Annotated in this window: 169 protein-coding genes, 2 tRNA genes and 2 pseudogenes (2 of these 173 cut by a window edge); 71 read left to right on the top strand and 102 right to left on the bottom strand. The window is 63.3% G+C overall.

The annotated features are described in order from the left end of the window. Both ACOYYX_RS16565 and ACOYYX_RS16570 read left to right on the top strand, forming a co-directional pair. Positions 1–1,472, top strand: the 3' portion of a protein-coding gene (locus ACOYYX_RS16565) for a c-type cytochrome domain-containing protein (protein ID WP_422931019.1). The gene continues 880 nt to the left of window position 1, outside the view; only the last 1,472 of its 2,352 coding nucleotides appear in the window; the start codon falls outside the window, past its left edge; its stop codon occupies positions 1,470–1,472. Between the two features lie 244 nt (positions 1,473–1,716). Continuing rightward, the gene (locus ACOYYX_RS16570) at positions 1,717–2,211 is read left to right on the top strand and encodes an acetolactate synthase (protein WP_422931020.1); all 495 of its coding nucleotides are present in this window, start codon (positions 1,717–1,719) and stop codon (positions 2,209–2,211) included. 68 nt (positions 2,212–2,279) lie between these two features. Here ACOYYX_RS16570 and ACOYYX_RS16575 read toward each other — a convergent pair whose 3' ends face one another. Together ACOYYX_RS16575 and ACOYYX_RS16580 are read right to left on the bottom strand one after the other, a co-directional pair. Next, the gene (locus ACOYYX_RS16575) at positions 2,280–3,512 is read right to left on the bottom strand and encodes a serine hydrolase domain-containing protein (RefSeq protein ID WP_422931021.1); all 1,233 of its coding nucleotides are present in this window, start codon (positions 3,510–3,512) and stop codon (positions 2,280–2,282) included. A gap of 112 nt (positions 3,513–3,624) precedes the next feature. Further along, positions 3,625–4,257: an NUDIX domain-containing protein gene (locus ACOYYX_RS16580; protein WP_422931022.1), complete on the bottom strand. Its 633-nt coding sequence runs from the start codon at positions 4,255–4,257 to the stop codon at positions 3,625–3,627. Between the two features lie 68 nt (positions 4,258–4,325). On the opposite strand from ACOYYX_RS16580, the gene ACOYYX_RS16585 reads away from it, so the two are divergent. Beyond that, the gene (locus ACOYYX_RS16585; protein ID WP_422931023.1) at positions 4,326–5,429 is read left to right on the top strand and encodes an acyl-CoA dehydrogenase; all 1,104 of its coding nucleotides are present in this window, start codon (positions 4,326–4,328) and stop codon (positions 5,427–5,429) included. Positions 5,430–5,538: 109 nt separating this feature from the next. Here ACOYYX_RS16585 and aspS read toward each other — a convergent pair whose 3' ends face one another. The 4 genes from aspS to ACOYYX_RS16605 all read right to left on the bottom strand — a co-directional run bounded on the left by aspS (position 5,539) and on the right by ACOYYX_RS16605 (position 10,608). Continuing rightward, the gene (gene aspS, locus ACOYYX_RS16590; protein ID WP_422931024.1) at positions 5,539–7,299 is read right to left on the bottom strand and encodes an aspartate--tRNA ligase; all 1,761 of its coding nucleotides are present in this window, start codon (positions 7,297–7,299) and stop codon (positions 5,539–5,541) included. Between the two features lie 908 nt (positions 7,300–8,207). Further along, positions 8,208–9,503, bottom strand: a complete 1,296-nt coding sequence (aroA, locus tag ACOYYX_RS16595; protein ID WP_422931025.1) for a 3-phosphoshikimate 1-carboxyvinyltransferase — start codon at positions 9,501–9,503, stop codon at positions 8,208–8,210. Between the two features lie 77 nt (positions 9,504–9,580). Then, on the bottom strand, positions 9,581–9,910 hold the full coding sequence (locus ACOYYX_RS16600) for a DUF167 domain-containing protein (RefSeq protein ID WP_422931026.1): 330 nt from the start codon (positions 9,908–9,910) through the stop codon (positions 9,581–9,583). Further along, the gene (locus ACOYYX_RS16605) at positions 9,907–10,608 is read right to left on the bottom strand and encodes a YggS family pyridoxal phosphate-dependent enzyme (protein ID WP_422931027.1); all 702 of its coding nucleotides are present in this window, start codon (positions 10,606–10,608) and stop codon (positions 9,907–9,909) included. The genes ACOYYX_RS16600 and ACOYYX_RS16605 overlap by 4 nt, the downstream gene beginning before the upstream one ends. A gap of 156 nt (positions 10,609–10,764) precedes the next feature. On the opposite strand from ACOYYX_RS16605, the gene ACOYYX_RS16610 reads away from it, so the two are divergent. Continuing rightward, entirely contained in the window at positions 10,765–10,974 is a 210-nt protein-coding gene (locus ACOYYX_RS16610) for a hypothetical protein (protein ID WP_422931028.1), read from the top strand. Positions 10,975–10,993: 19 nt separating this feature from the next. Here the strand turns inward: ACOYYX_RS16610 and ACOYYX_RS16615 are convergent, their stop codons facing one another. Further along, positions 10,994–12,250, bottom strand: a complete 1,257-nt coding sequence (locus tag ACOYYX_RS16615; RefSeq protein ID WP_422931029.1) for a hypothetical protein — start codon at positions 12,248–12,250, stop codon at positions 10,994–10,996. 1,329 nt (positions 12,251–13,579) lie between these two features. Here ACOYYX_RS16615 and ACOYYX_RS16620 point away from each other — a divergent pair. Further along, positions 13,580–15,214, top strand: a complete 1,635-nt coding sequence (locus ACOYYX_RS16620; RefSeq protein WP_422931030.1) for an outer membrane beta-barrel protein — start codon at positions 13,580–13,582, stop codon at positions 15,212–15,214. A 238-nt stretch (positions 15,215–15,452) separates the two neighbouring features. Here the strand turns inward: ACOYYX_RS16620 and xylA are convergent, their stop codons facing one another. Beyond that, complete coding sequence (gene xylA, locus ACOYYX_RS16625; protein ID WP_422931031.1) at positions 15,453–16,766, bottom strand: xylose isomerase; 1,314 nt, start codon at positions 16,764–16,766, stop codon at positions 15,453–15,455. A 293-nt stretch (positions 16,767–17,059) separates the two neighbouring features. On the opposite strand from xylA, the gene ACOYYX_RS16630 reads away from it, so the two are divergent. Continuing rightward, positions 17,060–20,389, top strand: a complete 3,330-nt coding sequence (locus ACOYYX_RS16630; protein WP_422931032.1) for a PVC-type heme-binding CxxCH protein — start codon at positions 17,060–17,062, stop codon at positions 20,387–20,389. Positions 20,390–20,474: 85 nt separating this feature from the next. On the opposite strand, the gene ACOYYX_RS16635 is transcribed toward ACOYYX_RS16630, so the two are convergent. From ACOYYX_RS16635 to ACOYYX_RS16655, 5 genes are all read right to left on the bottom strand, one after another. Continuing rightward, entirely contained in the window at positions 20,475–21,692 is a 1,218-nt protein-coding gene (locus ACOYYX_RS16635) for an FG-GAP repeat domain-containing protein (RefSeq protein WP_422931033.1), read from the bottom strand. A 51-nt stretch (positions 21,693–21,743) separates the two neighbouring features. After that, the gene (locus tag ACOYYX_RS16640; RefSeq protein ID WP_422931034.1) at positions 21,744–22,061 is read right to left on the bottom strand and encodes a hypothetical protein; all 318 of its coding nucleotides are present in this window, start codon (positions 22,059–22,061) and stop codon (positions 21,744–21,746) included. Between the two features lie 32 nt (positions 22,062–22,093). Further along, complete coding sequence (locus tag ACOYYX_RS16645) at positions 22,094–23,404, bottom strand: Gfo/Idh/MocA family protein (RefSeq protein WP_422931035.1); 1,311 nt, start codon at positions 23,402–23,404, stop codon at positions 22,094–22,096. A gap of 289 nt (positions 23,405–23,693) precedes the next feature. Continuing rightward, on the bottom strand, positions 23,694–24,056 hold the full coding sequence (locus tag ACOYYX_RS16650; RefSeq protein WP_422931036.1) for a rhodanese-like domain-containing protein: 363 nt from the start codon (positions 24,054–24,056) through the stop codon (positions 23,694–23,696). Between the two features lie 17 nt (positions 24,057–24,073). Continuing rightward, positions 24,074–25,084, bottom strand: coding sequence for a DUF3500 domain-containing protein (locus tag ACOYYX_RS16655; RefSeq protein WP_422931037.1), 1,011 nt, complete (start codon positions 25,082–25,084; stop codon positions 24,074–24,076). 460 nt (positions 25,085–25,544) lie between these two features. Between ACOYYX_RS16655 and ACOYYX_RS16660 the strand changes: the two genes are divergently transcribed. From ACOYYX_RS16660 to ACOYYX_RS16675, 4 genes are all read left to right on the top strand, one after another. Next, positions 25,545–26,465, top strand: a complete 921-nt coding sequence (locus ACOYYX_RS16660; protein ID WP_422931038.1) for an NAD(P)-dependent oxidoreductase — start codon at positions 25,545–25,547, stop codon at positions 26,463–26,465. Further along, complete coding sequence (locus ACOYYX_RS16665) at positions 26,462–26,968, top strand: response regulator (protein ID WP_422931039.1); 507 nt, start codon at positions 26,462–26,464, stop codon at positions 26,966–26,968. Before ACOYYX_RS16660 ends, ACOYYX_RS16665 begins: the two co-directional genes overlap by 4 nt. A gap of 515 nt (positions 26,969–27,483) precedes the next feature. Beyond that, positions 27,484–27,822: a YbeD family protein gene (locus ACOYYX_RS16670; protein ID WP_422931040.1), complete on the top strand. Its 339-nt coding sequence runs from the start codon at positions 27,484–27,486 to the stop codon at positions 27,820–27,822. A gap of 277 nt (positions 27,823–28,099) precedes the next feature. Continuing rightward, a complete protein-coding gene (locus ACOYYX_RS16675; RefSeq protein WP_422931041.1) occupies positions 28,100–29,236 on the top strand; it encodes a Sua5/YciO/YrdC/YwlC family protein in 1,137 nt (378 codons plus the stop codon). 55 nt (positions 29,237–29,291) lie between these two features. On the opposite strand, the gene ACOYYX_RS16680 is transcribed toward ACOYYX_RS16675, so the two are convergent. Then, positions 29,292–30,647 carry a hemolysin family protein gene (locus ACOYYX_RS16680; RefSeq protein WP_422931042.1) on the bottom strand — a complete coding sequence of 452 codons (1,356 nt, stop codon included), beginning with the start codon at positions 30,645–30,647 and terminating at the stop codon, positions 29,292–29,294. Between the two features lie 500 nt (positions 30,648–31,147). On the opposite strand from ACOYYX_RS16680, the gene ACOYYX_RS16685 reads away from it, so the two are divergent. From ACOYYX_RS16685 to ispH, 3 genes are all read left to right on the top strand, one after another. Then, positions 31,148–31,756, top strand: a complete 609-nt coding sequence (locus ACOYYX_RS16685; protein ID WP_422931043.1) for a hypothetical protein — start codon at positions 31,148–31,150, stop codon at positions 31,754–31,756. Further along, entirely contained in the window at positions 31,749–32,138 is a 390-nt protein-coding gene (locus ACOYYX_RS16690; RefSeq protein WP_422931044.1) for a transcriptional regulator, read from the top strand. The genes ACOYYX_RS16685 and ACOYYX_RS16690 overlap by 8 nt, the downstream gene beginning before the upstream one ends. 91 nt (positions 32,139–32,229) lie before the next feature. Then, positions 32,230–33,093, top strand: a complete 864-nt coding sequence (gene ispH / locus ACOYYX_RS16695) for a 4-hydroxy-3-methylbut-2-enyl diphosphate reductase (RefSeq protein WP_422931045.1) — start codon at positions 32,230–32,232, stop codon at positions 33,091–33,093. Positions 33,094–33,132: 39 nt separating this feature from the next. Here ispH and ACOYYX_RS16700 read toward each other — a convergent pair whose 3' ends face one another. The 12 genes from ACOYYX_RS16700 to ACOYYX_RS16755 form a co-directional block, all read right to left on the bottom strand. Then, entirely contained in the window at positions 33,133–36,597 is a 3,465-nt protein-coding gene (locus ACOYYX_RS16700; RefSeq protein ID WP_422931630.1) for a PVC-type heme-binding CxxCH protein, read from the bottom strand. Between the two features lie 54 nt (positions 36,598–36,651). Next, positions 36,652–37,725 carry a heme-binding protein gene (locus ACOYYX_RS16705; protein ID WP_422931046.1) on the bottom strand — a complete coding sequence of 358 codons (1,074 nt, stop codon included), beginning with the start codon at positions 37,723–37,725 and terminating at the stop codon, positions 36,652–36,654. A gap of 69 nt (positions 37,726–37,794) precedes the next feature. Beyond that, entirely contained in the window at positions 37,795–39,909 is a 2,115-nt protein-coding gene (locus tag ACOYYX_RS16710; RefSeq protein WP_422931047.1) for a family 16 glycoside hydrolase, read from the bottom strand. Between the two features lie 185 nt (positions 39,910–40,094). Continuing rightward, complete coding sequence (locus ACOYYX_RS16715) at positions 40,095–40,775, bottom strand: ABC transporter ATP-binding protein (RefSeq protein WP_422931048.1); 681 nt, start codon at positions 40,773–40,775, stop codon at positions 40,095–40,097. Further along, on the bottom strand, positions 40,768–41,892 hold the full coding sequence (locus tag ACOYYX_RS16720) for an ABC transporter permease (RefSeq protein ID WP_422931049.1): 1,125 nt from the start codon (positions 41,890–41,892) through the stop codon (positions 40,768–40,770). Before ACOYYX_RS16720 ends, ACOYYX_RS16715 begins: the two co-directional genes overlap by 8 nt. Positions 41,893–41,971: 79 nt before the next feature. Then, positions 41,972–42,805: a methyltransferase domain-containing protein gene (locus ACOYYX_RS16725; protein WP_422931050.1), complete on the bottom strand. Its 834-nt coding sequence runs from the start codon at positions 42,803–42,805 to the stop codon at positions 41,972–41,974. Between the two features lie 12 nt (positions 42,806–42,817). Then, on the bottom strand, positions 42,818–43,648 hold the full coding sequence (locus ACOYYX_RS16730; RefSeq protein WP_422931051.1) for a methyltransferase domain-containing protein: 831 nt from the start codon (positions 43,646–43,648) through the stop codon (positions 42,818–42,820). Between the two features lie 48 nt (positions 43,649–43,696). Beyond that, positions 43,697–44,491 carry an SDR family NAD(P)-dependent oxidoreductase gene (locus tag ACOYYX_RS16735; protein WP_422931052.1) on the bottom strand — a complete coding sequence of 265 codons (795 nt, stop codon included), beginning with the start codon at positions 44,489–44,491 and terminating at the stop codon, positions 43,697–43,699. Positions 44,492–44,561: 70 nt separating this feature from the next. Next, positions 44,562–45,401, bottom strand: coding sequence for an alpha/beta fold hydrolase (locus tag ACOYYX_RS16740; protein ID WP_422931053.1), 840 nt, complete (start codon positions 45,399–45,401; stop codon positions 44,562–44,564). 88 nt (positions 45,402–45,489) lie between these two features. Next, positions 45,490–45,777, bottom strand: a complete 288-nt coding sequence (locus ACOYYX_RS16745) for an acyl carrier protein (RefSeq protein ID WP_422931054.1) — start codon at positions 45,775–45,777, stop codon at positions 45,490–45,492. Between the two features lie 60 nt (positions 45,778–45,837). Continuing rightward, the gene (locus ACOYYX_RS16750; protein ID WP_422931055.1) at positions 45,838–50,826 is read right to left on the bottom strand and encodes a beta-ketoacyl synthase N-terminal-like domain-containing protein; all 4,989 of its coding nucleotides are present in this window, start codon (positions 50,824–50,826) and stop codon (positions 45,838–45,840) included. Between the two features lie 130 nt (positions 50,827–50,956). Next, positions 50,957–58,474 carry an SDR family NAD(P)-dependent oxidoreductase gene (locus ACOYYX_RS16755; protein WP_422931056.1) on the bottom strand — a complete coding sequence of 2,506 codons (7,518 nt, stop codon included), beginning with the start codon at positions 58,472–58,474 and terminating at the stop codon, positions 50,957–50,959. Between the two features lie 611 nt (positions 58,475–59,085). On the opposite strand from ACOYYX_RS16755, the gene ACOYYX_RS16760 reads away from it, so the two are divergent. Then, a complete protein-coding gene (locus ACOYYX_RS16760) occupies positions 59,086–63,579 on the top strand; it encodes an amidohydrolase family protein (RefSeq protein ID WP_422931057.1) in 4,494 nt (1,497 codons plus the stop codon). A gap of 298 nt (positions 63,580–63,877) precedes the next feature. Here the strand turns inward: ACOYYX_RS16760 and ACOYYX_RS16765 are convergent, their stop codons facing one another. From ACOYYX_RS16765 to ACOYYX_RS16780, 4 genes are all read right to left on the bottom strand, one after another. Next, the gene (locus tag ACOYYX_RS16765) at positions 63,878–64,348 is read right to left on the bottom strand and encodes a hypothetical protein (protein WP_422931058.1); all 471 of its coding nucleotides are present in this window, start codon (positions 64,346–64,348) and stop codon (positions 63,878–63,880) included. Positions 64,349–64,954: 606 nt separating this feature from the next. Then, on the bottom strand, positions 64,955–66,637 hold the full coding sequence (locus ACOYYX_RS16770) for an ABC transporter permease (protein WP_422931059.1): 1,683 nt from the start codon (positions 66,635–66,637) through the stop codon (positions 64,955–64,957). A gap of 66 nt (positions 66,638–66,703) precedes the next feature. Then, a complete protein-coding gene (locus ACOYYX_RS16775) occupies positions 66,704–67,633 on the bottom strand; it encodes an ATP-binding cassette domain-containing protein (RefSeq protein ID WP_422931060.1) in 930 nt (309 codons plus the stop codon). Positions 67,634–67,923: 290 nt separating this feature from the next. Then, positions 67,924–70,626 (bottom strand): hypothetical protein, encoded by a 2,703-nt coding sequence (locus ACOYYX_RS16780; RefSeq protein WP_422931061.1) that lies wholly within the window; start codon positions 70,624–70,626, stop codon positions 67,924–67,926. A gap of 212 nt (positions 70,627–70,838) precedes the next feature. On the opposite strand from ACOYYX_RS16780, the gene uvrA reads away from it, so the two are divergent. Next, positions 70,839–73,676 (top strand): excinuclease ABC subunit UvrA, encoded by a 2,838-nt coding sequence (uvrA, locus tag ACOYYX_RS16785; RefSeq protein WP_422931062.1) that lies wholly within the window; start codon positions 70,839–70,841, stop codon positions 73,674–73,676. A gap of 25 nt (positions 73,677–73,701) precedes the next feature. Here uvrA and ACOYYX_RS16790 read toward each other — a convergent pair whose 3' ends face one another. From ACOYYX_RS16790 to ACOYYX_RS16800, 3 genes are read right to left on the bottom strand one after another with little or no spacing between them, the layout of a single operon-like run. Further along, positions 73,702–74,766: a protein arginine kinase gene (locus tag ACOYYX_RS16790; protein WP_422931063.1), complete on the bottom strand. Its 1,065-nt coding sequence runs from the start codon at positions 74,764–74,766 to the stop codon at positions 73,702–73,704. Then, positions 74,763–75,248, bottom strand: coding sequence for a UvrB/UvrC motif-containing protein (locus ACOYYX_RS16795; RefSeq protein WP_422931064.1), 486 nt, complete (start codon positions 75,246–75,248; stop codon positions 74,763–74,765). Before ACOYYX_RS16795 ends, ACOYYX_RS16790 begins: the two co-directional genes overlap by 4 nt. Before the next feature lie 29 nt (positions 75,249–75,277). Next, positions 75,278–75,784, bottom strand: a complete 507-nt coding sequence (locus tag ACOYYX_RS16800; RefSeq protein WP_422931065.1) for a UvrB/UvrC motif-containing protein — start codon at positions 75,782–75,784, stop codon at positions 75,278–75,280. Positions 75,785–76,208: 424 nt separating this feature from the next. Between ACOYYX_RS16800 and trpE the strand changes: the two genes are divergently transcribed. Then, entirely contained in the window at positions 76,209–77,708 is a 1,500-nt protein-coding gene (gene trpE, locus ACOYYX_RS16805) for an anthranilate synthase component I (protein ID WP_422931066.1), read from the top strand. 112 nt (positions 77,709–77,820) lie between these two features. After that, complete coding sequence (locus ACOYYX_RS16810) at positions 77,821–79,698, top strand: RNA polymerase sigma factor (RefSeq protein WP_422931067.1); 1,878 nt, start codon at positions 77,821–77,823, stop codon at positions 79,696–79,698. 69 nt (positions 79,699–79,767) lie between these two features. Here the strand turns inward: ACOYYX_RS16810 and ACOYYX_RS16815 are convergent, their stop codons facing one another. The 6 genes from ACOYYX_RS16815 to ACOYYX_RS16840 form a co-directional block, all read right to left on the bottom strand. Beyond that, positions 79,768–80,565, bottom strand: a complete 798-nt coding sequence (locus ACOYYX_RS16815) for a DUF1295 domain-containing protein (protein WP_422931068.1) — start codon at positions 80,563–80,565, stop codon at positions 79,768–79,770. A 42-nt stretch (positions 80,566–80,607) separates the two neighbouring features. Further along, positions 80,608–81,594 carry an SAM-dependent methyltransferase gene (locus ACOYYX_RS16820; protein WP_422931069.1) on the bottom strand — a complete coding sequence of 329 codons (987 nt, stop codon included), beginning with the start codon at positions 81,592–81,594 and terminating at the stop codon, positions 80,608–80,610. Between the two features lie 137 nt (positions 81,595–81,731). Next, complete coding sequence (locus ACOYYX_RS16825; RefSeq protein WP_422931070.1) at positions 81,732–83,009, bottom strand: class I SAM-dependent methyltransferase; 1,278 nt, start codon at positions 83,007–83,009, stop codon at positions 81,732–81,734. Continuing rightward, on the bottom strand, positions 83,006–83,845 hold the full coding sequence (locus tag ACOYYX_RS16830) for a DUF1365 domain-containing protein (protein ID WP_422931071.1): 840 nt from the start codon (positions 83,843–83,845) through the stop codon (positions 83,006–83,008). Before ACOYYX_RS16830 ends, ACOYYX_RS16825 begins: the two co-directional genes overlap by 4 nt. A 29-nt stretch (positions 83,846–83,874) precedes the next feature. Then, positions 83,875–85,203: an NAD(P)/FAD-dependent oxidoreductase gene (locus ACOYYX_RS16835; RefSeq protein ID WP_422931072.1), complete on the bottom strand. Its 1,329-nt coding sequence runs from the start codon at positions 85,201–85,203 to the stop codon at positions 83,875–83,877. A 122-nt stretch (positions 85,204–85,325) separates the two neighbouring features. Then, complete coding sequence (locus tag ACOYYX_RS16840; protein WP_422931073.1) at positions 85,326–85,790, bottom strand: thiol-disulfide oxidoreductase DCC family protein; 465 nt, start codon at positions 85,788–85,790, stop codon at positions 85,326–85,328. 304 nt (positions 85,791–86,094) lie between these two features. Between ACOYYX_RS16840 and ACOYYX_RS16845 the strand changes: the two genes are divergently transcribed. The 5 genes from ACOYYX_RS16845 (at position 86,095) to ACOYYX_RS16865 (ending at position 89,628) form a co-directional block, all read left to right on the top strand. After that, complete coding sequence (locus ACOYYX_RS16845) at positions 86,095–86,985, top strand: B12-binding domain-containing protein (protein WP_422931074.1); 891 nt, start codon at positions 86,095–86,097, stop codon at positions 86,983–86,985. A 102-nt stretch (positions 86,986–87,087) separates the two neighbouring features. After that, on the top strand, positions 87,088–87,618 hold the full coding sequence (locus ACOYYX_RS16850) for an SRPBCC family protein (RefSeq protein WP_422931075.1): 531 nt from the start codon (positions 87,088–87,090) through the stop codon (positions 87,616–87,618). A 169-nt stretch (positions 87,619–87,787) separates the two neighbouring features. Then, on the top strand, positions 87,788–88,228 hold the full coding sequence (locus tag ACOYYX_RS16855; protein WP_422931076.1) for a TspO/MBR family protein: 441 nt from the start codon (positions 87,788–87,790) through the stop codon (positions 88,226–88,228). Between the two features lie 8 nt (positions 88,229–88,236). Next, positions 88,237–89,157, top strand: coding sequence for an acyl-CoA desaturase (locus ACOYYX_RS16860; protein WP_422931077.1), 921 nt, complete (start codon positions 88,237–88,239; stop codon positions 89,155–89,157). A 57-nt stretch (positions 89,158–89,214) separates the two neighbouring features. Further along, entirely contained in the window at positions 89,215–89,628 is a 414-nt protein-coding gene (locus ACOYYX_RS16865; protein ID WP_422931078.1) for a DUF2177 family protein, read from the top strand. Between the two features lie 45 nt (positions 89,629–89,673). Here the strand turns inward: ACOYYX_RS16865 and ACOYYX_RS16870 are convergent, their stop codons facing one another. Continuing rightward, positions 89,674–90,534, bottom strand: a complete 861-nt coding sequence (locus ACOYYX_RS16870; RefSeq protein ID WP_422931079.1) for a 1-phosphofructokinase family hexose kinase — start codon at positions 90,532–90,534, stop codon at positions 89,674–89,676. 155 nt (positions 90,535–90,689) lie between these two features. Continuing rightward, positions 90,690–91,484, bottom strand: coding sequence for a class I SAM-dependent methyltransferase (locus ACOYYX_RS16875; RefSeq protein ID WP_422931080.1), 795 nt, complete (start codon positions 91,482–91,484; stop codon positions 90,690–90,692). A 259-nt stretch (positions 91,485–91,743) separates the two neighbouring features. Between ACOYYX_RS16875 and ACOYYX_RS16880 the strand changes: the two genes are divergently transcribed. Both ACOYYX_RS16880 and ACOYYX_RS16885 read left to right on the top strand, forming a co-directional pair. Beyond that, complete coding sequence (locus ACOYYX_RS16880; protein WP_422931081.1) at positions 91,744–94,419, top strand: fused MFS/spermidine synthase; 2,676 nt, start codon at positions 91,744–91,746, stop codon at positions 94,417–94,419. Positions 94,420–94,614: 195 nt separating this feature from the next. Next, on the top strand, positions 94,615–95,211 hold the full coding sequence (locus ACOYYX_RS16885) for a TlpA family protein disulfide reductase (protein ID WP_422931082.1): 597 nt from the start codon (positions 94,615–94,617) through the stop codon (positions 95,209–95,211). A 9-nt stretch (positions 95,212–95,220) separates the two neighbouring features. Here ACOYYX_RS16885 and ACOYYX_RS16890 read toward each other — a convergent pair whose 3' ends face one another. The 19 genes from ACOYYX_RS16890 to ACOYYX_RS16980 form a co-directional block, all read right to left on the bottom strand. Then, entirely contained in the window at positions 95,221–96,117 is an 897-nt protein-coding gene (locus ACOYYX_RS16890; protein ID WP_422931083.1) for a Gfo/Idh/MocA family protein, read from the bottom strand. Between the two features lie 156 nt (positions 96,118–96,273). Beyond that, complete coding sequence (locus tag ACOYYX_RS16895; protein WP_422931084.1) at positions 96,274–96,501, bottom strand: hypothetical protein; 228 nt, start codon at positions 96,499–96,501, stop codon at positions 96,274–96,276. Positions 96,502–97,063: 562 nt separating this feature from the next. Then, positions 97,064–98,380, bottom strand: a complete 1,317-nt coding sequence (locus ACOYYX_RS16900) for a DUF58 domain-containing protein (protein WP_422931085.1) — start codon at positions 98,378–98,380, stop codon at positions 97,064–97,066. Further along, positions 98,377–99,468, bottom strand: coding sequence for an AAA family ATPase (locus tag ACOYYX_RS16905; RefSeq protein ID WP_422931086.1), 1,092 nt, complete (start codon positions 99,466–99,468; stop codon positions 98,377–98,379). The genes ACOYYX_RS16900 and ACOYYX_RS16905 overlap by 4 nt, the downstream gene beginning before the upstream one ends. Then, positions 99,461–100,621 carry a hypothetical protein gene (locus ACOYYX_RS16910; protein WP_422931087.1) on the bottom strand — a complete coding sequence of 387 codons (1,161 nt, stop codon included), beginning with the start codon at positions 100,619–100,621 and terminating at the stop codon, positions 99,461–99,463. The genes ACOYYX_RS16905 and ACOYYX_RS16910 overlap by 8 nt, the downstream gene beginning before the upstream one ends. After that, positions 100,621–101,376, bottom strand: coding sequence for a DUF4129 domain-containing protein (locus tag ACOYYX_RS16915; RefSeq protein ID WP_422931088.1), 756 nt, complete (start codon positions 101,374–101,376; stop codon positions 100,621–100,623). The genes ACOYYX_RS16910 and ACOYYX_RS16915 overlap by 1 nt, the downstream gene beginning before the upstream one ends. Beyond that, positions 101,370–102,149: a hypothetical protein gene (locus ACOYYX_RS16920; protein ID WP_422931089.1), complete on the bottom strand. Its 780-nt coding sequence runs from the start codon at positions 102,147–102,149 to the stop codon at positions 101,370–101,372. The genes ACOYYX_RS16915 and ACOYYX_RS16920 overlap by 7 nt, the downstream gene beginning before the upstream one ends. Before the next feature lie 16 nt (positions 102,150–102,165). Continuing rightward, on the bottom strand, positions 102,166–103,194 hold the full coding sequence (locus tag ACOYYX_RS16925) for a stage II sporulation protein M (RefSeq protein ID WP_422931090.1): 1,029 nt from the start codon (positions 103,192–103,194) through the stop codon (positions 102,166–102,168). 2 nt (positions 103,195–103,196) lie between these two features. Then, positions 103,197–103,994 carry an RDD family protein gene (locus ACOYYX_RS16930; RefSeq protein ID WP_422931091.1) on the bottom strand — a complete coding sequence of 266 codons (798 nt, stop codon included), beginning with the start codon at positions 103,992–103,994 and terminating at the stop codon, positions 103,197–103,199. Between the two features lie 267 nt (positions 103,995–104,261). Further along, positions 104,262–106,724 carry a peptidyl-prolyl cis-trans isomerase gene (locus ACOYYX_RS16935; RefSeq protein WP_422931092.1) on the bottom strand — a complete coding sequence of 821 codons (2,463 nt, stop codon included), beginning with the start codon at positions 106,722–106,724 and terminating at the stop codon, positions 104,262–104,264. Positions 106,725–107,040: 316 nt separating this feature from the next. Further along, a complete protein-coding gene (gene mfd, locus ACOYYX_RS16940; protein WP_422931093.1) occupies positions 107,041–110,304 on the bottom strand; it encodes a transcription-repair coupling factor in 3,264 nt (1,087 codons plus the stop codon). 111 nt (positions 110,305–110,415) lie between these two features. Further along, complete coding sequence (locus ACOYYX_RS16945; RefSeq protein ID WP_422931094.1) at positions 110,416–111,243, bottom strand: hypothetical protein; 828 nt, start codon at positions 111,241–111,243, stop codon at positions 110,416–110,418. 290 nt (positions 111,244–111,533) lie between these two features. Then, entirely contained in the window at positions 111,534–112,649 is a 1,116-nt protein-coding gene (locus ACOYYX_RS16950; RefSeq protein WP_422931095.1) for a PDZ domain-containing protein, read from the bottom strand. Between the two features lie 364 nt (positions 112,650–113,013). After that, entirely contained in the window at positions 113,014–113,706 is a 693-nt protein-coding gene (locus ACOYYX_RS16955) for a hypothetical protein (RefSeq protein WP_422931096.1), read from the bottom strand. Then, positions 113,703–114,239 (bottom strand): RNA polymerase sigma factor, encoded by a 537-nt coding sequence (locus tag ACOYYX_RS16960; protein ID WP_422931097.1) that lies wholly within the window; start codon positions 114,237–114,239, stop codon positions 113,703–113,705. Before ACOYYX_RS16960 ends, ACOYYX_RS16955 begins: the two co-directional genes overlap by 4 nt. Positions 114,240–114,573: 334 nt before the next feature. Then, positions 114,574–114,903 (bottom strand): hypothetical protein, encoded by a 330-nt coding sequence (locus tag ACOYYX_RS16965; protein WP_422931098.1) that lies wholly within the window; start codon positions 114,901–114,903, stop codon positions 114,574–114,576. A gap of 161 nt (positions 114,904–115,064) precedes the next feature. Further along, complete coding sequence (locus ACOYYX_RS16970) at positions 115,065–116,099, bottom strand: hypothetical protein (RefSeq protein ID WP_422931099.1); 1,035 nt, start codon at positions 116,097–116,099, stop codon at positions 115,065–115,067. A gap of 327 nt (positions 116,100–116,426) precedes the next feature. Continuing rightward, entirely contained in the window at positions 116,427–117,941 is a 1,515-nt protein-coding gene (locus ACOYYX_RS16975; RefSeq protein ID WP_422931100.1) for an ATP-binding protein, read from the bottom strand. After that, positions 117,938–118,639: a response regulator transcription factor gene (locus tag ACOYYX_RS16980; protein WP_422931101.1), complete on the bottom strand. Its 702-nt coding sequence runs from the start codon at positions 118,637–118,639 to the stop codon at positions 117,938–117,940. Before ACOYYX_RS16980 ends, ACOYYX_RS16975 begins: the two co-directional genes overlap by 4 nt. Before the next feature lie 288 nt (positions 118,640–118,927). Here ACOYYX_RS16980 and ACOYYX_RS16985 point away from each other — a divergent pair, with 288 nt between their 5' ends. Both ACOYYX_RS16985 and ACOYYX_RS16990 read left to right on the top strand, forming a co-directional pair. After that, a complete protein-coding gene (locus ACOYYX_RS16985) occupies positions 118,928–120,337 on the top strand; it encodes an efflux RND transporter periplasmic adaptor subunit (protein WP_422931102.1) in 1,410 nt (469 codons plus the stop codon). Positions 120,338–120,441: 104 nt separating this feature from the next. Further along, positions 120,442–123,750 carry an efflux RND transporter permease subunit gene (locus tag ACOYYX_RS16990; RefSeq protein ID WP_422931103.1) on the top strand — a complete coding sequence of 1,103 codons (3,309 nt, stop codon included), beginning with the start codon at positions 120,442–120,444 and terminating at the stop codon, positions 123,748–123,750. A gap of 99 nt (positions 123,751–123,849) precedes the next feature. Here the strand turns inward: ACOYYX_RS16990 and ACOYYX_RS16995 are convergent, their stop codons facing one another. Both ACOYYX_RS16995 and ACOYYX_RS17000 read right to left on the bottom strand, forming a co-directional pair. Continuing rightward, on the bottom strand, positions 123,850–124,377 hold the full coding sequence (locus ACOYYX_RS16995; RefSeq protein WP_422931104.1) for a type 1 glutamine amidotransferase domain-containing protein: 528 nt from the start codon (positions 124,375–124,377) through the stop codon (positions 123,850–123,852). A 78-nt stretch (positions 124,378–124,455) separates the two neighbouring features. Continuing rightward, positions 124,456–125,487: an NAD-dependent epimerase/dehydratase family protein gene (locus tag ACOYYX_RS17000; RefSeq protein ID WP_422931105.1), complete on the bottom strand. Its 1,032-nt coding sequence runs from the start codon at positions 125,485–125,487 to the stop codon at positions 124,456–124,458. A gap of 317 nt (positions 125,488–125,804) precedes the next feature. Here ACOYYX_RS17000 and ACOYYX_RS17005 point away from each other — a divergent pair, with 317 nt between their 5' ends. From ACOYYX_RS17005 to ACOYYX_RS17020, 4 genes are all read left to right on the top strand, one after another. Beyond that, positions 125,805–126,191: a TraR/DksA family transcriptional regulator gene (locus ACOYYX_RS17005; protein WP_422931106.1), complete on the top strand. Its 387-nt coding sequence runs from the start codon at positions 125,805–125,807 to the stop codon at positions 126,189–126,191. Then, entirely contained in the window at positions 126,188–126,760 is a 573-nt protein-coding gene (gene lspA, locus ACOYYX_RS17010; RefSeq protein ID WP_422931107.1) for a signal peptidase II, read from the top strand. Before ACOYYX_RS17005 ends, lspA begins: the two co-directional genes overlap by 4 nt. A 145-nt stretch (positions 126,761–126,905) precedes the next feature. Further along, positions 126,906–127,373 (top strand): AAA family ATPase, encoded by a 468-nt coding sequence (locus tag ACOYYX_RS17015; RefSeq protein ID WP_422931108.1) that lies wholly within the window; start codon positions 126,906–126,908, stop codon positions 127,371–127,373. Then, a complete protein-coding gene (locus ACOYYX_RS17020) occupies positions 127,370–128,125 on the top strand; it encodes a tRNA(His) guanylyltransferase Thg1 family protein (protein WP_422931109.1) in 756 nt (251 codons plus the stop codon). The genes ACOYYX_RS17015 and ACOYYX_RS17020 overlap by 4 nt, the downstream gene beginning before the upstream one ends. 87 nt (positions 128,126–128,212) lie before the next feature. Here ACOYYX_RS17020 and ACOYYX_RS17025 read toward each other — a convergent pair whose 3' ends face one another. From ACOYYX_RS17025 to glnA, 3 genes are all read right to left on the bottom strand, one after another. Then, entirely contained in the window at positions 128,213–129,277 is a 1,065-nt protein-coding gene (locus ACOYYX_RS17025; protein WP_422931110.1) for an NAD(P)-dependent alcohol dehydrogenase, read from the bottom strand. Between the two features lie 217 nt (positions 129,278–129,494). Next, the gene (locus tag ACOYYX_RS17030; protein ID WP_422931111.1) at positions 129,495–130,352 is read right to left on the bottom strand and encodes an oxidoreductase; all 858 of its coding nucleotides are present in this window, start codon (positions 130,350–130,352) and stop codon (positions 129,495–129,497) included. 440 nt (positions 130,353–130,792) lie between these two features. Beyond that, positions 130,793–132,205: a type I glutamate--ammonia ligase gene (gene glnA, locus ACOYYX_RS17035; protein ID WP_422931112.1), complete on the bottom strand. Its 1,413-nt coding sequence runs from the start codon at positions 132,203–132,205 to the stop codon at positions 130,793–130,795. 315 nt (positions 132,206–132,520) lie between these two features. On the opposite strand from glnA, the gene ACOYYX_RS17040 reads away from it, so the two are divergent. Continuing rightward, entirely contained in the window at positions 132,521–132,892 is a 372-nt protein-coding gene (locus ACOYYX_RS17040; protein ID WP_422931113.1) for a DNA polymerase ligase N-terminal domain-containing protein, read from the top strand. Here ACOYYX_RS17040 and ACOYYX_RS17045 read toward each other — a convergent pair. Beyond that, on the bottom strand, positions 132,796–133,596 hold the full coding sequence (locus ACOYYX_RS17045) for a hypothetical protein (protein ID WP_422931114.1): 801 nt from the start codon (positions 133,594–133,596) through the stop codon (positions 132,796–132,798). The genes ACOYYX_RS17040 and ACOYYX_RS17045 overlap by 97 nt on opposite strands. 337 nt (positions 133,597–133,933) lie before the next feature. Between ACOYYX_RS17045 and ACOYYX_RS17050 the strand changes: the two genes are divergently transcribed. The 4 genes from ACOYYX_RS17050 to ACOYYX_RS17065 all read left to right on the top strand — a co-directional run bounded on the left by ACOYYX_RS17050 (position 133,934) and on the right by ACOYYX_RS17065 (position 142,528). Next, entirely contained in the window at positions 133,934–134,782 is an 849-nt protein-coding gene (locus ACOYYX_RS17050; protein WP_422931115.1) for a hypothetical protein, read from the top strand. Beyond that, positions 134,782–135,549, top strand: a complete 768-nt coding sequence (locus ACOYYX_RS17055) for an ABC transporter ATP-binding protein (protein ID WP_422931116.1) — start codon at positions 134,782–134,784, stop codon at positions 135,547–135,549. The genes ACOYYX_RS17050 and ACOYYX_RS17055 overlap by 1 nt, the downstream gene beginning before the upstream one ends. Next, the gene (locus ACOYYX_RS17060; protein WP_422931117.1) at positions 135,546–137,288 is read left to right on the top strand and encodes a putative ABC transporter permease subunit; all 1,743 of its coding nucleotides are present in this window, start codon (positions 135,546–135,548) and stop codon (positions 137,286–137,288) included. Before ACOYYX_RS17055 ends, ACOYYX_RS17060 begins: the two co-directional genes overlap by 4 nt. A gap of 218 nt (positions 137,289–137,506) precedes the next feature. Further along, positions 137,507–142,528, top strand: a complete 5,022-nt coding sequence (locus tag ACOYYX_RS17065; protein ID WP_422931118.1) for a C39 family peptidase — start codon at positions 137,507–137,509, stop codon at positions 142,526–142,528. 63 nt (positions 142,529–142,591) lie between these two features. Here the strand turns inward: ACOYYX_RS17065 and ACOYYX_RS17070 are convergent, their stop codons facing one another. The 3 genes from ACOYYX_RS17070 to rsfS all read right to left on the bottom strand — a co-directional run bounded on the left by ACOYYX_RS17070 (position 142,592) and on the right by rsfS (position 146,905). Further along, positions 142,592–144,430 (bottom strand): cytochrome c peroxidase, encoded by a 1,839-nt coding sequence (locus tag ACOYYX_RS17070; protein WP_422931119.1) that lies wholly within the window; start codon positions 144,428–144,430, stop codon positions 142,592–142,594. A 135-nt stretch (positions 144,431–144,565) separates the two neighbouring features. After that, positions 144,566–146,284, bottom strand: coding sequence for an arginine--tRNA ligase (argS, locus tag ACOYYX_RS17075; RefSeq protein ID WP_422931120.1), 1,719 nt, complete (start codon positions 146,282–146,284; stop codon positions 144,566–144,568). 12 nt (positions 146,285–146,296) lie between these two features. Continuing rightward, positions 146,297–146,905 carry a ribosome silencing factor gene (gene rsfS / locus ACOYYX_RS17080; protein ID WP_422931121.1) on the bottom strand — a complete coding sequence of 203 codons (609 nt, stop codon included), beginning with the start codon at positions 146,903–146,905 and terminating at the stop codon, positions 146,297–146,299. Between the two features lie 338 nt (positions 146,906–147,243). Between rsfS and ACOYYX_RS17085 the strand changes: the two genes are divergently transcribed. After that, a complete protein-coding gene (locus ACOYYX_RS17085; RefSeq protein WP_422931122.1) occupies positions 147,244–147,891 on the top strand; it encodes a hypothetical protein in 648 nt (215 codons plus the stop codon). A gap of 155 nt (positions 147,892–148,046) precedes the next feature. Here ACOYYX_RS17085 and ACOYYX_RS17090 read toward each other — a convergent pair whose 3' ends face one another. The 6 genes from ACOYYX_RS17090 to ACOYYX_RS17115 form a co-directional block, all read right to left on the bottom strand. Further along, complete coding sequence (locus ACOYYX_RS17090; protein ID WP_422931123.1) at positions 148,047–148,958, bottom strand: CAP domain-containing protein; 912 nt, start codon at positions 148,956–148,958, stop codon at positions 148,047–148,049. Between the two features lie 161 nt (positions 148,959–149,119). Further along, positions 149,120–149,857, bottom strand: coding sequence for a hypothetical protein (locus ACOYYX_RS17095; protein WP_422931124.1), 738 nt, complete (start codon positions 149,855–149,857; stop codon positions 149,120–149,122). 256 nt (positions 149,858–150,113) lie between these two features. Beyond that, positions 150,114–151,364, bottom strand: coding sequence for a tetratricopeptide repeat protein (locus tag ACOYYX_RS17100; protein ID WP_422931125.1), 1,251 nt, complete (start codon positions 151,362–151,364; stop codon positions 150,114–150,116). A gap of 278 nt (positions 151,365–151,642) precedes the next feature. Further along, complete coding sequence (locus ACOYYX_RS17105) at positions 151,643–153,442, bottom strand: aspartate kinase (RefSeq protein WP_422931126.1); 1,800 nt, start codon at positions 153,440–153,442, stop codon at positions 151,643–151,645. 101 nt (positions 153,443–153,543) lie between these two features. Beyond that, entirely contained in the window at positions 153,544–154,752 is a 1,209-nt protein-coding gene (locus ACOYYX_RS17110) for a cofactor-independent phosphoglycerate mutase (protein WP_422931127.1), read from the bottom strand. Positions 154,753–154,909: 157 nt separating this feature from the next. Next, positions 154,910–156,220, bottom strand: coding sequence for a homoserine dehydrogenase (locus ACOYYX_RS17115; RefSeq protein WP_422931128.1), 1,311 nt, complete (start codon positions 156,218–156,220; stop codon positions 154,910–154,912). A gap of 530 nt (positions 156,221–156,750) precedes the next feature. On the opposite strand from ACOYYX_RS17115, the gene ACOYYX_RS17120 reads away from it, so the two are divergent. The 12 genes and pseudogenes from ACOYYX_RS17120 to ACOYYX_RS17175 all read left to right on the top strand — a co-directional run bounded on the left by ACOYYX_RS17120 (position 156,751) and on the right by ACOYYX_RS17175 (position 170,385). Then, complete coding sequence (locus tag ACOYYX_RS17120) at positions 156,751–158,058, top strand: hypothetical protein (RefSeq protein WP_422931129.1); 1,308 nt, start codon at positions 156,751–156,753, stop codon at positions 158,056–158,058. 514 nt (positions 158,059–158,572) lie between these two features. Continuing rightward, positions 158,573–159,148, top strand: a complete 576-nt coding sequence (locus tag ACOYYX_RS17125; protein ID WP_422931130.1) for a hypothetical protein — start codon at positions 158,573–158,575, stop codon at positions 159,146–159,148. A 297-nt stretch (positions 159,149–159,445) separates the two neighbouring features. After that, a complete protein-coding gene (locus ACOYYX_RS17130; RefSeq protein ID WP_422931131.1) occupies positions 159,446–160,111 on the top strand; it encodes an HAD family hydrolase in 666 nt (221 codons plus the stop codon). A 380-nt stretch (positions 160,112–160,491) separates the two neighbouring features. Beyond that, the gene (locus ACOYYX_RS17135) at positions 160,492–160,764 is read left to right on the top strand and encodes an H-X9-DG-CTERM domain-containing protein (RefSeq protein WP_422931631.1); all 273 of its coding nucleotides are present in this window, start codon (positions 160,492–160,494) and stop codon (positions 160,762–160,764) included. A gap of 176 nt (positions 160,765–160,940) precedes the next feature. Beyond that, the gene (locus ACOYYX_RS17140; protein ID WP_422931132.1) at positions 160,941–161,840 is read left to right on the top strand and encodes a DUF1289 domain-containing protein; all 900 of its coding nucleotides are present in this window, start codon (positions 160,941–160,943) and stop codon (positions 161,838–161,840) included. 1,306 nt (positions 161,841–163,146) lie between these two features. Then, complete coding sequence (locus ACOYYX_RS17145; RefSeq protein ID WP_422931133.1) at positions 163,147–164,139, top strand: DUF1559 domain-containing protein; 993 nt, start codon at positions 163,147–163,149, stop codon at positions 164,137–164,139. 748 nt (positions 164,140–164,887) lie between these two features. Beyond that, positions 164,888–165,346 carry a hypothetical protein gene (locus ACOYYX_RS17150; protein ID WP_422931134.1) on the top strand — a complete coding sequence of 153 codons (459 nt, stop codon included), beginning with the start codon at positions 164,888–164,890 and terminating at the stop codon, positions 165,344–165,346. 569 nt (positions 165,347–165,915) lie between these two features. Then, the gene (locus tag ACOYYX_RS17155; protein ID WP_422931135.1) at positions 165,916–166,590 is read left to right on the top strand and encodes a TetR/AcrR family transcriptional regulator; all 675 of its coding nucleotides are present in this window, start codon (positions 165,916–165,918) and stop codon (positions 166,588–166,590) included. Between the two features lie 88 nt (positions 166,591–166,678). Continuing rightward, positions 166,679–167,887 carry an ABC transporter permease gene (locus ACOYYX_RS17160; protein ID WP_422931136.1) on the top strand — a complete coding sequence of 403 codons (1,209 nt, stop codon included), beginning with the start codon at positions 166,679–166,681 and terminating at the stop codon, positions 167,885–167,887. A 37-nt stretch (positions 167,888–167,924) separates the two neighbouring features. After that, a pseudogene (locus tag ACOYYX_RS17165) lies at positions 167,925–168,681 on the top strand (ABC transporter ATP-binding protein). A gap of 49 nt (positions 168,682–168,730) precedes the next feature. After that, positions 168,731–169,885 carry an HlyD family secretion protein gene (locus ACOYYX_RS17170; RefSeq protein WP_422931137.1) on the top strand — a complete coding sequence of 385 codons (1,155 nt, stop codon included), beginning with the start codon at positions 168,731–168,733 and terminating at the stop codon, positions 169,883–169,885. A gap of 53 nt (positions 169,886–169,938) precedes the next feature. Continuing rightward, positions 169,939–170,385 carry a hypothetical protein gene (locus ACOYYX_RS17175; protein WP_422931138.1) on the top strand — a complete coding sequence of 149 codons (447 nt, stop codon included), beginning with the start codon at positions 169,939–169,941 and terminating at the stop codon, positions 170,383–170,385. A gap of 65 nt (positions 170,386–170,450) precedes the next feature. Here ACOYYX_RS17175 and ACOYYX_RS17180 read toward each other — a convergent pair whose 3' ends face one another. From ACOYYX_RS17180 to ACOYYX_RS17195, 4 genes are all read right to left on the bottom strand, one after another. Then, positions 170,451–170,795, bottom strand: a complete 345-nt coding sequence (locus ACOYYX_RS17180; protein ID WP_422931139.1) for a hypothetical protein — start codon at positions 170,793–170,795, stop codon at positions 170,451–170,453. 26 nt (positions 170,796–170,821) lie between these two features. Further along, complete coding sequence (locus ACOYYX_RS17185; RefSeq protein WP_422931140.1) at positions 170,822–171,907, bottom strand: DUF1559 domain-containing protein; 1,086 nt, start codon at positions 171,905–171,907, stop codon at positions 170,822–170,824. Positions 171,908–171,984: 77 nt separating this feature from the next. Next, entirely contained in the window at positions 171,985–173,322 is a 1,338-nt protein-coding gene (locus ACOYYX_RS17190) for a heavy metal sensor histidine kinase (protein WP_422931141.1), read from the bottom strand. A 10-nt stretch (positions 173,323–173,332) separates the two neighbouring features. Then, positions 173,333–174,007 carry a heavy metal response regulator transcription factor gene (locus ACOYYX_RS17195; RefSeq protein WP_422931142.1) on the bottom strand — a complete coding sequence of 225 codons (675 nt, stop codon included), beginning with the start codon at positions 174,005–174,007 and terminating at the stop codon, positions 173,333–173,335. A 383-nt stretch (positions 174,008–174,390) separates the two neighbouring features. Between ACOYYX_RS17195 and ACOYYX_RS17200 the strand changes: the two genes are divergently transcribed. Together ACOYYX_RS17200 and ACOYYX_RS17205 are read left to right on the top strand one after the other, a co-directional pair. Next, a complete protein-coding gene (locus tag ACOYYX_RS17200; RefSeq protein ID WP_422931143.1) occupies positions 174,391–174,693 on the top strand; it encodes a hypothetical protein in 303 nt (100 codons plus the stop codon). A 247-nt stretch (positions 174,694–174,940) separates the two neighbouring features. Continuing rightward, positions 174,941–175,255, top strand: coding sequence for a hypothetical protein (locus tag ACOYYX_RS17205; RefSeq protein WP_422931144.1), 315 nt, complete (start codon positions 174,941–174,943; stop codon positions 175,253–175,255). On the opposite strand, the gene ACOYYX_RS17210 is transcribed toward ACOYYX_RS17205, so the two are convergent. From ACOYYX_RS17210 to ACOYYX_RS17220, 3 genes are all read right to left on the bottom strand, one after another. Next, positions 175,242–175,499, bottom strand: a complete 258-nt coding sequence (locus ACOYYX_RS17210) for a hypothetical protein (protein ID WP_422931145.1) — start codon at positions 175,497–175,499, stop codon at positions 175,242–175,244. The genes ACOYYX_RS17205 and ACOYYX_RS17210 overlap by 14 nt on opposite strands. A gap of 312 nt (positions 175,500–175,811) precedes the next feature. After that, positions 175,812–176,312 (bottom strand): hypothetical protein, encoded by a 501-nt coding sequence (locus tag ACOYYX_RS17215; protein ID WP_422931146.1) that lies wholly within the window; start codon positions 176,310–176,312, stop codon positions 175,812–175,814. A 180-nt stretch (positions 176,313–176,492) separates the two neighbouring features. Next, positions 176,493–176,566, bottom strand: a tRNA-Arg gene (locus tag ACOYYX_RS17220). A 307-nt stretch (positions 176,567–176,873) separates the two neighbouring features. Between ACOYYX_RS17220 and ACOYYX_RS17225 the strand changes: the two genes are divergently transcribed. The 3 genes from ACOYYX_RS17225 (at position 176,874) to ACOYYX_RS17235 (ending at position 180,605) form a co-directional block, all read left to right on the top strand. Further along, positions 176,874–178,751: a type II and III secretion system protein family protein gene (locus ACOYYX_RS17225; protein ID WP_422931147.1), complete on the top strand. Its 1,878-nt coding sequence runs from the start codon at positions 176,874–176,876 to the stop codon at positions 178,749–178,751. Between the two features lie 121 nt (positions 178,752–178,872). Continuing rightward, complete coding sequence (locus ACOYYX_RS17230) at positions 178,873–179,712, top strand: hypothetical protein (protein WP_422931148.1); 840 nt, start codon at positions 178,873–178,875, stop codon at positions 179,710–179,712. 65 nt (positions 179,713–179,777) lie between these two features. Continuing rightward, positions 179,778–180,605 carry a tetratricopeptide repeat protein gene (locus tag ACOYYX_RS17235; protein ID WP_422931149.1) on the top strand — a complete coding sequence of 276 codons (828 nt, stop codon included), beginning with the start codon at positions 179,778–179,780 and terminating at the stop codon, positions 180,603–180,605. Positions 180,606–180,634: 29 nt separating this feature from the next. Here ACOYYX_RS17235 and ACOYYX_RS17240 read toward each other — a convergent pair whose 3' ends face one another. The 10 genes from ACOYYX_RS17240 to ACOYYX_RS17285 form a co-directional block, all read right to left on the bottom strand. Continuing rightward, positions 180,635–181,651, bottom strand: coding sequence for a type II secretion system F family protein (locus ACOYYX_RS17240; protein WP_422931150.1), 1,017 nt, complete (start codon positions 181,649–181,651; stop codon positions 180,635–180,637). 98 nt (positions 181,652–181,749) lie between these two features. Further along, positions 181,750–182,712 carry a type II secretion system F family protein gene (locus ACOYYX_RS17245; protein WP_422931151.1) on the bottom strand — a complete coding sequence of 321 codons (963 nt, stop codon included), beginning with the start codon at positions 182,710–182,712 and terminating at the stop codon, positions 181,750–181,752. Further along, on the bottom strand, positions 182,709–184,136 hold the full coding sequence (locus ACOYYX_RS17250; RefSeq protein WP_422931152.1) for a CpaF family protein: 1,428 nt from the start codon (positions 184,134–184,136) through the stop codon (positions 182,709–182,711). The genes ACOYYX_RS17245 and ACOYYX_RS17250 overlap by 4 nt, the downstream gene beginning before the upstream one ends. A 52-nt stretch (positions 184,137–184,188) precedes the next feature. Next, positions 184,189–185,253 carry a DUF362 domain-containing protein gene (locus ACOYYX_RS17255; protein ID WP_422931153.1) on the bottom strand — a complete coding sequence of 355 codons (1,065 nt, stop codon included), beginning with the start codon at positions 185,251–185,253 and terminating at the stop codon, positions 184,189–184,191. Continuing rightward, positions 185,246–186,214 (bottom strand): hypothetical protein, encoded by a 969-nt coding sequence (locus tag ACOYYX_RS17260; RefSeq protein WP_422931154.1) that lies wholly within the window; start codon positions 186,212–186,214, stop codon positions 185,246–185,248. The genes ACOYYX_RS17255 and ACOYYX_RS17260 overlap by 8 nt, the downstream gene beginning before the upstream one ends. After that, positions 186,211–187,323 carry an AAA family ATPase gene (locus ACOYYX_RS17265; protein WP_422931155.1) on the bottom strand — a complete coding sequence of 371 codons (1,113 nt, stop codon included), beginning with the start codon at positions 187,321–187,323 and terminating at the stop codon, positions 186,211–186,213. Before ACOYYX_RS17265 ends, ACOYYX_RS17260 begins: the two co-directional genes overlap by 4 nt. A 51-nt stretch (positions 187,324–187,374) precedes the next feature. Next, the gene (cpaB, locus tag ACOYYX_RS17270; RefSeq protein WP_422931156.1) at positions 187,375–188,367 is read right to left on the bottom strand and encodes a Flp pilus assembly protein CpaB; all 993 of its coding nucleotides are present in this window, start codon (positions 188,365–188,367) and stop codon (positions 187,375–187,377) included. Next, positions 188,364–188,996, bottom strand: a complete 633-nt coding sequence (locus ACOYYX_RS17275; protein WP_422931157.1) for an A24 family peptidase — start codon at positions 188,994–188,996, stop codon at positions 188,364–188,366. The genes cpaB and ACOYYX_RS17275 overlap by 4 nt, the downstream gene beginning before the upstream one ends. Beyond that, entirely contained in the window at positions 188,993–189,205 is a 213-nt protein-coding gene (locus ACOYYX_RS17280) for a hypothetical protein (RefSeq protein WP_422931158.1), read from the bottom strand. The genes ACOYYX_RS17275 and ACOYYX_RS17280 overlap by 4 nt, the downstream gene beginning before the upstream one ends. A gap of 300 nt (positions 189,206–189,505) precedes the next feature. Further along, a complete protein-coding gene (locus tag ACOYYX_RS17285; RefSeq protein WP_422931159.1) occupies positions 189,506–189,694 on the bottom strand; it encodes a Flp family type IVb pilin in 189 nt (62 codons plus the stop codon). Positions 189,695–190,837: 1,143 nt separating this feature from the next. Between ACOYYX_RS17285 and ACOYYX_RS17290 the strand changes: the two genes are divergently transcribed. The 3 genes from ACOYYX_RS17290 to ACOYYX_RS17300 all read left to right on the top strand — a co-directional run bounded on the left by ACOYYX_RS17290 (position 190,838) and on the right by ACOYYX_RS17300 (position 193,041). Continuing rightward, on the top strand, positions 190,838–191,209 hold the full coding sequence (locus ACOYYX_RS17290) for a TadE/TadG family type IV pilus assembly protein (protein ID WP_422931160.1): 372 nt from the start codon (positions 190,838–190,840) through the stop codon (positions 191,207–191,209). Positions 191,210–191,279: 70 nt separating this feature from the next. Then, positions 191,280–191,687 carry a TadE/TadG family type IV pilus assembly protein gene (locus ACOYYX_RS17295; protein ID WP_422931161.1) on the top strand — a complete coding sequence of 136 codons (408 nt, stop codon included), beginning with the start codon at positions 191,280–191,282 and terminating at the stop codon, positions 191,685–191,687. Positions 191,688–191,778: 91 nt separating this feature from the next. Then, on the top strand, positions 191,779–193,041 hold the full coding sequence (locus ACOYYX_RS17300; RefSeq protein WP_422931162.1) for a DUF7305 domain-containing protein: 1,263 nt from the start codon (positions 191,779–191,781) through the stop codon (positions 193,039–193,041). 67 nt (positions 193,042–193,108) lie between these two features. Here ACOYYX_RS17300 and ACOYYX_RS17305 read toward each other — a convergent pair whose 3' ends face one another. Further along, a complete protein-coding gene (locus ACOYYX_RS17305; RefSeq protein ID WP_422931163.1) occupies positions 193,109–194,362 on the bottom strand; it encodes an STAS domain-containing protein in 1,254 nt (417 codons plus the stop codon). Between the two features lie 285 nt (positions 194,363–194,647). Beyond that, on the bottom strand, positions 194,648–195,679 hold the full coding sequence (locus ACOYYX_RS17310; RefSeq protein ID WP_422931632.1) for a DNA topoisomerase IB: 1,032 nt from the start codon (positions 195,677–195,679) through the stop codon (positions 194,648–194,650). Positions 195,680–196,330: 651 nt separating this feature from the next. Here ACOYYX_RS17310 and ACOYYX_RS17315 point away from each other — a divergent pair. After that, positions 196,331–198,064 (top strand): ArnT family glycosyltransferase, encoded by a 1,734-nt coding sequence (locus ACOYYX_RS17315; protein WP_422931164.1) that lies wholly within the window; start codon positions 196,331–196,333, stop codon positions 198,062–198,064. Between the two features lie 2,047 nt (positions 198,065–200,111). On the opposite strand, the gene ACOYYX_RS17320 is transcribed toward ACOYYX_RS17315, so the two are convergent. After that, on the bottom strand, positions 200,112–200,444 hold the full coding sequence (locus ACOYYX_RS17320; protein WP_422931165.1) for a response regulator: 333 nt from the start codon (positions 200,442–200,444) through the stop codon (positions 200,112–200,114). Positions 200,445–201,612: 1,168 nt separating this feature from the next. On the opposite strand from ACOYYX_RS17320, the gene ACOYYX_RS17325 reads away from it, so the two are divergent. Together ACOYYX_RS17325 and ACOYYX_RS17330 are read left to right on the top strand one after the other, a co-directional pair. Beyond that, positions 201,613–202,788, top strand: a complete 1,176-nt coding sequence (locus ACOYYX_RS17325) for a PDZ domain-containing protein (RefSeq protein WP_422931166.1) — start codon at positions 201,613–201,615, stop codon at positions 202,786–202,788. A gap of 717 nt (positions 202,789–203,505) precedes the next feature. Next, complete coding sequence (locus ACOYYX_RS17330; protein ID WP_422931167.1) at positions 203,506–203,871, top strand: hypothetical protein; 366 nt, start codon at positions 203,506–203,508, stop codon at positions 203,869–203,871. A 67-nt stretch (positions 203,872–203,938) separates the two neighbouring features. Here ACOYYX_RS17330 and ACOYYX_RS17335 read toward each other — a convergent pair whose 3' ends face one another. Next, positions 203,939–204,364, bottom strand: coding sequence for a hypothetical protein (locus ACOYYX_RS17335; RefSeq protein ID WP_422931168.1), 426 nt, complete (start codon positions 204,362–204,364; stop codon positions 203,939–203,941). Between the two features lie 465 nt (positions 204,365–204,829). Between ACOYYX_RS17335 and ACOYYX_RS17340 the strand changes: the two genes are divergently transcribed. Beyond that, positions 204,830–207,562: a BamA/OMP85 family outer membrane protein gene (locus tag ACOYYX_RS17340; RefSeq protein ID WP_422931169.1), complete on the top strand. Its 2,733-nt coding sequence runs from the start codon at positions 204,830–204,832 to the stop codon at positions 207,560–207,562. Between the two features lie 193 nt (positions 207,563–207,755). Here ACOYYX_RS17340 and ACOYYX_RS17345 read toward each other — a convergent pair whose 3' ends face one another. The 3 genes from ACOYYX_RS17345 to ACOYYX_RS17355 form a co-directional block, all read right to left on the bottom strand. Continuing rightward, entirely contained in the window at positions 207,756–208,286 is a 531-nt protein-coding gene (locus tag ACOYYX_RS17345; protein ID WP_422931170.1) for an adenine phosphoribosyltransferase, read from the bottom strand. Positions 208,287–208,454: 168 nt separating this feature from the next. Continuing rightward, positions 208,455–209,207 (bottom strand): DUF6655 family protein, encoded by a 753-nt coding sequence (locus tag ACOYYX_RS17350; RefSeq protein WP_422931171.1) that lies wholly within the window; start codon positions 209,205–209,207, stop codon positions 208,455–208,457. Positions 209,208–209,453: 246 nt separating this feature from the next. Continuing rightward, positions 209,454–210,734, bottom strand: a complete 1,281-nt coding sequence (locus tag ACOYYX_RS17355) for a peptidylprolyl isomerase (protein WP_422931172.1) — start codon at positions 210,732–210,734, stop codon at positions 209,454–209,456. Positions 210,735–211,202: 468 nt separating this feature from the next. Between ACOYYX_RS17355 and ggt the strand changes: the two genes are divergently transcribed. From ggt to ACOYYX_RS17400, 9 genes and pseudogenes are all read left to right on the top strand, one after another. Further along, positions 211,203–212,948 (top strand): gamma-glutamyltransferase, encoded by a 1,746-nt coding sequence (gene ggt, locus ACOYYX_RS17360; RefSeq protein WP_422931173.1) that lies wholly within the window; start codon positions 211,203–211,205, stop codon positions 212,946–212,948. Positions 212,949–213,379: 431 nt separating this feature from the next. After that, the gene (locus tag ACOYYX_RS17365; protein WP_422931174.1) at positions 213,380–213,523 is read left to right on the top strand and encodes a hypothetical protein; all 144 of its coding nucleotides are present in this window, start codon (positions 213,380–213,382) and stop codon (positions 213,521–213,523) included. 233 nt (positions 213,524–213,756) lie between these two features. Beyond that, entirely contained in the window at positions 213,757–214,140 is a 384-nt protein-coding gene (locus ACOYYX_RS17370; protein ID WP_422931175.1) for an HU family DNA-binding protein, read from the top strand. A gap of 514 nt (positions 214,141–214,654) precedes the next feature. Then, positions 214,655–214,739 (top strand) — tRNA-Leu (locus ACOYYX_RS17375). Positions 214,740–215,130: 391 nt separating this feature from the next. Continuing rightward, the gene (locus ACOYYX_RS17380; protein WP_422931176.1) at positions 215,131–216,096 is read left to right on the top strand and encodes a DUF1559 domain-containing protein; all 966 of its coding nucleotides are present in this window, start codon (positions 215,131–215,133) and stop codon (positions 216,094–216,096) included. A gap of 20 nt (positions 216,097–216,116) precedes the next feature. Continuing rightward, entirely contained in the window at positions 216,117–216,620 is a 504-nt protein-coding gene (locus tag ACOYYX_RS17385) for a hypothetical protein (RefSeq protein WP_422931177.1), read from the top strand. A gap of 71 nt (positions 216,621–216,691) precedes the next feature. Further along, a complete protein-coding gene (locus tag ACOYYX_RS17390) occupies positions 216,692–218,794 on the top strand; it encodes a G8 domain-containing protein (RefSeq protein WP_422931178.1) in 2,103 nt (700 codons plus the stop codon). Between the two features lie 2,859 nt (positions 218,795–221,653). Next, a pseudogene (locus tag ACOYYX_RS17395) lies at positions 221,654–222,718 on the top strand (RNA polymerase sigma factor); the annotation flags it as partial. A 255-nt stretch (positions 222,719–222,973) separates the two neighbouring features. After that, on the top strand, positions 222,974–223,867 hold the full coding sequence (locus ACOYYX_RS17400; protein WP_422931633.1) for a di-heme oxidoredictase family protein: 894 nt from the start codon (positions 222,974–222,976) through the stop codon (positions 223,865–223,867). 18 nt (positions 223,868–223,885) lie between these two features. Here the strand turns inward: ACOYYX_RS17400 and ACOYYX_RS17405 are convergent, their stop codons facing one another. After that, on the bottom strand, positions 223,886–225,382 hold the full coding sequence (locus tag ACOYYX_RS17405) for an FAD-dependent oxidoreductase (protein WP_422931179.1): 1,497 nt from the start codon (positions 225,380–225,382) through the stop codon (positions 223,886–223,888). Between the two features lie 218 nt (positions 225,383–225,600). After that, entirely contained in the window at positions 225,601–227,016 is a 1,416-nt protein-coding gene (locus ACOYYX_RS17410; RefSeq protein WP_422931180.1) for a pyridoxal phosphate-dependent decarboxylase family protein, read from the bottom strand. A gap of 302 nt (positions 227,017–227,318) precedes the next feature. On the opposite strand from ACOYYX_RS17410, the gene ACOYYX_RS17415 reads away from it, so the two are divergent. Beyond that, positions 227,319–227,822 (top strand): cyclase family protein, encoded by a 504-nt coding sequence (locus ACOYYX_RS17415; RefSeq protein ID WP_422931181.1) that lies wholly within the window; start codon positions 227,319–227,321, stop codon positions 227,820–227,822. Positions 227,823–227,888: 66 nt separating this feature from the next. Here ACOYYX_RS17415 and ACOYYX_RS17420 read toward each other — a convergent pair whose 3' ends face one another. Then, the gene (locus tag ACOYYX_RS17420) at positions 227,889–228,755 is read right to left on the bottom strand and encodes a hypothetical protein (RefSeq protein WP_422931182.1); all 867 of its coding nucleotides are present in this window, start codon (positions 228,753–228,755) and stop codon (positions 227,889–227,891) included. Positions 228,756–229,337: 582 nt separating this feature from the next. Here ACOYYX_RS17420 and ACOYYX_RS17425 point away from each other — a divergent pair. Beyond that, on the top strand, positions 229,338–230,686 hold the 5' portion of the coding sequence (locus ACOYYX_RS17425; protein WP_422931183.1) for an HD domain-containing phosphohydrolase. It continues 1,114 nt past the right edge of the window; only the first 1,349 of its 2,463 coding nucleotides appear in the window; its start codon is at positions 229,338–229,340; its stop codon lies off the right edge, out of view.

The following is a 230,686-nucleotide window of genomic DNA, read 5'->3' on the forward strand; positions in this document are numbered from 1 at the left end:
ACGAGTCGAAGAAGCACACGGAATGGATCACGGCCATCGAGTTCAGCCCAGACGGCGTCCTGCTCGCCTCGGGCGACCGTAACAACGGGCTCGTCGTGTGGGAGGCCGGGACCGGACGCGAATATTTCGACCTTCGCGGTCATACCTTGGCCATCACCGACGTGAGCTGGCGGCTCGACTCCAATGTCCTGGCCTCGGCCAGCGAAGACGGCACGGTCAAGCTTTGGGAGATGGAAAACGGCACGGCGATCAAGAACATCGGGGCTCATGGCGGCGGCGTGGCCTCCGTCCGGATGGCCCAGGACGGTCGGCTCGTCACCACCGGCCGCGACCACGTTGCCCGGCTCTGGGATCCGAACGGGAATAAGCTTCGCGACTTCGAAGCCTTCGGCGACCTCGCCCTTGAGGCCGTCTTCTCCCACGACTCGAACGCGATCATCGCCAGCGACTGGTCGGGCGAGGTCCGCGTCTTCGAGTTGAAGGAAGGCAAGCGGCTCGCCAACCTCGCTTCGAACCCCGCCACGATTGCAACCCGGCTCGAGCAGGCCTCGCAGGCCCTCGTCGCCGCCGAGGCGGCGACCAAGCCTTTCCAGCCCATGATCAAGGCCACGGCCGACGCCGCGGCAGCCCTGACCGCGAGCCAGAACGTCCTCGCCGCGGCCCAGCAGGTCGTCGCCCAGAAGACGGCCGAAGTGACCCAGGCCGATCAGGTCGTGAAGCAGAAGATGGCCGCCGAGAAGGCCGCGAATGACGGTGTCGTCGCCGCCCAGGCTGCGGTCACCCAGGCCCAGGCCGCCAAGGCCGCCGCCGAGAAGCTTGTGGCCGACAAGGCTGCGGCCGAGAAGTCGGCGACCGAAGCCCTCGCCGCCATCAAGGCGGTGATTGCCAAGGCCCAGGCCGATCGGGTGGCTCAGATCCAGGGGGTCGAGACTGCACTCGGAGCCATCAAATCCGCCGCCGACGAGGCTGCGGTTGCGAAAGCTCTGGCCGAGTTCGACGCCCAGACGAAGCGATACCTCGACCTCAAGGGGGCCGTCGACGCCGTGGCGGCTCGCTTCTCCGCCACGGAGGCCCAGATCAATGTCCTGGTCGGGGAGAAGAACGCGGCGGGCAAATTGGTCGAACAGGCCGTGGCGCAGATCAACACGACCACCGAGGGGGTCAAGGCGGCCCAGGTTGTCGCCCAGAAAGCCGTGGCCGAGCGTGAGGCGTCGGCAAAGGTTCACGCCGACCTTAACGCGGCCCTGCAGACGGTGAACGCCGACGCGGCGGCCAAGAAGGTTGTCGTCGACCAGGCGACCGCAGCCAAGGTGGCCGCGGACCAGGCACTCGCGGCGAACAAGCCGGCGATGGACGCCGCCGTGTCCAAGGTCGCCGCGCTCAAGGCCGAAGTCGACGCGCTGGCGCTCGAGAAGAAGGCCAACGACGCCGCCAAGACCGCAATGGCGACTTCGCCGGCCAAGGGCTCTTGATTGTATCTTGGAGCGAAGCCGCCTGGCCGAATTGCCGATGAGTTGAGAGTCCAACCAACGCCGGGCATGGGGCCAGTCCCCTGCCCGGCGTTTTCGTCGGCAGGCGGCATTGGTTTCGCTAACTCAGGCACGGCGGTCGCGTCGACGCGGCACCTTGACCGGCCTGGTTCGGAGTATTAAACTTCGGTGTGCCAAAAGGAACCGTATTTCCCCGGCCCGCACCGAGGAACGAGCGAGGGTCCCTATGAGCTTTGGCGAGGGTGGTGGCAGCGAGGTTGATTACGAAACCCTGCACGGTCGCAGTTGGCCCTCGATCACCCAATTCTCGGTTTTCCTTGAGAATCGGGTTGGCCAGCTAGCCGAAGTGGTCCGGGCCTATTCCGGCTCGAAAATCCGGATCGTCGGCCTGACGATCTCGGACTCGGCCGACTGCTCGATCCTTCGCCTGGTGCTCAGCCATCCGGAGCAAGGCCGCGAGATCCTGAGCCTGAACAAGCTGGCCTTCGCGGAAAACGAGCTCCTCGTGGCCGAACTGCCGGGGGGGCCGCAGTCACTCACCGACCTCTGCACGGCCTTGCTCCGCGCCGAGATCAATATCCACTACGCCTATCCACTCATCGTCCACCCGCATGGCCGGGCCGCCGTGGCCATGCACGTCGACAACATCGAGCAGGCCGGGACCGCCCTGCGCGCGATGGGCTTCGAGATCCTCAGCGAAGCCGACCTCTCCGCCCAGTAAGCTTTCGACTTCGAGGTACGAAGAGCGGGCTGGCTCCTTGCCTATAGAGCCAGCCCGTCGTTTCCTGGTCAGGAAACGTAACGGTTGGCTTCCTGGAATAGCCGATCGTTGATCTTGCCGAGATCCGCGTCGGTCCGGTTGGCGAAGACGATGACGCCGGCGCCATCCGAAACTCGGAAGGACAGATTCGTCCGCACTCCCGGGTCGCTGCCATTGTGGCCCCAGTGTCGCTGGCCATTGCGCGTCTCTGTCGCCCAGCAGATTCCCTGCTCGGGCGACGTCGCAGACTGCGGAGTGAGCATGAGCCGGACGGTGTCGGGCTTGAGGATCGAGACATCTCCGAGCTTTCCCTGGTTCATGTAGGCGAGCGTGAAGCGTGCGAGCTGATTCACGCTTGTACGCAGTCCGCCGTCGGGGTAGTTGGGGAAGCTGTAGAGGCAGATCGGGTGATAATCGCCGCTCTTCGGCTCGTTCACCACCTCTCCGGCGAGGAGCTTGAACTTTCGGTAGACCTCCAACTCCTCCTTGTCGGCCTTGCTCTTCCCCGCCGCGACATAGGGCACGACATGATTCGGGAGATCCGTCTCGGAGAGGAGCCAGCCCGTCCGCTTCATTTCCAGACGCGTGAAGATGTTTTTTCTGGTATATGCCGGGAATGATTCTTTCGAGAGCCGCTCGACCAGGAAGCCCAGGAGTCCGAAGCCGAGGTTTGAGTATTGACGCTTCTGGCCCGGCTTCCAAGTGTGGAAGTTGTCCTTCTGCGAATAGTAACGACCACCGGGTGTCAGATATGCCTGGAGCCACTCCTCCAGCGAGAGGGTGGGATCGCCGCAGGCGTAGCTGGAACCATAAGCGAGGCTATCGGCGATGCCGGCCCGGTGCGTCAGAAGGAGCCGGTAGGTGATCGGCGTCTCGGGATGGTTGGGATTCCTCACGGCGAAAGGGAGCCGCTCGTTGACGTCGTCGTCGAGTTGGAACTCGCCCTTCTCCCAGAGTTGCATGATCGCCGTGGCGACGATCGTCTTGGAGATGGAGCCGATATTCTGCACGGTGGCATCCGGGTCCATCGGCCGGCGCTTCTCGATATCCGCCCAGCCATAGCCCTTCGACCAGACGACTTTTCGCCCCTTCACGATGCAGGCCGTCAGGCCGGGAATTTGCGCGGCCCGACGCCTCTGTTCGATGAAATCATCGAGCTCTGACGTCTCCTCGGCGGCCCCGAGTGCCGTCCTTCCGATGAGGCCCGGCAAGACACCGGTGGCCGAAGCCCGCAGGAAGTCGCGGCGCAGAATTCGGGTCATAGGTCCCGTCCTTAAGTTCCACTCGACGACATCCATCCGTTGGAGCGCGGGTTCTCTGCCGCGCAGCCCGCGTCTCGGGCCGACATCATATCATCATCCCGGTCCGATCCAACTATTCCTGGACCTGACGGAAGAACCCTTCTTGATTCGCCACCGGCGAAATCGTCCCACCCTTGTCGAGCCGCTTGATCCAGGCCGATGCCCGCGACGGCGATTGCCCTAGTGTCTTGAAGAGTCGTCGAACGTCGCTCGCCTCGAAAGGTTGAGGCAGCATGGGGACAACCATCGGCCCTACTTCCAGAGCCTGCTGGAGCCATTCCAGGCCGCGACTCAGAATCTCATCGTGATCGAAGGCGAGATCCCTCGCTTCCTTGGGATCGATCCATCGGGCCTCGGAGGCATCGTCGCCACCTCGCACCTTGGCGATTGGAGCGGGAACCGTGACGGCGTAGACCATGCTGATCGTTCGACCCCTGGGATCGCGACCGGGAGCCCCGAAGACACCGAGGAAGGAGATCGGGGCGGAGAGGTCGAAGCCGGTCTCCTCGCGGAGTTCCCGGCGAGCCGCGTCCTCGATCGGCTCCTCGATCTCCATGAAGCCGCCCGGGAAGGCCCACCGGCCAGCAAAAGGAGGGCGATCGCGGCGGATCAGGAGGACGCGCAGGCTTCCCTCGATGAGCGTGAACGCGACGAGGTCGACGGTGACGGCGGGTCGCGGGTAGTCGTAGCAATAGGGTGGTGGCATCGCGGGCGTCCCGGCTGGTGTCGCGATTTTCGGTTGGCGAACGGACGGAATTGCGGCAGACTACCATGATGAGCCATCAATCATCGACGTCTTTCGCCTGGCCGATCACCCAACACGACAACGAGCTTGAGACCCTGGTTGCGCGGCTCGCCGAGGCCGACGGCGCCGCCGATGTCTCGGGGGCCTGGTCGCCGGAACTCTGGTCGATCCTTGTCAACGCCGGCGCGGCCGGCTGGGGCCTGCCGAAGGAGTGGGGTGGGCCGGGCTATGACCGTTCAACCCTACTGGAACGCTATGCCCGGGTCGCCGTGGGGAGCATGACCGCTGCCTTTGTGCTCTCTCAGCACGACGCCGGCGTGCGTCGGCTTCTGGCCGCTTCCGAACGACCCGCCGCGGCCCACTGGCTGGATGAGATCAGCCAGGGACGAGCCTTCACCACCGTCGGTATCTCGCAACTCACCACGTCCCGGAGGCTCGGCCCCCGGGCGATGACGGCGACCGAGGTTGGCCCCGGCCAATACCGGCTCAACGGCTCGATGCCCTGGGTCACGGGGGCCGAGCACGCGAACATGATCGTCACGGGAGCCGTGCTCGAAGACGACCGGCAACTCCTCCTGGCGATCCCCACCGATCGCGCCGGGTTCTCGGTCCGACCTCCCTTCGCCCTCGCGGCGTTGCAGGCTTCGAGTACGTCGGAGGTGGTCTGCGAGGATGTCCCGGCGGGCGAAGAGGATGTCCTGGTCGGCCCCATGGAAGATGTCATGAAGACGGCAAGCGCGGCCGGCACGGGGGGCCTGGAGACCTCGGCCCTGGCGCTTGGGCAGGCTCGCGCGGCGCTGGACGCCCTCCATGCCGAGGCCCCTCGCCGCGAAGATCTCGTCGAGCCGTTCGAGGCACTCGCCGAGTCATGGGCGAAGCTTTGGCACTCGCTCTGTGAGACCGCCGAAGGGGTTCCGGAGGCCTTGACCTCGGGCCAGGTCCGGGGCCAGGCCAACGACTTCGTGCTCCGCGCGACGCAGGCTTACCTCACAGCACGCAAAGGCTCCGGGTTCCTTCGCGATGACCCGGCCCAGCGCTGGGCGCGACAGGCCCTTTTCTTCCTCGTCTGGTCCTGCCCAAGCCCTGTCGCCCAGGCCGCCATCCGCGATCTGGCCGGGATCTGCTCGACCTGAGGAAGATGCGATACCAGGCCAAATGAGCGAGGGTCGTCCCATCCAGTTCGGATGGGACGACCCTCGTTATTTAACGCAAAGCTCATGGCTGACAACCAGCCACACTCTCTCACTCGACCGTGCGGATCCGGAGGTCGCGGAGCTGCCGCGAGTCGACTTCGCCGGGGGCGCCCGTCATGAGGTCGGCGCCTCGGGCGGTCTTGGGGAAGGCGATGCAGTCGCGGATGTTCGTCAGGCCGGCGTAGAGCATGACGAGCCGGTCGACGCCCAGCGCGATACCGCCGTGGGGCGGTGCACCGTTCTTGAGGGCTCCGAGCAAAAAGCCGAACTTCTCCTCGGCCTGTTCCGGCGAGAGGCCGAGCAGGCCGAAGATCTTGGACTGGATCTGGGGGACGTGGCAGCGGATCGTGCCGCCGCCGCACTCCTCGCCGTTGACCACGAGGTCGTAGGCCTGGGCCCGGACCTTGGCCGGCTCGGTGTCAAGGAGCGGCAGGTCCTCTTCCAACGGCATCGTGAACGGGTGGTGCTCGGCGACGAATCGCTGCTCCTCAGCATCCCAGGCGAAGAGCGGGAAGCGGATGACCCAGGAGTAGTGGAAGCTCTTGGGGTCATACAGCTTCAGCTCGGTCGCGAGCCTTGACCGCAGGTTGGTCAGGGCCTGGCTGGTCACCGCCTGGGTGTCGGCGACGATGAGGATGAGATCGCCCGCCTTGGCGTCGAAGAGGGTGCGGACGTGTTCCTGGGCCGCGGGGGGGAAGAACTTGGCCGTCGGCCCGGTGAATCCTTCGGCCTCGACCTTGAGCCAGACGAGGCCCTTGGCCCCGAACGTCCCGGCAAACTCCGTCAGGCCGTCGAGATCCTTGCGGCTGTACTTCTGGCCGCCGCCCGGTGCGCAGATGCCCCGGATCCGGTTCCCGAATTCCTTGGCCTGCTGGAAGACCTTGAACTCGGTCAAGGTCGCGAGGTCGGCGAGGTCTTTCAGCTCCAGGTCGTATCGGAGGTCGGGGCGGTCGTTGCCGTAACGCTCCATCACGTCGTGGTAGTCGAGCCGGGGGAATGGCAGGGTCAGGGTCTCGCCGGTGAATTCCTTCGCCAGGGAGGCGACGACCGGCTCCATGGTCGTCATCACGTCCTGATCTTCGACGAACGACATCTCGACGTCGAGCTGGGTGAACTCGGGCTGACGGTTGGCGCGAAGGTCTTCGTCGCGGAAGCAGCGGGCGATCTGGAAGTAGCGGTCGAAGCCCGCGACCATCAAGACTTGCTTGTACAACTGCGGCGACTGCGGCAGGGCGTAGAAGTGCCCGGCGTGGACACGGCTGGGGACTAGGAAGTCGCGGGCACCTTCGGGGGTGCTGCGGCCGAGGATCGGGGTCTCGACCTCGAGGAAGTCCTGATCCGAGAGCGTCTGGCGCATGAGCTGAGACATTCGATGGCGCAGGACGAAGATCGACTGCATCGCCGGGCGACGCAGGTCGAGGTAGCGATACTTGAGCCGCAACTCTTCGTTCGCCTCGGCTCCCTGGATCTCGAACGGGGGGGTGGGCGTGGCGTTGAGGACCTCGAGCTTCTTGGCCCGGACCTCGATCTCGCCGGTCTTGAGCTTGGGGTTTTCCTTGCCTGGGAGGCGACGGGCCACTTCTCCCTGGATGGCGACGACGTATTCGCTGCGGAGCTCGCGCGCGGCGGCCTGGAGCGCCTCGCCGACCTCGGGCTCGAACACGCACTGAGTCAGGCCGTAGCGATCCCGAACATCGATGAAGACGAGGCCGCCGAAGTCGCGCCAGGCGTCGACCCAACCGTTCAGCGTGACGACCTGCCCTACGTGCTCGCCCGTCAATTCACCGCAAGTCTTTGTCCGTTTCAGCATGATCGTCGCGTCTTCAAGCCGGGATGGAAGGTGGGAGAAGGGTTACATTTCCGTCTTTCGCGGGTTCAAATTACCCCGTCTGGTCTCGCATCGTCAAGGATTCCCGGGACGATACCCAGGCAGGTGCCTGGGCCACTCCAGAGTTAACGCTAAACTCGACCTGGATTTCCTCGACATCAAAATTTATGACTCTCTTAAAACGATGAGCGTTCAGCCTTGGTACTGGTTCGCATGAAATTTCCTTCCTTCTCTCAATGGCGAGCCAATGACCCCGGTCGTGTGAACGAGTCGGGCGGCTCGTCGAATCTGATAGAGTTGGCTCAGTCCTGGGAGCAATCGGGGTGGCAGGTCGATCGCCAACCCTCCGAGTCCGGCAGGCTGCAGTTCACTGCGATCTTCGCGACACGGAATCAGGCGGGATGCAAGCAAGTCAGTGTCGATTTCCTCATTGAGCTCACGGACTCGAATCTGGTCCAGATCATCGGTCTGGGTCAGGTGATCCCGCGAACGTTGATGGAGCGTGCCAAGGTCCGACTCGTTGCTATGGAGTCAGGATTGTCGAGGAGGGGATACCAACGTTTCCTCTCCGACTTGGGCCACGGCCATTTCAGGAAGGATGGTACGCTCATCCTTGGACTCGCGTCCGCAGGTTTTGGGCCGCTCATCCTCGACTGTTGTCATGAAAGGCTCGCCGATCTGGCGAGGCAGGCGGCGGATGACCTCTGGATCCCACACCAGTTCCGCCAGCGACGGCCCTGCCGAGACTTGATCTTCGGCAAGATCAGAGATCGAGACGCCCGGCGTATCACCCTGTCGGGCACACCGGGCGTCGCGAATTACGACCCCGCGATCGCCGGCGCCGGGGTCCAACTGGCGATGGAGATCGCACTGCGGTGGAGCCGCCCGGCTCAGGGCGACGGGGTCAGCTTGGCCAGGTCGTCCCAGAAGCCGGGGTAGGTCTTGCCGACGCAGCCGGGGTCGAGGATCGTTACGTCGGGCGATTTCACCCCGGCGAGGGCGAACGACATGGCCATCCGGTGATCATCGTACGTGGCGATCCTTGCCGGGGAGAGCGTGGCTGGCGGGAAGATCACGAGTCCGTCCGGATGCTCATCGACGGTCGCGCCGAGCTTGCGCAACTCGTTGGCGACGGCCGCGATCCGATCGGTCTCCTTATGGCGGATGTGGCCGACGTTGCGGATCCGGGTCATCCCGTCGGCGAAGAGGGCCACGACGGCCAGGGTCATGACGGTGTCGCTGATCGCGTTCATGTCGACGTCGACGCCCCTGAGCCTGCCGCCGGTCACGGTCGTCCTGTTTGCCTCGCGCTGGACGGTGCAGCCCATGTGCTCGAGGATGTCGACGAAGCCTACGTCCCCCTGGATGCTCTTCGTCCCGAGGCCATCGACGGTGATGCTGCCGCCTGTGATCGCCGCCAGTGCAAAGAAGTAGCTCGCGGCCGAGGCATCGGGCTCCACGGCATATTCCCGGCCGCTGTAGCGGGCCGGCTGGATATCGAAGCGTCGGTTCTTGCGGTTGCTGATCCGGACTCCGAAGGCCTCCATGACCTCGAGGGTCATCGTGACGTAAGGGAGCGAGACGAGCGTCCCCTGGACCTCGATCGTCGTCGTGTCCCTTGAGTAAGGGACGGCCATCAAGAGGCCGCTGAGGAACTGGCTCGAGACGTCCCCCCTGACGAAGGCGTTGCCGCCGTCGAGGCAGGATGCCGTGATGGTCACGGGGGGACATCCGGTGCCGAGGTCGCTCTTCGCTTCGGCCCCGAGGCCGTTGAGGGCGGCGAGCAGGTCGGAGACGGGGCGTTGCCGCATCCTCGGCGTGCCGTCGAGCTTGTACGTCCCCTGCCCCGTGGCGACCATCGCGGTGAGGAACCGCAGGCTCGTCCCGGAGTTCGCGACGAAGAGCTCGGCTTCCTTCTTCGGGATCTTGCCGCCGCATCCCTTGACCTTGATCGTCGCCGCGGCCGTGTCGTGGACGACGTCCATGCCGAGGCGCTGCAGCGAGTCGACCATGACCCGCGTATCCTCGCTATCGAGGGCCCCCGTCAGCAGGGTGTCCCCCTGTGCGAGTGCGGCGATGATCAGAGCCCGGTTCGTGATGCTCTTGGAGCCGGGGACGCGGACGCTCGTGGGAGCGGCGGGGCCATTCCAGGGAGTGAGCGTGAACTCTTCGAGTTTCGAGGACATTCGACACGTTTCCAAACTTGAGGATTCGGATTTTCGCTTGATCTTATCTGATGGCCTTGGCGACGAGGAGTATGGGGTTAGGAGCGGGCCTTCGGGTCGGCGGACGTTGATCCTGCCAGCAGCGCCGAGAGACGGTTCGCCAGGTCCTCGACCTTCATGCCTGAGATCAGGAACCGCTTCTCTCGCGACGCCTCGCCCGAGAGGATTGCCACCTGGGAAGCCTTGCAACCCAGCGAATCGCAGAGGACGTCGCGGATCGCCTCGTTCGCCTTGCCTCGCTCGGGAGCGGCCGTGACCGCCACTCTCAGGGCTCCGGCATGCTCGCCGAGGATCGCATTCTTCTTCGCACCGGGCTGGGCCCTGATGGGGAGGACACAGCCCTGGGAATGCTCGGAGACCGCGATCATCCCTCCGCCCCTTCGAAGAGGGCCGAACCGACGCGAACCAGGGTCGCCCCTTCCTCGATGGCCGTCTCGAAGTCGTTGGACATCCCCATCGAGAGGTGCTCGAGAGCCAGGCCGGTCCTGGTCCGGAGCTCATCCCGAACGCGGCGAAGCTCGACGAATGAAGGACGGGCCGACTCCGCGTCGGTGCCATAGGCCGCCATCGTCATGAGGCCGACCACCGGGATCTCCCGGCAAGCCGCAACCGCCTCGGCGTCGAGGAGCAAGGACTCGGCCGACCAGCCGTGCTTGGCCTCCTCGTCGGAGGTGTTGACCTGGAGGCAGACCTCTGGGCGTTCCCCTCGGGGCAAGCCGCTCGCGACCCGGTCGAGCTCACGCAGGAGCTTGAGCGAGTCGACGGCGTGGATCATCCGCACGAGGGGAAAGGTCCGCTTCACTTTATTGCCCTGGAGATGCCCGATCAAATGCCAGGTCGGCGAGAATTCCCGGAGGGCCTCGGCTTTCTTCCAGAGCTCCTGGGGGTAATTCTCGGCCAGTTCCTTGACCCCCAGGTCGATCAGGTGGCGGATTCGCTCGGGCGGATTCCGCTTGGTCACGGCGATCAGCCTGGCCGAACCCTGGGGCCGGCCCGAGCGGGCCTCGGCACGGGCGATGCGCCCGGTGACGGATTGCAGATTCTCTCGAATTCTATCGGCGTCCATGGAACGAGTGTCGTGTCTTCCGTTCATCTCGGCAAGGGAATCGGGGAACGTATCGGTGACGCTCGACTGGGAATCGTCTATGCTCTCTCGGTCAAGCGGACTTCGGAGGCCCAGGCGCCGTCGAGTCTCTCCAACCCACAGGGGCAGTCTTTCGCGATGAAACCGTTCTTGATCATCCTAGGATTTCTAGCAGCCGGCCTGATCATCGCCCAACTCACGATCGGGCTCTTGCTCTCGGCCCACCATAACGCGAACCTGATCAAACCCCATCAACATACGGGTTACCTGACGGTCGCCGTCAACCTCCTCTACATCCTCCTCTCGCAGCTCGCGATTGCCACCTCGCCGAGGCGCGAGAAGCCATGATCGGCGGGCAGACCTCGTGTTAATCCTCGAGTGACAGGATCGACTTCGTGTTCCCGTTCTGGTCGAACAGTCCGACGAAGAACCGGGACCGGGACTGATGGCCGAGGAAGGCCCGGAGCGTGGGACGGGCGAGGCTGCGATAGATGACCAGCGTCTCGTCCCTCCCCCAGGAGATCCGATACGCAATGGCCGTCGAGGGGGGACAGATCTCCCCGCGCTCGGTCACCGTGAGCCGTCGCCAGCGGACCGTCTTGCGATTGCGCTGAGGTTCCCAGGACGCCAGCAGCGGGAGCCATGACCGCTTCAGTTGAGAGCTCTGCTGGAGTCGCAGGGCTCCGTCCACCGCTTCGAAGACCCCGTCTTCACTTTTCGACACGGTGTCTGGGAGCGCGAAGGGGTAGAGCCTGACCGATGATCGGCTCCGTTTGCCTTCGAGGGCCAGGGCTCGGCTCCCCTCGATCGGCCTGGCCTCGACCCCCTGGCAGAGCCCGATGCACATGGCGGGGTCGGAGCGTCCCCCCTCCACCTCATCGCCGAGGATCGCCACCTTGCGATGACGGAGGACAAGCGCCGACCTCCTCACCCGCAGGTTGCCGGCCTTGAAGGACCATTCGGCGAGGTCGAGCGAAGAATTCGAGAGCCAGGCCGTCATGGCAGGCGCCGAGGATCCCGCCGGGCTCCCTTCCAATCCCCATTTCGATCCCAGCCACGGACGTCCCAGCGCGAACATTTCGAGCCCCGTCGTCGCCCCGGACTGCCTGTGGTCGATCGCCACGAAGTCGCCGGCCGATTGCCAGTGGGCTCGGAGCACGGCCAGGGGGAGGTCGAGTCTGGCCGCAGCGGGTAGCGGTGGGGGCGAGTGAGGCCGCTCGTGGGTCGGGAACCACCAGCGGAGGACGGTCTCGAGCGATGGGTCGGGGAGATTCTCGGCCCAGTATCGTAGGAGCTCCTTCGTCCCCGGGCCCCCCTCGCCGCCACACATGACGGGATCGCCATCGGGACGGGAGAACCTCAGGACCTGTCGGAACCACCCCTCGATCCGAGCGTCGAATAGGTCCGGCCAGTCCACATTCCTGCCGCGACGAGCCTCGGCCAGTCGAGAGAGGTGCTGACGCCAGTCGGGGATCGAGAGCTGATTCGGGAATCCGTCCGCGTCGAGTTCGCGGTCGAGCCAACGGCCAAGCGGTGTGGAGTCCCCCGCGTCCTCCCAGGCTGTCACCGCGGCCTCGAAATCCAACGTGGGCCGCAATACCAGTCGCTTGGCTTCTACCATCATTTCCCTTCGCTCTCGATTAATCCGCAACGGCCGGGGATTTGAAGTTTACCTTCCGAATCCCGTCACGACTCTCCCGAGTCTTGCGGATCGTCAGCTTTTCTTCGAAGAAGTTCGTCGGTTGCGCATGTCGTAGGCATCAACGCCCAGAGATCGCACACACTCGGATCGAGATGAAATTGCACCGACGAACCAGGCCTTAAAGGATCGCAACGTCGCGATCGACTAAATCCCAAATCTTGACAGGAGTTAGGATGGAGTTATTGAATCAGTGAAGCCTTATTCCAACAACTTCGAAGGGCAAACTTCGTTCTGGCATTCTCTTTGCAATTTCACTATGGCGTCGAACGATGATGAGAACAAGAGCAACGAAGTGTTCTTGCGAAAACGAAACACAAGGGACTCACGCCGATGCGTGAGTGATGAAACACCCCTCTGGCGACGGTAGAAGCGGACCCCCCGCCATCTCACCAACCGCCAACAGGGCGAGCGGGTAGCCTCGCACGACCCCCCGCTCGCCCTCTCCTCACACTCGACGGCCCTCGATACAGGGCCTCGATTCCGTCCAGCCGGCCAGGCAGTATCATCCGGATCGCCATGGGAGAGGTGGTGGATCAGGTCCGATCCTTTCTGGCCGGCTTTTAGACAGCAGCAGTGCCTCGATACACCCGTCGGCCCCCGGATCGGGCCGACGGGTACGACTAAGCCGGTCAGACGGCATCATCCAGGTCGCCATGGGAGAGGTGGTGGACCTGATTTGATGCTATCTGGCCGGCTTTCTCATTTCCAGGGCGGCCCGATCCAATCGCGTTTCACATGCCAGTGTGTCAAATCGCAACATCTCCACCTGCCACTAGAATCGTTAATTTCTGACCCGCCTTTGTCCGATCTTAATCGCGAGTCGGAGTGAGTTTGCAGGAAACCGCGGTACTGCCGGTGGCCACCTTCCCTCCCCAGGGACGGACCAATGTCACCGGAAAGCGGCCCGCGCGTGTCTCGCTCGCCAAGGTCTGGTCCGCTCCTGTCCCTCAATGATCGATAGCCAGTTTGAGGACGCGAGAGTCGCTGGACGTGGCGAACCCTCCGAGGTTCGCGTCGAACGTATCTCCTGATGAGGCGATCGGCTCTCCCGGGGTCCCCGAGGATTGGGGACTTCGCCCGATTTGGCTTGGTTTGGAGTCGAGACTCGCGGGTCCACTCATCGCGAGCGTCTCGAGACTGAGTTGGTACAGATGAAGGGTTAGGCTCGTTCGGGCATTCCTCGGGGATGCTTGATCTAGAAAACAGACCGCGAAGGACTCGCGGGTCAGGACGTCATTCAGGAGGATGACCATGAGAAGACCGATCGTCCAAGGGGTCGGTGTCTTGGGTCTGCTGTGGGGCATAGGAGGCGGAGAGAGCGTCGCCCAGGTGAGCGCCGCTGGCTCGTATCCGCTACCGGCCCCTACGCAGGCCGCCCAGGCGCCACGTTCCTCATACGCATATCCACCGGCCGCGGACAATCTGCCGGTAAGAACGTCGTACTTCCAGGACGGGGGCGCGGTACCTCCGACGCCATCCCCCAGTATCCCGTCTCCCACGGGCACGTTCTCGGGGACCGAGCCGCCGTCGCCCAGCGGGTCGTCCGGCCCCGCCAATGAGACGGACGTCGCCCTGCCCCGCGCCGAGCGGGCCGGCGGCGGTGGCGAGCCCACCGAGGCCGAGGCGGGCCAGCTCGCCGCCGAGGAGGCCAAGGAAGAGGAGAAGGAAGGGGAACCGGAGAAGGATGAATCCAAGCTCCTCATGAACTTCTTCAACCGGGCCGACAAGCCGGTGAAGGTTTATGGCTGGATTCAGAATAGCTACACGGGCAATACGGGCGGCGTGCCCCCGAGCGGCTACAACTTCGGCGTGAACCCGAACTTCCTAGCCAATCGATGGATGGGGAACCAATACTACCTCATCATCGAGAATCCGCTCGAGCAGAACGACCGGATCAACTTCGGCTTCCGCGTCGACAACCTCTTCGGCAACGACTGGCAGTTCAACCACATGCGTGGTTTGAATGAGCACTCGTTCCGGCTCAATCACTTCCTGGGCTATGACCCCGCCCAGATGTATGCCGAAGTCCACCTGCCGTTCCTGACCAAGGGCGGTATCGACATCAAGGGCGGTCGTTTCTACACGATCCTCGGCTACGAAGTGGTGCCGGCGACGGGCCGTCCGTTGCTCTCCGTCCCCTACATGTTCAACTACGGCCAACCGTTCACCCACCTGGGCATGATGTCCACGTTGCACCTCACGGATCGGGTGAACGTGTACAACGGCGTGGTCAACGGTTACGACCGCTGGTTCGACGCCAACTACAAGTGGAACTACATCGGCGGCGTCACCTGGACCTCGGAGAGCGGTAAGTCGAACTTCGCCATCTCCTATATCTTCGGGCCGAATCAGTACCCCTACTTCCTCAACGGCTCGTCGCAGAATATCTATCTGCTGGGTAATACGATTCCGCCGCACCTCGACGGACGGCGGAATACGAGCTACGGTTCCAACAACCGTGCCTCGGTCACGATGGTCTATTCTTATAAGTGGAATGATAAGCTGACGCAGGTCATGGAAGTCGACCTGTCGTATGAAAATAACATCCCCGGCAGCGGCGGCATCCCGCAGTCGAATGGAACTTTCGTCGGCGGTCTCGACCGCAACGATAGCTGGCAAGGGTTCGGCAACTGGTTCCTCTACGCCTTCGGCGATAAGTTGACGGGCGTCTGGCGTTCGGAAGTCTTCCGTGACGACGGCGGACAGCGAACGGGTTTCCGGGACAACTTCTACGAAATGACCGTCGGCTTGATCTACAAGCCCAAGCCCTGGTTGTGGATTCGTCCCGAGGCTCGCTACGACTGGACCCAGTTCACCCATCCGTTCTACGACGGCACCAAGAAGAGCCAGTTGACCCTCGCCGTGGACGCGATCCTGCTCTATTGATCCAGGGGGCTCCGTGGACGGGTCGATCACTCGGCCCGTTCGCTCCGCCCGGGGCCTTCCAGGATCGTGGCGATCGCGTCTCCCCCCCAAAGGCAGTCGGCCGACATTTCGGCTGGCACATGCCGAAACACGATCGAGGCGGCCTCGACACGATTGTCGAGGCCGCCTCGATCTCTTTGATGATCCACCCGTCAGGCGACGCGGGCAGGTGGGCCCGCGAACCATCCTAGTCCCATCCTCAGATGAAGTCGTTGAACAGGTTTTCGAGCATTTCCTGCCGGCCGCTCGCGTTCTTGGCGGCCTCGCCCTTGGGCATGATGTAGGCCTCGAGGTCGGCGAAGCTCGCGCTGCCCGACTCGATCCGGCGGCCGAGTTCGCTGTCCCAGCTCTTGTACCGCTCCTTGATGAAGGAGGCGAACCGGCCGTCGCTGATGATCGCGTGCGCGGTTTTCAGGCCGCGGGCGAACGCGTCCATCCCGCCGATGTGGGCGTAGAAGAGGTCGAGCGGCTCGAAGCTCTCGCGCCGGACCTTCGCGTCGAAGTTGACGCCGCCGGTCGTGAAGCCCCCCATGCCGAGGATCCCGAGCATGCACTGCGTCGTCAGGTAGATGCTCGTCGGGAACTGGTCGGTATCCCAGCCGAGGAGCGGGTCGCCGGTGTTGGCGTCGATCGAGCCGAGGGCCCCTGCTCCGATGGCCGCATCGATCTCGTGCATCATCTCGTGGCCGGCGAGCGTCGCGTGGTTCGTCTCGAGGTTCAGCTTGAAGTGCGGCAACAGGTCGTAGGTCCGCAGGAAGTTGAGGCAGGCGGCCGCGTCGGAGTCATACTGGTGCTTGGTCGGCTCCTTGGGCTTCGGCTCGATGTAGAACGTGCCGTTGAAGCCGATCTGCTTCTTGTAGTCGACCGCCATGTGGAGGAACCGGCCCAGGTGGTCGAGTTCCCGCTTCATGTCCGTGTTCAGGAGGGTCGAGTAGCCTTCGCGACCTCCCCAGAAGGTGTACCCGGCGCCATCGAGTTCGAGCGTGACCTCCATCGCCTTCTTCACCTGGGCGGCGGCGTAGGCGTAGACGTCGAGGTTAGGGCTCGTCGCGGCCCCGTGCATGTAGCGGGGGTTCGAGAAGAGGTTCGCGGTGCCCCAGAGCAGCTTGATCCCGGTGCGGGCCTGCTCATCCTTGAAGACCTTCACCACCTCGTCGAGGTTGGCGTGGCTCTCCTTGAGAGTCTTACCCTCGGGGGCAACGTCCCGGTCGTGGAAGGCGTAGAAAGGGGCGCCGAGCTTCTCGATGAACTCGAAGGCGACCTTCGCTTTGCGCTGGGCGTTTTCGACCGAGTTGGTCCCGTCGTCCCAGGGGCGGACTGCCGTGCCGACGCCGAACGGATCGGAGAGGGCGCTGCTGAAGGTGTGCCAGTAGACGACCGAGAACCGCAGGTGTTCCTTGAGGGTCTTGCCTCCAACCACCTCATCCGCATTGTAGTGCTTGAATTCCAGGGGATTTCGAGACTGAGGTCCCCCATAGACGATCTTGGAAACTTCGGGAAAGAACTCGGACATCGAATGGTTCCCGCGAAATGGTTGGAGGTAATTCGCCGACGCCTCATCCTTCGGCCCTCGATACTCTAAAGGAGCCCGAGAGTCGGAGACAACCCCCCGCCCGCTACTCAAGTCTCCTAAATTTCGCGAGAGGCCGCTTATCCCGATCCCGGGATCGGGACGTCGAAGTCAAAGTCCATCGAATCGTCAATGTTGTTCGCCCGATTGTGGTTGCGTTACGATGTGGGCAACCTCTCCCTCGGGATTGTTCACCGACCCGATCTCGGAACCCCACCATCAGGCAAACTTAAACGATGCGTCGATCCCTCACTCTCTCGATCCTCACGATTGGTTGTTGCCTGGCGTTGGCCGTGCTCGGCCACGCGGTGCCCCCCGGCGCGGGCGAGAACTCGGGCGAGTCGTCTTACAGGCCGACCATCGCCAAGGCCTCCGGCGAGGGGGAACGGGCCGCGGGCTCGATCCGAGTGCCGAAGGATGTGGCCGTGAAGCTCTTCGCCGCCGAGCCGATGGTGGCAAATCCGGTCTCTTTCTGCCTCGACGAGAAGGGTCGGCTTTACGTGGTGGAGACCTTCCGCCTCCATCACGGGGTCACCGATAATCGCTCGCACATGAACTGGATCGACGACGACGTCGCCAGCAAAATGGTCGAGGACCGCATCGCGATGTACCGCAAATATCTCGGTGCCGATTTCGCCACTTTCGCCCAGGAACACGACCGGATCCGCCTGATCGTGGACAAGGATGGCGACGGCAAGGCCGATCACGACACGATCTTCGTCGACGGCTTCAACAACGCCGAGGACGGCCTTGCCTCGGGCGTCCTCGCCCGCAAAGGCGACGTCTGGTTCACCTGCATCCCCGACCTCTGGAAGCTCCGCGATGAGAATGGCGACGGCACGGCAGACGTTAAAACGTCTCTACAGAAGGGCTACGGTATCCACGTTGCCTTCCTCGGCCACGACCTTCATGGCCTGCGTTTCGGGCCCGATGGCAAGCTCTACTTCAGCATTGGGGACCGTGGCCTGCACGTTCAGACCGAGGGCCGACTCGTCTCGAACCCCGACTCGGGCGCCGTCCTTCGCTGCAATCCCGATGGTTCCGAGTTGGAAATCTTCGCGAACGGCCTGCGGAACCCGCAGGAGCTCGCCTTCGACATCCACGGCAACCTCTTCACCTGCGACAACAACTCAGACAGCGGCGACAAGGCCCGCGCGGTCTACCTCGTCGAAGGGGGCGACAGCGGCTGGCGGATCGGCTACCAGTACCTCGAGTTCCCGGAGAGCCGAGGGCCATGGAATGCCGAGAAGCTCTGGTATCCCCAATGGGACGGCCAGGCCGCGTACCTCCTTCCTCCGCTGATCAACATCGCGGACGGCCCGTCCGGGTTCACGTATGAGCCCGGCGTGAGTCGACTCCCCGAGCGTTACCGCCATCACTTCTTCCTTTGCGACTTCCGCGGCGCCGCGGGTCAGAGCGGCATCCGCTCGTTCGCCACGAAGCCGAAAGGGGCGTCGTTCGAGGTCGTCGACGCCGAGCAATTCCTCTGGGGTGCCGAGGCCACCGACGCCGACTTCGGGCCCGATGGCTCCTTATACGTCTCCGACTGGGTCACGGGCTGGAACCTCACCGGCAAGGGCCGCATCTACCGCGTTGCAGAGAAGGGCGAACCTGGCCCGAAGGTCCAGGAGGTCAAGGCTCTTCTCGCGGACGACTTGTCGCGGAAGCCGGCCGGGGCCCTCGTCGCCCTGCTCGATCACGACGACATGCGCGTGCGGCAGGAGGCTCAATTCGCCCTGGCCGAACGGAAGGAAGATTCGCTGACCTCCTTGAGCCAGGCTGCGAAGTCGGCCAGCAAGCTCACCGCCCGCCTTCATGCCATCTGGGGCCTGGGGCAGCTTGGAAGGGCGCGAGTCGACGTCGCCGGCCCGCTCCTACCCTTGCTCAAGGATTCTGAGGCCGAGGTCCGAGCCCAGGCGGCGAAGGTCCTCGGTGAGCTCAAAGTTCCGTCGGCCCTCGAACCCTTGATCGGGGCGGCTGCCGACTCACAGCCTCGCGTCCGATTCTTCGCGGCGATGGCCCTGGGCAAGCTCGGTCGTCCGGAAGCCTTACCCGCCCTGCTGAACGTCTTGCGAGACGCCAACGACCGCGAGCCCTATCTCCGCCACGCGGCCGTCATGGGGCTGACCGGGATCAACTCAAATGACCTGCTCGCCAAATCCATGAGTGATAGCTCGTCCTCCGTGCGGATGGGGGTCCTGCTCGCGATGCGGCGGCTCAACGACTCGAAGATCAGCGGATTCCTCAACGACTCCTCAGCTGCGATCGTCCTGGAGGCCGCCCGGGCGATTTACGACGCCCCGATCCCCGCGGGCTTCGAGGCTCTCGCCGCCCTCGCCGATCGGCCTGGGATCAACGACGAGCCGCTCCTGCGCAGGGTCATCAACGCCAATGCCCGGCTGGGTGATGACGCCAGCATGGCCAGGCTGGCGAACCTCGCCTCCCGATCCGACCTACCCGAATCGATCCGGATCGAAGCGATCGAAGTCCTCGGCGAAACGGGCAAGGCGATGGGCCGAGACCGCATCACGGGCCTCTGGCGTCCCCAGCCCCCTAGGTCGGTGGAGCTTGCCGCCGAGGCCTTCCGCAAGCCCCTTCCCGAACTCCTGCGCCAGCCCATCAACGCCATCCGACTTGCTGCGATCGAGGCCCTCGGGCCCCTACCGATCAACGATGCGGGGAAAGCCCTGCTGGAGATCGTGTCGGATACCAAGCTCAAGAACGAGCTCCGGGTCGGTGCGGTCCAGGCGCTCGACCGGCTTCATGACTCGCATCTCGCCGAGGCGGTCAAGCTGGCCGTGCATGACAAGTCGGCCGAGGTCCGAGTCGCGGGTCAGCGACTGCTCGCCACGCTGGAGCCGGCCCAGGCCCTGACGGCGCTCGAAGAGGTGCTCGAGCACGGGAGCCTCGAAGAACGCCAAGGAGCCTTCACCACGCTCGGCAAGATGCCCGGCACCGGGGCTGACGGCCTGCTCGCAAAGTGGCTCGACAAGCTCAAGGGCCGGCAAGTCGCCCCCGAGGTCAGGCTCGACCTCCTCGAGGCCTCCAAGCTGCGTCCTGCCGCTGAGATCAAGGATCGGCTCAAGCAGATCGAGGAATCGCAGGCGCCGAACGACCCCCTCGCCACGTATCGCGCGGCCCTCGCCGGCGGGAATGCGAAACGAGGCTCGCAGATCCTCCGCGAGAAGGCCGAGGTCTCCTGCCTCCGCTGCCACAAGGTCAACGGTCGAGGCGGCGAGGTCGGGCCGGAGCTCACGGGGATCGGCAGTCGCCACGATCGCGAATACCTGCTCGCCGCGATCGTCACGCCCAACGCGGCCATCGCCAAGGGGTTCGAGACGGTGGTCATCGCCCGCAACGATGGCCAGGTCGTCTCGGGCGTCCTCAAGGAGGACGACGGGCAACAGATCCGTCTCCTCGACGTGAACGGCAAGGCCATCACCGTGCCCAAGTCCGAGATCGAGGAGCAGACACGGGGCGCCTCGGCCATGCCCGACGACGTCGTGAAGCAACTGAGCAAGTCCGAGATCCGGGACCTGGTCGAGTACCTCGCCGGGCTCAAATGACGAGCTGTTGAAACGGGACGACCCTCGCGAGGCGAACTCGCGAGGGCCGTTTCAAGTCACTTCTAAAAACAAGGTCGGCGGCAGATCAATGCCCCGAGCCGCGATTCTCGAGCAGGTAGAGCCCGGTCTTACCCGGGCAGACGAGGTCGATGTCGCCATCCTTGTCGATGTCGATCGCCGTGATCTGCAGGCCAGTGCCCACGGTGCCTTCGGGGAAGTCCTTCTGGGCGCTCCGCTTGGCACCTTCGGCGGGGGCGTTCTTGGCAGGCTCGCCCTGGAAGATGACGTGGCGGGCCCATTCCCCCTTCACCTTGTCGAAGTCATACCAGGCAACCACCGAGCCGTCGGTCGCTCCCGGCTCGATCTCGTGGGCGTAGACGCGCTTGCCGGTCACGAGCTCGTTGGCCTTGCCGTCGCCGTCGATGTCGGCCCAGAGGAGCGTGTGGACGGAGGCGATCGACTTGTCGATCAGGTTCTTGGTCCAGGTCCGCTCGCCGTTGGCCCCTTTGCCCTGCTTTTCCCAGTAAAGTCCATAGTCGTGGCCCATGCCGTAGACGAGGTCTGAGAGGCCATCGCCGTCGACGTCCTTGGCCAGGATCTGGATCCCGGTCGCGCCGAGGTTCCAGTCACCGTGCCAGGTCCACGTCTCCGACTCGGAGTTGGCGGGGGCCTCGAACCAACCCTTGGGAGTCAGCAGGTCGACGCGACCATCGCTGTTAAGGTCGCCCGAGCCGACGCCATGGCCGGCGGCCGCGGTGCCGAAGTCATGCTTCTTGAAGACGTGCGACTTCTTGCCGCCGACCTCGGAGATCGCGCTCAGGTCATACCAGACCACGACGTTGGTGGAGTTGGGCAAGACTTCGGGCGTGCCGTCGCCGGTCAGGTCGACGAACGCCGCGGCCTCGCTGGTGCCTGGTTGGTCGACCTCATGGTAGGTCCACTCCTTGCCCTTCTCGCCCGGGTTCTCGACCCAGCCGACGTTCTTGCCGAAGTAGGCGGCCGTGATGAAGTCGGTCTTGCCGTCGAGGTTCACGTCGAACGGTAAGGTTGCGAACTCATTGTAATAGGTACCGATCTTGTCGAGCTTGCGGACCTTCGTGGGGGCCCACGAGGGGGCCTGATACCAGGTGTCGCCCGAGAGGATGTCGAGCTTGCCGTCGCCGTCCACGTCGAAGACGCCCGCCGCCTCGAACTCGCTCTTGGCGTTGATCGCGTGCTGCTTCCAGCGCGGCTCCCCGGCCGTGGCCGAACCCACGATGCAGGCCAGCAACGACAGGGCCGTGAATGGTCGCCAGTACTTCATTGCGCTCTCCCTTGGAAATGCCTTCGAAATCGGGCCGCTCGAGCCCGATGCTTATTCGTCGTCCTCGTCACCGTCGTCTTCCCCATCATCCTCGTGCACTTCCCAGCCGAGGGCCTGGGCCGCGGCCTCGATCACTTGCCTGGCCGACTCGGGGTCGATGGGGGATAGCTCGAAGTTGATCGCCTCGATGTGCTCCCCGGCCATCACCACGTAGCCCCGGAATCGATGCCGGCTGCACTCGATCCAGGAGACGTTCGTCGACTCGCGCTTGACGTCGACGACGCTCCCGCTTTCCTCCAACCGCTTCGCCCATTCCTGGAGCGTCGTCGGGGGCGTCTGCCACCCAGGCAACGCGAGCAGCTCATTCATTGTCGTATCCGTATCTTCTCAACGAACCGAGGTTAGACCTTGGGGAGCGCCCAGGGGGCGCGATAGACTTCGCGCTCGAGGTAGCGGTTGGCCTCGGGGTGATTCGTGACCTTCTCGGCCTCGGCGTCCCACTTCAGCTTCTCGCCGGTCCAGAGCGAGATGTTGCCGAGCTGGCCCACCGAGCTCAGGCGATGGCCGTAATCGAAGTGGCAGGAGCACTGCTCGCGGGTCTTGATGGCGTCGACCCACTCGCGATGATGCCCCTTCGACCTCGGCAGAGAGATCGGCGTCTCGGCGATGGTCTTGCCCTTCTCCGTGATGATCTTGTAGCTGCTGTAGGTGGCGACGAGGCTTGCGTTCGTCCCCTGGAACATGATGCCCTGGGGCATGTCCTCGAGGCCGTGGGCGTTGGCGTCGGTCTGGCTCCAGATCATGTCGAAGCCATGCTCACCCTTCGCGTAGTGGTAGGCCACTTCGAGGGTGTCGGGGACCTCGGCATTGTCTTTGAGCGCGTAACGCCCGCCGGTCGCGGAGATCGTCGATGGGGCGTCGACTTCCATCGCCCAGTGGACGAGGTCGACGATATGGCAGCAGAAGTCGGTCAGGATGCCCCCGCCGTAGTCCCAGAAATAACGCCAGTTGAACGTGAAGCGGTTCGGGTTGAACGGACGCAGCGGCGCCGGCCCGAGCCAGAAGTCGTAGTCGAGGCCCGGCGGGGGGGATGTGTCGGCGGGACTTCCCAGGCCGGAGCGGTCGGCGGCCATCCAGACACGGGTCTTGGTGATCGTCCCCAGCACGCCCGAGCGGACGATCTCGACGACCCGGTGGTAGTTCTCGCCCGCGTGGATGAGGTTCCCCATCTGGGTGACACGCTTGTACTTGTTGGCCGCGTTGACCATCGCCCGGCCTTCAGCGATCCGGAACGAGAGGGGCTTCTCGCAATAGACGTCCTTCTCTGCCTGGCAGGCGAGGATCGACGGGATCGCATGCCAGTGGTCGGGCGTCGCCACGACCACGGCATCGATGTCCTTGCGGTCGAGGATCTTACGGAAGTCGCCATAGGTCGCGGGGTCGCCGCCCGACTCCGACTTCGCCTTGAGCAGGTGCGGCTCGTAGACGTCGCAGAGCGCAGCCACCTGGACGTCGGGCAACTTCTTGAAGATGTTCAACAGCCCCGTGCCCATGCCGCCGACGCCGATGAAGCCGAGGACGACCTTGTCATTGGCGGAGACCCGCTTCGTCCCCTGCGTCTCGGGCTCGGCCGCACGCGCGGAGGATCGTCCCAGGGCCGTCGCGGCCATGGCGGAAGCCGCGAGGAAATCGCGTCGGTTCACGATGCTCATGAAGTTGTCTCCAGGGCGTGTTGCCCGTTCGATCGAGGAAGGCGGGATGGCGTGGGGAGGACGCTGACCAGATTCGCCCCGCCACTCCTGCGTTCGTAACAGACCCGGGGGGGAATCTCAAGGACGGACCGACCTGGTCACCAGGCTTGAGGTCGCGGTACTGAAGGAGGCGCGACCCATCATCCAGCGGCTCAATAACGATCGGTCTTATGGATTTGCATAAATTTCCGCGTTGCGTTCTTAAGCCGGGTTGAGCATGTCAAGATTGCTGCCGTCGGCGTCCGTTTGCCTAGTACCTGGCGACGGCCCGATCGACCTGCGTGGACCAGGCGTCGATGCCGCCTTCCAGGTTTGAGATGCCGCTCAAGCCTTGCTGACATAGGAAGTTGGCGACGGCCCAGGAGCGGACGCCATGGTGGCAATAGACCACGATCGGCATGTCCGCCGCAGCCTGCTTCACGGTTTCGATCTGCTCGGCTATCGAGCCGATGGGCAGATGCAGATCCTTGACCGTCGCGGGGACAGCGATCTTGCAGTAGGCGCGTTCGGAGGGTTCGCGGACGTCGAGGAGGAGAAGCGACTCGCCGTCTTCGATGCGGCGAGCCAGCTTCGGGGCGGACAGTTCCTCGACCGGGGATGCGGCGGGATTCATATTTCTGGACGGCTCGATTACTTGGCGGCGACGGGGATACCGAAATCGCCGAGCGTGTTGCGCCAGAGCGAATGGATGTGGTTCGCGTTGTTCTGCGTGTTGTTGAACTCGATCAGGAAGGTCGGCCCTTGGATCTTGTAGGCATGGGGCTGGGTGCGGTCGGCAGGCCCGGTCCAGGAGAACCGGACGAGGTCGGGGCCGGCCTGGCGGATCTCGTCAAACCAGGCGGTCGAGACCTCGAGAGGCATGTCCCCCGCGTAGGATTCGACCAGGGACTTGAGCATCGCTTTCTGATCATCATTCAATTGACCGTAGCTGATACCCTCGGCGGCTTCGGTCGGCGGCTGCGGCGTGTTCGCCCCTCGGATGTCGTTCGGCGCCTTCTCGGCCGTGATGGCGACCTTCTTCTGCTCGTCGGTGAGGGCCTGGACGAGGCGAAGGGCCCGATCTTCGACGTCGGCCAGCGTGCGGAGGCCCTTGCGCGAGCCGTCGCGGACCTCGGCGGGATTGGCGCCGAAGAAGACGGGGGTCGCCGCGACGATCTTGCCGCCGTCGAGCGTGAAGTTCAGCGAGAGGTGGTGTCCCTCGAACCGCCAGCCCCAGCGCCCGGTCTCGGCAGGCGTGCCGAAGATCGACACATAATAGAGTTCCGGGTCGCGGACCGGGCCCTTGCCTTGTTCGACGTCTCGGAGGATCTGCTCGAGGCTCATGATCGTCGTCGCCTTGAGGTAGCCCGAGGCCCCGAGGCCCGTCTGCAGGACCCCGAAGAGGAGCGACTGCTGCGCGGGGGTCATCTCCTTGATGGGAAGCCCCTTACGCGCCCGAGGGATGAAGTGCCAGTTGAGCCGCTCGGCGGAGTCGAAGGCGAAGACGGCCTCCCCCTTCTGCTTCTCGTCGAGCGCCGCGAGGAATCGGTTCGCGGCGGTCGCCATCTGGCTCCCCGACTGGTCGACGAAGGCACTCGCCCAGACGGCCAGCCCGACCACAACGATGGCTGACAGCATGAGGGTCGGCTTCATTCCTCGCATCGTCACATCCCTCTCGTTTCGTGCTTGCGGGCGTGCGCGACCTCGGAAAACTCGCTTCAGGACCGAGATCTGCGGACCGGGACGGTTGCCTCGCGTTGTTCAACATCCTAGACTTCCCGATATCAGGCCGCCAGCGAAAAAAGACACGGCTCGTCGGTATTAGCGTGTCACGGATCGGGCTTAGGGTCGTAAGCCACTTTGGATTTTGTTGGCGATGTTGCCAAAGATCTGACACGACCATGAAAGGCCCAGGCCATTCATGCAACCATGGCCTCACAAGGCGATCCGCTCTCGATCGCGCCCATGTTTGCGAATTCCCTTTGCGATTTGGTGATTACAGGCATCAGACTTGCTCTCGGCGTAATCCTCGCTTTTGTAGACTGTATTAATCTGCTAGGGTCGCGAGTGTTTGAAAATAGACGTAGGTCTCTTATGACGCTTCTTTGAGGTAAGGTTGACGATGTCCCAGTCGTTCTCTCCCGGCAAGACGCGAATTGGTTGGATTGGGACGGGCGTGATGGGCGTCTCGATGTGCGGTCATCTGATCGCCTCCGGGTACCAAGCGACCGTCTACAATCGGACGCGTGCTCGACTTCAACCGCTCCTGGATCGTGGCGCGGTGGAAGCGGGCTCTCCGCGCGAGGTTGCCGAGGCGAGCGATGTCACCTTCACCATCGTCGGTTTCCCTCGTGACGTCCGCGAGGTGACCCTCGGTGCGGACGGGACCCTCGCCGGGGCCAAGAAGGGGGCGGTGCTCGTCGACATGACGACGAGCGAGCCCGCGTTGGCCCGGGAGATCGACGAGGCGGCGAAGGCCAAAGGGGTCAAGTCGGTCGACGCCCCCGTCTCTGGCGGGGACATCGGCGCCAAGGAAGCCCGGCTCTCGATCATGGTCGGGGGCGAGGCCGAGACCGTGAACGCCCTGCTCCCGCTGTTTCAGGCGATGGGCAAGACCATCGTCCATCAGGGGCCCGCGGGGGCAGGCCAGCACACGAAGATGGTGAATCAGATCCTGATCGCCACCAACATGATCGGGGTCTGCGAGGCCTTGCTCTACGGGGCGAAGGCGGGCCTGGATCTCGAGCAAGTTCTGCAGAGCGTCGGCAGCGGGGCGGCGGGCTCATGGAGCCTGAACAACCTGGGCCCTCGGATGATCGCCGGGAATTTCGAGCCCGGCTTCTTCGTCGAGCACTTCCTGAAGGATATGGGCATCGCGCTGGCGGAATCGCGCCGGATGAACCTCGCACTGCCGGGCCTCGCGCTCGCGGAGCAGTTGTACCGGGCCGTCGAGGCGCAGGGATTGGGACGGAAAGGGACCCATGCCTTGATGGTCGCCCTCGCTCGACTCTCGAACGTGGATTGGAAGGCGAAATCCCTATGACGCCAATGAGCCTGGTGAATAATGCCGTTCAGGAGTGGCACTCTCACGGCTTCTCCGATCACGGCCGTTCCCGAGCGATGAACCCATCCAAGATCCTACTCGTCGAGGACAACGACGCCGCGAGCAAGGGGCTGGCCAAGATCCTCCGGGTCCTCGGCTATGACGTGACCACCGTCCTCGACGGGGCCTCGGCCCTGAAGGTCCTGCGGTCCACGCCGCCCCCCGACTTCCTCCTCACCGACCTGCGCCTGCCCGACTTCGACGGGCGCGAGATCGCCCGTTTCGCCTCACAACTCCAGAACCCGCCGAAGGTCGCGCTGATCACCGGCTGGGACATCGCCGACGAGCCTGGTGACATCGGCGACTGGGGGATCGACTGGCTCTTCCCCAAACCCTTGAACATCCATGAACTCGTTGCCACGCTGCGAGAGGCCGGCGCGACCGGTAACGGCGGGCTCGAGAATCGGCCGGAAAACAACGGCCCGGACAAGGGAAGGTCTTGAGCCGGCCGCGGGACCTCGATAAACTGTGAGACTTTCGTGACTCACCCGGGTCGAGGTCCGATTCCGCCTTCCGGCGAAGTTCGTTGAGGAGATCGCATGGCCAGTCGTCGTCGTGGTAAGGGCCGCCGCAAGGTCGGCCGGAAGAAGCGTCGGATGCGTAGCCGGATCCGTCACCGCAAGAAATGAGCGGGGGAGGATTCGCGACCTTGCGGATCCTCTCGATCCCGCTCGATTCGGAATCTCCGATTCCGCAACGAAATTCCCAGCCTCGACGGGCATCTTGCCTTTCGAGGCTTTTTCGTTTCTCTCGAGTTCGACCCAGGACGTTCGCCTCCCGAAGGATTCGTACGACTTAACTCTTCAAGCGATCGAGGCCGACGCCTGCAAAGCGTGCGGCAAACGGATTGTGGTCTCGCCGCATGTGAGCTTCGCTTGATTGGCCTTGTTGCCCGATCGGGCGTATGATTGAAGGATCAATCCTCTTTCTGCCCCGATCCGGGGCGCAGGAGTCGGTCATGGATCATCGCCCCGACGAGGAATCGGTCGAGTCGACGCCTAATACGCCCGAAGGTGATCATCGCCCATCCGAAGAATTGCTCGAGTCCACCCATCCATTTCCGGGGACTTATCAGATCAAGGCCATTGGCAACGCCGAGGATGACTTCGAACAACGAGTCGTCGAGGTGGTCATCTCGGAACTCGTCAGCGAGTCCGAGTTCGACTACACCGTGCGAAGGACTCCCGGCGGTAGACACGTCGCCTTGACGCTCGACATTACCGTTCAATCGGCGGAGCATGTCCGCGGCATTTATGCCCGGATCCGGGAAATCCCCGGCCTGACCTTGCTCTTATGAAGCCGTAGGGTGTTCTCTCCCGGGGACGACTCGAGTCTATTCGGGTCCCGAAGGGGACGAGCCCCCGGCCCGTCGATTCGAGTCAAGTGGTCGGGGTGCGAGGATCGACATCTGGTTTACGGAATAGCCCGCGACGTCGCGAGACCGGGTTGACCCCGCGCGACGAAAGCCCGTAGAGTGACTCCCCAAGTGGTTGGCAAATCGGCCAGCGGCGGCCGCAATCCTTGATCGTTTGGCCCGTCACTCCTCCCCACGCAAACCGATGAACGATCCTTCATTGCAGCCGGAATTTATCGACCTGGCACGGGCCGATGACCGCCGGGACGTGGTCCATCGGGCCGTGGCTTGCCTGGCACAGGGGGGGATCGTCGGCCTGGCGACCGAGACGTCGTATGGACTGGTGGCGAGCGCCCTTCATCCGGAGTCGGTCCAACGGCTCCGTCACCTCGGCGGCGCGGGCGAACCCTTCGACCTCGCATTGCTCGTGAAAGGGGTTGGAGAGGTCGCCGACTGGGTTCCCGAATTGTCGGAAGTCGGCTGGCGACTCGCACGGCGAGCATGGCCGGGGCCGGTGGTGCTACTCTTCCCTGTTTCAGAATCGTCGGGCTTAACGTTGCGCCTCCCTGCCGGCGTGCGTTCGTCGATCATCCCCGACGGCTCCGTGGCCCTGAGATCACCCGCCTACCCTTTCCTGCGCGAGATCTTGCGGCTCTTGCCCGGCCCCCTCGTCATGAGCCACGGGAAACCGGGCAGGCTCTGCGAGACCTCCTCCGCCGCCGAATTCGAAGGCGTCGAGGGGATCGACATGGTCCTCGACGATGGCCCCCCCCCATACGAGGGAGCTACGACCTGCGTCCGTGTCGACGAAGGCTCCTGGAGCATCGTGAGGCAGGGCGTGATCGGCGAGAATGCCGTGAAGCGGATGGCGGGGACGATCTTCCTCTTCATCTGCACCGGCAACACGTGCCGGAGCCCCATGGCAGAAGCCATCTGCAAGGTGCTGCTGGCCCAGCGACTCGGCTGCACCCTCGCGGAGATCGAGGATCGCGGGTATGTGGTGGCCTCGGCGGGGATCGCCACTTCGAATGGGATGCCGGCAGCGGCCCACGCCATGGACGTCGTCGAGACTCTTGGCGGATCACTCCGACAGCACTCGAGCCGGCAACTCACGGCCGACATGATCCGGCACGCGGATCAGATCCTCGCGATGACCAACGACCACCTCGAGGCGTTGATCGATATCGTGCCCGAATGCACCTCCCGGGCTCGCCTGCTCCACCCCCTGGGTGACGACGTCGCGGACCCGGTCGGCTCGGATCGGGACACGTACAACCGGACCGCTCGCGCGATCGAGTCGTACATCAACGAGTTCCTCGACCAGATCGGGGTCGGCAAGCCGACTGAATCGGCATAGCATCAAGATTACATATCTTGATGCTATGCCGACAATCCTTTCGACGGGGCCTCGATCAGATCGAGGCCCCGTCGATGATGCCGCTGTTCTCGGAGGCGTCGGGCTTGAGCGACTCGACCTTGATCCGGCGGATCCGGGTGGGGTCGGCGAGGATCACCGTCAGGCGGTGGTTGCCGACGACGATGCTATCCCCCTTCTTCGCCAGCCGGCCGAGTTGGTCGAGGATCAGGCCCCCCGCGGTCTCGGCGTCGGTCTCGGGCACCTCGACGCCGCAGGCTTCGGCCAGGATGTCGACGGGGCACGTCGCGTCGACCTCGAAGCCGCCGCCGGCCAGGGGAAGCACCTGGGGCGTCTCGCGGTCGAACTCGTCCTGGATCGGGCCGACGAGCTCTTCCAGGACGTTCTCCAGGCTCACCATGCCGACCATGCTGCCGTATTCGTCGAGCAGCATCGCGAGGTGGATGCGATTGCGCTGGAACTCGACGAGGAGTAGGTCGAGCCTCATCGTCTCGGGCAGGTACGGGATCTTCCGCACCCACTTCCGCAGGTCGGGTCGGCCGTTGCTGGCGGTCCCCGCGCGGAACAGATCCTTCACGTGGATCATGCCGATGACCGTCGTGAGGTCGTCCTCGCAGAGCGGATAACGCGTGTGCCCCGCCTGGCGGGCGATCCGCAGGTTGTCCTCGATCGGGCGGGAGAGGCTGAGATAGACGATATCTGGGCGAGGCACCATGATCCGCCGCGCCGTCTTCTCCTCGAGATTGAGCACGTTCTCGATCAGGATGCGCTCATTTCTCGACAGATGCCCCCCCGCCACACTCTCGGCGACGATGTGTCGCAGTTCTTCTTCCGTGTGGGCGACCTCGTCGTGGTCGGTCTTGCCCAGGCCGAGCATCCAGAGGGTGAGATTGCTCGCCCCGTTGAGCAGCCAGATGAAGGGGAAGAAGAGGTAGTAGAAGGCCATCAGCACCGGCGCCGTGATCAGGGCGACGGGCTTGGCCGAGCGGATCGCCAGGCTCTTGGGGGCCTGTTCCCCGAGCGCCATGTGCAGGAAGGTCACGAACGAGAGGGCGATGAGCGTCGCCACGATCGAGATCGGCCCCGACTTCCCGGCATGCTCGGCCTGCATGATCCCGACCCTAGTGAGCCCCGACAAGACCGCGGGCTCGACCCAGGTGGTGATGGCCTGTCCCAGTGCGAGGCTCGCCACCGTGATCCCGAGTTGCGAGGCGGAGAGATAGGCGTCGAGCCGGTCGAGGGCCCGGCTCGTCAACTTCGCCGCCCAGTGCCCTTCCTCGGCCATTTGTTCGATCTGGCTGCTCCGCACCTTCACCAGGGCGAACTCGGCGGCGACGAAGAAGCCGTTCACAAAGACCAGGCTCGATAAGATCAGGAACTCGATGAGACCCATCGAGGCATGTGTCCAGAAGGGAGGAGAGGGAGCTTCACGTTCGGCTCTCGGCCAAGGCGCATGGCGACACTCGGAGCCGACGACTTCGACGATTCTAACCGAAGACAGGCCAACATCGTACCTCGGTTTCCGGCACGAGAATTCGGGGCGATTGCAAAGCCTTCAGGCCGTGGCGGCGACGCACGAGCCGCGAAGGTCCCCGACCGGATAATGCCTCTCCGCGTACGATGCCTCGACAAACCGGTTCCGTGCAGAACCTTGACTGATCCTGCTTTGGAAATCCGAAGTTAAAGAGGAGGACGCTCACCCGGATTTCGATCCATTGTGAAAGATCGTCGAAAATCGGCGACAGACCTCCTTCTCGCTTGAAAATTGAGTGGGCCTGGTAAAATATTCCGCTGACACTTGACGCAAGAGCTAAGACACTTTACCATGTAAAGTGGTCGCGTACCGGTGCGTCACGCGACAATGTCTCGACCCTGCCGGAGACGTCGCGAGGCATGGAACTTCGGGATGCGTTGACACAGATTTCCGAGATCCGCCTTCAGCTCGCCCGGACCGAGGTGTTCCGGGGGTACCGGGCGATGCCCGTGGCCTTCTCCGGGCTGCTCGCCTTCGCGGCCGCCGGCTTTCAGGCCGTCTGGCTGCCCGACCCACTCCAGGAAGTCTCGGCCTACCTGACCCTCTGGATCGGTGCGGCGGTGCTGGGCGCGTTGGCTGCAGGCGTCGAGATGGCGGTTCGGGCGAGGAATTCGTCCTCGCCCTGGACTCGTGAGATTACATGGCTAGCCGTCGAACAGTTCGTGCCTTGCCTGATCGCGGGGGGCCTCCTGACGGTGGTCCTGGTCCGCTCGGCCCCGGAGGAGATCTGGATGCTCCCCGGCCTCTGGCAGGTCCTGTTCAGCCTGGGAGTGTTCGCGTCGTGTCGACTCCTGCCCCGGGCCACCTTCCTGGTGGCCGTCTTCTACCTGGCGACGGGGCTCGGGACCCTGGCGGTGTACCGAGGAGAATGGGCCCTCTCCCCCTGGGCGATGGGGATCCCCTTCGGGCTCGGCCAGCTCCTGTCGGCGGCCGTGCTGTATCGCACCTTGGAGTGCAGCGATGAGTAATGCCAAGGTCGACGAGTCGTCCGGACGTTTCGCCTACGACGGGCTCGAGCGCGTCTTCCACGAGAAGGCCCGCCTCGGGATCATGACCTCCCTCGTCACCCACCCCAAGGGCCTGGTGTTCGCCGACCTCAAGGAACTCTGCGCCCTCACCGACGGCAACCTGAGTCGGCACCTTCAGGTCCTCCACGACGCCGGATTCGTCGAAGTCTGGAAGGGATTCCAGCGCAAACGCCCCCAGACCCTCTGCCGGCTTACCGAGCAGGGGCGCTGTCGTTTCCTGGAATACATCAACGTTCTCGAGAACGTCGTCGCCGACGCCATGACGGCCGCCAAGACGGCCCCAACGGCCGCGACGCTCTCCGAAGGATGGTCCCCGGCCTGACTCCGCTTCCAACCGACGCCGATCCATCGACCCGATCGGCTGCCGCACTATTACTTTGCAATACAAAGCTCACGACTTAAGAGGGTTTCTCATGAGAGTCGTCCGCGCCGATGTGATGGGGATGTGTTTCGGGGTCCGCGATGCGTTGAAGATCATCAACCGCGTCGAGGAGCCTCAGACCGTCACGATCCACGGACAGCTCGTGCACAACGAGGTCGTCCTGGACCGGCTCGAGTCGAAGGGGTTCGCCATGGCGGACGAGTCGGCTCGAGCCGACCTGCCCGAGACCCCGGTCGTGCTCATCACCGCGCACGGGATCAGCGACAAGGAACGGGCCAGGCTCACATCGGCCGGCAAGCAGCTCATCGACACGACCTGCCCGCTGGTGACAAGGGTTCATCAAGCCGCGCTCAAGCTCCGGGACGAGGGCTATCACGTCCTCGTGATCGGTCGCAGGGGACACGTCGAGGTCCAGGGGATCATCGAGGACCTCGACTCATTCTACGTGGTTCAGAATGAGGATGAGGTCATCACCTTCCCGTCGAAGCGGCTCGGGATCGTTTGCCAGACGACCGCCGCCTCGCGGAATGTGGCGCGGCTCCGCGACGTTATCGCCGAGCGCAACCCCGACGCCGAGATCAAATTCGTCGATACGGTCTGTCTGCCGACCAAGGACCATCAGCGCTCTGTCGAGCGCCTGCTCGGCGAGGTCGATGCCGTGGTCGTCGTGGGAGGCCATAACTCGAACAACACGCGAGAGCTGGTGACGCTCTGCCTCGAGCGTGGTATTCCTGCGGTCCACGTCCAGTCGGCCGATAGTCTCGATCCCGACTGGTTCGCCGGTTACGAGACGGTGGGCCTCACGGCGGGGACGTCGACGCTCGACTCCACCATCGACGAGGTCCACCAGGCACTCCTGCGCCTCTCCGTCGGCGTCGAGAGCCGGGCCCACTGAGCGGAGCCCGGCTCGTTTCGAGGTGACAACTCGGCCGGATCACTCGGACCGCAGCGAGATCCGGCCCCAGTAGGCGAACTCCCAACTCCAGCCGCTCGCCCGGTTCTCCAACTCGAGGTTGATCGTCTTGCCGGCGAAGGGGGTGAGGTCAATCGCGACCTGCTTCCATCCACCCTTGGCGGAGTCGGGCCCCACGCTCGACTCGTGGAGGACCTTGCCGTCGGCCTTCACCACTAGCGTCCAGTCCCCGCGCGGATGATGTGAGAGGTCGAGGATAAGCTTCGTCGTCTTGCCCGCGGGAACGTCGACCTTCGCCTCGAGGACGCAAGGGGTCTTCTCATCCACGGGATGGGTCCGGAGTACCGAGCCCCTGCCGTGATGCTCCTTGAGGATCGCCAGGCCCCCTTCCCCGACCTTCGAGGTTGAATAGCCTGGGGCGAACAGATCGAGGATGTCGGCATAGTCGCGGGGGTGGGTCGCCGCTCGAGGCGGCAACTCGCCCGTCCCCGGGATCGGCCTGGTGTTCGGATCTTTGGGGCTCTTATCGAGCGCCAGGAACGCGAAGAGGTCCACGATCTCGTCGGGCTTGAGCTGCTCCTCGAGGTTCTCGGGCATCAGCGAGAGGGCGCTGACCTGCATCTCGTCGACCTGGTCGCGGGGGATGGTCTCGACCTTCCCCCCTTGCGTCTTGAGGACGACCCGCGTCGGGCTATCCTCGGCCAGGAGGCCGGTGAGGACGCGGCCATCGGTCGTCGCCACGGTCGTCGCCTGATACGCGGCGCCGATGACCAGGCTGGGATCGAAGACGTTGGAGAGGAGTTGCTCGAACGAGTTCCGCCCGTTGAGCGTGATCTCGGGGCCGACGTCCTGCCCCTCGCCGTGGATCTTGTGGCACTGGGCGCAGAGCTTCTTGAAGACCTCGACCCCCTTGTGCGGATCCCCTTCCTTCGCGCGGAGGAGTCGGCGAATCCGGGCGATCACCTGCTCCCGTCCCGGATCTCTCGACTCGCGCACCGTGCCGAACTGCGTCTTCACCAGCGCGACGAGTTCGGGATCCTTGCTCCCCATGAGCCGGCGGACCTGATTCACGTTCAGCGAGTCCTTGGAGACACCCCCCTTCCCGATCGCCGCGAGGAGCAATTTGCTCCACGATGCACGTTGCGTCAGGAGTTCGATGACCCTCGGCTGGAGGTCGGGCTCGAGTTTGGCGTAATCGGCGAGCACGGCGTCCGCGACGCGAGGGTCGTCGAGCTTCCCGAGGGCGCTGAGGACCTGGCCTCGGAACCCGGGAGTCCCCCCTTGGCGATCGGCCAGGACGCGCACGGCCGACGCGATGACTTCCGGGTCGTTCGCCGCGATCAGGGCGGTCAGGCCGCGTAGCCGCAACTCGGCACCCGTCTGGCTCGCGTTGAACATTTCCCGCGTTGCGGCCAGGCCCGCCGGGTCTCTCCAGGATGTTGCGACGATCGCCGCGTCGCGGAAGAGGGGCGAATCCTTGGAGCCTGCAAGGACCTTGCTCATGAGTGGTGCCAGGCCGTCGCGTACCGCATCGAGATTCTTACCGATGATCTCGCCGGTTTGAACGCGGGACGCAAGGCCTTCGAGAGCCCGCTTCGCCAACGCGACGCGCGAGCCATCGCCCGAGGCGAGGAATTCGACCAGGCTCACGATCGGGGTTGGATCCGGATTACGCTTGCCTAGCAACCGCTCGATCGCCAGGGGCAGGATGAGCGAAAAACCCTTCATCGCCCCTGGATCGGCGCTGGAGACTCGTCTGGTGAATTCGACGCCTCGGTCCTCGAGCATTGGCTCGAGGTTCCTCCAGACGATCCGAGGGATGAGCGGGTCGTCCGCGCTCGCCGAGAGGACGTCCATCAGCACGGGGAGGGCGTCGATCCCGCCAACCTTCCGCGAGGCGATCGCGACCTGGAGCCGCACATCGGGCGACGGGTCGAGGGCCAGGGCTTTAATCTTATCCTGGACCGCATCACCGACCTTGCCCGCGTTGCCGGCCGCGCGGGCCCCCCAGGCGCGAAAGGTCGCATCCTGCTGTCCCAGCAATGCCAGCAAGGTGGCGTCTTCGAGACTGCCGCAGCCGAGCCGGGCCCAGAGCGTGTGGAGCCTCGCCTTTCGACCGATGGTCGGGACGATCATCAGGTTGTCGAGGGCCCGACGGATCTCAGGGGTGTTGCGCTCGGCCAGCAAGCGCTGGGCGATGTCGCGTTCGTAGACGTTTTCGCTCGAGAGGAGGAGGATCAGTTGAGTGTCATCGGCCTCGGCCATGTTGAGAGTGACGTGGCGAGGCGTCGCCTCATGGCGAATCCGATAGAGCCGCCCCTTGAGGCGGTCGATACCGGCGGGGTCGCGGTTGGCGTCCTGATAGCAGTGGTAGCGGTCGTACCAGTCGAGGACGTAGAGGCAGCCGTCGGGCCCCGTCTTCTGGGAAACAGGCATGAACCAGGCATCATTCGCGGAGAGAAAGTCTTCCTGCGAGTCGCCCCGATACGTCGAGCCCCGGCGCGAGATCGTGTCGACGTTGATCCCGTTGCCGTGGATGTTCCCCATGTAGAGCCGGTCGCGGTAGGCAGGGGGATAGGCGGGGCTATCGAAGTAGTGGATGCCGCAATAGGCCGCCTTCTGATGCTCGTGGTCGACGATCGACTCGATCTTCCAGGTGTAGGGCGGATACGGCCCCCCCTGGCGATGGTAATAGCCGGTCTCGACCAGGTGCCAGAGGTGGTCGATCACGCAGGCACTCGAGAAGGCACTCCCCTCCGGATCCCAGGCGATGCCCCAGGGATTGCTCGTCCCCTCGCAGAAGATTTCGAAGTCGCGCGTCTTTGGGTGGACGCGGAAGATCGCGCAGGTGAATTCATAGACTTTGTTGCGATGGGCGATCCTGCTCGCGTTGAAGACGCCATTCCAGCCGTAGAGCCAACCGTCGGGGCCCCACGTCAGAGAGTTCGGCAGCTCGTGGGTGTCGAACCGGCCGAACCCCGTGACGACGACCTCGCGTTTATCCGCCTTGCCGTCGCCGTCGGTGTCCTGGAGGAAGAGGAGGTCGGGGGCGTTGGCCACCCAGACGCCTCCATGACCCACCGCGATGCCCGAGGGGATATTCAGGCCCTCGGCGAAGACGGTGAACTTGTCGGCCTTGCCGTCGTCATCGGTGTCTTCGAGGATCTTGATGCGATCGCGTCCGACCCCCGCGCTGTGCCTGGGGTATTCGAGGCTCTCCGTCACCCAGATCCGCCCGCGCTCATCGAACGTCATGGCGACCGGGTTGACGAGGTCGGGCTCGCTGGCGACGAGCTCGACCTTGAACCCGTCGGGGACTTTCATCTTCTTGAGGGCTTCGGCCGGCGAGAGCGGGTCGCCGGGGGGCTCGGTCTGCCCGTGCGGGATCTTGGCCGGTTGGTCCGCCCCGCAGATCAGAGGGACGAGTCCCAACAGGGTCGAGATCAACCAGGCCGGAGCCATCCGACGACACGCCTCACCTCGCATCACGCTCACCTCGCGATATCCTTGCATCGTTGCCGGTCGTCACCGAATCGTCGCTTACTTGGAGGTCGCAGGCGCCTCGGCCTTGGCCTCGCCCTCGGCCGATTTCAGGTCCGCGAGGAAGGCTTCCACGCCGGCCTTCGCCACCTGGGCGTCCTGCTCGCCCGTCCCACCGCCGACACCGACGCCGCCGATGACCTGGCCTTCGACCACGACGGGGATCCCGCCGAAGAGGGTCGTCAGCTTGCCGCCGCTGGCGAGCGCGGCGTTCTGGAGGCTCAGATTGAGGTGAACATCGACCTCGTTCGAGGGCTTGCGTAGCGGTCCCGTCTCCTGGCGGTACGTCGCGGCCGCCACGGCCTTGGTCGTCGCCGTGTAGACGCTGGCCGGCCGGGCCCCGTCCATGCGGTCGAAGCTCAGCATGTGACCGCCGTCGTCGACGACGGCGATGTTGACCTTCAAGCCCATCTCGGCGGCCTTCTTCTCGGCCCCCGCCAGGATCCGATGCGCACCCGCCAGCGAGAGGCGGACCTGGTTGCGGACGATCAGCGAGGAGTTTTCGGTCTTGCGCACTTCGAAGTTGTAGGCCGCCGGCAGCCCGTGCTCTTTCTCGGACTCGGGGATCGGCGGCTTCACGGCAACCGGCAGCACCTTGGCGATGGCCTCGACACCGTCGTGCAGCGCGGCGTCGGGGCTTCCCTGCTTCATGCCCTGGATGAACGCGTCGCGGATTTCCTTCTGGGCCTGGAGGGCGACCGTCTCCTTGAACTTGCGCGAGACGCGGACCTCGAGCTTCTTCTCCTGCTTCACCAGGAGGATGTAGACTCCGTCACGCCCCGAGTGCGACGCACGGTCGAGCGAGACCTCTTCCACGGTCTTGCCGCCGAGCGACTCCATCGTCTCGATCATCACGGGTATCGACGACGACTGCGTGGCCTTCTCCAGAATGGGCAGGGCCTCATCGATGGCCTTCCTCGAGAAGAACTTGGCAGGGTCTTCGACTTCGGCGAGCTTCTTGCCCTCCGCCGGGACGCGTTCGTCCCCCACCGCGCGAGCGGCGGGAGGCGAGGCGACCAGGCCGATCGCGAGGGCGACTGCCGCGATCCGGCAGATCTCAAGATATCGGCTCATGGAAAACATGCTCCTGTTTTCAAGCAATCTTCATTGCGGGAGAGGAGATCCGACGCCCAGGGGATGGGCTCAGCGATGCGACTGCGCCAGGAGCCAGTCGATGAGGGTCGGGTCGTTGTAGGCCCGGTCCCAGCTATTGTGCTCGACCCCCCGAAACTCTGTGTGGCGAGGGAAGGAGCCCACCGTCTTGAGGGTATCCGCCATGGCGCGGGCGTTCTGCACGGTCTCGAGCTTGTCCTCATCTCCGACGACGATCCAGATCGGCATCGAGCGGAACGAGGCGGCCGTCTCGGGCTTGCCCTTGCCGCAGACCGGGACCACCGCGCGGAAGCGTTCGGGCCTCGAGGCCACGAGCCCCCATGATCCGCTGCCCCCCATCGAATACCCCGTCAGCACCACGCGTTCGCCGTCTCCCTTGTAGTTCGCGAGGACATCGTCGAGGATCGCCAGCGCGGCCTTCGTATCATCCGACTCGGAGTTCCAGGTCTCGCGAGCCTGGGGGAAGACCACGATCGCCGGGAAAGCCTCGGGCCTGGCCAGGATCGCCGGCCCCAACCCTACCTGAGCGGCAAGGGCGCCGTCTGTGCCACACTCGCCCTTGCCATGAAGGTAGAGGATCACGGGGAAGGTCTTCTTGCCGTCGTACTTGGTCGGCAGGAACACGGAGTACTTCCGATCCACGCCCAGGGTGTTGAGGCTCCGGAGGTGGAAGCCGGGCGTCTCCAGTTGTTCCGGCGTCGGACGAGGCAGCGGCTGAATCAAGACGTCCTTGAATTCAATCTTCAAGGGTCCGCCGGCGTGGATCTGGACGGCGATCTTCCCTTCCCTGGCAATCGTCGGATCCTCCTCGGTGTACTTGACCGAGGTCACGCCGTTGAGCGTGAGGGTGATCTTGTTCCCGATGGCCTTGACCACGTACTCATTCCAGCCGCCCATGTTCAGGCCCTTGACGGCCTTCTCATCCCCCTGGACGAGCACCTTGTTGCGGCGGGATTCGTCGTAGAGACTGCCCCAGTAGCCCTTACCGATATCCGCCTGATACCCGCGCATCTCGTGGCCCGGGATCCTCTCGCTGCGGAACTGGACGCCGCTGTTGCTGTCTTCCTGGCCGGTCAGGCGGAAGGTCAGCTTGAGGACGAAGTCTCCGTAGCTCTGCTCGGTGGCGAGGAAGTCGTTGTGATCGAGGCCGGGGGAGGTCCCGGTGAGGATCCCGTCCTTCGCCGACCAGAGCTTCTTGTCTCCTTCCCAGCCGGTCAGGTCCTTGCCGTTGAAGAGGGGGACGAACCCGGCCGTCTCCACATAGGCGGGCTCGCCGGAGAGGAGCCGGATCCAGCGGATGATCGTCGTGGCGAAGTAGGTCCCGCCCAGGTCTCCCTCGCCGCCGGGTCGCGACGAGTACGAGCCGTCGGAGTGCCGGCACTTGGCGATGAAGCCCTTGAGCTTCTCGAGGTCCGGGGTCTCCTTGAGCATGTAGAAGGTCCGCATGATCCGGTAGGAGGTCTCTAGCTCCGAGACGCCGTCGGCCTTGGACCACGCACCATCGGCATTCTGTCTGGCGCGGAGGGCCTGGAGGATCGCGTCCTTCTTGTCAACCTTCACCCCCATCCGCAGCAGGAGGGCCGTGGCGCCGCCGGTGTCGCGGGCCTGAGCGCCCCCCTTACCAAAGGTACCGTCAGAGTTGCGCATGGCCTCGACCTTCTTGGTCCAGGCCTCGAAGTCGGGCGAGGTCTTGCCGACGGCCTCGAGTCCCGCGGCAGCGATGCGGATCTCTTCAAACTCTTTTGCGTGCTTGGAGAAGTATTCGATGGCCCCCTTGGCATAGTCGTCGGCCGGGATCTTGAGCTCGGCGATCGCCATCAGGCCACTTGCCGTGATGCCGACGCTCGGCTCCCCGCCGGGCGTCGGGGCGAACCCTCCGGTCGACGGATCGTAGCAGGACTTGACAAACTTGATGCAGGCCAGGACATCGGGGATGGCGCCCTTGGTGTTCTTGAGGATCCGGATGGCCGTCGAGGTCGTCGAGAGCGTGGAAGGGGCTGACGGTTTGGGGCCGAACCCGCCGTCGGAGTTCTGGTAGCTCGCCACGAGCGCCGCGGTCCGCACCAGATCTTCGGTCGATTGGGCATAAACCGATGGGACGAGCAAGAGGGCCCATGCAGTCATGCCCAAGCCAATGCGCTTCATCGAAGGCTCCTCACTACGGGCGGGAGGGAGATTGGGTCCGTGATGGACATCAGTCTGCCAAGGGAGGTTGGCCTCGGCAACCACCTTGTCGCCGCCCGGGCCTCTTCGCGCGCGGACTCGCCTCCCGTCGCTTGGATCGAAGCGGGAGGCGGTTGTCTCTGCGATCGAGGCGAGTGAGGGTGGGGTCAGTTCCCCGCCACGATCTTGCCGTCGCGGAGCCTGATGACGCGATCAGCCCAGCTCGCCACGTCGGGGCTGTGCGTCACGACGACGAGGGTCAGGTGGCGTTCGCTCCGCAGCCTGGCGAGGAGTTCCAGTACCTCCGCCTGCGAGACACTGTCGAGGTTCCCGGTCGGCTCGTCGGCCAGGAGGAGGGACGGCTCGTTGGCCAGGGCCCTCGCGATGGCGACCCTCTGCCGCTCCCCGACCGACAGGCGATTCGGGTAATGCTTGAGCCGATGGGAAAGGCCCACATCGCGGAGCAACCCCTCGGCGCGACTGACTCGCTCTTCCCGGGGCCACTTCGCCTCGAACATGGGGATTTGCACGTTCTCGATCGCCGATAGCGTCGGCAACAGGTAGAACGACTGGAAGACGAAGCCAATCCGCAAGGCCCGATAGGAGTCGAGGTCCATCTCCTTGAGCGGCTTGCCTTCGAACATCACCTCGCCGGAGGTCGGCAGGTCGAGCCCGCCGAGCAGGCTCAATAGCGTGCTCTTGCCGCAACCGCTCGGCCCGGTGATGGCGACCGACTCGCCGGACGTGACCGCCAGCGAGACGCCCCGGAGGGCCTGGACCTCGCCGTCGGTGTAGATGCGGGTGAGCCCTTTGCCCTCGAGCAACGGGACCTGCTGGGCGTTACTCATGGCGGAGGGCCTCGGTCGGTTGCAGGGACGCGCCCCGGATCGCCGGATAGAGCCCGCCGAGCAGGCTCAAGCCCATCCCGAGGACGAGCCCCACGGCGATCACGGTCGGCGGCAGGTGGGAGGAGACGAATCCGCTCGAGGCGGGCAGGCGCGAGAGGACGTTGACGCCGGCGTAGCCGAGAATCACCCCCACAACCGCCCCCGCCCCTCCGAGGGCGAAGGCCTCGCCGAGGATCAGGGCCAGCACCCGTTTCCGCTTCCAGCCGAGCGCCCGCAGGAGCCCGATCTCGGTGGTCCGTTCGAAGACGGTCATCATCATCGTATTGAGCACGCCGACGGATCCGAGGATCAGGGCGATCGCCGAGGTAGCCCAGGCCATCGACTTGACCAGCCGGATGCGGATATCCCCCTGGACGTAGTCGCGGGCCGGCACGGCGGCGATGCCGGGCACGGCCTTCTCGATTCTCGCCCTCACCTCTTCGATGAAGGGTCGATCGGGCCTGTCCGCCTTAACGACGAACCCGGTGACGTCCCCCTCGCGCCCCATCATCTTCTGGAGTGTGGCCCGAGGGATGATCAGGCCGCCGGTCTCGAAGAGGCTCTCGCTCTCGAAGATGCCGATGACCTTGAAGTGCTCTCCGGCAACCTTGAGGTCGTCGCCGATCTTCTTGCTCAGGTTCATCGCGAGGACGCTGCCGAGCATCGCGACGTTCGTGTCGGACTTCGTCAAGGTGCGCCCTTCGGTGACGTGGATCCCCGTAAAAAGGAGACTGTCGGGCTCCCAGCCGTTGATGAGGACGCTGACGAGGTTCGCCTCCTCGAACGAGACCGTGTCCATCAAAGATCCCGCGGCATTCTTCACGCCGGGGACCTTGAGGAGGTCGTTGACGAGGCCCTCCTCGAGGTTGCTCGTCAACTTGTCGCTGACCCCCGCGCGTACGACCATGAGATCGATGCCCTTCGACTCGTTGATCGCGAGGAAGGAGCGTTCGAACCCCCAGGCGATCCCGAGCAGGGTCACGACGGCGGAGATCCCGATCGAAAGCCCGACGACCGTCAGGACGGTCCGAACTCCGCGACGGAGGAGGTTTCTGACGATCAGCGTTGTGAATCGCATGCCGGGCAATTCTGCTGGAGCCGGTCGGGCGCAAGTCCGTCGATGGTGGTCATTAAAATAGTGCCTGGTCCGGGCGGCCTCAAGGGGCCTTCCCGACCATCACGTATCCGCCGCCGTGCCAGATCGACTCGTACTGAGAATCCTTGAGCACGCGACGGCCGATCTCGGCGATGTCCATGCGGTGGTGCCGCTCGACGAGGTCCGCGAAGTCGTTGCCGATCGAGCGGGCCACGAGCCAGCGGTCGAGCGACTTGAGCCCGATCTTGTGGAACATGAGACGATCCGTGAAGTTCGGGATCTCGTCGGATATCACGATCGTCGAGCCCGGCTTGACCACGCGGACCATCTCCCGGAGCGCCCCCTCGGGGTCGTGGAAGTGGTTGAACCCGCCGATGCTCAGCACCAAGTCGAACGACTCGTCGCGGAAGGGGAGCTGCTCGGCCTCGCCCAGGATCAGGCGGAGGTCGCGCCCTTCGTTACGCTTCAGGTTGTTCGAGAGTTGGAAGGTCGAGACGTCGATCCCGACGATGCTCCAATCTTCCGGCAGCCACTTCACGTAGACGCCGTCGCCGATCGCCACGTCGAGCAGCTTCAGGCCGGGTTCCTTGGGAAGGTGCTTCAGGATGACGTTTCGGCTCTTCCTTTCGCCCCCGTTGCAAAGGAAGAAGAACCATTCCCAGAACCGGAATTTCGGCCAGAGCGGGCTGTTGTAGAAGTCGCGGGCGATGGCGTTGTCGGCCGCGTGCTGGTCCTTGACCACGAGGACGCCGTCGCGGATCGGATAGACCTGGGCGCAACGATCGCAGACGAGCGTCTCGCCCGACGGGGTCAGATCCCCGGAGCAGGCGACGCAGTGGACGGGATCTGTATTCGTAATCCAGGTGGTTCCGGTGTTTTGCATGGTCATCGACATGGTTAGGCGTCCTCAACTGACGACAACGTCCACGAGACAGTATCCCAGACGATTCCAGATCGGGTAACGTCGGTGCCCGGGCCACTCGGCCCGCACCAGGGCTTCGACCTCGACGCGGTGGTCCAGCACCATCGAGACGAAATCCGGCTCGAGCCCCATGATTTGCAGGCCCAGACGATCGAGTCCCTCGAGCCCGAGGACGTGTCCCGGGGCGAGCCGATAGAGGTCGGGCAACTCGTCGGCGACGATCAGGGGCGCACCTGGCCTCGCGACTCGTCGCATCTCGGCGAGGGCCGCGGCGTGGTCGCGGAAGTAGTTGAACCCGCCGACGGTGAAGACGGCGTCGAACTCGCCATCGGCAAAAGGTAAGGCCTCGGCCTCGGCCCAGGCGAGCCGGCCGCTCATTTCGGGGAACCGGTCGCGACAGCTTTCCAGCCGCGTCCTGGCGATGTCGACCCCGTAGAGGCTCCACGAAAGCGGTAGCAGCCGCACGTTCTCGCCGTCGCCGATACCGACCTCGAGCACCTTGGCATTGTGCGTCTGCGGCAGATGCCTGAGTACCTGCCGCCGAGCCCTGTCGATCCCCGGCCCCTGGAACCAGAGGAAGAGTTGCTCCCAGGGTTTGAACCCGGCCCAGTTCGGCCCGTCGTAAAACGAGGCGGCGACCCGGTTCGTCCCCCGGAGCGTCCCCAGGGCATGGAGGATCCCGTCGACCTCGGGGTATTCGATCCCGCAAGCCCGGCAATGCGTCCGACCCTCGAGCGCGAGCCCGCAAGGCGGACAGATCGCGATCTCGGAGAGTCCGGGGATGGCTCGGGGATCGATCTCAGGCAGGGCCAGCACGTGGAATGGCTCCCAACGTCGTTGCGAATCTCGGTTATGCCTCTGCGTTCAGAACTCGGTCGTCAGGGCCTGCGGCCCGGCGCGGTCCATCATCCAGTCGAACATGCGATTCGGGACCTTCTTCAAGAAGCCCATGCCCACCGCCGCGCTGAAGGGGAAGACGAAATCGCGTGGCTTTCGCACGATGGCTCGCACCAGCGACTTGGCGGCCTGGTCGGGCTCGAGCATCTTGACGGGCTTGCGGAAGGGCGTGTCCTGGGTGATCGCCGTCCGGACGAAGCCGGGATAGACCGTGGTGATCGAAACCCCTCGACGCTTGAGCGACGGGCGGAGCCCTTCGAGATACGTCGTCAGCGCGGCCTTCGACGCCGAGTATCCCGGCATCCAGGGCAAGCCTCGGTACCCGGCGACGCTGGAGATCCCCACGATGTGGCCCGACCCTCGCGCGAACATCCCCGGCAAGACCGCCTCAATCGAGCGGGCGACGCCCAGGACGTTGATCTCGAGCATGTCGCGGAAGGCGGGGATGTCGAGGTTCGTGGCGCTCGACAGGCCCCCGACCCCGGCGCAGGCCACCAGCGTCTCGACGGGACCGAGGCCGGATTCGATCGCGGCGACCGCCCGATGCAACGACTCGGAGTCCTTGACATCCGCCACGGCGGAGACGACCGAGCACCCCTTGGCGCGGAGTTGCTCGGCCACTTGCTCCAGCGGCTCACGGGCTCGATCGACGAGCCCGAGGCGGAATCCGTGGTCGGCCAGGGCGTGCGTCGTCGCGCGGCCGATGCCGTGGGCGGCGCCCGTCAGCATCAATACCGGAGCATTTTTCGACTGGAATGTCATCGTCATACGCTCGTCCCGGAATAGGCTGTTCTGGCCACGCCCCTTGAAACGCCCGAACTTCGAGCTTTGGTCAACGCAAGGCCACGAGGCGAGCCTCGAGGAACTCGCGGAGCAGTTGCAGGAACGCCTCGGGGTTCTCTTCCGGGGCCCGGTGCTTCGCGTCCGGCACGATGGCCGTCCGGCAATCCGGCAGGTGCTCGACCAGGTAGTTGGCCGTGCTGAGGAATGGCGAGTGCTCGCCGTAGAGCGCGAGCGTGGGGATGTTCACCCCGTGGATCAAGTCGACCGTCAGGCCGGCCGCGACCTTGGAGTCGGCGCCGCAGGTCGTGCCGCCGAGCCTCATGAGTCGGTTCAGGGCGGGGAGGCCTACCTCGCGTCGGAACTTGAGCAGGCGCTCGCCGTCGAGATGGACGACCTGGTCGAAGAAGCGGCCGAGGTCATACCAGTGCTCGTCCGAAAGCTCGACTCCCGCTCGGTCGGCCTCTTCGCGGAAGTTCTGCCAGTGTCCCCAGCGGCTCACGTCTTCGAGGTGACGCAAGGCCGGGAAGTAGGGATCAGACAGAACTAGCGTCTCGACCTTCTCGGGCTGCAGGGCGGCCGCGTGGAGCGCGATCACCCCGCCGAAGCTGTGCCCGACGATCCCCGCCTTCTCGATCTCGAGCTTGTCCATCAGGGCGAACAGGTCCGCCGCGTGGTCGGCCGACGTGTAATTCGTCGGCGGGGCGTCGCTGTAGCCATGGCCCCGGATGTCGAACGCCGTGACCCTGTGCGTCTCGCTCAGGGTCTGCATCGCCCGGCAGAGGAACCAGATCGACAGGTCGCCCGTGACGCCGTGGATCAGGATCAGGTCGGGCCCGGAGCCGGCCTGCTGGTAGTGGAAGGTCAGGCCGTTGGCGGAGGTCATCGGCATGGGGAAGGCCCCGGAAAAAGGAGTTGGGCGAGTCTCGTGTTGTTCGTCAGCGTCCGCAGGGCTCAAGGTGGACTCAAGCGATTGGCACTCATGCCTGCGCCGTCAGATGTCGTTCCAGGAAGGCGACGAGGTCGCCGACCCTGATGTCGCGATCGGTCTTCCGCCCGAGGTCGGCCATCATCTCGCCGAACGGTATACGGCGGCCGTAGTGCTGTTCCAGCGTCTCGCCCAGGACCACGGCGTCGATCGACGCGAGCCCGAGGTCCGCGAAGAACATCGTGTCCGGCCCGATCTCGTCCGCGTACTCGCGCCCGTGGAAGTTGCCCAGGATCTGACGCAGGTCGTCGAGGATCGAGTCTTGAGTGTAGGTCGACATATTCAGGCTTCCCGTGCTTTACGAGTCATTCATCAATATGAGGCTGTTTCGACCTTCGCGTTATTTCGCGATCGCCCAGGCCCAGACATAATCCCCGCGTCGCGCGGTGCCGATCTCGATGGCTGAGTCCAGGGCAATGATCCCCGACGACGGTTCGACTCTCAGAAGTCGCAATCTCTTCCGCCCACGCACCGAGTCGAGGCGAGCGGCCCGAGCCAGAGCGTCCTTCGCCGCCCTGAGTCGATAGGACCATTCGTCGATGTCGACGCCGGCCGCTTTCAAGGTCGCCAACTCGTTCGCATCCAGTTCCAACGGCAGGAGTTCTTCGCTCACTGGTGCGAGTGCCTCGATGGCCAAGCCCAGATGAACGGCCGGATCGAGGCTCGCCAGGGCGATCGCCACACCCTCGGCATGTGCCACGGCGATCGACGGAGCCGCAGCCGCATTCGGGTCGAGGAGCGAACGGAAGCGAGGTTGTTCATCCTCGCTTCGATCGATGCGAAGGTCGCCGGGATAAACGGGGGCCTTCCCCTCCACCAGCCAGAGTCGTCTCACGGCCTCCTTGGCCGCGACGTTCTCCCAGAGGCGATGCGTGAAGGCTTCCTCTCCCCGAGACTGCTCACGGAGGGAGAGCCTCTCGTCGGGCCCGAGCTGGACCCACTCGAACACGTCTCGCCAGACGGGCTTGGCCATGTCGCCCGGCGGCTGGAGCCAGACTGCCTGGACTGTCGAGGGAATCTGCGGTGGACCCTGGGGCAAGCTGAGGGCCTCGCCGACGAAGACGCGGTTCGGCTGACGGAACTGGTCGCGGAATCGGCTCGGCCAGTAGAAACGCCAGTCCTCCCACCCCTTGATCTCGACCCAGACGCGTCCGTCGGGGGCGACGAGTTGGGCGTCGACCATGACCTTGTGTCGCGAAGCCTCGCGGATCCAGATCCGGCAGGCGACCTCGGCCCCCTCGCCCGGATCAAACCCAGGAATCGCGAGTTCGGCCACGCGGAGCGGGAAGATCACGTCCCCTTCGCCCCAGGGGACCTGATCGAGCCCCCAGCAACCGAGGAGATGCGTGAAGGCATCGAGAACGATCGGATCCGTGTGGAACGAGACCGACTCATTTGGCCGCAGCAGGCCCCGCCTCGGCAGGATCCGTAAGGTGCCCTCGATCCCATGTGGCGAGGCCTCACCGATCTGCGTCACGGCCTGGAGCGCCGGCCCGTGGAAAAGCCACTGCTCCTCGTAAATGTCGGGACCGCCGAATCGGCAATGTCGTGCATCCGTGAGATGGAACGGTGAGGCCATTGGGCCGCCAGGTCGAGAGGCGGAGAAGATCACTCGCCCCTCGACAACGGGGATATCACCTCCGACCCGACTCGTCGCGCCGGACGCCCGATTGAAAAGCTGAACCTTGACCTCATCGGGCTTGGCCTCGTCGCGACGGGCGCGGACCTCGAGCTTGACCGGTTCATGCTCGTAGCGGATCCAGCGATTGGCCTGCACGTCCCGCAAGGCGGTCACGACCATCCCCGGCAGGAGCGGTGCCGCCGCCTGTGCCAGGATCTCGGCCATCACGGTGAAGGGCACGACCGGCAGGCCCTTCCGGGTCGGGTCGAGTGCGGAGACCCGCCGACCTCCGAGCGTGTGATTCTCGGCGACCGGATCCCCCTGGGCCTCGAGCCAGCGTTCGGCGACCAGCGAATGTCCCGGGACGAACGAGACCAGCGTCCCGACCCAGGGGCTCACGACCGCCTTGATTGCCTCGGCGGGCCGAGGGCTCGGTTCGCGAGCGATCTCGGGGGCTTTTTCCTGTTGAACATGGTTCCGAGTCTGAGTCTGAGGGATCACACTCTGCGGTCTTTGAGTCGGAACTCGCTGACGCCGAGCCTGGAAAGCGCCCATCACCTGACGCTGGGTTTCCAGGAAGTCGTCCATCGTCTTCAAATGCGTCATCATCATGCCCGCGCGAGGTGTACTCGGTCGGCTCGCGGCGGGCACAGTTAATGGCGATTTGGCGTGGCCATTGAGTGCGGAGCCATTGCCATTCGTGTAGGCGACGGACACCGGCACCGGCGTTTCGTGATGTTTTCCGTTCGTGCCGTTGAGATGGGCGGGCTCGGGTTTGGCAACTCCAACGACGGGCCCATTTATGACCACGGGCTTCGCGGGTTTGTTTCGCTGGCGGAGCGACGCGGCCAACTCGGGCGAGAACCGCATCTCGGGGAAACCGACCGCCAGTGCCGGTGCTGGCCTGACGGCGGGCAAATCCGGGCCGAGGTCGACGCGCTTCGGCTGACGACGCTTATAGAGATGTTCGGGCGTGAGCGGAACGCCCTGCGCGAATAGCGAGGCCACCAGATGATTCAACTGGGTCAGCCCCGAGCGCCTTGGCAATTGGCTGGCGATCGCGAAGTGGGGACGGCCCCGCAACGTGTCCTCGACGAAACCCGACAGGTTCCCGCGAGGTCCCACATCGACGAAAAGCCGGACGCCATCCTCGTACATCGCCTCGATCGTCGGGCGGAAGGCGACCGGGGTCGCCCACTGCTGGACAGCCAGGCGGCGGATCTCCTCGACGTCACCTGTCACGCGTCGCCCCGAGGCGCACGAATAGAAACGGCTCGTCGGGGCCTTGAGCGTCAGTTCCCGGAAGAAGGCTTCGATCGGCGGCAGGGCCTGGGTGAACGCCTCGGTGTGATAGGCCCGGGCGAACGGGAGTTTCTCGCAGACGATCCCCTGTTCTTTGAGAGCCACAAGGACACTCTCGACCTGATCGTGGGTCCCCGCCAGCACCACCTGATGCGGGCAGTTATCCATCGCCACCGTGACCGTCGCGCCGACCTGATTGCAAATGTCCTGGACCTTCTCGCGGCTCGAAGCGACCGCCGCGAGCGTCGCGGCTGGCACCTGCCCCGAGCTGTCCAACTGCTCGAAAATCTTGCCGAGCGACCCCAGGCGATTTTCTAGATCGGTGTCGACATCCACGACGCCAGCCGACGCCAGCGCGAGGAATTCCCCGCTGCTGTGACCGACCACGGCGTCGGGCTTGAGCCCAAGGCCTCGCAGGAGATGATGAATGCCCCACTGGGCCGATAGGACGACGTTCACCGCCGCCCCGACCTCCCAGAGTCCTTCATCATCCTGGGCATTGGGACCGAACAGGATGTCGCTGGGGAGTCGCTCCCTCCCCTGCTCCATCGCGATTCGATCGGAGGTGTCGAAGAGCTTGCGGACCTCGGGGAAATGCGGGCAAAGGTCGGCCAGCATCCCAGGGTATTGCGACCCTTCTCCCGGGAACAGGAACGCGAGCCTCCCCGGCCCGCCAAGGGGCTCTTCCCAGAAGTAGACGCCGCGAGCATCGCGGATCGAACGGCATTTCGGGTCGACCAGACGTTTCACCACACCTTGGAGTCGATCCTTGAGCATCTCGGTCGAGGCCACGATGAGACCGACTCGGAACGACCCCGCATTGATGTCGGTGTTCAGCGTGTAGGCGAGATCCTTGAGCGGCACCGCGCGATTTTCGGCCCGCTCGAGCCAGGCGAGGAGCCGACCGGCCCTCTCAAGCCAGTCCCCACGGTCAAGTCCGGCGAGCAGGATCGCCTCGCTGTCCCACTTCGGCTGGGACCCAGGCTCGGGTCCATCGGCCGAGGCCGCATGCTCTTCGAGGGCGGCGTGCCCGCTGATCCCGGCGAAGCCGAAGGCATTCACCCCCGCACGTCTCGGGTTCGCGCGATCCCCCTGGATCCAGGGACGAGCCGATCGGTTGATCGCGAAGGCGCTCGACTCGTCGGCCAGCAGTTTGTGCAGATCATCGGCCGGAGGACCGGGCGGAATGACGCGATGATGGAGCGCCAGCGCGGCCTTGATCAGACCCGCCATGCCGGCTGCGGGCATGGCGTGGCCGATCTGTGCAGAGATTGCCCCGAGAGACCGTCTTCCCCAGCGCGTCGGCGGGAAGGTGGCATTGAGGGCCAGCAATTCGGCTCGATCCGACGCCGGCACACCCAGCCCATGCCCTTCGACGAAGCCGACGGAAGCCGGATCGACGCCGCCGCGACGATAGGCCCTGCGAATCGCCCGCGCATGCCCAAGGGCACTCGGAGCTGCCAGCGATCGCCCCTTGCCGTCGCTCGCCAGGCCAACTCCCTTGATGACGGCGTAGACCCGATTTCCTTCGCGTTCGGCGTCTGCGAGCCGCTTGAGCACGACGACGCCAACTCCTTCGCCGGGCACGGTCCCGTCGGCACCCTTGGCGAAAGGTCGGGCTTTGCCGGTCTTCGACAGCGCCCCAAGTTGGGAGAAGACCATCGGGAAATCGACGTCGCAACCGATGTAAACGCCGCCGACCAGCGCGACGTCGGCCCGACGCTCGACGAGCGCCCGACTCCCTAGATCCAGGGCCACGAGCGATGAAGCGCTCGCCGCGTCAACGACGAAGCTCGCCCCCGAGAGGTCGAACCGATTTGCGAGCCGACCGGCGGTGGCGTTCGTGACCTGGCCCGGGATCGTGGCCGGCTCGAAGCGTGGAAGGCTCGACCTGAGATCCTGGCGGATCGCCTCGAAATCCTCGTCGGTCCACTCGGGATGAAGCTCGCGGAGCAGGCTCAGCGTTTGAGCCAGGACGCGGCCATGCTGGAGCCTCGTGAGGTTGCCGCGGTTGAAGTAGTTGCCGCGGCCGATCACCACCTCGACGCGACGGCCATCGTCGATACCCTCGGTCAAGCCGGCATCATCGAGCGCGGCGGAGGCGGCGTCGAGCACGAGGAACTGCTCGGGCTCGCCCCCCTCGACGGTCAGGGGCATGATCCCATGACGCGACGGGTCGAACTCGATAGGAGCGTCGAGATAGCCGGCTCGTGAAGAGGCGACCCGGTCGCTGGCCCTGGAGTTCGGATCGACGAAGATCGCCGAATCCCAGCGATCGTTCGGGACCTCGCTCGTGCAGTCGCGACCGGAAAGGATGTTCTCCCAGAAGGCGGCGAGGTTCTTCGCCCCTGGGAATCGGCATCCCATCCCAACGATCGCGATATCCAGCGGCCGAGCGGTGCTCATCGAAGGTGAATCTTCCCCATCTTTGGACGAAAGTCTCGTTGCGAAGGCGGCGGTCCACATCCCTCTAGAAAGATCGTGATTCGACGACTCTTTCTTCGGGGTTCTCCCTCATCAACGCACGAATTGATCTTCAACGGTGGCCGGCCAGGGCCATCTTGCGGCCGTTGTCGTTTGCAAGGGCCGGTTCGTCATCCATCAAGGAGCCGAGATCGCCGGCGACGATCACCTCCACGTCCCCCTTCTTGCCGAATTGGAGGTCGTCGCCGACCTTCGTCGCCCCTACCTCGGGCGGGATCATGCCGAACCCCTGACGGCCCAGGTGGGCCTCGAGGTCGGAGACCATGCCGACTCCCGACCAGGGGCCCCAGATCACTGACAAGACCCGTGCCGCCCAGCGCCTGTCGAGCCAGAGGGCGAGCTTGTTCAGGATCTCATTCGCCGCCGCGTAATCGGCCTGACCGCGATTGCCGAATCGACCGGCCACGGACGAGAAGAAGACGGCGAACTTGAGCGGGTCGGTTTCGAGCAAGCCGGCGAGGTTCAGAGCCCCCTCGAGCTTCGTCCCGAGCACGCGATCGAACGAGGCCGTCGTCTTATCGCGGAGCAGCTTGTCCTCGATCACCCCCGCTCCATGGATGAGCCCGGCGATCGGGCCGAACTTCTCGCGCCAGGCGGATAGTGTCCGGCCCAGTGCCTCACGGTCGCGGACGTTGACCTGGGCATAGGCGACCTTCGCCCCCGAGGCCTGGAAGCCCTCCAGGTTGGCGCGGATTTCCCGCTCACGTCGGAGTTCCTGATAGGCGCGTTCGAGTTCGGCCGGGCCGATTGTCTTCCCTTGGCTGGAAGCACGGCGATGGAGCGCCGCTTTAAGCTCCGCACCTCCCTCAAACCTGGAGGTGGCCCGATCCTCGACCTCCGACGGCGGCGGGCTCGAGCCGACGATCAGGAGCGTCGGCTTCCAGCGTTTGGCCAGGTCGCCCACCACGGCGGCGGTGATCCCCCGGGCGCCTCCCGTCACGAGGATCGGGGCCCCTTCCGGGAGGATCAAATTCGAGCTTCGGCCTTTCGGCAGTTCAGTTGGGATCGCCTTGAGGACGACCCTCTCCTCATCGCGGTAGCCGACTTCGGAGTGGTGATCGTCCGCGCCGATTTCCTGGTAGAGTCGGGTCGCGAGCGTGGCCTCGTCCTTCTTGGGATCGAGGTCGACCACGCGCACCCGCACATCCTTCGGCCACTCGCGGGCCAGGGTCTTGATCATCCCGGCGATGGCGCCCTGCCCCGGGAAGAAATCGCGATGGTCGTCGACGCTCGCGAAGTCGCCTCCCATGCAGGTCGCGGCGATCAGGCAGGCCCCGCCATTCTCGGCCGAGTGGGCGAGGTCATCGGCGGCCGTCCTCGCCAGGAGGAAGAGGCCCTTGACCTCCGCCTCGATCCGGGCGTTCCATCCCTGGGCGTCGAGGCCGACATCGTTCGCTCGCCGAAGCGGCAAGGCGTGGATGATGCCGGCCAAGGTTCCGCGAGTTCGGATCCGTCCGATTAAGGCCTCGATCGAATCCTCCGAACTGAAGTCGACCATTACCACGCGCCGACCTTGCCGGGAGCCGTTCGAAGACTTCTCACCCAGGATCACGACCGGGTGCCCCTGGGCCTCGAGCTTCTCGGCCAGGCTTAGGGCGATCCCGCGGCCGTCGTCCGTCACGAGGACCAGGCCCGACGGTGCGAGGTTGAGGTCGGAGACCAGGAGATCGAGCGGCGCGGGGGCCGACTCAAGGACGAGTCGGCGAACGTCTTCACGCGACTCGGCCTGGTCGTTTTCTGAGGCTGAATGCGAGCCGTTCCGTTCCGCTCGGGGCGGGGTCAAAACGGCTCGATCAGATTTTGGGGAGGCTTTGCCCCCCATCGCCTTGTTCACGCGCTCGACGATGGCTCCCAGGGTCTTCGCCCTGGAAAGCTGATCCATCAGGTCGACGCCGGATTCGCGAGGGAAGTTCGGCAGGGCGTCTCGCAGCGTCCCGAGGATTTCGACGCGCTTGATCGAATCGATGCCCAGGTCCGCCTCGAGGTCGAGGTTGAGTTGCAACATCTCGGCTGGATAGCCGGTGCGATCCTTCACGATGGCCAGCAGCCTCTCGGCCACGTCGACGGTGGCGGCGGTAGCGGGAGCCGGCGAGGGTGCGGGGGCGGGAGCCGTGGCGGTGGTCGTCCCGTTCCGATAGGTGACCGGCTCAGATGCGGGTGCCTCGATCTTCGGCGACGGGATTGGCGCGACGATCAAGGGCTCCGGGGCGACGACTCGCGGCGGGGCCACGGGTGCCGGTGCGTAGGCTTCGGTCGAGATCGGCGAGGGTTTCGAGACTCGTGGGCGGGGCTCGAAATCCTGGGGCGAAAATCGACCGTTGCCCGGCGCGGGCTCGACGCTGGGCGTCTCCAGCCTCGAGGCTCCGAGGAATCCGAGCATCGTCTCTCGTTGCACTTCCAGGAATGTCTGCATGGTCTTCTGGAAGGCTTCGAACACGCGTGTTACGTCTGATCCAGGTTCGGCCATCTCTTGGTCCATCGGCGCGACGTACAGGTCCGTCGCTGGGGACGAGGCACCGTTCCGCGACGGTGTATCGCATCGACCGTTTGCATATCCATTTTCATGAGACACGCCGTTGGTGTACGGTTCCGTGTCTCTGGGCAAGGCCGCCACGGGCTCGGGGCCGGCGGCGAGAGTTTCGGGCCGGACCTCCGGCTCCGCGTTCGCGACGGGCAACGCCGGCCCGGGGCCGAGCCGGAGCGGCTCGGCCGCGGAAGCGGGCCTCGATCGCGAGCCATTGACGAGCCAGGTCGCCGGCCCGATGACGTCGACCTCGGATTCGCGAACGAATCGGGTCGAGTGGAGCCGCTGGACGTCTCTCCCTTCGGTCAGACGCTCCCAGCGCGGACTGAGCCCCGCCACGAAGAGTCGACCAAGCGTCTGCAAGAGCCCCGCAATACCCGAGCGGCCCGGAGGATCGACGGCGACGGCCAGGTGGGGACGCGTGCCGAGGATCGAGCCGACGAGCGAAGTGAGCGTGCCGCCGGGCCCGACCTCGATGAAAGTCCTCGCCCCATCGGTGTACATCGCCTCGATCATCGCGGCGAATTGCACGGGTTTGACCACATGCGAGCCGAGTTGCGTGGCGATTTCGGACGTGATCTCGCCGTGCGGCCGAGCGTCGACGTTCGAGTAGACCGGGAGCCCCGGAGCACTCTGGATCAGCTTGCCGGCCAGGCTCGTGAGTGGGCTTTGCGCCTCGGCCACCGCGGGCGAATGGAAAGCACAGGCGACGGGGAGCCACTGGGCTCGCATCGCCAAAGCCTTGGCCCGATCGATGGCCATGGCGACCCCCTCGTGAGGCCCGGAGATCACCGTCTGCTTCGGCCCGTTCCAGTTGACGGCGACGACGCCGTCGATACCGTCGAGGATCTCGGCCACCTTCTCGGGGCCGGCCGCCAGGGCTGCCATCGAGCCGGGGTGATTGGCGGCAGCGTCTCTCAGGAAACGGCCGCGTCCTTCCGAAAGCTCGGCGAGCCCCTCGAGCGAGAACGAGCCGGCGGCGTAGAGGGCGACGAGCTCGCCGTAGCTGTGGCCGGCGGTCATGTCGGGAGCCAGGGAGAAGGACTCGAGCAACCGCAGCATGCCGACGCTCGCGGCGGCCAGGGACGGCTGAGCAACCTCGGTCGCGGTCAGAGCCTTCTTCTGCCGATCCCGCTCCTCCTGCGACAACACGGGCGGCGGGAAGACGAGCTCGCCGATCGTCGGCCGATCCAGGCCCTTGAGGGTGGCGTCGACATCCTCGAAGGCCGAGCGGACCTCGGGGAACGCGATCGCCAGGTCATTGAGCATCTCGACCTGCTGTGCACCCTGCCCGGGGAAGAGGAACGCCACTTTCCCAAGCTTGGCGTGGTCCGCAGGTCCGGCGAACTCGACCCCTCGGGGGTCGCGGAACTCCGATTTGCCGGCGGCGATTCCATCGCGAGCGATCGTCAGCTTGGAGCGCAGGTCTTCGAGCGAGTTGGCCACGATCGCGAGCGATGAGCCGGCCTGGCGGACCGACTGGATCAGTGTATAAGCAAGGTCCCGCAGCGCCGGCTGCGCTCCCTGGTCGAGGGCCGATGTCAGGCGGTCGATTGAGGCCGCGATCATCGAAAGCTCGTCACGCCAGACGAATAACTCCGCCGGCCAATCCTGAATTGCCGATTGCGGAGGCAAGGTCGACCGGTCGTAAGCCTCCAGGACCGCGTGGAAGTTCGTGCCGCCGAAGCCGAAGGCGCTCACACCGGCTCTGCGCGGACGATCCTTCTCCGCGTGCAGCCAGGGGCGAGTCTTCGTGCTGATGTAGAGCGGACCATCCGCGAGGTCGGCCTTCGGGTTGAGCCTCTCGACGCCGATGGTGGGTGGCAAGACATTGTGATAAAGGGCGAGCGATGCGTTGATGAGACCTGCCAGGCCCGCAGCGCACTTGGTATGGCCGATCTGAGACTTGACCGACCCCACCGCACAACTCGAGGTCTCGCACCCGGCCTCGCGGAAGACCGTGCTCAGGGAGTTGACCTCCGACAGATCCCCCGCCGCCGTACCCGTGCCGTGGGCCTCGACGTATCCGACCGTGGTCGGCTCGACGCCGGCCTTGGCGTAAGCCCGACGCAAGGCCCGGACCTGCCCCTCGGGTCGAGGAGCCGTCAGGCCCTTCGCCCGGCCGTCGCTCGAGGCTCCCAGCCCCTTGATGACCGCATAGATCTTGTCGCCATCGCGTTCGGCATCGGCCAGTCGCTTGAGGACGACGACAGCGACTCCTTCACTGATGACGATGCCGTCGGCCGAGGCGTCGAAGGGACGGCAACGGCCTCGGGGCGAGAACGCCTGGGTCTTGCTGAACGCCATGTATGTGAACGGATTCTGGACAGTGTCCGCCCCGCCCAGCAGCACCATGTCGGCCGCGCCCGACTCGAGCTCGCGGACCGCCAATGCGGCCGCGGCGAGCGAGGATCCGCAGGCGGCATCGACCGTGTAATTGGCCCCGCCCAGGTCGAAACGGTTCGCCACGCGACCCGCCGCCACGTTCAGGAGGATCCCCGGGAACGAGTCCTCGGTCCACTCGGGGAGCCGACTCCCGCACTGCTCCATCGCCTTCTGGCCGCCGCCAGGGATCACCGTGTCGAGCAGCGGGAGATAGGAGCGGAAGGCATAGCCCATCGAGAGCTGCGCGGCGCCGCCGCCGGCCCCGAGCACGACGGAGGTACGCTCCTTGGGATAGGGGCGATCGCGATAGCCGGCGTCCTCGATGGCCTTGCGGGCCGCCTCGAGCATGAGGAGTTGCATCGGCTCGATCGAGGGGAGGCTCGTCGGCGGCATGCCGTAATAGAGCGGGTCGAAGGGGATCTCGGGGAGGAAACCGCCCCACTTCGAGGTGATCTTGTCCGGCGCCTTGGGATCGACGTCGTAGTAGAGCCGCCAATCCCAGCGATCCTCGGGGACCTCGGTGATGCAATCAACGCCTCGGAGCGTGTTGCCCCAGAAGGTGCGGACGTCGGAGGCCCCCGGCACGATCGCGGACATCCCCACGATCGCGATGTCGGAGGGGGTCTGTAATTCCTCAGCCTCGGGTCTGAGCCGGGCCACGGCGGAATCGAGGCGGCCGATGCTGCCGTCGCAGATCTCTGCGTGGAGCTCGGCGATGGTGGTCACGCGATCCCGCAGGGTCGCCGCCTGCCCGAGCATGTACAGGCCACGCTCGAACTGGTCGGGGCCGGCGACCGGCGCCAGCGGGCTGCCACTCCCCTGGCTCCGATCCATGCCCTTCGCGGCCACGCGGAGCCGGCCGGCGTTGAGGGCCTCGAGGGCCTCGCGGACCTCCTCGGCGGAGGCTCCCGACGCGGTCAACTGCCGGCGTTCCTGCTCGAATCTGTGTGCGAATGGTGTCGGACTCACGCGAACTTCATGTCCGGGGCCGGTCTCGAGCAGGACGGTCCGCTCGCACTGCACGGCTTCGTCCTGGAACTGGCGGACGATCGCGCCGGTGTCGACGGCTTCCTGCGTGAACAGATAGGCCGTGCCGACGAGCACGCCGACGCGAGCCCCTCGAGCCGCGAGCGGCCCGGCGATGGCGGACACCATCGCGGCCGATCGGGAGTCGTGGATCCCGCCAGCGAATAGCACATGGACCTCTTCAGCCTCGCCGCTCCGGTCGAGGAGTTCGAGAACGGAATCGACGACCTGCTCCCAGAGCACAAAGCTCGAGCGCGGACCGACGTGGCCGCCGCATTCGCGGCCTTCGAGGACGAAGCGCCGTGCCCCATCGGCCCAGAATTGTCGCAGCAGCCCGGGGGACGGGATATGGAGGTACGTCTCGATCCCGGCGGCCTCGAGCTCGCGGGCCTGGTCGGGACGCCCGCCGGCGATCAGTGCGAACGGCGGAGGAACCCTGAGGATCTCGGCCATCTGCTCGGATCGGAGTGCCGGGTCAACGAATCCGAGCAGCCCCACACCCCACGCACGCCCTGTAAGACGCTGATTCGCCTCGTCCAGCAGCTTGCGCACCTCGGGGCCACGCATCAGGGCGAGGGCGAGGAAGGGCAAACCGCCGCCAACGGCCACGGCTTCCGCGAAAGGGACCGTATCGCTCACGCGGGTCATCGGCCCCTGCACGATCGGATACTGCGTCCCGTGCGAGGCCGCCAGCGCCGATCCCGAGGCCAGGGGCGCCGTCTCCCAGGCCGATTTCAAGCCTTCCTCGATCGAGCGTTCGACGTGCTGGATGATACCGCCGACAGTCACGTGACGACCCGCGAGCCTGCCGGCGAGTGCCGCATCCTGCCCTACCGGCCACAATTGTCGCGTCCCCCAACCGACCTCAGCCTGGAGGGCAGATCGCCAGGACTCACCACCGGCCTCCGCTGCGGCCTTGAGTCTCGCTAGAGCGGGCAAGCCGGGCGAGGCGTAAACACGGAGCGATTCGCCCTCGCTCGGACGAATGACGACCGTCTCGCCGCCATCCCAGCGAGCCAGACGCTCTCTTACGTCAGCCCTGAGGGGGGACTCGCGAGCCAGCAGCACCGCGCCATCCAGGACGACCCCCGCGGCTCCCCCCGCGACGCAGGCCGCCGCGGAACGCGCGCCGATCCCGCCTCGGACCCAGACCGGCACCGTCGTCTTCTCGAGGACCGCCTGAAGCAGGATCAAGGACGAGTCGTCGCCGACGAACCCGCCTGCCTCATGCCCCGCGACGATCAGAGCCGACACGCCCTCCTCGACCGCTTCGACGGCCAACTGACGGGAGCCAACTTCCGCGACGACCAGGCGGTCCGATTCGGCGGCGACGCTGAGCACAACTCTCCAGTCGACACGTTCCAGATGCCCTCGCGTGACGACCAGCACTTTCGCCGACTCCGGTAAGGACCGGATCCATTCCTTATCGATGTGCTCGGCACCGAGCTTCACGCCGAAAGGTAGGTCGCCGATCAGCCGGCCAACCCTCCGCGCGGCGTCTGCGATACCAATCCGGTTGATTGCGGACCCGCAATCGAGCACGCCGATCGCCCCCGCACGAGAGGCTCCCACGACGATGCCGGGTTCCGGCTGTGCACTCGGGGAGTAAACCAGGATTTGGGGGATCCGTGTCATGAGGTCGCACCAAAGTGGGTAACTTGCGTACGTGCTGTCAAGTTTAGCCACCGAAAGTTGCCAGTCAAAATAGAGCGACTAGATAAGATGGAAAACTTTCGCCCTTGTATGACATGCGTTTGCTCTTGGCAACCAAATCCATCGCACAACACCTTATCGGACAAGAAATTACGGATTTTTATCGGCGTCTCCTCAAGATGATCCCGGTGTTGATAAAAAGCCATTGTGAAAAGCTTTCTCAGATCAACTAGAAATTGATTTTCGATTTCAGATCGTACGACGAGAGTAGTTACGCGGACGGTGTGACCGAGGGGATAATCAACGAGGTGTGAGTCACGGGGAGGGGAGCGGGAGCGAGTCCGTTCGATTTCGGACTCCATTCCTGCAAAGTATGAGCCCAAACCATCTTTGAGCGGACAAGTTTGGGTGGGGTCGTGCCTTGCCGGTATGGGGATGCAGATGATATGAAATCTAGGGACGGAAAGGGATCAGGAGGGCTGCTCGGGTTTCCCACCCGGCCTCGACTCCGAGGACGGCGGCTCGCTGCCTGAAATCGCGAAACCTAAGGCAAATGAACCCAAGGCCTTCCGTGCCTGGGGGAGCCCCAAGTCATGTCGAGTGGCGCCTCACTCCGTCTCAGATCCGTCTGTATTGCCGTGTCGGTGGCCTTGCTGGTCGTCGGCACACCGTGGCTCTCCGCAGACACCCGCACGGGCTATCAGCCGACGGCGTACGCCATCCAGAATGCGAAGATCGTCGCCTCTGTCAAGGAAACGATCGACTCAGGAACGGTCGTCGTCCGCGACGGTAAGGTTGAGGCGGTTGGTCCTGCCGATAAGGTGGCCATTCCCTTCGATGCCGAGGTCATCGATGGTCAAGGATTGACCATCTATCCCGGATTTATCGATCTCTATACCACGGTCGGCCAGACGCCCGGCTCGGTACGATCCAGGACCGGCTCCGGCCGCCCGGTCGATTACAATGATAGTGCGTTGGCTCGAACCCCCTCCGATGACCGCTACGGCCTGACGCCCGAGTTCGAAGTTGCGTCTGCCCTGGAGTTGGGAGACACGCAGGCGGAAGAGCGTCGCAAGCTCGGATTCACCGACCTGGTTTCGGCCCCCGCCGGTGCCATCGTAACCGGCCAGAGCGCCCTCGTAAGCCTGAGTGGATTGCCGCGTCGCGAGGTTATTGTGAGGTCCCCCGTCGGGCTCCACATCAATCTCAAGCCCCCGTTCGAGCCAACCCCGCCCAAAGGTGACGATGACCACGCGGCAGCCAGGGTGCGAAACAGGAATGTCGCACGATATCCGGTGGTCCTGCTCGGTGTGATCGCCCACCTTCGCCAGGCCATGCTCGACGCCGAATATGCGGCCTCGCTGGCCCAGGCTGACGCGCCAGGGGACGAAACCGGGCGCCGCCCCTTCGATCCTTCCTTGAAGGTGCTCCATGCTGCCCGCACCAAGGCGATCTCCACCTGGTGGGAAGCAAACACACGGGATGAGATCCATCGGGCCCTCGATCTGTCCGAAGAGTTCGGGACGACGCCCGTCATCGTCGGCGGTCGCGAGGCCGGCAAAGTGGCGGATCGGCTCAAGGCGCTCGACGTCCCGGTCGTACTGCGGATTGACTTCCCCGACGAGCCCAAAGTCTCTACCGAGGCGGAGTACCGCAAGCGAGAGCCCGCCGAGCGGATCGAACCGTACCAGGTTCTCGTGGACCGCGGCGCCAGGTGGAAGGAGCGAGTCGGCACGGCACAGGTGTTGGCCCAGGCCGGAGTCCGCTTCGCCCTGTCGAGCGACGGGATCACCAAGACGGATCACTTACCGTCGATGCTGCGGAAGCTGATCGCGGCGGGCCTGCCTCGCGAGGCTGCCCTTGCGGCCCTCACGCAGCGAGCCGCGGAGATTGCCGGGGCCTCCAAGTCACTCGGCACCATCGAGGTGGGCAAACTCGGCCATCTCGTCGCCTTCTCCGCACCGCTCGGCGACGAGAATGCCAAGGTGCGGTTCGTCCTCGTCGATGGGTTGAAGTTCGAATTCAACAAGCCCGACGCCTCCAAGAAGTCCGAGAAGTCCGAGACGCCCGCGAAGCCCAAGGAACCCGAGGCCGCCACCAAGGCCGAGACGCCCAAGACGGCCCCCGAGGAGATGAAAGTTAAGGAAAGCAAGGCCGAGGCCAACCCTGCAACGACGACTCCCAAGGCCGCCACGGAGGACGCCAAGCCCAAGGAATCGCCGAAGGGGGACGCCCCTGCCGCTCCCAAAGAAAAGGCCGATGAGCCCAAGGCGAAGGAGGTTCCCAAGGAACCGGCTGCCCCTCCCCCTGCCCGCCCGAAGGCCTCGGAGTCCAAGCCGGACGCGACTCCCAAGCCAGAGGCCGCGAAGTCCAAGGCCGCGACGGCCCCAAATGCCCCCGAGCCCGAAACCACTTCCGCATCGCACGCACCCGACATCGCGACCGAGTTCGACGAGGCGAGAAAGCCGAAGCTCAGGACGCGGGGCAACGTGCTGATCAAGGACGCGACGATCCTGACGGTGACCGAGGAAGGGACGATCTCCAAGGGCTCGATCCTGGTCAAGGACGGCAAGATCGCGAAGATCGGGTCCAACGTCGACGCCCCCAAGGACGTGACGGTGATCAACGCCGCGGGCATGGTCGCCATGCCGGGGATCATCGACTCGCACTCGCACATCGCCGTCCAGGGGAGCGTCAACGAGTGGAGCCTCTCGATCGTCCCCGAGGTCCGCATCAAGGACGTGATCACGGGTGATGACGTCTCGATCTATCGGGCGCTAGCCGGCGGGACGACGACCGCCAGAATCCTCCATGGCTCGGCCGACGCCATCGGCGGGCAGGACGCCGTCATCAAGCTCAAGTACGGGCTCCCGGGTCGAGACCTGATCATCAAGGATGCGCCCCAGGGGGTGAAGTTTGCGCTTGGCGAGAACGTGACGCGCAACCCCGGCCGGTTCCCCAATAGCCGCATGGGAGTCGAGTCGACGCTCGAGCGGGCCTTCCAGGAGGCGCGTGCCTATCAGGTACTGGCCAGGAACCACGCCGCGGCCCAGGCGAAGGGACTCAACCCCGCCCCCTTCCGACGCGACCTGCGACTCGAGGCCATCGCCAGGATCCTCGAGGGCTCCATCAAGATCCATTCCCACTGCTACCGGAGCGACGAGATCCTGATGCTGCTCCGGGTGGCCTCGCGGCATGGCGTCCGGGTCCAGTCGCTCCAGCATGCCCTGGAAGGGTACAAGGTCGCCGCCGAGATCGCTGCGCACGGGGCGAGCGCCTCCACCTTCTCCGACTGGTGGGCGTACAAAATCGAGGCCTTCGATGCGATCCCCTACAATGCAGCGCTGCTCACCGAGGCCGGCGCCTCGGTCTGCATCAAGAGTGACAGCGACGAGCTCATCCGCCACCTGAATCTCGAAGCGGCCAAGATGGTCAAGTACGGCGGCGTGACCGAGGCCCAGGCCCTCGCAATGATCACGCTCAACCCGGCCAAAGAGCTCGGGCTCCAGGACCGGATCGGCTCGCTCGCCGTCGGGAAAGACGCCGATATCTCGCTCTTCAATCGCCACCCCTTCGACGCCTTCGCCCGCTGCGAGATGGCGATCATCGACGGCGAGGTCGCCTTCCAGCGCAAGCAGGCGAACGGCTCGAACCCGGCGAACTCGGGCGAGCATTCCGAGATGCCCGGCCCGAGCCACGCGCTCAAGGGTCGGAGCGTCGAGATCCTGCCGAATGCGAAAGGCGTCTACGCGCTCACCGGCGCGAGGCTCCACCCCGTCAGCTCGCCCGACATTAATGAGGGGACACTCGTCATCATCGACGGGAAAATCACGGCCATCGGCGGCCCGCAGACGCCGGTCCCCGCCGGGGCCCAGACGATCGACATGCAAGGGTTCGACGTCTGGCCGGGGCTCATCGACTCAGGGACGAGGCTCGCCCTCTTCGAGGTCGGGAGCCTGCCGGAAACGCAGGACGACTCCGACTCCGCCCAGTTCGAGCCCGAGTTGAGGACGAGCTCGGCACTTCACCCCGATAGCGAGTTGATCCCGGTGACGCGGGCCAACGGCGTCCTCACCGCTTACGTCCAGCCGGCCGGAGGCCTGATCTCGGGCCAGGGATGTGCCATCAACCTCGATGGGTGGGTCCCGCGCGAGATGACCATCTCCGACCCGCTCGCCCTGCATGTGTCCATCCCCGCATATATCCCGCCGCCGGCGGAAGGCTCCAATCCGCGGGGCGACGGGCCCGATCCTCGCCAGAAGCGCAAGGAACAGCTCGAGTCGATCCGCGAGGAGTTTCGACGTGCCCTGCGATACGACAAGGTCGTCACCGAGGCGACCGCCAGAGGGGTCGAGCCGCCGATCCCAGATGCCCGACTCGCGGCCCTGGTCCCTTACGCGAAGGGGCTGAAGCCGGTCATTTTCCGCGCCGAGCACCGTGCCGAGATCCTGGATGCGCTCAAGATCGCGTCGGACCTGAAGCTGAAGGCAGTCATCTCGGGGGCTGCCGAGGCCTGGAAGGTTGTCGATGCCCTCAAGACGGCCAAGGTGCCGGTCCTGGTGGGGGGGACGCTTCAGCTTCCGTCGGAGTCGACCGACCCGTATGATTCCCCCTACGCGAACCCGGCCCGACTCCACGAGGCTGGCATCCCGTTCGCGATCCGATCCAATCCGAGGGGCCCCGAGCAGGCGACGGCGTCGAGGAACCTACCCTACGAGGCGGCGACCGCCGTGGCGTTCGGCCTGCCCGAATCCGAGGCGCTCAAGGCGATCACCCTGAACGCCGCCCAGATTCTCGGCATCGCAGATCAGGTCGGCTCACTCGAGGTCGGCAAGCGAGCAAATCTGGTCATCTCGGCCGGGAATATCCTCCAACCGACGACCGAGGTGAAGGCCGTCTTCATCAATGGCAGGCCAGTCGATACGAAGAGTCGACATACTCGGCTTTACGAGAAGTATCGCAAGCGGCTCGAAGAGATCCGCTCGGGCCAGGCCCCTCTCGGCATCGACCTGGGCCCGGCCACGCCTCTGCCTCCTGCGGCCTCGCCGAGCAAGCCCGAAGCGGCCGAAGGCAACAACCAGCGGTAATGCTGGGTCGACAAGACCAAGAGTCGCTATTTGCGGACGCAGCTCGGCTCGCGGATGGATCGAAGTCTACCGATTGATCGGTGCTCTTTCGCCCGGGTTCACATCGCTACGTTGGAGAGGCCAACGGCGACTCGAAGGCAACTCGGCTTTTGAACGTAGTGTCGTCGGCAATTGCCTTGCGACGGGTTCGGACGGACTTCAAAACGTGTCCGGATGCTGCGAGAGAATGAGTCGAGATATGATACGCTGAGTCGCGTGCGATCCAGAGCGTGTCGACGACCGTCGCGGGTGGCGGGACTCACGAGGCCATGGTCGAGACGCGCGGACGACGAATGTTCCCGCGATGGGCCGACTCCTGCTCTACTTCGCTCTTCTCGGGCTGGCGGGGTGCCGCACAGTTGGCCGAGATGCTCTTGATCACCGGGGCGATCTGTTCGCGATGATCCGAGACGCTGAGGTAGTCGGCAACCCCGAGGCGGAAGAGATCGATGGCTTCTTCGGACTTGTATGAGTCGCTGACGGCGATGAACACGAGATTCATCTGCTGGGAGGTGACTTCGCGGATCATTCGGCCGAGCTGGGACTTCTCGATCCCCGAGTTGAGGTGGGCGACCACGACCTGATGGTTCCCTTGGCTGACCGCCATGAACGCACGTTCGAGGCCCTCGGCGACCTGCAGTTCCACGCCGCCAAGCATATTCAACTCGTCGCGAATCCGACCGGTAAGAGAGCTATCCCGGCTGATTACGAGGACATGGGTCGCGTTCATACTTCCTGCTCCCCCGAGTCCTTGGCTGATGGATCGAGGATCGCTCTTTGGCACGATCCACCTTCTCTCTTGAAACGCCGCTTACTAATACTTAACACGTCGCCATGATTCTTCCATGGCAAAGGACCAATAAATCGGAAAATTCCTGACCCACGTCGATTTGGGTGAACGAATCGAAAAAGCCTGAAATTCTGTTCTTGAATGACCAGTAAACGGCCTACGGAAGGGTTTGCCGTTCCTACGTAAACCTTTTTTCGTTGTGACGCGGAATTTCGGGATCTTTCGGTCGAAATTCCGTCAGCGATTCATTTACGCTTTTATTCAAAGATGTTGGCGAAGCTGAAGACCGAGCCCGCTCTTGGTTCGACAAATCGGGATTAAAGACTCCTGCTGGCAAGCACTTTAGCTTGCACTCACTCATCAAATCTCGCCAGATAATCCTGGGCAGGCGTGAGAATATGCGAGGTAGCAGCCAACATAGGCAAACGAACCAGGGGATGCGTGTAGAGGAGCCAGCGTCGTCGCTGACCGACTACGATAAGAATTTCGAGGTCCGGAATTGGTCGGTGTCAAAGATCATCAGGCATCGTTCGCCATCCTGATGCTTTAGCCGAGGCCGCCAGCCCTCCACCAGCGCCAACGGAAGACGAGGTACGTCACCCCGTACAGCACGAGGCAAAGGGGCGGGTACATCATCAGGAAGATCGCCCAGACCGGCAGGTCAACATTGGGAGCGATGTGCACGAGAACCTGCTCGGGGACGACCACATGGTCAGTCGCGAACGTGTTGTTCTGCGTCGGCGCCATTGGGATGCTGAAGGCCGCCGAGAACGGGCTCGTGACCGTGAACGCCGCAAGACGTTCTTCGGAGATCGAGACGAATCCCTGCAAGTAATATCGGATTCCCACCGGGAAAACGAAGAGGATGAGCAGTGTCATGTAAGTGAGGACGATGGCGACGGTCGTCCGACGCGACAATGCCGAGCACAAGAGGCCGATCGTCGAGGTCGCCAGGCAGGTCGTCGCGATGATGAGCAGGAAGACGATGAGGGTCCAGTAGCGCCCGCGCAGTTCCTCGATGAGGACGTACGCCAGGAGCAACTGCTCGACGAGCAAGAAGGTCAGAACCGTCGAGACCCGGAGCGCCGCCAGGAGCTTGGCGAACAGGATCTGCCCGGGGCGTAGGAGTGTCGTGAGCAGGAGGGCCAGGGTCTGACGTTCGCGTTCCTGGGTGATGCTACCGGCCGAGAAGACCGGGCCGACCAGCAGGTTGAACGTGACCACGTAGCCGACGTAATACCCCGCGCGGTCGGATCGGAGGAAGAGGAGCGCCGCCATCAGGGGGATGGAGAGGAGCATGCTGACCTGGATCACGACCCGCAGCATCAGGGTCCCCTGGCTGAAGATCTCGCTCCTCAACTCCTTGTCGAGGACGGGGTTGGTGCCGTCGGGCATCAGGTCGGTGCGTTTGGCCGGGGCGAAGAGCTTGTCGGGGTAGAGGTCGCGATCGATGACGACGCCAATGGCGTACTTCATCTCCTCTTCCTCGTCGACCACGTCCTTGCCCTCGCTGCCGACGTCGGGCGGCTTGAGCAGGCGCCTGATGATCACGAGGGCGACGACCGACCAGATTGCCAGGCACCACGGCGGCAGGATCGAGATCGTCATGAACGTGACGAACTCGCGTGCGCGGGCCTCCGACGTATCCGTCCAGGTCAGGACGATGCAGAGCACGGCGAGGGGCAGGATGACGAGGTAGCTCACCATCAAGGCCGAGCTCGTCCTCCGAAAGAAGCTCGAGCAGGCCACGCTCAAGAGGCCGAATGTCCCCGCCGCCAGGATGAGGACGAGGTACGCCCGCGCGATCTCGGACAGCAAGATCCCGCCCAGCAGGAAGCAGAGGATCATCAGCGGGAGGCTGGAAAGGATCAACACCACGAGATAGCTTAGCGAGCTGAGTAGTTTGCCGATCAGGATCGTCGCAGGTCGCAAGGGGCTCGCGAGCAGCATCTCATACGTCTTGCGTTCCTTCTCGCCGGTGATGCTGCCGGCCGCGAAGGTGGGGGCGACCAGCGCGACGAGGAAGAACTGGCCCAGGAAGAAGAGCTTGAAGAGTCGACGCGCCACGCCCGAGCCGACCTGCCGGACCCCCTCCACCTCGGGAGGCCAGTAGAAGTAGACCACCGCGCTCAGGAGCGAGACGTAGGCGAGCTGGAGCAGGAACGCCCGGGATGAGCGGAGGTTGACCAGCAGCTCTCGAGTCAGGACCGGATTGTCGCGCAGGAGCATCGGCGTTGGGTTCCCCGGGGATTCGAGCTGCGTTCGAAGCAACCTGGTTGGCGATCCCGACCGGACTTAGTTGACGATCCCCTTCGTGATCATCATGAACACTTCTTCAAGGCTCAGCGGTTCCTCGGAGAACGACTGCACGCCGATCCCCTCGCCGATCAGGCGGCCCAGGAGCCGGGCCATGTCCTCGTCCTGGCCTTCGAACTCGGCGGTCAGGGTGTGGTCGAACGACTCGATCGTGCGGACGCTCGAATCGTCGCGCAGGATCGCCTCGGCCCGCTTGATCGTGTCGTCCATCACGTTCACGCGGAGGACGCGATGGGACCGGAGCTGCCTCGTGATCTGCTGGATGCTCCCCGCCGCCAGTAGCTTCCCGCGCTCGATGATGCCGATCGAGGTGCAGAAGTCGGCGAGCTCCGAGAGGATGTGGCTCGAGACAAGGATCGTCTTCCCCATGCCCCGGAGCTCGTTGAGGAGCGCCTTCATTTCCAGGCGGGCGCGGGGGTCGAGGCCCGAAGCCGGCTCGTCCAGGATCAGGACGGGCGGGTCGTGCACGAGGGTCTTGGCCAGGCAAAGGCGCTGCTTCATGCCCTTGGAGAGGCCGTTGACGTAGTCGTCGCGTTTGTGCGTCAGGTCGAGGAGCTCGAGTACCTCGCCGATGATCTTCTTCCGGTAGGTGTACGGGATCTCGTATGCCACGGCGAAGAAGTCGAGGAACTCCCAGACTTTCATGCCGTCGTAAACGCCGAAGTCGTCGGGCATGAAACCGATGACGCGGCGGACGGCCATCGGGTCGTCGACCACCGAATGCCCCGCCACGCGGCCTTCGCCCGAGGTCGGACGCAGGAGGGTCGCCAGGAACCGGATCGTCGTGCTCTTGCCCGCGCCGTTAGGCCCGATGAAGCCGAAGACCTCCCCCTTCCCGATCGTGAAGCTCAGGTCGTCGACGGCGACGAAGTCGCCATAGCGTTTGGTGAAGTTGATGACTTCGATCATATCCGAACCGTCTCCTCGAGCGGTTTTCGATCGGGTGGCGCAATCCAGGGCACGGGCTCGACCGCGACGTCAACTCGACACGACGAAATCCATCGCTCCGAGGCAGACTCGAGGCTTTCCCCGGCCGACCAAGACGCGGCTCCGAGCCTGGGCGTCGGGGGCGGGCGATCGGCCCGAGGCCGTGATATCGTCAGTCATTCATGAATCATCTTCAACAAACATCTGGCGAAAATTCGTTTGATGAAACCTCTCGACCCGAAAGAATCGATACCGTGGCGCGATCGTCGCCCCTATCGGGCCACGCGTCGAGGCGACGGGGGGATCACCCCCGCCCTGTCCGGCAGGCCCGGCGTGACGGGCTTGGCCCCAGGGGTGTTCGTCGTGCTCGCGGGACCGCCCATCGACGCTCCCGGCATGACCCCCATCACGCCAGCCGCCCCGTTCGCATTCGAGGGCTCGACCACCGGCGGGACGGTCTTCATCGCGTGTGCCATGTCCCGCACCATGAAATTGAAGCGAGGGCCATCGGGCGCGGGGGGCGGGCCATTCTTGAGGTGGACCAGGACCACGGAGACCCCTCGCTGGCGATCGACCGCGGGCTCGATCTTCTGCCCGCCCCAGGTCGTCGTGCACCAGGCGACGAGGCGGAGTTCGCCCGTATTCTCGGGCCGGTCCTCGTAATATTCGCGTAGGGCCTCGATCACGGATTTGGGGTTAGGCTGGAGTTTCTCGAACGGATCTTTCTCGGGCCCAGGGACGGCCTTCGCCTCGACCTGAGCCCCGGGGCCGATCGTGCCGAGGTACGTCTCCTTCCGCTTGTCGGGATGCCCCACGTCGATCAGGACGGCGTCGCGCAACTCGAGGTCGGTCCCGTTGACGATCTTCGGCGGGCTCTGGCTCGTGTCGAGCGTGATCGACCCCGGGAGGTTCACCATCTGCTCGGCCCGGAAGAGGGACAAGCTTCGGGGCTGGACCTGGAGCCCTTCCAGCGTCGGCACGGGCTGAGAGTGCCAGCGCGAGGTGGCGACGTCCTCGCCGCGGAGCGACCGACCGTTGTCCTGCGGCAAGGCCAGTGCGGACGGATCGTTCGGATAAGAGATGTCGAACTGAACTCGGCCCGTGGTGTAGAGCGAGGCGAAGCGGCTCAGGTGGGCCCGAGGGTATCCCCCTTGCATTTCGAGGACGTTGATCTCGTCGCAGGCCGCGTCGTAGCCGACGTCATACGCCGCCGCCCGCTCGACCCCGATCGCGAACCCGAGGGCCAGCGTCGGCACGACCACCCATGCCCATTCGCGTCGCCTGAGCAAGTATCGACAAACAAGGTAATTCAATGGGACGAGCGCGAGCACGTAGGCCAGGATCACCTTGAGGACGAACTTCGAGCTCGGCACCGTGATGCCCGAGGCCTCCTCGAGGATGTCCCGGCTCAGCCGGGGCAAGGCCGAAGAATCGACCCATTCGCTCACCGCCGAGTTCTGCGTGATGATGGGGTTGCTCGAAGGTTCGCCCGGCGAAGGCGGCAGCGTGGCCGTCGGGCCCGAGTTCGGCGAAAGGGGCTGATACTCCGCATTGAGCCGAGGGAGCGAGGCGCCGAGGTCTCGGCTGGCGTAGCGGAACCACGAGAGGTCGGGCCCCGCCAGGGGCAAGAAACCCGGCGGCCTATACTCCCCGCCGCTCCAGCCTCCCATCCCGCCCGGATTATCCTCGGGACGTCGGAGCACCACCCGACGCACCAGGGTGTCGAGCCCCGTCCAGGCGCTGAGCGCGGGATCGGTGAGGTTGACGCTGAGCATGAGGATCCGCCCGCGGCCGACTCGCTGCTCGACCCCCAGCAGATGCGGGCTCCCCTCGCCGAGGGGGATGACCGACGCCCCGGCACGGGGTTTGAGCCCGGCGCAGAAGAGGGGCCGATTGCTCCCCGGTCGGATCGGCTCGGGGGCCTTGTAGACGAACCCCAGGAAGGTCTTGGTGCGATCCTCGGGGTTGGGTATCGGGTTCACATCCTCACGCTCGGCCGAGGTGACGACCGGAGGATATGTGTTCGAGAGCGGGACGAGATCCTTCTCCGCCAGCGTGGCGTTTTCCCCCGAGAGATCGGCCGGCAGGTAGGGCCCGAGGAAGCTGTCCTTGAGCGCGGCGAAGGAGGGCTGGGCGCCTCCGACCAGGGTCAGTTGCCCGCCCCACTGGAGCCAGTCGAGCAGGGCCTGCTGCTGCTGTGGCTGGAGCTTCTCGGGGGCCATCCCGTCCCAGATCACGTGGCTCATGGTCGACCACGTCAGCGGGTGGGATGAGACAGGGAGGTGCTCCAGGTCGAGGGGCAGGACGAGTCGATAGTAGCGAAGCCGCTCGAGCGACTGGGTGTCCGTGCGATCGGTCGCCATGGGCATCAGCGCATGCAGTTGGTTCCAGCGGGCGTAGGGATCGTTCGGATCCCTGGTCAGCACGAGGACGAGCATCTGGTGCGGCTCAAGAGTCCTCAGGCTCGCCTGCCAGATCTCGTCGGGGCGGACGGCCTCCCCCTTGAGGAGCTCGACGTTCATCTCCTTGGGAATCCTCGGGAGCATGAACTGCATACTCAGCCGGGCTCGCTGCTCCTTGATGAGGCGGGCGTCGCGGGTATAGACCACCTCCTGAGGGGCGTCGAGCGCGGTGCCCCCTTCTCGAGGCATGCCGAGGAGTCGAACCGGAGACGTCCTGAGGAAGCCTTCATAGTCGTCGTAGTTGGCCCGCATCTCGAGGGAGAGGGTGCTCCAGTGGTTCGCCTTCATGTATGGCAAGATGTCGAACGGAGCCACCTGAGAGCGGAAGAACTCGATCGGTGGTTTCGACTTATCTTTGTCGATCTTTTGTTTCACGCTCTCGGGATCGGTCAAGATCTTGAGACGATCCTCGGTGACCGGATCCTGGCCGCGGACCGCGGGCCCCAGCACGACGAGGGCGGCGACCAGGAGGGCCGGGACGCGAGATCGGAACTGCGCAGCTATCTGTTTCACGAGGGGGTGCCCCGACACTCGAGAGACCCTTCGAAGGAGGGTCCCGAACGCATTCGGTGAGCCGGACGGCCGAGACGGGATTGAGTGTAACCCGAACGATCTAGGTTCGGAAGTGGCCGTCGCCTGGCTTGCGAGCGTTTCCGGCGAGACAGTAGGCTGTCCTTTTTGCAAGGGGAGGTTAGCAACCTCCTTCGATTGTCGGAGGATCGTGGATGACGGCTGGGTCACCAGGGAATTTTCGGCTCCCTCCGGATTTTCCCGCGATTCGCGTTCGAGGCGCTCGGGTCCATAACCTCCGCGACGTCGATGTTGATATTCCGCACAATCAGCTCGTGGTCCTGACCGGGGTCAGCGGCTCGGGCAAGAGTTCTCTGGCGTTCGACACCCTCTACGCCGAGGGCCGACGGCGATACATCGAGAGCCTCTCCAGCTACGCGAGGCAGTTCCTCGATCAACTCGAGCGACCCGACCTCGACCTGATCGAGGGCCTGCCCCCGACGGTGGCGATCGACCAGCGTGCGGGGATGGCGAACCCGAGGAGCACGGTCGCAACGATCACCGAGATCCACGACTATCTCCGCGTCCTCTACGCCAGGGTCGGCGACGCCCATTGCCCCAAATGCGGGCATCCCTTCCGCCGCCAGACCCCCGAACAGATCGTGACCGGGGTCCTGTCGCTCGCCGAAGGCCGCAAGGTCTTGATCCTGTCCCCCCTGGTCAGAGGTAGGAAGGGGACGCATCTCGACGTCTTCGACACGATCAGGCGGGCGGGCCTGATCCGCGTCCGCGTCGACGGCCAAGTGACCGAGCTCACGGATCCGCCGCCGAAATTGGCGAAGACCAAGGCGCACGACATCGAGGCCGTGGTCGATCGCCTGGTCGTGCGCGAGGGGATCCGGCCTCGGCTCGCGGAAAGCATTGATCTGGCCCTGAAGCTCTCAGGGGGGACGGTCATCATCTCGGCCCAGTCGGGGGAGGTTTGGGAAGACCAGACGTTGAGCATCCACTTCGCATGCCCGTCCTGCGGCTCCAGCTTCCAGGAACTCGAACCGAGGACTTTCAGCTTCAACAGCCCGCAAGGGGCCTGCCCGACCTGCGACGGCCTGGGCACCGTTTCGGCCTTCGACCCCGACCTCGTCATCCCCGACCGCTCGAAGTCATTGTCCGAAGGGGCCATCGCCCCCTGGAATCTCGGAAAGCCGGCGGCAAAGGCGCTGACCGGGCGAGTCGATCGACTCGGCCCCTTACTGAAACGCCATAAGCTTTCGCCGACCTCCGCCCTGAAGTCGTGGAGCGCCAAGGCGATTCGCCTGTTGCTCGAAGGGGAACCCGAGCATGAGTTCACCGGGCTCCTCGCCGAACTCGAGGCGGAGTGGAAAGACCTGAAGTCCGAGGCGCAGCGAACGGCCTGGGAAGCCTTCCGGGACGAAACCCCCTGCTCCGACTGCGGCGGCGCTCGGCTGAACGCCCAGGCCCGCTTCGTGACCGTGGCCGGGCTTGGGATTCATGAGGTCTCGAGCCTGCCTGTCTCAGACTCGCTCGGTTTCTTCCAGTCGCTCCAGTTCGCACCGCCACGCGACCAGATCGGCGGGCCGCTCGTGCTCGAGATCAGGAGGCGGCTCGAATTCCTCGAGAAGGTCGGGCTGGGCTACCTCACCCTGGCGAGGCCCTCCGATACCCTCTCCGGCGGCGAGTTGCAGCGTGTGCGGCTGGCCTCGCAAATCGGCTCGGGGCTAGTCGGCGTCTGCTACATCCTGGATGAGCCAACCGCGGGCCTGCACCCTCGAGACACCGAGCGCTTGCTCGACAGCCTCCGCACGCTCCGGGATCAGGGGAACAGCGTCGTCGTGGTCGAGCACGACGAGGCCACGATCCGCGCCGCGGACTGGCTCATTGATATCGGTCCAGGCGCCGGACCCGACGGCGGTAGGATCACGGCGGTCGGTCGTCCCGATGGTCTCCACGACTCGGGGGAATCGGCGACGGCTCGCTACCTCACGCACCCGGAAGATACCCTACCCGCCGATTCGGGGCGACTCGCTCGCTCGCCGGGCTGGCTCAAGATCGTTGGAGCGTCGGAGCGGAACCTCAAAACGGTGAACGCTCAGTTCCCGGTCGGATGCCTCACTAGCGTCTCGGGCGTCAGCGGATCTGGTAAGAGCACACTGATCCTCGAGATCCTCGCTCGATCGGCCCGGCGAGCCCTCCGCGACGCGGGGCCTCGCCCCGGCGCCTGCGCGAGAATCGAAGGGCTGGACTCCTTCGATCAGTTGGTCGAGATCGACCAGGCACCCATCGGCCGGGGACCGCGATCCACTCCGGCGACGTATACGGGGGTCTTCGACGAGATTCGCAAGGTCTTCGCTCGTACTCGTGAAGCGAAGCTGCGGGGGTACTCGGCCCGGCGGTTCAGCTTCAACGCCAAGGAGGGACGCTGCGAGAAGTGTGAAGGCCAGGGGATGCTCAAGGTCGCGATGAACTTCCTGCCCGACCTTTACGTCGTCTGTGAAGCCTGCCGTGGCCTACGTTACAACCGGCCGACCCTGGACGTAAGATTCAAAGGGAAGTCGATCGGCGACGTCCTGATGATGCGTGTTGACGAGGCCCGCGAGTTCTTCGACTCCCAGCCCAGGGTCTATCGAACGCTCGAGGCTCTCCACGAAGCGGGATTGGGCTATCTGACCCTCGGCCAGTCGAGCACGACGCTCTCCGGCGGCGAGGCCCAGCGCGTGAAGCTGGCCACCGAGCTGGCAAAGATGGCCACTGGCCGGACACTCTATATTCTGGACGAGCCGACGACGGGGCTCCACTTCGCCGACGTTGATCGCCTGCTGGCGGTCCTTCAACGGCTGGCCGACCTCGGGAACACACTCGTCGTGATCGAGCACAACCTCGAAGTCATCCGATCGGCCGACTGGGTCGTCGACCTCGGGCCCGATGGCGGAGATGCTGGCGGCCAGGTCCTCGCTCAGGGGCCGCCGAGCGCCATCGTGAAGGTCGAGGCCAGCGCCACCGGCGCTTACCTTCGACCTGCATCAGACGCTCGTTGAGCACGACAATCAACGAGGCCGAGGCTCACTCCGCCTCGAAGTGGCGGCCATTACCCAACCGGCTCCGGAGGTAAGACGCTCGGGCGACGTTCCGCTCCTCAACCCCGAGCTCGTTGCCCTGGATCTTCTGGAGGTACGCCGGCTGGGTCTGGATGAAGAGCTCGTTGACCGTGGCGATCTCGAGGTCGTCGATCAGGCCGAGGTTGATCCCCATCCTGACGCTCGAAAGGAGGAGCATCGTCTCCTCGCTCGAGATCGTGTGGGCCGTCTTGAGAACGCCGTAGGCCCGGCTTACCTGGTCGTGCAGGTGCTGGCGACGCTCGTTCATGAGGACCTGGCGTGCGGTCCGCTCGTACTGGATCACCTGGGGGACGACGTCGGTGAGGATCCGGATCAGCTCCAGTTCGCTCTTGCCGAGGGTCTGCTGGTTCGAGATCTGGTAAAAGTCGCCGAACGCCTGCGTCCCCTCGCCGTAGAGGCCCCGGACGGCCAGGTTGATCTTCTGGAGGGCCCGGAAGACCTTGTCGATCTGCTTCGTCTGCACGAGCGCCGGGAGGTGGAGCATCACGCCGACGCGGATGCCGGTGCCGACGTTCGTCGGGCAGGCGGTCAGGTAGCCGAGCTGAGGGCTGAAGGCGTAGGACAGATATTCCTCGAGCTGGTCGTCGAGCCGGTTGATCCGGTCCCAGACCTCGTGCAGGGAGAGGCCCGAGAGCATGACCTGGATCCGAAGATGGTCTTCCTCGTTGACCATCACCGAGATGTTCTCCTGCGGCCCGATGGCCACGCCCCTCGGCCCCTCGGCAGCGGCGAGCTCGCGGGAGATCAGCTGGCGCTCGACGAGGAACTGGCGGTCGAGCGTCGTCATGTTGTTGACGTCGAAATACGCCAGATCGAGGCCGGCCGAGCCGAGACACGACTTGAAATTCGTCTCGATCTCGAGCTTCTCGCCGCGGCTCGCGCGATTCGTGAACGGGAAGTCGGCCAAGTTGCGAGCCAGCCGGATCCGCGAACACATCACGATATCGCTTTCCGGTCCGGTACCGCGAAGCCACTCGCCGGAAGTTCTCGTCAAGTCATCCAAATTCATGCGTCGGCGTCCTTGTGGCGGAGTTGGTCGCGGAGCTGAACGGCCAACTCGTAATCTTCGCGTGCGATCGCTTCGCGTAGTTGTGTCCGGAGTCGGAGCCGACGACTGGCGGCCGGCCGGTTTCGGCCGACCTTGCCTACGTGTCGAGTGGCACCATGCGTTCGCAGGAGTAAGGGAGAAAGCCCTTCGGAGAAAACGGCGTAGTCATGCGGGCATCCTAATCGGCCTCGGGCCCGGAATTCCATGAATTTGATGCCGCAATCCGGGCAGGTCAGGCCTGCAAGCTCGCCCACCAGCTCACCTACATTCGAAACGATGAAGCTCTGAATGACCGAATCCAGCGAGAGGCTCGGGGGCGCCTCGGGCAGGACCACGCCCGCTTCCCGGGCACAGGCCTCGCAGAGATGCAGGTCGCGGCGATGCCCGTCCACGGTCTCGGTCAAATGGACCGTCGCCTCTTCATCACAATGCTGACATATCATGAGCCGACCATCCATCCGACGGGGCGAGATTAGCGCCCCTGTTCGTGTTCGATCGACTTGATCTTGTCCCTCACGCGAGCGGCCGTCTCGTAATCTTCCGCCGCGACCGCCCGCTTCAGGTCATTCCGGAGCTGGATCAACGTCGTCTGCTGCTGGCTGTTCCTCGGGGCACGCTTGGGCACCTTGCCGGCATGCCGCGTCTCTTCGTGGATGTTCTCGAGCAGGGGCATCAGCTCGTCGCGGAACACTTCATAGTCGTACGGGCAGCCGAGTCGACCCGAGTTCCGGAACTCGAGGAAGGTGATCTGGCAGTTCGGGCAGGACTGGCGATCGGACGGCGACGGCTCCCGGGCCGGGCCCGAGTTGACCGTCAGCTTCTTGGCGAGCTCGCTCATCGTGGACGACTCTTGCGTCTCGGCGGCCGGCGTGAGGTGCTGCCTTGCGTGCTCGTCGCAGAAGTGATATTCGCGGGGCTTGCCGCGCTCGATATCCGTGATATGAAACGTGGCCGGCTTGGCGCAATTTTGACACTTCATAGAACGTCTCCGCCGACCCGCACGGTCAAGGTTGAACCTCAAGCCGAGAGGCAATCATCCTGGTCGAACCCAAGGAACTCATGCTCAAGAATATCCGATCATCGGTTCAGTTCCATTGTAATTCGGCGAGGCGGACTGTCAAGCAACGTGGATGGCCGAAACCCTCCCGGGCGCGGGCACGCGGGGGCGAACTAAATCCAGTCATCGAAAGGCTTTTCGAACGCCACGGTTGTTTGCCACCTGGAACGCGCACGTCGATCGCGGCGGGTTGCCGAAGGTCGGACAGGCTGCTACGATGAATCGCTCGACGCCGTGACGACGGGAGGCGATCTTGCGCGATCGCCGGCCGTTCGGCTTGCGTGGCCGATTCCGCCTTGCACGAACTGGAATAGAGCCCTTCTCCGCAGGTGAGACCTGAGGTCCCATGCCCCTCTATCGCCCCGCTCTCGAGGATTTTACCCGGTGGGCCGCTCAGGCGCCCTGTGTCCCCGTCTATCGACAGCTCACGGGCGATAGCCTGACGCCGGTCTCGGCGTTCAAGCGGATCGAGCAGTCGGCGCCATCCTTCCTCTTCGAAAGCGTCATCGGCGGGGAGAAGGTCGGGCGATTCAGCTTCCTCGGGACCGAGCCCTTCCTGCGCTTCGAGGCCCGGGGGTCGAAGGTCACCCTGTTCGAGCCTGGAGCCGGGACCGAGCCCCGCGAATTTGAATCCAAGGATCCGTTCCGGGACCTCCAGGAATTGGTCGAACGTTACCGGGCCGTCCCGATCCCGGGCCTCCCCCGGTTCGCGGGCGGGGCCGTCGGTTATGCCGCGTACGACGCCGTGCGATACACCGAGCGGCTCCCGAATATGCCCCCGGACGACCGCGACCTGCCCGACCTCTCGTTCGCCTTCTACGACCGCATGATCATCTTCGACCATATCCGCAAAACGGTGATGGTCGTCGCGCACGCCCACATCGGAGACGCGGGCGGGGTGCAGGAGGCCTACGACAAGGCCTGCGCCCGGGTCGATGAGCTCGTCGCGAGGCTCTCGCAACCGGGAGTCGAACTGGGGCTGGGCGACATCGACACCGACGGCCCCCTCAAGATCGTGCCGAAGTCCAACTTCACGCGGGAACAGTATGAGGGCGTCGTCCGCCACTGCCAGGAATACATCAAGGCGGGCGACATCTTCCAGGTCGTGCCGAGCCAGCGGTTCCAGTTCGAGACGACGGCCAACCCGTTCAACGTCTACCGCGTCCTCCGAGTCGTGAACCCGAGCCCCTTCCTCTTTTACCTCACCTTCGGCAACTTCAACCTGATCGGAAGCTCGCCCGAGATCCTCGTTCGGGTCGAGGACGGCACGGTCACGATCCGGCCGCTCGCCGGCACGCGTCGACGCGGCAAGGACGAGGCCGAGGATCGTGCCCTGGCGGAAGAACTGCTCGCCGACCCGAAGGAGCGGGCCGAGCACATCATGCTCGTCGACCTCGGGCGGAACGACGTCGGCCGCGTGGCCGATTTCTCCACCGTCCAGATTAATGAGGTGATGAAGGTCGAGCGTTACTCGCACGTCATGCACATCACTTCGAACGTGACGGGCCGGATGAGCGAGGGGAAGACGGCGTTCGACGCCCTCCGCGCGGGCCTGCCGGCCGGGACCGTCTCGGGGGCTCCCAAGGTCCGGGCGATGGAGATCATCGACGAGGTCGAGCCGCAGAAGCGTGGGCCTTATGCCGGGGCCGTCGGATATATCGACTTCACCGGCAACATGGACACCTGCATCGCGCTCCGGACCCTCGTGCTCCAGGGGAACATGGCCTACGTCCAGGCCGGCGGCGGCGTCGTCTACGACAGCGTCCCCTCCGACGAATACGACGAGACCGTCAACAAGGCCCGCGGGCTCTTGAAGGCCATCGAGATCGCCGAGACCCAGCTCTGAGCCGAACTTCGACCGCTCGCGATTCCTGCGGAAAAATCCGTATCCCTACGCCTTCGTCGCTGCATTTAATACGACGGTGGTCTCGTGTGGATTGGGCCGGAGGGATCGTCCGATGGCGAGCAGTCGAGATGGAGCCGTGCTCCAAGGGTTGAGTCGTCTCTTCGGGAATGGCTCGGTCGTTGGGCTGACCGAGTGGCAGTTGCTCGAACGCTACCGCAGTCAGCGAGACGAAGTCGCGTTCGAAGCTCTCGTTGCACGTCATGGTCCCATGGTCCTTGGGGTCTGCCGACGCATCCTCGGCAACAGCAGCGACGTCGATGACGCCTTTCAGGCGACCTTCCTCATCCTCGTCAAGAAAGCCGCCTCGTTCAGGGAGCGCGACGCAATCGCCCACTGGCTTTACGGCGTCGCGCACCGGGTCGCACTCCGTGCCCGGACCGTTGCCGCCAAGCGCCGGATGGGACAGCCGATTACGGGTCTTGAACCGCACGCTATCGATGACGCGACGGCATCGCGGGAGCTTGCCTGGGCGCTCGAGGACGAGCTCAGTCGTCTGCCCTCCACCTATCGAGCCCCGATCGTCCTCTGCTACCTGCAAGGTATGACGCACGAGGAGGCCGCCCTCCGCCTGCACTGGCCGTTGGGGACGGTGAAAGGGCGACTTGCGCGGGCACGGGCCCTCCTGAAGGCTCGTCTCGTCCGACGCGGCATCGCACCGTCGGCCGGGGCGGCCCTCGGCCTGCTCTCCCGCGATGCCTCGGCCCAGGTTTCGGAAGGACTCTTACGTGAGACGGTGACCATCGCCATGCGTTTCGGCGGGGGAAGGCTGGCCTATCGTGCCCTGCCTTCCGCCGTCGCCACTTTGATCCCGGGAGCCACAATGTCTACGGCGCTCGCAAGCCTCAAGTCAGCCTCGGCCTTCGCATCCATCCTTCTCGTCGCCTTCGTCGGTGCGGCCACCGCCCAGTTCATCAGCGGGGCGGGTTCGCAGTCCAAGGAGTTCCACCAGCGTGAGGGTTTGATTGCCTCGGCTGCTCAAACGAACGCCAAGGGCACCATCGACAACAAGACATCCGAGGAACCTAAGCCCGCTCTGGCGGTCGAAGGCCCGCCGAACCGCAAGTCGGCGGCCGAGCAATATGCAGAACTCAGGGCTCAGCAACAGTCGTTGGCAATCCGGATCTTCGAAGACGAGGTCAACAAAGCCATGTCTGCCGCAAGCGTAGACCTTGCGGCGATCGTCCAGTGGTCGAAGAAGGCCCTGGAGATCGAAAACGATTCGACGACGGACAGGAAAGGACCCGCGACCAAGCATCGAATCCGAGTTAACAGACTCGTTGACGCCATTTTTTCGCGTGCCGACAAATCCCAATATGAGAACCAAAGCAACTACTATCGTCTCGAGGCCAACAACCTGGAATGGGAGGCCGGGATGATGTCCGACGCGGCATCGAAAAACTTCTCGAACTACATCCCTCCCAGTCAACGCGATCCGCTCTCGCAGGCCATTTTGAAGGCTTTGGAAAAGCCCATCGATGTCAAGTTCGTCAATGAAACGCCGTTCGAAGAGGTGCTCAAATACATCAAGGCCCAAACGATTTCAGACGAGTTCCGCCAAGGCATTCCGATCTATCTCGACCCGATCGGTTTGCAGGAAGCAGAGAAGACGACAAGTTCTCCCATCATTATTGAATTGCACGGTGTTCCATTAAGAACAACTCTCAATCTCATCTTGTCGCAACTAGGATTAATCTATGATGTCCAGGGTGGCGTATTGAAGATCTCCAATATGAACGGTGAATACGCGCCCTTAACCCCGATCCTTCACCAAGCCGAGCTGGCCTCGCGTGGCGAGCTTTCAATCCAAGAAATGAAGGATCTCATTGCTCGATATGAGCTGATTTTCAAGATTCGTGAGTATTCCGAAGGAAAGGCTCAAGCACCCCAAGGCCCTGCGACAAGGGATGCCGCTAGCCAATCGCACCAATAAGCCATCTGACAATCCGCATTGGATTACTGCAAGGCCTTGGGCCAATACCCTCGTGACGTGCGAACCTACTCAGGATGTGGACGAAGCAGATTCGGGCATCGGAAACCAGGGGAAGAAGGAGCTTGTCCGTGCCTTGTAGCGAGCATAATCGGGTCGGCGGTCTGAGATGGAACCCTCGAGGAGCGTCACGCCGGAGACCTTCATCAAGAGGACCGACATGAGGAGCGGGCTGAGGAAGGTCCAGTACGCTCCTCCCGCCGACGCGATCAGATACAGGCCCCACCAGACGCAGAAGTCCCCGAAGTAGTTGGGGTGGCGGGTGAAGTGCCAGAGGCCCCGATCCATGACCTTGCCCGAGTTCTCGGGCTTGGCCTTAAAGCTCGAGAGTTGCCAGTCGCCAACAGCCTCGAAGAAGACTCCGAGAGTCCACACAATGATCCCGGCCACATCGAGCCATCCCAGCGGCTTCGAGTCGTCATAGGTTGCGGCTAACTGGATCGGGAGGGAGACGAACCAGAGGATCACCCCCTGGAGCAGGAAGACCGTGAAGAGGCTCAGCCACCAGAAGCGAGACCCCTGGCGTTTTCGCATCTCCGCATAGCGTCGATCTTCCTCCTGGCCCCAGTTACGCCAGAGCAAGTATGCCCCCAGACGCAGGCCCCAGAGCGTGGTCAGTATCGCGAGGAGGAGGATTCGAGGCTCCGTCGCCCCGCTAACTGCCAACGAAACCCAGGCGACCCCGACGAAACCCGCTCCCCAGAAAGGATCCGCCAGGCTCACGTCCTTCCTCAATGTACCGACGAGCCAGAGCAAACACACGGCGACGAGAAGCCAGGTCGCGTTGATGAGGAGGGTGTGCAGGAGCATAGGTTTTCGCTTTCAGCACATCAATAGAATTATGTACAGGCGTTAATGGGCGTGTTGCAAGACATAGTGCGAGACGAACCATTCCTCGCCGTGGTTGAAGCCGAAGAGTTCGGAGACCGCGAGGAAGAAGACACGCCATCGATAGAGCCAGCGTCGGGCGTCGGACTCGCCGTAGACGCGTGAGAGGATGTCGATCACCTCGTCGCGGCGGGCGTCCAGGTTGGCGAGCCAGTCGTCGGCCGTGCGTCGGTAGTGCGTGCCGTTCCATGAATGCTGCTCGGCGACGGCCAGGTCTCGCGGGAATTGGTGCAGAAGGTTGGCACTAGGCATGACGCCGCCGGTGAAGAAATGCCGGCCCATCCAGTTGGTTGCTCCTTCCGTCTCGAAGGGATAGGCCATGTTGCGGTGACAGAAGATGTGGACGAAGAGCTTCCCCCCCGGCCTCAGCCACCCGGCGATGTTGTGGAGGAGCCGCTCATAGTTACGCATGTGCTCGAACATCTCGACCGAGACGATGCGGTCGAAGTTCAGCGTCCCGGGCGAGAAGTCGTTCATATCTGCCGAGATCACCCGCAGATTGTCGAGACCTCTCTTGGTTGCCCTGGCGTCGATGTATCGGCGCTGGGGGACCGAGTTGGAGACCGCCGTGATCCGGCTCCCTGGGTATCGTTCGGCCATCCAGAGGGAGAGTGAGCCCCAGCCGCAGCCAAGTTCCAGGATCTCCTGGCCGTCGGCGAGGTCGGCCCGTTCGCAGGTAATGGCCAAGGCGGCCGTCTCGGCCTCGGCCAGCGTGGCGTCCTCACGGGGATAGAAGCAACAACTGTATTTTTGCCGAGGCCCGAGGACCGCTTCGAAGAATTCGGGGGGCAGTTCATAGTGCTGGCGATTTGCGGCCTCGGGAACGGGGGCGATGGGGCCGTCGTGCAACGAGTCAAGAAATTCCCGATACGTGGGGTCCTCCGAATGCTCCTCCCCCGTGATCGGAGCCTCCTGCTTCAGCCGAATTTGGCAGAGCCGGCGAATCGCCATGCGAGTCAACGAATCCGGAAAGAGTCCGCGTTCGACGGCCTCGATGCCCAATCCCAGCATCCCCATTCCATACCTCGATTTCAGGACCGACCGCGAACGCCTGAACGCGAGATCGCGACGTCGGCACGCCTAATAGTTCAGCACACCTTCGATGCCAGCTTGCCGAGCTCGAGGGGATCTCTACGGCATCCCGGCTTGTCGAACTGGAGTTGCATCACGCCGATCAGGCGCTCTTCGAAGGCCGCCTCGCAGTAACTCAGGTAATAATTCCAGAGGCGGAGGAATCGCTCGGAAAACCCGAGGCGCCGAACGTCATCGAGGTGGGCCCAGAAGTTCTGCCGCCAGCGCCGGAGTGTCTCGGCGTAATGCGGGGCGAAGTCTTCGGCATGCACAAATCTGAGGTCCGACGTGCGACCGACCGATTCGAGGATCGCCCCGACCGACGGCAAGCAACCTCCCGGGAAGATATAGCGCTGGATGAAGTCCACAGATTTGCGATAAGTCTCGTAACGGCTCTCCGGCATGACGATGGCTTGCAGGACGAGCGTGCCGTTTGGACGCAGCAGTCGCCCGCACTGCCGGAAATAAGAGTCGAGATATTTGTGCCCCACCGCCTCGATCATCTCGATGGAGACGAGCTTGTCATACTGACCGCGGAGGTCTCGGTAATCTTCGAGCAGGACCTCGACCCGATCTTTCAGCCCGGCGTCCTGGATGCGACCGCTCGCCAGGTCGAACTGAGCCTGGGAGATCGTCGTCGAGGTGACGCGGCTGCCATATTCGCGGGCCGCATGAAGCGCGAATCCGCCCCATCCCGTCCCGATCTCCAGGACCTCATCCGGTGGCTGGAGGTTGAGCTTCCGACAGACCCGGTCGAACTTCTCGAGCGACGCCTCCTTGAGCGTGGAATCCGGCATCTCGAAGATGCCGCTCGAGTAGGCCATCGTCTCGTCGAGCCAGAGCCGATAGAAGTCGTTCCCGAGGTCGTAGTGGGCCTCGATATTGCGTCGGCTCCCGGCTCGCGTGTTCGCGTGGAACCGGTGAAAGAGGCGATGCCCCAGGCTGGTGAGTCTCGCAAGCCCTCGCTCAAGCCGGTTTGTCGAATCGCGGCTCCTGGCGAAGATCCGGAATAAACTCGTCAGGTCGTCGGCTTCCCAGTCCCCTCGCAGATACGACTCGGCCACGGAGAGTGTCCCGCCCGTGACGGCCGATCGGAATAGCCGCGCATCATGAACCGTCAGAGTCGCCGAGAGATCCGTCGAGGTGCCGTAAGACGTCATGCCGGTCGCATCGTGCATAAGGATCCGGCCGCCTTGGAGGCTCGCGAACTGATTCGTCACGATCCTCCGCGCAAGCCTGTCGACACCACTAAGCGGGGAGTCGGAGGCCGATTTCATCAACGTCTTGCCTGTCATGAAGAGATCCTCCGACGCTCGGTTTCCGTGCCTTCCGCCCTGCCTGCCTGTCGTGGCGGCTCATGCTGGTGGTCTTCCGCCGCAGACTGACAGGCGCAGGGCCCATTGGACGGAGTGTGCGGCACGTACGGGACTCGTTTCCGCCAGAGTCGGAAGGCCTGCCAGTAAATCGCCGCATACACCTGGAGCGTCATGAACGGATAACGCAGGAGAACCCGCGCGAGCTCGGCCCCGTCCAGCGACCGCCGCTGGAGCCGGAGAGTCGCGTCGAAGGTCAGCGGACGTCCCCCGATGCGTCGATTGCGATTCTTGATCTGGACGAACAACCTGGAGCCGGGCCGAAGGAGCCGAAACTCGTAGTCGTACTCCATCTCCATGAAAGGCGAGACGTGGAACACCTTGGCGATCGTCACATCCAGGATGGCATCGTCATCATCGCTCGACCGGACGTCGAGCACGTAACAATGACGCTCGCCCCAAGGGGTGTTGTTGACCTCGGCCACGACGAACGCGAGGCTCTCATCCGGCTCGAAGCAGTAATAGAGGCTGATCGGATTCATCACAAATCCGAAGTACCTGAAATGCGTCAGCAGCCGGATCGGGCCCGAGGGCCGATGGCCTGAACGTTGCTCCACGAGGTCGCGGACCGACTCGTCGAGCGGTTGATCAACCGGCCCAAGGTGATCTCCCCTCCGAAACCAGGCCAGGTTGGGCCGAGAGGCCGACCAGAACCAACGACCTCGGAACGGATCGGGAAGTTCCTCCAGGTCGACGTAGAGCAGGAACAGGCGATAGCGGAACGTGTGCAAGAGAGGGATGAACCGACGATGTCGCACCTCTCCCTCATAAATGCAACTCTGGATCGTCAACTTACCACCCCCGATCGCCGTGGGGCGTAAGTGGGCTCATCCAGGCAAAGGTTCGCCATCGCTCCCGAGTTCGAGTGGGAGAACTCGGGAGCGATGGCCTCAACAACCGCCAGGGCGCTCACGACGCCGTCCTCGTGGAAGCCGTTGCGCCAGTACGCGCCGCAGAATGACGTCCGGTTGCTCGACAGCAACTCTCGGTGGCGAGCCTGCGCCGCGGCCCGCCCAGTCGTGTAGATCGGATGCTCGTAATGGAACCGGGCGAGGACGGACTCTGGCGCGATGCGAGCCTCGTCGTTGAGCGTCACGCAGAAGGTTCGCTTCGACGAAAGGCCCTGGAGGATGTTCATGTTGTACGTCACGCTCGCGGGCGCGGCGGGATTGCCGGTCAGTCGGTAGTTCCAGCTCGCCCAGGCCAGTCGGGAATTGGGGAGGGCCGAGGTATCCGTGTGGAGGACGGCGATGTTTTGGCTATACGGGAATGCCGCGAGGATCTCGCGTTCCGGTTGCGTCGCCCCATTGCCAAGGATGCGAAGCGCCTGGTCGGCATGGCAGGCGAAGATGACGTGGTCGTATCGCTCGCCGGACTTCGGGGCCGCGTCGACCTCCACACAATCTTCGAAACGCCGAATTGCTCGCACCGGGGTTTGGAGGCGGACCTGTCCTCGAAACCCTGCCATCATCGCGCGAACGTAGGTATGCGACCCACCCTCGATGACGCGCCAGGTCGGCCTACGGACGACGTTGAGCAGGCCGTGATTCCGATAGAACTCGGCGATGAAACGGATCGGGAAGTCGGCAAATGTTCCCGTCGGGCACGACCAGATCGCGGCCCCCATCGGCAGCAGGTAGTGGTCGACGAACCCCTTGGAGTAGCCTCGCTCCGCCACGAACTCGCCGACGGTTTTCGCCTCGTTGTCACCTTCGAGGACGCTCAAAACCTCGCGATTGAAGCGAAGGATGTCCGCGACCATCCGCAAGAAACTCGGACGGATCAGGTTGCGACGCTGGGCAAACAGGGTGTTGAGCGTGTGGCCATTGTATTCGAGCCCCGTGCGTTCGTCGCTGACGCTGAAGCTCATGATCGTGGGCTTCGAGGCGACGTCGAATTCTTCGAGCAACCGGATGAAGTTCGGATACGTCCAATCGTTGAAGACGATGAATCCCGTGTCAACCTGTTGCCGCTCGCCGTCGAGCTCCACATCGACCGTATTCGTGTGGCCGCCGAGGTAGGCGTTCGCTTCGTACAAGGTCACGTCGTGTCGCGACTGCAAGCGGTTGGCTGCGACCAGGCCAGAGATGCCGGAACCGATGACGGCAATCTTCATCGTCCAAGTCTTCTTGATGGCTTGCAGGTATCCCGATAGATCGGGCTACGTGCAATGGCTGTAATCCGGATGGATAGGTTCTTCGTGGATGGATTCGAGGAGGCTCGGCCGCCCGCTAACCGTCACGCGGCGTCTCCCGCCTCGGCCTTCGGCGGGATCTCGCACGCCTTCGTACAGCGGCCGGTCCAGCGAAGACGATTCCGGGCAAAGACCTGGTAAGCCCGATCGAGCAACCAACTGATCCCCGGCCATCGGGTGGGGGCGACGATGAACCCGAAGCCGAGCGCCGAATAGATCCGGCGGAAAACCTCCACGCCCTGGACCCACCGCCCGTCCGGGAGTCGGGCGTGGATCTGGTCCATGAGGCGGTCGTAGGAAATGCCCAGGCTCTTCGGGTCGAACTGCGGGTCCGCAATGTTCGTGAAACGCACCCTGGCTCGCCGATCCAATTTGCGAAGCCAGGCGATCTCGCGTCGGCAGAGGGGACAGTCTGCGTCGAAGAAAACTTCGACATCCCAATCGGGACTGGTCTCAACCTGACTCTGATCCGAGATTCGCATCATGTTCGGCATGAGACATAATTCCATCAAAACGCTCAAAACGTCCACCTCATCGTAACGACACTTGCCAGCTTGGACAAGGGCGGCACACGATTTCGGGCGGTTAACACAATCAATCTGCTGAATTTTTTCATAGAAACTCGGCCGTAATCCGTAATAATTCGTTCGTAATCGTATCCTGGCTGTTGGGATCTTGATCGTGATTGGATCTGGACTTTCACAGGCATCTGGACGATAATTCGTTCAACTCGTTCAAAATGGCAAGCGTGATATGCGTATGAAAAAGAGCACAGACCTGGTCTCGCCAAAACAGGTGGCGCGTGCGATTGGCGTGAGTGAGTCATCACTCAAACGTTGGTGCGATCAGGGCCTGATCAAGGTGGTGAGGACGGGGGGGGGACACCGCAAGATCGCCGTGCCCGAAGTCCTTCGGTTCGCCCTCGAGCACGGCCACGTGCTGAAGTCGCCCGAGGTGCTCGGCTTGCCGCCGTCGAGCGAGCAGTCGGGGATCGGCCTGGCGCAAGCCCGCCCGAGGCTGGTCGAATCCCTGCTCGGGGGTGACGAGTTGGTGGTCCGCCAGATCGTGTTCGACCTCTATCTGGCCAAGCACGCGTTGAGCGTGATCTTCGACCAGGTCATCGCATCCGCCTTTCGGATAATCGGCGAGCGATGGGAGTGCAATGAGGTGGACGTTTATCAGGAGCGCCGGGCCTGCGAGATCACTCTGCGGACGCTCTTCGAGCTTCGGAGGAACCTGCCCGATTTCGACGCCAGGTGGACGGCGGTGGGCGGGACCCTCGAGGGGGATCATTACGCCCTGCCCTCGGCGATGGCCGAATTGGTCCTGCTTGAGTCGGGCTACCATGCCACTTCGATGGGGACCTCGATCCCGATCGAGTCGCTGGTGAACTCGGTGCACCAGGAAAAACCCAGGCTTTTCTGGCTCAGCGTCTCCCACATCCGAGATGATTACGACCTCGTGGGCAAGTTCTCCGCGCTCTCCGAGGCGTGCATGGCCTCAGGGACGGCCCTGGTCGTCGGCGGTCGGGCGTTGACCGATGACTTAAGGCATCGCATGAACTATTCGGCATACGGCGACACGATGCAACATCTCGAAGGCTTCGCGCGGGCCCTCTTGCGCTCCTCGAAGGGGGGCGAGCCCAGTTATGAGCCGGGGCCTCGGACGCTGGGATTCCTGAGCGATGGCGATCCTCAGACATGACTTCAACGATCGCCACGCAACACGTGGAGGAGGCCCGGCAGGGTCCCGCGCAGGGGATCGAGAACACATCCTTGACAGACCATACGACACACGAGAACGGTCATGGATTTGCACACCCGAGACTTCATCCGTATCGGCCCGTCACCGACGTATCCTGGCTCGCGGCTGGAGGCAAGCCAATGGCTGCCGGAGAACCTGGAACGCGTCTTCGCCTTCTTCGCCGACGCATTCCAACTCGAGACGATCACGCCCCCCTGGCTCGCCTTCAACGTGGTCACGCCCAGACCAATCGACATCCAGACGGGGACGCAGATCGACTACCGCTTACGCCTGCATGGGCTCCCTATGCGATGGAGGAGCCGCATCAGCGTGTGGGATCCCCCATATCGCTTCGTGGACGAGCAGATGCACGGACCTTACCGACGCTGGTATCACGACCACACCTTTGAAAGCGTCGATGGGGGCACGCTCTGCCACGACGTCGTCAGCTACATCGTTCCCGGCGGGAAACTCGTCGATCGGCTCTTCGTACGCCCCGACCTGAAGAAGATCTTCGCTTACCGCCAGCAGACCCTCCGCGGAATCTTCCCGGACTCACGTGCGTACATGGACGGTCAGCCCAGGGCAATGTAAAGGGACACGCGATATGGCAACAAATCAAGGCCTTTCGTTGACGATGCCAGGCGTCAGAGCAACTCTCTCATGGCTCAAGTCCGGTAAGACGAACTCGACTAGTCACGATGTACTGGCAACGGAATTCCATCCGAGTCCCTGGCATCAAGCGATCGGGTTGGTTGGATTCGTGGCAGTTTGCTTCGGAGCCGCCGGGGTCGGTGGTGCCATCACGTCAACCTCCGTCACGAGTTGGTACCAGACTCTGGCGAAGCCGAGCTGGACGCCTCCCGATTGGCTCTTCGGCCCGGTATGGACATTGCTTTACTTCATGATGGCAGCTGCGGCCTGGCTGGTCTGGCGTCGCTCGGGCTGGTCGTCCGGCAAGATGCCCCTGGCATTGTTCGGGCTCCAACTGGCGCTCAACGTGCTGTGGTCGGGCGTCTTCTTCGGATTGCGGTCGCCCGGCTGGGCGTTCGTCGAGATTCTCGGGCTCTGGTTGACGATCTCGAGCACCGCGTTGGCATTCCGGCCTTTCAGTCTCGCGGCGGCGTGGATGATGGTCCCCTACCTCGCCTGGACGACTTTTGCCGCGTGCTCGAACTTTCAAATCTGGAGACTCAACGGATGACGTGTGACGTGCATTCGGACATCGAGCCGTTTGCCGACCAGGAGACCGATGCGCGAGTCGCCTCGCTCGACCGTCGAGATCGGCCGGACTGGCGGCGACTCGTGGCCATTGTCGCGATGCACGCGGGTTGTCTCGGGGTAATCTGGGTGGGATGGAGTCCCACGGCGGTTGTGCTCGCCCTCGTCTTCTACGTCGCGAGGGCGTTCGGCCTCACGGCCTTCTACCACCGCTATTATTCCCATCGAGCCTTCAAAACATCCCGCTGGTTTCAATTCCTCGGCGCCGCATTGGGTTGCCTGGCGATGCAGAAGGGACCGCTCTGGTGGGCGGCCCATCATCGGGAACACCATCGTCGATCGGATCACGAGGGGGACGTCCATTCGCCCCACGTCCATGGAGTCCTCTGGGCCCACATGGGTTGGTTCCTGACCCCGGCGAATAATGAGCTCCGATCCGGGCTGATCCGCGACTGGCTGCGGTTCCCGGAATTGCGATGGCTCGACCGCCGCGCACTCTGGGCGGCGCCTATTTTCGCAATATCGCTCTACGCCTTCGGTGAGTTGCTGAAACAGCACTGGCCGGGGCTGAAGACAGATGGGCCGATGCTCGTGGTCTGGGTCTTCTTCATTTCGACGGTGGCGCTCTACCACGCCACATACTGCGTCAACTCGCTCGCCCACCTCTTCGGCAGCCGGCGATACGCGACCAGGGATGATAGCCGCAACAATGCGCTCGTCGCCTTCCTGACGCTGGGCGAAGGCTGGCACAACAACCATCACCATTACCCGACCGCCGCACGCCAGGGCTTTTTCTGGTGGGAGGTCGACGTGACGTACTACGTGCTCTGGGGATTGGAGCGGTTGGGACTCGTCTGGAGTCTGAAGCCCGTCCCGAGGAAGGTACTGATGCGTCAACGCGAGGCGACTTGAGCGGGCCGGCGAGTCCGATAGCACCGCGCACCCATGAGCCATCAACGAGGAGCTGTGATGAATCACCTGAAAATATTCGCGATCGTCCTGCCGGTGTTCCTGCTGCTCGACTTCTTCTGGCTGGGAGTCCTCATGAAGGGCTTCTATAACACGGAGATTGGCGAGCTTGCGCGACGGCATTCGGGGGCGCTCGCCCCACGATGGCCGGCGGCGATCCTGATCTACGTGCTGATCCCGGGAGGCCTCGTCCTCTTCGTCAATCCGCTGATCGGCAGCAATGCGACGATCGCCGAAGCCTTCGGTTGGGGGGCAGCCTTCGGGCTCGTGCTCTACGGCGTCTTCGAGTTAACCAACTATGCCTTGCTCGACAAATGGACCTTGCGCATGACGCTGGTGGACATCGCCTGGGGGACTGTCCTCTGCGGCATCTCGGGGATCGTCATGCGCACGGCTCGCAGCATGTTCACGTGATGAATTCGGAGGGATCGCGGCCGACGCCTGCCGGCCGCCGACCCATCAGCGCGTGAGGCTCTCGACGACGACGGCCTCTTCCTGGCGCCGGACCTCTTCGGGGTCGATCGCCCCCGCGTCCCAAACGAGGGCGTTGGCGACGGCACAGCCGAGGGCATGACGCAACATGGCCACCGGATCGCGACCCGAGACCCAGGCGTCGACCTGCCCCGCCAGGAGGCAGTCTCCACAGCCGATCGGGTTGACCGCGTCGATCTTAGGCGGCGTGACCTTGAAACGCTTGCCGCGGAACTGGGCCAGGACCGGCCCGGCTCCATCGGTCACGATCCCGCAGACCACTCCATGCCTGGCCCAGTCTTCGAGCAACGCCGAGACGTCGGAATCAGAGGCCGAAGAGACGCGTAGGTGCGTGGCGGCCTCGCGTCGATTGAGCTGGATCGCGTCCGGCCAGAAGCCCCAGATCGCGTCGAGTGCGGGGCCGTAGGTGTCGAGGAAGACGGGGACCCGCCGCGACCGTCCCAGGGCGATCAGGTCGCTGTAAAGCCCGTGGGTGGAGACGGAAGGGCTCGATCCCGAGAGGGTGAGCGCCTGGACGCCCCCTTCGGACAGGGCCCCTTCGACGCGATGGAAGAGGGCCTCGGCCTCCGAGGGCGTGATGGCCGGGTCGGGGTCGAAGAAGGCCGTCTGCTCCGGGCTGTCCTGGGTCCGGGCCGTGAGGATGACGCGGGTCGACGACGCGGTGCAGGTGACCAGCGGGTCGAGGCCGTCATCGTTCTTGAGCAGTTCTTGGCAATGATCCCCGACCCCTCCGCCGAGGAACGTGACGGGGCGGGCCTTGCGGCCTAGCCGGGTGAGGGCTCGCGCGACGTTATTCCCCTTGCCCCCCACGACCTCGCGGAGGGCCATCCCTCGGATCGATTCGCCGGGTTTCCAGGGAGGAACCGTGAGGGTCTTATCGAGACAAGGATTCAGAGTCACACAAAGGATCATGGAGAGACCGATGGATAGGGGGCGAACATGAGTTCAGGATCAGCTTCCGCGCCGAGCCGGCTTGATCCATATTATTGTGCGGCGAATGCGTCGGAGAGCAACCGTTCATCGCTCGAAATTCGGACAGCCCGGCGTTTCGACCCGACAGGCCGCCTCGCAATCGCCAGTAAGGAACTCCCGACCGGCCAGCGCATGACCCGCCCGAGGGCGTGATCGACGAGGCTGAGGCGGGTCAAGGCGCGGTTCACAAGCCGCCCGGGGATCGGGACCTCGTATTCCGAGTGCCCTTGCTGCGCCGGACTTAGGAATCTCCTCGCAAGCAAAGGCAGGACCGTCCAGAAGAAGAAATAGTGAAGCTGCTCGACTTCGAACCCCGCGGACGCCAATCGTTCACGCAAGCTGGCCGAGTGATAGCGACGGAAGTGGGAGTTGGCCTCGTCGTGCTGGCTCCAGAGCCAGGAGAGGGCCGGGACCGTCAGGACGAGGAAACCGCCCGGTTGCAGCGCCTTGAAGGCGGACTCCAGCGCCTCGCCATCGTCGTCGATGTGCTCCAGGACGTCGAGCATCAATAGCAGATCGTAGGTTTCCTCGCGGGCGAAGGAGGAGTCGAGCGGCTCGACGGAGATCCGATCTCGCCACTTCGGATTGCTGAGGAGCGAGGCGTCTGGTTCGAGGCCCTCAACGTGGCCGAAGCGCCGGAGGGCGTCGAAGAGAAGGCCGTCGCCGCAGCCGACGTCGAGGATCCGTCCCAGGTCGGACCGACGATGGAGTCGCTCGAGCCAGCCGAGGACGTACTTCTCGCGTGAGCGCCACCACCAGTGGCCTTCCCAGAGTTCACGGTACTGGCGAGCGTAGTCCGGGCGCACGGGCAATGCCTCGGGTCGAGGTGGATCGGGAACGTGGACCTGGCCTAGAGGGACCGGGATGCTAGCCGAGCACGGCAAAAGGGTCAAACCCGACTCGAGACCTGGGGTGGGTTTCGGCTGCGCCCACGCGCCGCTCACCGAAGAAATCCGGAAAAATGATGGGTGGGGAAACCGTTGTGGATGCTCGTAACGTCGGCTAAGGTAACGGGATCTAAACATTCGTCGTGGTCTCGACCGCGCCTCCTGGAGTCGCCGCCGCATGAAGGGCTTCGCCGTCCGCCTCCTGCCTTATCTCCTCGCCTTCTTCAGCAGCCTCTGCATCATGATCCTCGAGTTGGTGGCCAGCCGCCTCGTCGCGAATCATGTGGGGGCCTCTCTGACCGTCTGGACCAGCGTGATCGGCATCATGCTCGGTGGAATCTGTCTCGGAAACGTGCTGGGCGGGCGCCTGGCCGACCGGATCGACCCGGGCAAGGCGATCGGCCCCCTCTACGCGATCGGGGCCTTCCTGAGCCTGAGCTGCCTCTGGATGAACGCCATCGTCGGGCTGACCCCGGGCCTGGATTCGATACCCTGGAACCTCCGGACGATGCTCGTCGTCACGCTCGACTTCCTGATCCCGACCACCGTACTCGGCATGATCGGACCGGTCGTGGCGAAGATCGCCGTGGAGCAGGCCAAGCGGGCGGGGAGCGCAATCGGCGACATCTACTTCTTCGGCGCGATCGGCTCGATCGTCGGGACGTTCATCGCCGGCTTCATCCTGATGTACGTCGCCCCGATCTCCACGATCGTCACCCTCGTCGGCGCGGCCCTCGCGCTCCTGTCGGCGGCGATGCTGCGACACAAACTGGGCTCGCTGGTCGGACTACTGGCGGCGGTCTTCCTGGGCCTCAGCTCTGTCCCCTCGGTCGTGCGTTCGGTCCCGGTCCCCGGCCTCACGCTGGCCTCGATCACGGTGAACCCGGTGGCCCTTGTCGGTCACTTCCTCACGCTGGCCCTGGCAATCGTCGGGATCACCCGGCTCCTCGCCGCCAAGCGCGAGGCCGACGCCCTCACCGAAGAAATCGCGGTCGTCGACGACTCGACCGAGATGTCTCGCACGAGCCTGACCGACCTCGCCGTACTCTCGTTCATCGCCAGCCTGACATTCATGGCCCTCGAGATGGTCGCCGGGCGACTGGTACAGCGACACCTCGGGTCGAGCATCTACGGCTGGACGAGCGTGATCGGCGTCCTCCTCGGCGGCTTGAGCTTGGGAAACCTCGTCGGTGGCAAGGTCGCCGACTTCGTAAGGAATGAGAAGCACGCGAGCTGGCTTTTCCTCGCCGCGTCGATCCTGACCCTCTCGGTGCTCCTCCTGGAAACGCCGCCCCACTTGACCGACGAGGGGCTCTTCGACGGCAGCAAGAAATCCATGCTGAGCCGGGCGATCACGCTGAACGAGTTGCAATTGCCTGGGCTGCCCGCCATCCACATGGCGTGGCCTTCCCGCGTGCTGCTTGTCACGATGGTCGTCTTCTTCCTGCCGGCCCTCTCGATGGGGACCGTGAGCCCGGTCGTGGCGAAACTCGCCGTCGAACGCCTGCGTCGGAGCAAGCGGACCGGCACCGCCATCGGCCAGGTCTATGCGTGGGGGATGGTGGGGAGCATCCTGGGGACGTTCCTCTCCGGCTTCGTGCTCATCGACTTCTTCGGGACCAAGGGGCTTCTCCTCGTCCTGGGGACCATCCTCGCCTTCGCTGCCACTGCACTCGGATCGGTGGTCCATGCGGCCTGGGCGGGCATCCCGCTGGGACTCTGCCTGCTCGCTTTCATCCCCTATCCCTGGTTTGAAAAACAGGGGGAAAAGTGGGGCATCCGCGAGAAGATAGGCAACCCTGCTATCACCGAAGATGGATTGGCCTACCTCGACGAGAGCGACTACTACTATATCAAGGTCGAGAATGAACCCGATGCCGAAGGGCAGAAGCGGACCCTGGTCCTCGACAACCTGATCCACGGCTATTTCATCCTCGGCCACCCCGAGCGGCTCGACTACGACTACGAGCATATCTATGCCCTGGTCGCGCACCGAATCGCTCAGGCGAAACAGAAGAAGGCCGCGGGTGAGAAGGCGAACACCAAGGACGCCGACCCCATGAAGACCCTCTTCCTCGGCGGCGGTGCCTACACCTTCCAGCGCTACATGCAGCACACCTTCCCCGGCACGGCTGTCGACGTCGCGGAGATCGACCCGGCGGTCACGAAGGCCAACGAGATCGCTACCGGTCTGCCCAAAGACACGACCATCCAGACTTACTGGGGCGACGCCCGCCAGTTCGTCGAGAAGAACCAGAACAACAAGCAGTACGACCTCATCTTCGGCGATGCGTTCAACGACTTCTCCGTCCCCTGGCACCTCACGACCCAGCAGTTCAACGACAAGCTCGGCAAGATGCTGTCGCCGGACGGCGTCTACATGATCAACATCATCGACGTCTACGAGTCCGACAAGACCGCCAAGCGGAACGCCGAGCGCAGGATCGAGAAGGAGTCGATCAGCTCCGATGAGGCCAAGGCCCGCGTCGAGAAGGAGGCCCTCGCAAAGGCGAGGAATTACGGCGGGTTCCTCGGAGCCTGGGTCAAGACGGCCGAGAAGACCTTCCCCCATGTCTACATCTTCGGCACCGACGAGGTGCCGGGGGCGGGCCTGCGTGAGACGTTCGTGGTGGTCGCCTCGAAGCAACCGCTCGACGACATCCTCAAGGACCTCGGCAGCCGCGACGACGATCCCAAGTTCTTCGAGCGTGACCGACTCTTCGAGCCCAGGCCGTATGGTCCCGAGGACCAGAAGGCCGTCGACCTGCGTTCGCGAGGAATCGTCCTGACCGACGACTACGCCCCGGTCGAGAACCTCCTGGCGCCCGTCGCCGCTACCCGCGGCGACGACTGAGGCCAACTCGACGTGTCATTCCACGCGTCGATGCCCTGACTCCCCTATAATTCGGCCTCGAGACTCGGCGAATGACATTTGCCTTGATCTCGGGGCCGTCTTTATTGAAGGTGGAGTTTTGGAAGCCAGGGCCGGGAATCTAACGCCGGCCGGCTCGCCAGCCCGATCCGCATTCTCTTCGACGAGGACCAGGACATGACCACGCCTCCCCCCGCACGCCCCTGGAAGTTAATCATCCTGGGCTCCGTCCTGGCCTGGGTTCTCTACCTCGCGTTCTTCGGCCCGAAAATTCCAACGGGCGGCGACCTCTCGGCGCCTCGGCTCGACTCGCCAAACGCCATCCGCGAGGCGAACTTCGCCTGGAAGTTGCAAGACCTCGGCGGCGAGACGGTGGAACTGAGCAAATTCCGCGGCAAGACGATCTTCCTGAATATCTGGGCGACCTGGTGCCCGCCTTGCGTGGCGGAGATGCCCTCAATCGCGAACCTGGCCGGAAATTCCAGGCTCAAGGATGTCGCCTTCGTCTGCGTCTCGACCGACGATTCCGCCGAGCCCGTCCGCACCTTCCTGCGCGACAAGCACTGGCCGATGACGATCCTCAGGGCGACGGACATGCCCGACGTGTTCGCGACGGAGGGGATCCCCGCGACGTTCATCATCGCCCCGGATGGCCGGGTCGTCTCGAGCGACGTCGGGTCGGCGGAGTGGGACAACCCGTCCGTGGTCGACTTCCTGGAGAAGCTCACCAAGCTTCAAACCAAGGCCGAGCCGTCCCCGAAAACCGCCGGCTGAGTCTTGCCCTCAGAGTTTGATCTCGACGGCAGCCCCGCCGGCCTCGCTGCTCTTCCTGGCCGCCTCGATGAAGGCCACGATTTCGAGCGTCTCGCGAGGGTCGATGGGCTGCTGTCGAGTCGTGAAAAGCGACACGATCTGCTTGAGCAACTCCCGGTAGATGTACGTCGTCCCCACCCCCTGGGTAGCCACACCCTTGCTGCCGAAGACGGTGAACCCGTAGTCGGCCACGCCGGTGCGGATGCCTCGGACCGAGGCCAACCGCCCATCCGACCAGACGCCGGTCACGACCTCGGCGCCGGGCTCGCTGAGGCAGGTCAGCTTGCGGCAGCCCCCGCCCATCAGGGTGTAGAGCATCTCCACGGGATGAATTCCGTAGTGGAAGAGGCCGGGGTTCCTGGGATGGGTCGGCGCGGGGCCATACGTCGAGACACCGATGATATCTCCCAGGGGCCCCTTCCCTCCCCTGGCCGCCACAACCTCGGGGGCGTAGCGTAGGCTCGAGCTCGACATGATCGGGATATGCTTGCGCTCGGCGATCTCGATCAGGGCCTTGGCGTCGGCGAGGCTGCATGCGAAGGGCTTATCGATGTACGTCGGCATCCCCTTCTCCAGGAACGGCATCGCGCGTTCGAGGTGGACGCTCCCGTCGACCGATTCGATCAGCACCGCATCGATCTTGCCGAAGAGGGCCGCGGGGTCGTCGAGGATCTCGACCCCATACGACTTGAGCTTCTCCGTATTCGGCCCGATCACCGCGGGCGAGATCTCCGAACGCCCCGGCACACCGGCGACGACCTTGGCCCCCTCAACCCACTGGTCTTCGCCGATGTCGACGTGGTTGAACCTCTTGGTGAACTCGACGGCATGGCTGGTGTCGAAGTCGACGATCCCGAGTCGAATCATGGAGTTGCCCTTTTCTTGTCCGATGAGGGTCACGTAACCTGGAAAGGTTGAGGCCGTTGATCCGAATCAAGGCGATCTTAGAAGATCATCCGACTCACGCCAACCCGCAGGCCTCGCCTGAAATCGATGCCGGAACTTCGCGAATTCAAGGCATCCTCAAGTCTTCATGATAGTGAAGATGCCCCCGATGATCATCAACACGAGGACGACCGCGAGCAAGGTGACGAGGATCTTGACCAGGAGGCTGGTCCGATAGAAGACATGGGGGGTCAGCTTGATGACTTCTCGATATTCGGGGGAGAAGACGACCTTCCCCTTGGACGAGAGCAGCAAATAGAGCGTGTAGATCGACAGGCCCATCGAGATCGGATGGATTGAAATCACGCCGAATGAGCACGCGATGATCTCCAGCCGACGTGCCCAGGGTTCGAACCGGCGAATCCCTCTCCCGACGATAAAAAAGAAGATTCCGAACGAAAGCAAGACTATTCCAACAGGTAAGAGGAGGGCATCATTCCGGCCCTCGGTATTAACCTGATTCCGAGAGAAAAGGGCCACCGAGCCGATAACGCTGGTCAAGCTCCCGAAAAGGATCCAAAGAATCGCCCCGAACAACATCAAATTCCCGATGCTCTTGATCGACGATTCATGCCTGAGATGGATGCGACGAATGGCCTCTGCCGAAGTGGGGTCGAGGTCCATGACTTCGGGCAAGGCGATGCCTTCGACCTTGGGAGCTTCGTAGGGGTTGATCGGCACTTCATCCGGAGCGGGAGGGAACATCGAGCTCATATCGTCGCTTCTTACCTTCAGGTTATTGATAGGCAATTATGCCCGAATTTCTTCGATTGAGATGTTAGTCCGACTAATATCATCGTTCGAAGGATTATTTGCGCGATTGGAGCCAGCCAGACTCGAACACGAACGCATCGGATCACGGCAGGGATCAAAGCAGGTGCCGGGCCTTGATCTGCAGGTAGCGGTTGATCAGGGGTGCCGTGAGGTCGTCGGGGAACGTGTCCAGGGTCAACGCCCCTCGATGTCGGAGGCCCACGAGGACGCGTTCACGCCAGTTGAGCATGGCGGCGGCCGCCGCGCCGGTGTAGAGCCCAGGGCCCTGGTCGGGTGCCTGATCGGCCATGTTGAAGATATCCTGATCCCTCAAAAAGACGCCTAGCGGTAAATGCCGGCCCACCATGTTCACGAGGTGGTCGGAGACGATGTCGGCGTTCACATCGTCGAAGATGTTGGTCATCAGGATGATCAACGAACGCTTGCGACAGCGTTTCTCGAGCTCGACGAAAGCCCGGTCATAACGAGGCTCGACGATCTCGGGGAAGATGTTATGGACGCTATGGACCAGGCGACGGACCTTCTTGGCCCCGCCCGAGGGAGGGACGTAGGTCAAAAGCCGATCGGAGAACGCGAGCAGGCCGACCTGATCTCCTCGGATCAGGGCGACGTGGGCGAGCATGAGCATCGCATTGAAGGCGTGATCGAGCGGGGAGAAGCCTCCGCCGGTGTCCCCAGCCATCATGCGGCCGCAGTCGATCAGGAAGATCAGACGCTGGCTCTGGTTGGTCTGGTGGGCGCGGACGGTCAGCTTGCGCCGGCGTGCCGTGGCCCTCCAGTCCATGTGGCGAGGCTCGTCGCCGTCGGTGTAGTCGCGGAGCCGCTCGAACTCGTTGTCCGTCCCGAGCCGCCGCGACCGCCTCATCCCCAGCGTGCTCAGCTTATCGCGCTGTGCCAGCAAGGTGTACTGGGCGATCTGCCGGATATCGGGATAGACGCGGATCACGGTTTCGGCTTCGAACGCCGCGGAACGCTGCCAGAATCCGAGGCGGCTGTCGATCAGGGCGAAGACCGACTTCATGGTGTACGTGCCACGACGCTTCGGCGTTGCGGTGTAGGTGACGGCGGCGTGCCCTCCCCTCGGGATGCGCAGGAGGAACTCGCTCGGTTCGGCGTCGAAGGTCTCGGGGAAGTCGTCCTTCACCCGCATCAAACGCCCGCGTGTCCCCAGGGATTCGATCTTGAGCTCGATCTTCTGGGGTTCGCCGATCGAGCCGACGCTGGAGCAATGTCGCTCGGCACGAAACCTGGTCGCACCCATGAGGGTCGTGAGGTCGAGCAAGACGGCGAATCCGATCAGGACATCGACCGTGATGACGACGATGCTCAGGACGTCGGAGATGAACAGGAACAACGACAGGAGCGCCGGGAGGAGCAGCACCCTGGCCATCGTTCGGCCCGGCCAGATCATCGGAGGGGGACCTCCACCGATCGGACCAGTTCCAGCAGCAATTCATCGGCACCCTGGCCTTCTACCTCGGCCTCGGGGGTCAGCATCACGCGGTGTCGCAAGGCGGGGAGGATCACGGCCTGTACGTCGTCGGGGAGGACGAAGTCACGACCTTCGAGCGCGGCGACCGCCCTGGCCCCTCGCAGTACGGCGACCCCGGCGCGAGGCGAGGCGCCGAGTGTGAATGTGGGCCACTGGCGGGTCTTGCGGACGAGCGTGGCGATGTATCCGAGGATATGTTCATCTACCAGGACGCTACTGCAGAGTTGCTGCATCGCCAGCACCTCATCGGGGCTGGTGACGGTCTGGAGGTCGGTCGCGAACTTGACCTCGAGCCCCTGGGCTTGCGTGTGCAGGCGCAGGATGTTCGTCTCTTCTTCGAGGCTCGGATAGGCGGCGATGAGCTTGAAGAGGAAGCGGTCGAGCTGGGCCTCGGGGAGGTTGTAAGTCCCTTCCGACTCGATCGGGTTTTGCGTGGCCATCACGAGGAACGGCGGCTCGATCGCGTGATTCACGCCGTCTACCGTGACGTGTCGCTCCTGCATGATCTCCAGGAGCGCCGAGTGCGTCTTGGCCGGGGCGCGGTTGATCTCGTCGGCGAGGAGCAACTGGGTGAAGACCGGGCCGGGCCGGAATCGGAAGTCATGGATCTTCTCGTCGTAGATGGGGGAGCCGGTGACGTCCGAGGGCATGAGGTCAGGTGTGAACTGGATCCGGCTGAACTCGCAGCCCAGGATCCGGCCGAAGGCGCGGACGAGGAGCGTCTTGCCCAGGCCGGGGACGCTCTCGATCAGGACGTGCCCCTCGGCGAGGAGCGCGGCGAGGACGCCCTGGACCAGGTCTCGCTGGCCGACGAACACCTTGTTGAGTTCGGCGGACACGCGCAGGGACCATTCCCGGACGGGGCTCGCATTCGACCCGGACGGCTCGGCCTCGATGTTGGGTTCAGTCGCCTCGGCCGGCTCGGACGCATCGATCGCCTCGGGGATCGACGTCAATTCCCTGGGGAGGAGCGACTCGGGTTCGGGGGGTGGATCGAAGTCATTCATACGAGGGCGACTCGGGTTTGGGGAGCGGCTCTGGAGGAGCCTGATTCTTACGCGGGGAGTTCGACGCGAGCCGCCAACGCCGATAGGCATCGAGGACCACCAGGGCCTCGCTCGGCCTCCGGACGCGGGCCAACAGCGCCCCCAAGGCCTCGGGATGTGCCGAGGGCCGGTCTTCTCCGGAGGTTGGGGCCGAGCGGGCGCGGCCCAATCTGGGCGCCCTCGCCAGGCAAGCGATCAAACCCATGAGCATCAATTGGGCGACGACCCAGCCGAAGGGATAGATCCAGAGCAATGCGAAGACGGACGGGCTCGAGGCCCCCGCGCCCGCCACGGACCTACCCTCCACGAACGCCACGTTCGAGGCGTCGGTGCCCAACCAGTAGACGACATCCATGGCGAGCGGAATCCTCGCCTCGTTCAGCAGCGTGGCGTTCAGGAGGAACGAACCATTGGCCACGACGAGAACCTGGCTATCACTGGTGGTCATCCATTCGATGGCCAGGGGGAAGTCGTCCCCAGAGAGGAGGATGCTCTCGCTGTCGACCTTCAAGGTCTGGTGACGCGTGATGGCGAGGGCCTTGGCGTCGAGAACTTCACCCCAGGGCCCTCCGAGCGTCTTGCAAACCTCAGGCGCTCCGTTCGTCGCGGCGACGGCGAACCACTCCTCGGGCGTGGCCACGTCCTTCCGGATAGGCGGCAGGGACTTGTACCAGTCGCGAGCCTCGTCGCGGTTCTTCGTCGCGGTTTCCTTGCGCTTTTCGCTCGTGCCCGCGGGCAGGTGCTTGAGGACTTCATCCCAGTATTCGGCCGTCGCGACGAAGTCCGAGGGCACGTAGATCAGGCGCCGGCCCGCTCCCCCATTCAGCCACCGGTGATACCAGTCGGCCTCCTCCTTGAGGGGAGGACCCGGGAAGGGCGCGAAGCGCACGATGACATCGGACCAATCACTCAGTTCGTCAGAGAGTCGAAAGGCCGTCCGGACCTCATGACCTTCTTCGCGGAGTAATTCGGCGAAGGTCCCGGTCCCATTCACGCTCTGGCCCCGGACGCGACCATAGTTCGTATCGAGCATACCCCCGCCGCAACCGACCAGGGCCAGGAGGCCGAGGATCGGGAGGCCGCGACAGAGCAAGATCCCGAGGCGGCCTTGCATCAGGAGACGCCCCTTTCGCTGGCGCTTCGTTGCAGCGAGTCAGCCGAGGTCCAGGCCTCCTCGAAGGCTTCGCGAGACGGGGGGCGATGCCCGTAGTAAGCGGCTTCGAACAGTCGAAGGCTCGGCTCGATCCAAACCTGATATCGGCTGTCGGTGATCGAGCGGACGATCTGACGGGCCGTCTTTCCCGGGGTGAGGTTCACCATCCGGAGCCGATCCAGGATCAGGAGTTGGTGAGCGAAGAGGTAGACCACCGCGCCCGAGTAATCGCCCAGGGATCGCCTGCGGTTGGCTTCGGTCCAGTAGTCGATGACCTCGTGCGGGATCCCGGAGGGCAACCCCTCGATCATCGCGAGGCTGACGCCGGGTTTCGGCCTCGGCTCCTGACTCCAGTCCACGTCGCGCGAGTAATACCAGGCCAGCCAGAGGATCACGAGGAATACGATCCCGATGAACAGGATGAGGACGAGGTTGAAATCCAGGTTGAATCGCATCGACCTCGGGATATTCGACAGGAGCCTGCCGAACCATCCAAAGATCCTGCCTACCCAGCCGAAATTCCTCTTCCACCAGTCGAACGACCATTCCTCGGCGGGCCAGATGGGCTTCGCCGTGTGGGACTTGGAGTCATACCAGGGATATTCGTTCTTGCTGAGCGCCGAGCGGATCCCATCGACCTGGGAGTCGGGAGCGTCCGCGTCCTGGCACGTCGCAGCAAATGCCAGCGTCAGTATTATCGTCGCGAGGCTCACCATCGCCGATCGGCCTCCAACGCGCGTCCCGCCGAGCGGAGCCGCAACTCGAGTTCCCAGCCCTCGAGGCGGATCCGACGGTCGAGGTAGGTCAAGAATCGCACCACGGCGAAGAAGGAGATTGCCAGCCAGACCGCGAAGTGCATGCGGATGTCGAGCATGTCTTTCGTTTGGGGATCCCAGGTCGTTTCGTTGCTGAAGAGGACCTGGAGGATAGCCCCTGTCCCCGCCCAGAAACCCAGCACGAACAGGCCCCCGAAGAAGAATTGGCCCAACCATTGACCGAAGAGGTCGCCGCCGCAATCCTCGGAGAGATTCGCCGACCGTCGATAGACCGCCCGCCAGCGCCCTCGCTCGAGCAAGGCCACTTCATTCACGAATCCAAACCTGATCGGCACGATGATGTAGAACAGGAAGAAACTCATCAGGAGGATTCGCGCCATGAACTGCAGGAAGAACATCGGGACGAAGGCGCGCGAGAGGGCTTTCGACACCTGGGGGACGCCCGGCCTTTCTCCGAACATCATGCCTCCGAGGACCACGGTGAGCGGGGCCGTCGCCCAGGGGGCCTCGACCGCGAACATGAAAGGCAGCAGGAACGCGGGGAATTCCGGGAGGGACGCGAGCCAGGTGTTGAGCGCCGCGAAGGGGGCCACACCAAGCAAGGCCGTCAGGCCTAACGTCAGCGGGCGCTCGCGGACCACCATCAAGGCGAGGTCGAGGAGGTCGAGAAACGAGCGTTCCTTGATTTGGACCCAGGTCTGGTGAACGGCCAAGTACACGACTCCAGGATCAGGACATCGAGAGCGCGGTCCGGGACGAGATCGCGGGGGCGTTGCCCTCGGTCGGATTTTCGACGGTCCGGCCGCCCAGGGCAAGATAGGCGACCAGGACTACGGCACTGCCGATCGCCACGAGGGCCTTGTAGATGTATTCGAGCGAGGACGCGGAGACGTAGCCCTCGATGAACGCGGCGAACACGAACAGGACGACCGACGTCGACACGACCGGGAGCGCGTTCTTCGCCTCGCGATGCAAGGAGGCGACCCGGGTCTCCCCCTTCGTCTCGATCAGGCCGTAGCCGAGACGCATTCCCGCCGCCCCTGCCAGGACGATCGCCGTGAGTTCGAATGGGGCGTGCGCCGTCACGAAGGTGTAGAAATTCGAGGCGGCCGAGGTCGTCGCCATGTACCCGAAGACCGTGCCCAGGAGGAGGGCGTTCGATGCGAGTTCGTAGATGCTCCCGAGCCCGAAGAGAAGCCCCCCGGCGAAGCACCTCAACCCGATCGACGTATTGTGCTGGATGTAGAACCCGGCCATCATCGAATCGTCGCGTGTCATCCCATCCTTCCGCTCGCCCTTGAGCGGTTGCTCATACATGTTCTCCATCTCTTCGATGGACGACTCGGGGAGCACTCGCCTGGCGAAATCCGGCTGACCGGCCGCGAGCAAAGCGCAAAGAATGAATCCGCCGTAGAAGATCATCGCCGAGATCTTGACCGCCGGGTCACTTCTGAGGATGCGCGGCGCCCGGTTGAAGAGGACGAATCCCCAGTCCTTGAACCGGAAACCCTTGGCCCGATAGACGGCGTTGTGGGCCCGACCCACCAAGGCATGAAGATAGGTAATCGTGTCCCGGGGCAGGTCGTGGGCCTCGGCCAGCATGAGGTCGGTGCATGCGGAGCGATAGAGTTCGCCGAGGCGAAGGATGAGCGCCGACCGTTGCGACCTGGGGACTTTCCGACTGGAGAGATTCTCCAGGATCTCGTCCAACTCTCGCCAGGAGCCCTCGCGTTGCGCCAGCCGATCGGCAACCCGCATCGTCACTCTCCGAGGAAGACCCGATGGTAGACCGCGCAGACGACCTCATCGGCCGAGGTCGCGGGCGGGAGGTTGTATCGGCGGCGGAGGGGTCGAGCCAGGTGCTCGGCCATCTCGTCGCGCCTGGCCTTGCCGAAGCGGGCGCGACGCCGGACATAGTCCGAGAGGGCCTTGGCGACTTCCGATCCCGCCTCGATTCGGAGCGGGAGCAATGGCAGGACGTTCGCCACGCTCTTGTCCTCGATCCGGATCACGCCCGTGCGACGTTGGCTGCGCTCGACCACCACCATCGTCCCGGCGGCGAGATCTCCCAGGCGCTGAAACTTGCGGGTCAGCATCATGCTCGTCAGGCCGAACATGAGGGCCATCGCCGAGAGGTCGGGCCGGACGAAGTAGGGGACCGTCCCGTCGAGCGAGCCGACGAGGTTGCGGAGGATCGCCTGGGCCGGCGTGATCGGGACGCCGTTATCCGAGACGACGCGGATCCCCAGGGCCTTCTTCCCCAGGGTCTGCCCATTCATGAAGAGTTCGCAGGCGCCCCGATAGCCCCACATGATCACGAAGTAGGCGATGAAGATCGGCCCCAGGCCCGACCCGGCGCTGAGGGCTGACGAGAGTAGCAGTAAGACCACAGAGACGATGGCGATCAGGAGGAAGACGACTGCGACGTCGATCAGGTAGGCGAAATAGCGTCGGAAAGGACCGGCCAGCGGGTACTCGAACATGATCCGCTCGGGCGTCACGAGCCGGACGTGAGTGTCGAGGGGTATCTCGAAACGCGGCTTGGCTGCCGTGGCCATCGACGGTGAACGCCCTCAGCAGATGATGGATGAGCTTCCACGCCGCCTCGGCCATGCGGAGCCAGCGTCATGCAATGCATGCTACCCGAGCGTCGCCGGCAAAGCAATCGACCTCAAGACTCGCTCGAGGAGGCCAACCGGCCTCGGCCATCGAGGCGATCGGTTCCATACGTGTCATGCAACAAGACGAGGAGAGGACGGAGCGTCTAGAGATCGGCGGAGAGGGAGATCGACCATCGTGACGATGGAAGGTGCGTGATCTTGCAATCAACGCTTTTGCATACGCTGGATCACGATGCGAGGGTCGCTGGCGGTATTGTCGAACATGGTGACGACCGGGGTCTGTTCGCGGATCTTGTCGATGAAGCCCGTGGTCGCTTTCTGCAGCTTGTTGGAATGGATCGAGTTCCGGATCTTGCGCTGGATCTCGGCATCCGCGAAGGAGGCGGGGCCGGCCGCTCGCCGGGATTCGACCACAACGATGTGCAGGCTCTCGGGCGTCTCGATGATCTGGCTGATCTGGCCTGGCCTCAACTTCTCCAGGGCCTCGTTGACCGGGGCAATGGCGTAACTCCCCGGCGAGGTCTCCCAGAGTCCCCCCTCCTTGCTATTCGGCCCCTGGCTCTCGGCCTGGGCGACCTTGGCGAAGGGCTCCCCCTTGCTCAGCCGGGCCATCAGGGACAGGGCCTTCTTCCTGGACTCGACCGGGCCCCCCGACTTCCTGAAATCGACGACGATCTCACGCCAGGACACCATGGCCGGCTGGTCGAAATCCTTGAGATGCTCGTTATAGTATTCGCGCATTTCGGGAAGGGACACGGATAACTTATTCGAGAGCTTATTCTGAATGAACGATTTCGCTACGAAACCACGGAGGTAATTGTCATGCATGCGATCGAGGGACTCACCCTTTTCTTCGAGCTTCTTCTTGAGCTCATAGACATTGGCCGAGGCCGTCTTCTTGATCATGGGTTCCACTTCTTCTTCATTCCAGTATTTTTCGGCAAATCCCATTAACATTTGCATTTGCTTAGGATTTTTTAATTCACGCTTGGCTTCCTGAAACAGCATGCTTTCTTCGATCATCTCCGCCATGACGGCCGCGGCCACCATGTTGAGCTGCTCGCGACTGGGCTGCTGACCCGGGTAGCGGCGGAGCTTCTGCTTGACGCCGAGCGTGAGTTCGTGGAGCGTGATGACCTCGTCACCGACCCTCGCGGCGACCTTGCCCGCCTCGAGCAGGTCTGACGCGCCGAGCCTCGACTGGAGCATCGTGGCGCTGTTGGACGTCGTCTGGACGTTCGTATCGATGGGCGCGGCCGAAGAATTCGGAGCCCCGATGGGGGCTCCGACATTCACTGCGGCCGACTTGGTCCCCACCGAGGTCTTCGGCAGGGTGACGGGCCTGGTCGTGGGCTTTGGCGTCGATGGCCGGATCGAGGCCGGCACGATCGGCGGGCGAACGCTCGACTTGGGAGCACTGGCGGAAGGGTTGACCACCGGGGGCGGCACCATTTCCTTCGAGTCCGAGCCGGGTGCGGAGAGGGGCGGCAGGTCGGGCAAGGTTGGCTCGTCCGACGCGGCGGGAGCGGGGGCCGCGACTGCCGGCGCCGGGATCGGCGACGCAGGGGCCTCGGTCGGCATCGGCTGCGGGTTCGAAGCCGGGATGGCGAGCGGATCGGAAGCGCCGGGAATCGTGGCATCCGGCCCCGCCGTCTCGGGCCCGGTCGGGGGCAGTTCGATCGGACCAGGCTCGCCCGGGACCAAGGCGGAAGACTCGGCACCCGAAGGAGCGAGCGGCTTATCCACCTGGGCGGGGACCACATCCGGGGACGTGGGCGGAAGCTCGATCGCCGAAGAGTCCCCCGAAGCAGGCGCCGCGGCGGAAGCGGGCGGAGCCTCGATGGCCGGTGGAGTCGTCTCGGCCGGGGCCGGAGCGGGGGAAGCCGCCGGGACTTCGGCGGGAGCCGGGGCCGGAGAGGGCGAGGCAGCCGGAGCTTCGGTGGCGGTGGGCGTTTCCTGGGGCAAGGCCGGGGCGGTAGATTCGGAGGACGGGGTGGCCTCCATCACGTCCTTCGGCACGGCCAGGTCGGCGCCAGGCGCATTGAGATCGGGCGTCGGGGCGATGGGAGTGGCCTCGGCGGCCGGGGCTTCAGCGGGAGCCGTCGCGGCCGGTTCGGCGGGCATCGCCGGGGCGACTTCCTCGGCCGCGGGGGCCGCCGGAGTCGGCGATTCCGTCGCAGGAAGGACAGCCTCGGGGGTCGCACCCGCTTCCGCCGAATTCGCCTCGGAGGCAGCGGCGGGAGCCGCAGGCTCCTCGGTGGCGGCAGGGACGCTCGGGATCGGCTCATCCTTGACGGACGAGGCGATCTCGGCTTCGGGCTGCGCCGTCGGGGCCGGCTGCGGCTCGGCGGTGGCGGCCGCTTCTGCCGGCATCGGAGACGCCGGCGCGGGCTGCGTCGGCTGAGCCTCGGCAGTCTGGGTCGGCACGGGGATGGCAGGGACGCCAGGATAGGGCTGGTTCGCCCTCCCGACGACGTTAGACGGCAGGGTGGCCGGATCGACGTTGGCGTTGTCCTTGACAATCGCCTCGTGGATCGACGGGATCGGGCTCAGGCCGACCGGCCCGACTCCCTGACCCGGTCCGGCAGGTGGATTGGTCGCCGAACGATCCTGTGCGCAGCCCACCAGGGCTAGGCCGATCAGTCCGGCGACGACATGACGGTTCATGGATATTCTCCGTCCTTGGAGATCGAGATCTGTCGTGACGCAGAGCGCTTAGCCTTCCTAGCTTACCGCCTGGGTCCGTTCGTTTGTTCGAAGCGAACCACGCCATTCTGGAGTTATCGGTCGGCGCGGATTCTTATGTCCAGCCAAGGTGAGATGAGGTCGGACAAATTACCCACGACACAGGGTCGTCGCAAGTCCGAAACTTGCAATCGTACGGGTCGACCCAGAAATCGGGTCCACATGCGCATGACGTGTCCAACCCTCGACGCGTGGCCTTTCGAACCGGCAGCACCTCGGCTCTGTGCCTCCGGAGACTTTACAAACGAGTCTCCAGCAAAGGTTTAATCGTCGCGGCGACGACCGTGCCGTGAGGCCGTTTTTCATCGAGTGGGACATAGGCCGTCTTCTCGTCGACGATCCGGACGCGTTTCGGGTTCCGGTCGGAGAGGAGCTTGATCCGCTTCGAGTTCCGATAGGTGAGGACGGCGTATTCGTCTTCGACGTGGATCCGCTCGAGCTGCCAGCGCTCGGCCAGGATCCGCAGTTCCGCCTCGGTTAGCATGTTGATTGCCGGATTCGGGAGGGCCCCGAAGCGATCGATCAATTCCTGTCGAAAGTCGGCCAGCCGGTCCATCCTCCTGAGCCGGCCCAGTCGGCGATACAGCTCGACCTTGACGCGAGGCCCAGGCACATAATCCTTCGGCAGATACGCACGCCAGGAGAGCTCGATCGAGCAGTCGAACATCGGCCGGGTCGGCTTTTTGGTCAGGGCCCGGACGGCCGTCTCGAGGAGCGAGCAATAAAGCTCGTACCCGACGCTCTCGATGTGCCCCGACTGCTCGGCCCCCAGGATATTGCCCGCACCTCGGATTTCGAGGTCACGCAAGGCGATTTTGAAGCCGGCTCCGAGCTCGGTGAATTCCTCGATGGCCTTGAGACGCTTGACGGCGTTCGGGGTCACCGGCCTGTCCGACTCGAGGAGCAGATAAGCGTATGCTCGATGCTTGTAACGCCCGACGCGACCTCGAAGCTGGTGCAGGTCGGACAGGCCATACTTGTCGGCCTCGTTGATGAAGATCGTGTTGACGTTGGGGATGTCCAGGCCCGACTCGATAATCGTCGTGGCAACGAGGATGTCGTAGTCGCGCCTGATGAACGAGAGCATCGTCTTCTCGAGGGCCTCGCCCCCCATCTGCCCGTGGGCAAACGTGATGCGTGCTTCTGGGACGATCGCCTGGATCTTGTCCACGATGTTCTGGATGTCATGCACGCGGTTATGCACGAAGTAGACCTGGCCGTCGCGGTTCAGTTCGCGATGGATGGCGCGCTTGACGGTCTCTGCGTCGAAGCGGAGGATCCGGGTCTCGATGGCCTTGCGGTCTGGGGGCGGCGTCTCGAGGTTCGAGATGTCGCGGATGCCGAGGAGGCTCATGTGGAGCGTCCTCGGAATCGGGGTCGCCGAAAGCGTGAGGACATCGACGGTCGAGCGGAGCGACTTGAGCCATTCCTTATCCTCGACGCCGAACCGCTGTTCCTCGTCGATGACGACTAGGCCGAGGTCCTTGAAGCTGACGTCCTTCTGCACGATCCGATGCGTGCCAATCAGGACGTCAACCGTCCCGGCTGCCGTCCGCTTCAAAACTTCGCGGACCTCCGACTTGGGCCGGAACCGATTCACGACCTCGACGGCGAAGGGGAACTCGGCCATCCGCCCTGTGAAGCTGCGATGGTGCTGCTCGGCCAGGATCGTCGTCGGCACGAGCACGGCGACCTGCTTGCCCGCGTCGATCGCCTTGAATGTCGCGCGGATAGCCACTTCGGTTTTGCCGTAGCCGACGTCGCCGCAGATCAGGCGGTCCATCGGCTTGGACTTCGCCATGTCTTCCTTGATGGCGTCGATGGCCGAGAGCTGGTCGGGCGTCTCCTGGTAAGGAAATGCGGCCTCGAACTCGGCCATCCAGTGGCTATCCTCGGCCGGATACGAGATCCCTTCGCGGCTCTCGCGGGCGGCCTGGATGTCGATGAGTTCGGCCGCGAGGTCGACCACCGCGTCGGCTACTCGCTTCTTGCGCTTCTCCCAGGAGGAGGAGCCGATCTTGGAGAGAGGGGGCTCCCCCTTGCCGCCGCCGACGTACTTCTGAACGAGGTCGATCTTCGCGATCGGCACGAACATCTTCGTGCCTTCGGCGAACTCGAGCAGCAGGGTTTCCTCGCTATGCTCGCTCGTCTTGTCGACCATCTGGAGACCGCGATACCGGGCGATCCCGTGGTTGACGTGAACGACGAGGTCCCCTTCGTTGAGGTCGAGGAAGCTGTCGATCGCCCGGCTCTCATACCGCCGACGGGTCGTCGGGCGTCGGATGTCGGCGCGGGCGAAGAGCTCGTTATCGCCGATGACGAGCGTCCCGGCGTCGATCATGTGGAACCCGGCGCGGATCCGACCGACCGTCAATTGGAGCCGGCCCGTCTGGGCGATCGCCGTGTCGGCGAAGACTTCCTTGAGCCGCTCAGCCTCGGCCGAGTTGTGGCAGGCGATGAGGACCTGGTCTCCCGCGGAGGCGCCGTCGAGCTCGGCCTTCACCTTGGAGAGCTCGCCCGAGAAGCGCTCGACGCTCTCGATTCGGAGATGGCAGGTCGCCTCGAGCGAATCCGACGAGAGCGTGGCCACGGTGATCGAGGGCTTGCGGAAGAGCTTGGCCAGCGTGCTCTCGACAGTGTACAGGCCCCGGGGATCCTCCGAGCGGCCGAGGTAGTGGCGGCCCTCCTCTTTGAGGTCGCTCGGTTCAAGCAGCGCGACCCAGGTCCCTTCCGGAAAGATGTCGGCGACGTGCCCAAGGCTCGTAAGGTCGTCGCCGTCGTATTTGGGCGAGGCCGTGAGCATGACCGAGTCCCAGCGGCCGAGCGAGCGCTGTGTTTCCGGGTCGAAGGGACGGATCGATTCGACGTCATCGCCGAAGAACTCAATGCGGACCGGCTCGGTCGAATCGGCCGGGAAGACGTCGAGGATGCCGCCGCGGAGGCTGAATTCTCCGGGGACCTCCACAACTTCGGCACGCGCCAGGCCCCGATCCACCAGCCAGGAGGTGATCTCCTCGATGGGGATCACGTCGCCCACCCGGATCGTCCGCGAGGCCTTTTCCAGGGCCTCGAGCGTCGGAACCGGCTGGAGCAGTGCCTGGAACGGGGCGATCACGAAGCGTGGGGGCGACTCCGAGGCGAGCCGCTTCACGTTCCGGAGGCGCCGGCCGAAGGTCTCGTCGCCGGCATCGGCCTCGCGAGGGAGCCGCTCCCACGCCGGCAGGACCTCGGGCATGACGCCGGAGAAGGTCGCCACATCGTCGCGGAAGTCGTCGACATCCCCCACGTGCGCAAGCACGATCACTAAAGTCTGAGGAGCGTGCAGTCCGAGCGCGGCGGAGACGAGCGGCGCAGCCGAGCCCCATGCGCCATCGATCGTGCCGCTCTGGCCGTTCTTGAGCGCGGCGAGCAGTTCCGGGAACCCGGAGGTCCGCTGGATCTGGCGAGTCAGATCCTTGAGTTCTCGGACCGTGCCCGGAGCCTTTGAGGAGACCTTGCTCATGGGATTGAAAGGATACGGAGCCTACGAAGGATCGCCGAGTGCCGCCAAAGGTTCGCCTGGAACAGCCGTGCTACCGCAGCATTGATGCCGAGGGTGTTACTCCCGAGCGGATCAATTGTAGGGATCGCGTCGAGGATCGACTACTGTGCGCGTCGGTCGTCTGCTGGAGACGGGAGGCGGCGGGACACCGTGGGCCGGTTCGATGCGGGAGGTCGAGAGTCGTTCGATGACGAAGAAAAGATCCGCCAATTCGCAAGGAGACTCGAGGCAGGCCGACGCCCCTCGACTTCGCGCCTCACGGACCATCGCCCGATCGGCGAACCCCAGGAGCGTGATGACAGAAGACAGGGGAGACTGTCGACTCAGTGTCTCGAGCCAATCCCTCTCGAGGACGGGGACATCCCAGACCACCACGCCCCCCGGGCTTACCTCCGTCCAGCCGGCCACGCCCCTCGCGCGATACCCGGCGATCACGCAGGCCGTGGCCAGGGTCTGACGGAGCTCGAAGTCGCTGCTCACGACCTGAATCTGCGCACGATTCGGCGACGAGGCCAACGACTCCCCCCTGCCCGTTCGTTCCGCGAGATGCCTTAGGATCGTGTCGCGGGCGGTGGCCTCGGGCAGGACGACATCGACGAACTCGGAGCAACGCTCGAGATCGGCATAACGCGCATACGGGCTGACGCACAGTATGATGCCCGGCCTGGGGTCTCGCTTGTTGCGGAGATTGTTGAGCCGCTCGACGTCTCGGGGCGTCAAGGTTGCTCGATGCAGCACGAGCAGGCTCGGCAGGGCGTCGCCGAGAGCGTTAACTGCCTCGAGCCAGTCATCCTGCGCCGGAATGCGGGTGACGTCCTGGGGCAAGGCGTCGGCGAGGTTCGCGACCCAGGGGTCATCCAGGTCACCCACGAACCAGATCGCGTGTTCGAGGGCGTTCATGGTGGAAGCCTCCCTGCAAGCTCCCCGGCCGACGTTTTCGCCCGGGTCGACCCTCGTCCTGGAGTCTCAAGGCCGGGACTCTACCAGAATGCCCCGAATCGGGCAATCGCGTCCGGTGAGGACGGCCAATGTGTAATCTTGGCTCGAATCGGCCTGATTTTTCAACCTCGAGAATGAAACCGACCGCTCCACCCCCAACTCCAAGCACTCGGCATCGAGTGATCGGTGTGGGGATGAAGCGGTCCTCGAGTCGAATCACTTGGCAACTCGTTTGGAGGCGATTCGGAGAGTTATTTCTCGGGGGTTTCCTTCTTGTCGAGCGCCTTCTGGAGCTTCTCGACAACCTGACGGAGTTCGTGCAATTCCTTGACGACGTCGGCAAGTTGCTTATCGTTAGCGAGATTGGCCTGCGTGGCAGATCGTAACAAGGAGCCCGTCACGAACGAATTTGCCGGATTCGTTTCGGTCGGACGAATCATGCGGATGACCGGGGGCTGACGATTGAGGGTAAACCGCACGTTCGCCGTCACATTGGGACGAGGCACAGGTGTGATTTCCAGGGTCTGGACCTTGCCTTCCCGCAGGATCTTGACCGGCATGGCCTTTCCCTTCGAGTCCTGGATCTTGGCAACGAGCGCCTCGCGATCTTTCAGGTTCTGGTCGCTGATCGAGACCATGATATCGAAGGTCTTCAGCCCCGCCTTGGCGGCCGGGCTCTCGGGCTCAACCGTCCGGACGACGAGCCCGCCGTCGGATTCCAGGTTGAGTTGCGACCTCAGGGTCGCGTCGACCGGCTCGCTGGTCACTCCGATGAAGAAGTTCTGGGCGTCACTGGGTACGGCCCCCAACGTGACCTTGAGCACCGGCCTGGCCTGAAGCTGAATCGTCTTGCCGGCTCGAAGGATCCGGAGCGTCACGTCCTTCTCTCCCGCGGCCTTCAGCTGCTCGGACAAGTCGGAAGGCTTGGCGAGCGGCTTGCCATCGAGGGTGAGCAGCAGGTCATTGCTGGCCAGACCAACCTGGGCAGCCGGGCTCCCGGGAGCGACTGACGCGACGCTCAAACCCTGCCCTTCTTGCAGCCCAAGTTGACTGCGAACGGCTCCATCCACCATTTGCAATTCCAGTCCCGAATCATTGATCTCGCCGGGGGTGGAGATGCCGAACACCTTGCCGGCCATGTCATAGAACTGGAACTGGGGCTGCGTCTCCAGCCGGATTGACGCGGGAACTTCCTCGATATTCACGGTGCCAGGAACCTGCGGCTCGACCTTCACGGCATCGGCAACCACCGTGATGGTCTCCCTCACCTCGGACTTCGTCTTCTCCGGTTCTCCCCCCTGGGCAAAACCGGGCAGGCCGACGAATCCGATCATGACCAAACGAGCGGCGACACGAACGCGCTTCATCCGAGATCTCCTGTTGAGGGGAACCTTATCAGATAACTCAAACCGCAAAATCCGCGACACATCGACGACGCAAGGAAACGTTTGCGGTGCCATGCTCGGAGCGCACCTCGACCTACACCGGCCCTCGCCGCATCCCCCGTGGAGCGTGAGGTCGGTCATTTGCAGCGAAACGATCGGTGCCCGCGAAACGGCAACGCTTTACGGAACTGATTGAACATACGAAGATTTAATTGGGCGGACGTTGAACACCCCGCATGTTTCCGCCCGATCGCATGGATCACGTCCCGACGAAGCCTGGAAGGTTTCACGCATTCATGAGAACTTCCGATCCCATCGCCGATCTCCACGAAAGGTGCCTGTCGGGCTAAAGGCTATTGTCGCCCACGTAGCGAACCTGGAACTCGTCGACGGGTACATGAACTCTCTGCCCATCGCCGAGGGGCATTGTCAGGACCGCTTCGTGCTGCTCCACCTCATAGCCGCGCCTCTGCAACTGACGGAGGACATGCTCGGGCACAGGATTGGGTATGGTGGCGAGCCACTTGGGGTCGACTTCGACACGATCAGGAGCAACGTCTTCCACGCCCGTTTTCAGGACGGCCGGCTTCGGGGCGGACTCGCCTCGCGATGGATTCGAGGTGAGACTCGAATGCACTTCCTGCATCACCACCGGGACGGAGGCCGAGGGTGTTCTCTCGCCCCCCATCCTCCCCATTGCAAATGCAAGGAAGAGGCAGGCCGCAAGGGCAACCGTGCGAAGCAAGGCTGCGGCCTGCGTCGGCAGTTTCAATATGCGGGGCGGCCGCGAGGTCTGAATTTCCTCAGGGGTTTCCTCCCAGGGATGCGTGTCGAAACTCGAAGAGGCCACCGAGGGCTGCATGGCGGACCGCCAGGCTTGCGCCTCGAGAAATGCGAGGGCGCAGCGTCTCCAGCCATCCGGAGAGGCGTCTAGCGTCTTCAGGAGCTCGGCCCGCTCCGCGGGAGAAAGCTCGCCGTCGACGAGCCTGTCGATCCAGCGGTCATCCGGCGTGATTGGTTCGTGAAACGATGCGTTCATGTCAAGACCTCGCGATCCTCGATCGCGGCCAGGGCGGTCCGGAGCCGGCCTCGGGCCCGGTGGAGCCGGGCTTCGACGGTGCTCACGTTGGTCCCCAGGTGCTCGGCGAGTTGGCGGTACGACCAGTCTTCGGAATACTTGAGCATCAGGATTTCCGCATCCCTCGGCGAGAGACGGCCCAGCGCATCGCGCACGTGTCGCAACCTCTCGTCGTGGAGCAGCCAGTCCAGCGGATCCCGCGTCGGGCTGGTGCCCGTCCGGTTCGTGATGCGGAGCGTAAATCGGTCGACGAGCTTGCTCTGCCTGCCCCGGTGACGCCGATAGAGCAACGCCTTCCGGACGGCCAGGCGATGGAGCCACGCTGCTACCTTGGCCACGTCCGTCAGTGGCGCCCTCTGCTCGACGGCCGCCAGCGCGACCTCTTGCATCACTTCGTCGACCGCCTGACGCTCGCCCAGGCGAGCCCCGACGGTGATCCGAAGCCAGCGATCATGTTTGGCCAGCGTGGTCGCCCAGTCGATCGGCACTCCCACGGCACTATCCTCAGTGTCTACGGCCTTGGCTTCATTCATGGCGAAAGGATAGTTACCGCCATCCCCCAAACCTTGCGATAGCTTCGTTGGGAAATCTAGGGACTTCCAACTTTCGCCGTCGAGCGTTGAGCAGACTTTCGGCATCGGAACAATTGCGAACAATTCGTCGCAAGCGATGTCAACAGAAGTGGATAGGTCCGATTCGGAACCTTTTGCGACACGGCGGGATTTCCATACGCGTTGCATGGCCGATCAAAGTCGAAGAATGCCTGGAATCCCGCATGAGAATTCCAGGCATTCATCGACTGGATTCATACGTATTCAGGCCCAACTCTCAGATCGAGCCAATTCTCCGCGGCAGTTTTCCAAGGCGGTCCATCGAGCCAGAGCGATCTTCGAGCATGCGGAGGCGAACGGACGGGTCGGATTTCAGACCTTTGCCGCAACGATAGATCCCGACCTCGCCCAAGATCTCGTGCGGCGCCTGGGTATAGGTGGAACGCTGATCGATGGCCCTGCGATAGAGAGGGCCGAAGTGGTCGAGACAGGAGAGGGCGTAGGTCTTCAACTCGCTGAAGCGGCCGTCGCTCCATCGAGCCGCGATCTTGTAGATCGCCGCCTTATCGCATCCGGGGCAACTGCAAGGGATCGTTCGCGTCTCCATCGGAGGCTACTCCGGCGCATCGTTCTCTCGCCCTCGATGATGACCGAAGTCTTTCAGGACTACCAGTGCGTCGTTCGAAACGAACAGGCCCCGCCCGCGGCCCTCGTTTCGAGGGGCCGCCGACAGGGCCGTCGTGAAAGCTCGGGCTTTCTTGGTCGAACTCAGCGAGCGACGGGCGCGGCCGGGGCGGCGGCAAGGCGGCCCTTCGCGGCCTTCTTGGAGGCCGAGTAGCCCGGGGCGGGCTGGGCCTTCAGGGTCACGGTGAAGCCGAAGTCGTCGTGCGAGTCGCCGGCGAACGGGTCGTGCTCGCGTTCCCAGGCGTCGAGAGCTTCGCTCTCGGGCACGAAGATCGCCGTCGAGTGGGCATCGAGGAGGCCGGCGGCCGTCGTCTCGATCTGGAAGTCGGCCTGGATGACGTAGCGACCGAGCGGCAGCGGGGCGCTGGTGCTCGGGGCCTGCGGCTCGGAGTACTTGTATCCTTGCGCTCCGCTGACCGAGTACGAGGGATACGAGACCGACAGCGGGGCCGCCGTCCAGCCGACGGGAGCTATGGTCGCGCTCGCCAGGCGGAGGGTGGCCGAGGCCTTGTGCTTGCTGCGGATGATGCCGTTCAGGGCGCTCTCCAGGGTTAGGACCACCTGGCTGACCGACGGGTCGGAGCAGGTGATGTCGAACTCCTGGACGACCTGGATCTGGTAGACGGCGCTCGAGGTGGTTCCGAGGAAGACGTTCGCGCCGGCAGCACCCGTGACGACCGTCTTGAGGGTGTTGGCTTCGGTGGTGATTTCGGCCTTGCCGTCCTCAGCCTTGGCGTCGCCCTGGGTGCCCGGGGCGATCGACTCATTCTTCCCGCCCAGCGTGAATTCAAACGTGGGAGGAGGAACAATCTGGCCGGTCGCCTGGCCGGCGGGCGCCGGCGCGGCCTCACCGGCGGGGGCCGGGACCGGGACCGGGACGGCCGGGGTGGGGGTCAGCGTGGGGACCGGCGGCGGGACCTCGGCTCCGGGCGGAGGAACCGTGGGGGCGGCCGGCGGGACCGTCGGGGCCGGGGGCGGCTCTTCCGCGGTCGGGGCCGTCGGGTTCGGGGGAGCCGGGGCTTCCGCGGCGGCGGGGACGGTCGGCGGGGGCGGCGGTGCGTCGGCGGGGTCCTGGGCCAAGCCTAGCCATCCTAGCACGAGCAAAGCACTGAACGTCATCTCCGATTCTCCTCGATAGGGATGCACTTCCGACCGGCTCGACCGGATCACCAACATCCGTGTCTCGTTACGGTTCGAGCCCTGGGTTGCGCGGCGAGCTGCTACGGTGAGAGAACATGAAGCGACACCGACGATATGCGTCGATGAAGCATTCATGTTGGAGAGCGACTCTTCTATCGACCTGCGAGAACCGGAAACGACAAGAAATTGCGAGAAACCCCCAAATTGCCTCCTCGCCGCAATAACTCCAAATAATCAGTAAAATCCGCATCTTCTGCGCAAACCGGATGGCAGGATCGAGCCTTCAGTACGGAAGAGCTTCTCTAATCAGGCGGATTCGACTATCGGTCTGTGATTTGTGTCCATTGCAGACGGCTCGAGACTTGACACTTCATTCAGCCGAAGCGTGAAGACACTCCCGACGCCGAGTTGGCTCGAGACCGATAAGGCCCCGCCGAACGTCTCGGCGATGCTCGCCGCGAGCGCTAGACCTAAGCCGACGCCGCTCTGCCCGTTGCGGCGAGCCTCCTCGCTCCGATAGAAGGGCTCGAACACGCGTTTCACCTCATCCGATGAGAGCCCGAAGCCGAGGTCCTCGACGCTCAGGACGGCCGCCTTCACGTCCCTGGAAACCCGGACAGTGATCGGAGTGCCTGCGCGACTATATTTACAAGCGTTGTCGAGCAGATTATCGAGCAGCTGGGCCAGTAGCGGCAAATAGGCCTCGACCACGATCGGGGGCTCCGCCTTGATCTCGCAATGGACGTCCGATGACCTGGGGTTCTGCGTCCATTGGCCAAGGAAGTTCGGCACCCATTCCGCCAGCTCCACGGCCTGCGACTTGGGTCTCGAACCGTCGGGGTCTGCAAGGAAGAGCAAGGACTCGATGATCTGCCTGAGCCGTCCCCCTTCGGCGTAGACGAGGTTGAGCACACGTCGATATTCCTCGGGGGAACGATCGCGGCGACGCACGACCTGAACCTGACCAAGGAGCGCGGTGAGCGGGGTCCGGAGCTGGTGTGAGGCATTGGCGGCGAACTGCTTCTGCTGCTCATAGGCCGTGCGCAACCGCGCGAAGGCCTCGTTCAGCCGCTCGAGGAGGTCGTTGAAGGCCCTGCCCAGTTCGTCCAGCTCATCGCCCGTTCCCGGCGAAGGGAGTTGCTGCCCCAGGTCGGCCGCGGTCATGGCCGTCGCCGCCTTCGCCATGCGATGGACCGGCGCGAGGGCTCGATGACAAAGCCAACGTCCCACCGTTGCCGCCGAGATCCAGAGGACTGACGAGAGGGCGATCAGTGTGAGCCCAAGCCGGTTGAGCGTGGCCTCCATCGGGGCCGGAGACGAGCCGACCACCAGTTCGAGCGTGGGGTACTGGACCTCGAAGCCGGGCTCGTCGTCGGGATGGCCTCGACCTTGCCTCAGGAGTTCCTGGAGCTGGAGCCGACGCGCCGCCAGACGCCAGCCGGTGCGGGCGTCGAATACCGTCGCATCGAGGGGACGGCTCCTGGGCCACTCCCTGGGGCTCCAGTCCAGCGGGAAGGTGCTGGATTGGCTGTTCGCCGAGCGATCGACCAGGACGCCCCGACCGTCCCGCACGGCCCATCGGATCGCGTCGATCGCGGGGTCAGCCCCGACCGTCATGCGACGATCCATCGGCTCCCATTCGAGCCCCCCCGGCTCGATGTCGACCGAGGCCGCCAGCGTGTCGAGGGCCAACTCCAACCGCTCATCATTCTGCTTGTTCAGATACGTCTTCGCCAGGAAATATAACGAGCCCGCAAACCCTGATAGGACGATGGCGAGCGCGACTAGGAAGAAAGCCGAGAGCCGGGTGGCCAGGCTCATCGTCCCTCCCCCGGCTCTGATTCCGGCGGCGTCCCGAAGAGATATCCGCGGCCTCGAAACGTGTGGATCAGGCGAGGCCCGTGGGCCTCGAGCTTTCGTCTCAGCTCCATGACGTGGACGTCGAGTGTCTTCGAAGGGCCGTCCACGCCCCCGCCCCAGACGTGCTCGAAAATGCGGGTCCGGGACAGGACCCGCTCCGGGTTCCTGACGAAGAACGTGAGGAGCGCCAACTCCTTGGCGGTCAGGTCGAGAGGTTGGCCCTCGCGCTCGGCCCGCTGAGCAGGGACGTCGACGGCCACGTCGCGATACGAGAGGACGAGGCCGTTGGCATTGTCGCGTCGCCGGATCAGGGCCCGTACCCTGGCGAGCAACTCGTCGAAGTCATAAGGCTTGCACAGGTAATCATCCGCGCCGCTGTCGAGCCCTTGGACACGGTTCTGCACGTTGTCCCTGGCCGTGAGGAAGAGCACCGGGGTCTGGCGATCTCGCTCGCGGAATTTGCGAAGGAGCGAGAGCCCGTCCAGGCCCGGCAGCCACCAGTCGAGGAGCACGAGGTCCCAGCTCTCGGATCTGAGCGCGCTCCACGCGGCGACGCCGTCGGCGAGGTGCTCGACGTTGAAACCTTCCTCGCCGAGGCCTCTGACGAGGAAGTCGGCGATGTTCGCTTCGTCTTCGATGACGAGGATCCGGATACCCATGGAACGCCTCGCTCTCGGCCGCTCGCCGCGGACTGCGACGCCAACGGATCGGCCATCACTCGCAAATCCGGCTCCGACGCATCAGGGCCGGACCATCCTGAATATTCCCCACGCTCCCACATTGCAACCGTCAAAATGCGCTGACGGGAAGCCGGAATTTTCTCGGTAAACCGGAATTTACCCAGGACTTAACGACGCCTTACCTGTCACCAATAGAATGAGTCAAAGGGGACGAAAACAAGGCCAAAACTATCGCGATTTCGGACGCATCCGAGGAGGTCGAGCCTCATGTCTACCCAAGCCGAGACCCCTGCCAATAGGCCGGCAACGCCGCCGCGGACCTCGAAGAAATCATGGTGGCGCTGGTGGCATTCCGCCGCCCTCCTCGGTGCCCTCGGGTTCGGTGCGTGGGAGCTGCAACACCGACTCCGCGGCGAGGAGCCGCACAAGCCTGCCTCGGAACTCTCAAAAGGCAAGCCCTCGGCCCCCAAGGTCGACGTGGTACTCCCCAAGGCCGGCGGCATCGAGCGCAAGACCGTCCAGCCCGGCTCGGTCCACTCCTTCGAGTCGGTCGAGCTATACGCGATGGTGACCGGGTATTTGAAAACCCAGCAAGTCGACATCGGCTCGAGGGTGACCAAGGGGCAGGTCCTGGCCCAGATCGAAGCACCTCGCGAGGTCGCCGCGGTCGACGAGGCCAAGGCCCTGCTCGACCAGGCCAAGGTCCAGGCACGCCAGGCCGAGGCCAAGGTCAAGACGATGGAAGCCGATCGCGACACGGCGGCGGCCACGGTCGCCCAGGCCGAGGCCGACATCAGCAGGATCGCCGCCAAGCTCAGGCTGGCGGAAGCCCAGTACAACCGCGTCAACGCACTCTTCACACGTCAGGCCGTCGACAAGCGACTCGTGGACGAGCAGCGCCACGACTTCGACGCCGCCGAGGCCGGCGAGCGTAGTGCCCACCTCGCCGTGCTGACCGCCAAGGCCCAGCTCGCCGGGGCAAATGCCAAGGTCGAGCAGGCCCGGGTCGACGTGGACGAGGCCAAGGCGGCCGTCGAGGTGACGGAAGCACGGCTTGAGAAGGCTCGCGTTAACCTCAACTATGCCCAAATACTCGCGCCCTTCGACGGCGTCGTCACCCACCGCAGCTATCACCCCGGGGCCTTCATCCGCTCGGCGGCCGACGGCAATCACCCGGCCCTGCTCACGGTGGCCCGGACCGACCTGATGCGCATCGTCATCCGCGTCCCCGACCGCGACGTCGTCTTGACCGACCCCGGCGACCCCGTCACCCTGACCGTCGATGGCCTCGAAGGCCGCTCATTCGAGGGCAAGGTCTCCCGGATCGCCAGCTCGGAGGACTCGACGACGCGCACCATGCGAGTCGAGGTCGACCTGCCGAACCCGGATGGCCTGCTTCGCGAGGGGATGTATGGGCGGGCGACGATCGGGCTAACCCCCCCCTCGAAACGGCTGACCCTCCCGGTCGCCTGCGTCGTCGAGCGTCCCGAAAAGAAGCAAGGCGTGATCCAGGTTGTCCGCGAGGGCAAGGTCTCCCGCGTGAAGGTCGAGCTCGGGGCCGATAACGGCAACCTTGTGGAAGTCGCCTCGGAATTGAACGCCAAGGACGAGGTCGTCCTGCGGTCGAACGCCCCGCTCGAGGCGGGCATGGACGTCGTGATTCAGTCCACGCAATGAGCCGGCCTCGCTGACGATCTGTCCGCCTTCTCCCGCCATCATCCAGACCTCATGCACATACCCGCCCGAGGGCCGCACTCGAACCCGCCGGAGCCATTTCGCCCATGAACGGACTGATTCGGATCTCACTCAAAAATCCGATCGCCGTGACCGTGATGTCATTGGCGGTCGTCGTCCTCGGCACTCTCGCCGCCTACTCGATCCCGATCGACATCCTCCCCGTCTTCCGGAGCCCGGCGGTCCAGACGCTGGTCTTCTACGGGGGCATGCCGGCCGCAAGCATCGAGAAGAACATCACGGCCCGCCTCGAGCGCGGAGTGGTCCAGGCGACCGGCGGGCGTCGTCTCGAGTCGCGTTCGATCGTGGGCGTCAGCATCGTCCGCGACTATTTCCGAAGCAACATCGATCGCAGCGGTGCCTTGACCGAGGTGAACTCCCTGGCAGGCTGGGAGTATCCGACGATGCCCCCTGGTACCCTGCCCCCCGTCGTCCTACCTTATGATCCGACGAGCACGACTCCTGTCTGCCTCCTCGCCCTCGACAGCGATTCGCAAGGCGAGGCCGCCCTCTTCGATACGGGTCGATACGAGGTCCGTCCCCAGATCATGTCGCAGCCGGGGGCCATCGCACCGCTCGTCTACGGCGGCAAGGTCCGGGCGGTCATGCTCTACCTCGACCGGGTCAAGATGCAAGCTCGCCACCTGTCCCCCCAGGACGTGATGCGGGCCGTCGACGATTACAACGTCTTCCTCCCCACCGGGAGCGCGAAGTTCGGCAAGACCGACTTCGCCATCAATTCGAACTCGATGTTCGACGTCGTCGAGAACATGGCGCAGATCCCGCTCCGCAACGAGCACGGCAACGCCGCCTATCTGAATGACGTGGCCACCCCCAAGGATGCCAACTTCATCCAGACCAACGTCGTGCGGGTCAACGGCAAGCGACAGGTCTATGTCCCGGTCTTCCGCCAGCTCGGTGCCAGCACGCTCCAGGTGGTCGACACGCTCAAGTCGTCGCTCGAGACGATGAAGGCAAAGTTGACGCGAAGCGGGATCGACCTCAAGCTCGTCATGGACCAGTCGGTCTATGTGCGTCAGTCGATCGAAAGCCTGATCGAGGAAGGCGTGCTAGGGGCCGTGCTCTGCTCCCTCGTCATCCTCCTGTTCCTGGGCGAGTGGCGGATGACGGTCATCGCCGTACTCACGATCCCGATCGCGGTCCTGGCGGCCATGGTCGGGCTCTATGCCACGGGAAACACGATCAACGTCATGACCCTCGCCGGCCTCTCGCTGGCGATCGGGCCTTTGGTCGACTCGGCGATCATCTGCCTTGAGAACACGCACCGGCACCTCGGCCTCGGAGCCAGCCCCGACGACGCGGCATACCTCGGCGCGAGCGAGGTGGCGATGCCGGAGCTGGTTGCCAGCCTGTGTACACTGCTCGTGCTGGCGCCGCTGGCCCTCATGCCCGGCCTGGGCGAGTTCCTCTACCGGCCGATGGCCACGGCCGTCGCCCTGGCGATGGGTTCCGCCTACATGCTCTCGAGGACGCTTGTGCCATCGCGCTCCTCGCGATGGCTCAGGCCCCACGCCTCGCACGACTCGGGCCACGGGGCCCACGACGGGGAAACCGAGCATTCCGAGGAGCATGCCCACGAACCCGAGACGCGGAAGGCCGCTTGGAAGGGCCTTTTCTCGGCGGCGTTCGCCCGCTGGGAAGGTCTGATTGAGACCGGCATCCGGTGGTACGTTCGGCAGCTCAATCGGGTGATGCAGTTCCGGCTCCTCACGGTGCTCGGGGCCGTCGTCATGCTCGTCGCCGTCCTCGGGCTCCTGGGCAGTCAGCTCCGCCGCGAGTTCTTCCCCGAGGTCGACGCCGGGGCCTTCGAAATCTACGCCAGGGCCGCCAGCGGCAACCGGATCGAGGAGACGGAGAAGCGGATCGAGGAGGTGGAGAAGTACGTCCGGGAGAAGGTCGGCAAGGATGTGCAGATCATCATCTCCGAGCTAGGTGTGGTCGCCGACCTCTCGGCCGCTTACACGCCCAACGCCGGCCCGATGGACGCGGTCATCAAGGTGCAACTCGCGGAGGAGCGGCACCACTCGGCCCAGGAATACGTCCACATGCTGCGGACCGGATTCGCCAAGGACGCGGCCTTCTCCGACCTCGAGTTCGCGTTCGACGCCGGCGGCATGATCCGCTCGGCCATGAACGAGGGTAAGTCCTCCCCGATCAACGTCCGGATCTCGGGCAAGAACATGCCCCAGGCCCGCCGCGTCGCCGAGGGCATTCAGCGCAGGGTCAAGGAGATCGACGGCGTGGTCGATGCCCGCATCATCCAGCGGCTCGACTATCCCGAGTTCATCATCAACGTGGATCGGGCCAAAGTTGCGGACCTCGGCCTGAACCAGGCGGAGGTGATGAAGAACGTGGTCGCCGCGCTCAACTCGAGCATCCAGTATCACAAGAAGAACTTCTGGATCGACCCCGTCAGCAAGAATCAGTATTTCGTCGGCGTCCAGTACAACGAGGCGGATATCCACTCGATCGAGACCCTCCTCGACGTCCCCATCACCAGCCCCAAGCAGGCGGAGCCGATCCCCTTGCGTAACATCGCCACGCTGGAACGGGGGACCGTGCCGACCGAGATCACCCACACGAACCTGCAGTCGACCATCGACCTGACCATGGGCGTTTATGGGCGTGACCTCGGCCACGTCGCCGACGACGTGAACAAGGTGGTGGCCGAGTTCGGCGTTGACCAGGGGAACGGCACCTGGATCCCTTACGACCCGGCCGACCAGTCGGAGCACCGCCAGACCCTCAAGGGGGCCTCGATCGAGCTGAGCGGCGAGTATTCCCGGATGCAGGAGACCTTCCAGAGCCTGGGAGTCGGGCTCATCCTGGCCACGATGCTCATCTACTTCTTGATGGCGGCTCTGTTCAAGTCGTACATGACCCCGCTCGTGATCCTCTTCGCCGTGCCGCTCGGCTTGATCGGCGTGGTGATCATGCTCTACCTGACGAACACGGCGATCAACGTGCAGTCGCTCCTGGGCGTGATCTTCATGGTGGGTATCGTGGTGTCGAACACGGTGCTCCTCGTCGACTTCGCCCAGAACTTGAGGAACCAGGAGCATCTCTCGCCCGACGCGGCGATTCGCAAGGCGGCCTCGATCCGAGTCCGCCCGGTCGTCATGACAGCGCTCGCCGCCTTCTTCGCCTTGATCCCGATGGCACTTGCGATGGGCCGAGGCAGCGAAGCCAATGGCCCGCTCGGCCGCTCCGTCATCGGCGGCATCCTCGCCGGCCTGGTGACGACCCTGTTCGTCGTCCCCTCGCTCTACTCACTCGTGGTGAAGGACGGCCCCGAGGCCCTGGAGAACGACCTCGCCGATCCTGCCGCCGTTTGACGCGTCGGCAGCGGGGTTTGAAACAGCAAGGCCCGGCCTTCTCAAGGATGAGAGGGCCGGGCCTTTTGCTTTGACACATTTTGGATCGAACTCGGGCGATCAGCTCTCGCTGAGTGCGGCGAGAATCCCCTGCATGAACTGCGGGAGATCGTCGGGCGTCCTGCTGGTGATGATGTTCTTGTCGCGGACCATCGCGGCGTCTTCCCAGATCCCGCCGGCGTTCTCCACATCGTCGCGGATAGCGAAGAAGCCGGTGATCTTGCGGCCTTGAATGCTCTTGGTCGAGCAGAGCATCCAGGGTCCGTGGCAGATGGCGGCCACGACCTTGTCCTGTCGGACGGCCTGTGTCACGAGGTCGACCATGGGTTTATGGCGCCTCATATGATCGGGAGAGTAGCCGCCGGGGATGATCACGGCGTCGAAATCGTCGATACTCACGTCGTAGGCCGAGACGTCGGACTTGGCCGGGTAGCCATGCTTGGAGGAATAGGTCTCCCCGGCCTTCGAGCCGACGATCTTGACGTCGCAGCCGGCCTCGCGGAGTCGCAGGACGGGATACCAGAGCTCCAGGTCCTCGTAGATCTTCTCCACCAGGACGGCGGCCCGCTTTCCCTTCGCGTTTCCCATGAGTTGCGTCCCCCCCAGTCGAATTCGTATCCGAATCAGTCGAGCCGAGGCCCGATCCGCACGTCGCGGCGAGTTCCGTCAGCGGACGGGCTGCGGCTCGGTGGCGGCCGACTTCGGCATCAGTTCCTGCATGGACTCCTGCAACCCCTGTTCCGTCGAGTACTGGGGCTCGTAGCCGAGAATGCGTTGGGCCTTGCCGATCGAATAATCGAGGTTCAGGCCGAGGAACTTGTAGCGAGCCTTATTGACGAGTGGGGGCGTCGTCGACTTGCGTCGCTTGGCGCGACGTTCCAACAGGACGGCGAGGGTCCAGGCGAGCCAGAGCGGGATCGAGCGGGTCGGAGGCTTGAGCCCCGCCAGCTTGGCCACGCGGCCCACGAAGTCGCGCTTGGTGACACGACCGCCGTCGGTGACGTTGAAGACCTCGCCGATCGCCCCGGCCTCCTCGGCGGCGAGGAAGATCGCCTGCACCAGATTCTTCACATAGATACAGTTGAGGACCTGGTTGCCCGATCCGAAATAGAAGAACCGGCCGCCCTTGAGGGCGTCCAGCAGTTTGGGCAGGACGGTACGATCCCTGGGTCCGTAGATGAAGCCGGGGCGCACGATACTAAGAGGAAGGCCCTTCTTGGAGACGTATTTGAGGGCCAGTTCCTCGGCCTCGACCTTGGAGCGGGTGTAGGCGTCGAGCGACTCGGCGGCGGGAGGGATCGTCTCGTCGGTGCCGAAGTGGTCGCGGGCCTCGTAGACCCCGAGGGAGCTGACGTGGACGAAGCGCTGGATCTGTGCTTCGAGGGCGGCGTCGAGGAGGAGCCGGAAGGCCTCGACGTTGAGCTGGCGGAACTCCTCGAGGGTGCCCCAGTCGCCGACCTTGGCCGCGCAGTTGAGCACCCAGTCGGCCCCTTCCGTTCCGCGACGCAGGGCTTTCGGATCGGAGAGGTCGCCAAGGACCTTCTCCACGCCCCATTCGTCGAGCAGGCGGGTATCGCTCGACTCGCGGACCAGCGCCCGAACGCGATGCCCCCGGCGCAGGGCCTCCTCGACCACGTGGCTCCCTACGAGTCCGGTCGCTCCGGTCACGAATACGGTCTTCGGTGTGATCGCCGTCATAGAGTGGTTCGTCGTTCACTGGGAGATTGGGAGACGCGCCAGGGCTTCCCTAAAAAGCCCGAGGAATCGTCTCCAACACTAACCTGTCTAGATGGCGAGTGACTAGGGGGTTGTAAAGCAACATGTGTGGCCGAACTACGCCGGTTCGGGGTGGCTTTCTGGGTGACGGCCGGTGTAGGCTGGATTACTTCGGACCAGAACGACCGACCCGGGCCTAAACGCCCGCCGGTGTTTGGATTGACAGGAAAGGGAGGCGGGTCTAGCATGCCCGATCCCTTCCACGCCCTCTGTAGACGCTAGAATGGGGTGGGAGTCGTATGGCCAGCGTGCTGAAGAGTGAGGAGCTCGAATCGTATCGTCAGGTGCTGCAAAACCTCAAGGCCCGTCTCCGCGGCGACCTTAACCAGATGACGGACGAGGCCCTCAGGCGCCATCAGCCCGATTCTTCCGGCAACCTGTCGAACGTCCCACTCCATATGGCCGACGTCGGGACCGAAAACTACGACCAGGAATTCACGCTCGGTTTGATCGAGAACGAGCAAGGGACGCTCGACCAAGTTTACGAAGCCCTGGGCAGGATCGACTCCGGGACCTTCGGCCGCTGCGAAGAATGCGGAGAGGCGATCGCCAAGCCCCGGCTTCAAGCCCTACCTTACACGGCGCATTGCATTCAGTGTGCCCGCGAGTTGGAGAGCCGCGGATGAATCAACCGGTCGGATGGACGCGTTGGGTCTTATTCTGGACGATCGCCCTCGGCGGTGCGGCCTTCGACCTCGCCACCAAATCGATGGTCTTCGAACGGATCGGCCCGCCGGGGTCCCCGCCCGTCACGCTCGTCAATAACATCCTCGAGCTGCAGACGAGCTATAACCGGGGGGCCCTCTGGGGGATGGCGAGGAACGTCCCCTACAGTCCCCAGATATTCGCAAGCCTTTCCGTCATCGCGGCAATCGCCATCTGTTACTGGCTCTTCGTCAGGGGCGCGGCGAGGGACGCACGCCTGACCGCTGCGCTCGGCCTGATCATGGCCGGGGCCCTCGGAAATTGCTATGATCGCCTCTTCCTCAATCACGTCCGCGACTTCGTGCATTTCCACGTCGACGCCATCAATTTCGACTGCGCCATCTTCAACTTCGCAGACAACATGCTCGTGATCGGGGCCGTGGGGCTCATGATCCTCGCCCTTCGTGCCGATCCGGAGCCGGGTACTTCGAAGTCCAGCCATGCTCCCGAAGACATCGAATCGCCCGTCCCTTCAGCTTCGGGCTCCTGATACCTTCCTACGATGACGCCGGTGCCTAGCACGGGCCTGGCCGATCGATACGCACGACCGACTCCTCGTCGCGATCCCTCCGAACCTCCCATGCGTGGCATGAGTCCATCTGGCAAGGCTCAGAGATGACGATCGGAGATGAGCGATGGAGGTCGTGCTGTTCGTCGGCCTTCAAGGTTCGGGCAAGAGTACCTTCTTCCGCCGGACCTTCGCCTCGACCCACGTCCTCGTCAGCAAGGACCTCCTGAGGAACAACCGGCGTCCTCAGCGTAGGCAGATGCAACTCCTCGAAGAGGCCCTGGACCAGGGGCTCTCCGTCGTCGTGGACAACACGAACCCGACGGTCGAAGTCCGAGCCCCGATCATCGAGCTCGCCAGGAACCATGGCGCGGCGGTGGTCGGCTACTACTTCGCCGCGCCGATCGCAGACTGCCTCGCCCGCAACGGCGACCGCTCGGGCAAGGCGCGCGTCCCCGAGGCGGCGCTCTACATCACGCAGAAACGGCTCCAGGTCCCGACCATGAACGAAGGGTTTGATCGACTTGTTCGCGTGAACCTCTCGCCAGATCTGGCATTCTCCGTCGAGCCCTGGCCCGAAGAGGATCGGCCATGAGACCTTCCGCATTCGAGAGGCGGATGAGGGCCGGCGAGTGCTATCACAACCTCAAGATCCTGCCATCGGCCTGGATCGTCATGCGGCTCGACGGCCATGGCTTCACCCGATTCACGAACGAGCGATTCGAGAAGCCTTTCGACCCGACGTTCCACCAGTACATGGTCGAGACGACGCAGGCGCTGCTCGTGAAGTTTCAAGGCGTCTACGGCTACACCGAGAGCGATGAGATCTCGATCCTCCTCGGCCGGCGTTGGGATCTGTTCGACCGGGAGCTCGAGAAGGCGTTCAGCCTCTCCGCGGCGTTTGCCAGTTCGACATTCAGCATCCGTTGCGGCCAGCCCGTCCAGTTCGACAGCCGCGCGTGGGTCGGGGCGCGCGACGAGGACGTCGTCGACTATTTTCGCTGGCGGCAGAACGACGCCGCCCGATGTGCATTGAATGGCTGGTGCTACTGGACGCTCCGCAAGGCGGGACGATCCGTCTCAGAGGCGAACTCTGCCCTGCACCGCAAATCGAGCTCATCGAAGAACGAGTTGCTCTTTCAGCATGGGATCAACTTCAACGAGCTACCCCCCTGGCAACGTCGAGGCACCGGCGTGTACTGGGAGGATTACGAGAAGGAAGGATTCGACCCGATCCGCAGGCAGGCGATACGGACAGTGCGCAGACGCCTCAAGATAGACTCGCAACTTCCGATGAAAGCCGAATATGACCAGCTTCTTGAAGTTTTGATGCAACTTCCGGAATGAGGGCCTCCACCTGCGGAGTTTCAATGAGCAGAGGTCGAGGCCGGGGATGGTTTCGACCTCGGCTCTATTGAATCGGGCCTCAAGGCTTCAGGACGCGGCCGCCTCTTGCTTGAGCGAGGCCATGTCGATCACGAAGCGATACTTGACCTTGCCTTTGAGAAGTCGCTCATAGGCCTCGTTGATATCCTGGATCTTGATGATCTCGATGTCGCTCGCCACACCATGCTCGGCGCAGAAGTCGAGCATCTCCTGGGTCTCGGCGATGCTGCCGATCGCCGAGCCGGCGATCCGACGCCGTCCCAGCAGCAGGTTGAAGACCTCGACGGGCAGCGGATGCTCGGGGGCGCCGACGATCGTCAACGTGCCGTCGAGCTTGAGCAATCGCACATAAGCGTTGATGTCGTGCTGCGCGGAGACGGCGTCGAGGATGAAGTCGAAGCTGCCGACGTGCGCCTCCATCTCGGCCGGATTCGTGGAGACGACGACCTCGTGGGCTCCGAGGCGACGAGCATCCTCGGCCTTGCCGGGCGAGGTGGTGAAGAGGATGACATGAGCCCCGAACGCGCGGGCGAACTTCACGCCCATGTGCCCGAGCCCGCCGAGTCCGACGATCCCGACCTTCTGCCCGGGCCCGACGTTCCAGTGCTTGAGCGGCGAATAGGTGGTGATGCCCGCACAGAGAAGCGGCGCGGCCGCGGCCGGGTCGAGCTTGTCGGGGACCTTGAGCGTGAACGCCTCGTCAACGACGATCGTCTCGGAGTAACCGCCATAGGTCACGCCGCCAAGGTGCTTGTCTTCGCTGTTGTACGTCAGCGTGAGGGGCTCGCTGTACTGCTCCAGCCCGCGCTCGTAGTTGGGGTGGGTGCGGCAGGCATCGACGAGGCAGCCGACCGCGGCAATGTCCCCTTCCTGGAACCGCGTCACGTCCCGCCCGACCTTAACCACGCGCCCGACGATCTCGTGGCCCGGAACGCACGGGTAGATCGTGCTCTTCCACTCGTTCCTCGCCTGGTGCAAGTCGGAATGGCAGACGCCGCAATAGAGGATATCGATGACGACATCCTTCGGCTGCGGCTCACGACGTTCGATCGCGAACGGAGCCAGGGGTGTCGTGGCGGATTGCGCGGCGTACGACTTCGATTTGATGTTCATTTTTTCCGTTGATCCATTCATTGAGACGTTGATGGACAATGCCCGCGTGGGAAGGGGAGCCCCCTCCCCTTCCCCATCACAAAGCTTGATCGATCATCCGCCGCCGATGTTGAGCGGCGGATGCGCCGAGGTGTTTGCGAGCCGTATGAGGAGGAACCCGAGATTCAGGCTCGGTGTGTGGAGAAATGCAGTGATTCGAGCAGAGTGATCACCAAGGTTAACTCTTGTAGTCGGTTGAGCACGTCAGCTCGCGCCAGGCTTCGAACTCGCTCCGGTTCGCGTCCAGTTTCTTGAGTGCACGATCGTAGGCGCTGATGCCGAGGAGCAGACGGAGCGGTGGTTTCTCCGAGTTCACGGCATCGATGATCGCTTCCGAACCCAGGACGGGATCCCCAACCTGGGCTCCGTTCATCTCTTCACGCCAGGTCCGGGTCTTGCCCGCTGTTTCGTCGTAGTCAACAAGTCGGGCCTTGGTGACATGCAACGTGCTGCCAAGGAAGTCGGTGCGGAACGGCCCCGGCTCGACGATCGTCGTGCGAATCCCCAGCGGCGCGACTTCCTGGGCGAGAGCCTCGGAGAGTCCTTCGACGGCGAACTTGGTCGAGTTGTACAGGCCCCAACCCGGTGAGGCCGTCAGGCCGCCGATGGAAGAGATGTTCACGATATGACCGCTTCGCCGCTCGCGAAAATGCGGCAAGACCGCGCGGGTGACACGCAAGAGGCCGAAGACGTTGGTCTCGAAGACGTTCTGGACCTCGTCGCCGCTCGCCTCTTCGATGGCTCCCAGCAGGCCATGTCCCGCGTTGTTGACGAGGACGTTGATGTGCCCGAATTTCTCAATCGCCGAGGCCACTCCAGAAGCGATCTGCAACTCATCGCGCAGGTCGAGCGAGATCGGATGGAGCCGATCGGACGCGTCGGGGAACATCTCCGCAACCTTGTCCGGCGTGCGCGACGTGGCGACGACCGAGTAGCCCCGCCCGAGGGCGGCACGTACGAGTTCCCGGCCGAAGCCCTGCGAGGTCCCCGTGATGAACCAGACCTGATGACGCGAACCGTTCGTCGACTTAGCCATGTTGGTTCTCCTAAGCATGGACCAGACCGTCAGGTACCAGCATCTTCGCTCAAGTCAGACATCATACTCAGATACGTTCAAGCTCAGTCCCATTTTTGTCTGTCGCGATTTCATTCCGAGTGCGTTGTTTCCTCGGCACCGACGGATGAGAGGGTTGACTGAGATCGTCCCTGGAGGGAACTCCCTCGGAACGGGAGTATCATAGGAAATCGCCCTCCAATCCCGCTGTCTGATCCTCGCCGTTCCTTGCCTGATCCTCCAATCACCAGGGGCCGTGATCACGGAAAAGGGGGGCTTTGCGTTTCGAACGAAGCGCATGGCGGGACATTGGCAGCGATATGCCACCAATAATGTCCACGCCAAAGCTCATCCTGAATGGAGTAAGGACGCGAGCCCGCTGCAGGAGGTCACGGGCCCGAGGAAGGCAGGTCGAATTCGGCTCAGACGTCGAAGTAGAGGGCGAACTCGTAGGGGTGCGGTCGGACGCGGATCGCATCGATCTCGTGATGCTGCTTGTACCAGATCCAGGTGTCGATCACGTCGGGGGTGAAGACGTCCCCTCGCAGGAGGAACTCGTGATCGTTGCGCAGGGCTTGGAGCGACTCCTCGAGCGAGCGCGGGACCGTCGGGACGTTCGCCAGTTCTTCGGGCTGGAGGTCGTAGATATCTTTATCCAGCGGGTCGCCAGGACGCGTCTTGGACTGAATCCCGTCGAGGGCGGCCATGATCATCGCGGAGAAGAGCAGGTAGGGATTCGCGGAACTGTCGGGCCCGCGATACTCGATCCGGCGGCTCTTGGCGCTCGGGCTGTGGATCGGGATGCGGATGACGGCCGCGCGATTGCGCCGGCTGTACGAGAGCTTCGTCGGGGCCTCGAAGCCTTCGACCAATCGCTTGTAGCTATTGGTCGTCGGGTTGGCGAAGGCGCACAGAGCGGCGGCGTGCTTCAGGAGGCCACCGATCGCGTACATGCCGATGTCGCTGAGGCCGGCATAGCTGTTGCCGGCGAGGAGCGGGGTCTCCCCCTTCCAGAGGGTGAAGTGGGTGTGCATGCCCGAGCCGTTGTCGCCGAAGAGGGGCTTGGGCATGAACGTGGCGGTCTTGCCGTTGCGCCTCGCGACGTTGCGGATGATGTACTTGGCGAGCATGACCTGGTCGGCGCTCTCGACCAGCGACTGCGGCATCAGGTCGATCTCGCACTGGCCGCCCGTGGCGACCTCGTGGTAATGAGCCGACGTGGCGATGCCGCACTCGGCCATGCGCTGTGCCATCTCGGTGCGGAGGTCGGCCAGGCTGTCGGTCGGCGGGCAAGGGAAGTAACCGAGCCCCGACCCCGGCTTGTAGCCCAGGTTCGGATTCTCGATGCGGCCACGGTTCCAGGTCCCCTCGACCGAATCAACGTGGTAATACGCCTCGTTGCCGCGCTGGTCGAAGCGGACGTCGTCGAAGACGAAGAATTCGAGCTCGGGGGCGAGTCGGCAGGTGTCGGCGACGCCGGTGCTCCGCATGTGGCTGACGGCCTTGCGGGCGATGTTGCGCGGGTCTCGCGTGTAGTCCTGCTGGGTGATCGGGTCGTGGATGTTGCAGACCATCGTCAGGGTCGGATGCGCGGTGAACGGGTCGATGAGGACCGTTTCCGGCTGGGGCACAACCAGCAGGTCGGCCTCGTTGATCGCCCGCCAGCCGACGACGCTGGACCCGTCGAACCCGATGCCTTCCTCGAATGTCTCTTCGGAGAGGGCATCCGCGGGGATCGCGAAATGTTGCCAGACCCCGGGAAAGTCCATGAAGCGGAGGTCCACCGTCGTAACTTCACGCTGCCGGATCTGCGCCAAGACCTCTTTCGGTGTCACCGCGATTCGTTCCTTTCCCGCCCGTCTCGGTCGGCGAGGACTCGCTGGCTTCGAGTCCCGGCCCCTCACGGGTCCCACGTCTTCGTGCCGCGCCTTCGGATCCGATCAAGCCACGCGAAGCCTGCCTCGGATCAATTGAAGGTCAGTCGATCTCGTTGCGGAAGTGCAAAACGAGAAGCACACTAACTTAACCCATGCATCGTCCTGGGACCAGCCCTTGCTTGTGCGTCGCGGGCATCGTCGCCGTCGCGAGCGCAAAAGGACGAGCATCTATACCTGTGGCGTCCGGGCTTCCGTGGGGGTTGGGAGGCGAAGTTGGCGAGATTCGTCCTGCTCGAGCATCGTTGGAACGGGGTGCACTGGGATTTCATGCTCGAGTCCGGCGAGTCCCTGCGGACCTGGGCTATCGATGCCCCGATCGTCGCCGGCACTCCCCTGCCCGCCCGGGAGTTGGCCCCTCATCGCCCGGTCTATCTCGACTACGAAGGGGAAATCTCGGGCGATCGAGGCTCGGTCCGCCGTCTCGATCGCGGTGAGTATTCGACCCTGGCCTGGGAATCCGACCTCGTCCGCGTCGAGGTCCGCGGCGCTCAGCTCATCGGAACCGTGACCTTACGGATGATGGTCGAGGGGGGCTCGACGGAGGCCGGTTGTTCCTGGAGCTTCCTCCTGGGGAACTTGGACTGAAGCACCTTGCGCGTCGGCAGGGTCGGGGGCTCGATGAGCCCCTTGGAGCGGCTGGAATGCCCCGCGAGCCGGATCTGGCCGTCGCGCACGCCAACCTCTTCGAGCCTGACGTCGTCGCGCTCGAGGTGCGGCGTGTATTTGAACTGGACGACGGGGAGTCCATCGACCCGCTTCCAGGAGGCTTCCAGACCCTTGCTTCGCACGTGGGCGATGATGCGGTCGAGGATGTTCTCGGGGGGGACGGGCAAGACCCCCGCCCGGATCTTCTCCAGGGTCAGTTCCAGCACGTTTGGCTCGGGCACATTCGGATGCGCCACGACCCAGATGACGGTGCTGAAGGCCCCGCGGTCGAGTTCGAAGGCGAGCGTGACGCTATCGAGTTCGAAGAGCACACGAGGCTCATGCACCTCGGGCGGGAGTTCGTCGGCGAACTCCTGGACGAGGTCCTGGGCCAGCCAGGCGTTGACCTCCTCGTCGGAGAAGATCGCCTCCCAGCTCGGCTCGTTATAGATGTCGTTACGTAACTGAAGGCTCTGGGCCACGAAACGCTTCGCCTGCCGCTTGCGTTGTTCGGGAGAACCTTTGGCAACCGTGCGATAAAATTCCGGCTTGTGCGTCAAAGAGATCCAGAAGACACCGAGCATTGCGAGGATCGAGGCGAGAACCGTGAGAACGATCAGGACTCGCTTGCCCTTTTTGCGCATTTGAGCGACCTGCTTCCTGCGAAGAATGGGGAGGGAAGGGGTCGTGCTAGAAAGTTACTACGAGAATTGTAGGCGGCTCGCGTTGCGAGTCTGGTGGATCCGTCCAAGTCTGGGAGAGTTTTCCGATTACCCGGGGAGGATATGCTCGACCCAAGAACGCGTCAACCCGAACTCAACACCGGCCACTCTTCACGGCTGACTCCTAAAATCGTGGGGGTTATGCCTTGTCCTTAACCTCGCCTCCGAACGTATGAGTTTCGAGGGGTTCCCCCTACTTGTTCAACCGACTTGATCGCCCTTATATTGGAAGAATGTCGGACTGAAGGAGCGTCACGTCATGCCTCCGCGACTAGTAAGTCTTGGCATCCTTCTCTACTGGGCCATCGCGGCCTCGACCCTGATCCGGCGCGACGTCTTGCCGGAGATGGGATTCGTGCGCCCGCCCGACCTGCGGACGATCGCACGGGCGGAAGACAACGCCGAGCCTTCGCGATGGTCCGTCGAGGTCATCGACAACCCGCTGTCCCCCGATCTCCGACGCTCGGTCGGGACGGCCTCGACCCATTCCACCCGGAACGCCCGAGGGTGGGTAATCATGAAGAGTCGCGTCTTCTTCGACGCCGGTGGCCTGCTCAAAGGGACGCCGCTACGCAGCAACGCAGACGGGCATATTGAGGTCCTAAGCTCTTACCAGGTAGATCCTTCGGGAAATCTCCGCTCCTTCCAGGCCACGGTAAAGGCCGAGTCCGAACCCGAAATTCTGCTCCAGGTCGACGGGGCGCTCAAGAAGGGGGAGATGGAGATCACGTCTACGGGCCCGATGTTCAATCGGAAGTGGACGATCCCCTACCAAGCCAGGGGTTTGATCCAGAATGCCGTGGGACCTTTCGACCGCCTGCCCAACCTCCAGGTGGGCCAGCGCTGGGAGACCCGCGTCATCAGCCCGCTCTTCGGCAATGTCGAAACGGTCAGGGTCGAGGTCGCTCGGCGGACCGTGATCCAGTGGAATAACAACCCGGTGCCGACCTACGAGGTCGTCCATCACATGACGCCTCTCTCCGCACGCACGTGGGTCCGACCTGACGGATTCGTCCTCCGGCAGGAAGTCCCGCTCCCGTTCGTGAAGCTGGTCCTGGAACGTCTCCCGGATCATGCCAGCAATCCGAACACTGAGGTGTCCAAGTGATGATCGAGCTGTGCGGAGTCACGAAGACTTTTGGTTCCAAGACAGCCGTCGATCACCTCGACCTGACCATCAAGGCCGGAGAACTCTTCGCCTTCCTCGGGCCCAACGGCGCGGGCAAGACGACCACCATCAAGATGGTCTGCGGCCTGCTCTCTCCGACCTCCGGCGTCGTGCGGGTCGGCGGCTTCCCGGCCGGCAGCCAGGAAGCCCGCCAACTCCTCGCATACGTCCCCGACCAACCCTATCTGTATGAGAAGCTGACGGGCCGCGAATTCCTGCGCTTCGTGGTCGAGATGTACGGCAGCGACCATCGCTCGGCCACTAAACGCCTTGATGAACTGATCGAAACGTTCGAGATGACGGACTACGTCGACGAGCTATGCGAGAGCTACTCGCAAGGCATGAAGCAGCGCATCGTCTTCGCTTCGGCACTGATTCACGACCCGAAAGTCCTCATCGTCGACGAGCCGCTCGTGGGACTCGATCCTCGGAGCGCGAGGATCGTCAAGGATCTCTTCGTCTCGCAGGCCAAGTCGGGGGTGGCGGTCTTGATGTCGACCCACCTGCTATCGATCGCCGAGGAACTCGCGGACACGATCGGGATCGTCGACCATGGCAAGATGCTCGCCCACGGGACACTCGCCGACCTGCGCGAGGATCTGCAGTCGCACGGCCCGCTCGAAGACCTATTCCTCAAGCTGACCGGGGGCAATCGCCCCCTGGCGAACGGCCGGCTCGTGATCCCACATGGGGCCCAGACCCAATGAACGAACAGCCCGACGCTCCCCCGCGGCTGACCTCGGCGAGCGAGGCCGCCCGGGCCTTCCGGAAACATCGCTACCGGCTGATCATGAACGCGTTCCAGACGCAGATGTCGGGATCGCGTCTGCGCATGATCATGATCCTGATCTGTAGCGCGATCTTCTGGGTCGTGCTCTTCGGCCTCTTCTTCGAGGGGTTCCAGTTCGTCGGCAAATACATCGATCCCACCAACACGATCATCGAGTATCTCTTCAGCATCTTCTTCCTGTCGCTGCTGGTGATGCTCTTCTTCTCGACGGGGATCATCGTCTACACGGGGATGTTCCAATCGAGGGAGGCGGCGTTTCTGCTCACGCTCCCTACGTCGGCCGACAGGGTCTTCGCCTACAAGTTCGTCGAGGCGATCGGCTTCTCTAGCTGGGGATTTCTGCTCTTGGTCAGCCCGATGATGGTGGCCTACGGGATCACCGTGCCCGCCTCGGGAGCCTTTTACGGGATCTTCCTGCTCTACCTCCTGGCGTTCGTCTTCATCCCGGGCGGGTTGGGGGCGTGCGCGGCGATCCTCGTGGCGAACTTCTTCCCGAGGCGGCAGAAGACGATCCTGATCGCCGGCGGGATCTCGAGCGTGGCCGCGATGATCTTCCTCATCGTGAAGGTCGCCAGGACGCCAGGAGAGACGCTCTCGGTGGATTGGCTGGGCGGACTCATCGGCCGACTCGCGTTCAGCCAGAATGCCTTGCTGCCGAGCCGATGGATGTCAGCCGGGCTCCTCGCCTCGGCGCGAGGCCACTGGTCGGACTCCCTCTTCTATCTGATGGTGATCTCGGGCCACGCGGCGCTGGCCTATCTGGTGGCGGCCGTCCTCGCTCGCGACCTCTACCGGCAAGGATATAGTCGAGTCCAGGGGGGGCGTTCGAACCGACGACGCAGTGGCTGGTATGGCTTCGACATGTTCTTCCATCGGGTCTTCTTCTTCATCCCTGGGCCGATCCGGCTGTTGATCCTAAAAGACCTTCGAACGTTCCGACGCGACCCAGCCCAGTGGTCTCAGTTCCTGATCTTCTTCGGCTTGCTCGGCTTCTACTTCCTCAACATCCGCAGGCTCAGCTATGACGTGCAAAGCCCCTACTGGCGGAATCTCGTCAGCTTCCTGAACCTGGCGGTGACCGCACTGATCCTCTCGACGTTCACGAGCCGGTTCATCTTCCCCTTGCTCTCCCTCGAAGGCCGGAACTTCTGGATCCTCGGCCTACTGCCCCTCAAGCGCGAGGCAATCCTCTGGGGCAAGTTCGCGTTCGCGTCGGGGATTTCTCTCGTGTCGTCGGAAATCCTCGTCGTGCTGAGCGACCTGATGCTCAGGATGAGCTCGGCGATGATCGCTCTGCACATGGGGATGGTCGCCGTGCTCTGCCTGGGGCTCTCGGGAATCAGCGTGGGGCTTGGAGCGAGGTTGCCGAACCTCAAAGAGAGCGATCCGTCGAAAATCGCCGCGGGGTTCGGAGGCACCTTGAACCTGCTGGTGAGCCTGATCTTCATCTTCTCCATCGTCACGGCGATGGCCCTGCCCTGCCACCTCTACTTCGCCGGGCAAGACGCCACAGTCTTCGCCTCGGTCGTGCTTACGGAATCGAATTTCCGCTACTGGATGACGGTCGCGATCATCGTCAGCCTAATCGTCGGCGCGATCGGGACGATCGTCCCACTCCGGATCGGCATCAAGGCCTTCAAGAACATGGAGTTTTGATCAAGCGGGATCCCGCTCGATATTCGAACGCATACTCCCTTCGGCGTGATGATTCCTCCGCGCGCCGAAGTCTCGCTCGGATCCGACGCCACTCTCATTCGTGAACCGAAAGTGACGATGTCTTGTCTCACCGTCATATCGATGCTTGATGTGATTGCCCATGGAAGTCGTGAGGCGATTGGGACGCGACTGGGTCGTGGGCAGGGGATGGAGGACGGATGTCGACGACCACCGAGAGGGACCGCATCACGATCGCGCCGGCTGACCTGGACCGAATCCGTGAGATCTACGAGAGCGGGCTTTACCTCCAGGCGTTTGAGGAGTCGAAGGCCTGGGGACCGCTCGAGACCTGGGAAGGGACCCCCGCGCTCATCCTGGCCGGCCGCCTGGCCATGAACCTGGGCGGACCGAAGCTCGCCGAACGCCTGCACACTCGCGCCTGGCGCCTGGGTCGCAACGATTTCGACGCCTGCTTCTATCGGGCCCTCTCCATCCTGGGGAAAAAAGGTCCATACGCAACCTGGCGATTCCTGAAACGGTCTGGGCCCTTCGAGGGGATCTCCGACTCATCGCGGGCCGACTGGAGCGCGTTACACGGGATCGTCCTTGGCTACTTCCGCGACTTCGATCGGGCATGGGCCTGGATGGACCGGGCAGAGGCGACCGCTCCTGGATCAGCCTGGATCCACCTCGAACGGTCTCGGCTCCTGGGCATGGAAGACCGCTACGAGGAATCGCTCGCCGCCGCCGAGCATGCCCTGACCTTGCGCCCCTGGTATCGCCCGGCCGTCCAGTCGGTCGTCCACTGCCTCCAGCTCCTTGATCGCGATCACGAGGCCATCGACCGGCTCATGGAGGCCGGCGAACGGATCGAAAGCCCGGCGATCTTCGCGCAACTCGGCGCGCTCCAGTTCGAGAACGATCGATTCGAGGAGGCACGTCGCAGCTACGATCGCTGCGCGGAGCTCTCGCCGCTCCAGGAGGACGATGGACGCAAGTGGCTCGCCGGTCGTCGGTCCGACTGCGCCTACGGCTGCGGCGACGTCGAATCGACAATCCGCTATGCGAAAGAGACCGACGAGCCCTTCTTCAAGGCCCTGGCCGAGCGTCTCGAGGCGAACGCCCATGCGACGCGCCGAGTCGTCCTGGACGTCGGCTTCGTCAGGCAGCATCACCACACCTGTGCCCCAGCGACACTCGCCGCAATCAGCAGATTCTGGGGAATTCCCGCCGACCAGCACGAGGTGGCCGAGGCCATCTGCTATGACGGCACGCCGGATCATCGCGAGCGGACCTGGGCCGGCGACAACGGCTGGTTCGCCCGCGAATTCACCGTGACCTGGGATTCTATCGTCGCGCTCATCGACCGGAAGATCCCCTTCACTCTCACGACCGTCGACCCGCTCAGCGCCCACCTCCAGGCGGTGATCGGCTACGACGAGCGCCGACGCACGCTGATCGTGCGGGATCCGACCGAGCCTTACTCGGTCGAGGCGTTCGCCGACGCCTTCCTCGAACGCTATCGATCATCCGGCCCTCGAGGGATGCTGCTCATCCCGAAGGCCCAGGCGGATCGCATCGACGGCGTCGAGTTGCCCGATGCGACCCTGTACGACCTCCATCACGAGGTCCAGTGCGAGCTCCTCAAGCACGACCGGATTCGAGCCTTCGCGGCCTATGAGCGGCTCCTCGAGCGGTGCCCCGGTCATCGCTTGACGTTCCAGGCGGCCCGCCAAATCGCCGCTTATGACACCGATACCCCGGCTTACCTCGCGGCCATCGAGGGCCTGATCGCCCTCTTCCCCGAGGACACGAACTATCGCTTCAGTCAGCTGGGTTGTCTCGGCGAGCTCGCCCGCACGGACGAGCGCCTGGGCATCTTGCAGACGCTCTGCGACGACCCCAAGAGCGATCCCTACTTCCGCCGTCTGTATGCCGAGGAATTGCTCCCCGACGACCGGGAGCGAGCCAGGGTCTATCGACTCGTACGCCAGGCAATGCGGGCCAGGCCGCTCGATGCGACGAGCTATTCGATCCTCGCCGAGCTCGCCTGGAACCGCCAGGAACGCGACGAGGCGCTGGAGCTGTACCGCTTCGCGACGGCCCTCGACGACAAGAACGAGGGCTTCGCTCGCAGCCACTTCATGGCGGCACGTCATCTTCGTCGCGAGCAGGAAACCCTGGAGATGCTCCGCCAGCGCTTCCGTCGCTTCGGCACTCGCTCGAGCTATCCGGCTCGCACTCTGTACTGGGCCCTGTCGCAGCTCGACCGTGAGGCGGAAGGGTTCCGCATCCTGGACGAGGCGGTGGCGCTCCGGCCCGACGACAGCGACCTACAACTCTTCCTGGCCGATTCGCTCGGGAATCAGGGCGAGTTCGAACGCGCCGAAGCGTGCCTGGCTTCGGTCGAGGGCAAATGCCGACGCGCCGCCTGGCTCAGGACTGCGGCGACTCTATTCCTCTGGCAAGGGAAACGGATCGAGGCCCTACAACTTTGGCGCGAGGTGCTCGAGATCGAACCGGACGCCCTGGACGCGAACCGGAACATGGCCCGGCTTCTGGCCGAGACCGAGAACCAGGCCGCGGCCATCGAGCATCTGGCTCGGGCTTGCGACCGATTCCCCCACAACGTAGCCCTGCACCAGTCCTTAATCCAACGACTGCGAGACGAGAGCCCGATCAAGTCGGAAGAGGCGGCCCGGCGCCTGTTGGCGAGCCGGCCGACCAATGCCTGGACGCGCCGGGAGCTCGCCCTGATCCTGGGGGAACAGGGACGTTATGAGGAGGCCCTCGCCGAGGTCGAGGTCGCGCGCCAGCTCGACCCGTCCTCTTCGACGGCCGCCTCAGTCCGAGGCCAGGTCCTCACCTACGCCAACAGGACCACGGAGGCCGACGCCGCCTTCCGCGAAGCGATCCGCCTCTCCGTCGACAATGAGCTGGCGATTGCCCGGCTCATCAACGGCCAGGCCTCGCCGAATGGCCGTCGCGAGGCGATCCGTTTCATCGAGGAAGAGTTGGGGCGCCAGGTCATCTTCGGCGATGGCCTGATCGCGTTCGCGCGACACGCCAGGAACATTCTCAGCTCGGACGAACTCCTCGCCACCCTCGAGAAGGCCTGGGAGGCCCGCCCCGACCTCTGGCATGCCTGGGCGGCCTTGATCCGCCATCGCCTCGAACGCAAGGAGCTTGACGAGGCCCTCGACCTTGCGAATCGAGCCGTCGAGCGGTTCCCCCTGCTCCCCGTGCTCTGGGCCGACCTGGCGAGCGTCCACGAGGCCCGCGGCGATGGCGATCAGGTCATCGAGGCCCTGAACCGCAGCCTCCGGATCTCGCCCGGCTGGGGCATGGCCGCGCGACAGTTGGCATCCGCTTATGAGTCGAGGCAGGATTTCGAGACATCGAAGGCGGTGATCGAGCGATCACTGGCTCACGCGCCCCTCGATCCGCTCAATCATGGCTTCCTGGCGGATGCCCTCTGGAGCCTGAATGACCGGAAAGCGGCCCTCGATCGGATCCGCCATGCGATCCGCCTCGACCCCGAATACGACTGGGCCTGGTCCGCCCTCCGGCGCTGGTCTCATCAGATGGGCCAGCCCGAAAGTGTCGCCGAGTTGGCGAGGGAGCTGACACAGATCCGGGGCGGGGACTCTTGCAGCTGGATGAAGCTCGCCGAGAACCTCGAGGCAGACTCCGACCGGGACGAGCGTCTGGAAGCACTTCAGCGCGTGATCGACCTGGAGCCGCGCCGAGCCTCCGCGTACGACCTCCGCGCCGAGCTCCTGGCGGACGCCGGGCGGCTCGACGAGGCCGAGTCCGCGTGCAATCCCCCGGCCTGGGATGGCGATCCTCCCTGCTTCCTCCGAGGCCGGGCCGCGTGGGTGGAGTTCCGTCGGGGGAACTACCCCTCGGCCATCGAGAAGATGCAGAGCGTCCTCGAGCAGGATCCGGACTATTATTGGGGATGGCTCAGGCTCTCCGAATGGCTCTGCGACACGAGCACGCCAGAAGCCTATCTCCAAGCAGCCGAGAATCTCATCCGCCTGGCCCCCAATGATACGGTCGCGAACGCCTACATCGGCGAGGCCCGCCTCAAGACCGGGGATCGTCGGGGGGCCAAGGCCGGCTTTCGGGCGGCCTTCGACCTGAATCCGTCCTACGGCTTCGCTGGGATGAACCTCTTCGACCTGGAGATGGAGGACGAGGCCTGGGATGCGGCCGAGGCGGTCCTCGAGGCGCTCAAGGAGCACGTGGGCGGCGACTTCGTCCTCGCCCGCGAGATTCGATTGGCGATGGAGCAAAACAGGATCTCCGTGGCCACCGAGGCTCTGACCCAACTTTGCGTCTCGACCTTGAGCGAGGGCGATTGGCCCTTGAGGGCCGCCGATAAGGCCTTCCGGAAGGCGGGTTGGAGCAAGGGCGCCGAAGCTGTCTACTCGGGGGCCCTCGACTTGCCCGACGTCAACCCGCTCGTCGGTCGATTCTGGGTCGAGCACTGGACCGAGCGAAAACACTGGAAGACGGCCAAACGGCTCGATTCGCTCGCGGGCCGAGGAGAACTGGGGGGCCAGATCCTCGCGGCTTACCTGAATTTCCTCGGCAATGCGAAGTGGGAGCGCCGCATCCTGGCCTGCCTTCGACGATATGAGCAGGCCATTCGGGCGAACACGCACGCCTGGGGTACAGTCGGCTATGCCCTGACGTCGGTCCACAAGTACGACGAGACCATCGCATGGATGAGCGACTGGGACGATCGCGAAGGTCTACAGCCGTGGATGTTGATGAATCTCGTGATCGCCCTGCGCAACCAGACCCTGGATGCCGTCGCCAACTTCATGAGCCAGAAGGCCCTCGAGTTACCTTCGGACTACTCCTCACATTACCATTCGCTCTGGCTGGCATTCGACGAGGTGCTCGACGGTCATGCGGATCGGGCGGCAGCGCGGCTTGAGGCATTCGACACTGAGTCGTTCGATGTCACGAACCTATTCCTCCATGACCTGACGACGTTGCTCATTCAGCGTGCCGAGGCCATCGAGGCCGGTGATCTGCAGGTGCGAGCGATGACCTGGAAACATATCAACAAGCTTTGCGCCAGGTACACGATCCCGAGCGAGGACCACGGGGCCGTCTCGAATGCCGTTCGCCGGGCGATTGCCCACGCCGCCGACCAGGAGGGCGGCTTCCGCGGGTTCGTCTGGAGGCACTTCGGGGCGAAAACTCCCCGGAGGAAGTCGAGATGAGTCGGATCGCGCCCGTCGGGGTTTGCATGGCATCCCGCGACGGGCGTCGTCGATCCGATCGGATCAGAGGGTCTTGAGGTAGGCGATCAGGTCGTCGACCTCGTGATCGTCCAGATTCTTGACGCCGCTGACGGTCTCGGGGCTGTGAGGGCCGACGAGGGTTTCTCGCAAGGTTTTGGATCGGCCGTCGTGGAGGTAGGGATCCTTGTCGTAGACCCCCTGCAACGACGGCGGATTATAGCCCTGGTAAGCGTCGTCGGGTTCTTCGAGGCCGACGATATGGATCTTGCCATCGGAGAACTCGGGGCCGCCATGGCAGTTGTTGCAGGCGGTCTTGGAGGCCTGGAAGATCGCCCGGCCACGTTCAGCGGCGGCGGAGAGGCCGCCATCGGATTCGCGGTAGGGATTCTTGGGGAAGTCGAGCGAGCCGAGGTAAGCGACGAGGGCATTGACCTCGTCCGACTTGGGTCGTCGGCCCTGCATGCTCTTGGTGAACGACTCGATGGTGGCGTCGGAGAGGCTCTTCTGCCAGCCGTGCCAGGTCCAGGGACCAGTGCGGGTGACGCCGCGGAGGGTGGGGACCTTCTTGCGGCTGCGCTGGTGGGCCGTGCTGAAGTCGTGGCTGCCATCGTTCATCGTGTCGAAGTCGAGGCCATTGGTGTGGCCATCGCTGTGGCAGGTGTTGCAGCTATACCACTGGTTGAACGACCGCTCGGCATCATGGAACAGGATTTCGCCGCGACGAGCCAGAGAGACTTCCTTTGGTCCACCCAGCGCGATCGTGCGGACCACGTCCCCCGACTCGGCGTCGATGACCTGCACCGCGTTCTCGAGGTAGTTGGCGACGTAAAGGTTCTTGCCGTTGGGATCGAAGGTCAACTCCGTCGGCCGACCGCCCACCGGGACGCGGCGGAATCGGGTGCTGTCGTTGATGAGTTCGACCGCGAGTAGGTCGCGGGAACCGCCGTTGCGCCAGGGGAGTCGGCGAAGATCGGTTCGGAAGATCATCACTTCATGCGTGCCGCCGCAACTGATCGCCAGATAGCGACCGTCCGGGCTTGCGGCGACGCCATGGGCATCGGATGCGGCCTTGCCACGCGGATCGAGGGAGAGCGTGGAATAGGTGTCGGAACCGTCGATCGGCACGCTCGTGAGGCGCTGGCCGAGCACCCAGCCGTTGTCGATGTTGTTCTGAGTCGTGGGGAAGTGGCGGTTCTTCATGTTCGCGACGTAGCCCGTCTTCCCGTCGGCGGAGATCGCCACCTGGCGGAGGTTGTCGCCGTCGATGGGGATCGTCCGCTCGACCTTCCAGGGCCCGACGGCGACCACCGTCATGGACTGAGATCGGGCGTTGCCGATGAGGAGGCTCGAGCCGTCTGGCGTGATGGCCAGCCCTCGCGGCTCTCGGCCGACTTCGAGCCGACCGGTGACCTTGTTCGCATCCAGGTCGATGCGGACGACCTCATTGCTCACACCGACCGCGACATATCCCGCCTTGCCGTCGGCCGAGATCGCCACGCCTCGGGGCTCGGGACCGACCTCGATCCTGCCGACCACCCGGAGCGTGTCCGGCTTGATCTCGAGCAGGGCGACGTCGTACCCGTACCAATGCGAGACAAGCCCGCGTTGCCCATCGCGCGAGATCGCCACGCCCGCAGGCTTGTCTCCCGTCTTCACTTCGGCCAGGACCCGGCCGGCTTTGGGATCGACCAGTGAGACGGAGCCGGAGGTCTGATTCGCGGTCAGGAGCCGAGTCCCGTCGCTCGAGAGTGCCAGGGCGATCGGCGACCGATTCGGCTCGGCGTCTGTCGGCTCCGGGGCTCCGCGAACGGCCATCGTCGCCAGTCCCAGGACGCCACCGGCCAGGAGGATCGCGAGTCGTAGGCGGGGTCGAGCCCTCATGCGGAATGCTCCAGCCAAGGAAGGTTCAACTCGGGCGGGGATCGGATTATTCGAGGCGGCTTGGGCGGGATGAGGGGATCGGCTCCGCGCCTGAGAATCGGTCCCCCGAAATCCGTCGCCTTCCCGCGTCTCGGGCTACATCCGTTCGATGACGTCGATCCCGAGCAGGCCGAGACCGAATTTTAAGGTCCTGCCGGTGAGGTCGACAAGCGCCAGCCGGCTATCCCGACGTTCGGTCGACTCGGCCTTCAGGACGGGACACTCCTCGAAGAAGGTGCTGAACGCGTTCGCCAGGTCGAAGAGGTAGTCCGTCAGGATATTCGGCTTCAATTCCGAGGCTGCCAGTTCGAGCGTTTCCGAGAGTCGCAGGAGACGCAATCCCAGGGCACGCTCGGCGGGACTCGTGATGAAGATCGTCGGGCGTTGCTCGCGAATGCCTTCGGGAGTGAGACCTCCCTTGCGGAAGATGCTCTGACTCCGCGCGTAGGCGTACTGGAGGTAAGCGCCGGTATTCCCGTTCATGGCCAGCATTTTCGACCAGTCGAAGACATAGTCGCTAAGCCGGTTCTGGGAGAGGTCGGCGTACTTGATGGCCCCCAGGCCGACGACCTCGGCCACACGAACGTGTTCCTCCGACTCGAGGTCGGGCGAATTTTCTTTAACGACCTTGAGGGCTTCCGCGATACCTTCGTCGAGTAGCGACTCGAGCCCGACGTTATCGCCGGCGCGTGTTTTCAAGGGCTTCCGATCCGCCCCGAGGATGGTGCCGAATGCAACATGCTGCAGGTCGGCACGCTCATATCCCCAGCGTTTCGCGACGGCGAAGAGCTGTTTGAAATGATCGCCCTGACGAGAGTCGACGACGTAAAGCACCTGATCGGGCTGCCAGGTCTCTTCGCGATACTGGATCGTTGCGAGATCGGTCGTGGCGTAATTGTACGCCCCGTCCTTCTTGCGAACGATGAATGGCGCCTTTTCGCGATCGATGAAGACGACCGTGGCGCCCTCGCTTTGTTCCGAGAGCCCCTTGGACTCGAGGTCCTGGACCACTTCGGCCAGCATCGGATTGTAGAAGCTCTCGCCAAGCTGGACGTCGAAGGTCACGCCAAGCCGATCGTAGATGGCGGTCAGGGCTGAGAGGCACTCGGGCATGAACTGATGCCAGAGAGCGACGTTTTCGGGATCATCGGCATGCAGCTTGGCGGTTTCGGCCCGCGCCGCGTCCTCGACGCCCGGTTCCTTCGCTGTGATTTTGGCGTTGGTCAACCGATAGAGGCGAGCCAGTTCGCCGACCGCGTCGGTGGCGTAGTTCGCTTCGTCCCGGTGGTTCTTCCAACCCCAGAGGATCATACCGAACTGAGCCCCCCAGTCGCCCAGGTGATTGTCTTTAATCACCTTATGGCCAAGGGCGGCGAGGATGCGCGAGAGGCTGTCGCCGATCACGGTCGAGCGGATGTGCCCGACGTGCATCGGTTTGGCGACGTTGGGGGACGAGAAGTCGACGACGACCGTCTTGGGCTGCTTGGCCGGGGCAACGCCTAGCGTCGCATCGTTGAGCAGGTCTCTCAACTGGTCGACGATCCAGGGATCTTCGAGTCGAACGTTCAGGAAGCCCGGGCCGGCGACATCCGGCTTGCCGGCCAGGGGGAGAAGATCCACGCGCTCGGCGACCTCGGAGGCCACCTCGCGCGGGTTCTTCTTCTGGGCCTTGGCCAGGGCCATGCAACCATTGGCCTGGTAGTCGCCGAACTTGGCATCCGTGCTGGGGCGTACGGCCGACGCGAACGCAGCCGGGTCGCCTCCTTCGGGCGTTGCGGCGGCGAAGGATTGGCGAAGTCGTTCGAGAACGTTCATGGCTTTCCAGTGTCAGTCGTTCGGTTCGAGGTCCGAGTCCGGCTCGTCCTCAGCATCCGTCTCGTCATCGAAATCGGCAGGTTCTTCAGCCTCCGACTCCGCCACACCCCTGGGAGCAGGTCGGACGCGGTCGGGATCCTGCCAGTCGAGCCGGGGAGCATCGCCCCAGATTTCTTCGAGAGAATAGTACGTGCGGGCCTCGCCCGAGAAGATGTGGACGACGAAATCGCCGTAGTCGATCAGGACCCAGCGCCCTTCCTCGGAACCTTCCATCCCGAGTTTGTGCTCCTGGATCTTCTTCATCTCCTGGTCGATCTCGCTCGCGATCGCGTGGCTCTGCCTCCTCGAGGCCGCCGTGGCGATGACGAAGAAGTCGACGAGGGGTGTGGCCTGCCTCAAGTCGAGGATGTGGATGTCCTTCGCTCGGTTATCGTCGGCGATCCGGGCGCAGATCCTCGCATGCTCGAGGGCCTTTTCGACCCGATCTGGGCGGCTGCGCGCGACGGCATTGAACGGAACCTCGTCCTGAACGAGATGGCTGGGGCGAGCGGGCTTCGGCGTGGCGACGACCGGAGTCTCTGGGTCGGGCACTTGTGGGGTCGATTCGTTGGTCTCGGTCATCAGAAACTCGTCCGGGTGGCAGGGAAAGCAGCACGGTCCCTTACCCGCCGCAATTCAAGCTCACAGGACGGGTGCCTCGTGTGCGGAGTGGAAGACAGGATCGCCCTTCCCCAGGTTCGGGAGCCGCATCCAACGAGTTTACCGTCATGCGAGCGCACTGACTATTGCAGAACTGATTAGAGACTTGCGACGACCGCCGGGCTCGCCATGACTCCGGAAACATCTGGATCGAAAGCATTCGATCCCGGGGCTGTCATATTCGTACTCGTCTGATAGAGTAACTGACAATCGTCCGCGGGAAGCGGCTCGATCTTCGACAATACTGAGGAGCCAAAGCGATGCGCCGTCCGATTATGACTGTTGCCCTGATGGTCACAGCTTTCGGGGGCGGCTTTGCCCTCTTGAGTCTGCGAGGTCGAGATGTCACTCACGAGACCCCTGGTCGCGTTGTGCAAGTAGGATATGCGGTAGCCGAACAAGAGAAGGCTGCCACACCTCCCAGCGAAGTATTACCTCCCACGCCACCTTCCGACCCGATCGGCCTTCCTCCGACTTCACCTGCTGAAACACCGGCTCCAACCGACCCGGTGCGTCCTCCGGACGCTCCGGCAGCTTCTCCCTTTGACCCGCCATCGACGAATTCGCAATCTCCCCCTGCTGCCGAGCCAGTTGCTCCCCCAAAAGCTGCCAGCGAAGATCCCCTCCAGGCCGTGGATTCCTTCATTGAACGCAATCGGACCGAGGCCAATACGGCGATCGAGAAGCTCAGCGAGGAAGCTAAGGAGTTGAAGGAGCGCCTTGCCAAGGTCGAATCGGCCCTGGCGCGCTGGAAGAAGATCTCGCAGGCACTCGATCAACAAGGTGCAGGGAACGAGGCCGCGGCCGAGCCTCCCCTCGAGGCAGCTCCCGGTGAACAGATTCCGCCTCCCGTCGAGACGGTCAAGGAACTTGAATCGGAACCGAAGCTGGAACTCGCACCTCGCTAACTTAAGGTCATATACAATAAAGACTTGGACTGGGGGATTGAGCCTCGTCGAATGGCAAGTTCACCACGTTACAGGTAAAAGGACTGAGCCATGGGCGACTCATGTGAATCGCCCATGGCTCAGTTTATTTCCTCAAATCGCCCTTCCTGAATCGCCTACCTCGACGAGTCGAATGGCTTTGCGATCAGGATGACCCAGAATGGGATCTCCTTTTCGCTGGCGGCGTACCCGATCCCGACCTCGGTGTAGTCGCCGAGGATCGTCTCGCGGTTCTTCTCGTCCTCGAGCCAGGCTTTTAGCGCATCTTCCGGAGTCGGCTGCCCCACCGAGACGAGTTGCCCGATTCGACGGAATTGGTATCCGGACTCCTCGAGCCTCTGGAAAGGCGTCTTGCCCTCTTTGTCCTTCGCACTGTACTCGCCGAGGCTGGCGACGGCCTGAGCGTGATGCTCTGCGGCCGCCTTGAGCCGAGACTCAAACTTGAGCTTAGCTCGAGGTTTCTCGGCCTTGGCTCGAGCCTCGTTGAATCCATCGAGGACCGCCGCCTCGGCGGCCTTCGGGTCGAGGACCGGCCACGACTTGCCGAAGTCGACGCACCAGTAAGGCTTCCCATCCTTCGCCTTGACGCAGGCGACGCCGATCTCGGTGAAGTCGCCGAGGATATTCTTCTTGTGCGGCGGGCTATCGAGCCAGGCCTGCATGACCTCGTCGACGTCGCGTTGGCCCGCCGCGACATTCTCGGCGGCACCTCGGTAGTGGAAGTTCGCACGCTCGATGCGCTGGGCCGCCGTGGAGCCATCGCTCCCTTCGTGCGTCATCTTGTTGTGCTCGGCCATGTCGCGAGCTTGGACGAGCGCCGCGGATTCGAGCTTGGGATCGGACTTCAAGAAGGGGAGTTGATCTTTGGCACGCTCGCGGTTGTGGGCCTCGACGAGGGCGGCGACATCCGCCACGTTGGGGGCCGGCGGTGGTGCGTCGGATTTGGCCTCCGGCTCCTGGGCCCATCCCCCTGAGACGATCGAAACCAGGACAACCACGCTCCAGCCGACCAATCGACCGACTTGCATCAATCACCTCCCGTTCGCTGGCCCTCCGTAGATATCGCGATCACTCCCTGAGAACATGACGTGTCGTAATCTCAATGAGTCTAACCGACCGACTCGGGGCCGGCTCCCCTGCCAGAGGGAAGCCGACCGACCTCCTAAGAGTCGGGAGATCTCCCGAGCTATCAATAGGAACTCGGTGTCGCCGAGCCCAAGTTCCTCCGAAAACCGCCCCGATCGCCGAGGGCGGCGCCGACGATGTCGTCAGGGAGCGGCGGGGCATCGCCCGAGACGTCGAGCTTGGATCGCGCTGCGGCCGCCGCAAGCGGCTTGCCATACGAGTTACCGACGGAGTCATGAAGCAACGCCCAGTGGTCGTCGTTCAGGTCGTCGCGGTTCTCGACGAGGATGAGCAGGTGGGCTAACGGATGATCGCCGTCGCCCAGCGACTCGGCCTCTTCGGGGAGTTGCGACCAATCAGACTCGGCGATCCTTTGTCGCAATTGCCGCGCCCTATCCACGCATTCGTTCAGCGGCGCAAACTCCGACGAGGAGCGATGGACCAGGCAGGTCGCCCGATCGAGCACGGAGAGCGCCCTGCGACGAATCTCCTCACCGCGAACCCGGCCGATCTCGACCTCAGTGGCCTCGTCGATGAGTGTGGAGAGGCTCTGCAATGTTTCGAGCGAGTCGTGCGAGGGGATCTCAAGGCCCAGGTGCTGGGCATGGTCGCGGATCCGGTCACGGAACTCGTTGAACCCTTGACGGGAGGCCGAGAGGTCGTTGATCAGGGATTCCAGCGGGGGCGATCCCGGCGAGTGGAGCTGTCGGGCTGCGGTGAGCAGACGCTCGCCCAAATCAGAGAACTGGTCCGACATCGTGGCGAGTTCCTGGGCGAACTCGCTGCACCTGGTCTGAGTCATGGATGTCTACTCCGGTCGCCCGGGATTCGAGCTGTTGACGAATGGATGGCCTGATCAGTTCCCGGCGATCCTGGTCGGACCGCCTCGGAGAAAGCCCCGACATCCCTGTCTCACGCCCGTCGAGGGGAGGTCGCGACCAACCTCTCATCCACACCTGGATGAAGATTGAGCGGTCACTAGAACCACTCGCGTCGCCTCATGCGTTAGTGGCCCTGAAGATCGCTAGGGATCGGCGAGGCTGCAGGCTGGCCTAAGCTTAGGACGGCATGACAACCTTGGCTCGCGCAACTGCGACCGAGAGCGGCTTGCCGAACACGTTTTCGACCATCTCGAGCGAACTCGCCCAGAGGTCGTCGCTCAGGCTCTCGGTGCCGTCGACGAGGGCGAGCAGCCGGTAGAAGGGATGATCCCCCTCCGCGAGTTGCGTCGCTTCTTCGGGCAAATCGAGCGGATCCGCGCTCGCGATCCTGTCGCGGAGGTCCTTCGCGCCGGTCTTACAGCCCTCGAGAGGCGGGAACTCCGCCAGGTCGGGATGCCTGAGCGAAAGGACCCGGTCGAGGATCCCTAGGGCACGGTCGCGGACCGCGTTGATCTGCTCTCGACGGCTCTCGGCCTCGCCGATCTCGCGAAAGAGCGACTCGATCTCGCGCAGGCTCCCCAGCGACTTCCCCCGGGTCGGGAGCCCGACCCGCTCGGCCAGTCGCAAGGTTTCCTCACGCAGGGCGGCGAACTCACGCCCGCAGGTGTTGAGGTCGAGGATCAGGGCCTCGGACGGGGGCACTCCGCCCGCCTTCCAGCGTTCGACCTCGTTCGCCAGGCGGTCGCTCACCCTGGAGAAATCGGTCGAGAGTGTTTTGATCCGGATCACCAGCGAGGCCCGGTCGTGGGCGGAGCTGATCGAGGCTGGCCGCGTTGCTTCCACCACGGCAGGAGCTACCGGTGCGGCAGGCCTGGCCTTTTGCGGCGGCCTGGCCGATGCCACGGGGGCCGGCCGACTCACCAGAGCTTCGAACACCGGCTCGGGTGCGGGAACAGGCGTTGGCCTTGCCGGCATTGCCAGGGGAGGATGGGCTGGGTCGACGGGCCTTGTGGTCGCGAGGTTGACCTTGTCGCGTTCCTGGCGGGCGAAGACGAGCTGTCCCAGGCTCTGCCGGCTTGCGACGGTCTTGGAATGCCCTTCGCCAAGCACCTCTTCGCGAATCCGCAAGGCCTGCCTCAGCATCGGCTCGGCGGCGTCGAGGTCGCCGCGGGCCCACAGGAGGCCGCCGAGGCTGCTCAGGTTCGTGGCGTAGTCGGGGTGTCGCTCCCCCAGCGCGTCCAGGCGAACGGAGAGGGATTCCCGGAGAAGACCTTCGGCCTCTTCGGGTTCGCCGTGCATCAGGAGTAGCAAGGCCAGTTGGTTCAACGACGTGGCGTAGTCGGGATGTCGTTCGCCGACCGCCTGCCGTCGCTGCGTGACGCGCCTGCGAGCCTCGGTCAGCGATTCGTGCTCTCTCGCCTCGGCCACAGATCCTCCGACACCTGGATTCAAGCGGTCCGCCCTTTCGGTCAAGAACCGAGCGAGCCTCCCTGTGCTCGAACGTGACGTCCTCAACGAATCGGCGCCGGGGCGAGATCGCGACGATCGTGGATCGTCGTCGCGCCCCTCACGCCAATCACTTGTAAACGGACGTTCCGGGTGCGGTCAAGGGAGGGTGAGACTCGAGCCAAAAAGTCATCATCTGTCCGAGTTTCCGTCCAGCATGGCGGGAGCCAGCATCGCCCCCGCCAAGACTTTAGCGAATCTCATTCCTCGGGCAACGCGAATGTCTCGCGTAAACACTGGAGGGCCTCTCGTCCCCGGGAGCTATCGGTGGCGACGTTGATCCTGACCTCGCTGGTGTTGATCAGGGCGATGTTGATCCCCTTGGCCGCCAGGGCGCCGAACATCCGGGTGGCGACCCCGGTGTGAGTGCGCATCCCGACGCCCAAAACGGACAACTTGGCAATCTTCGGCTCAAGTGAGACCTTGCCCGGTCCCTCACCCTTGGCGACTTCGGCCGCACGCTCGGCCGAGCCCGACGGCACCGTGAACGAGAGGTGCGTCTTGCCCGAAGTGCTGATGTTCTGGACGATCATGTCGACGAAGATCCCGGCCTCGGCGATCTTCCTGAAGACCCTGCCCGCATAACCAGGCTGGTCGGGGACGTCGAAGAGGGTGACACGGCCCTGGCTTTCGTCGAGTTCGACGCCCGAGATCACCAGCTCTTCCATGCCCGGCGGGGGTGTCGACGGGGTGGCCGACGAGCCGTTCACCGCGTCGGCGGTGAGCCGTTTGGTGCGGACACGGCTCTTCTCGAGCGTGAACGGGGCCTCGACCGAGTTCTCCCAGCCTTCGAGCCCGAACGCCCGGTGGACGGCCCGGAGCGCCTCGGCCGCGATGGGGCGGTCGACGAGGACGCTGATCTTGATTTCGCTGGTCGTGATCATCTCGATGTTGATGCCCTCGAGCGCGAGGGCTTCGAACATCATCGTGGCGACGCCGGTGTGCGTCCTCATCCCGAGGCCGACGACGGAGACCTTGGCCACCTCGGCCTTGTGCGTGACGGCCTGGGCACCGATGGCCTTGGCGGCGGCCTCGGCGGCGAGAATCGTCTCGGCCAGGTCGCCGGTGGCGACGGTGAAGCTCACCTCCGTCGTCCCTTCGGTGGCCACGTTCTGGACGATCATGTCGACGACGATGTTATTCGCGGCAATCGTGTGAAAGAGCGAATGCACGATGCCGGGGCGGTCGGGAGCCCCCAGGATCGTGATCCGGGCCTCGTCCTTGGCGAGAGCTGCACCCGTCACCGTCACGCCGAGCCGCTTGGCGTCGGCCTCGGCGACGATCCAGGTCCCGGGCGCGTCTGAGAACGAGCTGCGGACGTGGATCGGCACATCGTACTTCTTGGCGAACTCGATCGAGCGCGAGTGCATCACGCCAGCGCCGAGGCTGGCGAGCTCGAGCATTTCGTCGTAGCTGATGCGGTCGATCTTGCGGGCCTCGGGGACGACGCGAGGGTCGGTCGTATAGACCCCATCGACGTCCGTGTAGATCTCGCAGGCGTCGGCGCCGAGGACCGCGGCCAGGGCGACGGCCGTCGTGTCGGAGCCGCCGCGGCCGAGGGTCGTGATGTTGTAGTTCTCGTCGATCCCCTGGAAGCCAGCGACGATGACGATCTTGCCTTCGCCGAGGGCCTGGACCATGCGGTCGGTCGAGATGTTCCGGATCCGGGCCTTGGTGTGGAAGCTGTCGGTCACCAGGCCAATCTGGGCCCCCGTGAAGCTGATCGCCGGGACGCCGAGGGCCTGGATTGCCATGGCCATGAGCGCGACGCTGATCTGCTCGCCGGTGGAGAGGAGCATGTCCATCTCGCGGGCGGGCGGGTAAGCCGTGATTTCCTTGGCCATCTCGACGAGTTCGTCGGTGGTGTGGCCGCGTGCGGAGACGACGACCAGGACCTGCTGCCCGCGCTGATGGGCCTGGATGGCGCGGCGGGCGGCGGCGAGGATTTTTTCGGCATCGGCGACGCTCGTGCCGCCGAATTTCTGGACCAGGAGAGACACTTGGCTTGGCTCCGCCCTGCGTCAGGGCATTCGGAATCTCACTCAAACCGCCGAGTCGGGCGCCGGCGTCACGCCAATCGTCGCGCGTGTCGCACGATGCGTCACGATCCCAGGAACAATTTCATCAACTCGAAACCTTGCTCGAGCGAGGGCCCGCCCGCCTCGCGTGCGGAGGCCTCGTCATAGGGGCGACCCGAGCCCGCGAGCCCCGTCCCGGCCATCGCCCAGGCGACCCAGTCGCGGTCGTGGGCCTTGGTCCGCAGAAGCGTGGCGTGGTCGGGAGAGATCAGAATCCGGTAGTCGCCGTATTTCTCGAGCTCCCGCCGCAGTGGGCCGACAATCTCCGAATCCATCCGCTCGAGGGCCTCGACCTTCGCGTCGGCCCGCCCTTCGTGGCTGGCCTCGTCGGGGGCCTCCACGTGGACGCAGACGATGTCGTGGTCGCGGAGGGCCTCGATGCCGTATCGCCCCTTCGCGGCGTAGTCGGTGTCGAGGTATCCCGTTGCGCCGGGGACGTCGATTCGCTCCCAGCCGGCGAGCATCCCCACGCCGCGGACGAGGTCGACGGCCGAGATGATCGCCCCCTTGAGCCCGTGCATATCTTTAAACTTCGGCAGCGACGGGGCCTTCCCCTGCCCCCAAAGCCAAATGGCATTGGCCGGCGACTTGCCCAGGGCGAGCCGCTTCTGGTTCACCTCATGGTCGCGGACGACCGCCGTCCCCTCCACCATCAGCTCGCGGAGGAGTTCCGAGCCACGCCCCTTGGGCAGGTAATCGACGGCCGGCTGGTCGGGCTGATCGTGAGGAGGAGTCGTCAGGGTCTCGCTATCGAACGGAGTCTCGCCGGGGGCACCGCGATAGATCATCAGGTTTCGGTAACTGACGCCCGGGAAGAATGAGACGTTCGGCCGCCCGACCTTCGCGTCGAGGGCCTGCATCAGCGGGGTGCCTTCCTCGCTGGTGATGTGCCCGGCGGTGAAGTCGGTGAGCCGGCCATCGCGGATCGTCATCAGGTTGCAACGGATCGCCCAGTCGTCGGGTCCGAGGGCGTGCCCCATCGCCACGGCTTCGAGCGGGGCCCGCCCCGTGTAGTAGAGGACGGGGTCGTAGCCGAAGAGGCTCAGGGTGGCGACGTCGCTCGCCGGGACGAAGCGATCGGGGACGTTCCGCGACCTGCCGAGCACCCCTTCGCGGGCAATGCGGTCCATCTCGGGAATCCGAGCAGCCTGGAGCGGCGTCTTACCGCCCAGGGACGCCTGGGGTTCGTCGGCCGCACCGTCGGGGATCACGATCGCATATTTCGTCGCCATGGCCACCACTCTCGATCGATGCTTGCGTCACTCCGGCACCTCAGAGGGGGAGATCCCTCGCGTGCCGTTCAGAAGTCGGATTCTCGCCTGAAATCACGCCGAAGCCAAGGAGGTCGATCCGACCACCCTCTCAGGTTGAGGGCGGGACGCTCCCGGCTTAGCTCATCTCCTCGACACCGAGGCAGATGCTCGGGGCACTCACGACGTCGAGCTGGTCGATCGCGGCGAGCGCATTCTTCATGTCCGCCTCGATGGCCATGTGCGTCATGATCACCAACGGCACCGGGCTATCTTCGGGGGCGTCGTCGCCGGGGTCGTGCTGGATCACGCTGGCGATGCTGATCGAGCGTTCGCCCAGGATGTGGGCGAGCGCGGCGATCACGCCCGGCCGGTCGGCGATCGTGAACCGGAGGTAGTACCGGCTCTTCACCTTGGTCGCCGGGGTCAGTCGCGGGCTCGGGCTCGAGTCGGACCAGAGGTCGAGCGCCCTGGAAGTCAAAGCGGCTCGACCGACGATCACATCGATCAAGTCGCCGACGACCGCCGAGGCCGTCGGCATCATGCCCGCGCCCCTGCCGTAGAAGAGGGTGTCGCCCACGGCGTCGCCGACCACCCGGATCGCGTTGTACGGCCCCTTCACCTCGGCGAGCTGGGTCCCGCGCTTCACGAGCGTCGGCGCAACTCGCAGCTCCAGCCCAGACTCCGAGAGCTTGGCAAGCGCCAGCAGCTTGATCGTGTAACCGAGCTCCGCCGCATACTTGAGGTCGGCGAGTTGGAGCCGGTCGATGCCTTCGCGGGGAATCTGCGAGGTGTCGATATTCACCCCGAACGCGAGTTGGACCAGGATCGCGAGCTTGTGTGCGGTGTCGGTGCCATCGACGTCGAGCGTAGGGTCGGCCTCGGCATAGCCCAGTTCCTGGGCCTGCTTCAGCGCGGTCAAATACGGGAGGCCGTCGCTGGTCATCGACGACAGGATGAAGTTGCACGTCCCGTTGACGATGGCCGCGAGGCCCTGGACCTGATTCGCCGCCAGACCGACCCCGAGGGCCTGGATGATTGGGATCCCGCCCCCGACGCTCCCCTCGAAGGCCACGGCCCGGCCGTAACGCCTCGCCTGGGAGAAGATCTCGCGGCCATGCTCGGCCAGTAGGGCCTTGTTCGCCGTGACGATGTCCTTGCCCGAGGCCAAGGCCTCGAGGATGAGACCCCGCGCAGGCTCGATGCCGCCGAGCGTCTCGATGATGACTTGGACGTCGGGATCCTGCACGACCCGATGCGGGTCGGTGATGATCCTCGCCTCGGGAAGTTCCACCGATCGGGCCTTGGAGCGGTCGCGCACGACGGCCCACTTCAGGTCGATGTCACGCCCGGCCCTGCGGGAGATGCGATCCCCCTGCTCCGTCAGGATCCGCGCCACTCCGGAACCTACCGTCCCCAACCCCAGAATACCGACGCCGATACGTTCCATCCCGTACTCATTCATTCCCAGAGCGCGAAACCGTAACGCCTTGGCCGACAAGAGATAACTAAGTTATCGTCGAGCCCTCCCGGCGACAAGGTGAAGACCTGTCATGCGACTCGACATCTCGCCCCAAGACCCGACCTTGCCACTCCCTTTCGAGGCTTCCATCCACTCGAAGTCGTCGCCCTGCAAAGCGATGTGGCCAGAATCCCTCTCAAACTGCGACTAGTTGCCTGGAAGGCCTTTCAAGAAGTGACAAACGAGTGGGTCCCTACGGAGTGGCTATTAAACGGATCCTTCGGCAAAGTCATTGGCCTTAGCCACATGCGTTTGAGCTGAGCCTTCGCCTTAATCCCGGGTCAGGAATCAGGTGGCAAGAATTGTCCAGCTCACGTCGTAGAGTCCATCGCCGATTCAATCCGACCGGGCCTTTCAATTCACCTTATCAAAATACCTGCAGGTTGACTCCGACTTGCCCACCAGCCAACATCAACGTGTGAAGGTCGAGCCATTCTTCCCGGTCGGGAGTTCGTCCCATGCATCCCCTATCCCTTCGGCTGCTATTCCTTGGCTTAACGCTGCTTGTTGCTAAAGCGGGATTCGGGCAGACTCCTCCGGATGCAAACGGACCTGGCCCCGATGGCTTGAAGGTCTTCTTCAGCCTCCGCGCGGAGCCGCTCAATCAGTCAAAGGTTTCCGGGCTGCCGGCCAATGCCATGCCCCCGGTCCTGAACTGGCAGGCCGCCTATCGGCTGGCTCTCATCCGCTCTCGAGAAGCAAAGCCCCTCCGGGTCGAAAGGCTCGATGACGAACGTGTCGCCGAAGCGGCTCGAAATCATGAGGCTGACGTCTTCGCGAAGTTCGAGAACGATTTCCTGACCAACGCCTCGTTCCGCGACCCCTCTGCCGACTTGCTCGATCTCCAGGCTCGCCTCCTCTCGATCGAGAACGCGCACTGGAATCAAGCCTATCTCGACCGCTGGGAGACGCTCCTCAAAGAATTGATCCTGGGCGAATCTTCCGGCCTGGGTAAAGCCGAGCTCGACCACTTCGACGAGTTGAACCATGAAGCGAGGCGCCGTCAGGCGCACCTCATTGCGGACTATCGCGACAGGCTCGACGCTTTCAAGGTCTCGCTGGGGCTCTCGACTCATTCCCCTTTGATCCTGGACCTCGTCCCACTGGAGCCGTTCCACGAGTCCTTCGAAGCGCTCAACCGCTGGTTCATCGATCCGAACCGCCAGCTCGAAGGCCTCGCGACACTGGCGCAGAAGCTCCCCTCCATCGGCGAGGTCGTGGTCGAGGGTCGCTCAATCCTCGACGAGATGGAACGCGCCCCGGATCAACTCGAGGAAGTCCTCGCCCTGGCGACCAGGATCGCGCTCAAGAACAAGCTCGGCGAAGAGGACGACGACGCCATCGAACTTCGCGTCCGACGACGGCTGCGACACCTCGTCGAATTGCGGATCGACTACGCCCTGGAACGCCGACGGACGGTCATGGCCGCTCGAATGCTCCAGGACGCCTTCGAACAGGAGATCGCCCCTCCGAACGAGCCCGGTAACCCGAGCCCGGGTAAGCTCGGCAAGGATGTCATGAAGATCTGGGAGCATTCCCTGAAGATCTTCGAGATCCGGAACCAGCTCGTATCGCTATGGACCAACTTCCACGCCGAACGCATCGCCCTCTACCGCGACCTCGGGGTGTTACCGTACGAGGACTGGGCCAGCTTTTACGGGCAGTTCACGGCAGTCGCCTCCAAGCCGGACGAACCCTCGATCAATCAACCGGACGCCCCCATCCCCGCTACCGCGCCTCCCCTTGCTCCATCAGTCAAACCTTGAGACCGGAGATTGCTCGTCTGCCGCTGGTAGGGCAGAATCCTCGCCGCGAGTTTCGGTCTGGAGCGACTTTTCCGGCTCCGCAAAATCTCACGATCGCACAAGCCGACCTGATTAACGAAGTCTTACAGAATCAAGGTTCTTGCCTGCCGAAAATAGCCTGATCCGGGTTGCCAGCTCCACACGTCAAGGGATTCGAAAAAGCCCTCGAGTGTTGACATGCCCGCGCACGCCCCATCAATATCCCACTATCTGCGAAACTTTCGCGAATCCGCTTGTTCGATGCGATTTCGCGCCCGAAACTGTCGACAATGGAGTTCGACCGGCGCATGGTCCTGGCCCTTGGCGAGGTTAGCCAAGGGTACTGATGAGTCGCAGTCGTCGTGATTTTGCAGGATCTGACGGTCCTGCGGCAATTCGCTAAGGGCGTCGAGGATCGATCGCCGACAATTAGCGACAGTTGCATCACCTATTGCCGATCCTACTTGGATTACTTGCAAATTTAAGGAGTACGGCCTTGAAACGGATTGGATTCCTCGGCCTCATTTTGGCGCTGGCGGCCTTCGGCGGAGCAGGAGTTCGCTCCGCGCAGGCCAACCCGGTCACCTACACCACGTATGGGTCGATCGACGGCAAGAACCCGGGCTCCCCGATCTCCTGGACCTCGGCCAACAGCTCATTCTACATGCCAGGTTCGATCAACCTCGGCGGCTTCAATTCCGCCCTCAACATGCCCGACTCGATCACCCTGACCTACGACCACACGCCGTACACGATCGACGTCTTCTTCGGCTCGGGCGCGACCCAGTCACAGCTCGAGATCAACGGGACGATCAACGGGACGATCACCGGGACTTCGTCCTCGACCATGCAGGCCTCGGTCTCCTCAATCACCCAGGTCGGCGGCAACCCGCTGCCCTTCCCGCTCTCGGACTTCCAGGTCTTGAGCCCGCAGACGATCAGCGCGACTGGCCCTTCGCCCTTCTACGCCTACGTCAACTACACTCCCGTCCCCGAGCCGACGACCCTGGCCCTCTGCGGCATGATCGTGGCCGGGTTGGGCGTACGCCACTGGCGCCGTCGCCTTGTCTGAACCGCTCCGCGTTCCGCCAATCGTTAAGGTTGGGGAAATCGAGCGCTCAGCGCGGGGCACTCCCGCACCCAACCCGCCCCAACCGCTACCATGACTCGGCCCGACGTCATCGACGCGGGCCGAGTGCTTCATTTCCAGCAACCATGCAGGAACGGCCACCCTGCTTGAGATCGCTTCCACTCTCCCGCGAAAAGCGGCAAAGCTTCGACCAGCCTTCGTCCTGGGAACGCCATCTGCAACTCGACTCTTCATCTGACGAGTCATTGCGGGCATCTCCATCCGACCGAAGGAGCCACCATGGTCAAGGCAGTCATCTTCGACATCGACGGGACAATCCTCGACTCCGTCGACCTTCATGCCGAAGCCTGGCAGAAAACCCTCAAACATTTCGGCTTCGACCTGCCGATAGAAGATGTGCGCCGGCAGATCGGCAAGGGTGGGGATCAACTGATGCCGTCCCTCCTTCCGAAGCACGTCGTCGATGCGCAGGGCGAAGAAATCGAGAAGGAACGCGCGGACCTCTTCAAGCGCGAATACCTGTCCCAGGTCCGTCCCTTCCCACGCGTTCGCGAACTCTTTGAGCGTATCAGGGCCGATGGCAAGAAGATCGCCCTCGCATCCTCGGCCAAGGCCGACGAACTCGAGACCTATACGAAGATCGCCGAGATCCAGGGCCTGACGGACGTCGAGACCTCCTCCGACGACGCCGAGAGGTCCAAGCCCCATCCCGACATCTTCGAGGCCGCCGCCGAAAAGCTGGGCCTCCCGAAGGACGCCCTGATCATCCTCGGCGATACCCCGCACGACGCCGAAGCCGCCACCAAGGCGGGCATCCGCATCATCGGCGTGCTCTGCGGCGGATCCCCCGAGCAAGAACTGCGCGACGCGGGCTGCATCGTCATCTATCGGGACCCGGCCGATCTCCTCGCGAACTATGTAGACTCCCCCATAGCGCAACGATGAGATCGCGGCATTCGCAGCGCACGCTCATACTTCGCAGATTCGATGTGATTTCGTTCCTTAGGACCTTGGAAGCAGATCGGATTGGATATCCTCAATTACCATTACGTCGATGGCGTCTTGCCACGCGGCGGCCATGGTGGCGGAATGTGCGTTCCTGTCCTCTGGCGGAGCGACTACGCCGGAAATTGGGGCGAGAGGGCCTTGCGTTGCTATCCCGCATCGAATTGTCAAAATAACTATGCAGACCAGGGAGACAAATCAGGTTATGGTCGAGGTATCGTCATGAGCGTCTCCGAATAGAACGTCAGCTTTGTCAACGTCACCGACGGTCCGAGCAACACGATCGTCACTGGCGAGACCCCCGAGCCCCTCCTCGGGCTCTGGGCCGGCCACAAGATTTCCTCGACCAGAGCGCCCCGATCAACGCGCGGTACCGCCCCACCAGTTCGACCCCCTGGCAGTCCTGCCAGGTCATCGGCAAGCTAGGCTGCGACTACGGCCATGAATTCGCCAGCTACCACACCGGCGGCTTCCACTTCCTGTTCCTCGATGGGTCCATTCGCTACCTCAAGGAGAGCATCAATCCCAGGATCTTGCGGTGTTCCTCTCGCGCAAGGGGGGAGATCATCGACGGAAGCGTGTCAGGCAATTAAGCCGCATGCGTGAACACTTGCGACGATTCCCAACCGTTGCCCCTGGCTGAAATCAGACGCATGGATCTCCCCTCCGACGATTGCAACGCCTGGCGTCGATGATGGCTCCTTGCGAGGCTGATTGAAGACGAGACTTCGCCGAGTGGTAGCATCTCATGCTTCAAAGAGGAACCGTTATGTCGATCCCCAGCCCTTGCACCGGCGTGTGCCGGATCGACGAAGCGTCGGGCTTCTGCCTGGGATGCGCCCGCACCATCTCGGAGATCAAGGCCTGGGGTACGGCCGATCGGGCGAGCCATGAACGAATCTGGGCCCAACTCCCGCAACGTCGCGATCGCTTAAATCTCGGGTTCCATCGACTCGGCTGGAGTCATGATAGGATTCTTGCATTCGTCGTAAGCACGATGCAGCCATGCGCCGGCACCTGGCTCATTGGCAACAACGAAGCCAACGGAGAATTCTACATCGGGCCCGAAGATCGCGCCGAACTCCAGGTCGATGGTGATCGTGTGACCGCCCTGACCCATCGCGGAGCCATCCGACTCGTTCTCCCTGAAGACATCCGAGTCTTGGCCTTCAGCGACACGGATCGAACAGCAATCCAGAACCTGACCTTTGCCTTGCCTCGCCATCGATCAGAAGTCCTGGCGAATCATGTCCTCACGTCGCTCGGGCCGGATCGGGACGCGATCCGGCCTCTCGATCGAATGGCAAAGCTTTACGACCTCGGCTTCGGATCAAACTCGACTCATTCCTGCATTCGCACGGTTAAGTCATCGCTCATTGATGCTCTCGAGAACCGGAATGGATGGCCCTGGCCCAGGCTTCTCTCCGAACTCGGCTCCGAGGTTTGGCGCGAATCGCACCGCATTCTACTGACGTCAATCGGACGCTTCGAAAGCTTCACACCAATCCTTGCTCTCGGCGTTCGTTTTCCCGCTCGACCTTTCACAGACCATTTCCCGCCCGACTCAGCCTCAAAATGCGAGCTGTCACGCGGCATCGACCTACCCATAAGCCTGAGGTCGGCGGCGGTTTTCCATCCCTCAGTTGGGTTCAACCTCGACGCCGAATGAATCGCCGTCCTTGCAGATTCATTCCATAGACGGCCTGTTTTCCCAGCTCTGTAGGCTATCCAAAGAAACATCGCCAGAGCGGCTCGGCTGATTTAGCTGAGCAGGACAAATTCCGAGAGTTACCGAGATCACCAAACTGTGACAGAGAAGGTCCTCATTCTCGCCGCTACCCCTCTGCTTAAGACCTGAGCCATTTCTGCATCCATTTTCATCGACGAAGCTCCCGGTCTCGTTGATTGCATGCGAATTCGACTAATACAAAAAATAATCGGCCCGAAATCTAAAACGCCGTAACCCTTTTCAGACATTCCAGTAACAAAGGGAACGATTTGAAACGCCCGAGTAGAACCTGTATTCCGGCACCTCAGTTGCCTTGAACGGTTCCTCGTAACTCGGAGGAAGGCGTGAACTAGCAAGTTCTAATTTTTTCTAGAATCAATAAAATTACGACCATGTTTTTGTCCGAATTTCAGCGAACCATCCCACAGGCGACGGTCGACTCAACCTTGCGTTGAACCTTCCAACCGCCACGGGGAGAGCGGGTAGCCTCGCACGACCCCTCCCGCTCTCCCTTCTTATACCCCCTTCGAGCTCGACGAGAATCTACGCAACTACGAAAGTGCCCGGCAGGATTCATATCCGCCGGGCACTTTCGTTTTCTTATTGAAATCCTTTTGTCATACAAGTTCTTCGAGATTTATCAAGGAAATTCCATAATTGCATCTGATTGGGCAAATATGTAGCGCAAGGGCGTCAAAGTCACCTCCCAACGATGTTTCTTCGATCGTCGAAGGATCAACGAGTCCCAGCCGAATAGCTCTCGATTGAAGTCGTCGCTCAATCGACTCGCTCCCGCATTCCGGCCTCTCCACCCTCACGGGCACTTCTCATCTTGCGCAACAGCACAACACATATAATAAATTATATAAATAATATTTAATATTTTTTTGAATTTCACAATATTTTATTTAAATAATCTGATTATTTGTTTTCTATTGAATTCAATATACGACTGCAACACTGCGTTAATTTAACCATATTTAGCGACGCACACTCATGTCCCGCGTTTCGCTCACCTTGAAATTCCAATCTTCTCAGAAACATCACACGCTCTACTGACAGGCCTCGCAGAGATTCGGGATAATTATTCAGCAATCGTATTCTCGATCGAATTGATGATCTGGATTCGCGACTCACGCGTATGGTCGTGAATCGCCTGGTCAGGCAATCTTCGAAAAAGAGATCGATCCCACCGATTCGAGCATTGGTATCCTTCCTGCCGCAAGGCCCCCCAAGGAAAGCCTTTATGGACTGCTCCAGAGGCAGCCGCCGCTGCCGTTCCGGCTTCACGCTGATCGAACTCCTCGTCGTCATCGCGATCATCGCAATCTTGATCGCCCTGCTCTTGCCGGCGGTCCAGGCCGCCCGAGAGGCCGCCCGCCGCATCCAGTGTGTCAACAATCTGAAGCAAATGGGCCTGGCGCTACACAACTTCGAGTCGGCCAACGGATTCTTCACCCCCGCCGCCATCGACGCGGCCTTCCCCAAGCTCGGGATCAACGTCGATGATGCGGGCAATCCCATCAGCACGCCGAAGCAGCACGGTTGGGTGATCTTGCTGCTCCCGTTCGCCGAGCAGACGGTCCTCTACAACGCCTACAATCTGAAGGCCGACTTCCGCGACCCGGGCAACTCGACCGTGATCGCGTCGCAGTTAAACATGATGATGTGCCCCTCCTCTCCGAACCCTAACCGCATCGACACCAACAATTCCGGCGGGTTCAAAGGCTGGCAGGCCGCCGCTGGCGACTACGGCCCGAACAATAGCGTCGCGGCCGTCGCGATCAACGCCGGGTTCGTTGCGCCTGGCACCTACGCGGGGGTCATGCAGGCTAACGTCGTCCGAGGCATCGCCGAGATCACCGACGGCACTTCGAACACCCTCGTCATCTCCGAAGACACGGGTCGCCCCGACATCTGGCGGAAGGGCAGCAAATTCACGATGTCGACCCCGATCGGCAGCAGCCCTCGCGTCTACGTAAGCGGGGCCGGCTGGGCGAATCGCGAGAGCGCCTTCGGACTCCACGGTTTCCCCGCGGACGGCAGCGGCGAGCCCCCGGGCCCCTGTCACACAAACTGCGTGAATCGCAACGAAGTGTTCTCGTTCCACCCCGGCGGTGCCAATCACGTCTTCGCCGACGGATCGGTCCATTTCGTCAAGGAAACGGCCACCATTCAGATCATGGCTAACCTGATCTCCCGTGCTAACGGCGAGATCATCTCCTCCGAGTCCTACTAATCAGGGCTTGAGTCCGACCTTCCCTCCCATGTCGGATCGACTATAGTTCGTGATGGCTCAATCAACGAAAGCCTCGCCCTCCGTTTGAGGGCGAGGCTTTCGTTTTGAAACAAGAATTTTGGAGGTTGGATTTGCGCCGCTTGCCGAGTTAGATAGGCCGGTTAGGGTAGGCCTTAACTGTACAAATTAAATTAAATATGATTTTTATACACATCCTTTTAAGTCGCGAGTACACCCGAACGTAGTCAAACTCCTAACCGTCGGTTCCGAAGACCAAAGTCGCGTCCAGACGCCCGGAACCCAAGGTTACGCAAGACGCCAATTACCAATGCGTTACGTTATGTTATATTTTCGTATATGCTGATATAATACTCGGATCACCCCCCCCCCCGAAAACAACACGAAGAGCGCCAAGGGTCAGCGGTGGCTTATCCATAGCCCGGTTGAGTCGACGGTCGTACGATCGCGGCGAGATGGGCAAGTGGTGGCAATTAGGGCGATCATTAGTCAGCTCAAAGCGGCCCCATCTGGTCCGGCCGAAATCCTCCCACTTGGATCGCCTTCGATCCGCATATCATGGTTTCATGCCAGCGTCGAAGCTGGCGTATCTCCGCGACGTTCACGGACGCATCTAAGAGCCGACTACGATGACTCGACCGCAGAGGCTGGCAGGACGGGGGGCATGGGCGATGGAGCTATCGGAAGCCGAGCGGGTGACCCTCGCCGTCATCGTGGGCCGTAAGCTGGCGTGGTCGTCGGGCCAGGGCCTGGCGAGTCGAGGGCATCCGCCCGAGGCACTCAGAGCCCTCGAGATCGAGCGCTGGATCATCGGCCGATCGCGGCCCAGGCCCTCGGGGTCGTGCTGGTCGAGGTCGGCTACCAGGAAGATCCCCGCTGGGTGGCCTCGGGACAGCTTCCCCGGTTCACGCGCACGCTCCGGCAGCGGGGGCATTACGAGTTGAAACAACTCGATCTGCTCCTCTCCAAGGCAGTGGGGCCCGACGTCATCATCGACCCCGAGACCGAGGATCCACTCCTGCTCTTCGGGCGGACCATCGCCATCGACCCCCGCATGCGGCGGAAGTTCGAGCGGATGCTCAAGCCGAAGCCGTCCAAGGCGAAGGCCGGGCGGAGGAAGCCGGCGGCCGAGAGGCCTCGAACCTCCCGCAAGTCTCGGGTCCCGAGGTGGAGGATGGTTGCATGTTGAGAAACGGTCATGAATCGCATCAGATGGGGCCGGACCTTGGGCGTGCAAGTGTGCCGAGAACGGGTCACAAATCGCTACAGCCCAGCCCCCGGAAGGCCGGCCTCGCCTCGTCCCTGGCGGCACAAAGGGCCTTCTACGATCACTGGTGGGCCGAAGCGTGGAAGGTCTAGCCGAGGGCCTACAGGTCGGCAGAGGCGGCCGGGTACGCCTGCCCCCTTAGCCAGGGGCCTCGGCTCCTGACGATGTCGAACGTCAGGGCCGCCATGGACGCGCGGATCGCCTTCGAACGGGGCCTGGCCCGACAGGAGCACCGCAGGGATCCGGGATCGGTCCGGGCTCTCTGCCGGAACTACGCCGCCGAGAATCTCTCGCTGCGCCTTCATCGATGATGCGAAACTGATAAACGACGACGGGCCCGCCAACCACCGAGCTGGGTCCATCTCGGGGGCAATCGAATGGAACCCGCGGCCGACACCGATGCGGTTTGTATGGGTGCGCAAATCCGGTTTGACTGGTTAGACCATGCAGTCTAGATTTAGACTGTCTGGTCTAATCACGGGAGGAGACGAATGGCCGAACGAGTCGACGTCGGATTGATCCGCAGAGCCCAGATCGTGGAGGCGGCGTGTCGGGTCATCCACCGCAAGGGGATCCAGGGCACCTCGCTCGCCGAGATCGAGCAGGAGGCCGGCATCAGCCGGGGCGTCCTGACCTACCATTTCCCTTCCAAGGAGGATATCACGCTCGCCGTCTTCGACGCGACGATCGAGCGGCTCAAGGCGGGCGCAGATGCAGACTTCGCGGGGGCCAGGTCAGGACGCGAGCGCCTGGATATCGCCCTCGACTTCGTGCTCAACCGCAAGCCGACGAACGACGAGTTCGACACCCTGAACTACACCTTCCTCGCTCAGATGTCCCATCGCGAGGATTTCCGGACCCGGCTGGCCGCCGAGTACGCCGAGATCCGCTCCAAGATCGCCGAGGACCTCGAGGAGTCAGCCCGGCAGGCTGGCCTCCAGGATGACGAGTTGCAGGCGCTCGCCGCAATCGTTCACGGGGCCCTGAGCGGCCTGGTCATGCAGGTCAACGTCGACCCCCAGGCGATCGACCGGGCTGCGGTCCTCCGCACCCTCAAGGCGATCCTCAAGAGCTATCTCGGCGAGCACCAGCCCGGGGCGAAGCGAAAGGCGCGACACAGCGTCCAATCCCGATCCCGACAGCGGGCCAGGGCGAAGGGGAAATGAGCCAGTCGGCGACGTAATCTCGATGGATGGCTCAAAGATATGAGAACGCGAGTTGATCTAACTTCGACGGAAGTCTGAGGGTGATTCCATGTGGCGGATCGCGCTGAAGATGCTGATGGGCGACGCGGCGAAGTTCTGCGGCATCCTGCTGGGCCTGACCTTCGCCGCGCTGCTGATCATGCAGCAGGGTGCGATCTTCTGCGGCCTCATGCGGCGGACGGCCGGGCAGATCAACGCCGTCTCGGGGGTCGACCTCTGGGTGATGGATCAGAACGTCCGCCACATCGACGACGTCAAGGCGATGATGGAGAGTAACCTCCACCGCGTCAGGGGCGTCGAGGGGGTCGACTGGGCCGTCCCGCTCTATAAAGGCTCCGGCCGGGCCAAGCTGAACACAACCGACAGGGACGGCGAGCCGCTGACGATGATCGAGTCGGTGGTCCTGCTCGGCCTCGACGACACCACGCTGATCGGCGCCCCGACGCCCGACAAGATGATCGCCGGCGACCTCCTCGACCTGCGGATGCCAGACGCGATCATCATCGACAAGATGCAGCTTCCGAAGTATTACCCGGGCGAACCCTGGGAGGATGCCCCGAAGCTCGGGGACGCCTTCTACGAGAGATTCCTCGGGCGCGAGATGGAGATGAACGACCACCGCGCGACGATCGTGGGGATCTGCAAGGCCGCACCGACGTTCGGCTCCAATGCGGTCGTCTACACGACCTACGGCCGTGCCAAGCAGTTCGTCGCGCAGGAGCGCAAGGTCCTGAGCTTCATCCTGGTCAGGACCGACCGCTCGTGGAATGTCGAGGACGTGGCGACGAACATCCGCTCCAAGACGGGGCTGGGTGCCTATAGCTGCGACGAGTTCTCACGCAGGACAATCCAGTTCTTCCTGATGAATACGGGGATCGTGATCAATTTCGGAATGACCTCGCTGCTCGGCCTCTTCGTCGGGACGGCGATCGCCGGCCAGACCTTCTACCTCTTCACGGTGGACAACCTCAAGCAGTTCGGGACGCTCAAGGCGATGGGCGCGACGAACGCCAGGATCGTCGGCATGATCCTGCTCCAGGCCGCGGTGGTGGGTTTGATCGGATATGGCCTGGGCGTCGGCGTCTCGACCTTCGTGGCCGACCGCGCGAACTCGGGTGGCGGCGAGATCCAGTTCTACGTCTGGTGGCCCCTCTTGCCGGCCACCGCGGCGGTGGTGGTCTTCATCTGCGTCCTCTCAAGCCTGCTCTGCATCAGGCGCGTGATGGTGCTCGAGCCTGCCGTCGTCTTCCGGGCCTGACGGCCAAATACCCTTCGATTCGATTGGAGTCCCTTCGATGCCTCATCTCCTGGCGGGCGCCTCGGCACCCGGCGGCCCGGGCTGCTGCGCGGATCTGGCGGTCCGGATCCGCGGCCTGACCAAATATTTCGGCTCCGGATCCCAGCGTGTCGCGGCCCTCCGCGGGGTCGACTGGGACGTCCACGCCGGCCAGCTCTCGATGATCGTGGGCCCCTCCGGCTGCGGCAAGACGACCCTGCTCTCGATCATCGCGGGGGTGCTCGACGGCGACGAGGGGGAGATCTCGGTCTTCGGCCGAGACCTCGGCTCGATGCGCGACCGCGTGAAGACGAAGTTCCGCGCCGAGCGGATCGGCTTCGTCTTCCAGCAGTACAACCTCCTCCCCGCCCTCACGGCGGCCGAGAACGCCGCGACCCCGCTCGTCCTGGCCGGCTGGCCCTGGGCGAAGGCCCTGGGTCGTGGCCGAGAGGTCCTCGAGTCGCTCGGCATGGGAGCCAGGACCGAGAACCTCCCGCGGCAGCTCTCCGGCGGCCAGCAGCAGCGCGTGGCGATCGCCAGGGCGGCTCGCCCACGAGCCCGACCTGCTCGTCTGCGACGAGCCGACCGCGGCCCTCGACCACGAATCCGGCCACACCGTGATGGAGTTGCTCCGGGGCGCGGTCGTCAGGCCCGGCCGCGCGGTCGTGGTCGTGACACACGACAACCGGATCTTCCACCACGCCGACCGCATCGTCCACATGGACGACGGCCGGATCGTCAAGCACGAGCAGCGCGACGAGACCCCGAGCCACTGATCCCCTTCTCACCTATATCCACAAGACCCTGATAGGACGGAATACTGTCATGTTCACGCGTCGAATCATCCCGCTCGTCGCCACCGCAGGCGTGGTCTATTCCATCGTCTCGGTGGTCCTGGGCGCGAAGCCCGCCGAGGTCTCGAAGCCGGTCATCGAGCCCCACGCCAGGCCCGCCAAGGAGCGGATGCTGGCCGGCTCCGGCCTGGTCGAGGCCCGTCGCGAGAACATCCCGATCGGCGCCAGCGTCGCCGGAGTCGTGATCGAGGTCTTCGTGAAGAAGGGGGACCGCGTCAAGCAGGGGGATCCCCTCTTCCTCGTCGACGATCGAGAGCTGCGAGGCCAGATGGGGATCAAGGAGGCGCAGCTCGAGGCGGCCAGGGCGCAGCTCCACAAGCTTGAGGCCGCCCCCCGCCCCGAGGACCTCCCGCCGTTGGAGGCCGGAGTCGAGGAGGCCAAGGCGAAGTTGAATGATGCCGAGGCATCGATGCGTCGCACCAACCAGCTTCACGCCCGCCAGGCGAGCACGCCGAGTGACCTCGACAAGGATCGCTACGCCTGCCAGGCGGCCAGGGCCGCGCTCGCCAGGGCGCAGGCCGAGCTCGCGCGGGCGAAGAAAGGCTCTTGGAAAGAGGACATCGATGTCGCGAAGGTCGCCATCAAGCTTGCGCAGAGAGAGTTGGATAGCTGCCGGCTCCTGCTCGACCGCCACACGGTCCGGGCCCCGATCGAGGGGGACGTCCTTCAACTCAACATCCTCCCGGGCCAGTTCGCCGCGATGACCTGGAACGAGCCGATGATCGTCCTGGGCGATGTGAACCGGCTCCACGTCCGGGTCGACATCGACGAGAACGACGTCCCCCTCTTCGACCGGGAGTCGGCGGCCTCGGCCTATCTCAAGGGTCGCGCACACGGGCGATATCCCTTGAAGTTTGAATATATTGAGCCTTACATGATCCCCAAGCAGAGCCTGACCGGCTCGGCGTCGGAGCGGGTCGACACGCGAGTCCTCCGGGTCGTCTACTCGCTGCCGGAGGGCTGCCAGGATTCCGTTTACGTCGGCCAGCAGATGGACGTCTACATCAAGGTGCCCAAGGGGCGCTGGGACGCCTCGTTCGACGCCGTCGGCCGCCCCGCCGACCCCTTCACCGCCCCCGACGGCTCGACCTCGCCCAGGACCACATCGACCCAGCCGCGAGCCTGACCTAGCAACACCTATCCCTATCCCGTGACGATGCCACTCCAAGAGGAGGCCCGATGCATCTGCGACGCCTGAAGATCGACCGACGCCGAGCCGATCACTATACCCTCGTCGGACTGCGGATCACCCTCGCCCTGACTTTCCTGATCCTGGGCTGGGTGCTCCTCTCCTTGCCGAGCTTCATCGACGGTCCATCGCAGCTCGGCCTGAGCCGAGGGGGCCGCTCGTTCCTGGGCTCCCTGCATATCGCCGTAGGCGCCGCGTTGCTGGCCCCGAGCCTCGCCGCCGGCGCGGCCGCCTGGCTCGGGGTTCTCGTCGTCTGGGCGACCGTCCCCTGGCTCCCCGGCGGCCTCCGCACCGTCCCGCTCGGCCCCTGCCTTCTCACCCTCGCCCTGATCGCCCTGATCGTAAGCTTGCGCATCCGCCGCCAGCGCTCCTTCGCCGCCTGGCAGGCCATGCTCTCGCGCTACGCCGAAGGCCAGGGCAAGGGTCGTTCGGAATAGCATAGAAGCCAAAACACACGGAGGAGCACAAACCAGTTTTGTCAACGGAACAGCCTGAGTTTGCCTCAGGAGCCCCATGCGTTCCAACCGCTGACGACCATGGAAACGACCGCGAATACCATCGTCGCGGTGGCTGCCTTCGGCGCGAGAGCTGTGATGAACTCGATCAGGGTCCAGGAAGCTAGGCCTGTGATCAGCCACGCGAGAAGGCCATTTATGATCCCTAGTCCGCGGGCCAACAACGCGGCAGCGATCACCAGGTCGATTATGCCGCAGGTGAGAACGCCCACGCGGCCACAGAGAGGATCTTGGACTGCGATGCGGAGATCCCTGTTCGTCCGCGCGGCGTGGACGAACCAGCACCCGAGGAAGGTCACTGAACCGGCGAATACTAACCGAACCTCTTGCATCGTCGAGCCCCCTGGTGGCTATGTATTCAATAGCTGTCCGAGCTCACAACCTCTCCGCCGTTCCGGGTCGACAGGGCCTGATAAACGCCGAAGCTCGTGCCGGGCATGAGCGAGTAGAGCGCCGTCCCGTCGAAGGGATGCATACGTCCGCCGCCATCCTTGACCCCGGTCGGATTTCCGAAGTCGTCGACAGGCCAGCTCTGGATGGTCTCCTTGAGGAACCGCACCGAGCCATCGGCCATCGCGAAGTTGGCGCCTCTGGCGTGGCGACTCGACGCGGAATTCCAGAGCGGATTGTCCTGGACGCCCGGCCAGTCGCCCGGCTTCGGGGCGGGGAGCTTCGCGATCGCGGTGAGTCGCTGCGGATTCATCGCAGTCATCGTGTCGAACAGGCTGGCGCCCACCCAACCGCTGAACCACCAGTTGGTCTCGGGACGATAGCGCTCGAAGAGCATACGCTCACCGAGCAGGATTGTATTGCTGGTCCCATCGGTCACCTCGGCGATGCGCGTCCGGCTGTTGACGTAGAAGATGCCATTGTCCTGGGCCGTGAGCGTCGCCAGCGATGGCGAGGTTGACGGGTCCCAGGACCAGTGGGACCACGTCCCCGTGCAGCCGCTGTAGCTGGTATGTGTCACCTGCATCCCAGGATAGCTCCCCCACATCGTCGGCGTGTCGACCTGAGCGGCAGCCGGATCGCTCGGGCAGAGGAGGGCGTTCATCTGGGTGCGTTGGACGGTCATGTTCTCCTGCTGTTCGATGTTCAGCGAGAAATTCACGGCATTGAACATGGCCGGCTGTTCGAGCTGCGGCAGCATCGCCACGAAGATGCTATGGCCGTAGTCGTAGTTACCCGCACGGACCCAGCCATAGCTTGTGGTCGCAATCTTCACAGGGGTACCGATCGGGAAGCATCCGTTGGCTGACTCATAGTTGTGAGTAGCAAGGGCAAGCTGCTTCATGTTGTTCACGCACTGGGCCCGCCGCGCGGCCTCGCGAGCGGCCTGGACGGCCGGCAGCAAGAGGGCGATCAGGACCCCTATGATCGAGATCACGACCAGCAACTCGATCAGCGTGAACCCGCGATTGCATTGGGGACATCGTCGCGTCATCGCTCGTCTCCGTCATGTCGGTGCTTCGGGGTTGAAGTCAACGACATGACGTTAACCAGGGCGGGATGACGCCGAGGTTACGGGGAGATTACAGTTTCGTCATACTCGGCCATCGGGAGGCGCACAGTCACCATGGTCCCCTCGCCCGGCCGGCTGGAGATGGAGACCGTCCCCCCGTGCAACTCGGCGATGCTCTTCACGATCGCCAAGCCAAGGCCCACGCCCCCGCCTGCCGAGCGTGACGCATCCGGGCGGTAGAACCGATCGAAGAGGAGCGGCAGGTGTTCGGCCGCGATCCCCGTCCCGGTGTCGGCGACCGTGATGGTCAGGGCCCCATCGCCGTCGGAGGCCGAGACGTTCACCCGGCCGCCCATCGTCGTGTGGGCGAAGGCGTTGGTGAGCAGATTGCCAAGGGCCCTCTGCAACAAGGTGCGATCGAGCCGACAACAAAGCCGGGTCTCCACGCTGATCGCCAGGTCGATCCCGGCCTCGGCGGCCGCAGGCTCGTAGAAGTCGCGGATGGATTCGAGCTCTTTCGCCAGGTCGATGGTCTCCAACTCGAGAACCGTACGGGGGTCGCCGGCGCGGGCGAGGAACAGCAGTCGGTCGATCAGTCGCGAGAGGTGGCCGGCCGAGTCCAGGCAGACCGCCAAGGCCTCTCGGTCCTCGTCCCTGGATCGCGAAGTCCCGATGGCGACCTCGGCAACGTTCCGGATCGAATGGACCGGCGTCCGGAGCTCATGGGCGATGTCGCCCGAGAATCGCTCGAGCCGATCGAATGCCCCCTGGAGTCGGTCGAGCATAAGGTTGAAGGTGCCGGCCAGGTCGCTCAACTCGGATGGAAGGCCTTCGGTGGCGATCCGCTCGTTTAACCGTTCCGGACCGATGCGGCGGGCGGTCGCCGCGATCTGTCCGACGGGACGCAGTCCTCGGCGGACGATCACGATGCTCGCGGCGGTCGAGGAGATCAGGGCGGGAATCATGACGATGGCCATGTAGTACCGATATCGACGGAGCATCCCCAGCTCGCGACTCCGATCGTAGCAAACTTCGACGGTGCGCGAGCCAGAGCGCCGCGCGAGCGCTCGCACCCACTTGCCCGAAGGAGTCAGGTAGTTAACTCCGGGGGCGCCGGGGATGAGATCCGAAGGCATATGATTGCCCGCCGCAGGACTTGCCTTGGCCGCCCGACCGGACTCATCTAAGATCCGATAGTCGCATTCCGGCCAAATTTCCTCATCGGAAGGGACCCTCGGCTTGCTTTCGAGCCCGATCAGATAATCAAGATAAAACTCGAGGTACTTGTCACCTTCTTGGTCCAGGCTCGCCTCGACGGTGAGGTAGAGCATCGCAGTCGCCAATAGCAGGAGGGTGGCGACCGTCCCGGCGTACCAGAGGGCCATCCGACGGCCCATCGACCATCGCCTAGGCCCGGACTTCGAGCACATAGCCGACTCCGCGCACGGTGTGGATGAGCTTCGCCGGGAAGGGGTCGTCAACCTTTGCCCGCAGTCGGCGGATGTGTACGTCGACGACGTTGGAGTCGCTGTCGAAATTCATATCCCAGACCTGCTCGGCGATGAGCGTTCGTGAGAGCACGTCCCCCGCCCTCCTGGCGAGCAGCGCGAGCAACCCGAACTCCTTGGGGGTCAGCTCAAGCTTCCGGCCCGCGCGGCTCGCGGTGAAGCGTGTTGCGTCGAGCTCAAGGTCGGCGATCTGGAGGACGTCATTATTCCGAACAGCCCCACGGCGGAGGACGGATCGCACCCGGGCGAGGAATTCGGAGAAGGCGAAGGGCTTGACGAGGTAATCGTCCGCGCCGAGTTCCAGGCCCCGCACTCGGTCGTGGACGGCGTCCATAGCGGTCAGGAAAAGGACGGGAGTCTGACGCCCCGAGCCTCTTAACTCTCCGATGATTGACCAGCCATCGAGGCCGGGTAGCATCACGTCAAGGACGATCAAATCGTAGTCGCACACTTGGGCCAAGTGCAGGCCGTCATCCCCGCGGAAGGCGACGTCGACGGCGAATCCCGCCTCGACGAGCCCCTTGCGGAGATAGTCCACTATCTTGCGGTCATCTTCAACAAGCAACAACTTCATGATGCGTTGATGCCAATATGTTCGCGACCGAGGCGAATCTCAACGCGTCGACCTACACGCCACCCCTGCGATCGGGCGGGGGCTGTTAGCTTGCCTGGGTCGCCATGCTCGTCAAGGCTTCAACGACCATCTTGGTCTTCTCCATATCCAGGTACGCAGCGAAGGCATTGAGCCACTCCAAAAACTCCTACGTCCCCTTCAGCGCCAGGAGACGCACGATGGGGATCTGGGCTTCGGAGGCCTACCACGTCTCTTCACTCGTTCTCGCTCATCCCCAATTATAGCATCCGAACACTAATCTCGATTGGTGCCGATTCCGCGGGCCCGCCTCGACGGTAATCTGAAGGGTTGCTCACGGGCCTCAAGGCTACCACGGGCCCATCATGATCCTACCACCCGAGGCGCTCCCGCTGCTCGAGGCCTTCGGGCCCCTCTTCACCCTCCCCACCTATCGGCACTTCGTCGTCCTGCTCGCGCCGCCGTCCTCACCCGGGGCCGCCACACCATCGCCAACCTGCTGCGGACCGTCGGGGCCCTCGCCCCGGGGCATCGCACCGATTACCGGCGAGTCCTCTCCCGGGCTCCATGCTCGGGTCAGTTCGCCGACCGGCTGGCCGATGGCAAGGGCGGAAGCCTTCCCGCGGGCCTGGACCCGCCGCACGACTGGCCGCCACTCGCGGCCATGATCGCCAGCGCCAAGGACATGCCGCCAGGGGCCTCGTCATGAGAGGCATCGAGCACGCCTGGTTCGTGATGGCCCTGGCGTAAGGGCCGCACACCGCCTGGAGCCTCAACTGCTACGTGACGCCCCTCGGAAAGCAAGGCCGCGCTCGACGAGTTCGAGGCCGGCTTCATTCAATCGGCCAAGGAGCGATCCCGCCTCGGCCGGGCCATGAGAGTCTATCGCTGGACGCCGAGAGGAGATGAGGGTCGATGAGAAACGAGGTGAAGTCCGACGTCATCCCTTCAAAGCTGGCCGCCATGCGGCTCAGGATCTCGACCGACAACCTGGTCGCCCATCATCCGTCGGAGCGGCTACCGCTGGATGGAGATCAAGGCGCGGGCAAGCCGGGCGACAAGGGCAAGAAACGCTGGGGCCTGACGGAGGCCCAGTTCCAGGCGATTATCCGGGGCCAGGTGCGCGGCTTCGCCACGCCCCGCGAGCCCGAGGCGGTGAAGGCCGCGGGCCCGGCCCCGGGCGGGGTGTCCCGGCTGCGAAAGAGGAACTACCGGGTCAAGCTTTCTTGACTCGCCCCTTCACGACGAGCCTCTCCCTGACCTCGAGTTGGTGCCCGATCAGCCGACGCCTCAGCCGCATGATCGGCCTGGAGAGGATGCTCCCATCGGCATACAGCTCGTCCGCCGCCCACCCTCCCCTTCCCGCCCCGTGGACGAAGGCCCTCGTCTTTCTCTTCAGCCACCGGTCCCACATCCTCCGCAACGCACGCGTCAGTGTCGGGGTGAAGTAGACCGTCCGCGGCTTGCCCGTCACCTTGCCGGCCTTCCAGCGATCGGGCGGGATGATCGCCTTGGCGCCGGCGTGCCCCTCGTCCGTCTTCCAACCCGCCCACTGGATGTCGGCCCACTAGAGCCGGCACAGCTCCTTCGGGCGGCAGCCGGTGCGGATCAAGCACCGGATCATGAGGAGCAGGAGCCGCTCGTAGGGGACCGCCGCCAACTCGGCCTTGTTCTTCGGCCGCTTGCCCGGCTGCTCCCTCGTCCGCGAGAGCCCGAAGCCGAGGAAGGCCGCGGCCTCGGCCCGCTCGGCGAACCTTGCCGGCGACCGGGGGATGGTCGGCGCCCTCTATCCCTTGACCGGGTTGGACTCGATGAGCTTCTCCTTGGTCGCCCAGTTGAGCGAGGCCCGAATCGTGGCGCAGACGTTCCGCACATACATGGGGGCGTAGGAGTCGAGGAGCGACTCCCCGAAGGCGGTCAGGTCGTAAGGCGTCAGGGTCCGCGCGGCGCTCATCCCGAGTATCAGGCTGCCGATCCCGAGGTGGCGGGATTTGTTCCGGTACTCCTCGATGGGGAGCTTCCCATCGGCGACCCGCTGCTCGCACCTGGCCAGGTAGTGCTCGAAGACGTACGAGACGAGGGCCGTGTCCGAGGTGGTGGCCTCGACCTCCGCCTCTCTCTTACGCTTCTCGGACCTGAACCACTCCCAGGCCTGCTCCTTGTCCAGTTCCCCGATCGAGGAAGGGGCGTAGATCTCAGTCGCCCTGCCCCGCTTGTCCGGGGGGCCGATGGCGGCGTACCAGAGTCGGTGATCAGGCTTCCACCTGGGCTCTGGGGCTCGGGGCATGGGACGGGCTCCTGGCCAGTGATCGTTTGACCACTTCAGTATACTCCGTAACCGCTTTTCCGATGCAAGCCCTGCTTTTAGACCGCCGACGTAGACCGCCGAGGCCCCCGAAAGGGCTCTTCCCCTGGCACCCTCGGCGCATGAAAAAACCCTTGGGGGACCAAGGGTTTGCGTCGCAAGTACACCCGAAGGGAGTCGAACCCCTAACCGTCGGTTCCGAAGACCGATGCTCTATCCAATTGAGCTACGGGTGCATGAGTGATTCATTCCTGGCAATGATTGGAGGAATCACAATCAGGATTTTTCGAATGCCTCAGGAGAGGGATTATAGCCTGCTTCCAGGAGAATTCAAGAAGCAGGGCCGATTTGGATTCCACTCAACAATCGCGGTTCGCGTTCAACGCTTTGCAGCTGGTTGAAAGGACCGAACTCATCGACAAACTCGACCTGATTCACACTATCCGCACTTCAGAAAGTACCGATACAGGCCGATAGAGCCTACTAAGAGTCGGTGTGCTTGGTTCTGGGGGACGTGGGTCAATGGCAGGAATTCAAGCCTCGGTGAGAGCGAACCCGCGAGGAAAGACGCTCCCAAGGCTGGGTCTTTGTGCCATTGCGTTCATGATCCTCGCGGGCCAGGGGCGACCCTGCACGGCTCAGGATCTCCCGGCGCCTCCGAACACGCCCCAACGAATGATCAGCGGGTATAGCCCGCCGAGAATTCCGACGGTCCCGCCGAAGCCAAGCTCGAAGGTCGCCGACTCGATCGTCGAGGCCGTCAGTACTCCGGCGGCCATCATTGAGGTGAAGGCGGGCCAGGGGCGATTCCTCACGCTGAGGGAGAACCTCTCGGGTCCTGGGCAGCAGGCCATGCCGTTCCTGGGCGTGGGCGACCCAACCGTCGCTGACTTCTTCCAGGCGGGCCCAAGGCAGATCCGGCTCATAGGCAAACGACTGGGCATGACGGATTTCACCATCACCACGAGTTCGGGCAAGTCCTACGATTATGAGGTCCACGTCGTCGCCGATCTGGATGTGCTCCGCACGCAGCTCACCCAGTTATTCCCCGACGCGAGCCTCAAGGTCGCTCAGCTCCGAGACAAGGTCGTCGTCGAGGGGGAGGCCCGCGACGCCTCCCAGGTGAGCCGGATCATGTCAGTCGTCGATTCGTATATCCGATCCGTGCAGCGGATCATGGTCTACGGCCAGGTCGGTGACATCAACAATCAGACGCAGCCTGCCGATCCTAATGCCCCGCCACAGCAGCCGAGGCCCGACGGGTCGAGCGAGGAGAACCCGCTGGAAGATCTTGCCCCGATCATACCCACGCCGTATTCGTCCGGGATGAGGCCGGGGATGGGGGGGATGGGATCGGCTTCACCCGGGGCCCTCACCACGAATCAGATCGCCTCGAATCAAATCCAAGTCATCAATTTGATTCGCGTCCCGACATCCCAGCAAGTATTGCTCAAGGTCCGCATCGCCGAGTTGAACCGGACGGGATTCAGGCAGATCGGGGCCGACTTCCTCGCCGAAGTGCCCCAGTTCGGCACCCTCTTCGGCTCGCAGATCGGCGGGGCGACGTACACACCGGGGCAGATCGGCCAGACGACTTTCCAGCGTTCCCAGCAAGGCATCCCAGTCGACAATCGAGACCTCACCTTTGGGCCCGCCGGTACCCTCTTCGGCACGTTCTCGCGGGGACAATTCAGCGCGGTGCTCTATGCGCTGCGGCAGAACAGCCTCATGAAGATCCTGGCCGAGCCGAACCTCGTGACGCTCAACGGTCACCAGGCCAATTTCTTGGCGGGCGGGCAGTTCCCCGTACCGTCGCTCCAGGGGTCATCGGGGGGTACCGGCGGAAGCAACAGCATCAGCGTCCAGTTCAAGGATTTCGGCGTCCGCCTGGCATTCTTGCCGATCATTCAGGATCAGGACACCATCCGATTGACCGTCGACCCGGAAGTGAGTTCGGTCGATTACAGCGTCGCCACGACGCTCGTTCCAGGAGGTAGCCCCGTCCCCGGCCTGAATGTGCGCAGCTCGCATACCACGGTGGAGCTCAAGCAGGGCGAGACGCTCGCGATCGCCGGTTTGATGCAACTGACAATCAACGGCAACACTCACAGAATTCCTGGCCTGGGCGATCTCCCCTACATCGGGGCCTTCTTCAGCAACACGACGAGCCAGCGCATGGAGAAGGAACTGGTGGTGATGGTCACACCCTATCTGATCGAGCCCCTCCTACCCGGGCAAGTCCCTCCGACGCCCGGCGATGAAGTCAACGAGCCCAACGACCTCGAGTTCTTCCTCCTGAACCGGATCGAGAGTCGCACGGGGCGAGATTCCCGCTCCACGATCAAGTATGACGACCCGATGAACTTGATTCGACACTCGCTCGTCGAGCGAAAGTACCTGATCGGGCCCGCGGGATACTGATGAACGTCCACCCAGCCAAACAATTTGCCACATCTTGACGCGTCGACATTCCTGAAGGCGACGCTTGCTGGATTCGAATAAGGGACAGGGCTCGCCGGGCCTTACAGTGGGAGATGAGCTTATGTCACGACATCGGAATCGCCGGCATCGCCTCAATGCTGCCCTCCTGATCCTGGGCTCGGCTTGTCCACCACCGGCGGATGCCCAGGACGATCCGCTTCCGCTGCCCCTACCCGAAGGGCCGGCGATCCGGCAAGTCGTCCCGATGCCCGCCCGACGCGTTGAATCCCAGGCGAGTGCGCCAACCGGGGCTCCGATACTGCGTCCGACCCCGGTCGTAGTCGAGATCCCGCCGAACGGACTGGCACCGACCTGGTCTCCAGGCCCGATCGATCCCGTCGTGCTTGAGAAGAAGCCCCCCAAGCACGTCGCACGCAAGGTTCGATCGCGTCACTGGCGGTGGCTCCAGGGCTCGCTCTTCGGGTACCCGGAAGAATTCGAGGCTCGCCCGCTGGGCTCATCACTCTATGACTTCGGGCATGCCATGACGGCTAACGGGGCCGCGGCGAGGCAGACTCTCTTCGACTACGATTTCGTCCAGGGGACTAGTAAGCTCAACACAAGAGGGCGCGACCAGTTGAGCAAGATCGTCGCCCAGCTTGGAGTGAGCCCGTATCCCGTGCTCATCGAGAGGACGCCAGACAATCCGGCGTTGGCGGCTTCGCGAAAGAGCGCCGTCCTCGCGGAACTCGCGGCCGTGGGCATAGCTCTTCCGCCGGATCGGATCTTCGTCGGCGAGCCGATGCCGTTCGGCTCGTCCGGCACCAATGCCCAGATCATGGGTGCCAACATGCTGAATCGTACTCAGCAATATGGGCCCCCGATCCCGATCAACTCCAACGGATTGAATAGCCCGTCGGGTGTCACGAACAGCGTCTTCGGCACGCTCCCCGGCCAATGATCGTCGCGAAGGGGACCTGGATAAGCGGCAGTCCATCATTGGCCTGCCCCTTGGGAGTTCGGTTCATGCGGCGAGGACATGGTCGTATCGCTAACGCCACCTGGGCGATGGCACTGGTGTGCGTCTGCTTCGCCGGTTGCAGCCAACTCGGGGCTTCCAGGCCCAAGGAGCATGCGTCGGCGAAGCTCCTCGATTCCGGGGACATGCCGAAGATCACGAAGCGGCAGAAGGCCGATGTCCAGGTGGCGCTGGGACGTTCGCTCGAGGAGTCGAAGAACACGGCGTCGGCGGCCGCGGCCTACGCGGAGGCGATCAAGAATGACCCCAAGCGGGCCGATGCCGAAGCCCGCCTGGCGGTCCTGCTCGACAAGAGCGGGAAGGCCGAGGAGGCTAAGTCCCATTTCGCTCGCGCCCTGCAACTCGCACCGAAAGATCCGGACATCCTCTGCGACCAGGGCTACAGCTTCTATCTCCAACGACGCTGGGGCGAGGCCGAGAGGAACTTCCGGCACGCGATCGAAGTCCAGCCGAAACACGCTCGGAGCCACACGAACCTCGGGCTGGTCCTCGCCTGCCAGGGGAACAGCGCGGAAGCCCTCGCCGAGTTCCAGCGCGCGGGATGCGATAAGGCGGACGCCCAGGCGAACCTCGGCCTTGTCCTCGCCATCGAGGGGCGATACGCCGAGGCCAAGCAGGCGTATTCCGTGGCTATTGCCACAAAGCCCAAATCGGACATCGCGGCCGAAGGGCTGAGGGCGACGACCCTCGCCATGTCGGGCGATGCCTCAAAGCCATCTGAAGCGACGAGAGCCATCGCCCAGTCGAAGTCGATCGTGGATACCGCCATACAACGCACATCGATCGAACTACAGGCGCTCCCGCCTTCGCGTTGAGCTCCCATTTGAGCAGTTGGATCCGAGTATCAGGGAGTGGCGACCCGAGGCGCGACGGTCGCTTCGACCGCGTTGCTGACGCTTGAGGCGACGGCAGGGGTCGTGGGTCGCACGTTCTCGGGCTTTTTGTCAGTCCCGAAGATTTCCAGGACCTGGAAGACGGCCGGGGCCAGCAGGACCACGAAGACGGCGGGGAAGATGAAGAGCAAGGTCGGGAAGAGAATCATCGTCGCGGCCTTCTGGGCTCGCTCCTCGGCCTTCTGCTTCCGTCGCAACCGGGCGGCCTCGGAGTAGCCGCGCAAGCTCTTGACGAGGCTGGCACCGAAGCGTTCGGACTGAGCCACGACCGATGCGAGTGTTACGGCCTCCTCGAGGTCCGTCCGCTCGGCGAAGTGCCGCAGGGCTTCGCCGGGGGAGCGGCCAAGCTGGACCTCGCGATCGACGATCCGCAGTTCATGCCCGAGGAGCGGGTGCGCGATCCGGAGTTCGTCCGAGACCCGCTTCAATCCGCCCTGGAGACTCAGGCCGCCTTCGAGGCAGATGATCAGGACGTCGAGGGCATCCGGCAATGATCGGCGGAGGATCCCTTGCCGCTTCGACTTCCTCGAATCGAGCCAGAAGCTGGGCCCGATCATCCCGAACACGAAGAGCCCCAATGCGATCAACATGGCCTGCATCATCGACATCGCGCCGGTGGATGTGAGTACGATCCCGACGAAGAGAGCCGAGACGAGGATGATGAGCTTCACCCCGAGGAAGACATACATCGACTGGCGATGATAAAGTCCCGCATGAATAAGTTGAGCCGCCAGGCGGCTCCGCTCGGCCTCGTTGTCGGGGACGATCACCTTGCCCATCTTCGGCAAGGTCGTCCGGGCGATCTGGGCGACGGTCTCTGGGCTCGCGGCGGGACGGCCTCGCCCCTTGAGCAAGTCGATCCGGTCATCGACGCTCGACTTCCGCCCGGATAGCAGCATCCCGACGAGGAGTGTCAAGGAGCCGACCATCACGAAGGCGACCAGGATCACGGTCGCATCCGACCCCATACGTCATCCTCCCCGATAGCTCGCCTGCCGTTGCTTTGCTCGAAGCTTCTGAACGCAACAGGCATCCCGAATATTTTCATAAAAAATATGAATTAATCTCAGAATTCAAAGTTGACGATCTTGCGGATCCAGAGCACTCCGAACAACTCGAGGCCGAAGGTCGCCGCGAGGAGGTCGAGGTGCTGGAAGTGGATCCTGCCATAAGAGGGGTTGATCGCCAGGAGTAGCAGGAGCATCGCGAGGGGCAACGCTGTGAGGATCCAGCCCTGCATCCGCCCCTCGGCCGTGAGGGCCTGGATCGTGCCGCGGATCTGGTAGCGTTCCCGGACCACACCCGCGAGCTTCGAAAGGATCTCGGCCAGGTTGCCGCCGGTCTGCTGCTGAACCAGGACCGCCAGCACGAAGATCCGGAGCTCGATCACCCCCGTTCGACGGGTGAGGTCGCGGAGCGTGACTTCGGGCGAGAGGCCGAGGTTCTGCTGTTCGTAGCAGTACCCGAATTCGGCCGAGATCGGCAGCGGGAACTCGTCGGCGACGGCGAGGAAGGCCTGGCCCAGGGTCTGACCTGCGCGGACGACGCGGGCCATGAGCTCGAAAGCATCGGAGAGCTGGGATCGAAGTTTTTCGATTCGTGCGTCCCTCTTCTGCCTCACATACCAGATGGGCAACACGCCGCCGATCCCGCCTGCGAGGATGGTGGAGACGGCATTACCGACCAACAAGAGGCCGAGGGCCCCGAACAGGCAGGCGAGGGCCCCGGCGATCGCCAGGATCTGGTTGGGCGTGGTGTCCAGGCCGGACTGCTCGATCATGGCGACGAACTGCTGCTGAATCGTCGGCTGGCCCTCGTCGCGGAGGGCGTCGGCCGACATCTGATCGAGGTTCTTGAATAGGGGAGAGCGCTTGGCCTTCTCCGATTTCTTCTTGAGGAACTCGTAGTCGACGCGCTCGCTGACGCGCGAGCGGTCGCGGAGGAAGAGGTCGGCGAGGATCTGGTAGACGGCGAGCACGAACGTGATGGCCGTCGCGGCGGCCAGGCCCATGACGATCGGCGGATTCATGACTCCTGGTCTCCTCGACGCCTACCGAAGATGACTCGAGGCCGTGTCGAGGCCCGACGCTCCTCGGGCTCCTCGGTGGCCTCTGCGGCGCGCTGGCCCGTCAGGATCCGACGCTCGAAGGTGTCCGGAGGCAGTGAGATCCCCGCGGCCTCCAGGGTCTCGAGCGACTTGGGGCGGATCCCCGTGCAATGAAAGTATCCTTGCGCGACCCGATCTTCGTCGACCCCGGTCTGCTTGAAGACGAAGATGTCCTGCATGCTGACGACGTCGTCTTCCATGCCAACGATCTCTGAGATCTTGATAATCTTGCGCACGCCGCCCGAGAGCCTCGCCGCCTGCACGATGAGCTGCACGGCCGAGGCGATCTGGCGCCTGATGATCCAGATCGGCAGGTCGAAGCCGGCCATGCCGACCATCATCTCCATTCGACCGATCGCGTCGCGGGTGTCGTTGGCATGAATCGTCGTCATCGAGCCGTCGTGGCCCGTATTCATCGCCTGGAGCATGTCCAGGGTTTCGGCCCCTCGGCACTCGCCGACGATGATCCGGTCGGGCCGCATACGGAGGGCGTTCTTGACGAGGTCGCGCGTCAGGATGGCCCCCTGCCCTTCGATGTTCGGCGGCCTCGTCTCCATGCGGGCGACGTGAGGTTGTTGCAGGCGGAGTTCGGCGGCGTCCTCGATCGTGGCCACGCGTTCGTCGGGCGGGATGAAGGCCGAGAGTGCATTCAGGAGAGTCGTCTTGCCCGAGCCGGTGCCCCCCGAGATCACCGTGTTGATCCGGGCCTTGATGCAGGCGGAGAGGAACGCGACCATCTCCGGCGTCATCGCACGCTTCTCGACCAGGTCATTCACCTGGAGCGGCGACTTGCTCGACTTTCGGATGGACAGCAGGGTGCCGTCGAGCGCCAGCGGAGGGATGACGGCATTGACGCGGGAGCCGTCGGGCAGACGTGCGTCGCAGAGCGGCGAAGTCTCATCGATCCGGCGACCGACCCGGCTGACGATTCGCCTGACGATCTCGATCAGGTGCTTCTCGTCGTTGAAGACGACGTCGGTGCGACTGAGCCGACCGCGACGCTCGACGTAGACGGTCTTGGGTCCGTTCACGAGGATATCCGAGATCGTCGGGTCGCGCATCAGGGCTTCGAGCGGCCCGATGCCGAACGTCTCGTCGAGAACCTCCCCGATCAGCCGTTCGCGCTCGGAGAAGCTCAGGAGCTCATTGTGCTGGTGGCAGAGCTGCTCGGCACCTCGACGGACCTCCTCGCGCAATTCTTCGTCGTTGAGCGACCCGATCGCCGAGAGATCCATCTCCGAGATGAGCTTCTGATGCAATTCCTTCTTGATCCGCAGGAGGCGGTCCTCGGCCGAGGCCTGCGAAGCCAGCGGGAAGTTCTGAAGCGGGGTGCTCAGTCGGCTCATGGCGAAGGAGGGGCTCCGGTTCGAGGATTCGCGAGGGATACCGGTTAGGACGTTACTGGATCTTGGGCCGGCCGGCCTTGAGGTGGCTGAGGCTCGGGTGGTCGAGGATGGCGAACGACGTGGACTTCTCGGCGATCGTCTCGCCACGCTGGCGGATATGCGAGTCCGAGATCGGGCCCAGGCGTCCCGAGGCTCCCGCCAGGTACGACACCTTCCAGGGGTCGATCCCCATCAAGCGAGCGGAGGTCGCGTCGACGGCCGGCAAGTTCGTCCCCATGACGATCAGCCCCGCGGCCTTCGGGCTTCCCATGATCGGCCCGTCCCCTTCCATGCCGACGATCCCGTCGACGATGGCCAGCGACGGCTTGACCGCGGCGTTGATGTCGAGGATCGAGTTGGGGATCCCTTCCTGATGGAGCACGTTCTTCGGCCAGCCGTAGACCATCCCCGGCATCACGCCGAAGAGGTTCTTCATGGCCAGGGTTACGCCCACCCAGTGGTGGGTCTTCATCTTGGGCATCGAGACGACGATGTCGGCTCGTCGAATCACCTGCGGGAGGTAGAGCGCCTTCAACCGGGTCTTGCGGAAGCGGTTCGCCACGGTTTCGACATCGTTGGTGTTCAAATCCACGAAGTCGAGCTTGAAATCCTGGAGGACATCGTCCAGGCCCGATTGTTCGAGCACGAACTCGGTGTCGCGGCAATGCCCCGGGCCCTCGGCCACGAGAACGTCTTTCGCACCCCAGGACCGGAAGACGTCGGCAACCGCCGCGACCAGGGCCGGATGCGTGTTGATATGAGGGGCCGCCTTCTGCGGCTCGACGAGGTTCGGCTTAAGCAGGACCGACTTGCCCTTCGCCCAGGAGGAGCCGAGTCCAAGCTCCGCGAGGCCGTCACGAACGACCCTGGCGAGGTCCATCGAGTAGGAACTGGCGGAAGCGACCATGACGTCGGCCCTCCAACCCCGTTCATCCCCCTCGCGAAGGTTGTACGCCACGCTGCCCGTCGCCGCGAGCATGCCGGTGCTCAGCAGGAAGTCTCGACGCCTCAGCGAGCCCGTCTGGCGGTTTTCATCGACGGCCGGTCGCACGACCTCGGGTTGAAGGTTATCAGACATGAGCAACCTCCGTACTTCGTGACGGCAGGCCGAAGAGTTCGAGAGATCGGGCGCCTTCGGCGAGTAGCAGGAGCGCCAGGCCCAGCGGATCGACCTGGGTCGAGGGCCGCTCGTAAGACGCCTCGAGGGCTTCCGAAGCCCATTCGGGCGAGGCGCCCCAGGCTCGCAAGCTCAGCATGCTCCAGCCCAAAGAGACGGGGGCACGCGTCTTACCGAGGATCGGCTGCAAGACCTTCAGGGCGGTACGCGCGACGCTCTCGGGTTGCCCCGTGGTCGCCAGGGCGAGCAAGGCGAGGCTCGTGGGGGCGGGCAAGGCCCGAAGCGGGGTCCCGAATGCGACAGGGTTCCCGTAGTTCCAGCCGCCGGTGGGAATGGCGCGGTCGCGGAGGAGTCGGAACCCTTCCGCTACCCTTGCATGCCCCCCCTTCCCTACACGGTTCAGGGCGAGGATGGACAGGGCCGTCGGTTCGACCCAGGAGTGCGTGCCGACCGCCCAAGACCATCCGACGATCGTCGGGTCGTGCCCCATGGGATCGTCCTTGGTTTTGGCCGTCCTGACCCCCTGGACCGAGAGGAGCCAGTCGATCGCGCGGCGAAGTTGCGGCTCGAACTCGCCGAGGGCCGACCAGAGCAGGATCGCGGCGGGGGTCGCCCAACCCGGCTCGACCAGGCCGGTCGTGACCCCGAGGGAACCGTTCCGCGAGTTCATCGCGGCGAGGCGGCGGGCGGCGGCGCAGGCGGCTTCGCGATCGGGTTCCGACCTCGATTTCGAATCGGTGGCGAGGAGAGCGAGCCCTGCGAGGGCGGTCGGCTCGACGGCCGGAGTCGCGTTGTGTCGGTAGCACCAGGCGCCGTCATCGCGTTGGAGCCGCTTCAATCGCCGACGCGCATCTTCGACCCAGGGCGCGGTGGCCTGGATCGTCGAGCCGCCCACATCACTCAAGCTGAGGAACCCGCTCATTTGCGATGCCGTCCGTTCACGCTGGTGGCCAGTTGCATGATGCTCTTGGAAACCTTCGCCGAGGCAGCCTCGATGACGACGGGGACGCCATGGTTGTTGGCCCGATTGATCGCCTTGGCGTCTTCCGGGATGAAGTGGGCGATCTTCCGCCCGAGGGCCTCCTCGGCCTTGGCGGCGGGGACCTCTTGCGACTGCCCGTAGCGATTGACGACGAGGCGGATTTTCTCGGCAGGAATCTCGAGCTTGTCGAGATACTCTAGGTTGCGATGGACGTTTCGGAGTGAGGTAAAATCGAGACGGAAGACCAGCAGGATGATGTCGGCCTGGCGGAGGATCACCATCTGCTCTTCGCGGAACGTGTGGTCGAGGTCGGCGACCACATAAGGGAAGTGAGACCGGGCCATCGCGGTAGCCATCGCGACCCCCTCGGGTCGGACCTGGGCGACGTCGACGAGATGCTGGGGCGGGGCCAGGAGATGGACCCCCGATGCGTGCTTGACGAGGCTTCGCTCGAACATGACCTGATCCATTCGCGTCACGTTCTGGCAGAGGTCCGAGAGCGTGTACGTCGGCCGGAGGTCGAGCAAGGCGGCCAGGTCCCCCACCTCGAGCTTCATGTCGAGGAGCCCGACGGTCTGATGCTCCTTCGCCAGGGACACGGCGAGGTTCGCGGCGATCGTGCTCGAGCCGCTCCCCCCGTTGGGCGAGAGCAACGCGACGAGCTTGCCGGGCTCCGCCGGGGCCGTGATCGCGTCGGAAAGCCTCGCGATCGCCGCCTCGAGTTCCGCCTCCAGGTCGGCCGCGTCGACGTAGTCGAAGGCACCGCAGCGGAGCGTCCGGAGGACGAGCTTCGAATCCGAGGTCGGCCCGACCGCCAGGATCTTGCCGGGGGCGAATCGGGCGAGGGCCGTCAGCAGATTGAGCGCGTCTTCGACGTGCGGTTGGAGCACGAGGACGATCAGGTCGATGTCGGCCTCACGCCCGAGCCGACGCATCGTGTCATCCAGGGTCAGGATGTGCGATGAGGGGCACTCCAGGCCACAGAATGTCAGGACCTCTCGGATCCGCGTGGAGCAAGAATCCTTCTCCGAGACGATGAACGCCGACATCTGAACCCTCGTATCAACTGGCATAGGGGCCGGCTTGGTTTGCGACGGGCCTCAACCGGGGCGGCCCGTCGAGTTGGCTTCGTGAGATGGCTCATCCTGGCTAGCCTCGGCGACCCGACCGTTGTGACGAGGCGGAGGCGGCGGCACAGGCTGGGTCTTGGCACGTCGCGGGATCGACTGACGGATAGTCAGCCGGTCGGCACCCAGGTACGTGCCGCGGAGCGTCCGCACCGGCAGGATGACCTCCCGAATCTCGGGAAGCTCCGGGGCGGGAGGCGGAGACTCCTTCTTGATCTCGACGGGCTGGACCTTCGTAGCTCGGCTAAGTTGGAGATCCGCCAGGGTGACCGACTTCGCCTTGGTGTTCTCCTCGTCCTTGAAGTTCCGCAAGGAGAGGTGGAGGGTCCCCTTGGTCTGGGCCAGGTCGAGGATCGAGGCCTGCTCGGGAGTCACGAGCAACGTGACGGAGCGGGCGTCGTTCGGGTCGATCTTGTTCGCCGCGGGAGTGTCGACGGTCGTGTGAACGGCGAGAATCTCCAAATTCTGCAAGAGTGTGTTCGTCTCCGCGCCACTATCCTCATCGCCCGGGGTTTTGGGCGGGCCGTCGGTGGTGAGCAGGACGTCCACACGGTTGCCCGGCAGGACGAATCCGGCGAGCGACGACGAATAGCTGGGAGTCTGTATGGTGAATGCCCGCATGCCGGGCTTGATGAGCGCCGCCATCCCCGAGCCACTCCCCTTGGGGAAGAGCTTGGCGTCGAGGACCACGTCGCCGGGGAGCATGTGGATATAAGCCGTTCGGGCGATGGCTTCTTCGGGTTTGGCCAGGGCCCCGGAGTGGAATTGGGCCTTGGGCACTTGCCGGATCTCGACCATCGCCTCCTCGATCAACTCGCCGCGACGCAACTCCGACTTGGCGTAAAGCTCGGGGACCATCTCGATCGCCGGCGCGGCCGGCTGCTTCCGGAGCGCCTGGACGCCGATCGCCGCGGCGAGGCCGAAGACGAGGGCGAGTCCGAGCACGATCAAGGTCTGTGGCCTCAACGGAGATCCCCCTGATCAGAGGCCGTCGTCGCGATGACGGCGATGTTCGGCGAATAGGGCGGCCAGAGATCCTCGGCGTCCTCGCGGTGCCAGCCGGTCAGGACGAAGAAGGCCAGGCAGGTCGCCGCAGCGAACGGGACGAGGCGACGTCGACGGTCTTTCTGATGGACCGCCGCCTCGATCGTCGTCCCGGTGCGGATGTCCGTGTGACCCGCCCGGATCCGCTGGACCAGAACCATGACCTCGACCACGGCCTTCGTCAGGCCCCCATTGGCCATGGAGAGGACCAGGGCATAGAGCCCCGCCACGAGAGCGGAGGCGACAAACACCTCGAAGGTCAGCCAGGGGCCGAGCCAGGCTCCGACGGCCGTGAGCAGCTTGACGTCCCCGGCCCCGACCCCGCCGAGCGCGAAGAAGAGGACGAGCGAGGCGAAACCCACGATCGCCCCCGAGAGGCTGCATAGGGCGCCGCTCAACCCTCCGAGATAGGTCGAGAAGGCCAGCCCCGCGAGCAAGGCGGGGAAGGTCAAAACATTGTAGACCTTGAACTTCCAGATATCCGTAAACGCCGCGACGAGCGTGACGAACGCCACGGCGAAAAGGGGCAGCCATTCCAGTTGCGTCGTCACCACCTGGCCTCCGGATCTATGCCGCCTAGGAGCTTGGAATCCGCGTTCGTCGACTTCGACGACGAGTCGCCGCAGAGGAACATCCAGGGCAAGGCCACCACCACCCCGACGATGGCCACCGCCAGGGCCAGGGGCACCGCGAACGCCCCCGAGGCCGAGTTCGCCGCATAGATCAACACACAAAGGAGCGTCACAATTTGCCACATCACCTCACCTGATCCTGCCAAAGACGGACGACCTCCGGCCGAGGAACTCGAGCGGCGGCATGACGAATCATCGAAAATAAGCTTCTTGATAACTGAGGAGGGAAACCTGCCGACCGAGGAGAGTGAGATCTTAGGCGAGCGCGTGATTCCATGGCTCAAGACAACAATACAGCATTTTCAGAATTCGACATTATTGCATTTTATTACGAAATCACACCAATTAGACTTGACACAAAACTCGCCCCATTTCCCCGTGGAGGGGAGGCGATGCGGGCCCCCGAGTGGGGCCCGCATCGCGTTGATTCAGCTACCGGAGGTGCTGCCGGCGCCGCTGATCGTGGTTCCCAGGTCGCTGAACTTGGTGCTGATGACCCCGCTGAAGGCGGTGACGGTGCCGACGAGTGCCGCGGCGATCAAGGCGACCATGAGGGCGTACTCGACCATCGTCGCGCCTTCTTCACCGGTGACGAGACGATTGAAGAACTTCGACATCGTTGCAGTTCCTTGATAAAAAGGATGAAATCCGACCTACCACTCCGGCGCCTTCGCCTCGAAAGTATCGTTGCGATACTTGCCGGCCTCGACCCGCTCCGAATCAGCTTTCATCGCCTAGGTCTCGGCCAGCGGGGGCGACCTGCGCCACGACCGCGAAGCCCACGCTTACGTCGCGGGGCGTATTTTGTTGGCTCTCGACTCGGCTCGCTCGGCCGCTCTCGTCGAGACACTCAATCCTTGGCCACGTTTCCAACTTTGTCAATTAATTACAGAAACTATTTTTTCTGAGTTCATTACTATTCGGACAACATGTTTCAAGTTTTTCATAAATTTCCGGGACACCCAAATCTTCCGCGCGAATAGGTCCCGCTGAACCCCGCGCGCAACGCAGAACCTAGCCCGGTCCGGAAGGCGGCGCTTTCCGATGCATTCGTTCGATAATGGTATGTCTCGAGGCGAATCCGCCGCGAAGTCTTCGGTGGGTCTCTATATGATGCGTGCTTCCAGGTCCAGAACGCTTTAGAGGCCGGCATTGTCCTCGTCGACGACAGAACCTCAGCGCCCCTCGTGGATCCCTATACCATCCCTAATCCGATCCGAATCAGACCTTGTCAATCATCCAACATCTCTGCGTCGGGGTCGACCATTCGCGTGACGTTCGCCGCACTCACGAGTACGTCGAATCCAGTCGCCTTCCGGGAGGTGCCCCGACGCAATCCCTAGGATCAAACACCCCGTAGACCTCACCGGCAGCCTATGATTCACGTGACGTTATATCGGAGAATCCTAGGTTTTGGCCCTGAGGAGCTGGATCAATCGAGAGGGGGCGGAAGACCTCTCTTTTAACTACCTTTGGTCACATTACGAGAATTGTCAAATCGCGAATCGCGCTGAATTCAGCCAGCACCAGAATTTTATGGCCGCGAGTCGCGAGTTCGCAACGAGGCCTCATCTTTGTATCTCTTAGGAATTGTCAACGCGAGAAACGAGACCTAGAGTTTTGGAGAACGAATCCTGGGCATTGATTCGCGACGAGAACCGCAACAAAGGGCTGATGCGTCCACTGACTCCTCAAGCCCCAGGTTTGGACCTGAAATCATGCGTATGCCGGCCCGTCGCCGATCGAGACGACGCAACGCGATGGCTGCCGTCGAGCTCGCCGTGCTCCTTCCCTTTTTCTCGATGCTGTTCGTCGCCACGGTCGATTACACCCGCGTGCTCTACGCGCTCGTGACCGTGTCGAGCTGCGCCCAGATCGGGGCCCTCTACGCCTCGGATCCCGGATTCGCGACGTCGACCAGCTACGCTTCGTATCAGCAGGCGGCCCTGGCGGACGCAACCAACCTATCGCCGACGCCAACGGCCAGCCTGTCGACCGGAGTGGACTCGGGCGGCAACAACTACGTCGCCGTGACTGTGACCTACACATTCCACACCATGATCACCTATCCCGGCATCCCGTCATCCTTGACGCTAACCCGGACTGTGACCATGGCGATCACTCCTTCCTGACGTAGCTCGGCTCCATCAATCCCCAACCCTGGATTTCGTACCGGCCTGCTCACCTCGACGTGGTCGTCCAATGCACATACACAGTCGACTTCGACATCGGCGTCGCGGTGCGGTCCTTGTCGAGTCCGCCATTGTCTACTTCGTGGCGTTCCTCCTCCTAATGGGGACGATCGTCTTCGGCCTGGGCATCTTCCGCTACGTCCAGATCTCCGGGCTGGCTCGCGAGGCAGCACGTTGGGCGGCGGTTCGGGGTCCGGCCTACCAGAAGGAGCAAAACAAGGCCGCTCCCACGAATCAGGACGTGATGACGAATGTCATCACACCGCAGATGATCGGACTGAACGCCAATAACCTGACGTGCAACCTCACGATGACGTCCGGCGTAGCCACCGTGCGGATCAGCTACAACTGGCTGCCCGAGGCCTTCTTCGGCCAGTTGACTCTGACAAGCACCTCGGCGAGGCCGATCACCTACTGACCATCCTTGAAATTCACCAACGCCTCCTCGCACACTCCTCCAACCCAGCCTCTGCAGGCGTTCTTGAAAAGACGACGGTTGAGGAACTCCCATGTTGAGACGCCGAAGGACCCAGTTTCGCAACTGCCGAGGTCGAAGGGGCACGGTGGCGGTCGTGGCGGTGATCTGCCTGGTGCCGCTAATCGGCGTCTTGGCCTTCGTGCTGGACGGGGGTCTCCAAATGGCGATCCGCCGTCAGGTCCAGGCCGCGGCCGACGCGACGGCGCATGCGGCCGCGTGTTCGCTCTACACCAACTCCTCGACGGGCCACGGGCTCGATCCTAACGGCACGGCGAAGCGAGCGGCCCTGGCGATCGCGGCCGACAACGGCTACAACAACGATGGCACGCATTCGGTCGTGACCATCAACATCCCGCCGACTTCCGGCATCTTCGCCGGGGTCAGCGGGTACGCTGAAGTGACGGTCAAACGCAATCAGCCTCGCACGTTCAGCGCGATCTGGGGGTCGGGAACCTTGCCGATCACCGCGAGGGCCGTCGCCCGCGGCACATTCGCCCCTTATTCCACGGCGGGAATTCTCCTCCTCGATCCCTCGTCGGCCGGGGCTCTGACCGTCTCGGGCGGCGGCCGGGCGGTTTCTAATGCCGCGATCCAGGTGAATTCCAGCAACGTGGGTGCTGTCAACGCGAACAACACAGGCTACGTCAAGGCTCCCCTGATCAGCATTGTGGGGAACTACAAGACGAGCAGTTCGGGATACCTCTCGGGGACCGTCGCGACCGCCGCAAGCGCCGTCTCGAATCCGCTTTCCAGCCTGGCCGCGCCGAGCACGGCCGGATTGACGACCCGGGGCTCGATCCCGACTTACGGCACCTACACCATGAATCCGGGCATCTACAACGGCGGCGTCTCGATCGGTGGCGGCATGACCGTGACCATGAACCCCGGGATCTATTACATGAAGAGCGGCAGCTTCCAGATCAACAACGGCGCCACGGTGACGGGGAACGGCGTCACGATCTACGTCGACAACGGCGGCGGCCAGTTCAGCTTCCAGGGCGGCGGGAACATCACGCTCAGTGCCCCGACGAGCGGGGCCTATGCGGGGATCGTGATGTTCCAAGATGCGAATTCAACCAAGCCGATCTCGATCGCAAACGGCTCGACCACGACTATAACCGGCACCATTTACGCGCCTGGGGCGGCGGTATCCCTCGCCGGCGGCTCATCGAACAGCCAGTACGGTTCGCAGGTCATCGCCAAGACCATGAACATCTCCAACAACGCCAACTTCTCGACGAACTTCAGCAACTCCACCGTCGCGAGTCGGCGAGCCCTGGGGATCGTTCAATGACTTTCTTACCTGTGCGATCAAGGGCCCCCGCACACCGTGACGACGGGCGAGTTCGTTGGCAGGGAGCTCAGGCTGGGACCAGTTCCCAGATCGTCATCTCGGGGGGACAGTAGACCGAGACGCGTTTGAAGCGGCCTAGCCCGCGATTCACGTAGAGAAGGCTGGATTGGCCGGGCCGGCGGAAGAAGCCCGACCAGGCGTTGTGGCGGGTCTCGCGGAAGCTGTGATGCTTGATCGGCTCATAGCCGGTCGCTTTGTAGATTGTCTGCTTCAACTTCGGCATGAACCGAGACAGTTCGACGGCCCCGAACAGGGTCACCTGGCCGCCGTGCGTGTGCCCGGAGAGTTGGAGCGTGACGGGATCGTCGTAGGTCCAGAAGGTGTCGGGCTGGTGCGCCAGCATGATCGTCCCGACGCCGCGCGGTGAATTCTTGAGCGCCCTCTGAGCCGAGCTGGCTCCCCGCGTCGGGTCGTTCACCCCGGCGATGACGAGGCCCCGTCGGCTGGTCCACGCATTGTAGAGTTGTTCAATCCCCTTTGCCTTCAACTCGGTCGCCACCTCCTGGTAATCATGATTACCCATGACGGCGAAGATGCCTTCTTTGGACTTAAGGCTGGCAACCCAACCGACCGCATCCTCGACCGAATCGCCGGGATGGGTGACGAAGTCCCCCGTCGCGAAAATCCAGTCGGGGGCGAGTTGATCGACCTGCTTCGCAACCTGATCACGCAGGTAAGAAGAGCATGAACCGGCCCTGTCCGCATGGAGGTCGCTGATCTGGACCGCCGTCGTCGGCTTCTCGAGCCCGGGCACTTCGATCCGATGTCGTGTGACCGTTAGCCGGTCCGGGTCATAACCGAACGCCTCGATCCCGATCGGCAGTGCAATCGCCGCCCCGACTCCGGCGAGCAACTTTCGACGGCTGAAGGTTCTCCTGCGCTTCGTCAAGTTCCCGACGACCCCGCCACGGAACGCCGCCACCGCATCGAGTTGCGTTTCATGGATGACGAACAATTGGTCCGAGTGCGTCAGCTTGAGCAGTCGTAAGACGTCAGCGTCGATTTCGCAGAGCTTGAGCAACCCGCCCACATCCTTCAATTGCTTCTGGAGTCGGAGCAAGACCGCGATCGCGGAACTTTTGATCGACTTGACTTGACCCAGGTTGATCACGACGTGTTTCACGCCCGAATCCGTCGCCCGTCGTACGGCCGCGTACAGGCTCACTGCAGACTCAGGCTCGAGTTGGTTGCCGGCAACGACGATCGTGCAAACCTCATCCGCGACTTTACTTTCAGTCATATTTTCAGTTTCGGATGACATCTCTGGTGGTTTCCTGGAAGTATGACAAGACTACGTCGTCTGGATGCATTTTGTTCCAAACCATGATGTCCAGAACCACGATGATAACCAATCTCAGGCCGATCGGCACGATCGAATCGTCGAGCGGAAGCCTTCACTGCAGAAGCGTAGGCCCAGGAACGCCGCCAGTCTAATTCGGGTGGAAGGAGAGGCTTGGATGCGGAGGTGAAGAGTTGATGAGATTCGACTCGACGGCGCGAGCCGTCGCTCTCGATCGGTACGCCTGGAACTCGATGGCGGCCTGGTTTAGCCCTTCTTATGAGGCTGAGAAAGTCGTTGCTGGAGCAAGGCCATCACGGCGGCCTCCTCGGGACGAAGTTCGCTCAAGCCCTCCTTGATCTCCTGCTCGGTGATTTGCCGCAAGGACTCGAGCATGGTGCCGTCCAGATAGGCGTCGATCACCTCGGGGTGGACGTAGCACTTCCGGCAGATGGTGGGGGTATTCCCCAGCCGCTCGGCAACGGCCTCGATGGCGCGGACGACGTTCTTCTTCGCCTGGGCCTCGGAATCGAAGGCCTGGAGTTCGCGCAGCGTGATCGCCGCGAGCACGGTCCCCGCCCAGGTTCGGAAGTCCTTCGCCGTGTACTCTTCGCCCGTGATCGACCGGATGTAGTCGTTCACATCGGCCGACTCGACGCTCAGCCGCTGCCCGTCCTCGTCGAGATACTGGAAGAGCAGTTGCCCCGGCAGATCCCTGCACGTCTTGACGACCCGTGCCAGCCTCCGGTCCTGCAGGTCGATCTCGTGCCGGATACCGCTCTTCCCTCGAAATTTGAAATGGACGGCCGTGCTCGAGACGTCGACGTGACGATCCCGCATCGTCGTGAGACCGAATGAGCCGTTGGTGCGTGCATATTCCTCGTTGCCGATGCGGATCAAGGTCGTTTCCAGGAGCCTGACGACCGTGGCGAGCACTTTTTCTCGGGGCAAGCCGGGGCGATTCAGATCGCGATCGACGTGCTTCCGGATTTTGGGAAGCATGGTCCCGAAGGACATCATCCTCCCATATTTGGCCTCGTCCCGGACCGAACGCCAGCGTGGGTGATACCGATACTGCTTCCGCCCCCTGGCGTCACGCCCCGTCGCCTGGATGTGGCCAAGCGGATGCGGGGAGATCCAAACATCAGTCCAGGCCGGCGGGATGACCAAGGCATCGAGGCGGCGTTTCAGGTTCGGCTCCGTGACATGATGCCCCTTCGCGTCATAGTAAGCAAAGCCCTTCCCGACCCGCTTCCGACGGATGCCGGGACTGGCGTCGCTGACGTAACGCAACCCCATCTCCCTGGCAGCCTCGGCATCCGGCGAGGCAAAGGAAGTGACACGACGCGATGGTGCTGCTTTCGAGGTGGCCATGGACATCCACCGGAGCAAATCGAGTGCCTCTCGCTCATTGAAAGCACCTTCCGCGGGTGGAGTTGATGTGCCATACACTCCCCCAGTCATGGCGAGGTAGGCCAACGACCTCGCTCACAATGGGTCTACCATCTCCAAAGCATCGCGACGGATGTTCCAGAGTAGGCGACACGAACAGTAAGCCTTGCGCAACCGCCAGGAATGGGCGATCATGCACGACTTGAATCAGCCACCCTGACGAGCGATTGTCGCAGACTGTGATCACGCGAGCCCTAACTTAACGCAAATCTTTTTCTGGAAATCACTTACTGCGAAAATTCGTTTGAATCGAGGATGTGCAAGATCGAATTCTAAGCACGGCTTCAGATGACGCAATTTCTTGAGTCGAAGGGTTTTCGTGCCGAAATGACCTTCAGGCTTTTCCAGTTTTTTGGTCATATGCGCCGGACTGGATGCCGGGCGGTAGGGATGGGACATTGCGAAGTCAGCAGTAACAGACGACGCACGGCAGCGGCGACGTGAAGGGATTTCCGATTCGACGGAGGTCTCCCCTCTATCTTGATAGCGAGTACATGGATGTCGCTCGATTCAAGCACCAACAACGCGGATATGGCACCCTCTCATTCGAGCGCGGAGCCTCGATCGCGACAATCAATTTACCGCGAGGCCGTCCTGATCGGCCTGCTCGCCTTGACGCTCAACCTCATCGGCAACGGCCGCATGAGCCTCTGGGATAGAGACGAACCTCGTTATGCCGAAGCCACGCGCGAGATGCGGCAGAGCGGCGACTGGATCCACCCCACCTTCAACGCCGAGCCGCGATACCATAAGCCGATCCTGATCTATTGGCTGATGCTGGCCGGGACGGCGATCGGCGGCGACAACCCGTTCGGCGCCCGGCTCGTCTCCGCCTTGATGGGGACAGGCACGGTCCTACTCATCTGGTGGTGGGGGCGCCGCGTCCTCGGCGACAAGATCGGGCGGCTCAGTGCCCTCGTCCTCACGACGATGCCACTCATGGTGGCCGAGTCGAAGCTCGCCACGACTGACGCGACGCTTACGTTGTTCGTGGTGGGATGCCAGGTTGCGCTCTGGGAGCTCTGGGTTAGACCCTCGCGTGGAGCGGCGGCGGCGTTCTGGGCACTCCTGGGCCTCGCCGTCTTGACCAAGTCGCCGGCTGGCCCCGCCCTCCTTATTGCCTCAATCGGGATCTCCTGGCTTAGCGGTGGACCGAGCCCGTTCACTTACCTGGCGCGGTTGCGCTGGAAGTGGGGTCCCCTCCTCTTCCTGGCGATCATCCTACCCTGGAACATCGCGATCTTCCTGAGGTCTAACGGCGAGTATTTCAACGTGGCGATCGGTTTCCACGTGGTGAAGCGGGCGACGCAAGGACTCGAGGAGCATGGCGGATTCCCCGGCTATTACATCGTGCTGGGGATGGCGAGCCTCTTCCCGTGGTCGGCCCTTCTGCCCCGCACCTTGGCGTCTGCCTGGGCTCAAAGGCGCGAAACGCCGCTCGTCGGCTTCCTGATCGGCTGGGTGATCGGCCCGCTCATCCTCCTCGAATGCGTCCGGACCAAGCTGATCCACTATTACCTGCCGGCGGTCCCGGCTGTCGCGGTGCTCGTGGCCTGGAGACTCGTCCGCTCGACCGACGTTCGCTTCGGCCTTCCCCGGTGGAAATTGGGACGGTCTGGTGCGGTGGCGATCTCGGTGGCGAGTGTGCTAGTGACCGTCGGCCTGCTCGTCTGCGGGTTCCGGATGCTACCTTCGCCGATGCTCCTCCCCACGATCGGGGTCGCCTGCATCATCGCCGCAGGGACGGTCTTCGGCCTTCGCGAGATGCTGGCCGGTCGGATCGAGCGGGCGACGCTGGGGGGCATCGCTTTCACGGCGGTCGCCCTCGCCACGTTCGCAGGTTGGTTCCTCCCCGCCCTCGAGCCTTACCGGACGCCGGCCATGGTCGGCCAGCGACTCGCCGCGCTCGAGCGGTCGCTGGCCGTCCGCCCGATCCTGAGCACATTCAAGCCGCCCGGAGTTATCTTCGCACTCGGCCACCCCGCCCCGGTCGTGAAAAGCTGGGAGCATCTCGGTGAGGAACTCGACAAGTCTGAGGTCCTCCTGATTCCCATGATCGACAAGGAACTCAACTTTTTCCGCAAGAGGCCCAACTTCAAGGTTGAGGTCCAGGAAACCGTGGATGGGTTCAACATCGAGAAGGGGAGTATCGAAACCCTCTACCTCACGCTCATCAGGGCAAACGACCCGCAGGTGGCCACCAAGCCGGGGTCAAGCCCCTCGGCGCATTGAGCCGAGCCAGGACAATCGATCCTCAACGAAACTCGGCTCGCGTCGCCACCTCAAACCCTTGAGATCGGAGGACGCGAGCCGAGTTTCATTTCCGGACGACTCATCGCTCAATACGAATCGCGGCTGATCACCTCGCCACCATTCCTGGCGGAAAGTTCCTGGTAAACGCCATTCTGAGTCCCCACAGCGACCGTGAATCGTGAGGTGAAGTTGGCGATGTCGTATCGGCATGCCTCGACGAGTTAAATGGCCAGGTCTGGATCGAGTCTTTCAGGAACCGGACGGAGACATCGGCAAAGGCGATGTTGGCACCGCCGAGAAGCGCGCTCGATGGCCCAAAACGTAGGGATCGTCGCTCGTCACGGTGAGGTTACGAAGCGGATTCAGCGAAGGCTCAAGATGGATTCCAGAGTGGTGCGAGCAGTTGAGCCACAAGGGCGCCTAGGAGAGTTCGCAGGCGTGCCCGTGCGATGTTGACGAACAGGAAGAATGCAAGGTAGAAAGGTAGTGTTTCTTGGGGATGCCGCCGTGAGGGCGGAACCAACACCTCGGGATCGACTAGACGCCTTCCATGGTGTTGACGTGGACCTCATGGAAGACGATGCCGGCCAAGTCGTCGAAGCGCCCGCCGCAGCCACAGCACTCGTACCGCTGGCTGGGGATGGGTCTCGTCGCGGCCGTTCTTGACGACCGAAGTCGTTATGCGGGAGAGGCAGGCGACGCCGTCAGGCCGCCGCATGTCAGCGGACTATTGGAGGCACTTGGCGTCGTAGCTCTCCTGGATACTCACCATGGCGAGGGCTCGCAGTTCCGATCGCGACGGCGATCAAGGAACTCCAAGGCCCTCGATCCCGATGAATCCGGACGACCAACGCATCATGAGCCCGCGATCCGCCTAGGGCCACTGCCAAAACTACAGGCTCATGAGGCTGATGAGTCTGAATGTCTTGGCGGCAAAAGTTTTACCACGCGGGAACTTTCACATCCTGAGTTAGTTCGCAGCCATCGGATCATGCTGGCTAACGCCCAAGTAAGCACTTTCTCCAGTAACTGAAAAATAAGTGCTTGTGTAAAATTGAATCCGCACGAAAAGATCAAGGAGGCGTAGCGCCACTCAACTTGAATCTCAGTAGCGACTCCATGGCATCCTCATAATGTAGTGACCGAGCTCGGTCGCCCAGCGGAAGTCGATTGGCGATACCCGAGTGGTCATATCCTGACCCAACACACGATCATAGCTCTGATCCGGCGCCACTTCACGCCGTCGATGAACCCGCATATGCGAAGTTCAAGCTCGGACACTTCTCGCAGCTAAGGACTCGCTTGCGAGGGCGTCATTGTGTTTCCCATCCGACAATTCTCTGAAAGCGGCCACGAAGATTTCCCCGGGAGACTGGTTGTTCGACTGGCCATTCGAAGAACTATCGTCGAGGTCAAACCGCTGGAAACTCGCGTGATCTCCAAGCAGTAAAACCCCCAGCCGGATTAGACCAACTCCGAGACGCCATCGCAGTCCCTTTACCTCATGAGGTAGGGCACCTGCGCGGACGATGACGCGGCAGGGAGCAATCAAGCTCGCGGCTTCGAGGAGTGGCATCATATCCACGGAACCGCCCGTCGCCTCGGCTTCGACAGGCTCATTGCCAAGCGCCCTCTTCGTGGAGTCGAAGGCATTCGCGAACTCGCGGAAACCTTTGATGTGCGCGTACCGAGCTCGAACAAGCTCCATCTCGGGCGAATTCGGGCCATAGCGAGCGTACGTGTCCGTGTATTCCGCAGTCACGATTTTGGGCAATTCTGTTCGCACTTGGCACTCTCTAGATTCAAGTTCGGCAACCAATCCTACAGAAAGTGCGCAATCTGCAAGCAAGAATCATGCCATCCTCAGAAGCCATCGACATCCATACTTTGAGACCTATTGCCCAAGGCCCCCGGATTGGGGCCCGGCAATTGGGGATCAACAATCCCAAGGGAAAGACCACGAAGTGCGGAGCTCACTCGTGCGTACGATCTCAGGCTTGGCGAAGCCCAAGCCCGGAGTTTGGTGTCAATCGGCGACGACTGATGCGATCTTCGCGAAGTTGAGCGGCTTTTGAAGGACGGCGTGGAGGGACATCTTGCGAATCGACTCGAGACGAGTCGGGTCGCTACAGCCGGTCGTGACGATGAACCGCGTGGGCGAATTTAAAGCCCTCGCCTTCTGGATGAGTAGCTCACCATCACCATCAGGCAACATCAAGTCGAGAAACACATAATTAGGCTGAGATTCGAGCAGCCTGAGGCCATCCTGCATTGTTGCGGCCGTGGCTACTGTCCAACCACTCTGGCGAAACATCAGCTCCAAGGCTCGGCGGGTAGTCGCGTGATCTTCGACGATCAAGAGACTCTTCAAACCCCGATCCATAAATCTCCCCGATCTCACATCACTAGAACGAGTGACGCCCATCGTCACGCTTCGCAACGCTCATGGCCCTTGACTTCAAAATTCACATTCACTAAAAAAATCGGACATTTGTGATACATCAGTCCAGCAATCGCAGTTCCTCGAACCGAGGTGGCTGAGGGGATGGGCCATCGTCTCTGTTCCGCAAATCAATCTTCATGGCATGATTCTCGGTTGGAAAGCACCATACCGAGCACGATGCTCTCCAATCCAGGTGCTTTAAGTCCAGGACATCCTGCCAGGCTATTCCCTATGGAATTGCTCGATTTTGGTTGGTCTCGGCGCAATAGCGGTTGTTCGCGAGATTAGGTCGCGGAGCTCAGGAGCGGGGGGGTGAGGTTGTACCGTCGGTCAAGCATCGTCCCAGGCCACTCAATGGCCAAACGAGTTATCAGAAATTATGTCCTCCAACGAGTTGAAACTCAAGATGAGGCCCGGTCGAGGGGACGGTTCAAAGATCCTGCTACCTGAGTTTTGCGTTGATCGAGGAGCAGCCGCCACTTCGAAAGGCCCTCCTGTATTCCATGTCCCCAGAAAGCACGTGTCATTCGGCTGTCAATCGTGTCGCGTTGACGTAGAGCCCTCGAGCTGAAATTATCGACTGGTGCGGGCCGACTCATTCGGTTTATCCGAGTCATCATGGCGTTTCTGATGGCGGAAGAGGACGATGCGAGATTTCGCACGCAAAAGCAAATCGAGTCCTTTCGTGATTGCAAAGCTGTCCTACATTTGAAGAGTGTATTAGCCCTCTCGTAGAGCTTGCGTCTGCACCGCATCGCGGGCGTAGCCTCGTTGGAAGGAATTCCGATGCTTCTACAGGCCCCCAGAACAGTTCCAACCGGATGGTGCGGCATTGCCGGATGCAATAATGGGAGATCGAGAAGTCACCCGCGTCGTGGCTTGGCATTTCCCCGAGGGAATTCGGGCAATCGATGACGAAGTCACGAGGCTGTGGCCCACTCATTCGAAGTCGATTCAAGGTTAACGAGGAGTGTCCCGCGTGATCGAGCCGAACGTCATTTCTCCCCGCCCGGCCCTGAAACGTCGCACCTTTTCCCCCTGTCGTCGGGTTAAATCGATTCTGGCAGGATGCTTCGTCGTTGCGATGACCCAGGCGCACTTCGCGGCTGCGCCGGCTCGAGGCCAGGACGCTCCTGCTAAAATCCGCACGGAAGACATCATCGACAGATTCGACATGGACCCGGATGGTGATCTACTCATCGTCCCCGTGACGCTCGGTCGCCGTAGTTTCCCGTTTATCCTCGACACGGGGACGACTCTCAACGCCTTCGACACCCAGTTGAAGGATTACCTGGGCCCGGTCCAGGAGTACATCGACATCAAGACGGCGAGCGGCGGCGAGACGCTCAAGCTCTACGACCCTCCCCGGGCGTTCATGGGCCGGTTCAACCTCCGGACTCCCCAGGGTGTCACCTGCATGGACTTGAACGGAGTCCGACGCGCGACGGGGCATGAGTTCTACGGGATCGTCGGGATGACCTTCATGCTCGACCGGGTCATCCACCTGAATTTCGACGAGGGCAAGCTTTCTTTCCTCAGATCGGACGCCCCCAGATTAGGAACGCCCGTGCCGATCGCCATGGTGAAGGAAATGCCCCGGATCAATGTCGACTTCGAGGGCCTCGGCCTGCGGAGCCTACTCTGCGACACCGGTAGTGTCGGAGTGGGAAGCGGGAACCTCAGCACTTCCGACTTCAACTCGCTGATCAAGAGCGGAGGGGTCAACCTGCTTGGCAAGGGCCTCAGCGCGGACCTCTCAAGGCAGCAGCAACCGACGCGTTACGGCCTGGTGAAGCGACTGAAGGTCGGCACGGAGTTCCACGAGGGCCTGATCTTCTCGGACCACGTCACCAGCGACATCCTGGGCATGGGCTTCTGGAAGCGCTACAACGTGACGTTCGACTTCCCGAATCACGTCGTCTACCTCCAGAAGAACCAGTACGACCCCTCCCTGGATGACTCACGGGTCGAGCCGACCGGCCTCCACTTCAAGGCCAAGAATGGTCGGGTCGTCGTCCACGGCGTGGACAACGGCTCTCCGGCCGCGAAGGCCGGCGTCCTCGCGGGAGACTTCCTCACCGCCGTGGATGGAAAGAAAGCCATCGAGATCCCGGTCCGGACGCTCCGTCGCGAATTCCGGATCAAGGGCAAGGACCTGAATCTGGCCTTCCGCCGGGGGATGATCGACTACGACGTGCGGATGAAGATCCCCAACCCGCAGGCCATCGGCGTCGAGTCCGAGAACCTCGAGCAACCCTGATCCTGATGCACGCTCCGCATAGGTAACCGTTGAAACGGAGTGATCTCCCCCTCCACTCCTGGATCCGGATTCGAGCCGACCGCCAAGACAGCGGAAAATATGATCGCGGAGGGCCGCTCGTCAGCCGCTGGCGATGAGCGGCCCCTGCCATATCCGGGCCGCTCTCATCAAAGGTTAGACAAGAAACACGTCACTCTAATAGACCGGATGGAACCGACGGATCGCCGCCTGAAGATTATTTACAACACCTCTCCTGATGAACGCCGCAAAATGCTCTGATCGACCCTGATTGATGTAGGCTATCTTTCACGAATTCGTCATTCTAGAATCTCTGGAAGTGTCGCGAGGTTGCCGCGATCTCGACTCTACCCTGAGGCAAGTGCGACAGTGGTCGCCCACTTCTCCACCCCAGGTTGGCGTCATCGAAGGCCAGTCTTCGCGAACGGCAGTCGACGACGACGTTTTGCGAGGGCATGGATGACGGCGTTCGAACCATTGAACGCGGAACGCCGAAGAAGCCGGTGTGATCCAAGGCGTGTCTGGTCGATTCAGTCGGCGACCGGGGCCACACACCCAGTTGCATCAATACTTGAAATGATATCGCCTTGATCACCAGTGCCCCGCTTCGGCTCGAGGCCCGCGTGGACGTCTCGGCGGTGGCGAAGCTGAGATCCGACAGAAAGTATTGAAATGGCGATGAGATTACCTCGGATTGCCGTGGCGGACTATTCCGACGCGTTGCAGCGTTACGGCCCGGATTCCTCCGAAGTCGCCAGGATCCGGAGGCGTTACGATCACCTCGAAGGCTTCGCCGAATTCGCCGACTCTTCGGATACGATCCACCGATCGCTCGAAGGGGTCGGGATCGAGGTCGATCCCATCCTGAAATCGGCCGAGGCGGTCGAACCGTGTCGACTCATCGTCCGGGCGGGAACCGACCCCGTGTCGAGTCGTCGCCTGCGATGGAAGATCGGGGTTGTCCTCCTCCGAGCTGGCGTGCTCCTACTCGGCTGGAAGGCCAGCTTCAGGCAGTACGAATTGAGGATCCGAGGGACGCGGTCGAATCCGCTCGGGTCTCGATGACCCGGCCTGGAGTCACCGGGCTGAACGGCCACGACGAGGGGCCGGAGAGCGCCGGCACGAGCCGCGATTAGACTTGCACGACTCTCGAGCCTCCCGCGATGAACCCGCCCGATTCCGGACATGGCGGATCGGGCGTCACCGCGATCCAGGGTCGCAGTGCGCCTCGCAACCACTTCTTCCGCATCGAGGCGTGGAAGGCCATGAGTTCGAGTGACGCCATCGAGGCGCCGGACGCCTCCCCGCGATCGGAGCGCTTGCGCAGTTCCATCTCCAGGGACTCATGGCGACGCGCCCGCATCAGGCATTCGTCCCGATGCTGCCAGAGTCGCGGCCCGTAGACGAGCACGCGCCCCACAACCACGCCCATGAGGCCGATTGCAAAGAGCGCGCCCCTCTGCGAGTGGCCCGCCTGCAAGTAGGCGAGGCCGCACGCGACGAACGCCACGAGCATCATGATCGTCCGGGTCGTCACCTGAAACCGAATCGGAGGCATCGTCACCTTCTCCGGCCCTGATAGGGTCCGCGAGCGAACTTCGATCGTGGAGTCATGTGTTGGCAAGGCCAATCCTTCGCAATTCCGCGGACCAATTCTGCATCACGCCGCAATCGGTACGAAAAAATTGGACTCGAGGTCGGGAACATCCGACCTTGCGGATTCCCGTTATCTCGGGTACAAGGCCGCACCAGTCGCGGTCGGACTCGAGCCACGCCCATGGATGGGAACGGCTCTGACCCGGGAATCTTCGCTCATCTCGTCGGTAAGAGGCCGGATCGACCGGCCTCCCGCGAATAGACCCGGGCGCATCGGCCAATCAGTCATGCCGTCTCGACTTCCCCCCCTCTCAGGGCCGTCGCGGCGATCCAATTTCGGTTCGGGGACCTTTCTCACATGACACGCGGCGTACTCTCGATTCCGCCGGTGCCAAGGACGGCCCCGGGGGTTCGTAAGACAATGCGAATGACCCGCTCAAGCGCGGCCTGTCTCTTCTTCCTCGCGCTCCTCGGCTCCCTGCTCGTGCCGGCCAGGCCGAGCTCGGGGGCCGCCGACGCCCCCTTGCCCGAGGGTATCGTCGACGAGATCAAGGTCGAAGGGAACGTCACGATCACGCAGGAGCAGGTCCGTTCCAAGCTGCTCAGCAAGGTGAACCACCCGCTCGATCGCAAGCAGATCGATGCCGACATCAAGAGCCTCCACGGCACGAAATGGTTCTCGAATGTCGAGGTGATGGCGCAGAAGTCGCCCAAGGGAAAAGGCTTTTACATCCTGATCTTCAAAGTCCATGAAATGCCCGTCATCACGCACGTGGAATTCATCGGGCTGAAGCACCTCCGGCTCAAGGAGGTCCAGGAGACGACCGGGCTCCAGAAGGGCAAGCGGGCCGACGCGACCCGCACGCGCCTCGCCGTCGGCCAGATCCAGCGCCTCTACGTCGAGAAGGGGTATGAGTCGGCCGAGGTCTACCTCCAGGAAGGTGGCAACCCCGGCGATACCAAAGTCGTGATCCGGATTTTCGAAGGGCCCAAGTATCAGGTCAAGCACATCGAGTTCCGGGGGAACGTCTTCGCCACCTCGGGCCAGCTCCGCACGAAGATCACGAGCCGCACGCCGATCCTCACTTTCGGCGGCAAGTTCCACCGGGATAACCTCGACGAGGACGTGCGGAAGCTCGTCGAATACTACCAGGGGCAAGGGTTCTTCGAGGTCAAGGTGACGCCGGTCACGCGGACAGGGAGCAGCATCGGCGACGTGCAGATCACGTACGTCATCTCCGAAGGGGTCCAGTACAAGCTCCGGAATATCCTCTTCGAGGGCAACAAGAAGCTCTCGACCGCCAATCTCAAGAAGGACATGTTCCTGAAGCCGGCACAGCCGGTCCTCGAGACCCAACGCGAGGCGGACCGCAAGAACCTGGTCTCCAAATACAATGAGATCGGCTGCATCGATACGCAGATCCTGCCGGAGGTGAAGTTCACCGACCAGCCGGGCGTCGTCGACATGGTCTACAAGATCGAGGAAGGGGAGCCTTATCTCCTCGGCGAGTTGATCATCCGGGGCAACGAGCGGACCAAGGACAGGGTCCTCAGGCGCGAGGCCGACATGGCAGCCCTCCTCCCCGGCCAGGTCCTCAACCTCAACCGCATCGAGCTCTTCAAGAGCCGGCTGGCGAACACGCAGTACTTCGTCACGTCGCCTGAACTCGGCAAGCCGATCGAGGTGAAGATCATCAACCGCCGTCCGGGTGATAAGCCCTACGGCGACGGTGTCGTGCCGCTCTCTGATGAGAGCGCAATGACACGCATGCAGAGCCCCCTCGACGACCTCCCCGGCCTGCCCCCCGCCACGACGGCCCCGGCGACGAACTCGGGCCGGAGCACCGGATCCTCGAGCACGTTGACCCCGTTCGGTGCCGGCGGCGAGTTCGACCCGCCCAAGGACGTGGGCCCGATCGAGCTCCCGACGGCCCCGCCGCCGCCGATCCCGCCGACCTTGCCGGCGGCGCCAGGCTCTCCGCCGACGACCCCACCGGTCGGTGCGGGCGAGCCCCCCGGCATGGAGCCGAGCCTGCCGGGCATGAACATGACGGACGTCGGCCCGGACCGGCAGGACCCCTTCCCCAACCGCTCCTTCGCCGACGTGGTGACCTCGGTGAGCGAGGCGCCCACGGGCCGGTTCATGTTGGGGGTCGGCGCCAGCGGCTGGCAGGGGCTCAACGGAAGCCTGACGATCTCCGAGAAGAACTTCGACCTCTTCGCCGTCCCCCGCTCGTTCGAGGACATCGCAAACGGAAAGGCCTTCCGCGGAGCCGGACAGAACTTCCAGATGTCATTGATGGTCGGCACATTGATCAACCGGGCCACGGTCAGCCTGAGCAATCCGTACCTCTTCGACCTTCCCATCGGCGGCAGTTCATCCGGTTACATCTTCCAGCGTTCGTATCCGGACTGGTCCGAGACCCGAGGAGGCGGTCGGTTCTCGCTTGGCCGTCAGTTCGGGACGTCGACCTACGCCGATGTCGCCTTCCGCGTCGAGGACGTGAATTTCTACGGCTATCGGACCCCGGCCCCTGCCGACTACCTCGCGGCCTCGGGACACACGTTCCTGACCACCTTGCGGCCGACCTTGCGTTTCGACAACCGGAACTCCCCCTTCATGCCCAACAAGGGGCAGTACCTCGAATTCGCCTTCGAACAGGGCTGGGGGTCGTTCACGTATCCGAAGGTTGAGCTCGAAGGCCGGACCTACTTCACGACCGGGACCCGCCCCGACGGCTCGGGGCCGAGGATCCTGGCCCTCCGCGGCCACCTCGGCTTCACCGGGCACGACACGCCGGTCTACGAGCGGTTCTTCGCCGGTTACTACGGCAGCCTCCGCGGCTTCCAGTACCGCGGCGTCGGCCCGCACGTCGACGACGTCAACATCGGCGGCATCATGATGGCCGTCGGCTCGATCGAGTACATGTTCCCGCTCTCGGCGAACGACATGTTCCGCCAGACGGTCTTCTGCGACTTCGGCACGGTCGAGAACAGCTACGACTTCAACAACTTCCGGGCCTCGGTCGGCACCGGCCTCCGAATCCAGGTGCCGCAGTTCGGCCCGATGCCGCTCTCGTTCGACCTCGCCTTCCCGGTCGCCAAGGCCAACGGCGACAAGGTGAACTACTTCAACTTCTCGGTCGGTGCCTTCTATTGAGATCCGAACCGGGCCGTGCGACGGCCCGATCCTCCCCTCCTATCTCCTGCCCACCTCAACGCCCGCCCTCCCCTCCCCGTCGCACGACTGAGCCGCCTTCCGGGGGACGATCCTCGCGAAGGCTGACGGGAGGAGATGCAAGGCTCGCCAGCCTCTCACGCGATGGGAGCCGAGAACCCGAGCCCGCCCTGGTTCAGTAAGTAATCAGGCTGAAGACGTTGGTGCTGTCCAGCCTGGCCCGTCCGTTCAGGAAGCCCAGCTCGACGACGAACGCGCAGCCGACGACCTCGGCCCCGGACTGACGCACCAGGTCGACGCAGGCGCGCATCGTGCCGCCGGTGGCCAGGACGTCGTCGAGGAGCAAGATCCTCTTGCCCGGCTCGATGGCGTCGTGGTGCATCTCGAGCCGGTCACTGCCGTATTCGAGCTCGTATTCGAGCGAGACGGTCTTGTACGGCAGCTTGCCCGGCTTCCGGATCGGGACGAACCCGACGTTGAGCTCTAGGGCCAGCGGTGCCCCGAAGATGAACCCGCGGGCCTCGGCGGCGGCGACGGCGTCGATCGGCTGCCCCGAGAAGGCCTCCGCCAGGCGAGCGATCACGGCGTGGAACGCCGGCGGATGGCCGAGGAGCGGCGTGATATCCTTGAACAGGATCCCGGGCTTGGGGAAGTCGGGCACATCACGGATCCAGGCCTTCGGGTCGACTGCCGACGAATCGCTCATCTTGGATGATTCCTTCAAGGTGACGGAAAGCCGCCATCATAGTCAGCATGACGGAGCAAGTGAAACACCCGCTGACCTCGGCCGGTCCCAGGATGCTGGGCTCGGACGAGGGCAGCGGGTGTTGTTCGCGTTCGCGAGGAGACTCAGACCCGAGGGCTCCGACCAGCATCAAGGGGCGAAGGAGTCAGAATCGCCCGCGGGGGACTGGCGGATCGCCGTCGGGTCGGATGCCTGCTTCTGGTTCGCGGCGGGAGTGTCGTATTCACTGGACGAGCTCTGCCCGGGGACCGGGAGCCGGACGCCGACGAACTCCGCGCCTCCCGAGATCGAGTCCTTGTGGATCGGCCCGAGGCCGCCGATGAACACATCCTTGGAGCTCGCCGTGGCGAGCATCGTGCCCGAGTTCCACATGAACTGCCCGCTCGCGCGGTCGTAGGCGAAGAGGGCGAGCTTGGCCACGGCCTGCTGGTCGCTCCGCTTGATCAGCGGCAGCTCGGGGATGGTGCCGCTCGGGATCCCCGTGACGGTCGGCGGGATGGTGGTCTGCGAGATGCCCAGGAGCCAACTCTTGTCGTTCGTGCCGTAGGCCCCCACGCGGGCCTCGACGACCCATTGGGCCTGCTCGGGCTTCGCTCGCAGCAGCACCCCTTGCGAGAGCATGGCCTGGCGGATGCTCGAGACGACCCAGCCCTGGTCGACCGACGTGACGTTCGTCGTGTCGAGGTAGACTGGAACCCCAGTCAGGGGCCGGAAGTCAACCTTCTGGAGGGCGTTATCCCAGGCGTGAGTCAGGAGGAGCTGCTCGGTGCCGGAGCGGGTCGTCCCGGTCGTCTTGACCGTGCCGCAGCCGACCGCCGATAGGAGTGCGAGCGCGAGCACCGAACCGTTCTGGGGCCTCGGCCATCGCCGCTGGGTCGCCATGCGGGCGCTCCTCGATAAGAAACGGGTCGAGAGGATTTCGTTTGCGACGCCCCTTCCGGGACCTTCGCGTCCAACTTGGATGGGATGGGCGAAACACGAACGATGCCCCGATGAGGTCGGGCAGGCGGCGCACGTCGATCGCGTTCGGCTCCAGACGTCTCGCGGGCATGCCCCCCGAGGAGGAGGCATGCCCATCGAGATTCATCCGGAGGATCGGCCGGGCTCGTGGGCCCGGCCTCGGACTGCTCACTTCGAGGACGAGCCGCGCTTCAGGGACTCGACCTGCTTGACGACGTCCGGGGAGGCCGCGGCCGGGGCCGACATCCTCGCCGAACGCGTGGGCGGCGGGGTCGGGCTCTGGGACTTGCCCGACTCCGGAAGGGTGCCCGCGGGGTTGCTCATGAGCTGGACGTCGGAGTCGGCCAGGGCGTCGTGCTGCTCGTTCTCGTTGGCGAGCTTCGTGTGGCCGGTCAGCTTGTTGTCGATGGCCGAGGCCTTCATCAGGTCGACCATGTAGCTGTTCATGGCCTCCTTGAGCTTGACCTCATAGATCATGTCATATGTGCTCTTGCGAACACGTTCATCCTTCGCGTCGACCTTCTGGGCCGGGATGATGCCTTCGCGACGGAGGATGATCCAGGTCGACTCGGCCACCTGGATGGGGCCGGTGAAGTCGCCGTCCTTCGGCTTGTGGCTGACGTCCTTATCGCTCGGGTCGCCGTCGACCAGCTCGCGGAAGGCCGCTTCGGATACGGTCCTGGGATAGGCATGACGCGAGATCGGCTCGGCGAGGAGCCCGCCCAGCGAGCGGCTGCCCGTGTCGATCGAGCGGTCCTGGGCGATCTTCTCGAAGCCCCCGGGGTTCTTGCGAACCTCTTCCCAGACCGACTGGGCCGTCGCCAGCTTGTCGAGCATGATCACGCGGCAACGAAGCTTATCGCCGTAGGCGGCCTCGAACGACTCCTGCAGGTCCTTCGGGGTGACCTGGACTCGCTTCGAGGCGAGCTTGCGGAGCGCCAGGGCCGGATAGATGATGTCGCGGGCGTACTGGACGGGGCTGATGCCTCGTTCCTTCTCCAGGGTCCGGAGCCAGTTCTCGCGGTTGACGCCGCCGACGCTCTGGGCGACGTTGTTGATCTCCTGGTCGATCTCGGCCGCCGTGACCTCGTAATTGTTCTTCTTCAAGGCCTGCTCGATGAGCTTGCGGGCGATCAGGGTCTCGAGGATTTCCTCGCCCTTGCGCGCCACGCACTCGTCGGCGAGCTGCATGCGGCTGATCACCTCGCCGTTCACGACGGCGATGGGGTCGGTGGGGTTCACCGGCAGGGCCTGCGGCACGAGCTTGATCTGCCCGGTCCCGTTCTCCTTAATGTCCTTCTGGCTGAATGAGGCCGGAGGCGCCTGGTCTTCGCTCGCGGCCTGTTCCTGCTTGGGCTTGGCGGCGGCAGCCTTATTACGGCGGGGCAACAGGTCGGCAGATGCCTCGCCGGCCTCGAGCAGCCCGAGAGCGGCAAGGGTGATCAACATCGCACTGGAGCTTCGACTACGCTTCCTTGCAACCATCGCGAGCCATCTCCTTGGTATCAGAGGACCCTACCGGAAAAGAATCGTTCAAGTTCCGGGCTATATCGGCCGAGACTCTACCAATCGGCCGGATAGGGTCAACGTCAATTCGAAGGATCCTCCCGGCTACCGAGCCTTCCTTTTCCCACCCTCTTCATCTCTCCACCTTCGCCGCGGCCGGGCCAGATCCCGAGCGGTATTGCGCCAGGATGTCCGGAGTTTTCCGCCATCGCAGGGAGCTAGCGGCCGCGTATGACCTGGTGACCACCTTTGTAATCGCTTTCCTGTTACCATGGTGATCTCTCATACGTGAGGTCGCCGGTCGCCCAACGGCTACGCGACCATGCTGGGCTTGCACCGAGGACTCCCGTCCCGCGTGTCGAGGCCTGCTCTATGCCCGGACGGCTCTTAAATCTGTGGTGAGGAATGTCGATGCGAGGTGCGGTCACCCTGTCCTGCGGGTTGCTCGGGGGGTTCCTGGCTTTTTCCCCGGCCTTTTCCCCGGCCCAGTCCTTCGAGAAGCATGTCGCGGTCTCTCAGGAGGTCAACGCCTCGATGGCGGGCCGTGACGCGATGCGACAAGGGGGCAATGCGATCGACGCGGCCGTTGCCACCGCATTTGCCCTGGCGGTGACCCACCCCGCGGCGGGGAACATCGGAGGAGGCGGCTTCATCGTCGCCTACATCACCGAGAGCCGGGAGATCGTGACGGTCGACTTCAGAGAAAAAGCTCCCGCGGCCTCCGAGCCTCGCATGTATCTCGACGCCAAGGGCCGACTCCTCCCCCACCATCGCGCAGGCGCTCGAGCCGCCGGCGTGCCTGGCACTGTCCGAGGCCTCGGCCTGGCGCACGCCAAATATGGGAGGCTCCCGTGGAAACAGCTCGTCACCCCGGCCGCGGAGCTGGCCCGCGACGGATTCACGATCACCGAAACCCTGGCGCATTCGCTCAATGATCAGCTCTTCTCGAAGCGAAAGCTCGAGGCCGGCGGCCGCGATGACCTCGGCTCGAATCCCGACCGGCTCTCCGACTTCCCCGAGTCCATGGCGGCCTACGCCAAGCCCGATCATACCCGCTGGAAAGCGGGCGACCGACTCATCCAGCCCGACCTCGCCGCGACCCTCGACCGCATCGCCGTGGAAGGCCCCGACGAGTTCTACAAGGGGAAGACGGCGAAGATCCTCGCCGATTACTCGAAGCAGCACGGAGGACTGATCACGCTCGACGACCTCGCCGCTTATCAGGCCGAGTTGAGGGCTCCGATCCATTCGACCTACCGGGGATATGACATTTATGGCATGGGCCCCGTCGCTTCTGGCGGGATCGTCCTGGCCCAGATGCTCAACATCCTCGAGACGTTCGACCTCAAGAGCGATGGCCATCAGTCTGCGCGAACCTTGCATCGCGTCACCGAGGCCATGCGCCGAGGTTTCTACACGAGAGCGACGGAGGTCGCCGACCCGGCATACGTCACGGTCCCGGTCGAGAAGCTCATCTCCAAGGAGTACGCCAGGGAGCTCGCAAGCACGATCTCCGACCGCGCCACCCCGAGCGAACAACTCGCCTCCTTCCGTATCGTCCCGGCCGAGGGCAACGACACGACCCACCTCTCGACCATGGATGGTTCCGGCAATGCCGTGGCTTTGACCTACACTCTGGAGGAAGGCTACGGTTCGAAGGCGGTGGTCGCCGGGGCCGGCTTCCTGCTGAACAACGAGATGGGGGATTTCAACCTGATCCCCGGGCGCACGGATGTCACGGGCCGAATCGGAACGACACCGAACCTGATCGCACCGAACAAACGCATGCTGAGTTCTCAAACTCCTACCCTGGTGCTCAAGGAGGGTAAGGTCCGCGTCGTCACGGGCTCTCCGGGCGGCCGTACTATCCCTAACACTGTGCTCTGGGTCGTCCTGAACCTCCTGGAGTTCGAGCTCTCCCCGCGCGAAGCGGTCGATGGGGCTCGCACCCATCACGCCTGGTTTCCAGATGTGTTGACGCTGGAAGGCTCGTCCTGGCCCGAGCAGGTTCGGCAGGAATTGTCAGCCTTGGGACACCGCGTCCGCTCGGTCGCGATCCAAGGCGATGCCCACACGATCGTCGTCGACCCTGCGAACGGCCGGCGGATCGGGGTCCCCGACCATCGCCGCGTCACCTCGGCGGCCGCCGGCGACTGAACTCTCGGAGCCAATGGAGCGGGCCTTCTCCTGGGCCCGCGTTTCCACATGAGGGACCATGAGTAGCCGAGTCTTCCATGGAGACATGAGCCTTGGCGGATGCTGAGGGGCGGTAAGGGGCGGTGACGGTGAGGGCGGAGTGACCGAAATCAACGCATTTTCCGCCGACTTCGAAAAAACAACGACTGAACGTGGCTCATTTTCTCGATCTTTACGTAAGGGATCCGAATGGCCTAACGAACGACCCCTTCGAGCGTGAGTTAGGGGGAGTCCTGTCGAGGCCATCGAGGCGAGAGGACGAGGCCAGGAGGCCCCGTCCGGGGCACTCGATCCGCACGAGTGCCATCAATCGGGAGTCGAAGTCCATGTCCGAGAGGCCACGTTCCATCAGTCCGACGATCGTGCTCCGAATCAGCGATGGATCATCGCACATGCACCGATCCTTCAACGATTATTCCCAGGCCGTCCGCAGCGCGGAGGCCTATGCGGGTGCGGGTTTCTCCGTGTCGATGATCTCCGCAACCGGGCGCTTCCTGATGGCGTTCGATCCGAGGGGCCAGAAGGCGGCGGTCTGAGCCGCCGGATCCGATGGCGAGCCTTTGTTTCTCGCCATCTCCGAGTGTGAACCCCGAAATTTCCGCGGAAAACCGCGCCCGATCGCGCGAAATGCCGATTTTTCCTGTATGTTTTCCGCGTAATCGTCGAATACGTTCCGCAGGAGCCTCGGACTCGACCGCCGGCGTGCGACGAGGGCCGCAGGATTCACTCCACGAACATCCGCACCCTCTATTCAGGAGGACGACCGTCCATGGCCAAGAAAGCCGCCCCGAAGGTCGCCGAAGCGAAGGCCGCCCCCGCCGAGAAGGCCCCTGCCGCCGCCAAGCCCGCCGCCAAGTCTGCCACCAAGGCCGAGGTCTTCTCGACCCTCAGCGAGCGCACCGGCCTGACCAAGAGCGAGATCTCCAGCGTCTTCACCGCGCTGAACGAGGTCATCGGCAAGGAACTGGGCAAGAAGGGCCCCGGCCTCTTCGTCGTCCCCGGCCTCCTGAAGCTCAAGGTTGTCCGCAAGCCCGCCACCAAGGCGAAGCAGGGCGTCAACCCCTTCACCAAAGAGCCGATGACGATCAAAGCCAAGCCCGCCCGCAACGTCGTCAAGGCGCTGCCGCTCAAGGCCCTGAAAGACCTCGTCTGAGATCGTTCGTCATCGACGTCCGATCACCAGCCCGAGCGAAAGGCCGCGCCCCCGAATCGAGCCCACTCGATTCGACCCAGGCGCGGTCGCTTCCTTTCGAACGACTTGAGTTCCGGCATGATCGACCCTGCCCTCAGCCAATCTCGAGGACATTCTCCCTCCCATCCCCGGAACCATTCCGATCCATCAAGGCGAACCTCGGTCGCCCTCCCCCCCTCCATGATGATGCGATCGCTCCGCGGTTGACCTTCTCGACTCCCTTCATCAAATACCAAAACGACCGCGATCCGGCCGCGGATTCATGGCAACGAGGATCTCGTATTTAAGCGAACAATTCTTCACAAAACCTGAACCGCCAGATATGGCGAATCCTTCCCCTGGTCGCCCGGTTATTCTTGTCATCTTATTGATGTTGCCGATCGAGTGATCCGCTCGGTATCGTACCTAGAACGTCACGAGTGACAGACCCAACCCCTGCGGATTCCTCTTGTCACTCGTACGACACAATTCGCGAGCCGGCGTGGCGGAATGGCAGACGCTGAGGACTTAAAATCCTTTGGGGGGTAACCCTCGTGTGGGTTCGACTCCCACCGCCGGTATTCGATAATCATCCCGCGACAATCTGAACCTGCTACTGAAGGTTCCGCAGAGCAGGACCACATCCCGCCTCTCTCGCCCAATTCTGGCGAGTCATTTCATCCTCCGAGACGCAATCCGATTGAGCCTTGGGCCGAAGCGATGTGGTCTTAACAAGTTCGCATCTTGTCCCATGCCTTAACAGCCGGCCCATCTGTTGATGACTAAATACTGCCTCCGGTTCCGATCTCGATACAGGCAATCTCGAATCTTCACTCGCAAGCAATCGGAGCTTTAGACCTTGCGAGACGATCACCAATTCCGAATAATAAAAATGAGACTGAGTCTCAGGATCAACGAGAACGACTCTGACCTCCTCCCCCCACTGCATCCCTCTTCTTGGAACATCCTTTGATGTTTAACCGATCCCCTGGATCTCGTGGCTTCACCTTGATCGAGTTGTTGGTCGTCATCGCGATCATCGCGGTGCTGATCGCCCTGCTGTTGCCGGCCGTCCAGGCGGCGCGCGAGGCCGCCCGGCGTGCCCAGTGCACGAACAACCTGAAGCAGGTCGGTATCGCGATGCACAGCTACGCCGATCGGGTCGGGGGATTCCCGCCTTCGGCGATCGGTCGCTCGAATCCGAACCTCGAGATGTTCGGCGGGTGGGGCTTGCAGATACTCAGTTACCTCGAACAGGCACAGGTCTACGACTCTTACAACATGAACTGGGGCTTCCACCTCCCGGTCAATCAGACGTCTGTTCGGACGGTCATTTCTACCTACATTTGCCCCTCGACACCGCGTCCTCCACAAGCCGTCAAGGGTGTGGCCGTCTTCACGGGCAGCGTCGGGACCCCCGACATGAATCTGGCAGCGGCCCCCGGAGATTATTTCACGGCCCGCTCGTATGTCGATCCCTGGAACGTCCCCTCCGCCAGCCGGGTTGAATACACGGGGGCCCTCGACCAGACCGTCCACACCCCATTCCAGTCGATCACCGACGGCCTCTCGAACACGCTCCTAGCCTATGAGTGCGCGGGCAAGCCGGATCATTACGTCCGGGGCAAGCTCGCGTTCACGTTCCCGAATCCGTCTTCCCCGCAGGCGGCCGACCGCTGGTTCGCCCATGGCGCCTGGGCGGGCTATATGAACATGCGAATTATAAGCTTTCGCGGCGATCAGACGGATTACGACGGCCCTTGCGTCATCAACTGCCACAACGGCTGGAACGCCATGTACTCGTTCCACCCCGGCGGGCTCAACGCCCTCGCATGCGACGGCTCGGTGCGATTCCTCAAGGAGTCGATGGCCAAGTCCGTCATCAAGGCGTACGTCTCCCGCGCGGGGGGCGAGGTCATCAGCGCCGACCAGCTTTGAAGGAAGCCGGAGCCAGCCTGATGAAATACTCGATTCGAAGCCGGCTTTCTCGATTCATCCTGCTCGTCTCGCCCACCCTGGCGTTGGCGTTCGGTTGCGCCGACGATGCGGGCAAAGTCCCGCTCTATACCGTGACGGGCAGCGTGCAGGTCGATGGCAAGCCTGCAAGCGGGGTCCAGATCCGGTTCTACCCGGCGGACAAGGTCGGAGACCTGGACTCGCTCAATCCGACATCCGTCTCGAAAGAGGATGGCAGTTTCCTGATGGGAACTTACACCAAGGACGACGGCGCCCCGGAAGGCTTTTATAAGGTCACGCTCTACCTCCCTGCCGAGCCCCCCAACGGCTCGAACTCTCCCGACGACCTGCTGGGCGGAGAGTACCTCGACCCCGCCAAGACTCCGCTCAAGGCGACCGTCAAGGTGGGCGAGAATCGGCTCGAGCCGTTCCAGGTCGCGAAATCTGGCAAGACCCCTCGTAAGCGCCCCGCTCAGGCGAAGCCGGATCTGGATGGCTCGGAGTGACCGGCGCGGACTGAGTGCGGGCCTCCCAGGTCGACTTTTTGATCCCCCTCCGTCAAGGAGTTCAACATCCGATGTCGCATCGACGCCTGATCCTCTTTTGCTCGATCGTCTTTGCAGCCGCCGGCCAGGTTTCGGCGGAGGATCTACCTCCATTGGTCCGTTCGGCCGCGAGTGGCCCTTGGTCCGCACCGTCGACCTGGGAAGGTGGCAAGCTCCCTGCGGAAGGGAGCCGCGTCCAGGTCAAGGGCGGCCACACGGTCGTCTATGACCTCAATGAAGGCGCAGCAATCCGCTCGATTCACGTCGCGGGTATCCTCGAGTTCGCCCGAGATCGCGATACCCGTCTCGAGGTCGGACTGATCAAGGTTCAGCCCGGGGACGACGCCAGCGAGAACGGCTTCGATTGCGATGCTCACGGCGCGATGGAATCGAACGGTTCCCGCCCGGCCCTGCTGGTCGGCCTGCCCGGCGAGCCGATCCCCGCCGGTAAGAAAGCCTTAATCCGACTCAAGCACTTCAAAGGCCTGGATCCGGTCACTTGCCCCGCGATCATCTCCTGCGGTGGCCGCATGGAATTCCACGGCGCACCCTTGGAAAGGACATGGGTCAAGCTCGGCCGCGAGGCCTATCGCGACGAGCCGATCGTACTGCTCAAGCAGTCCGAGATCGCCGGCTGGAAGCCCGGGGATCACCTGATCCTCACCGGGACGACACGGCAGTTCGGCTACAAGCAGACGCGGACCGTCAGCGTCGCCGAGCGTCCCTCGACCGAGGAGCGGCACCTCAAGTCGATCAAGTCGTATGTTGAGAGCGGGCTCGCGCTGGTCACGCTCGACAAGCCCCTCGAGTTCGACCATCGCGCCCAGGGGGACTATCGCGCCGAGGTCGCCAACCTGACCCGCAATGTCGTCGTCGAGTCGGCCGATCCCGACGGGGTCCGCGGGCATACGATGTATCACAAGCATTCGTCGGGCTCGATCTCGTACGCCGAGTTCCGTCACCTCGGCAAGGAAGGCGTGCTCGGCAAGTATAGCCTGCACTTCCACCTCGCGGGCGAGTCGATGCGAGGCGGCTCCGTCATCGGGGCGTCGATTTGGGACAGCAAGAATCGCTGGATCACCGTCCACGGCACGAGCTACCTCGTCTTCCGCGACAATGTCGGTTACAAGTCGGTGGGCCACGGCTTCTTCCTCGAGGACGGCACCGAGACACGCAACGTCTTCGACCGCAACCTCGCCGTGATGGCACTCCGTGGTAAGCCGCTGCCGGATCAGGTCCTGCCGTATGACAAGAATCTCGGCTCGGGCTTCTGGTGGGCCAACAGCCTGAACACGTTCACAAATAACGTGGCGGCCGAGTGCGATCAGGACGGCTTCCGCTTCGAGGTCTTCGCAGGCGACGGCTTCGATCCCTCGCTGCGCGTGCTCCAGCCGGACGGGAAGCGGGAGAAGACGGATATCCGCACCCTGCCCTTCATCCGGTTCGAGAATAATGAGGCCCACTGCCAGCGTTTCTTCGGCTTCAACCTCGGCGGGTTCAGCGACGGAGGTGTGCCGGGTTACCCTGGCCCCGGCGGAAAGATTGAGGACGTCGATGGCGTGGGCCCCGACCGTCGTCACCCGTTCTTGATCAAGAATTACCGGGCGTGGGACACGCACTGGGCCTTCCATGCTGGATCCCCCTCAGTCCGGGCCGAGGGCATGGATCTCTACGACTCGCAGTACGGCATCTGGCGGACCGTGATGGATCATCACGAGTATTCGTCGTTGAAGATGGATCGAATCATCTCGATGGGAATCTTCCTGCCCAGGCCGGGCAGGTCCGCCAAGGATGATCCGATCTCGTTCCTCCAACCCGTCGACGACTTTCCTCCTTCGACCATGATTACGGGCGTTACTCCGATCGAGTCAACCTCTGGATTGGGACGGCGAGTGAGAGTGCGGGGCGCGAGTTGCGACAATTCCGAGATTCGTCGCGTACTCGTCAATGGCCACGAGGCGAGCCCAACCCGGCAGAACTTCGCCGAGTGGGAACTCGAACTCGAACTGACGCAGGGGGAGTCTCAGACCATCACGGCCCACGCGGAAGACTCAGCCGGCAACCGCGAAAAAGTCCCTCACGCGATTCCTTTGAGCAGCCCTTCTCATACGCTCGCAAGACGAGCACACGAGTGATTTTTGCGCCTGCAGGTTGATGACGGGCTCGCCGGTCATCACTCGCGTGAGTTGACCGGCGAGCCGATCGCTTTCTGGGCTAGGGCGATTTACGTCTTGTGCTTTGAGTCAAGTCATGCGGGAGAAGACCTGGAATCTTGATTCGGATTCGAAACCTTGTTGGTCATGACTCATCGATCAAGCACCGGACGTGACAGACCTTCTTTATTTCCAGGGCTTGCTGTTGCCATGCGAATTGAACGGTATTAACTCAATTTCATTCCAACTTTTCTAATATCGATCACCTGCCCCGTTCTGATCGGAAGACACAGCCGGTCGTCAATCCGCGCCGACCTTTGCTGCTCCTACTCAATGATATGCAGCAGTCTCGGAGGAAGTGATCGTGCAAGTCGAACGAATTTGAGAATCAACAAATCGAATCAATTTTTCAGATTATCATCATAAAATAATATGGCAGATCATCTGACCCGGATGGTCTTAATCCGAATGCAACGACTTCGCGATCCGAAATGGTGGATTTTATCGACATTGCAAATCGGGAGGGTTGCACCACTTCGTTCGATATTTGCTGCAAAGACATCCGAATAACTTCGGGGTTACTGAATGAGTTGGGCCGATTGAGCACCTTGAACGAAATACGCAAAAACTTCAAGTAGGGCAAGTCCTGACATACTCGTGAGTTGCAGCAATCGAATCTATTCTGGAAAAAAACGTTTTGCTTCTCGACTGTCTCCTGCCTAAAGTAACCTACTCTCGGGCGACGTCGCCCCGGCTGCGGCCCTTGTTTTTCGACAGCTTCGCTCTCGAAGCATGGTTCGGTCCGCTGCCTTCACCGCGGTCAAGGGTTTCGGGTTTTCCAGACCCGGAGGTTATACCCATGCTGGTCTACGCTGCTGCGTTCGTTGTGCTTGCTGCCTCTCTCACGATCCTGGCCAAGGTTGTCGACACCGTACGTTCGTTGTCGTCTCGCCAACAGCGATGCCCGCGTTGCCACAATTCTTTCTCGTTGAAGCGAACGCCCCGCTCCCAGTTCGATCGCTTCCTGGGACGGTTGATCGAGAGCCGACGGTACCAATGTCTTGTCTGCCGTTGGAGTGGGCTGTTGCGTGAGGAATCGGCCCCGCTGTCGGCGGCCCCCTCACCTTTCACCAGCGCCGATCTTCCGATCCTTCACGACGTCCAGCAGGCCTGAGACTGACCGATCCGAGCATCTGCGAATGAGGGGCCGTTGGCTCGAGGCCTCCGGCCCCGGCTTCTCTTTCACTCACACCATTCCAATTCGCTCAGACTCGACTCCTTTCCCCAGATCACCACCACGTAGTACTTTTACTCAAGCACTGGCCACGAACACCGACCGAATCGATTCATCAGTCGAGTTCAGCGTATATTATGATCCCGATCTGGCCCCAGCCTCGAGCGGAGATATTCATCAACTCCGAAAGTCTGTGCCCGCCCAACTCGCGTCCCGGTGACGAGTAGAGACTTATTGCTGGCTAACGCATGATAAAAGTCATTTGAAATCGGAACCAGTTTCAACACATCTCGTTACCATATTTTGTATCCATCACTTTTCACTTCGCAATTGCCGCCTGCGCGGACACACATCCCAGCAACTTATCACCATAATCACATTGAATCGCCTCAAGGGGGCACCCCATCATCGGGAGGACGATCAGGAAATCAACTCCTGATTCAGGTCTCCCTAAGCGATGTGAAGTCGCGGACTTAAGCCCTTGAAGCAGGACCGCAGGCTCGCGGCCATGGCTCTGCACGCTCCCGGAATCTCGAGGATGAATGGAAGACGGAAACGTCCTCTCGCCCGGTATCGAAGATGCAACCTACTCCTCGATGATTGCCGATTCGCAAATTGACGCCATGCGGACTTGCTCGATACGAACGTAGGGCGATGCGATCGGCGGATCCACATAAATTCTTTTCGAATGCGTGGAGAACATCGATGCTCTGGACATTCATCTTCAGCGATGCCCAAGGCCTTCAAACCTATCAATCCACCACGGATACGGACGACGTCAAGGACGCCATACGAGTTTGGGGACAGAAACGTGAGCCGATCGTCGGTATGACGGATGAGGAAAGGACCAGCCTATTAGACTCGATCGACGAGCTCCTGGTTGGGGAAGAAGTTCCGTTCAGAAATGTATGGTCATTCAGTGTCCATTTTTACTATTCTTCGATAACATTCAAAGTCATCAAAACTGTCGAGACGTAAGAGATTTCCAGTTCGACTGCGATGGATGCAGAGATTCGTGTTCCCAATCAATCGACCAGAAAGTCCGAGTTCGCTTAAGCGTCAAAATCAAATCAGGCGTCGTGAGCACCGCCTCTGTCACGCGGGGGAGCGAGGCTCAGCTGGTCGGGGGTAGGGACATGCCGCGCCTTGAAATAAACAATATTAGATATTAATTTTTTTGTGCACAAGAGTCGCAAGCAACTTTGCCTCACCACACGGTCGAGTCGAACAGTCCCGCCCCCTTCACTTGAACATCTCGATGCCAATTAGTGAGCAGCAGACTTCCCGCCAAAGAACAGCCCATCGGCGTTTCCCCCATCCTGTTACCACGTCTTGCGCTCATGAATTCCTTGATTCTCTCACGGAATTCTCAGAATCATGAAATGCAACCTCCTCCTTCGCTGCACTAGCTTTGAGAGTTAACCCATCAGGGGAGGATCTGAGCTATGGCGCATGGGGTAATGGCGGGGCCTCCGGTGGTGAAAGAGCCCGAAGACAGTGAGATCGTAGGAGTTGCTACCGACGGCCAGACCCTGGGGCGATTCCTCTCCTTATCAGGCGATGATGCCGAGGCAGCGTTTGCGTCGATCGTCGACCGACACGGCGCGATGGTCTTGCGTGTTTGCCTCGACGTCATCGGCGAGCGCGAGGAGGCGAGAGACGCAACCCAGGCGGTCTTTCTCATCCTCGCGAGCAGGGCCCGCTCGATCCGGAAGCCCGAGGCACTGAGCCCATGGCTGCACGGCGTTGCTCTCCGAGTGGCGAGGCGAGCAAGAGCCGAAGGTATTCGAAGGAGAGTCGCCGAGCGGAGAAAGGCCGAAGGTATGCAGAACCGCCAATCGCATTGGCCGGATAATGACGCAATACTAGGATTCGGCGTGTTGCATGAGGAGGTCGATCGACTCCCTGAGAATTATCGGAGCCCACTCATCCTGTGCTATCTGCAAGGGATGACCCAGGCCGAGGCCGCCAAGGTCCTCGGCTGGCCCCTGGGGACTGTCCAGATTCGACTGCATCGCGGGCGAGAGCGACTCCGATCGCGTTTGACGCGCCGAGGAATCGGCCTCGGGGCCCCGCTGACCTTCCCAGTCTTAGCGGCGATGCATCTTTCAGTCGGGCGAGAGTGGGCCGAAACAACGGCCGCGGCGGCCGTAAGATTCGCGGCGGGGAAAAACGCGGCGGGATTAGTCTCGTCGAACGTGATGCGTCTCGCGGAATCGGCCCTGCCAACCATGTTTTACCTCCATGTAAAGACGATCGTCTCGCTTGTGCTGGCATTTTTACTCTTCGTGGTCATTCTTCAAGCGACGAGTCCACGACCGGGACCGGGCGTCACCGGATCCCAGGCGGCAGTGCCTCCGTTAGCAGCCGAATTATCCACTCATCCCAACTCCACACTTCAAACGGGTCGGCAATCGAACCGGGGGGCAACAAAAGCGGCCAAACTCGACTCCAACATTCTCCCCGAGGATGTTCAGCCTGAAGCGAGCCAGAGGAAGGTCGAATCCGTCGAGCCGGTGCGCCCTTCCGGGCGGTATCTCGCGATGAACCCAGCCCATCTTCCCATGAACAGGGAACAGGTGCGGGGGAGCGAGTTGTTTGAAAGGGACTGGATCAAGGATGACGCGAGGAGTCATGGAGGAGATGGCCTTGGGCCGGTGTTCAACGGCACCTCGTGCGTCGCCTGCCACTTTCAAGGGGGTACGGGAGGGGCCGGCGGCATCGATCAGAACATCGAGATCGCGACATTCCATGACCGATCGAGCCAATCGCCCGGGTTCTTTTATTCGTTCAGCATGGACCTGGGCGCCGGGCAGTTCCAGTACCAGATGGGTAATACCGCGGGAAGGCACTCTCGCTTGGAACCTGGGTTCGACCCAGTGACACTTTCTGCAATCCATCCCGGTTTTCGCCAGGGGCGAAGCGTCGTGCTTCATCGCTACGGGACTGACCCGGCCTATAACCACTGGCGAGGCACGGTGCCCGGACAACATGGGGCCATCCAGGTGAGGATCTCGCAGCGAAACCCGACGCCCCTCTTCGGCGTGGGATTGATCGATGCAATCCCCGACGAGGCCATAGAGGCCATCGCCAGGAAGAAACTGCCGAGTTCCACCGGCATCAAAGGACGAGTGAGCCGCCTCAAAGACGGGCGAATCGGCCGTTTCGGCTGGAAGGCTCAGACGGCGACGCTCAAGGAGTTCGTCATGTCGGCAGCTTCCGGCGAGATGGGGCTCGAACTTCCCGAACAACATCAGGCGGGGGACCCCCGGTTCCCGGGACGCGGAGCCAATGGGCTCGACATGGACGCCAACGAATGCTTCGCCCTGGTCACGTTCGTGAAGGAGCTCCCCGCCCCAGGTGCGATCAATCCCGCCGACGATCATGAAGCCGTGCAGATCAAGGCGGGGGCCGATATTTTCAAGACCATCGGGTGCGGTCACTGCCACACCCCGAACCTCGGCGGGGCCGAAGGGATCTACAGCGACTTACTCCTTCACGACATGAGCCCCGTGCTCGAGGATGTCGGCAGCTATAACGTCTTCGTCGAGAACCAACCCAACGCAGGTAACGAAGCCGGCGACCCTTCGTCGGTCGGTGCCGCGGGCTTCCGCGAGTGGCGGACGCCCCCACTCTGGGGACTGCGAGACTCAGGGCCCTATCTCCACGACGGCCGGGCTTCGAGCATCGAGCAAGCGATCACCCTGCACGCCGGGCAGGGAGCGACCTCGGCGAGGCGATATGCCGACCTCTCCCCAAGGCGGAAGCGGCAGCTGAAAGCCTTCCTCAAGTCACTCGCGGCCCCGACCCGCCAGCGTTGAAATTCCATCAAACTCACCCTACTTGATCGGGGCGAGGCCATCCGCCGCGGGGCCGTTCACAACCCGGCCGTTCGGGCTGAATCGGCTCCCGTGGCAGGGACAATCCCAAGTGGATTCGGCGGAGTTCCAGTGCACGACGCATCCCAGATGCGGGCAGATGGCCGTCATGCGATGGAGTTCTCCGGACGGATCTCGGTAGGCTGCGATCTTCTTGAGGCCTTCGCGGATCACGCCACCGGAGCCGGGGGCGATGTCGTCGACCGAAGAGACGTCCCCCCCCTTGACCAGGTCGGTGTATTGCATGGCGACGTTGATATTCTCGCGGGCAAAGTCCTTGGCGGCCCAGGGAGTCTTTCGGGACGGGTCGTAGAGCGTGGCCCAGGGATTCGTCCGGCCGGCGATCAGGTCGGAAAGGATCATGCCGGCGATGGTGCCGTAGGTCATGCCGTTGCCCGAGGTACCGGTCGCGATATAAACATTTTTCGCGTCGAGCGGGTTATGTCCGATGAAGGCGAGGCCGTCGAAGGGTTCGACTACCTGCCCCGACCAGTGGAAGTCGACGGCCACAATCATCGGGAAATGCTCGCGGGCCCAGGCCTCCAGGCGTGCGAATCGCTCGTCCATGTCGTCCGCCTGGCCGGTCTTGTGGTCCTCGCCGCCGACGATCAGGATGTCGTGCTCGCCGGAGCCGTCGACGGCCGAGACGCGCTGGACTCGGGCGTAATGATAGGGATCGGCCGTATCCCAGTAGAGGGCCGAGAAGACGGTTCCGGTCGGGACCCGAGCCCCTATGACGTAGCTTCGATAGGGATATTGCTTCGTGTGGATCGTCATCCGGTCGTTGAACGGGACATTCGTGGCCACCACGACAGAGCCTGCGGAGACGGTGTGGCCGTCGGCTGTTTTCACTTTCGCCTGGGAACCGCCGTCGACCCGCTCAACGTGTGAGCCGGTGAAGATCCGCCCGCCGCGTTGCGTGATCGCCGAGGCCAGGCCCGCGAGGTATTTCAGGGGGTGGAATTGCGCCTGGCCGGGGAATCGGAGACTTGGCCCCGTGTCGAATCCACTGATCGGGGCACGCGGGACGACCTCGGTCTTGAGGCCGATGTTGCCCGTCGCGACCCACTCGCGATCGAGCAACTCTTTCGAACCGCCGGGGGGGACGAAGAGGTATCCGTCGATACGTTCGAAGTCGCAGGTAAAGTCTTCATCCTTGATGATCTGCTCGATTTTGTCGATGGCCGCGGCGTGGCTTTCGGCGGCGAGGCGTGCCCCTTTCTGACCGTGGAGGCGTTCGAGTTCGAGATACCGCTTATCGAGGGCGGCGGTCAAGTGCGCGGTCGTCCTGCCGGTCTCGCCTCCCCCGATGGCCCCGTCGTCGAGCACGATGACGGACTTGCCCTCGAGCGCGAGCAAATAGGCCGTGGTCAGGCCGGCGATCCCCGCGCCAATCACGCAGACATCGGCCTCGGTATTCTCCGAGAGTTGCGTGTATTTCGGCACTGCCGCCGCCATCCAGACGGAATTCGTTCGCCCCGAATCGCTCGGCATGCTGCACCTTTTCTCGAGCCTGGTTCATTCGATTCGATCGGATAAGCTTTCTCAATAATCTCGCAACTCTCGTACCCGCGAACTCGGCGGTTCCGGATCGATCTACTTCGCGGAAAGGTCCTGGCCCCCAGGATGCTTCGAGGCAAGCGGTCTCAACCCTCCGGGATTGTTAACGACCGGGCCTACCTCGGCTCGACCGCCTGTCTCATGGATTCCCAGAGCGACTCGACGTGGGCTCGCTCCGTGGTCCCAGAGCCGATGGAGACGCGGACCATCCAGCGGCCATCAAGGGTTGCTGGAGTGAGATAGGCCTTGCCCGACGCGTTGATGCGGCCGACCCAATCGAGGGTATGACGGTCGAGGGCCTCGCCTTCGAGTCCTGCCGGTTCGTGACGCAGGCAGACGGTCTGCAAGGGGACCGGGGCCAGGACCCGCCAATCCGGCGAGGAACCTGCAACCTCTGCGAGCCAGCGGGCGTTGTCGATGTCGCGCCGAAGTCGGGCTCGCAAAGATTCGGCCCCCTCGGCGCGAAGCAGTGTCCAGAGCTTCAGGGCGCGGAAGCGGCGGCCGAGCGGGATGCTCCAGTCGCGGTAGTTCACCACGCGGCCATCGGCCGACGACTGGAGATAGCTGGGGTTGCTCGACATGATCCTGACGAGGTGCTGCGGATCGCGGACGTAATACAACGAACAGTCGAAGGCCACTCCCAGCCATTTGTGGGCATTGATGACGAGCGAGTCTGCCTCTTCGACCCCGTCCCACATCCATCGGCATTCGGGAAGTATCATCGCCGAACCGGCCATTGCCGCATCGACATGCAGCCAGAGGTCGTGTGCTTTGGCGATACGGGCGATAGATCGGATGGGGTCGATGGCCGTCGACATCGTCGTGCCCGTCGTCGCCACGATGGCACAAGGTTTCTTGCCGGCCTCGATGTCCTGCCGGATGAGGGCATCCAGGGCCTCGGGGTCCATCGCGTACGAAGCGTCGTGAGGGACCGTCCTGACGTTCTCGCGGCCGAAGTCGGCCAGGAGAGCGGCCTTCTCGACCGAACTGTGGGCCTGGCCCGAGGCGTAGACCACGAGCGGCTGGCGCTCGGCTTGCAAACCTCCCCGGGCGAGGCTGAAGTCCGACGCCTTCTCCCTTGCCGAAATCAGGGCGACGAGCGTGCTGGTCGACGCAGTGTCCTGGATGACGCCGCTCCAGGCGTCCGACAGACCCACGAGGTCGCGAACCCAGCCGCAGACGACCTCTTCGAGTTCCGTCAGCGCGGGCGACGCCTGCCACGACAGCCCGACGACGCCGAGGCCTGTGCTGAGCAGGTCGCCCAGGACGCTCGCCGGCGAGGCGACCGCGGGGAAGTAGCCGAAGAAGCTCGGATGTTGCCAGTGCGTCAGCCCGTTCAGCAGCGTCTGCTCGACGTCATCGAGGATGGCGTCGAAACCCTCGGGATACTCGGGAGCCTTCGAGGGAATCCGGGCCTTGATCTCGCCGGGCTGCGTGCCGGCCATCACGTCGTGCTGCTCGATCGTCGCGCGATAGTCCGCGATCCAATCGATCAGACGATGCCCATGCTTGCGGAACTCTTCAGGGGTCACACCAATCCTCGAACCTGGGGTCTTGAAAGCCTGCGAGGCTACGATCAGAGCCGACCCGGTTCAGGCTATCCACCCAGGGCGATGGCGGTCAAGAAATCGAGGTCCACACCCGCGTACAGCGATGAAGTCTTCCGTCCCCGATTTTCGCCTTCACTGGTGGGAAAGCTGGCGGGCAATTGAATTCAAATTCAATGGAACTCTCTTTGATTGAAAAGATGCAATCGAGGATTTCAAGAGATCGCGATCTTGTCCGCAATTACAATCGAATCAAAACATCAACATGCTCAGTCAAAAGAATCATCATGGACAAACGACGCCAGGATATTCGGAGGTCGCTTCGAGCCGTGAGCGACGATGCCCTGATTTGCTACGGGCGCCACAATGCGGGCAGATTTGCACTCGTCATCGTGTTTGGCCTCGCCGCCTTCGTGAGTGCAACGCAAATCACCCAAGGGGGAGACGGTCCTCTCGTCGTGTTCGACGTGAAACGAGCCGTCGAAGGTTCGCCCGACTACGGGGTCAGCGTCGCCGACATCGAGGCCTGGGAGCGCCGGCATGGTCCCCTGCCCCCCGGTGCATTCGTCGTGGCGAAGACGGGCTGGGAGGGACGACGGAAGGAGCCCGCGCGATACGTCAATCGCGACGAACAGTGCGTACTCCACTTCCCCGGTTTCTCGAGCAACGCCGCCGAATACCTGTCGATTCGGAAGGATATCCGGGGCGTTGGGATCGACACCCAGAGCACCGATCCTGGGCGATGCACACGTGCTGCCAGCAGGCGCCGCAGTTCTCGCAGGATTCGATGATGGGAAGGTCTCGGGGTCGAGGCATGGGACGCACCTCGGTCAATCCTGGGCGGGTGCTCACGTTTCTCAAATCGACAGCAAACTCGCCGACGACTTGCGATACTGGAACGCCAGGACGACGTAGAGCCGCTCATGGAGCCGCCAGAACCAGGGGGCGGTCCTCTCTAGGCCCACGACCACGGAGTTCAGAATCGGATCCATGCGGAAGGTCGAGGCAATGGCCTCCGGATTGACGCCGTTGATGAACAGCCCATTCCGAATCAGGGCGGGCAAAAGGACTGCCAGGTCCGACTCTGCGGTCATCTTCAATGTCGGAGCAATGTCCGACGAGACGACATCGGTGATCAGCACGACTCGCCCACCGGGCTTGCAGAGTTCGGCCATCAGACGGAGATGACCGACGCGTATCGCCCGGACCACGTCCATGAACTGCGGGTGCTGCCTGCCTACGACCCGGAAGGCATTGCCGATGATCTGGCTGAGGAGGCACGTCGAAGCCACCACGTCATAGGGACCGCAGAGCGTCCGGGCGACTCGTTGCGAGGGCCACTCCGCAAGCGCAGCGATGTCCGATGCCGGAATTGACGCCTTCGATGACCAGCCGGATATCACATCGAGAATGCCCGTCAGATCCACACCTCCGATCGGCTGGATCGAGGTGCAGTGACTGAATTGCTGCTTCTCGACGCCACCGGTGAGGGCTGCGAAATCGAGGTCGACGAGGGCGATCGACTCATGCAGCTCCAGAAGTCTGCCTAAATCCAGATCATTGCAATTCCCTGCTCCCAACACGCAGAGACGCGACTCCTTCGGGCAACGATTTTCTCTCAGAAGGGACGTGACCCTGAAACGATGCCGAGAAAACCCCTCCCATTGACCGCGGCTGGCGGAATTATTGTCGGACTGCCATCGAATGAGGTCGTTGGAATGCAAGGGGTTACGACGGGAGAATCCCGAACAGAAAGGTTTCTTAAAAACAGAGAAATGACTTGCGCAAATCCTAGGATCGACCACCCGATACCACGAGAATCGAAGATTTACGGCCGATTACTTGGCAAGTTTCATTTTGTCGTTCTAGCTTTGCTAAGGAATAGGTTGGGCAGTCGTTCCCCACGATCTCGCCTTTAAAATATGCATTAGACTGCTCAGGTCGCCTTTTTTCAGCGATATACCGCTACACAAGTCGACATGAGCTTCCAAACTTGGCATGGTTCAAATTCGTGCCGATACACTAAATAGCGAAAATAGGAAATTTAGGCAACAAAACAGGAATCGGAAAGGTTTGACAAACTGCGTCGACTGCACTAGATTTGCTAGCCTGAGTAGATGGCGAAGTCAGCTGCTAATTCCCTCACATTGGAAATGATGCGCCAGCCGTTGGGCCCATCGAACCCACCCAAGAATATTGTAAGAAACTGAAGAAGGTTTCAACCGCGCACTCGAATCACGGGCATTTCATGATACGGGACGTTGTTATCCAGTCCTGCGATCATTCAACGTCAACTTGGATCTGGCATGACTCCCATTGAGCACGCAACCTGCGCAGTACCGATGCTGTGCGGTCAGACGACGGGCGTCTCCAACTTGCGTGCATCGGGCCAGATGGGTTTCCTCTCGTGGCTCCTCGATACGAGTTCGTTCCCGAGGCGATGGTATTGCGGCAGTTGGACTCCGGCGCTGGGATGGCTGCACATCAGCTCAGACCTTGCAATCTTCGCGGCTTATATCTCGATCCCTCTGGCCCTCCTCTTCTTCCTGAAATGGCGACGGGATATCCCGTTCCCGCGAATTGTCATCCTCTTCAGTGCCTTCATTCTCTCGTGCGGAATTGGTCATGCCGTTGAAGCGTTGATCTTCTGGTTCCCCGCGTACAGATTCGCCGGCCTGTTGAAGGCCGTGACGGCGATCGTCTCGTGGGCGACGGTCTTAGCGACCATCAGGATCCTCCCTCAGGCCCTCAAGTTGCCGGATATCGCCCGCCTCAACCAGCAGTTGCAGCAGGAGGCGGATGACCGACTCCTCGCCGAGCACGACCTCCGGATTTTCCAGGCGGCCGTGGAGTACGCCAAGGACGCGATCCTCATCAGCGAGGTGGTCGACCCCGGGGGCTCTAGACCTCGGGTTGTCTACGTAAACCCGGCCTTCTACCGTACGACCGGGGAAGAGGCGTCTGACGTCGTCGGAAGCTCATCCCCCTTCCTGGATGTCACCGAACCGAGGCCGATCGACCCCAGTTTCGAAGTGACGCAGGTCGAACACCCCACGAGACTCGAGCGGCTCAACCACCGCGACGACGGCAGCTCCTACTGGGTCGAGCTGACCACCTGGCCCGTCGCCGACGAGTCCGGCCGTACAACCCACTGGGTGACGATCCTCCACGACATCACGACGAGAAAACAGGCCGAGGAAGAGCGTCAACGACTCGCGGAAGCGGCCCTGCGACAGAGCCGGGAACAGTTGCAGGCGGTCGTCCAGGCGGCTCCCGTCATCCTCTTCTCCGTGGACAGCAGCGGAACCTTCACGCTGGCGGAGGGCCGCGGACTCTCACTCATCGACGCGAGCTCCGAAGTCGCTATCGGGCGCTCGGCCTTCGACGTCTTCCAGGATAGTCCGAAGATGGTCGCCGACCTCGAAATGGCCGTGGCGGGCGCGAGCTTCGAGGCCGACACCGTCGTTGCGGGTCGCACCTTCGAGTGTCGCTACACCCCCAAGTATCACGAAGACGGCGAGGTCTCCGGCTCGATCTGCGTGGCGACCGACATCACCGAGCGAATGCGGTCCGACAAGGAGATCCGCGACCTCAACGCCCGCCTCGAACAGAGGCTCAGGCGACTCTTCGCGCTCCGGCAGATCGACATGACGAT

This window comes from Singulisphaera chitinilytica (assembly GCF_049331405.1).
Classification (GTDB): Bacteria; Planctomycetota; Planctomycetia; order Isosphaerales; family Isosphaeraceae; genus PoT.

Coding starts and splice junctions, on each gene's coding strand:
- ACOYYX_RS16570 (WP_422931020.1), top strand. CDS start 1,717: ATGAGCTTTGGCGAGGGTGGTGGCAGCGAGGTTGATTACGAAACCCTG.
- ACOYYX_RS16575 (WP_422931021.1), bottom strand. CDS start 3,512: ATGACCCGAATTCTGCGCCGCGACTTCCTGCGGGCTTCGGCCACCGGT.
- ACOYYX_RS16580 (WP_422931022.1), bottom strand. CDS start 4,257: ATGCCACCACCCTATTGCTACGACTACCCGCGACCCGCCGTCACCGTC.
- ACOYYX_RS16585 (WP_422931023.1), top strand. CDS start 4,326: ATGAGCCATCAATCATCGACGTCTTTCGCCTGGCCGATCACCCAACAC.
- aspS (WP_422931024.1), bottom strand. CDS start 7,299: ATGCTGAAACGGACAAAGACTTGCGGTGAATTGACGGGCGAGCACGTA.
- aroA (WP_422931025.1), bottom strand. CDS start 9,503: ATGTCCTCGAAACTCGAAGAGTTCACGCTCACTCCCTGGAATGGCCCC.
- ACOYYX_RS16600 (WP_422931026.1), bottom strand. CDS start 9,910: ATGATCGCGGTCTCCGAGCATTCCCAGGGCTGTGTCCTCCCCATCAGG.
- ACOYYX_RS16605 (WP_422931027.1), bottom strand. CDS start 10,608: ATGGACGCCGATAGAATTCGAGAGAATCTGCAATCCGTCACCGGGCGC.
- ACOYYX_RS16610 (WP_422931028.1), top strand. CDS start 10,765: ATGAAACCGTTCTTGATCATCCTAGGATTTCTAGCAGCCGGCCTGATC.
- ACOYYX_RS16615 (WP_422931029.1), bottom strand. CDS start 12,250: ATGATGGTAGAAGCCAAGCGACTGGTATTGCGGCCCACGTTGGATTTC.
- ACOYYX_RS16620 (WP_422931030.1), top strand. CDS start 13,580: ATGAGAAGACCGATCGTCCAAGGGGTCGGTGTCTTGGGTCTGCTGTGG.
- xylA (WP_422931031.1), bottom strand. CDS start 16,766: ATGTCCGAGTTCTTTCCCGAAGTTTCCAAGATCGTCTATGGGGGACCT.
- ACOYYX_RS16630 (WP_422931032.1), top strand. CDS start 17,060: ATGCGTCGATCCCTCACTCTCTCGATCCTCACGATTGGTTGTTGCCTG.
- ACOYYX_RS16635 (WP_422931033.1), bottom strand. CDS start 21,692: ATGAAGTACTGGCGACCATTCACGGCCCTGTCGTTGCTGGCCTGCATC.
- ACOYYX_RS16640 (WP_422931034.1), bottom strand. CDS start 22,061: ATGAATGAGCTGCTCGCGTTGCCTGGGTGGCAGACGCCCCCGACGACG.
- ACOYYX_RS16645 (WP_422931035.1), bottom strand. CDS start 23,404: ATGAGCATCGTGAACCGACGCGATTTCCTCGCGGCTTCCGCCATGGCC.
- ACOYYX_RS16650 (WP_422931036.1), bottom strand. CDS start 24,056: ATGAATCCCGCCGCATCCCCGGTCGAGGAACTGTCCGCCCCGAAGCTG.
- ACOYYX_RS16655 (WP_422931037.1), bottom strand. CDS start 25,084: ATGCGAGGAATGAAGCCGACCCTCATGCTGTCAGCCATCGTTGTGGTC.
- ACOYYX_RS16660 (WP_422931038.1), top strand. CDS start 25,545: ATGTCCCAGTCGTTCTCTCCCGGCAAGACGCGAATTGGTTGGATTGGG.
- ACOYYX_RS16665 (WP_422931039.1), top strand. CDS start 26,462: ATGACGCCAATGAGCCTGGTGAATAATGCCGTTCAGGAGTGGCACTCT.
- ACOYYX_RS16670 (WP_422931040.1), top strand. CDS start 27,484: ATGGATCATCGCCCCGACGAGGAATCGGTCGAGTCGACGCCTAATACG.
- ACOYYX_RS16680 (WP_422931042.1), bottom strand. CDS start 30,647: ATGGGTCTCATCGAGTTCCTGATCTTATCGAGCCTGGTCTTTGTGAAC.
- ACOYYX_RS16685 (WP_422931043.1), top strand. CDS start 31,148: ATGGAACTTCGGGATGCGTTGACACAGATTTCCGAGATCCGCCTTCAG.
- ACOYYX_RS16690 (WP_422931044.1), top strand. CDS start 31,749: ATGAGTAATGCCAAGGTCGACGAGTCGTCCGGACGTTTCGCCTACGAC.
- ispH (WP_422931045.1), top strand. CDS start 32,230: ATGAGAGTCGTCCGCGCCGATGTGATGGGGATGTGTTTCGGGGTCCGC.
- ACOYYX_RS16700 (WP_422931630.1), bottom strand. CDS start 36,597: ATGCGAGGTGAGGCGTGTCGTCGGATGGCTCCGGCCTGGTTGATCTCG.
- ACOYYX_RS16705 (WP_422931046.1), bottom strand. CDS start 37,725: ATGAGCCGATATCTTGAGATCTGCCGGATCGCGGCAGTCGCCCTCGCG.
- ACOYYX_RS16710 (WP_422931047.1), bottom strand. CDS start 39,909: ATGAAGCGCATTGGCTTGGGCATGACTGCATGGGCCCTCTTGCTCGTC.
- ACOYYX_RS16715 (WP_422931048.1), bottom strand. CDS start 40,775: ATGAGTAACGCCCAGCAGGTCCCGTTGCTCGAGGGCAAAGGGCTCACC.
- ACOYYX_RS16720 (WP_422931049.1), bottom strand. CDS start 41,892: ATGCGATTCACAACGCTGATCGTCAGAAACCTCCTCCGTCGCGGAGTT.
- ACOYYX_RS16725 (WP_422931050.1), bottom strand. CDS start 42,805: ATGTCGATGACCATGCAAAACACCGGAACCACCTGGATTACGAATACA.
- ACOYYX_RS16735 (WP_422931052.1), bottom strand. CDS start 44,491: ATGACATTCCAGTCGAAAAATGCTCCGGTATTGATGCTGACGGGCGCC.
- ACOYYX_RS16740 (WP_422931053.1), bottom strand. CDS start 45,401: ATGCCGATGACCTCCGCCAACGGCCTGACCTTCCACTACCAGCAGGCC.
- ACOYYX_RS16745 (WP_422931054.1), bottom strand. CDS start 45,777: ATGTCGACCTACACTCAAGACTCGATCCTCGACGACCTGCGTCAGATC.
- ACOYYX_RS16750 (WP_422931055.1), bottom strand. CDS start 50,826: ATGAGCACCGCTCGGCCGCTGGATATCGCGATCGTTGGGATGGGATGC.
- ACOYYX_RS16755 (WP_422931056.1), bottom strand. CDS start 58,474: ATGACACGGATCCCCCAAATCCTGGTTTACTCCCCGAGTGCACAGCCG.
- ACOYYX_RS16760 (WP_422931057.1), top strand. CDS start 59,086: ATGTCGAGTGGCGCCTCACTCCGTCTCAGATCCGTCTGTATTGCCGTG.
- ACOYYX_RS16765 (WP_422931058.1), bottom strand. CDS start 64,348: ATGAACGCGACCCATGTCCTCGTAATCAGCCGGGATAGCTCTCTTACC.
- ACOYYX_RS16770 (WP_422931059.1), bottom strand. CDS start 66,637: ATGCTCCTGCGCGACAATCCGGTCCTGACTCGAGAGCTGCTGGTCAAC.
- ACOYYX_RS16775 (WP_422931060.1), bottom strand. CDS start 67,633: ATGATCGAAGTCATCAACTTCACCAAACGCTATGGCGACTTCGTCGCC.
- uvrA (WP_422931062.1), top strand. CDS start 70,839: ATGACGGCTGGGTCACCAGGGAATTTTCGGCTCCCTCCGGATTTTCCC.
- ACOYYX_RS16790 (WP_422931063.1), bottom strand. CDS start 74,766: ATGAATTTGGATGACTTGACGAGAACTTCCGGCGAGTGGCTTCGCGGT.
- ACOYYX_RS16795 (WP_422931064.1), bottom strand. CDS start 75,248: ATGATATGTCAGCATTGTGATGAAGAGGCGACGGTCCATTTGACCGAG.
- ACOYYX_RS16800 (WP_422931065.1), bottom strand. CDS start 75,784: ATGAAGTGTCAAAATTGCGCCAAGCCGGCCACGTTTCATATCACGGAT.
- trpE (WP_422931066.1), top strand. CDS start 76,209: ATGCCCCTCTATCGCCCCGCTCTCGAGGATTTTACCCGGTGGGCCGCT.
- ACOYYX_RS16810 (WP_422931067.1), top strand. CDS start 77,821: ATGGCGAGCAGTCGAGATGGAGCCGTGCTCCAAGGGTTGAGTCGTCTC.
- ACOYYX_RS16815 (WP_422931068.1), bottom strand. CDS start 80,565: ATGCTCCTGCACACCCTCCTCATCAACGCGACCTGGCTTCTCGTCGCC.
- ACOYYX_RS16820 (WP_422931069.1), bottom strand. CDS start 81,594: ATGGCGATTCGCCGGCTCTGCCAAATTCGGCTGAAGCAGGAGGCTCCG.
- ACOYYX_RS16825 (WP_422931070.1), bottom strand. CDS start 83,009: ATGACAGGCAAGACGTTGATGAAATCGGCCTCCGACTCCCCGCTTAGT.
- ACOYYX_RS16835 (WP_422931072.1), bottom strand. CDS start 85,203: ATGAAGATTGCCGTCATCGGTTCCGGCATCTCTGGCCTGGTCGCAGCC.
- ACOYYX_RS16840 (WP_422931073.1), bottom strand. CDS start 85,790: ATGGAATTATGTCTCATGCCGAACATGATGCGAATCTCGGATCAGAGT.
- ACOYYX_RS16850 (WP_422931075.1), top strand. CDS start 87,088: ATGGATTTGCACACCCGAGACTTCATCCGTATCGGCCCGTCACCGACG.
- ACOYYX_RS16865 (WP_422931078.1), top strand. CDS start 89,215: ATGAATCACCTGAAAATATTCGCGATCGTCCTGCCGGTGTTCCTGCTG.
- ACOYYX_RS16870 (WP_422931079.1), bottom strand. CDS start 90,534: ATGGCCCTCCGCGAGGTCGTGGGGGGCAAGGGGAATAACGTCGCGCGA.
- ACOYYX_RS16880 (WP_422931081.1), top strand. CDS start 91,744: ATGAAGGGCTTCGCCGTCCGCCTCCTGCCTTATCTCCTCGCCTTCTTC.
- ACOYYX_RS16885 (WP_422931082.1), top strand. CDS start 94,615: ATGACCACGCCTCCCCCCGCACGCCCCTGGAAGTTAATCATCCTGGGC.
- ACOYYX_RS16890 (WP_422931083.1), bottom strand. CDS start 96,117: ATGATTCGACTCGGGATCGTCGACTTCGACACCAGCCATGCCGTCGAG.
- ACOYYX_RS16900 (WP_422931085.1), bottom strand. CDS start 98,380: ATGATCTGGCCGGGCCGAACGATGGCCAGGGTGCTGCTCCTCCCGGCG.
- ACOYYX_RS16905 (WP_422931086.1), bottom strand. CDS start 99,468: ATGAATGACTTCGATCCACCCCCCGAACCCGAGTCGCTCCTCCCCAGG.
- ACOYYX_RS16910 (WP_422931087.1), bottom strand. CDS start 100,621: ATGCAAGGCCGCCTCGGGATCTTGCTCTGTCGCGGCCTCCCGATCCTC.
- ACOYYX_RS16915 (WP_422931088.1), bottom strand. CDS start 101,376: ATGGTGAGCCTCGCGACGATAATACTGACGCTGGCATTTGCTGCGACG.
- ACOYYX_RS16925 (WP_422931090.1), bottom strand. CDS start 103,194: ATGCGGGTTGCCGATCGGCTGGCGCAACGCGAGGGCTCCTGGCGAGAG.
- ACOYYX_RS16930 (WP_422931091.1), bottom strand. CDS start 103,994: ATGGCCACGGCAGCCAAGCCGCGTTTCGAGATACCCCTCGACACTCAC.
- ACOYYX_RS16935 (WP_422931092.1), bottom strand. CDS start 106,724: ATGAACCGTCATGTCGTCGCCGGACTGATCGGCCTAGCCCTGGTGGGC.
- mfd (WP_422931093.1), bottom strand. CDS start 110,304: ATGAGCAAGGTCTCCTCAAAGGCTCCGGGCACGGTCCGAGAACTCAAG.
- ACOYYX_RS16945 (WP_422931094.1), bottom strand. CDS start 111,243: ATGAACGCCCTCGAACACGCGATCTGGTTCGTGGGTGACCTGGATGAC.
- ACOYYX_RS16950 (WP_422931095.1), bottom strand. CDS start 112,649: ATGAAGCGCGTTCGTGTCGCCGCTCGTTTGGTCATGATCGGATTCGTC.
- ACOYYX_RS16955 (WP_422931096.1), bottom strand. CDS start 113,706: ATGAACGCATCGTTTCACGAACCAATCACGCCGGATGACCGCTGGATC.
- ACOYYX_RS16965 (WP_422931098.1), bottom strand. CDS start 114,903: ATGGAGACGCGAACGATCCCTTGCAGTTGCCCCGGATGCGATAAGGCG.
- ACOYYX_RS16970 (WP_422931099.1), bottom strand. CDS start 116,099: ATGACGTTCAGTGCTTTGCTCGTGCTAGGATGGCTAGGCTTGGCCCAG.
- ACOYYX_RS16975 (WP_422931100.1), bottom strand. CDS start 117,941: ATGAGCCTGGCCACCCGGCTCTCGGCTTTCTTCCTAGTCGCGCTCGCC.
- ACOYYX_RS16980 (WP_422931101.1), bottom strand. CDS start 118,639: ATGGGTATCCGGATCCTCGTCATCGAAGACGAAGCGAACATCGCCGAC.
- ACOYYX_RS16985 (WP_422931102.1), top strand. CDS start 118,928: ATGTCTACCCAAGCCGAGACCCCTGCCAATAGGCCGGCAACGCCGCCG.
- ACOYYX_RS16990 (WP_422931103.1), top strand. CDS start 120,442: ATGAACGGACTGATTCGGATCTCACTCAAAAATCCGATCGCCGTGACC.
- ACOYYX_RS16995 (WP_422931104.1), bottom strand. CDS start 124,377: ATGGGAAACGCGAAGGGAAAGCGGGCCGCCGTCCTGGTGGAGAAGATC.
- ACOYYX_RS17000 (WP_422931105.1), bottom strand. CDS start 125,487: ATGACGGCGATCACACCGAAGACCGTATTCGTGACCGGAGCGACCGGA.
- ACOYYX_RS17005 (WP_422931106.1), top strand. CDS start 125,805: ATGGCCAGCGTGCTGAAGAGTGAGGAGCTCGAATCGTATCGTCAGGTG.
- lspA (WP_422931107.1), top strand. CDS start 126,188: ATGAATCAACCGGTCGGATGGACGCGTTGGGTCTTATTCTGGACGATC.
- ACOYYX_RS17015 (WP_422931108.1), top strand. CDS start 126,906: ATGGAGGTCGTGCTGTTCGTCGGCCTTCAAGGTTCGGGCAAGAGTACC.
- ACOYYX_RS17020 (WP_422931109.1), top strand. CDS start 127,370: ATGAGACCTTCCGCATTCGAGAGGCGGATGAGGGCCGGCGAGTGCTAT.
- ACOYYX_RS17025 (WP_422931110.1), bottom strand. CDS start 129,277: ATGAACATCAAATCGAAGTCGTACGCCGCGCAATCCGCCACGACACCC.
- ACOYYX_RS17030 (WP_422931111.1), bottom strand. CDS start 130,352: ATGGCTAAGTCGACGAACGGTTCGCGTCATCAGGTCTGGTTCATCACG.
- ACOYYX_RS17045 (WP_422931114.1), bottom strand. CDS start 133,596: ATGCGCAAAAAGGGCAAGCGAGTCCTGATCGTTCTCACGGTTCTCGCC.
- ACOYYX_RS17050 (WP_422931115.1), top strand. CDS start 133,934: ATGCCTCCGCGACTAGTAAGTCTTGGCATCCTTCTCTACTGGGCCATC.
- ACOYYX_RS17055 (WP_422931116.1), top strand. CDS start 134,782: ATGATCGAGCTGTGCGGAGTCACGAAGACTTTTGGTTCCAAGACAGCC.
- ACOYYX_RS17060 (WP_422931117.1), top strand. CDS start 135,546: ATGAACGAACAGCCCGACGCTCCCCCGCGGCTGACCTCGGCGAGCGAG.
- ACOYYX_RS17065 (WP_422931118.1), top strand. CDS start 137,507: ATGTCGACGACCACCGAGAGGGACCGCATCACGATCGCGCCGGCTGAC.
- ACOYYX_RS17070 (WP_422931119.1), bottom strand. CDS start 144,430: ATGAGGGCTCGACCCCGCCTACGACTCGCGATCCTCCTGGCCGGTGGC.
- argS (WP_422931120.1), bottom strand. CDS start 146,284: ATGAACGTTCTCGAACGACTTCGCCAATCCTTCGCCGCCGCAACGCCC.
- rsfS (WP_422931121.1), bottom strand. CDS start 146,905: ATGACCGAGACCAACGAATCGACCCCACAAGTGCCCGACCCAGAGACT.
- ACOYYX_RS17085 (WP_422931122.1), top strand. CDS start 147,244: ATGCGCCGTCCGATTATGACTGTTGCCCTGATGGTCACAGCTTTCGGG.
- ACOYYX_RS17090 (WP_422931123.1), bottom strand. CDS start 148,958: ATGCAAGTCGGTCGATTGGTCGGCTGGAGCGTGGTTGTCCTGGTTTCG.
- ACOYYX_RS17095 (WP_422931124.1), bottom strand. CDS start 149,857: ATGACTCAGACCAGGTGCAGCGAGTTCGCCCAGGAACTCGCCACGATG.
- ACOYYX_RS17110 (WP_422931127.1), bottom strand. CDS start 154,752: ATGGCGACGAAATATGCGATCGTGATCCCCGACGGTGCGGCCGACGAA.
- ACOYYX_RS17115 (WP_422931128.1), bottom strand. CDS start 156,220: ATGGAACGTATCGGCGTCGGTATTCTGGGGTTGGGGACGGTAGGTTCC.
- ACOYYX_RS17120 (WP_422931129.1), top strand. CDS start 156,751: ATGCATCCCCTATCCCTTCGGCTGCTATTCCTTGGCTTAACGCTGCTT.
- ACOYYX_RS17130 (WP_422931131.1), top strand. CDS start 159,446: ATGGTCAAGGCAGTCATCTTCGACATCGACGGGACAATCCTCGACTCC.
- ACOYYX_RS17140 (WP_422931132.1), top strand. CDS start 160,941: ATGTCGATCCCCAGCCCTTGCACCGGCGTGTGCCGGATCGACGAAGCG.
- ACOYYX_RS17145 (WP_422931133.1), top strand. CDS start 163,147: ATGGACTGCTCCAGAGGCAGCCGCCGCTGCCGTTCCGGCTTCACGCTG.
- ACOYYX_RS17155 (WP_422931135.1), top strand. CDS start 165,916: ATGGCCGAACGAGTCGACGTCGGATTGATCCGCAGAGCCCAGATCGTG.
- ACOYYX_RS17160 (WP_422931136.1), top strand. CDS start 166,679: ATGTGGCGGATCGCGCTGAAGATGCTGATGGGCGACGCGGCGAAGTTC.
- ACOYYX_RS17170 (WP_422931137.1), top strand. CDS start 168,731: ATGTTCACGCGTCGAATCATCCCGCTCGTCGCCACCGCAGGCGTGGTC.
- ACOYYX_RS17175 (WP_422931138.1), top strand. CDS start 169,939: ATGCATCTGCGACGCCTGAAGATCGACCGACGCCGAGCCGATCACTAT.
- ACOYYX_RS17180 (WP_422931139.1), bottom strand. CDS start 170,795: ATGCAAGAGGTTCGGTTAGTATTCGCCGGTTCAGTGACCTTCCTCGGG.
- ACOYYX_RS17185 (WP_422931140.1), bottom strand. CDS start 171,907: ATGACGCGACGATGTCCCCAATGCAATCGCGGGTTCACGCTGATCGAG.
- ACOYYX_RS17190 (WP_422931141.1), bottom strand. CDS start 173,322: ATGGGCCGTCGGATGGCCCTCTGGTACGCCGGGACGGTCGCCACCCTC.
- ACOYYX_RS17195 (WP_422931142.1), bottom strand. CDS start 174,007: ATGAAGTTGTTGCTTGTTGAAGATGACCGCAAGATAGTGGACTATCTC.
- ACOYYX_RS17200 (WP_422931143.1), top strand. CDS start 174,391: ATGATCCTACCACCCGAGGCGCTCCCGCTGCTCGAGGCCTTCGGGCCC.
- ACOYYX_RS17205 (WP_422931144.1), top strand. CDS start 174,941: ATGAGAAACGAGGTGAAGTCCGACGTCATCCCTTCAAAGCTGGCCGCC.
- ACOYYX_RS17215 (WP_422931146.1), bottom strand. CDS start 176,312: ATGCCCCGAGCCCCAGAGCCCAGGTGGAAGCCTGATCACCGACTCTGG.
- ACOYYX_RS17230 (WP_422931148.1), top strand. CDS start 178,873: ATGTCACGACATCGGAATCGCCGGCATCGCCTCAATGCTGCCCTCCTG.
- ACOYYX_RS17235 (WP_422931149.1), top strand. CDS start 179,778: ATGCGGCGAGGACATGGTCGTATCGCTAACGCCACCTGGGCGATGGCA.
- ACOYYX_RS17240 (WP_422931150.1), bottom strand. CDS start 181,651: ATGGGGTCGGATGCGACCGTGATCCTGGTCGCCTTCGTGATGGTCGGC.
- ACOYYX_RS17245 (WP_422931151.1), bottom strand. CDS start 182,712: ATGAATCCGCCGATCGTCATGGGCCTGGCCGCCGCGACGGCCATCACG.
- ACOYYX_RS17250 (WP_422931152.1), bottom strand. CDS start 184,136: ATGAGCCGACTGAGCACCCCGCTTCAGAACTTCCCGCTGGCTTCGCAG.
- ACOYYX_RS17255 (WP_422931153.1), bottom strand. CDS start 185,253: ATGTCTGATAACCTTCAACCCGAGGTCGTGCGACCGGCCGTCGATGAA.
- ACOYYX_RS17260 (WP_422931154.1), bottom strand. CDS start 186,214: ATGAGCGGGTTCCTCAGCTTGAGTGATGTGGGCGGCTCGACGATCCAG.
- ACOYYX_RS17265 (WP_422931155.1), bottom strand. CDS start 187,323: ATGTCGGCGTTCATCGTCTCGGAGAAGGATTCTTGCTCCACGCGGATC.
- ACOYYX_RS17285 (WP_422931159.1), bottom strand. CDS start 189,694: ATGTCGAAGTTCTTCAATCGTCTCGTCACCGGTGAAGAAGGCGCGACG.
- ACOYYX_RS17290 (WP_422931160.1), top strand. CDS start 190,838: ATGGCTGCCGTCGAGCTCGCCGTGCTCCTTCCCTTTTTCTCGATGCTG.
- ACOYYX_RS17295 (WP_422931161.1), top strand. CDS start 191,280: ATGCACATACACAGTCGACTTCGACATCGGCGTCGCGGTGCGGTCCTT.
- ACOYYX_RS17300 (WP_422931162.1), top strand. CDS start 191,779: ATGTTGAGACGCCGAAGGACCCAGTTTCGCAACTGCCGAGGTCGAAGG.
- ACOYYX_RS17305 (WP_422931163.1), bottom strand. CDS start 194,362: ATGTCATCCGAAACTGAAAATATGACTGAAAGTAAAGTCGCGGATGAG.
- ACOYYX_RS17310 (WP_422931632.1), bottom strand. CDS start 195,679: ATGGGGTTGCGTTACGTCAGCGACGCCAGTCCCGGCATCCGTCGGAAG.
- ACOYYX_RS17315 (WP_422931164.1), top strand. CDS start 196,331: ATGTCGCTCGATTCAAGCACCAACAACGCGGATATGGCACCCTCTCAT.
- ACOYYX_RS17325 (WP_422931166.1), top strand. CDS start 201,613: ATGACCCAGGCGCACTTCGCGGCTGCGCCGGCTCGAGGCCAGGACGCT.
- ACOYYX_RS17335 (WP_422931168.1), bottom strand. CDS start 204,364: ATGCCTCCGATTCGGTTTCAGGTGACGACCCGGACGATCATGATGCTC.
- ACOYYX_RS17340 (WP_422931169.1), top strand. CDS start 204,830: ATGACCCGCTCAAGCGCGGCCTGTCTCTTCTTCCTCGCGCTCCTCGGC.
- ACOYYX_RS17345 (WP_422931170.1), bottom strand. CDS start 208,286: ATGAGCGATTCGTCGGCAGTCGACCCGAAGGCCTGGATCCGTGATGTG.
- ACOYYX_RS17350 (WP_422931171.1), bottom strand. CDS start 209,207: ATGGCGACCCAGCGGCGATGGCCGAGGCCCCAGAACGGTTCGGTGCTC.
- ACOYYX_RS17355 (WP_422931172.1), bottom strand. CDS start 210,734: ATGTTGATCACCCTTGCCGCTCTCGGGCTGCTCGAGGCCGGCGAGGCA.
- ggt (WP_422931173.1), top strand. CDS start 211,203: ATGCGAGGTGCGGTCACCCTGTCCTGCGGGTTGCTCGGGGGGTTCCTG.
- ACOYYX_RS17365 (WP_422931174.1), top strand. CDS start 213,380: ATGCACCGATCCTTCAACGATTATTCCCAGGCCGTCCGCAGCGCGGAG.
- ACOYYX_RS17370 (WP_422931175.1), top strand. CDS start 213,757: ATGGCCAAGAAAGCCGCCCCGAAGGTCGCCGAAGCGAAGGCCGCCCCC.
- ACOYYX_RS17380 (WP_422931176.1), top strand. CDS start 215,131: ATGTTTAACCGATCCCCTGGATCTCGTGGCTTCACCTTGATCGAGTTG.
- ACOYYX_RS17385 (WP_422931177.1), top strand. CDS start 216,117: ATGAAATACTCGATTCGAAGCCGGCTTTCTCGATTCATCCTGCTCGTC.
- ACOYYX_RS17390 (WP_422931178.1), top strand. CDS start 216,692: ATGTCGCATCGACGCCTGATCCTCTTTTGCTCGATCGTCTTTGCAGCC.
- ACOYYX_RS17405 (WP_422931179.1), bottom strand. CDS start 225,382: ATGGCGGCGGCAGTGCCGAAATACACGCAACTCTCGGAGAATACCGAG.
- ACOYYX_RS17415 (WP_422931181.1), top strand. CDS start 227,319: ATGGACAAACGACGCCAGGATATTCGGAGGTCGCTTCGAGCCGTGAGC.